The 230,686-nt window shown below is 26.2% G+C and carries 188 protein-coding genes, 9 tRNA genes, 2 other RNA genes and 5 pseudogenes (1 of these 204 cut by a window edge); 83 read left to right on the top strand and 121 right to left on the bottom strand.

What is annotated here, in order from left to right:
* From ftsW to XW81_RS00980, 9 genes and pseudogenes are all read left to right on the top strand, one after another.
* Window positions 1–666 carry the 3' portion of a cell division protein FtsW gene (gene ftsW / locus XW81_RS01020; protein WP_075474071.1) on the top strand. The gene continues 516 nt to the left of window position 1, outside the view, so only the last 666 of its 1,182 coding nucleotides appear in the window; the start codon falls outside the window, past its left edge; its stop codon occupies window positions 664–666.
* 2 nt (window positions 667–668) lie between these two features.
* Window positions 669–1,720, top strand: a pseudogene (gene murG / locus XW81_RS01015) (undecaprenyldiphospho-muramoylpentapeptide beta-N-acetylglucosaminyltransferase).
* A 61-nt stretch (window positions 1,721–1,781) separates the two neighbouring features.
* A complete protein-coding gene (murC, locus tag XW81_RS01010) occupies window positions 1,782–3,239 on the top strand; it encodes a UDP-N-acetylmuramate--L-alanine ligase (RefSeq protein WP_075474069.1) in 1,458 nt (485 codons plus the stop codon).
* A 5-nt stretch (window positions 3,240–3,244) separates the two neighbouring features.
* Window positions 3,245–4,165 (top strand): D-alanine--D-alanine ligase, encoded by a 921-nt coding sequence (locus XW81_RS01005; RefSeq protein ID WP_075474067.1) that lies wholly within the window; start codon window positions 3,245–3,247, stop codon window positions 4,163–4,165.
* A gap of 122 nt (window positions 4,166–4,287) precedes the next feature.
* Window positions 4,288–4,914: a cell division protein FtsQ/DivIB gene (locus XW81_RS01000; RefSeq protein WP_195182286.1), complete on the top strand. Its 627-nt coding sequence runs from the start codon at window positions 4,288–4,290 to the stop codon at window positions 4,912–4,914.
* A 20-nt stretch (window positions 4,915–4,934) separates the two neighbouring features.
* Window positions 4,935–6,194: a cell division protein FtsA gene (ftsA, locus tag XW81_RS00995; RefSeq protein ID WP_075474064.1), complete on the top strand. Its 1,260-nt coding sequence runs from the start codon at window positions 4,935–4,937 to the stop codon at window positions 6,192–6,194.
* Window positions 6,195–6,222: 28 nt separating this feature from the next.
* Entirely contained in the window at window positions 6,223–7,383 is a 1,161-nt protein-coding gene (ftsZ, locus tag XW81_RS00990; RefSeq protein WP_075474063.1) for a cell division protein FtsZ, read from the top strand.
* A gap of 98 nt (window positions 7,384–7,481) precedes the next feature.
* Window positions 7,482–7,814, top strand: coding sequence for an iron-sulfur cluster insertion protein ErpA (gene erpA, locus XW81_RS00985; protein WP_075474062.1), 333 nt, complete (start codon window positions 7,482–7,484; stop codon window positions 7,812–7,814).
* A gap of 39 nt (window positions 7,815–7,853) precedes the next feature.
* Window positions 7,854–8,573 carry a 5'-methylthioadenosine/adenosylhomocysteine nucleosidase gene (locus XW81_RS00980; RefSeq protein WP_075474061.1) on the top strand — a complete coding sequence of 240 codons (720 nt, stop codon included), beginning with the start codon at window positions 7,854–7,856 and terminating at the stop codon, window positions 8,571–8,573.
* Window positions 8,574–8,849: 276 nt separating this feature from the next.
* Here XW81_RS00980 and lpdA read toward each other — a convergent pair whose 3' ends face one another.
* From lpdA to XW81_RS00960, 4 genes are all read right to left on the bottom strand, one after another.
* On the bottom strand, window positions 8,850–10,268 hold the full coding sequence (gene lpdA / locus XW81_RS00975; RefSeq protein ID WP_075474060.1) for a dihydrolipoyl dehydrogenase: 1,419 nt from the start codon (window positions 10,266–10,268) through the stop codon (window positions 8,850–8,852).
* Between the two features lie 137 nt (window positions 10,269–10,405).
* The gene (locus tag XW81_RS00970; protein WP_075474058.1) at window positions 10,406–11,662 is read right to left on the bottom strand and encodes a 2-oxo acid dehydrogenase subunit E2; all 1,257 of its coding nucleotides are present in this window, start codon (window positions 11,660–11,662) and stop codon (window positions 10,406–10,408) included.
* Between the two features lie 8 nt (window positions 11,663–11,670).
* Window positions 11,671–14,337, bottom strand: a complete 2,667-nt coding sequence (aceE, locus tag XW81_RS00965; protein WP_075474056.1) for a pyruvate dehydrogenase (acetyl-transferring), homodimeric type — start codon at window positions 14,335–14,337, stop codon at window positions 11,671–11,673.
* Window positions 14,338–14,718: 381 nt separating this feature from the next.
* Window positions 14,719–15,768, bottom strand: coding sequence for a GMP reductase (locus XW81_RS00960; RefSeq protein ID WP_075474055.1), 1,050 nt, complete (start codon window positions 15,766–15,768; stop codon window positions 14,719–14,721).
* 135 nt (window positions 15,769–15,903) lie between these two features.
* Between XW81_RS00960 and coaE the strand changes: the two genes are divergently transcribed.
* Window positions 15,904–16,509: a dephospho-CoA kinase gene (gene coaE, locus XW81_RS00955; protein WP_075474053.1), complete on the top strand. Its 606-nt coding sequence runs from the start codon at window positions 15,904–15,906 to the stop codon at window positions 16,507–16,509.
* Window positions 16,510–16,822: 313 nt separating this feature from the next.
* On the opposite strand, the gene secA is transcribed toward coaE, so the two are convergent.
* The 3 genes from secA to truA form a co-directional block, all read right to left on the bottom strand.
* Complete coding sequence (gene secA, locus XW81_RS00950; RefSeq protein WP_075474052.1) at window positions 16,823–19,330, bottom strand: preprotein translocase subunit SecA; 2,508 nt, start codon at window positions 19,328–19,330, stop codon at window positions 16,823–16,825.
* Between the two features lie 97 nt (window positions 19,331–19,427).
* Window positions 19,428–21,689, bottom strand: a complete 2,262-nt coding sequence (gene mrcB, locus XW81_RS00945) for a penicillin-binding protein 1B (RefSeq protein WP_075474050.1) — start codon at window positions 21,687–21,689, stop codon at window positions 19,428–19,430.
* A 165-nt stretch (window positions 21,690–21,854) separates the two neighbouring features.
* Entirely contained in the window at window positions 21,855–22,655 is an 801-nt protein-coding gene (gene truA / locus XW81_RS00940; RefSeq protein ID WP_075474425.1) for a tRNA pseudouridine(38-40) synthase TruA, read from the bottom strand.
* A gap of 314 nt (window positions 22,656–22,969) precedes the next feature.
* Between truA and dksA the strand changes: the two genes are divergently transcribed.
* From dksA to thrC, 4 genes are all read left to right on the top strand, one after another.
* The gene (dksA, locus tag XW81_RS00935; RefSeq protein ID WP_075474047.1) at window positions 22,970–23,425 is read left to right on the top strand and encodes an RNA polymerase-binding protein DksA; all 456 of its coding nucleotides are present in this window, start codon (window positions 22,970–22,972) and stop codon (window positions 23,423–23,425) included.
* Between the two features lie 1,013 nt (window positions 23,426–24,438).
* The gene (gene thrA, locus XW81_RS00930; RefSeq protein WP_075474045.1) at window positions 24,439–26,886 is read left to right on the top strand and encodes a bifunctional aspartate kinase/homoserine dehydrogenase I; all 2,448 of its coding nucleotides are present in this window, start codon (window positions 24,439–24,441) and stop codon (window positions 26,884–26,886) included.
* An 18-nt stretch (window positions 26,887–26,904) separates the two neighbouring features.
* Window positions 26,905–27,834, top strand: coding sequence for a homoserine kinase (thrB, locus tag XW81_RS00925; protein WP_075474043.1), 930 nt, complete (start codon window positions 26,905–26,907; stop codon window positions 27,832–27,834).
* A gap of 3 nt (window positions 27,835–27,837) precedes the next feature.
* Window positions 27,838–29,130, top strand: a complete 1,293-nt coding sequence (gene thrC, locus XW81_RS00920) for a threonine synthase (RefSeq protein ID WP_075474040.1) — start codon at window positions 27,838–27,840, stop codon at window positions 29,128–29,130.
* Between the two features lie 117 nt (window positions 29,131–29,247).
* On the opposite strand, the gene ychF is transcribed toward thrC, so the two are convergent.
* The 3 genes from ychF to XW81_RS00905 form a co-directional block, all read right to left on the bottom strand.
* The gene (gene ychF / locus XW81_RS00915; RefSeq protein WP_075474038.1) at window positions 29,248–30,339 is read right to left on the bottom strand and encodes a redox-regulated ATPase YchF; all 1,092 of its coding nucleotides are present in this window, start codon (window positions 30,337–30,339) and stop codon (window positions 29,248–29,250) included.
* A gap of 30 nt (window positions 30,340–30,369) precedes the next feature.
* Window positions 30,370–30,996, bottom strand: a complete 627-nt coding sequence (gene pth, locus XW81_RS00910) for an aminoacyl-tRNA hydrolase (RefSeq protein ID WP_075474036.1) — start codon at window positions 30,994–30,996, stop codon at window positions 30,370–30,372.
* Window positions 30,997–31,134: 138 nt separating this feature from the next.
* Window positions 31,135–31,749, bottom strand: coding sequence for a Fe-Mn family superoxide dismutase (locus XW81_RS00905; protein WP_075474033.1), 615 nt, complete (start codon window positions 31,747–31,749; stop codon window positions 31,135–31,137).
* Between the two features lie 202 nt (window positions 31,750–31,951).
* Between XW81_RS00905 and rnt the strand changes: the two genes are divergently transcribed.
* A complete protein-coding gene (gene rnt, locus XW81_RS00900) occupies window positions 31,952–32,593 on the top strand; it encodes a ribonuclease T (protein ID WP_075474031.1) in 642 nt (213 codons plus the stop codon).
* Between the two features lie 119 nt (window positions 32,594–32,712).
* Here the strand turns inward: rnt and grxD are convergent, their stop codons facing one another.
* Window positions 32,713–33,045: a Grx4 family monothiol glutaredoxin gene (grxD, locus tag XW81_RS00895; RefSeq protein ID WP_075474030.1), complete on the bottom strand. Its 333-nt coding sequence runs from the start codon at window positions 33,043–33,045 to the stop codon at window positions 32,713–32,715.
* Between the two features lie 126 nt (window positions 33,046–33,171).
* Here grxD and ssrA point away from each other — a divergent pair.
* Window positions 33,172–33,529: a transfer-messenger RNA gene (ssrA, locus tag XW81_RS00890) on the top strand.
* Window positions 33,530–33,644: 115 nt separating this feature from the next.
* Here ssrA and nadK read toward each other — a convergent pair.
* On the bottom strand, window positions 33,645–34,514 hold the full coding sequence (gene nadK / locus XW81_RS00885) for an NAD(+) kinase (RefSeq protein WP_075474028.1): 870 nt from the start codon (window positions 34,512–34,514) through the stop codon (window positions 33,645–33,647).
* A gap of 120 nt (window positions 34,515–34,634) precedes the next feature.
* Between nadK and grpE the strand changes: the two genes are divergently transcribed.
* Window positions 34,635–35,210: a nucleotide exchange factor GrpE gene (gene grpE, locus XW81_RS00880; RefSeq protein ID WP_075474026.1), complete on the top strand. Its 576-nt coding sequence runs from the start codon at window positions 34,635–34,637 to the stop codon at window positions 35,208–35,210.
* Window positions 35,211–35,270: 60 nt separating this feature from the next.
* On the opposite strand, the gene ung is transcribed toward grpE, so the two are convergent.
* On the bottom strand, window positions 35,271–35,930 hold the full coding sequence (gene ung, locus XW81_RS00875; protein ID WP_075474024.1) for a uracil-DNA glycosylase: 660 nt from the start codon (window positions 35,928–35,930) through the stop codon (window positions 35,271–35,273).
* A gap of 155 nt (window positions 35,931–36,085) precedes the next feature.
* On the opposite strand from ung, the gene XW81_RS00870 reads away from it, so the two are divergent.
* Entirely contained in the window at window positions 36,086–36,682 is a 597-nt protein-coding gene (locus XW81_RS00870; RefSeq protein WP_075474021.1) for a peroxiredoxin, read from the top strand.
* Here the strand turns inward: XW81_RS00870 and XW81_RS02935 are convergent, their stop codons facing one another.
* Both XW81_RS02935 and XW81_RS00865 read right to left on the bottom strand, forming a co-directional pair.
* Window positions 36,683–36,817, bottom strand: a complete 135-nt coding sequence (locus tag XW81_RS02935; RefSeq protein ID WP_267471147.1) for a hypothetical protein — start codon at window positions 36,815–36,817, stop codon at window positions 36,683–36,685.
* Window positions 36,798–37,517: a DUF2076 domain-containing protein gene (locus tag XW81_RS00865; RefSeq protein WP_075474019.1), complete on the bottom strand. Its 720-nt coding sequence runs from the start codon at window positions 37,515–37,517 to the stop codon at window positions 36,798–36,800. Before XW81_RS00865 ends, XW81_RS02935 begins: the two co-directional genes overlap by 20 nt.
* 505 nt (window positions 37,518–38,022) lie before the next feature.
* On the opposite strand from XW81_RS00865, the gene gyrA reads away from it, so the two are divergent.
* The 4 genes from gyrA to yfaE all read left to right on the top strand — a co-directional run bounded on the left by gyrA (window position 38,023) and on the right by yfaE (window position 44,607).
* Window positions 38,023–40,548, top strand: a complete 2,526-nt coding sequence (gyrA, locus tag XW81_RS00860) for a DNA topoisomerase (ATP-hydrolyzing) subunit A (protein WP_075474017.1) — start codon at window positions 38,023–38,025, stop codon at window positions 40,546–40,548.
* Window positions 40,549–40,860: 312 nt separating this feature from the next.
* On the top strand, window positions 40,861–43,146 hold the full coding sequence (gene nrdA / locus XW81_RS00855; RefSeq protein WP_075474015.1) for a class 1a ribonucleoside-diphosphate reductase subunit alpha: 2,286 nt from the start codon (window positions 40,861–40,863) through the stop codon (window positions 43,144–43,146).
* 63 nt (window positions 43,147–43,209) lie between these two features.
* Window positions 43,210–44,340, top strand: a complete 1,131-nt coding sequence (nrdB, locus tag XW81_RS00850) for a class Ia ribonucleoside-diphosphate reductase subunit beta (protein WP_075474013.1) — start codon at window positions 43,210–43,212, stop codon at window positions 44,338–44,340.
* Window positions 44,341–44,607, top strand: a complete 267-nt coding sequence (yfaE, locus tag XW81_RS00845; RefSeq protein ID WP_075474011.1) for a class I ribonucleotide reductase maintenance protein YfaE — start codon at window positions 44,341–44,343, stop codon at window positions 44,605–44,607. It begins immediately after the preceding gene.
* A gap of 66 nt (window positions 44,608–44,673) precedes the next feature.
* On the opposite strand, the gene pta is transcribed toward yfaE, so the two are convergent.
* From pta to XW81_RS02960, 3 genes are read right to left on the bottom strand one after another with little or no spacing between them, the layout of a single operon-like run.
* Window positions 44,674–46,827: a phosphate acetyltransferase gene (pta, locus tag XW81_RS00840; protein WP_075474009.1), complete on the bottom strand. Its 2,154-nt coding sequence runs from the start codon at window positions 46,825–46,827 to the stop codon at window positions 44,674–44,676.
* Between the two features lie 60 nt (window positions 46,828–46,887).
* Window positions 46,888–47,697, bottom strand: coding sequence for an acetate/propionate family kinase (locus tag XW81_RS00835; protein WP_324248574.1), 810 nt, complete (start codon window positions 47,695–47,697; stop codon window positions 46,888–46,890).
* On the bottom strand, window positions 47,658–48,095 hold the full coding sequence (locus tag XW81_RS02960) for a hypothetical protein (protein WP_324248572.1): 438 nt from the start codon (window positions 48,093–48,095) through the stop codon (window positions 47,658–47,660). Before XW81_RS02960 ends, XW81_RS00835 begins: the two co-directional genes overlap by 40 nt.
* A gap of 154 nt (window positions 48,096–48,249) precedes the next feature.
* Between XW81_RS02960 and nadE the strand changes: the two genes are divergently transcribed.
* On the top strand, window positions 48,250–49,089 hold the full coding sequence (gene nadE, locus XW81_RS00830; RefSeq protein WP_075474424.1) for an ammonia-dependent NAD(+) synthetase: 840 nt from the start codon (window positions 48,250–48,252) through the stop codon (window positions 49,087–49,089).
* Between the two features lie 177 nt (window positions 49,090–49,266).
* On the opposite strand, the gene sirB1 is transcribed toward nadE, so the two are convergent.
* From sirB1 to prfA, 3 genes are all read right to left on the bottom strand, one after another.
* Window positions 49,267–50,076, bottom strand: a complete 810-nt coding sequence (gene sirB1, locus XW81_RS00825; RefSeq protein ID WP_075474007.1) for an invasion regulator SirB1 — start codon at window positions 50,074–50,076, stop codon at window positions 49,267–49,269.
* Window positions 50,077–50,232: 156 nt separating this feature from the next.
* Entirely contained in the window at window positions 50,233–51,069 is an 837-nt protein-coding gene (gene prmC, locus XW81_RS00820) for a peptide chain release factor N(5)-glutamine methyltransferase (RefSeq protein ID WP_075474005.1), read from the bottom strand.
* A 2-nt stretch (window positions 51,070–51,071) separates the two neighbouring features.
* Window positions 51,072–52,154: a peptide chain release factor 1 gene (gene prfA, locus XW81_RS00815; RefSeq protein WP_075474003.1), complete on the bottom strand. Its 1,083-nt coding sequence runs from the start codon at window positions 52,152–52,154 to the stop codon at window positions 51,072–51,074.
* A gap of 595 nt (window positions 52,155–52,749) precedes the next feature.
* Between prfA and ispE the strand changes: the two are divergent.
* A pseudogene (gene ispE / locus XW81_RS00810) lies at window positions 52,750–53,603 on the top strand (4-(cytidine 5'-diphospho)-2-C-methyl-D-erythritol kinase).
* 66 nt (window positions 53,604–53,669) lie between these two features.
* The gene (locus XW81_RS00805) at window positions 53,670–54,617 is read left to right on the top strand and encodes a ribose-phosphate pyrophosphokinase (protein WP_075474000.1); all 948 of its coding nucleotides are present in this window, start codon (window positions 53,670–53,672) and stop codon (window positions 54,615–54,617) included.
* A 152-nt stretch (window positions 54,618–54,769) separates the two neighbouring features.
* Here XW81_RS00805 and XW81_RS02965 read toward each other — a convergent pair whose 3' ends face one another.
* The 15 genes from XW81_RS02965 to ndhC form a co-directional block, all read right to left on the bottom strand.
* On the bottom strand, window positions 54,770–55,246 hold the full coding sequence (locus tag XW81_RS02965; protein ID WP_075473998.1) for a CvpA family protein: 477 nt from the start codon (window positions 55,244–55,246) through the stop codon (window positions 54,770–54,772).
* 52 nt (window positions 55,247–55,298) lie between these two features.
* Window positions 55,299–56,549: a bifunctional tetrahydrofolate synthase/dihydrofolate synthase gene (folC, locus tag XW81_RS00795; RefSeq protein ID WP_075473995.1), complete on the bottom strand. Its 1,251-nt coding sequence runs from the start codon at window positions 56,547–56,549 to the stop codon at window positions 55,299–55,301.
* A 472-nt stretch (window positions 56,550–57,021) separates the two neighbouring features.
* Complete coding sequence (locus XW81_RS00790) at window positions 57,022–58,488, bottom strand: NADH-quinone oxidoreductase subunit N (protein ID WP_075473993.1); 1,467 nt, start codon at window positions 58,486–58,488, stop codon at window positions 57,022–57,024.
* A 6-nt stretch (window positions 58,489–58,494) separates the two neighbouring features.
* Window positions 58,495–60,033 carry a complex I subunit 4 family protein gene (locus tag XW81_RS00785; protein ID WP_075473991.1) on the bottom strand — a complete coding sequence of 513 codons (1,539 nt, stop codon included), beginning with the start codon at window positions 60,031–60,033 and terminating at the stop codon, window positions 58,495–58,497.
* A 113-nt stretch (window positions 60,034–60,146) separates the two neighbouring features.
* Entirely contained in the window at window positions 60,147–61,997 is a 1,851-nt protein-coding gene (gene nuoL, locus XW81_RS00780) for an NADH-quinone oxidoreductase subunit L (RefSeq protein ID WP_075473989.1), read from the bottom strand.
* Window positions 61,994–62,296, bottom strand: a complete 303-nt coding sequence (gene nuoK, locus XW81_RS00775) for an NADH-quinone oxidoreductase subunit NuoK (RefSeq protein ID WP_075473987.1) — start codon at window positions 62,294–62,296, stop codon at window positions 61,994–61,996. Before nuoK ends, nuoL begins: the two co-directional genes overlap by 4 nt.
* 20 nt (window positions 62,297–62,316) lie before the next feature.
* Window positions 62,317–62,817, bottom strand: coding sequence for an NADH-quinone oxidoreductase subunit J (locus XW81_RS00770; RefSeq protein WP_075473984.1), 501 nt, complete (start codon window positions 62,815–62,817; stop codon window positions 62,317–62,319).
* 10 nt (window positions 62,818–62,827) lie between these two features.
* Entirely contained in the window at window positions 62,828–63,370 is a 543-nt protein-coding gene (gene nuoI / locus XW81_RS00765) for an NADH-quinone oxidoreductase subunit NuoI (protein ID WP_075473982.1), read from the bottom strand.
* Window positions 63,371–63,385: 15 nt separating this feature from the next.
* Entirely contained in the window at window positions 63,386–64,324 is a 939-nt protein-coding gene (gene nuoH, locus XW81_RS00760) for an NADH-quinone oxidoreductase subunit NuoH (RefSeq protein WP_075473980.1), read from the bottom strand.
* Between the two features lie 33 nt (window positions 64,325–64,357).
* A complete protein-coding gene (nuoG, locus tag XW81_RS00755; protein ID WP_075473978.1) occupies window positions 64,358–67,087 on the bottom strand; it encodes an NADH-quinone oxidoreductase subunit NuoG in 2,730 nt (909 codons plus the stop codon).
* A gap of 90 nt (window positions 67,088–67,177) precedes the next feature.
* Entirely contained in the window at window positions 67,178–68,521 is a 1,344-nt protein-coding gene (gene nuoF, locus XW81_RS00750) for an NADH-quinone oxidoreductase subunit NuoF (protein ID WP_075473976.1), read from the bottom strand.
* Entirely contained in the window at window positions 68,518–69,012 is a 495-nt protein-coding gene (gene nuoE, locus XW81_RS00745; RefSeq protein WP_075474423.1) for an NADH-quinone oxidoreductase subunit NuoE, read from the bottom strand. Before nuoE ends, nuoF begins: the two co-directional genes overlap by 4 nt.
* 10 nt (window positions 69,013–69,022) lie before the next feature.
* Entirely contained in the window at window positions 69,023–70,825 is a 1,803-nt protein-coding gene (nuoC, locus tag XW81_RS00740) for an NADH-quinone oxidoreductase subunit C/D (protein ID WP_075473974.1), read from the bottom strand.
* An 89-nt stretch (window positions 70,826–70,914) separates the two neighbouring features.
* Complete coding sequence (locus XW81_RS00735) at window positions 70,915–71,589, bottom strand: NuoB/complex I 20 kDa subunit family protein (protein WP_075473972.1); 675 nt, start codon at window positions 71,587–71,589, stop codon at window positions 70,915–70,917.
* Between the two features lie 33 nt (window positions 71,590–71,622).
* Complete coding sequence (gene ndhC, locus XW81_RS00730; protein ID WP_075473970.1) at window positions 71,623–72,015, bottom strand: NADH-quinone oxidoreductase subunit A; 393 nt, start codon at window positions 72,013–72,015, stop codon at window positions 71,623–71,625.
* Between the two features lie 259 nt (window positions 72,016–72,274).
* Between ndhC and dnaK the strand changes: the two genes are divergently transcribed.
* Window positions 72,275–74,188: a molecular chaperone DnaK gene (gene dnaK / locus XW81_RS00725; RefSeq protein ID WP_075473967.1), complete on the top strand. Its 1,914-nt coding sequence runs from the start codon at window positions 72,275–72,277 to the stop codon at window positions 74,186–74,188.
* An 86-nt stretch (window positions 74,189–74,274) separates the two neighbouring features.
* Window positions 74,275–75,414 (top strand): molecular chaperone DnaJ, encoded by a 1,140-nt coding sequence (gene dnaJ, locus XW81_RS00720; protein ID WP_075473965.1) that lies wholly within the window; start codon window positions 74,275–74,277, stop codon window positions 75,412–75,414.
* A 72-nt stretch (window positions 75,415–75,486) separates the two neighbouring features.
* Here the strand turns inward: dnaJ and rpsT are convergent, their stop codons facing one another.
* Window positions 75,487–75,750, bottom strand: a complete 264-nt coding sequence (gene rpsT, locus XW81_RS00715; RefSeq protein WP_075473963.1) for a 30S ribosomal protein S20 — start codon at window positions 75,748–75,750, stop codon at window positions 75,487–75,489.
* 214 nt (window positions 75,751–75,964) lie between these two features.
* Between rpsT and ribF the strand changes: the two are divergent.
* From ribF to folA, 8 genes and pseudogenes are all read left to right on the top strand, one after another.
* A pseudogene (gene ribF, locus XW81_RS00710) lies at window positions 75,965–76,910 on the top strand (bifunctional riboflavin kinase/FAD synthetase).
* 22 nt (window positions 76,911–76,932) lie between these two features.
* Window positions 76,933–79,749: an isoleucine--tRNA ligase gene (ileS, locus tag XW81_RS00705; RefSeq protein WP_075473961.1), complete on the top strand. Its 2,817-nt coding sequence runs from the start codon at window positions 76,933–76,935 to the stop codon at window positions 79,747–79,749.
* The gene (gene lspA, locus XW81_RS00700; protein ID WP_075473959.1) at window positions 79,749–80,240 is read left to right on the top strand and encodes a signal peptidase II; all 492 of its coding nucleotides are present in this window, start codon (window positions 79,749–79,751) and stop codon (window positions 80,238–80,240) included. Before ileS ends, lspA begins: the two co-directional genes overlap by 1 nt.
* 84 nt (window positions 80,241–80,324) lie before the next feature.
* The gene (gene ispH, locus XW81_RS00695) at window positions 80,325–81,269 is read left to right on the top strand and encodes a 4-hydroxy-3-methylbut-2-enyl diphosphate reductase (protein WP_075473957.1); all 945 of its coding nucleotides are present in this window, start codon (window positions 80,325–80,327) and stop codon (window positions 81,267–81,269) included.
* Between the two features lie 25 nt (window positions 81,270–81,294).
* Window positions 81,295–82,116 carry a 4-hydroxy-tetrahydrodipicolinate reductase gene (gene dapB / locus XW81_RS00690; RefSeq protein WP_075473956.1) on the top strand — a complete coding sequence of 274 codons (822 nt, stop codon included), beginning with the start codon at window positions 81,295–81,297 and terminating at the stop codon, window positions 82,114–82,116.
* A 103-nt stretch (window positions 82,117–82,219) separates the two neighbouring features.
* Window positions 82,220–83,413: a glutamine-hydrolyzing carbamoyl-phosphate synthase small subunit gene (carA, locus tag XW81_RS00685; protein ID WP_075474422.1), complete on the top strand. Its 1,194-nt coding sequence runs from the start codon at window positions 82,220–82,222 to the stop codon at window positions 83,411–83,413.
* Window positions 83,392–86,622, top strand: coding sequence for a carbamoyl-phosphate synthase large subunit (gene carB / locus XW81_RS00680; protein WP_075473954.1), 3,231 nt, complete (start codon window positions 83,392–83,394; stop codon window positions 86,620–86,622). The genes carA and carB overlap by 22 nt, the downstream gene beginning before the upstream one ends.
* A 65-nt stretch (window positions 86,623–86,687) precedes the next feature.
* Entirely contained in the window at window positions 86,688–87,176 is a 489-nt protein-coding gene (gene folA / locus XW81_RS00675; RefSeq protein ID WP_075473952.1) for a type 3 dihydrofolate reductase, read from the top strand.
* A gap of 21 nt (window positions 87,177–87,197) precedes the next feature.
* Here the strand turns inward: folA and XW81_RS00670 are convergent, their stop codons facing one another.
* Together XW81_RS00670 and rsmA are read right to left on the bottom strand one after the other, a co-directional pair.
* Entirely contained in the window at window positions 87,198–88,025 is an 828-nt protein-coding gene (locus XW81_RS00670; protein WP_075473951.1) for a symmetrical bis(5'-nucleosyl)-tetraphosphatase, read from the bottom strand.
* Window positions 88,026–88,092: 67 nt separating this feature from the next.
* Complete coding sequence (gene rsmA, locus XW81_RS00665) at window positions 88,093–88,890, bottom strand: 16S rRNA (adenine(1518)-N(6)/adenine(1519)-N(6))-dimethyltransferase RsmA (RefSeq protein WP_075473949.1); 798 nt, start codon at window positions 88,888–88,890, stop codon at window positions 88,093–88,095.
* Window positions 88,891–89,367: 477 nt separating this feature from the next.
* On the opposite strand from rsmA, the gene XW81_RS00660 reads away from it, so the two are divergent.
* Window positions 89,368–89,982 (top strand): DedA family protein, encoded by a 615-nt coding sequence (locus XW81_RS00660; protein WP_075473948.1) that lies wholly within the window; start codon window positions 89,368–89,370, stop codon window positions 89,980–89,982.
* Between the two features lie 227 nt (window positions 89,983–90,209).
* On the opposite strand, the gene rplY is transcribed toward XW81_RS00660, so the two are convergent.
* Entirely contained in the window at window positions 90,210–90,494 is a 285-nt protein-coding gene (rplY, locus tag XW81_RS00655) for a 50S ribosomal protein L25 (RefSeq protein WP_075473945.1), read from the bottom strand.
* Window positions 90,495–90,624: 130 nt separating this feature from the next.
* Window positions 90,625–91,461: a deoxyribonuclease IV gene (gene nfo, locus XW81_RS00650; RefSeq protein WP_075473943.1), complete on the bottom strand. Its 837-nt coding sequence runs from the start codon at window positions 91,459–91,461 to the stop codon at window positions 90,625–90,627.
* Between the two features lie 214 nt (window positions 91,462–91,675).
* Here nfo and glyQ point away from each other — a divergent pair, with 214 nt between their 5' ends.
* Both glyQ and glyS read left to right on the top strand, forming a co-directional pair.
* The gene (gene glyQ, locus XW81_RS00645; RefSeq protein WP_075473941.1) at window positions 91,676–92,566 is read left to right on the top strand and encodes a glycine--tRNA ligase subunit alpha; all 891 of its coding nucleotides are present in this window, start codon (window positions 91,676–91,678) and stop codon (window positions 92,564–92,566) included.
* 27 nt (window positions 92,567–92,593) lie between these two features.
* On the top strand, window positions 92,594–94,672 hold the full coding sequence (gene glyS, locus XW81_RS00640; protein WP_075473939.1) for a glycine--tRNA ligase subunit beta: 2,079 nt from the start codon (window positions 92,594–92,596) through the stop codon (window positions 94,670–94,672).
* 1,451 nt (window positions 94,673–96,123) lie between these two features.
* Here the strand turns inward: glyS and yajC are convergent.
* The 9 genes from yajC to ydiK form a co-directional block, all read right to left on the bottom strand.
* Window positions 96,124–96,456 carry a preprotein translocase subunit YajC gene (yajC, locus tag XW81_RS00635; protein WP_075474421.1) on the bottom strand — a complete coding sequence of 111 codons (333 nt, stop codon included), beginning with the start codon at window positions 96,454–96,456 and terminating at the stop codon, window positions 96,124–96,126.
* A gap of 221 nt (window positions 96,457–96,677) precedes the next feature.
* The gene (pheT, locus tag XW81_RS00630; protein WP_075473936.1) at window positions 96,678–99,083 is read right to left on the bottom strand and encodes a phenylalanine--tRNA ligase subunit beta; all 2,406 of its coding nucleotides are present in this window, start codon (window positions 99,081–99,083) and stop codon (window positions 96,678–96,680) included.
* 16 nt (window positions 99,084–99,099) lie between these two features.
* On the bottom strand, window positions 99,100–100,080 hold the full coding sequence (gene pheS, locus XW81_RS00625) for a phenylalanine--tRNA ligase subunit alpha (RefSeq protein ID WP_075473934.1): 981 nt from the start codon (window positions 100,078–100,080) through the stop codon (window positions 99,100–99,102).
* A gap of 213 nt (window positions 100,081–100,293) precedes the next feature.
* Window positions 100,294–100,647, bottom strand: a complete 354-nt coding sequence (rplT, locus tag XW81_RS00620) for a 50S ribosomal protein L20 (RefSeq protein WP_075473932.1) — start codon at window positions 100,645–100,647, stop codon at window positions 100,294–100,296.
* A 38-nt stretch (window positions 100,648–100,685) separates the two neighbouring features.
* On the bottom strand, window positions 100,686–100,883 hold the full coding sequence (rpmI, locus tag XW81_RS00615; protein ID WP_075473930.1) for a 50S ribosomal protein L35: 198 nt from the start codon (window positions 100,881–100,883) through the stop codon (window positions 100,686–100,688).
* 78 nt (window positions 100,884–100,961) lie between these two features.
* On the bottom strand, window positions 100,962–101,507 hold the full coding sequence (gene infC / locus XW81_RS00610; protein ID WP_075473928.1) for a translation initiation factor IF-3: 546 nt from the start codon (window positions 101,505–101,507) through the stop codon (window positions 100,962–100,964).
* A 3-nt stretch (window positions 101,508–101,510) separates the two neighbouring features.
* Window positions 101,511–103,439 (bottom strand): threonine--tRNA ligase, encoded by a 1,929-nt coding sequence (thrS, locus tag XW81_RS00605; RefSeq protein ID WP_075473926.1) that lies wholly within the window; start codon window positions 103,437–103,439, stop codon window positions 101,511–101,513.
* 183 nt (window positions 103,440–103,622) lie between these two features.
* Complete coding sequence (locus XW81_RS00600) at window positions 103,623–104,669, bottom strand: 3-deoxy-7-phosphoheptulonate synthase (RefSeq protein ID WP_075474420.1); 1,047 nt, start codon at window positions 104,667–104,669, stop codon at window positions 103,623–103,625.
* Window positions 104,670–105,247: 578 nt separating this feature from the next.
* A complete protein-coding gene (gene ydiK, locus XW81_RS00590) occupies window positions 105,248–106,363 on the bottom strand; it encodes an AI-2E family transporter YdiK (protein ID WP_075473922.1) in 1,116 nt (371 codons plus the stop codon).
* Between the two features lie 476 nt (window positions 106,364–106,839).
* On the opposite strand from ydiK, the gene XW81_RS00585 reads away from it, so the two are divergent.
* Window positions 106,840–107,166, top strand: a complete 327-nt coding sequence (locus XW81_RS00585) for a HesB/IscA family protein (RefSeq protein ID WP_075473920.1) — start codon at window positions 106,840–106,842, stop codon at window positions 107,164–107,166.
* 52 nt (window positions 107,167–107,218) lie between these two features.
* Here XW81_RS00585 and tyrS read toward each other — a convergent pair whose 3' ends face one another.
* The 10 genes from tyrS to XW81_RS00540 form a co-directional block, all read right to left on the bottom strand.
* Window positions 107,219–108,493 carry a tyrosine--tRNA ligase gene (gene tyrS / locus XW81_RS00580; protein ID WP_075473918.1) on the bottom strand — a complete coding sequence of 425 codons (1,275 nt, stop codon included), beginning with the start codon at window positions 108,491–108,493 and terminating at the stop codon, window positions 107,219–107,221.
* Window positions 108,494–108,777: 284 nt separating this feature from the next.
* On the bottom strand, window positions 108,778–109,419 hold the full coding sequence (gene nth, locus XW81_RS00575; RefSeq protein WP_075473916.1) for an endonuclease III: 642 nt from the start codon (window positions 109,417–109,419) through the stop codon (window positions 108,778–108,780).
* Window positions 109,400–110,104, bottom strand: a complete 705-nt coding sequence (locus XW81_RS00570) for an electron transport complex subunit E (protein WP_075473915.1) — start codon at window positions 110,102–110,104, stop codon at window positions 109,400–109,402. The genes nth and XW81_RS00570 overlap by 20 nt, the downstream gene beginning before the upstream one ends.
* Window positions 110,097–110,732, bottom strand: coding sequence for an electron transport complex subunit RsxG (gene rsxG / locus XW81_RS00565; protein WP_075473913.1), 636 nt, complete (start codon window positions 110,730–110,732; stop codon window positions 110,097–110,099). Before rsxG ends, XW81_RS00570 begins: the two co-directional genes overlap by 8 nt.
* Window positions 110,732–111,793 carry an RnfABCDGE type electron transport complex subunit D gene (locus tag XW81_RS00560; protein WP_075473911.1) on the bottom strand — a complete coding sequence of 354 codons (1,062 nt, stop codon included), beginning with the start codon at window positions 111,791–111,793 and terminating at the stop codon, window positions 110,732–110,734. Before XW81_RS00560 ends, rsxG begins: the two co-directional genes overlap by 1 nt.
* Before the next feature lie 58 nt (window positions 111,794–111,851).
* The gene (gene rsxC / locus XW81_RS00555) at window positions 111,852–113,234 is read right to left on the bottom strand and encodes an electron transport complex subunit RsxC (protein WP_228860894.1); all 1,383 of its coding nucleotides are present in this window, start codon (window positions 113,232–113,234) and stop codon (window positions 111,852–111,854) included.
* A gap of 14 nt (window positions 113,235–113,248) precedes the next feature.
* Complete coding sequence (locus XW81_RS02880; RefSeq protein WP_228860885.1) at window positions 113,249–113,386, bottom strand: hypothetical protein; 138 nt, start codon at window positions 113,384–113,386, stop codon at window positions 113,249–113,251.
* A gap of 85 nt (window positions 113,387–113,471) precedes the next feature.
* Entirely contained in the window at window positions 113,472–113,993 is a 522-nt protein-coding gene (locus XW81_RS00550; protein ID WP_075473910.1) for an RnfABCDGE type electron transport complex subunit B, read from the bottom strand.
* Window positions 113,990–114,568 (bottom strand): electron transport complex subunit RsxA, encoded by a 579-nt coding sequence (gene rsxA, locus XW81_RS00545; protein ID WP_075473908.1) that lies wholly within the window; start codon window positions 114,566–114,568, stop codon window positions 113,990–113,992. The genes XW81_RS00550 and rsxA overlap by 4 nt, the downstream gene beginning before the upstream one ends.
* A gap of 133 nt (window positions 114,569–114,701) precedes the next feature.
* The gene (locus tag XW81_RS00540; RefSeq protein WP_075473906.1) at window positions 114,702–115,310 is read right to left on the bottom strand and encodes a riboflavin synthase subunit alpha; all 609 of its coding nucleotides are present in this window, start codon (window positions 115,308–115,310) and stop codon (window positions 114,702–114,704) included.
* Window positions 115,311–115,581: 271 nt separating this feature from the next.
* Here XW81_RS00540 and XW81_RS00535 point away from each other — a divergent pair, with 271 nt between their 5' ends.
* The 3 genes from XW81_RS00535 (at window position 115,582) to tilS (ending at window position 118,437) form a co-directional block, all read left to right on the top strand.
* The gene (locus XW81_RS00535) at window positions 115,582–116,943 is read left to right on the top strand and encodes an MATE family efflux transporter (protein WP_075473904.1); all 1,362 of its coding nucleotides are present in this window, start codon (window positions 115,582–115,584) and stop codon (window positions 116,941–116,943) included.
* Window positions 116,944–117,010: 67 nt separating this feature from the next.
* Window positions 117,011–117,083 (top strand) — tRNA-Val (locus XW81_RS00530).
* 49 nt (window positions 117,084–117,132) lie between these two features.
* Window positions 117,133–118,437, top strand: coding sequence for a tRNA lysidine(34) synthetase TilS (gene tilS, locus XW81_RS00525; RefSeq protein WP_075473902.1), 1,305 nt, complete (start codon window positions 117,133–117,135; stop codon window positions 118,435–118,437).
* Between the two features lie 71 nt (window positions 118,438–118,508).
* Here the strand turns inward: tilS and metG are convergent, their stop codons facing one another.
* From metG to smrB, 12 genes and pseudogenes are all read right to left on the bottom strand, one after another.
* Complete coding sequence (gene metG / locus XW81_RS00520; RefSeq protein WP_075473900.1) at window positions 118,509–120,137, bottom strand: methionine--tRNA ligase; 1,629 nt, start codon at window positions 120,135–120,137, stop codon at window positions 118,509–118,511.
* A gap of 307 nt (window positions 120,138–120,444) precedes the next feature.
* Window positions 120,445–121,024 (bottom strand): annotated as a pseudogene (gene dcd / locus XW81_RS00515) (dCTP deaminase).
* Window positions 121,025–121,298: 274 nt separating this feature from the next.
* Complete coding sequence (gene gndA / locus XW81_RS00510; RefSeq protein WP_075473898.1) at window positions 121,299–122,705, bottom strand: NADP-dependent phosphogluconate dehydrogenase; 1,407 nt, start codon at window positions 122,703–122,705, stop codon at window positions 121,299–121,301.
* Window positions 122,706–122,793: 88 nt separating this feature from the next.
* Window positions 122,794–123,423 carry a bifunctional phosphoribosyl-AMP cyclohydrolase/phosphoribosyl-ATP diphosphatase HisIE gene (hisIE, locus tag XW81_RS00505; RefSeq protein ID WP_075473896.1) on the bottom strand — a complete coding sequence of 210 codons (630 nt, stop codon included), beginning with the start codon at window positions 123,421–123,423 and terminating at the stop codon, window positions 122,794–122,796.
* Complete coding sequence (hisF, locus tag XW81_RS00500) at window positions 123,417–124,193, bottom strand: imidazole glycerol phosphate synthase subunit HisF (protein WP_075473894.1); 777 nt, start codon at window positions 124,191–124,193, stop codon at window positions 123,417–123,419. Before hisF ends, hisIE begins: the two co-directional genes overlap by 7 nt.
* Window positions 124,175–124,912, bottom strand: coding sequence for a 1-(5-phosphoribosyl)-5-[(5-phosphoribosylamino)methylideneamino]imidazole-4-carboxamide isomerase (gene hisA, locus XW81_RS00495; protein ID WP_075473892.1), 738 nt, complete (start codon window positions 124,910–124,912; stop codon window positions 124,175–124,177). The genes hisF and hisA overlap by 19 nt, the downstream gene beginning before the upstream one ends.
* 2 nt (window positions 124,913–124,914) lie before the next feature.
* Complete coding sequence (gene hisH / locus XW81_RS00490; RefSeq protein ID WP_075473890.1) at window positions 124,915–125,505, bottom strand: imidazole glycerol phosphate synthase subunit HisH; 591 nt, start codon at window positions 125,503–125,505, stop codon at window positions 124,915–124,917.
* Window positions 125,505–126,572 (bottom strand): bifunctional histidinol-phosphatase/imidazoleglycerol-phosphate dehydratase HisB, encoded by a 1,068-nt coding sequence (gene hisB / locus XW81_RS00485; protein WP_075473888.1) that lies wholly within the window; start codon window positions 126,570–126,572, stop codon window positions 125,505–125,507. Before hisB ends, hisH begins: the two co-directional genes overlap by 1 nt.
* Window positions 126,573–126,581: 9 nt before the next feature.
* Window positions 126,582–127,661, bottom strand: coding sequence for a histidinol-phosphate transaminase (gene hisC / locus XW81_RS00480; protein WP_075473886.1), 1,080 nt, complete (start codon window positions 127,659–127,661; stop codon window positions 126,582–126,584).
* Window positions 127,658–128,971: a histidinol dehydrogenase gene (hisD, locus tag XW81_RS00475; RefSeq protein ID WP_075473883.1), complete on the bottom strand. Its 1,314-nt coding sequence runs from the start codon at window positions 128,969–128,971 to the stop codon at window positions 127,658–127,660. Before hisD ends, hisC begins: the two co-directional genes overlap by 4 nt.
* Before the next feature lie 4 nt (window positions 128,972–128,975).
* Window positions 128,976–129,875: an ATP phosphoribosyltransferase gene (hisG, locus tag XW81_RS00470; RefSeq protein ID WP_075473881.1), complete on the bottom strand. Its 900-nt coding sequence runs from the start codon at window positions 129,873–129,875 to the stop codon at window positions 128,976–128,978.
* 539 nt (window positions 129,876–130,414) lie between these two features.
* Complete coding sequence (smrB, locus tag XW81_RS00465) at window positions 130,415–130,948, bottom strand: endonuclease SmrB (RefSeq protein ID WP_075473879.1); 534 nt, start codon at window positions 130,946–130,948, stop codon at window positions 130,415–130,417.
* A 326-nt stretch (window positions 130,949–131,274) separates the two neighbouring features.
* Between smrB and aroC the strand changes: the two genes are divergently transcribed.
* On the top strand, window positions 131,275–132,339 hold the full coding sequence (gene aroC / locus XW81_RS00460; RefSeq protein WP_075473877.1) for a chorismate synthase: 1,065 nt from the start codon (window positions 131,275–131,277) through the stop codon (window positions 132,337–132,339).
* 200 nt (window positions 132,340–132,539) lie between these two features.
* Window positions 132,540–133,418 carry a 4-hydroxy-tetrahydrodipicolinate synthase gene (dapA, locus tag XW81_RS00455; RefSeq protein WP_075473875.1) on the top strand — a complete coding sequence of 293 codons (879 nt, stop codon included), beginning with the start codon at window positions 132,540–132,542 and terminating at the stop codon, window positions 133,416–133,418.
* Between the two features lie 279 nt (window positions 133,419–133,697).
* On the opposite strand, the gene dapE is transcribed toward dapA, so the two are convergent.
* From dapE to XW81_RS00435, 4 genes and pseudogenes are all read right to left on the bottom strand, one after another.
* Complete coding sequence (dapE, locus tag XW81_RS00450; RefSeq protein ID WP_416377903.1) at window positions 133,698–134,822, bottom strand: succinyl-diaminopimelate desuccinylase; 1,125 nt, start codon at window positions 134,820–134,822, stop codon at window positions 133,698–133,700.
* Between the two features lie 180 nt (window positions 134,823–135,002).
* Complete coding sequence (gene tkt, locus XW81_RS00445; RefSeq protein ID WP_075473870.1) at window positions 135,003–137,006, bottom strand: transketolase; 2,004 nt, start codon at window positions 137,004–137,006, stop codon at window positions 135,003–135,005.
* A 97-nt stretch (window positions 137,007–137,103) separates the two neighbouring features.
* Window positions 137,104–138,057 (bottom strand): transaldolase, encoded by a 954-nt coding sequence (tal, locus tag XW81_RS00440; protein ID WP_075473867.1) that lies wholly within the window; start codon window positions 138,055–138,057, stop codon window positions 137,104–137,106.
* Between the two features lie 356 nt (window positions 138,058–138,413).
* A pseudogene (locus XW81_RS00435) lies at window positions 138,414–139,633 on the bottom strand (beta-ketoacyl synthase N-terminal-like domain-containing protein).
* A 341-nt stretch (window positions 139,634–139,974) separates the two neighbouring features.
* On the opposite strand from XW81_RS00435, the gene rsmI reads away from it, so the two are divergent.
* Together rsmI and rnpB are read left to right on the top strand one after the other, a co-directional pair.
* Window positions 139,975–140,793, top strand: a complete 819-nt coding sequence (gene rsmI / locus XW81_RS00430; RefSeq protein WP_075473866.1) for a 16S rRNA (cytidine(1402)-2'-O)-methyltransferase — start codon at window positions 139,975–139,977, stop codon at window positions 140,791–140,793.
* A 22-nt stretch (window positions 140,794–140,815) separates the two neighbouring features.
* Window positions 140,816–141,179, top strand: an RNA gene (gene rnpB, locus XW81_RS00425) — RNase P RNA component class A.
* Between the two features lie 142 nt (window positions 141,180–141,321).
* Here the strand turns inward: rnpB and pmbA are convergent.
* Complete coding sequence (pmbA, locus tag XW81_RS00420; protein ID WP_075473864.1) at window positions 141,322–142,662, bottom strand: metalloprotease PmbA; 1,341 nt, start codon at window positions 142,660–142,662, stop codon at window positions 141,322–141,324.
* Between the two features lie 126 nt (window positions 142,663–142,788).
* Here pmbA and ppa point away from each other — a divergent pair, with 126 nt between their 5' ends.
* Window positions 142,789–143,310, top strand: coding sequence for an inorganic diphosphatase (gene ppa / locus XW81_RS00415; RefSeq protein ID WP_075473862.1), 522 nt, complete (start codon window positions 142,789–142,791; stop codon window positions 143,308–143,310).
* Window positions 143,311–143,509: 199 nt separating this feature from the next.
* On the opposite strand, the gene XW81_RS00410 is transcribed toward ppa, so the two are convergent.
* Complete coding sequence (locus XW81_RS00410; protein WP_075473860.1) at window positions 143,510–146,245, bottom strand: hypothetical protein; 2,736 nt, start codon at window positions 146,243–146,245, stop codon at window positions 143,510–143,512.
* Between the two features lie 188 nt (window positions 146,246–146,433).
* On the opposite strand from XW81_RS00410, the gene rpmB reads away from it, so the two are divergent.
* Entirely contained in the window at window positions 146,434–146,667 is a 234-nt protein-coding gene (gene rpmB, locus XW81_RS00405; RefSeq protein WP_075473858.1) for a 50S ribosomal protein L28, read from the top strand.
* Window positions 146,668–146,677: 10 nt separating this feature from the next.
* Window positions 146,678–146,845 carry a 50S ribosomal protein L33 gene (rpmG, locus tag XW81_RS00400; protein ID WP_075473856.1) on the top strand — a complete coding sequence of 56 codons (168 nt, stop codon included), beginning with the start codon at window positions 146,678–146,680 and terminating at the stop codon, window positions 146,843–146,845.
* A 308-nt stretch (window positions 146,846–147,153) separates the two neighbouring features.
* On the opposite strand, the gene fliR is transcribed toward rpmG, so the two are convergent.
* The 12 genes from fliR to fliF all read right to left on the bottom strand — a co-directional run bounded on the left by fliR (window position 147,154) and on the right by fliF (window position 157,291).
* Complete coding sequence (gene fliR, locus XW81_RS00395; protein ID WP_075473854.1) at window positions 147,154–147,927, bottom strand: flagellar biosynthetic protein FliR; 774 nt, start codon at window positions 147,925–147,927, stop codon at window positions 147,154–147,156.
* Entirely contained in the window at window positions 147,927–148,196 is a 270-nt protein-coding gene (gene fliQ, locus XW81_RS00390; RefSeq protein WP_075473852.1) for a flagellar biosynthesis protein FliQ, read from the bottom strand. The genes fliR and fliQ overlap by 1 nt, the downstream gene beginning before the upstream one ends.
* Window positions 148,197–148,264: 68 nt before the next feature.
* A complete protein-coding gene (gene fliP / locus XW81_RS00385; protein WP_075473850.1) occupies window positions 148,265–148,999 on the bottom strand; it encodes a flagellar type III secretion system pore protein FliP in 735 nt (244 codons plus the stop codon).
* Window positions 148,996–149,364, bottom strand: a complete 369-nt coding sequence (locus XW81_RS00380; RefSeq protein WP_075473848.1) for a flagellar biosynthetic protein FliO — start codon at window positions 149,362–149,364, stop codon at window positions 148,996–148,998. The genes fliP and XW81_RS00380 overlap by 4 nt, the downstream gene beginning before the upstream one ends.
* A gap of 27 nt (window positions 149,365–149,391) precedes the next feature.
* Window positions 149,392–149,781, bottom strand: coding sequence for a flagellar motor switch protein FliN (gene fliN / locus XW81_RS00375; protein WP_075473846.1), 390 nt, complete (start codon window positions 149,779–149,781; stop codon window positions 149,392–149,394).
* A 27-nt stretch (window positions 149,782–149,808) separates the two neighbouring features.
* Window positions 149,809–150,750, bottom strand: coding sequence for a FliM/FliN family flagellar motor switch protein (locus XW81_RS00370; protein ID WP_075473844.1), 942 nt, complete (start codon window positions 150,748–150,750; stop codon window positions 149,809–149,811).
* A gap of 142 nt (window positions 150,751–150,892) precedes the next feature.
* Window positions 150,893–151,867: a flagellar hook-length control protein FliK gene (locus tag XW81_RS00365; protein ID WP_075473842.1), complete on the bottom strand. Its 975-nt coding sequence runs from the start codon at window positions 151,865–151,867 to the stop codon at window positions 150,893–150,895.
* Window positions 151,868–152,111: 244 nt separating this feature from the next.
* Window positions 152,112–152,480, bottom strand: a complete 369-nt coding sequence (locus XW81_RS00355; protein ID WP_075473837.1) for a flagellar FliJ family protein — start codon at window positions 152,478–152,480, stop codon at window positions 152,112–152,114.
* A 90-nt stretch (window positions 152,481–152,570) separates the two neighbouring features.
* Window positions 152,571–153,932, bottom strand: coding sequence for a FliI/YscN family ATPase (locus XW81_RS00350; protein ID WP_075473835.1), 1,362 nt, complete (start codon window positions 153,930–153,932; stop codon window positions 152,571–152,573).
* Window positions 153,932–154,630 carry a flagellar assembly protein FliH gene (locus tag XW81_RS00345; RefSeq protein WP_075473833.1) on the bottom strand — a complete coding sequence of 233 codons (699 nt, stop codon included), beginning with the start codon at window positions 154,628–154,630 and terminating at the stop codon, window positions 153,932–153,934. The genes XW81_RS00350 and XW81_RS00345 overlap by 1 nt, the downstream gene beginning before the upstream one ends.
* A gap of 37 nt (window positions 154,631–154,667) precedes the next feature.
* Entirely contained in the window at window positions 154,668–155,621 is a 954-nt protein-coding gene (locus tag XW81_RS00340; protein WP_075473831.1) for a FliG C-terminal domain-containing protein, read from the bottom strand.
* Window positions 155,618–157,291, bottom strand: a complete 1,674-nt coding sequence (gene fliF / locus XW81_RS00335; RefSeq protein WP_075473829.1) for a flagellar basal-body MS-ring/collar protein FliF — start codon at window positions 157,289–157,291, stop codon at window positions 155,618–155,620. The genes XW81_RS00340 and fliF overlap by 4 nt, the downstream gene beginning before the upstream one ends.
* 197 nt (window positions 157,292–157,488) lie before the next feature.
* On the opposite strand from fliF, the gene XW81_RS00330 reads away from it, so the two are divergent.
* Window positions 157,489–157,803, top strand: coding sequence for a flagellar hook-basal body complex protein FliE (locus XW81_RS00330; protein ID WP_075473827.1), 315 nt, complete (start codon window positions 157,489–157,491; stop codon window positions 157,801–157,803).
* Between the two features lie 305 nt (window positions 157,804–158,108).
* Here XW81_RS00330 and XW81_RS00325 read toward each other — a convergent pair.
* Window positions 158,109–158,181, bottom strand: a tRNA-Ala gene (locus XW81_RS00325).
* A gap of 163 nt (window positions 158,182–158,344) precedes the next feature.
* Window positions 158,345–159,748 (bottom strand): glutamate--tRNA ligase, encoded by a 1,404-nt coding sequence (gene gltX, locus XW81_RS00320; protein ID WP_075473825.1) that lies wholly within the window; start codon window positions 159,746–159,748, stop codon window positions 158,345–158,347.
* A 119-nt stretch (window positions 159,749–159,867) separates the two neighbouring features.
* Between gltX and XW81_RS00315 the strand changes: the two genes are divergently transcribed.
* Both XW81_RS00315 and XW81_RS00310 read left to right on the top strand, forming a co-directional pair.
* Window positions 159,868–159,940, top strand: a tRNA-Val gene (locus tag XW81_RS00315).
* A gap of 16 nt (window positions 159,941–159,956) precedes the next feature.
* Window positions 159,957–160,029 (top strand) — tRNA-Lys (locus tag XW81_RS00310).
* Window positions 160,030–160,046: 17 nt separating this feature from the next.
* On the opposite strand, the gene ligA is transcribed toward XW81_RS00310, so the two are convergent.
* Window positions 160,047–162,074 carry an NAD-dependent DNA ligase LigA gene (ligA, locus tag XW81_RS00305; RefSeq protein WP_075473823.1) on the bottom strand — a complete coding sequence of 676 codons (2,028 nt, stop codon included), beginning with the start codon at window positions 162,072–162,074 and terminating at the stop codon, window positions 160,047–160,049.
* A 1,366-nt stretch (window positions 162,075–163,440) separates the two neighbouring features.
* On the opposite strand from ligA, the gene XW81_RS00300 reads away from it, so the two are divergent.
* From XW81_RS00300 to XW81_RS00285, 4 genes are all read left to right on the top strand, one after another.
* The gene (locus XW81_RS00300; RefSeq protein WP_075473821.1) at window positions 163,441–163,698 is read left to right on the top strand and encodes an HPr family phosphocarrier protein; all 258 of its coding nucleotides are present in this window, start codon (window positions 163,441–163,443) and stop codon (window positions 163,696–163,698) included.
* A 159-nt stretch (window positions 163,699–163,857) separates the two neighbouring features.
* Window positions 163,858–165,576, top strand: coding sequence for a phosphoenolpyruvate-protein phosphotransferase PtsI (gene ptsI, locus XW81_RS00295; RefSeq protein ID WP_075473818.1), 1,719 nt, complete (start codon window positions 163,858–163,860; stop codon window positions 165,574–165,576).
* 27 nt (window positions 165,577–165,603) lie between these two features.
* Window positions 165,604–166,110, top strand: a complete 507-nt coding sequence (crr, locus tag XW81_RS00290; RefSeq protein WP_075473815.1) for a PTS glucose transporter subunit IIA — start codon at window positions 165,604–165,606, stop codon at window positions 166,108–166,110.
* Window positions 166,111–166,198: 88 nt separating this feature from the next.
* Entirely contained in the window at window positions 166,199–167,026 is an 828-nt protein-coding gene (locus XW81_RS00285; RefSeq protein WP_075473813.1) for an undecaprenyl-diphosphate phosphatase, read from the top strand.
* Here XW81_RS00285 and XW81_RS00280 read toward each other — a convergent pair.
* Window positions 167,006–168,259 (bottom strand): tRNA CCA-pyrophosphorylase, encoded by a 1,254-nt coding sequence (locus tag XW81_RS00280; RefSeq protein ID WP_075473811.1) that lies wholly within the window; start codon window positions 168,257–168,259, stop codon window positions 167,006–167,008. The genes XW81_RS00285 and XW81_RS00280 overlap by 21 nt on opposite strands.
* A 212-nt stretch (window positions 168,260–168,471) precedes the next feature.
* Between XW81_RS00280 and ribB the strand changes: the two genes are divergently transcribed.
* Window positions 168,472–169,125: a 3,4-dihydroxy-2-butanone-4-phosphate synthase gene (ribB, locus tag XW81_RS00275; RefSeq protein ID WP_075473809.1), complete on the top strand. Its 654-nt coding sequence runs from the start codon at window positions 168,472–168,474 to the stop codon at window positions 169,123–169,125.
* Between the two features lie 66 nt (window positions 169,126–169,191).
* On the opposite strand, the gene tsaD is transcribed toward ribB, so the two are convergent.
* Window positions 169,192–170,205 carry a tRNA (adenosine(37)-N6)-threonylcarbamoyltransferase complex transferase subunit TsaD gene (gene tsaD, locus XW81_RS00270; RefSeq protein WP_075473807.1) on the bottom strand — a complete coding sequence of 338 codons (1,014 nt, stop codon included), beginning with the start codon at window positions 170,203–170,205 and terminating at the stop codon, window positions 169,192–169,194.
* 253 nt (window positions 170,206–170,458) lie between these two features.
* Here tsaD and rpsU point away from each other — a divergent pair, with 253 nt between their 5' ends.
* The 3 genes from rpsU (at window position 170,459) to rpoD (ending at window position 174,544) form a co-directional block, all read left to right on the top strand.
* Window positions 170,459–170,674, top strand: a complete 216-nt coding sequence (gene rpsU, locus XW81_RS00265; protein ID WP_075473805.1) for a 30S ribosomal protein S21 — start codon at window positions 170,459–170,461, stop codon at window positions 170,672–170,674.
* A gap of 81 nt (window positions 170,675–170,755) precedes the next feature.
* Complete coding sequence (gene dnaG / locus XW81_RS00260) at window positions 170,756–172,498, top strand: DNA primase (protein ID WP_075473803.1); 1,743 nt, start codon at window positions 170,756–170,758, stop codon at window positions 172,496–172,498.
* Window positions 172,499–172,705: 207 nt separating this feature from the next.
* Window positions 172,706–174,544: an RNA polymerase sigma factor RpoD gene (gene rpoD / locus XW81_RS00255; protein ID WP_075473801.1), complete on the top strand. Its 1,839-nt coding sequence runs from the start codon at window positions 172,706–172,708 to the stop codon at window positions 174,542–174,544.
* 326 nt (window positions 174,545–174,870) lie between these two features.
* Here rpoD and XW81_RS00250 read toward each other — a convergent pair whose 3' ends face one another.
* From XW81_RS00250 to metF, 4 genes are all read right to left on the bottom strand, one after another.
* Window positions 174,871–175,623, bottom strand: coding sequence for a serine O-acetyltransferase (locus XW81_RS00250; protein ID WP_075473799.1), 753 nt, complete (start codon window positions 175,621–175,623; stop codon window positions 174,871–174,873).
* A 284-nt stretch (window positions 175,624–175,907) separates the two neighbouring features.
* Window positions 175,908–177,287, bottom strand: coding sequence for an argininosuccinate lyase (argH, locus tag XW81_RS00245; RefSeq protein ID WP_075473798.1), 1,380 nt, complete (start codon window positions 177,285–177,287; stop codon window positions 175,908–175,910).
* 53 nt (window positions 177,288–177,340) lie between these two features.
* On the bottom strand, window positions 177,341–178,576 hold the full coding sequence (locus XW81_RS00240; RefSeq protein ID WP_075473797.1) for an argininosuccinate synthase: 1,236 nt from the start codon (window positions 178,574–178,576) through the stop codon (window positions 177,341–177,343).
* Window positions 178,577–178,992: 416 nt separating this feature from the next.
* Window positions 178,993–179,886, bottom strand: a complete 894-nt coding sequence (gene metF, locus XW81_RS00235) for a methylenetetrahydrofolate reductase (protein WP_075473794.1) — start codon at window positions 179,884–179,886, stop codon at window positions 178,993–178,995.
* Window positions 179,887–180,155: 269 nt separating this feature from the next.
* Between metF and murB the strand changes: the two genes are divergently transcribed.
* A complete protein-coding gene (gene murB, locus XW81_RS00230) occupies window positions 180,156–181,148 on the top strand; it encodes a UDP-N-acetylmuramate dehydrogenase (protein ID WP_075473792.1) in 993 nt (330 codons plus the stop codon).
* Window positions 181,149–181,199: 51 nt separating this feature from the next.
* Here the strand turns inward: murB and coaA are convergent, their stop codons facing one another.
* Window positions 181,200–182,024 (bottom strand): type I pantothenate kinase, encoded by an 825-nt coding sequence (coaA, locus tag XW81_RS00225; RefSeq protein ID WP_154017305.1) that lies wholly within the window; start codon window positions 182,022–182,024, stop codon window positions 181,200–181,202.
* A gap of 234 nt (window positions 182,025–182,258) precedes the next feature.
* On the opposite strand from coaA, the gene XW81_RS00220 reads away from it, so the two are divergent.
* The 15 genes from XW81_RS00220 to XW81_RS00150 all read left to right on the top strand — a co-directional run bounded on the left by XW81_RS00220 (window position 182,259) and on the right by XW81_RS00150 (window position 198,356).
* Window positions 182,259–182,331, top strand: a tRNA-Thr gene (locus tag XW81_RS00220).
* Window positions 182,332–182,349: 18 nt separating this feature from the next.
* Window positions 182,350–182,431, top strand: a tRNA-Tyr gene (locus XW81_RS00215).
* 34 nt (window positions 182,432–182,465) lie between these two features.
* Window positions 182,466–182,537 (top strand) — tRNA-Gly (locus tag XW81_RS00210).
* 12 nt (window positions 182,538–182,549) lie between these two features.
* Window positions 182,550–182,623: transfer RNA gene (locus XW81_RS00205), tRNA-Thr, on the top strand.
* Window positions 182,624–183,029: 406 nt separating this feature from the next.
* The gene (secE, locus tag XW81_RS00200) at window positions 183,030–183,404 is read left to right on the top strand and encodes a preprotein translocase subunit SecE (RefSeq protein ID WP_075473788.1); all 375 of its coding nucleotides are present in this window, start codon (window positions 183,030–183,032) and stop codon (window positions 183,402–183,404) included.
* 1 nt (window position 183,405) lies between these two features.
* Window positions 183,406–183,951 carry a transcription termination/antitermination protein NusG gene (gene nusG, locus XW81_RS00195; RefSeq protein WP_075473786.1) on the top strand — a complete coding sequence of 182 codons (546 nt, stop codon included), beginning with the start codon at window positions 183,406–183,408 and terminating at the stop codon, window positions 183,949–183,951.
* Window positions 183,952–184,147: 196 nt separating this feature from the next.
* A complete protein-coding gene (gene rplK, locus XW81_RS00190; RefSeq protein WP_075473783.1) occupies window positions 184,148–184,579 on the top strand; it encodes a 50S ribosomal protein L11 in 432 nt (143 codons plus the stop codon).
* Window positions 184,580–185,272, top strand: a complete 693-nt coding sequence (gene rplA, locus XW81_RS00185; RefSeq protein ID WP_075473781.1) for a 50S ribosomal protein L1 — start codon at window positions 184,580–184,582, stop codon at window positions 185,270–185,272.
* A 280-nt stretch (window positions 185,273–185,552) separates the two neighbouring features.
* Entirely contained in the window at window positions 185,553–186,041 is a 489-nt protein-coding gene (gene rplJ / locus XW81_RS00180; RefSeq protein WP_228860884.1) for a 50S ribosomal protein L10, read from the top strand.
* A 73-nt stretch (window positions 186,042–186,114) separates the two neighbouring features.
* Window positions 186,115–186,483, top strand: a complete 369-nt coding sequence (gene rplL, locus XW81_RS00175) for a 50S ribosomal protein L7/L12 (RefSeq protein ID WP_075473776.1) — start codon at window positions 186,115–186,117, stop codon at window positions 186,481–186,483.
* A gap of 250 nt (window positions 186,484–186,733) precedes the next feature.
* Window positions 186,734–190,762: a DNA-directed RNA polymerase subunit beta gene (gene rpoB, locus XW81_RS00170; protein ID WP_075473774.1), complete on the top strand. Its 4,029-nt coding sequence runs from the start codon at window positions 186,734–186,736 to the stop codon at window positions 190,760–190,762.
* Window positions 190,763–190,848: 86 nt separating this feature from the next.
* Complete coding sequence (rpoC, locus tag XW81_RS00165; protein WP_075473772.1) at window positions 190,849–195,060, top strand: DNA-directed RNA polymerase subunit beta'; 4,212 nt, start codon at window positions 190,849–190,851, stop codon at window positions 195,058–195,060.
* A gap of 336 nt (window positions 195,061–195,396) precedes the next feature.
* Window positions 195,397–195,696, top strand: a complete 300-nt coding sequence (locus XW81_RS00160) for an HU family DNA-binding protein (protein ID WP_267471152.1) — start codon at window positions 195,397–195,399, stop codon at window positions 195,694–195,696.
* A gap of 155 nt (window positions 195,697–195,851) precedes the next feature.
* Window positions 195,852–197,423 (top strand): bifunctional phosphoribosylaminoimidazolecarboxamide formyltransferase/IMP cyclohydrolase, encoded by a 1,572-nt coding sequence (gene purH / locus XW81_RS00155; RefSeq protein WP_075473768.1) that lies wholly within the window; start codon window positions 195,852–195,854, stop codon window positions 197,421–197,423.
* A gap of 69 nt (window positions 197,424–197,492) precedes the next feature.
* Window positions 197,493–198,356, top strand: a complete 864-nt coding sequence (locus XW81_RS00150; protein ID WP_075473766.1) for a YicC/YloC family endoribonuclease — start codon at window positions 197,493–197,495, stop codon at window positions 198,354–198,356.
* A 427-nt stretch (window positions 198,357–198,783) separates the two neighbouring features.
* Here the strand turns inward: XW81_RS00150 and metE are convergent, their stop codons facing one another.
* Window positions 198,784–201,054 (bottom strand): 5-methyltetrahydropteroyltriglutamate--homocysteine S-methyltransferase, encoded by a 2,271-nt coding sequence (gene metE / locus XW81_RS00145; protein WP_075473763.1) that lies wholly within the window; start codon window positions 201,052–201,054, stop codon window positions 198,784–198,786.
* A gap of 279 nt (window positions 201,055–201,333) precedes the next feature.
* The gene (locus XW81_RS00140) at window positions 201,334–202,146 is read right to left on the bottom strand and encodes a Cof-type HAD-IIB family hydrolase (RefSeq protein WP_075473761.1); all 813 of its coding nucleotides are present in this window, start codon (window positions 202,144–202,146) and stop codon (window positions 201,334–201,336) included.
* Between the two features lie 167 nt (window positions 202,147–202,313).
* Between XW81_RS00140 and glmU the strand changes: the two genes are divergently transcribed.
* Together glmU and glmS are read left to right on the top strand one after the other, a co-directional pair.
* Entirely contained in the window at window positions 202,314–203,660 is a 1,347-nt protein-coding gene (glmU, locus tag XW81_RS00135) for a bifunctional UDP-N-acetylglucosamine diphosphorylase/glucosamine-1-phosphate N-acetyltransferase GlmU (RefSeq protein WP_075473759.1), read from the top strand.
* A gap of 67 nt (window positions 203,661–203,727) precedes the next feature.
* Window positions 203,728–205,560, top strand: coding sequence for a glutamine--fructose-6-phosphate transaminase (isomerizing) (glmS, locus tag XW81_RS00130; RefSeq protein ID WP_075473757.1), 1,833 nt, complete (start codon window positions 203,728–203,730; stop codon window positions 205,558–205,560).
* A 45-nt stretch (window positions 205,561–205,605) separates the two neighbouring features.
* Here glmS and rpoH read toward each other — a convergent pair whose 3' ends face one another.
* Together rpoH and ftsY are read right to left on the bottom strand one after the other, a co-directional pair.
* Window positions 205,606–206,463: an RNA polymerase sigma factor RpoH gene (gene rpoH / locus XW81_RS00125; protein WP_075473756.1), complete on the bottom strand. Its 858-nt coding sequence runs from the start codon at window positions 206,461–206,463 to the stop codon at window positions 205,606–205,608.
* A 146-nt stretch (window positions 206,464–206,609) separates the two neighbouring features.
* The gene (gene ftsY / locus XW81_RS00120) at window positions 206,610–207,776 is read right to left on the bottom strand and encodes a signal recognition particle-docking protein FtsY (RefSeq protein WP_075473753.1); all 1,167 of its coding nucleotides are present in this window, start codon (window positions 207,774–207,776) and stop codon (window positions 206,610–206,612) included.
* A 168-nt stretch (window positions 207,777–207,944) separates the two neighbouring features.
* Here ftsY and rsmD point away from each other — a divergent pair, with 168 nt between their 5' ends.
* Both rsmD and dnaC read left to right on the top strand, forming a co-directional pair.
* Window positions 207,945–208,517, top strand: a complete 573-nt coding sequence (gene rsmD / locus XW81_RS00115) for a 16S rRNA (guanine(966)-N(2))-methyltransferase RsmD (RefSeq protein ID WP_075473751.1) — start codon at window positions 207,945–207,947, stop codon at window positions 208,515–208,517.
* 130 nt (window positions 208,518–208,647) lie between these two features.
* The gene (gene dnaC / locus XW81_RS00110) at window positions 208,648–209,388 is read left to right on the top strand and encodes a DNA replication protein DnaC (RefSeq protein WP_075473748.1); all 741 of its coding nucleotides are present in this window, start codon (window positions 208,648–208,650) and stop codon (window positions 209,386–209,388) included.
* A gap of 473 nt (window positions 209,389–209,861) precedes the next feature.
* On the opposite strand, the gene groL is transcribed toward dnaC, so the two are convergent.
* Window positions 209,862–211,508: a chaperonin GroEL gene (gene groL / locus XW81_RS00105; protein WP_075473746.1), complete on the bottom strand. Its 1,647-nt coding sequence runs from the start codon at window positions 211,506–211,508 to the stop codon at window positions 209,862–209,864.
* A gap of 50 nt (window positions 211,509–211,558) precedes the next feature.
* Window positions 211,559–211,852 (bottom strand): co-chaperone GroES, encoded by a 294-nt coding sequence (locus XW81_RS00100; RefSeq protein WP_075473744.1) that lies wholly within the window; start codon window positions 211,850–211,852, stop codon window positions 211,559–211,561.
* Between the two features lie 270 nt (window positions 211,853–212,122).
* Here XW81_RS00100 and XW81_RS00095 point away from each other — a divergent pair.
* A tRNA-Phe gene (locus tag XW81_RS00095) sits at window positions 212,123–212,195 on the top strand.
* Between the two features lie 20 nt (window positions 212,196–212,215).
* Here XW81_RS00095 and mutH read toward each other — a convergent pair.
* The 6 genes from mutH to rpmH form a co-directional block, all read right to left on the bottom strand.
* Window positions 212,216–212,884, bottom strand: a complete 669-nt coding sequence (mutH, locus tag XW81_RS00090) for a DNA mismatch repair endonuclease MutH (protein WP_075473741.1) — start codon at window positions 212,882–212,884, stop codon at window positions 212,216–212,218.
* A gap of 27 nt (window positions 212,885–212,911) precedes the next feature.
* Window positions 212,912–214,285, bottom strand: coding sequence for a tRNA uridine-5-carboxymethylaminomethyl(34) synthesis GTPase MnmE (gene mnmE, locus XW81_RS00085; RefSeq protein WP_075473739.1), 1,374 nt, complete (start codon window positions 214,283–214,285; stop codon window positions 212,912–212,914).
* A 108-nt stretch (window positions 214,286–214,393) separates the two neighbouring features.
* Window positions 214,394–215,968: a membrane protein insertase YidC gene (gene yidC / locus XW81_RS00080; protein WP_075473737.1), complete on the bottom strand. Its 1,575-nt coding sequence runs from the start codon at window positions 215,966–215,968 to the stop codon at window positions 214,394–214,396.
* Between the two features lie 21 nt (window positions 215,969–215,989).
* On the bottom strand, window positions 215,990–216,232 hold the full coding sequence (yidD, locus tag XW81_RS00075) for a membrane protein insertion efficiency factor YidD (RefSeq protein WP_075473735.1): 243 nt from the start codon (window positions 216,230–216,232) through the stop codon (window positions 215,990–215,992).
* Window positions 216,211–216,528, bottom strand: coding sequence for a ribonuclease P protein component (rnpA, locus tag XW81_RS00070; RefSeq protein ID WP_228860883.1), 318 nt, complete (start codon window positions 216,526–216,528; stop codon window positions 216,211–216,213). Before rnpA ends, yidD begins: the two co-directional genes overlap by 22 nt.
* 28 nt (window positions 216,529–216,556) lie before the next feature.
* A complete protein-coding gene (gene rpmH / locus XW81_RS00065) occupies window positions 216,557–216,703 on the bottom strand; it encodes a 50S ribosomal protein L34 (protein ID WP_075473731.1) in 147 nt (48 codons plus the stop codon).
* An 887-nt stretch (window positions 216,704–217,590) separates the two neighbouring features.
* Between rpmH and dnaN the strand changes: the two genes are divergently transcribed.
* Complete coding sequence (gene dnaN / locus XW81_RS00060; RefSeq protein ID WP_075473729.1) at window positions 217,591–218,706, top strand: DNA polymerase III subunit beta; 1,116 nt, start codon at window positions 217,591–217,593, stop codon at window positions 218,704–218,706.
* A 204-nt stretch (window positions 218,707–218,910) separates the two neighbouring features.
* Window positions 218,911–221,325 carry a DNA topoisomerase (ATP-hydrolyzing) subunit B gene (gene gyrB, locus XW81_RS00055; RefSeq protein WP_075473727.1) on the top strand — a complete coding sequence of 805 codons (2,415 nt, stop codon included), beginning with the start codon at window positions 218,911–218,913 and terminating at the stop codon, window positions 221,323–221,325.
* 146 nt (window positions 221,326–221,471) lie between these two features.
* Here the strand turns inward: gyrB and atpC are convergent, their stop codons facing one another.
* The 9 genes from atpC to mnmG form a co-directional block, all read right to left on the bottom strand.
* Window positions 221,472–221,879 carry an ATP synthase F1 subunit epsilon gene (gene atpC, locus XW81_RS00050; protein WP_075473724.1) on the bottom strand — a complete coding sequence of 136 codons (408 nt, stop codon included), beginning with the start codon at window positions 221,877–221,879 and terminating at the stop codon, window positions 221,472–221,474.
* Between the two features lie 14 nt (window positions 221,880–221,893).
* A complete protein-coding gene (gene atpD / locus XW81_RS00045; protein WP_075473722.1) occupies window positions 221,894–223,291 on the bottom strand; it encodes a F0F1 ATP synthase subunit beta in 1,398 nt (465 codons plus the stop codon).
* Between the two features lie 25 nt (window positions 223,292–223,316).
* Window positions 223,317–224,189, bottom strand: coding sequence for an ATP synthase F1 subunit gamma (gene atpG / locus XW81_RS00040; protein WP_075473720.1), 873 nt, complete (start codon window positions 224,187–224,189; stop codon window positions 223,317–223,319).
* Between the two features lie 37 nt (window positions 224,190–224,226).
* Entirely contained in the window at window positions 224,227–225,768 is a 1,542-nt protein-coding gene (atpA, locus tag XW81_RS00035; protein WP_075473718.1) for a F0F1 ATP synthase subunit alpha, read from the bottom strand.
* Between the two features lie 11 nt (window positions 225,769–225,779).
* Window positions 225,780–226,313 (bottom strand): F0F1 ATP synthase subunit delta, encoded by a 534-nt coding sequence (locus tag XW81_RS00030; RefSeq protein WP_075473717.1) that lies wholly within the window; start codon window positions 226,311–226,313, stop codon window positions 225,780–225,782.
* Window positions 226,314–226,329: 16 nt separating this feature from the next.
* Entirely contained in the window at window positions 226,330–226,800 is a 471-nt protein-coding gene (gene atpF, locus XW81_RS00025; RefSeq protein WP_075473716.1) for a F0F1 ATP synthase subunit B, read from the bottom strand.
* 107 nt (window positions 226,801–226,907) lie between these two features.
* Window positions 226,908–227,147 carry a F0F1 ATP synthase subunit C gene (gene atpE / locus XW81_RS00020; protein WP_075473715.1) on the bottom strand — a complete coding sequence of 80 codons (240 nt, stop codon included), beginning with the start codon at window positions 227,145–227,147 and terminating at the stop codon, window positions 226,908–226,910.
* Between the two features lie 37 nt (window positions 227,148–227,184).
* Window positions 227,185–228,003: a F0F1 ATP synthase subunit A gene (atpB, locus tag XW81_RS00015; protein WP_075473714.1), complete on the bottom strand. Its 819-nt coding sequence runs from the start codon at window positions 228,001–228,003 to the stop codon at window positions 227,185–227,187.
* Between the two features lie 328 nt (window positions 228,004–228,331).
* Window positions 228,332–230,218 carry a tRNA uridine-5-carboxymethylaminomethyl(34) synthesis enzyme MnmG gene (gene mnmG / locus XW81_RS00010; protein ID WP_075473713.1) on the bottom strand — a complete coding sequence of 629 codons (1,887 nt, stop codon included), beginning with the start codon at window positions 230,216–230,218 and terminating at the stop codon, window positions 228,332–228,334.
* Between the last annotated feature and the right edge of the window lie 468 nt (window positions 230,219–230,686).

Here is a 230,686-nt window from a genome sequence, read left to right as displayed (position 1 = left end):
ATATTATTATTATTAGAACCAGATTTAGGAACAGTTGCAATATATTACATAACTATATTATCTTTATTATTTATCACCGGAGTAAAAATTTGGAAATTTATACCTGTCATACTAATCAGTATTATTATTACTTTTGTATTAATAATAATGACTCCTTATCGAATTGAAAGAATTTTTTCTTTCTGGAACCCTTGGAATGATCCATTTGGAACAGGTTATCAATTAACACAATCACTTATGGCGTTGGGAAGAGGAAAAATTTTTGGAGTAGGTTTAGGGCATTCTATTCAAAAATTAGAATACTTACCTGAAGCACATACCGATTTTATTTTCTCTATAATTGGGGAAGAATTAGGATGTTTTGGAGTTTGTATTATACTATTTATAATATTCTTCATTTCCTTTAGAGCTCTAAAAATTGGAAAAAATGCATTTAAAAATAATGAAATTTTTTCTGGATATTTCGCGACTTCAATTGGAATTTGGTTCATTTCACAAACTCTAATCAATATAGGAACTACTATTGGTCTAGTGCCAGCTAAAGGACTAACTTTGCCATTAATTAGTTATGGTGGATCTAGTTCAATCATTATGTGTATTGCTATTTCTATATTGATTCGAATAGATTTTGAAACGAAAATGAAAAATAAATTTTACTTAAACTAAATATGAAAAAAAAAACAATAATTATCATGGCCGGCGGTACTTGTGGACACATATTTCCTGGACTAACCATAGCTAATGAATTAATAAAAAAAGGGTGGCATGTAGTTTGGGTAGGAGTTCGTAATCGTATGGAATCTGAAATAATTCCTAAAACTAGAATTCCTATTGAATACATTAATATAGATGTAATAAAAAAAACTTTTTTGGTTTAATAAAATTATCTTTTCAAATTTTACGTTCGTGTTATCAATTTAGATTAATTATAAAAAAAATAAATCCAGATGTAATATTAGGAATGGGAGGATATGTTTCTCTTCCAGGAGGATTGATGTCTATTTTTTATAACATTCCACTACTGATTCACGAACAAAACAGAATTTTAGGGTTATCTAATAGAATACTTTCTAAATTATCAACTAAAGTTATGCAAGCATTCCCCGAAACGATGCTAAATGCAAAAACAGTAGGAAATCCATTAAGAAAAGAAATAACTGATCTAAAAAATCCTATATCACGATTAAAAAATAGAACAGGACCAATAAGAACGTTAGTTTTAGGCGGAAGTCAGGGATCTAAAATGTTAAATTCTATATTTCCAGAAGTATCATACATCCTAAAAGAAAAAATCATAACTTGGCATCAATCAGGAAAAAACAATAAATCCGAAACTTTAAACAACTATAAAAAATTTAAAATTTATCCATACAAAATTACAAGTTTTGTTAAAAACATAGAAAAAGCATATACCTGGGCTGACATAATCATATGTCGTTCCGGTGCTATTACAGTTAGTGAAATCGAACATATTAAAATACCTGCTATATTTATTCCATTTCCTCACAAAGACAAGCACCAATATTGGAATGCATATCCACTAAAATTAAAAGGAGGAGCAATAATAATAGAACAAAAATTTCTCAGTACGCATATAATAGTTAAAATTTTAAAAAAGATAAATCGAAAAAGAATTATATCTATGTCTAAAAGATTACATTCAAAAATTCATACTAATTCTATAAACAATATTATCGACATAATCGAAAAAACAGTCTGAAGATGATACAAATAAACTCTTTTACTCAAGAAATTTAAAAAATAATCCGTACGACATTATTATGAATATAAGTAAAAAAAAAAGTCATCAACTTGTTCTCAGCATGAACTGCATAAATCATATCCACCTTATAGGAATTGGAGGTATAAGTATGAGCGGCATAGCTGAAATTTTGTTACTTTATGGTTATAAAATAAGTGGTTCTGACTTAAAATCTACTCGTATTACGAGAAGATTATCTACTTTGGGAGCAAAAGTATTTTTAAATCATTCAAAAGAACATATTAAAAATGTAGATGTTTCAATTATATCCAGCGCAATTTTAAAAACAAATCCCGAAGTAATACAATCAAAAATTTTAAATATTCCTATAATATCTAGAGGTGAAATGCTTTCAGAAATAACAAGATACAAATATACAATAGCAATATCTGGAACACACGGGAAAACTACTGTAACTGCAATGACTTTTAGTATGTTTTTGAAAGGCAATTTAGATCCTACAATAATCAATGGAGGATATACAAAAGAAATACAAAACACTATCAAGCTAGGAAACAGTCCTTATCACATAATAGAAGCGGACGAAAGCGACGCTTCCTTTTTGTATTTAAGACCTATCATTGCCGTGATAACAAATATTGACGACGACCATTTAGAAAATTATCATGGAAAATTTGAGAATCTTAAACTAGCTTTCATAAAATTTATTCAAAACCTTCCGTTTTATGGAATTGCTATTGTATGTATCGATAACAAAAACACAAGAAATATAATTCCACTTATACGTTGCAATGTTATTACTTATGGATTTAATTTACAATCAGACGTGCGCATAAATAAATATAAGCAAAAAAAATTTTTAAGTTACTTTACTATAATTAGAAAAAATAGGCCAAAATTAAATGTAATTTTAAATGTTCCAGGAAAACACAATGCTCTTAACGCAACAGCAGCAGTAGCTATTGCTACTAAAGAAAATATCAGCGACATCGATATTCTAAAATCGTTAAAAAATTTTCAAGGTGTCGAAAGAAGATTTGAATCATGTGGAAAATTTTTAATTAAAAATCCGTTGTTTAAAAATAACATACTTACTATTATAAAAGATTATGGACACCATCCTAATGAAATTTGTTTTAGCATTAAAACCGCTAAATCTGGATGGCCAAGAAAAAAATTAATAATGATTTTCCAACCTCACAGATATACAAGAACGCATTACTTATTTAAAAAATTTATAAAAGTGTTACTCAAAGTGGATGAATTGATTATTTTAAAAGAATATCCTGCTAATGAAATTAAAATTCCAGGATCAGATAGTATATCTCTATATACAAAAATTTCTCAATATAAAGGAAAATCAATAACATTGATATCTCATTATCAAAACGTATTTTTTGCACTACTCAAGAAAATTTCAGGAAATGATTTAATTTTAATACAAGGAGCAGGAAACATAAACACTATAATAGAAAACTATATTATTAAAAATCTAAAAAAAATAAATAAGAAATAATTATCATGAATAAAAAAATAGCAGTATTGTTTGGTGGGAATTCTAACGAAAGAAATATATCTTTATTGTCCGGAAATGAAATATTACGTTGCTTGTTAGAATCTAACATGAACGCATACCCTATAGATACAAAATATTTTCCTATTTCTCAATTACCAAAACAAGGATTTAAAAAAGCATTTATTGCTCTTCATGGAAAGGATGGCGAGAACGGAGTTATTCAAGGAATATTAACACACCTTAGTATTGCTTATACAGGAAGCAAAATATTAACGTCAGCAATTTCTATTGATAAAATGAAAACAAAATTGTTGTGGAAAAGTGTTAACTTACCAATTATTCCTTATTATTTTATAAACATAAAGAACTTTATAAAAAAAACAAAAAAAAATCTTAAAAATAAAGTTTTGTTTCTAGGATTACCATTAATTATAAAACCCAATACTGAAGGATCTAGTATTGGTATAAATGTGGTTCACTCATATGAAAACCTACATAATGCCTGCAAAATAGCGTTTCAATATGGAGATGATATACTTATTGAGAAATTTATACATGGATCAGAGTATTCTATTGGAATGTTGGAAAACAAAATATTTCCATCTATTCGTATATGTCCAAATAATATATTTTATAATTATGAATCAAAATATTTTTCTAAAAATACAAAGTATTTTTGTCCAAGCGGACTAACCGCTAAAAAAGAAAAAGAACTTCAAAACATAGTAAAAAAAGCCTGGAACGTTCTCGGGTGTGTAGGATGGGGAAGAATCGATTTAATAATGGATAACTTTCAAAAGTTTTGGCTACTAGAAATGAATACATGTCCAGGAATGACTAAAAATAGTTTAATGCCAATGGCAGCTAAACAGGTTGGTATGTCTATGCCATCATTAGTGTTAAAAATACTACAACTAGCTAATTAAAATAATAAAAAATAAAAATGAAATGTCCAATCAATAAAAAATACATATTAATATTATTAAAACATATAACGTTAATGTTTATATTATTATTTATAACAATTAATAGTATTGCACTCCTGAAAATGTCAAAACAACTTTCAAAAAAAAATTTTTCTAATCTAATAATTTCAGGACAATTTGGTTATCTAAACAAAAAAGAAATTATAAAATTCATTTTATCTCTTCAAAAACCAAACGATTTTTTGTCTAAATATGATACTTTTATACAAAATAAATTGAAAAATTTACCGTTTGTAAAAAAAGTTATAGTAAGAAGGAAATGGCCTAACACATTAATAATATATATTATAAACATCATTCCAATAGCATATTGGAATGATAAATATGTATTAGATAAATTAGGAACGATGTATGATATTCCTAAAAAAATAGACATTAAAAATATTCCACATTTTTATGGACCGAAAGATAGTCAAACGAAAATATTAAATAACTATATCATAATCAGAAATATATTAACAGAAAATAATATTTCTTTGAAATCAATTATAGTAACATTACATAACTCATGGGAACTCATCATTAATGAAAATCTTAAAATAGCTCTAGGTTCAATAAATAACATATCACGTTTAAAAAAATTAATGCACATCTGGAAAATTTTAAAATGTGAAGAAAACGTTAAAAAGAAAAAAATAAAATATATTGATCTCAGATACAAATTAGGAATAGCAATAGGATGGAAATAACAGCTATAGGCTAAAAAGCTATGATTAAAGAAAAAGAAAGAAGTTTAATAGTTGGATTAGAAATTGGAACAACTAAAGTAGTGACGTTGATAGGAGAAATATCAGTAGATGACACAATTAATATTATTGGAGTAGGAATTTGTCCTTCTATTGGGATCAATAAAGGTGTAATAAACGATTTAAAATCAATTATAAAATGTATTAAAAAATCAATAAATCAAGCTGAAAATATGGCAGACTGTAAAATATATTCTGTATATCTGTCAACGTCTAACCAAAATATAAATTGCCAAAATGAAGTAGGAATGGTACCTATATTAGAAAATGAAGTAACAAAAGAAGATATAAATAATGTTATACACACTGCAAAATGTGTAAAAATTAAAAATGAACATCACATTATTCATATTATTCCACAAGAATACTCCATCGATAAATGGATAGGTATAAAAAACCCAATTGGATTATCTGGGAAAAGAATAAAAGCAAAAGTTCATCTAATAACATGTTTTTCAGAAATAGAAAAGAATATAATTAAAGCAATAGAAACATGCAATTTAAAAATAAATCGTGTTATTTTCTCAGGACTAGCTTCTAGTAAAGCAATACTAACAAAAGACGAATGTCAAATGGGAGTGTGTATGGCAGACATCGGTAGTGGAACAATAGACATTACTATACATACAAATGGTATAATCCAACATAGCTGTGTTATTCCATACGCTGGAAATTCTGTAACTAATGATATATCCTACATATTCAACATCCCATTTTTACAAGCTGAAATGATAAAAATTCAATACGGATCTGCAACAACGTATATAAATAAAAAAGAATATAAAAATATCGAAATATCTAATATCAATAACGAACCAATTCGAACCATTCGACAAAACGAACTAATAGAAGTAATTGAATCGAGATATACTGAATTACTAAATTTAATAAATGAAAAAATATTAAATGTTCAAAAAAATCTTAAAAAATCTAATAATTATTATAAACTTGGAGCAGGAATAGTATTCACAGGAGGAGCATCAAAAATAAAACTATTTGAAAAAAGTGCAAAAAAAATTTTTAATATGCCTATAAGAATAGGAAAACCAAAAAAAATTGGTAACTTATCAAATAACATTGAAGAACCTAACTATTCTACAGTAGTAGGACTATTAATTTATGGAAAAGAATATTATGAAAATTACCAAAAAAATAATCGATCTAAAAATATATTTACAAAATGGTTACAATATATTCATAGTTGGATAAAAAATGAACTATAATTTCTAATAAAATAATGGATATCAATTTATGTTCGAACCTGCAATAAAAAATAATGATGCAATAATTAAAGTAATCGGCGTAGGAGGAGGTGGAGGAAATGCAGTTGAACATATGGTGAAAGAACACATTGAAGGTGTAGAATTTTTAGCCGTCAATACAGATGTACAAGCTTTGAGAAAAATAGAAGTTGGAAAAACTATACAAATTGGGAATAACATAACAAAAGGATTAGGAGCTGGAGCTAATCCTAAAATTGGAAAAAACGCTGCTGAAGAAGACAAAGAAAATTTAAAACTAGTATTAGATGGTGCAGACATGGTTTTTATAGCATCTGGAATGGGGGGTGGAACTGGAACAGGCGCAGCACCAGTTATTGCAGAAATAACAAAAGATTTAGGAATCTTAACAGTAGCTGTAGTAACAAAACCGTTTAATTTCGAAGGAAAAAAAAGAATGGTTTATGCTAATCAGGGAATTACAGAATTGTCAAAGCATGTTGATTCTTTAATCATAATTCCTAATGATAAATTATTACAAGTATTGAGTAAAGGTATTTCACTGTTAGATGCTTTTAGTTCAGCCAATAATATATTAAAAGGAGCTGTCCAGGGAATAGCCGATCTTATCACTAAACCTGGGTTAATAAACGTAGACTTTGCTGATATACGCACTGTAATGTCTGAAATGGGATATGCTATGATGGGAACTGGAATTTCTTCTGGAGAAAATAGAGCTAAAGAAGCAACAGAAATTTCTATTTCTAGTCCCTTGCTAGAAGACGTCAACTTATCTGGAGCACAAGGAATTTTAGTAAACATTACATCTGGATTTAACATGAAACTTGACGAATTCGAAACTGTAGGAAACATCATTCGATCTTTTTCTTCAGATAATGCTACCGTAGTAATCGGAACTTCATTAGACATCGAAATGAATGATACTCTTCGCGTAACAGTAGTAGCGACAGGAATTGAAATAAATAAAAAATCAGAAAAATTACAACATTGGGAAAATACGAAATTTAACAAAATCCCATTTAACTTTACAAAAAACAATAACGTTATTTTACATAAATCAGAAAGTATGACACACAATGAAAATGAAAAAATCAAAAAAAAACTATTGTTAAAAGAAAATAGCACTAATTATTTAGATATTCCAGCATTTTTAAGAAAAAAATCAAAATAAAATTTGCACATTATTAAATTTTAGAATTTTATCTATTTATTCTCATAAAATTAAGCTTTTAACATAGATGTATTAATATTAAACAGGAAATATTCAAAATGAAACAATTTGAACTATCTCTTTCTAATGCAGCCATTGAAAAAATTAATTCTATTACTAAGAACACAATGTGCAATTTTAAATTAAGAATTTATATTACAGGAGGTGGATGCAGTGGATTTCAATATAATTTTATATTTGATAAAAAAGAGAATATTGACGATATAATTATAACTAAATTAGGGGTCTCTATTATTGTTGACCCTATTAGTTTTCAATATTTAACAGGAGGTAAAATAGATTACCAAGAAAATTTAAAGGGTTCAAAATTTGTTATATTTAATCCAAAAGCAAAAACTACTTGTAGTTGTGGAGCTTCATTTAGTGTTTAAAAATTAAAACTGTATAAAAAATCTTTTTATAAATAAAATATGAAAAAAAATATTACATTTGGAATTATTGGTGCACTAAATCAAGAAATCGCTATTCTTCATAAAAAAATTCAATTTCATAAAAAAGAAATAATTTTTGGAAAAAAATTCTATATAGGAAAATTAAATAACATAAACATCATATTAGTAAAATCAAATGTTGGAAAAGTTGCATCTAGTATGTCTTGCACTATTCTATTAAGTGTCTATAAAATAGATTTAATAATTAATGTTGGAACAGCAGGAAGTTTACAAGAAGATCTCAAACCTGGACATATAATACTTCCTAATAGCACATGTTATTACGACGTTGATTTAACTGCTTTTGGATACAATCTAGGGAAAATGCAAAATTTACCTCAATCATTTTTAACAGATAAAAAAATGTTAAAATTAGCTGAAACATGTATTTTAAAGTTTTCGCTGAGTTACAAAAAAAATCTTATAATAAGTGGAGATACATTTATTAATAAAAAAACATTTCATCAAAACCTAAAAAAATATTTTCCAAAAGCAATTGCTGTAGATATGGAATCAACAGCAATTGCTCAAGTATGCTACCAATTCAAAAAACCTTTTTTAATTATCAAAGTTATATCTGACAATTCAGACAGACATGCTTCAAAAAATTTTAAAGAAAACATACATTCAGCTTCAAAAAAATATTCTAAAGTTCTCAAAAATCTTTTAAAAATCTATGAAAATAAATTCAAAATTTGAAATATGTAATTATTTTAAGAAGTTTATCATAGTATCATTAAAACAAATTTACGTTCCATACACTGAAAAACTCAACATAATATGTTATAACATTTTTTTTTAAAACTTCAATCATACATAGAAACGACTAAAAAAAAAGTACTCAAATAATATTTAAAGTAATCTACTTTAAAATTGCTAATGAAATATCAAATATTTACATATTAGTTAATTTAAAAATTAAAAAACATCATTTATATAATTTTTAAAAAATGTTATCACTATTTAAAATAAATACTACTTTTTTGAATTTATTAAATCAGTAACAGTACCCTGGAAAATTTGCGCTGATAAACCTATAGATTCATATAAAGTGGGGTGTGCATGTATAGTTAATTCAATGTCTTCTGCATCACATCCCATTTCAATTGCTAATCCAATTTCTCCTAATAATTCACCGGCATTACTTCCTATTACAGAACCACCTATAATTTTTTTTGTATTTGAATCAAAAATTAATTTAGTCATTCCATTAGAACAGTTAGAAGAAATTGCTTTTCCCAAAGCATTCCAAGGAAAAACTGCACTTTCATATTTAATATCTTTCTTAATAGCTTCTTGCTCTGTAATTCCTATCCAAGCAACTTCCGGATCAGTGTATAATATACACGGAATCGCATAAGGATTAAAATAATGATTTTTTCCAGAAATTATTTCAGCAGCTATACGACCTTGATGAATTCCTTTATGTGCCAACATAGGTTGACCTGTTATATCACCAATTGCATATATATTTGGTATTCCCGTACGCAATTGATCATCTACTTCAAGAAATCCGTGACTATTAACGTTTAATCCTACTTTTTCTATTTCTAAAGAATCTAAATTAGGAACTCTTCCTACTGATACTAAAATAGCATTGTATAACTTAACTTCTTTGATATTTTGATTAACAATTTTTGATACTAAAAAACCTACTTTATTTGATTCAATTTTACTTATTTCAGAATTTAAAAAAATATTAAAACTTTTACTTGCGATCTTATAAAAAGAATCAACAATATCTCTATCTAAATGAGGTAGCAAATACATAGAATTATCTAAAACGTCTACTTTTGCTCCAAAGGAACTATAAAAAGTAGCCATTTCTAAACCAATTATTCCAGAACCAATAACTAATAATTTCTCTGGTATATTTGAAATAGATAATGCAGAAGTAGAATCCCAAACTCTAGGATCATTAGATGGAACATATGATAAACGTTTAGGAGAAGAACCCACAGCTAAAACTATATTTTCAAAATCCAAAATAACACTTTCCTTATTCCCTTCTACAAAAATACTGTTAACACTTAAAAATTTAGCAGTTCCAACGATAATTTTTATATTACGTTTTTCTGCCATACTTTTTATACCAATATTCAAATTATTAATAATCTTATTCTTCCACTCACGAACCTTTTCCAAATTAACTATAGGCTCTAAAAATTGAACGCCTGTATCAGATAAACTTTTAGCATCTTTCACAACTTTAGAAATATGTAACAAAGATTTAGAAGGAATACAACCAACGTTGAGACAAACTCCACCTAAATTTTCATATCTCTCTACTAAAACAGTACTTAAACCTAAATCTGCACATCGAAATGCAGAAGAGTACCCTGCAGGACCAGATCCAATTACTACCACTTGAGTTTGCATTTTTTTATATGTCATATTTTTATCCATTTTGAAAAACTTATAAACATTAAAAACAATTTGAAACATTTAAAAATTACTCAATTACCTATTAGAATAAGACGATCACTTAAACTAACAAACAAATTTATATTTCTAAAAAGTGCACAAAATGGTTAAATTATCAACAACCTAATATCTGACAAAACTGTACTAATAAAATTAATAAATCGCACAGCTTCTACTCCATCTACAACACGATGGTCATATGATAAAGATAATGGTAATATCAAACGTGGTTTAAATTCTTTACCATCCCAAAACGGTTGTATTAAAGCCTTAGACATTCCAAGAATTGCTACTTCTGGACAATTTATAATAGGCGTAAACTGTGCTCCACCAATTCCACCTAAATTTGAAATTGTAAAACCCCCACCAACTGTATTAGCTAAAGTTAATTTTCCTAATTTTGCTTTTTTCGATAATAAACTTAATTCAGTAGACAACGTGGATAAATTTTTTTTATCAACATCATTAATAACAGGTACTAATAGCCCGTTTTCAGTATCTATTGCAATACCTATATTAATACTTTGATTTAATATTAATCTACTATTAGTATCAGGACACAAAATACTATTAAATTTAGGAAAAATTTTTAATGATTGTGCTACTACTTTCATTGCAAAAATTAAAATAGTTAACTTGGAATTCAAGTTTTCACTATGTAGTTTAGAATTGTATTTTTGACGAAACTTTTCTAACTCCGTAATATCCGAGCTTCCAAATTGTGTTACATGAGGAATTATAGACCAACTTTTAGACAAATGTTTTCCGGAAGTCTGTTGAACTTTTGTTAAATACAACTCAGACAATTTTCCAAATTTGTTAGAAAAATTAACACAATCTTTAGTTTTATTTTCTGAAATGACATTGTCTGACTCTCTTTTTAATATTTTATTTGCATATGATATAATATCTTCCTGAACAATTCGACCTTTTCTACCACTGCCTTTAACTTTTCCTAAATTAATGTTCAATTGTCTAGCTAATCTGCGAATAGTAGGAGTTGCATGAACTAAACTTGTCAAATTATTACTATTTTTGTTCAAAAACATCTCATTACAGTTACTAACTTTCAATCCAGAATCTAAAGATTTTAAATGAAAAGAATTATCTATTTTTAATTCATTGTCTCTTTCATATTTTTCAAGTATAACAATAGAAGAACCAGTTTTTACTTGTTGTCCTATTGTAACCAAAATAGATTTTATCATTCCAGAATGTGTTGAAGGAACTTCTAACGACGTCTTCTGTCCTTCAACAGTAATTAAAGAGTCATCTTTCTTTACGAAATCCCCTATTTTTACTAATATTTCTACTACTTCTAAGACATCTGTTCCAAGATCGGGAATTCGAATCTCAATATCCATTGTACCTCCTATTCTAGTCTTGGATTTACTTTAGTTTTATCAATGTTAAACCGATTAATAGCATCATTGACAATATTTTTGTCAAAATAATTAGATTTAGATAACTCAACTAAAGCAGCAACAACTATATAAAATTCGTCAATTTCAAAATATCTACGCAAATTTTTTCTACTATCAGAACGTCCAAAACCATCTGTTCCTAACACATGATAACTAACTCCAGGTATATAAGCTCGCACTTGTTCCGCAAAAAGTTTCATATAATCAGTAACGGCAATAGCAGGAAAACTGTTCATTACCTTAGTAATATAAGGAATCTTTTTGTTCTTATTTGTTGGATTTAATAAGTTCCAGCGTTCGCAATCTTGTCCATTTCTAGCTAATTCAGTAAAAGATGTTACGCTATAAATATCCGAACTGACATTATATTGCTTAAACAATATTGAAGCAGCTTTGAAAACACATTTTAAAATAGAACCCGATCCTAATAATTGAATTTTAATTTTAGTTTTTCCTAAACTTTTTAATTTATAAATTCCCTTTCGAATTCCTTCTTCGGACCCTACAGGCATAGCAGGCATTTTGTAATTTTCATTAAGTGTAGTAATATAATAATAAATATTCTCTTGCAAATTACCATACATTCTATGTAAACCATCATGAATAATTACTGCAAGTTCATATGAATATGCAGGATTATATGATATACAATTAGGTATAGTTAATGCTTGAATATGACTATGACCGTCTCCATGTTGTAATCCTTCTCCATTTAAAGTAGTTCTTCCTGAAGTGCCTCCTATTAGAAATCCCCGAGCTTGTTGATCACCTGCTGCCCAACACATATCCCCTATTCTCTGAAATCCAAATATAGAATAATAAATATAGAATGGAATCATAGGAAAATTATTAGTACTATAAGATGTTGCTGCTGCTAACCAAGAAGAGAATGCACCTAATTCGCTTATTCCTTCCTGCAAAATTTGACCTTGTTTATCTTCTTTATAATAAGCTAATTGTTCTTGATCTTGAGGAGTATACTTTTGACCATTTGCATTGTAAATTCCTATTTGACGAAATAATCCTTCCATTCCAAACGTCCTTGCTTCATCTGCAATGATAGGAACTATTTTTTTTTTGATGAAAGGGTTTCTCAAAATAATATTTAAAATACGTACAAATGCTATAGTAGTAGAAATTTTTTTGTTCTGTTCAATTAAAAGAGTCTGAAAATCGCTTAACTGTGGTAATTTTAAATTTTCGGTAAATCGAGAAGAACGATACGGAATGTATCCTCCTAACTCTCTTCTCCTATTGTGAAGATATTTATATTCTTCACTATCAATTTTAAAACTAACATAAGGCAAAGAACTGAGATCTTTATCTTCTACTGAAATGCAAAATTTATCACGAATATAACGAATATCTCTTTCATCTATTTTTTTAAGTTGATGTGCAATATTTTTGCCTTCTGCAATATTTCCCAGTCCATAACCTTTTACAGTATGCATTAATATTATCACTGGTTTTCCTGAAATAGCATTTGCTTTTCTGAAAGCTGCATAAATTTTTTTAAAATCATGACCTCCTCTATTTAAACTCCAAATTTGTTCATCTGTCATGTCTTCTACTAAACTCACAGTTTCTTTGTATTTTCCAAAAAAATGTTTTCTTACATAAGCACCATTTTTAGATTTAAAAGTTTGATAATCTCCGTCTAAAGTTTCATTCATTAATTGTATTAATTTCCCAGAAGAGTCTTTTTTTAGTAACTCGTCCCATTCACTTCCCCAAATAACTTTAATAACCTCCCATCCAGAACCTTTGAAAATACTTTCTAATTCATTAATAACCTTTCCATTTCCTATAACTGGACCATCTAATCGTTGCAAATTACAATTTACAACAAAAATTAAATTATCTAACTGTTCTCGAACAGCTATAGAAATTGCTCCTTTAGATTCTGGCTCATCCATTTCTCCATCTCCTAAAAAAGCATAAACTTTTCGATTAAATGTATTTTTTAAATTTCTATTGTGTAAATACTTTAAAAACTTTGCTTGATAAATAGCACACAACGGGCCAAGCCCCATAGAAACCGTAGGAAATTGCCAAAAGTTAGGCATACATTTTGGATGTGGATAAGACGGAAGGCCATTTCCATTAACTTCCTGTCTAAAATTGTCTAATTGCTCTTCGTCAATTCGACCTTCGACAAATGCACGAGAATAAATTCCTGGAGAAACATGACCTTGAAAATATACTAAATCTCCGCCATATTTTTCATTTCGAGCACGGAAAAAATGATTAAAGCACACTTCATAAATTGCAGCTGCTGATTGAAAAGAAGACAAGTGACCACCCAAATCTAATTCTTTTCTAGAAGCTCGAAGAACAATCATTATTGCATTCCATCTTATTACAGAATATATTTTATATTCTAAAAATAAATTTCCTGGATATGTTGGTTCTTCTAAATCAGATATAGTATTGATATAATCACTAATTATCTCATTTTTTAAAATTTTTACATTTTCTTTTCCTAATCTCTCAACAATAGCATTAACAATAAAACTTGCTCGCTCAACACCTTCTTCTCGAATAACTGATTCAATTCCTTTTATCCAATCATCTGTTTCAATAGGATCTACGTCATTAAACAATAATGTTTTCATACATGTTCCTCGTAAATTATAAAAATAATCTACTTTTTAATTCTTTATATCATCAAAAAAAAATTTTCAAAAATTTATTATCAAAAATAAATATAACAATGTAAAAATACCAATCTTAAAAAATAAAATTCATAATTAACAAAAATGCCAACTCAAAACAGTTTAAAAAATTTTTATACGTTAAAGATTAAAAAAGTTTCTAACATTTAATATATTTGTAAAATTTAAAGTTATAAAAACATAATTTCTATGCAAAAATATTGTAAATGTGAAAGCTAAATTAATCCTGAAAAGTCATTTATCAATAAAAAAGTTTAAAACTCTTAATAAAAAATAAAATCAACTCAATTCATACACTCAGACGTACTTGAAAATATATTTTTATATCTCTTCATCATTAAATACTTGGTTTTCTTGTTCAGTTACTTTAATAAATGTTGTTCTTTTTGTTAACTCTTTTAAACTTGAAGCGCCTACGTAAGTACATGTAGAACGAAGTCCTCCTAAAATATCACGTATAGTTTTATCAACCGTACCACGAAACAATAATTTTACTGATTTCCCCTCTGCAGCTTTATATCTAGCTACGCCACCAATATAACGATCCATAGCAGATTTAGAACTCATACCATAAAAAATCATATATTGTTTATGGTTTTCTTCGATGATTTGTCCTTCACATTCATCATGTCCCGCCAACATTCCTCCTAACATTACAAAATCTGATCCTCCTCCAAATGCTTTCGCTATATCTCCTGATACAATACAACCTCCATCACTTATAATTTGTCCACCTAATCCATGAGCAGCGTCCGAACATTCAATAATAGCGGACAATTGTGGATATCCTATTGCAGTTTTTACGCGAGTAGTACAAACAGATCCAGAACCAATACCTACTTTAACTATATCAGCACCAGATAAAATTAGTTCTTCTACCATTTCTCCAGTAACTACATTTCCTGCACAAATAATTTTATCTGAAAAATATTCTCTAACTCTCTTTAAAAAAGCAACAAACTGCTCAGTATATCCATTAGCAACATCTATACAAATATATTGCAATTTAGATGATAAAGAAAAAATTTTTTTTAACTTTATAAAATCATTTTCTGACATTCCGGTAGAAACAACGACATATTTTAATAAAGTTTCAGAAATGCTACAAACAAAGTTTTTCCAATGTGTATACGAATAATATTTATGCACTGCAGTCAAAACATGAAAAGATGATAATACTCGAACCATACGAAAAGTTCCTACAGTATCCATATTAGAAGCTATTAAAGGAATCCCTGTCCAAACTTTTCCGGAATTTTTAAATGTAAAATTGCGAGTTAAATCAACTTGAGATCTACTTTTTAATGTCGAACGTTTTGGACGTATAAGAACATCTTTAAATCCTAATTTAACATCTTCTTCAATACGCATAAATTAATTATCTCTAATGTTAAATAAAAAAATGTGTTCTATTTCAAGAAATAGTTTACAATTAATTCTATTGCTACATAATAAAATATACTTATAAATTTCAATTAGATAAATATAATTTTACATTTAAATTTTATGACTTACATTGTAGCGCTTATTGGAGGGATTGGTAGTGGAAAAACTACCATATCTAACTTGTTCGAAAAGATTGGCATAAAAATAATAGATGCTGACATAATTACAAGAAACGTTTTAAAAAATGACAAAAACGTAATTAATGAAATTTTAAATAAATTTGGACCAAAATGTTTAAACATAGATAAGACGATAAATAGGAAATATTTAAAAAATTACATATTTTCTCATAACTTAGAAAAATCATGGTTAGAAAAAATATTGCACCCAATCATAATTAAAAGAATGAAAGAAGATTTAAACATTGTAAAAACTCCATGGTGCTTATGGGTAGTTCCTTTATTAATAGAAATGAAACTTTATAAATACGCAAATAGAATATTATTAATAGACACACCTGTAAGTGAACAAATAAAAAGAATCACAAAAAGAGACAAAATTGACAAAATACAAGCTAAATTAATTATATCTTCTCAAGTAACTCGAGAAGAACGTTTCCTATTTGCTAACGATATTATAAATAATACTAAAACAATAAAAATTTTAAAAATGCATGCAAAAAATTTAAATGAGCATTATTTAAAATTATCAAAAAGTATAATTTAAGAAATAAATAGACTTTTATAAAAACAATTTTCATAAATAAAAAAAATACTACATATTTTAAAAAATCTAATAGTCCAAAATTATTCTAAAATAAAAATTTTTGCGATTTCTTAGTACACTATATGTGATTCCTTAACAATAATTGAGACTATCATAATATACATTGTTAAAAAATTTAATCAAACATTATTTAATATCAAACTTATTTCATAAATCAATAATTTTAATATCTTTAAAAATATTACATATTAAATAATAATAAATCATATCATTTTAAATAAAAAACGCTTTATCAAAAATGACTCTCAAAATTTCAATCTTTTGAATAAAAATTCAGTTTAAATAAAATAGAAACAACTTCATATTTCAAACATTCGATCATAGATTTAAACATAACAAAAGATTCTCTTTTATATTCTTGTTTTGGATTTTTTTGTGCATATCCTCTTAAATGAATACCTTGACGCAAATATTCCATAGAAAACAAATGCTCTTTCCAAAACATATCAAATGTTTCAATCATAATTGACTTTTCTAATTTCCTCATGTTTTCTAATCCAATAGTTTTACTCTTATTTTGATAATACGTATTAAAATATTTTAAAATTTTTGCAGTTAATTCTTGTGCACAAATTGTATTATTACAATTTAACCATTGAGAAATTGGACACAATAAATTGAAATCTTTATATAAACAAGATTCTAATTCAAGCACTTTCCAAGTTTCTTTTAACGAATTCTTTTTTATATACTTGTTAATAAGATTAGTAAAAATGTCATTAAAAATTTTTTTAATAATACTACTAATATCGTTTGCGTCAATAATACAATTTCTCTGACAATAAATAACACGTCTCTGTTCATTCGCAACATCATCATATTCTAATAATTGTTTACGAATTTCAAAATTTCGATTTTCTACTTTCTTTTGAGCATTAGAAATAGCTTTGTTAACAAAAGAATGAGTAATAGCCTCACCATGTTTCATTCCTAGAGTTTTCATGATTCTTATAATACGATCGGAAGAAAAGACTCTAATTAAAGGATCTTCCATCGATAAATAAAATCGAGATGAACCAATGTCACCTTGACGACCGGATCGACCTCTTAATTGATTATCGATGCGTCTAGATTCATGCCTTTCTGTTCCTATTATATGTAATCCACCAGATTTCAAAACAAGATCATGCTCTATTTGCCATTTTTTTTTAAAATTTTCTATTTTACTTTTAGTAAATTTCTTTTTATTAGATAGATTTAATAATAATTTTCCACCTAATACTATGTCAGTACCTCGTCCAGCCATGTTTGTAGCAATAGTAACTGCACCTAATTTCCCAGCTTGAGCAATAATATCAGCTTCTTGAGAATGAAATTTTGCATTTAAAACATTATGTTTAATACCCATTTTATTCAGACGATCAGAAATTAACTCAGATTTTTCGATAGAAACTGTACCTACCAATACTGGTTGACGACGCTTAATACATTTTTGAATATCTTTAATAATCGCATCGAATTTTTCTAACTCCGTCATATACACTAAATCAGGCATATCATTTCGTATCATAGGACAATTGGTTGGTATAACAATTGTGTTTAAATTATAAATAGATTTTAATTCTGAAGCCTCTGTTATCGCAGTACCAGTCATTCCAGATAATTTGTTATATAATCGAAAATAGTTTTGAAAAGTTATTGACGCTAACGTTTGACTTTCACTTCTAATTTTAACATTCTCCTTAGCTTCTATTGCTTGATGTAAACCATCTGACCACCTCTTTCCTTCCATAGTCCGACCAGTGTGTTCATCAACAATAACTATAGTTTTATTTTTAATAATATAGTCTACATTTTTAAAAAATAAGTTGTGAGCACGTAAAGCTGCTATAATATAATGCATGAACATAATATTATCTGATAAATATAACGATTGTTTCATTTTTATGAAATTTTCTTTAATTAACCATTTTTCAATTTCTATTAAACCTCTTTCTGTCAAATGTACTTGACGTTGCTTCTCATCAATATAAAAATGCCCTGTTCCAACAAAATCATCCGAATCTTCCTTTTCTTGTACTTTTAACATAGATACAATTTTATTAACTTTAAAATGTAATTCTGAGTTTTCCTCTAAAGATCCAGAAATTACTAATGGTGTTCTCGCTTCATCTATTAAAATTGAATCTACTTCGTCAATTAATGCGAAATTTAAACCTCTTTGAACTCGATCTTTTGAATCAAAAATCATATTATCTTTCAGATAATCAAATCCATATTCATTATTAGTACCATATGTTATATCAGAATGATATGCTCTCCGTTTATCTTCAGAAGACATTCCCGAAATATTTACACCAACAGTCAATCCAAGAAAATTAAATAATTCTGAATTATTTTCTGCATCACGTTTAGCAAGATAATCATTCATAGTAACAATATGGACACCTTTTCCTTCTATAGCATTTAAATAAGCAGGAAGCGTTGCCATTAAAGTTTTACCTTCACCAGTTCTCATTTCTGCAATACATCGATAATGTAAAACTATTCCTCCCAACAGTTGAACATCAAAATGTCTCATCCCACAAATACGCTTACTTGCTTCTCTTACTATCGCGAATGATTCAGGCAACAAACTATCTAAAGAATACCCATTCTTTAGACAAACTTTGAAAAATTTAGTTTTATTTCGCAGTTCTCGCTCTGACAATTTTTCAAATCTACTTTCTAAACTATTAATTTTTTCTATTATTTTTTGAATTTTTTTCAACATTCGATTATTATGATTACCAAATAATTTACTAAAAAATTTAATTATCATATCTATTTATACTCATATTAAAGTACACCATTGAAGATATTATTTTTTATATAAACAAAGCTAAAAACTATTTTTAAAATACAAAATTTTTTTAAAATTATTGAAATAGTTCAAACGCTTTAAAACGCTTATTAATACATAAAGCTTTTTGGAATTTATTCCATATTGGTAAATAACGATAACGTCCCACACTATTTTTAGAACTGCATGAAATGTTACCTTTAGAATTAACATTTAAAATACTTACATCCAAAGGAGGTACTAAAACTAACGGTTTCGGATTGTTAAATTTTAAATAATTTCGATAAACTCGCATTGCTCCCGAAGATCCATAAAGTTGTGTAGACTCATTATTGTCTCTTCCAACCCAAACAATAACTACTTGTTTTCCATCAATTCCAACAAACCAACTATCAATTAAATTATTCGTCGTTCCTGTTTTACCGGCTATAGAATAACTTTTAAACAATGATCCTAATTGTTTAGCTGTACCATTTCTAACTACAGATTGCATGCCATATAATGTTAAATAAACTACTTGTTCCGGAACCATTTTTGTAAATTTCTGAAAATTATTATATAAAATGTATCCTTCCTTTGTCATTATCGTTTGAATAGAAGACAAATTAGATCGATTTCCCCCACTAGCTATAATTTGAAAAACTTTAGCTACTTCTATTGGAGTTAAATTGATTGATCCTAAAGCAATGGAAGGAATCACAAATACCTGATTGTAACTTAAACCAAACCTTATCCAAGTTTTCACTATTTGTTCTAATCCTACCTGTAAACTTAAATTAACTGTAGGAACATTAATAGAATGAGTTAACGCATCAATTAACATCACTTTTTTAGAAAACTTAAAATTACTATTTCTAGGTTTCCATATAGTTCCATTTTTTAATTGTATTGAGATAGGATTGTCCGCAATCCAAGTATTTAAACCAAACTTTTCTGGATGAGATAACGCAGTTAAGTACGTTATAGGTTTAGATAACGAACCAATCGAACGACGTGCTTGAATAGCACGATTATATCCTAAAACTTTTGGGTTAGAACTACCTAATAAACTTTGAATTTCTCCATTAAACCTATCTATTATAACTACTGCTGTTTCTAAATCTTTAAGTTTTTTTTCTTTCTTCAACAAAGGTATAACGTTTTTTACCGCTTTTTCTGCAGAACTTTGAGAAATTAAATCTAACGTAGTGAAAATTTTTATGCCTGAAAAACGTTTCACCTGATTTCCTAATTTTCTTTTTAACTCACTTTCTACAATTTGAATAAATGCATTTTTTGATAAAAAAACATCACTTCGAGATTGCACTTTTAAAGGTTTTTTAACAAGAAATTGATAAGAATTTTCATTAATAATTCTGCGTTTTAGTAACGCGTAAATAACTATATTACGTCGATTTAGTGCTATTTTAGGATGATTCCAAGGATTGTATAAAGAAGCTCCTTTTACCATACCGACGAGTAAAGCGTATTGATCGAAACTAAGTTCATTTATAGGACGACCAAAATAGTATAAACTAGCTAAAGGAAAACCTCGAATTTGCTTATTTCCATCTTGTCCAAAATATACTTCGTTCAGGTATAATTCTAAAATTCGATCTTTACTATATTTCCAATCCATGATCAATGCCATATATATTTCATTAATTTTTCTCCAAAATGATCGAGCATTGGTCAAAAATAAATTTTTTACTAATTGTTGAGTTAAAGTACTTCCACCTTGAATAGTATAACCAGCACTAATGTTAGCTAACAAAGCACGTACGATAGAATAAATATTTATACCATCATGGTCGTAAAAATATCTATCTTCTATAGTTAATAACATATCAATTAAAATTTTAGGGTAACATTTTCTAGATAAAAAAATACGTTGCTCTCCATTAGAAAATGGCAAAATAGTAATTAATTGAGGATCTAATCGTAATAAACTAAAATTACTATTGTTATTTAAGTTTTTTATTCTTGTTAATGCATTATTATCAAAATATAACTTAACAAAAACTTTATCTTCGTTTCCGTCAGGAAAGTTAAAAGATCGTCTTATTAAAGTTATATTTTTCTTTTCTACAAAAAATTCTCCAGAATTTTTTAGCACAGATACATATCGATATCGCATGCCCTTTAATATAGAAATAATTTCTTTTTTAGTATAATTACATCCAGGTTTTAAAGTTATAATTCGACTGTATATTGATATAGGAAACTTCCACATTCTTTCATTTATAAATAAACTAATTTTGACATACAAAAAAAAACCATACATTAACATAAAAAAAAGAAAAACAGAAAATAACTTAGTTAAAACTACAAAATTAAATTTGAAATTTACTTTCAACATAAACTACAGCCTTTAAACTATACGAAACTTTGCAATTATGAATATTCATGAATATTGATTTAAAGTCATGAAAGAATATTTGAAATTTTTAAAATAACAAAATATATATCTTATAAATAAAAATACGTTTTGAATTAAAAAATGATATATAAACTAATTTTAACATCATTTTTTATATAAAAAAAAAGGACCTACCGCGTAATTTGGTAAATTAAAAAAATTTGGATATTCTACTTTTACTAAGTACAAACCTTCAGGTCTTGCTGTCGGAGATGCTAATTTTCTATTTTTCAATAATAGTAGCTTTTTTATCCAATATTCATTGTATTTAGATACACCTACATCAATTAAACAACTTGCAATATTTCGAACCATATGATGCAAAAAAGAACTAGCTTTAATATCTATAACAACTAATTGACGTACACTAAAAACATTTATAAAAATAATTTTTCGAACAGGAGTGACTGATTGACAATTAACAGAGCGAAAAGAAGTAAAATCATGTTCTCCAATTAAATACTGAGCAGATCGATGCATTTTAAAAATATCTAATTCTTTATAAAAATTACATAATCCTTTGAAAAAAATAGAAGATCGATACTTACAATTATAGATAATATAACGATATCTTCGTGAAAGAGCACTATAGCGTGCATGAAAAACATTTGGAACTTCTTTAATCCATAATATTGAAATGTCTCGAGGCAAATAACGATTAGTTCCAAAAATCCAAGATTTATAACTTCTAATTGAAGAAGTACAAAAATGAATTACCTGTTCAGTACTATGAACACCAGCATCAGTTCGTCCTGCACAATGAACTGTTATTGAATGATTAGCTATTATTGACAAAGCTGTTTCTACTTTTTCTTGAACGTTTGATACAGATTTTTGACGTTGCCAACCGTGATAGTCACTACCTTGATATTCAATTCCTGCAGCAAATTTTGTAAAGTGCATCATAGTACTCATAAAAAACTCTAAATTAAAATTTTCTATACAAAATTATTACTCTCAAATCCACTTTTATTTGGCTAAAATTTAATAAAACGCAATAATATTATTAAAAAGTATGAAATTTACAATAATTTTATATTTTGATATTATCAATGAAAGAAATAATAAAAATTTTAAAAAAATTTTATAATGCAAAATGTTAACATTATTATGAAAACAAAAATTAAACATTCAAAACATATATTCAAATCGAAATACTTGTCATGATTCGTAAAGCTAACATTCTATTTCAGATAAAATGTATTTATAGGAAATATATCATGCAAAAAGAGAAAAATAAAAAAAGATCGTCTTTAAGTATATTATATATAGCAGGAGTACAACCTTACGAAAATAAAAAAAATGAGAAATATATGAATACAAAGCAAATAAATCATTTTAAAAAAATTCTCATTGCTTGGGCAAAACAATTAAAAAATGGAACTTCTAAAAAAGAATTATATATACAAGAAAAAACTACAAACTTTCCAGATCCCATTGATCGCGCAGTACAAGAAGAAGAATTTAGTTTTGCATTACGTCACAGAGATAGAGAAAGAAAATTAATATGTAAAATAGAAGAAACTCTAAAAAAAGTTGAAAAAAATGATTTTGGATATTGCGAATCATGTGGTGTAGAAATTGGAATACGAAGATTAGAAGCCAGACCTACCGCAAATTTATGTATAGATTGCAAAACATTGTCAGAAATCCGAGAAAAGCAAATGCTAGGATAAAAAAATTTATAAAATATCATAGTGAACGGGAGTTTCACCCGTTTCACTTTAGTTATCACGTTAAATATATACTATAATGTTCCAAATTTAATACGAAAACATTCAAAATTATTTTTATTAACTCATTTTTTAAATATAAAACACAAAAATTTTTACATGACTTAGTTTTTAACTATCTAAATTATTTTATTTATAAAAGTTCAAAATAATTTGTACTTGTTTTTAATTTGCATGGTTTATAACCTATCCGAAAACATGCAAATTTCTACAAATTTAAAACGTTCTATGCTATAACAGGATATCTAAAATGTACGTCATTATCTAAATCTTTAAAAATTTTAATTGTTTCAAACAATATCACTTTAAAATTTAAAAAATATAAAATTAGTTCTATAAAAATTATATAAATAATTATTTTAAAAAGTTGTCAAATCAAAAAAATAATTATATAGAAATGGTTTTAATGTAACTAAACTAATATTATTATTTATATAATTTTCTCAATTTCTTTTTCTAATTTATAAATTTAAAAGTGTTGTTGAAATTACAAAATAATGTGATTTATATACTACTTCTAAAAGTACTACTTTTAAATCTTAATAAATAAAAAATAATAAAATACAAACACATTGTTAATTAAAAAAATATTTATTCAAATTTTTACGATATAAAAACGTTTCAAAAATAAGTTTTAATTATTGTATAATATGATATTGTATCCAGCATATTATATATTTAATTAAATAAAAATATTTTTGTTCTACATATGATAATATATTAAATAATAAATCTATCATTAATGAACATTTCGATTCAACATATTTTATATTAGAATTAATGTTAAGCTCAGTTTGTGTATTTAAAAAATTAAGAATGCGTAAAATATATTTAAAATATAAAATTTTTTTAACAATACACTAAAATTAATGCAAACTGAACTATACGTTCTTAAAAAGCTTACCTTTTTTTAAGTGTGGGCTTTTCTTATATATTGCTTCAGGAACATTTAAAATATGAAAATACTTAAATTTGGCGGGACTTCACTTGCAAATGCAACAAAATTTTTAACTGTAGCTAATATTATTGAAAAAAATTTTAAAAAAGAACAAGTAGCTGTTGTACTATCTGCACCAGAAAATGTCACTAATTCTATGATAAAAATAATTGAAAAAATAATTGAAGAACGTGACGTATCGCAAAATATACATTCAGTAAAAAGTATTTTTTTAGATTTAATCTTCGATATATATAAAGCAACTAAAAACTTTTCTTACAAAACAATTAAAAAAATTATTGATGAAAAATTTGAAAATTTAACATCTATTTTTAACGGAATACGTTTTCTAAACCAATGTCCTGATAACGTTCGTGCTAAAATAGTATGTTGTGGAGAGTTATTATCTATAACTATCATGGACGGAATATTAAAATCTATGTCGTACAATGTTACCATTATTGATCCAATAGAAAATCTTGTAGCACAAGGAGACTATTTAGATTCTACTATCGACATTCAAACTTCTAAAAAAAAAATTAGATCAATAAATATACCCAAAAATCATATTATATTAATGGCAGGTTTCATCGCTGGAAATAAGAAAAAAAAATTAGTAGTATTAGGACGCAACGGATCTGATTACTCTGCAGCCATTTTATCTGTATGCCTAAAAGGAAACGTTTGCGAAATCTGGACAGATGTAGATGGAATATATACGTGCGATCCTAAAAAAGTAAAAAACGCTAAACTATTAAAATCTCTTTCATATAAAGAAGCTATGGAATTTTCTTATTTTGGTGCACAAGTATTACATCCTAAAACTATTTTCCCAATTAAAAAATTTAAAATTCCATGCTTAATCAAAAATACCAAAAATCCAAATGCCGTTGGAACTATGATATGTGAGAATTCCCAAAACGTTGAAATACTAGCCAAAGGAATCGCATATTTAAACAATATAACTATGTTTCATGTTTCAGGACCAGGTATGAATAGCATGGTTGCGGTAGCATCTCGAGTGTTATCTTCTATGTCTCTCAAAAAAATAAGAATAACATTAATTACACAATCTTCTTCGGAATTTAACATTAGCTTTTGCACATCTCAAGAGTATGTAAAAAAAATCAAAAATACGTTAGAAAATGAATTTCAACTAGAAATAAAAAATAAGTTATTAATGCCTATAAAAATTATAGAAAATTTATCCATTCTATCTGTAATAGGAACAAGAATTGGTTTTCAAAAAAACGTTTTCTATAAAATATTCTTAGCTCTTAATAATGCCAACATAGATATATTTTCTATTTCTCAAGGATCATCAAAACATTCTATTTCAATAGTTATAAAAGAAAATCTTATAATACCTGCAATTAATGTTGTACATAACTTTTTATTCAATAAAAACCAAATTGTTGAAATTTTTTTAATAGGAGTGGGAGGGGTAGGAAAAACTTTACTAAAACAGTTAAATTCACAACAATATTGGTTAAAAACAAAAAATATAGACTTAAAAGTGTGTGGAATTGCAAATTCAAAAAAAATTTTTCAAGATATGAACGGAATTGATTTGAAAAACTGGAAATATAACGTTTTAAAATCAAATGAACTTTTTAACATAAAAAATTTAACGTGCTTACCTAAAAAAAATGCATTAATAAATCCAATTATAGTCGATTGCACTTCTGACCAAGAAATAGCTAATCAATATCCTAAGCTACTCGATCACGGATATAATATAGTAACATCTAATAAAAAAGCAAATACGTCCAGTTTAAAATATTACCAAGAAATTCGACATTCTGCTTCACGTGCAAACAAAAAATTTTTATACGAAACTAATGTTGGAGCAGGATTACCTGTAATAGAAAATTTAAAAAATTTACTTTATTCTGGAGATAAAATTATACATTTTAGAGGAATTTTATCAGGTTCACTATCCTTTATTTTTGGAAAACTAGAAGAAAACGTATTATTATCTGAAGCAACAAAACAAGCACAAAAACTAGGATTGACTGAACCAAATCCAAAAGATGATCTATCTGGAGTTGATGTAGCGAGAAAACTATTAATATTAGCACGGGAAATTGGATTAAAATTAGAATTAAAAGATATTGAAATTAAACCTATACTACCTGAAAATTTTAATCACATTACACATGCTGAAGATTTTATGATAAAACTTAGGGAACTAGACGAAATATTCGACGATAAAATAAAAAAAGCAAAAAAAATAGGAAAAACTTTGAGATTAGTAGGAATAATAAAAAAAGAAGGACAATGCCAAGTAAAAATTGATGAAATTGATGAACAAGACCCATTATATGCAATAAAAAATGGAGAAAATGCATTAGCTTTTTATAGCAAATATTATCAACCCATTCCGCTAGTATTAAGAGGATACGGGGCGGGAAATGATGTAACTGCTTCCGGAGTATTTTCAGACATATTACGTATATTGTCATAAATACAAGGAGCTTAAATAGTGATAAAATTTTATTCTCCTGCGTCAATTGGAAATGTAGGAGTAGGATTTGATGTGTTGGGTGCTGCAATTGCGCCAATAGATGGATCTTTTTTAGGAGATATTGTTACAATTTCTCCTTCAAAAACCTTTCAATTGATTAATAAAGGTATGTTTTCGAATCAACTACCCATAAAAACTAATAACAATATAGTTTGGAAATGCTGGAAATATTTTTGTTCTCTTCTTAAAAAGAACTTGCCAATTACTATTATTTTAGAAAAAAATCTTCCAATCGGATCAGGACTAGGATCTAGCGCTTGTTCTGTGGTCGCCTCTATTACAGCTATGAATGCACATTTTGAAAATCCCATCAAAAAAACTGAACTATTATTACTTATGGGAAAATTAGAAGGTAAAATATCTGGAAGTATACACTACGACAATGTAGCACCATGCTTCCTAGGTGGATTACAATTAATAATCAATAAAAATAACATAATATGCCAGAAATTACCAATCTTTAAAAACTGGCTATGGATTATAGCTTGGCCTGGAATTAAAATTGCAACATCAGAAGCAAGAACAATGCTACCTATGCAATATAGCAAAGAAATTTGTATTGAACACAGTCGATATTTAGCAGGATTTGTTCACGCTCTATATACAAAACAGCCTAGCTTAGCTTCACAACTTATGAATGATGTCATTGCTGAACCATATCGTATCAAATTGTTACCTAATTTCTTAAAAATAAGAGAAGAAACAAAAAAAATAGGAGCTATAGGATGCGGAATATCAGGATCAGGACCAACTATTTTTGTTATTTCTGATAATTTGAATACTGCAAAAAAAATAAAAACATGGCTTAATAAGAACTATTTACAAACTAAAAAAGGATTTATTCATATTTGCAAAATAGATACTTTAGGAACTCGTCAAATAGGATAGTGAATGAAACTCTATAATTTAAAAAATAAAAACGAAGAAACTAGCTTTTCAGAAGCTGTAAAGCTTGGATTAGGACAACAACAAGGGTTATTTTTTCCAAAAGAACTACCAGAAATTTCAAAAAACACACTTTCTGAACTATTAGAAATGGACTTTATAAAAAGAAGTAGTAAACTACTTTCTATGATCATAGGAGATGAAATTGAAGATTTTGAATTACATTCACAAGTTAATAAAGCATTTTCTTGTACTACTCCGGTTCTTGTCCCAATTCAAGAAAATATAGCATGTCTTGAACTTTTTCATGGTCCTACACTCGCTTTTAAAGATTTCGGAGCGAGGTTTATGGCACAAGTTATTGATTTTTTAAATCGTGATAAAAACGAAATTATAACAATTTTAACAGCAACTTCTGGAGATACAGGCGCTGCAGTTGCTCATGCATTTTACAAAATGAAAAACGTCCGAGTTATCATTCTTTATCCTAAAGGGAAAATTAGCGAATTACAAGAAAAATTATTCTGTACATTGGGCGAAAATATAACAACAATTTCAATAAACGGTAGCTTTGATGAATGTCAAAACTTAGTTAAACAAGCTTTCCAAGATAACGATCTCAAAAAAACAATAGGATTAAACTCTGCTAACTCTATAAATATTAGTAGATTATTAGCACAAATTTGTTACTATTTTGAAGCTTACTCTCTACTTACTGAAAAACAAAAGAAAAATCTAGTCATTTCTATTCCTTGCGGAAATTTTGGAAACATTACTGCAGGGCTATTAGCGCAATCTTTAGGACTTCCTATAAAAACATTTATAGCTTCTACTAATTCTAATGACACAATCCCAAGGTTTCTAAAAACAGGAAAATGGTCACCACATGATACAATATCAACATTGTCTAATGCCATGGACATTAGTCAACCAAATAATTGGCCAAGAGTGAAAGAATTATTTAAACGAAAATTTTGGTCTTTAAAGAAACTAAAAAGTGGTAGCGTTTCTGACCTGTTAACGAAAGAGAGTCTAAAAGATCTACAGCAACAAGGTTACATTTCAGAACCTCACGCAGCAGTAGCTTACCATTTACTAAGAAAAAAATTAAAGAATGATGAATTTGGATTGTTTCTAGGAACTGCACATCCTTCTAAATTTAAAAACACTGTAGAAGAAATTTTAAATATAAATTTATCCTTACCCTTAGAATTATCTAAAAGAACAAAACTTCCAATATTATCGTACAATATTTATCCGATCTTTTCTAAATTAAGAAAATTTCTTTTAAAAAAATAAAATTCTATTTGTATATAGAGAAAAATATCTCTATATACAGACGCATTATTTATAAGTTCTATTAAATTTTTTAAAAAATAATATTAAAAATTACATTTTAAAAGTAAAATGAAATTTTTATATTTTATATAAAACATTAATAATGTCTCCATCATTAATGTAATAATTCTTACCTTCCATACGAACTTTTCCAAACTTTTTAGTATTTTTTTCTCCACCAAACTTTACAAAATCAACATATGAAATAACTTGAGCACGAATGAAACCTACACTTAAGTCTGTATGAATACATTTTACTGACTCTTTAATAGTAACATCGCTTTTTGTTGTCCACGCATGTACTTCTTTTTCTCCAACAGTGAAAAAAGATTTTAATCTTAATAATTTATATCCAAAAATAGCAATAGAATTCAATCCAAACGCAACAAAATTTAATTCTTTATAATTTAAATTTTCTTTTTCTTGTTCATAAGTATCATTACCAAATTCAGAATCCACGCAAACTAATGAAACAAACGATTTTTCTTTTTTCGATAAATCTAAAACTTTTTTAATACAAACATTATTTTTAACATTAATACTTGTATTAACAACATACATAATTGGTTTTAATGTGATAAACTTTAAATGCTCAATAACTTTTATTTCTTCTAAAGTTAAATTAGAAAATTTCAAAAACTTATTCGATTTTAAACAAGTTAAACAATAATTTAATATTTTAATTTCTCTATCTATATTTTTTTTAAACAATACATAATTTTTCTGCTTCAACTTTTGTATTCTATTTTTACAAACATCAAAATCTGATAATATTAGTTCTAAATTTATTATTTCAATATCTTCAACAGGATTTACTCGACCGTAAACATGAGAAATCTTGTCATCTTTAAAACCGCGAACAACATGAATGATTAAATCTGTTTCCTTGATATGATTTAAAAATTTATTACCTAACCCTTCCCCTTGACATGCTCCCTTTACTAAACCAGCAATATCTACTAATTCAATATATGTTGGAATAATGCAATCAGAATTAACTATATTTGAAAGCGTTTTCAGACGATCATCAGAAACTAAAGTAATTCCAAAATTAGGTTTAATAGTACAAAACGGAAAATTTTCTGCAGATATGTTTAAATTTGTTAATTTATTAAAGATAGTTGATTTTCCAACATTAGGTAATCCTACCAAACCACACTTAAAGCCCATAACAGTACTCACCTTAAAGTAACAAAAATTTCAGAATTTCAATTCCTTACTCGATAATACGTCAATTACATTAAAATTTTTCAAAAAATCTTGTGCTGTTAAAGTATGTTTTTCTTGTATTAAAATATTGGTAGCATGTACTGCACGATGGATAGACTTTTCAATTAAATTTTTTTCGTTTAATGTTGGTGGGGACAAAACAAAATTTGATATTTCAAAAATTTCCTTAGGACGACCAATTCCAATTTGAATTCTCAAAAAATTATTTTTTTTTGTTAAAACATCAATAATATTTCTAACTCCATTATGACCGTTATGTCCATGGCCAAATTTAAATCGTACTAATCCAGGTTCTAAATCCAATTCATCATGAGCAACTAAAAGTTCATCTGATCTAATATGATAAAAATTAGAAATAATCATAATTGATCTACTACAAACGTTCATAAAAACGTTAGGTATAAATAAAAGTACTTTAGAATTAGATTGAAACAGCGATCCTGTATATCCTAAGAATCTCTTGTCTTCTTTTAAAACTTTTTTGTAAAAACTAGCTAAACGTTGAACAAACCAAGATCCTACGTTATGTCTAGTATGATGATATTTTATAAATGGATTAGCTAGACCAACAATTAACTTAATATTTCTAAAACACATTTTGTGTTATACCATAAAATTATTAGTATATAAAAGTACGCGCAAAACGTGCTTTTATATATCTGATTAATACAGCTCAAAAAATTTATATAAAAACCTATCTTAATGCAGAATAAAATATTTCTAAAAAAAATTAAACTAATTACAATTAAACCTTTTACTAACTGCATCCCAGTTGACTACATTCCAGAACGAACGCACATAATCTATACGTCTATTTTGATATTTTAAATAATAAGCATGTTCCCAAACATCCAAGCAAAGAAGAGGAATTCCTGACATTCCAGATATTTCTTTTCCCATTAGCGGACTATTTTGATTAATGGTAGAAGCTACAAATAGTTTTGAGTGATCTTGAATCAACCATATCCAACCAGAACCAAAATGTTTTATAGCTACTGCTTCAAACTCTTTTTTAAATTTTTCAAAAGACCCAAAATTATGTTCGATCGAAGTTTTAAGTGCTCCCTTTAAAACAGTATTAAGTTTCAAGATAGACCAAAAAAAACTATGATTCGCATGCCCACCTGCATTATTTTGTAATTCTATTTTCTTTTCAATATTTACATCTGATAAATTAGAAATTAGATCCTCAATAGAAATATTTTTTAAATCGCTGTGCAGTAACAAAGCATTCGTGTTATCTATATATGCTTGATGATGTTTGGTATGATGAATTTTCATAGTCATTGCATCAAAGTACGGTTCTAAACTGTCATATGAATAATTAAGTGATGGCAAAGTATAATTCATTTATATGTATCCTAATGTTTTATTAATATAAAAATATATACTAAAAATTTATAAAATTGTTCTAAAAATAAATTACAATTTTATATCAAAACTATTTTCTAAAAAACGTAACAAATTTTTAAGAATTTTTTATAAAAATTTTTAAAAATATTATACAATAAATAAAAAAATTAAACATACTTAAATAACAAACGAGAATCTAATGTGTAAAATTGAAAAACATTATTTCTTAAGAAAACGTTTTCGAACGTTTTACCCTGTAGTTATAGACATTGAAACTTCTGGAATTGATTCAAATACCAATGCACTTTTAGAAATCGCTGTTATTACGTTAAAGATGAACTCATTAGGTTTACTAGAGCAAGAAAATCTTTTACATTGTCATATAAAACCATTTTTAGGATCAATAATTGATCCTAATGCTATTGCATTTAATAAAATTGATCCATTTAATCCATTACGCGGTGCTATTAGTGAATATGAAGCATTGAACTCCATCTTACGTCTAATTAACACAGGAATTCAAAAACAAAAATGCAGTAAGAGTATTATTGTAGCTCATAATGCAATATTTGATTACAACTTTCTAATGGCTGCTATTAAACGCAACAAAATTAAAAATAATCCATTTCATCCATTTGTAATTTTTGATACAGCTACATTAAGCGGACTAGCTGTAGGACAAACCGTATTAGCACGAGCATGCAAAGAAATTGGACTGAAATTTGATAATAATCAAGCGCATTCAGCTTTATATGATACACGAAAAACAGCTAATCTTTTTTGCAAAATAGTAAACTATTGGAAAAAATTGGGTGGATGGCCACCCAATAATAAAAAATAAATGATAAACATTTTAAAAGAGTGAAATACATATCAATTATTATGAGTATACTTTTTTATTAAAAAAATTGCACAATATATACCTAATAAAATATAATAAACGTAAAACACATAAATATTTTAAACAACATTTGTATTATTTTTTGAAGCTTTTGAAACTATTTTTTTTAACTCTCCATTTTCAAATAATTCTAAAATAATGTTACAACCTCCTATAAGATTTCCATTTATCCATAATTGCGGAAATGTAGGCCAATCAGCGTATTTTGGTAATTCTGAACGAATGTCAGGATACTGAAGAATGTCTACATAAGCAAATTTTTGACCACATGAAGATAAAGCTTGAACAGCTTGAGCAGAAAAACCACAACTTGGAGATTCAGGAGATCCTTTCATATAAATTATAATTGGATTTTTTTTAATTTGATCTTTAATTTTTTTTATAGTATTCATTGTTAATTTTCCATTAATTTTGAAGAAATTAAAATTTTAAACGTATTCATTTAATTTTTACAATATTAGAATTATTTATTAGACTTATTTCTAGATTAAATTTTTATTTTATTATACAATAAAAGTGGGGCTGTTTTTGGACTTGACAAAATTATTGAAAACTAAAGTGCATGCCGAGGTACGGTTTGCCTCGTTAAAAACCGTAAAATATAGTAGCAAAACAACACAACTATGCTTTAGCAGCTTAATAACCTGTATTAAAGCCCTCTTTTTATTTTTCTCTTGAAATAAAATATATAGAGGTCATAAAAGAGATCGCAAATTTTATTTTTGCTTATAAATTAAGTTTGTTAAAATATAATAAGCATACATCTATTACGAGTCTATACGTTTATAGAAATTTAAATTCCCAAAATAGACTAAGCATGTAGCGCTAAAGTGGTAAAAATTTTGGACGCGGGTTCGAATCCCGCCAGCTCCATAAAAATATATAGATATTTAAATTTAATGTAAAAAATATTAATGTTAATCAGAAAAAATTGATTAAATTATGCATAAAAATAAAAAATATAATATTTAAATAAATAAATTTTTAGGCATTACTTCTTCAACCAATTTAATTTAGAACTTAGGATTTTAAAATAATTATAATCTTTCGGATGTATTAAACGTAAAAGATCATTACTCTTTTTAATAAAAATTAAATCATGTTTATCAACTGATAAAATTATCTGGCTATCACAACTAACTTTTAATTCTGATATAGTCTCCATACATCTCAAACAAATTGTACTAGTACTATCAATAACTAAAGGACGTGATGACAAAGTATGAGGAAACATAGGAACTAGTACAATTGCTTCTAAAGAAGTTGCTAAAATTGGCCCTCCAGCTGAAAGTGAATACCCAGTAGATCCCGTAGGAGTAGAAATAATTAAACCATCTGAACGCTGAGAAAAAGAAAAATTATTATTAATATATACTTCAAAATTAATCATGTGTGCTACATGAGCAGAATGTAGTACAACTTCGTTAATAGCTTTACTTATTTTATACGATTGATTGCTTTTAACTATTTTTACTTCTAATAAAAATCGATTTTCTTGAACATATTCCCCAGATAAAACACGTGATAATTGTTCTAACGCAGTATCAGGATTCAAGTCAGTTAAGAAACCTAAATTTCCTCTATTAATTCCAATAATTTTAATCTTGTAAGAAGATAAAACACGAGCTGCATACAACATATTTCCATCTCCTCCAACTACTATTACCAAATCACATCTTTTCCCAATATTAGACAACGAATCCGTATTCATATATTTCAAATTTAACTTGTTAGATATTTTATCTTCAATAATAACTTGATACTTTTTTTCCAACCAACTATAAAGAATTCTATGTGTAGATAACGCACTAGAATGACGAGGATAGCCAACTATTCCAATACAATGAAAATGTTGTTTCACAAAATTAGTTCCTTTATAATACATAATAAAATTGTTTTAAAATTATACTATTAAAAAGTAATATTGTTGGTCTTCAAATTAAATAAACACAAAATTTCAAAAATGAAAAGAGAAAGTCTTATGAATAATAAAATAAAAAAATCAGATATTTTAAAAAATAATCCCAAAGATATTACAAAAAGTAATGAAAAAATAGATATAAATGAAAAAACCGAAGATTACATCAGTAAAATTAATAAATTGAATCAAATCAAATCTGATATAAAAAAAAATATTCTTGAAATCAAACTGAGAGAACAAGCCGAAATCGAAAATATTAAAAAAAGCGCTATAAAAGAAATACAAAATATAAAAGATAAAAAGTTAGAAAGCTTTTTAAAGAATTTAATACCAATATTAGATAATTTAATTAGTATAAATAATACTACATCACATTTAAAAAAAGAAAATAACAAAATCACTGAAGGAATTTCGCTAACATTGAAATTATTGTTAAATACAATTAAAAAATTTGGATTAATCTTAGAAAATAAAACAAAAATAAAATTTGATCCATTATTACATCAAATTGAACATGATAAAAAATTAAATAGTTCTAATACCTATTATGTTTCTTCAATAATCAAGAATGGGTATATCTATAAAGAGAAAGTTTTACAAAAAGCCATAGTTAAAATTACAAACGAATTATTATAAATAAAACTTTGTATTAAAAAATAACAAAAAATATGAAAATATTATATTAAGAAGAAAAAATTACAAAAACCAATTAATTTCGGATTTATTCTCTTTTTTTAATAAATTGTTTGCTTTTGAAAAATGCCGGCATCCAAAAAATCCTTTATAAGATGATAATGGTGATGGATGCGACGCTAATAAAACATGATTCCAAAAAATATTTCGAGCCTTTTTTTTTGCATGTGAACCCCACAACAAAAACACAATCCCCCTATGATATTCATCAATAATTCTTATTACTGCATCAGTAAAATTTTCCCACCCTAATTTTTTATGAGATCCTGGTTTACCTGACTCCACTGTTAAAATAGAGTTTAACAAAAAAACTCCCTGACGCGACCAACTTTCTAGACAACCATGTTTAAACGAAAAATTAATACCTATATCATTAATTAATTCTTTCTGTATATTAACTAAAGAAGGTGGAATTTTTACATGATTTCGAACTGAAAACGCTAATCCATGAGCTTGGCCTTCCTTAAAATATGGATCTTGACCGATAATAACTACTTTGATATCTAAAAACTTTGTCAACGAAAAAGCTTTAAACACTTCACCTTTTGGTGGATAAATTATTTTGTTTTTTCTCATTTCGGATATCGTTTTAACAATATTAACAAAATATTTTTTTTTTTCTTGTTTTAATACATGTTTCCAATCTATAATATAGTTACTCATTTTGCATCTACTTTATTTCAATAAAATTTTACATGATAATATCATGCTTATATTTGAAAATACATATTGTATAAAATAAATAAAAAAATAATTTTAAAAATAAATAAAAAATTAAATTTAAATATATTAAATTCATGAAGAAAAGGACAAATGCAATGTTAGTAACTTGTAAAGCTCCTGATTTTACTGCACCAGCTATATTCCACGACAACAAAATTATTAATGATTTTAACTTAAAAAATTACATCAAAAATAAAACTGCTGTATTGTTTTTTTGGCCTATGGATTTTACATTTGTTTGTCCATCAGAAGTTATAGCATTTGACAAATTTTTACCAGAATTTTCAAAAAGAAAAACAGAAATAATAGGAGTATCTATTGATTCAATATATGTTCATCATGCATGGCGTCAAACCAGTCCTAAAGAAGGAGGTATAGGATTAATAAAATATACAATTGTTTCTGATATAAAAAGAGAAATACAAAAATTGTATAACGTTGAGCATCCAAAGCTAGGGGTTGCTCTAAGAGCGTCGTTCTTAATTGACAAAAAAGGAATAGTTCGCCACCAAATAATTAATGATCTACCATTTGGAAGAAACATTTCCGATATCATAAGAATGATAGATGCACTAAATTTTTACGAAACACATGGAGACGTATGTCCAGCTAATTGGAACATAGGTAAAGATGGGATGAAAGCAACCACAAACGGAGTTAAAGAATACTTAAAAAAAACATATACTTCATAGTTAAGCACTAAATTTCCAATATTTAATACTTCTAACATTTAAACCAGCAGAAAATAAATTTATTGCTGGTTTTCGTTTTCCTAAAATTAATTTAATACAATTAAATATTAAAATTTTAAATAAAATTATCGTCATCAAAATCATCATAATCATTACTATCACTAATATCATCCAGTCGATTATAATTTTCAGTATCGTTGTTGTTTAAATTTACGTCTTCATTATTTATATATTGATTATGTATATGGTCACTATCTAAAGTATGAGATCCTATGTTTGAAGAATCAACATTATGTACTGCATCCATAACTTCTTCTTCAGGTTTTTTATTTTGAAAAAGATTCATCAATGCGTTTGCCATAACAACACCACCAGCTACTCCTGCGGCAGTTTGCAACGCTCCACCAAGAAAACTACTTGAATTATTATTCATAACTCCTGTCGGAGACATAGTATTAGAACGTGTATATAAAGAAGGCGAGCCAACATTAGAATCTTTAGGAAAATTACAAGACGTTCCTAAAGCAGGTTCCGAAGAATTTTTAGGTTTTTTACTTCCAAACAAATTAGACAAAAAGCTACCAGATGTACCTTTTGAATTGTTATCATTTTTTAATTTGTCATTTTCCAATGAAGATAATTTTTCATTTAATTTCTTTATTGCTGTCTCTTGAATTAAAAGTGTTTGTGCCATATAGTAAGGAGTGTTAGGATATTTTTCTAATAACTCTTTTATTAGATTTTCAGCTATGTTATCTCGATCACCTGATTTAATTTCAGTTTTATGCAACCTAGAAAACAAATCTTCTATTAATTTTTTTTCGTCATTATTCATAATTAACCTCGTGTACTAACACAATAAAAAATAGCATTTAAATCAAATTTAAAAAGCATAAAATTTTTTTAGTAAATGAAATCAGTTTAATAAAATTAATTATAGACTTAATAATAAAGTTAAATTGTTAATGTTAACTTCGCTAACGAATAAAAGAATACATCATACAATTTTTGAAAACAATAGTTTTATCAGTTAAATTTCAAATTTAGACAAGATGTAAATAAAATTTTAAAAATAATAAATTTTTTTTACTAACTTAAAAATAATGTTAATTAAAATATCTTATCGTTAATATTAAAAATATAACTATTTTTTTAAAATTTATAAAACATTACTTATGATTTTTTCATCATTGTCACATTTTTATCTCTAAAAACGCTTAAATAAAACTAGTACAGTATACCACACTCTCAAAACATATTGTTACTCGTAGAATAACATTTTAAGTTCTAGAATTTTTATTATAATATTGTTTTTATAAAATTAATTAAATAAGCTAATTATGAAAAAAATTGCAAAAGAAATTATAGAAATTAGTATTGAAGACGAATTGAAAAATTCTTATCTAGACTATGCTATGTCAGTAATCATTGGGCGGGCCTTACCAGACGTTAGAGATGGACTAAAACCAGTTCATAGAAGAATATTATTCGCTATGCGTACACTGAACAACGATTGGAATAAAATGTATAAAAAATCAGCTAGAATAGTAGGTGATGTTATTGGAAAATATCATCCACATGGTGACACTGCTGTCTACGATACCATAGTAAGAATGGCTCAATCGTTTTCGTTAAGATATACACTTATAGATGGACAAGGTAACTTCGGGTCAATAGATGGAGATTCTGCAGCAGCAATGAGATATACTGAAATCAGAATGTCTAAAATTGCATATGAAATATTAAGCGATTTAGACAAAGAAACAGTAAATTTTTGTCTTAACTATGATGGTACAGAAAAAATTCCTGAAATACTACCGACTAAAATACCTAATTTGTTAATAAACGGATCATCCGGAATTGCAGTAGGTATGGCTACTAACATTCCTCCTCACAATATTAATGAAATAATAAACGGTTGCATTGCGCTCATTAATAACAGTAATATTACACTAAAAAACCTTATGGAATACATTCCTGGACCTGACTTCCCTACTTTTGGTATAATAAACGGATGTAATGGAATTACAGATGCATACCGAACTGGAAGAGGGAAAATTTATGTTCGAGCTAATAGCAGAATAGAAATCCAAGAAAGAACAAAAAAAGAATCTATCATTATTTTTGAACTACCTTACCAAGTTAACAAATCGCGAGTAATTGAAAAAATAGCAGAATTAGTTAAAGAAAAAAAAATTGAAGGCATAAGTGGTTTACGTGATGAATCAGATAAAGAAGGAATGAGAATAGTCATTGAAATAAAGAGAGAAGCAAAATCAGAAATCATACTTAATAAATTGTATACTTTAACTCAACTACAAATTTCTTTTGGAATTAATATGGTTGCATTAAGTAACGGCCAACCAAAAACACTTTCATTAAAAGAAATTTTACAAGAATTTATCTCACATCGAAAAGAAATAATAACTAAACGTAGTCAATTTGAATTTAAAAAAGTTCAAAAAAAAATTCATATTATTGAAGGATTAATAATATCTTTAGATAATATTAATACTATTATCGAATTAATTAAAAGCTCAAAATCACTATCAAACGCAAAAGAACTATTACTATCTAAAAACTGGTATTCAAATAATTCCAAATATACGAGCACTTTTGAAAATAATACTATCAAATTTCATATGCCGAAAACTCAACCAAATAAGAACGTATTATTTTTCACTAAAGAACAAGTAAATGCAATATTAGACCTGCGTCTTCAAAGACTTACACATCTAGAATCTTCAAGACTTATGAAAGAACATACAAAATTAATACAATCTTCTAAAAAATTAGAAAGCATATTAAAAGATAAAAATCAATTAATTAATGTTATACAATCAGAACTAATTGATATAAAAAACCGTTTTGGAGACAAAAGACGAACACAAATTATTAAAACTTACGAAGATATCAATGTTTCTGACATGATAAATCAAGAAGACGTTGTAGTAACTCTATCACATTCAGGATACGTAAAATATCAACCATTGTCCACATATGAAGCACAAAAAAGAGGAGGAAAGGGAAAATCAGCAGCAAAAACTAAAGAAGAAGACTTTATAGAAAATTTACTAGTAGCTAACACTCACGATACAATTCTTTGTTTCTCTAGTCGAGGAATAATATATTGGATGAAAGTCTATCAATTACCAGAAGCTAGTAGAAATGCTCGTGGACGTCCAATTGTTAATTTGTTACCTCTAGATGTCAAAGAAAGAATAACAGCTATATTGCCTATTTCAAAATATAAAGATAGCATAAACATTTTTATGGCTACTGCTAAAGGAATGGTTAAAAAAACTAATATTTGCGAATTCAAAAAACCAAGAACGTCAGGAATAATTGCTATTAAATTAAAAAATGACGACGAACTAATTGGAGTATCTTTAACTAACGGTAAAGATAAAATAATGTTATTTACTGCAATAGGAAAAGCAGTTCATTTCTCTGAAAAATTAGTAAGAACAATGGGTAGAAATGCTTCTGGAGTAAAAGGAATTTCGATAAAAAGCCAAGATAAAGTAGTTTCTTTAGTAGTTCCTAGGGGTACCGGAAATATATTAATTGTTACTGAACATGGATATGGCAAACGAACAGAAATACGCGAGTTTCCAACAAAATCAAGAGCTACTAGAGGTACAATTGCAATTAAGATAACTAAAAAAAACGGAATTATGATTGGTGCTATGCAAGTAATGGAGGAAGATCAAATTATGATTATAACTAATGCAGGAACGTTAGTTAGAACGAGAATATCAGAAATTGGAATACTGAAAAGAAATACACAAGGTGTAATTTTAATCAGAACTGCAGAAAAAGAAAAAGTAGTAGCTGTCCAAAAAGCTAACAAATCATTTTTATAATTCATTCTTTAAATAAAATTTTAAAAAAATCTTTTTTATATGTATCTAATACACAACAACTACACATAATTTTTTTTGCAGAAGTTACAATGAAAAATGTAAACCATAAATTTTAACTTTATAAAAAATATAATTCTAAAGAATAAAAGTAAACTATCAAAAAAAAATAAAAAAATATTTTCTATTAATATAGAAATACATTATTTTGCTTAACACATGTAAACATAAAATTGCTGTAAAATAACACCATAAAATAGTTAATTATCTTAGCATAGTTAAAATATACACATTTCAAAACTAGGAAAAGACAGAATGAATTCCATGTTACTAGTTACAAAACGGAATGGGAAAAAAGAATTAATCAATTTGGATAAAATTCATAGAGTATTAAATTGGGCAGCAAAAGATCTAGATGATATTTCTGTATCTCAGGTAGCACTAAAGTCTAGAATACAATTCTACAATAATATAAAAACTACTACCATACATGAAACTATTATAAAATCTGCAGCAGACTTAATTTCCGAAAATTCACCTGACTATCAATACATGGCAGCTAGACTAGCAATATTTCACCTTAGAAAGAAAGCCTTTGGTCAATTTAATCCTCCAATTTTGTATACATACGTAAAAAAAATGGTGAAACTAGGCAAATACGACAAACATTTACTAGAAGACTATTCTAAAATTGAATACAAAAAAATGAATTCTTTTATACAACATTATCGTGATATGAACTTTTCTTATGCAGCAGTCAAACAATTAGAAGGAAAATACTTAATACAAAACAGAGTGACTAGAAAAATTTACGAAAGCGCACAATTTCTATATATTATGATATCAGCGTGTCTATTCCACAAATATCCAGAAAAAACGAGAATGAAATATATTGAAAAATTTTATAATGCAATCTCAACTTTTAAAATTTCCCTACCTACTCCTATTATGGCTGGTTTGAGAACACCAAAACGACAATTTAGTTCTTGTATTTTAATAGAATGTGGTGATAATTTAAATTCGATTAACGCTACCACTAGTGCTATTGTAAAATATGTTTCGCAACGTGCTGGAATTGGAATTAATGCAGGACGCATTAGAGCTTTAGGAAGTCCTATTCGAGGTGGAGATACATTTCATACCGGATGCATTCCATTTTATAAACACTTTCAAAGTGCCGTAAAATCATGTTCTCAGGGTGGAATTAGAGGTGGAGCAGCTACAATATTTTATCCTATTTGGCATCTTGAAGTAGAGAGTTTACTCGTTCTAAAAAATAATAGAGGAATAGATGAAAACCGTGTTCGACATATGGATTATGGAGTACAAATTAATAAATTAATGTATCAACGTTTGATATTAGGAGAACATATAACTTTATTTAGTCCATCCGATGTACCGAATTTATACGATACATTTTTTTCTAATCAAAAAAAGTTTGAAATTCTATATAAAAAATATGAAAATGATGCAAAAATAAGAAAGAAAAGAATAAAAGCAATAAGTTTATTTTCTCTAATAATGCAAGAAAGAACTTCTACTGGAAGAATATATATACAAAATGTTGATCATTGCAACACACATAGTGCTTTTAATCCAAAACTTGCACCAATAAGACAATCTAATTTATGCCTAGAGATTACGTTACCTACTAATCCATTAAACGATATTAACGACGTCGACGGAGAAATTGCACTATGCACTTTGTCTGCAATTAATTTAGGTTCTTTAAAAAAACTTGAAGATTTGTCAGAACTATCAAACCTAATTGTTAGAGCATTAGATTCAATTTTAGATTATCAAAACTATCCAATCGAAAAAGCCAAAATATCAGCTTTGTCTAGACGATCACTAGGAATAGGAGTTATAAATTTTGCTTATTACTTAGCTAAAAATGGAGTACGATATTCAGATGGCAGTGCCAATTCACTTACTCATAAGACATTTGAAGCACTACAATACTATTTATTAAATGCCTCATGCACATTAGCAAAAGAAAAAGGAGCATGTGCTTGGTTCAATCAAACAACATACTATCAAGGCTTATTACCTATAGATACCTATAAAAAAGATATAGATGATATTTGCAATGAACCATTATATTTAAACTGGGAATCTCTCAGAAAAAGAATTAAAAAATATGGACTAAGAAATTCTACATTATCAGCATTAATGCCATCAGAAACTTCTTCTCAAATTTCTAACGCTACAAATGGTATAGAACCACCCAGAGGATTCGTTAGCATAAAAGCTTCAAAAGATGGCATGTTACGACAAGTTGTTCCTGAATACAAAAAATTAAAAAAGAACTATGAATTATTGTGGAATATTCCAAATAACATCGGATATTTGCAACTTGCCAGCATTATGCAAAAATTTATAGATCAATCTATTTCTGCTAATACTAATTACGATCCTAAAACTTTCTCAGATAATAAGATACCTATGAAACAACTAATTATAGATTTGTTAACTGCTTATAGACTAGGAATAAAAACGCTATATTATCAAAATACTAGAGACGACGCTAAAGACTGTCAAACAGAACTCTTAAATCTTACAAATAATAACAGTTGTAATAACGGTGCTTGTGAAATATAAATTTCCACATTATATTCAAGCTAATAATGTATAATGATTGTTATTTTACAGGAAGCTATCTATATGGCATACACAACATTTTCTAGAAAAAAAAATAATCAGTTATTTGAACCTATGTTCTTTGGACAATCCGTCAATATTTCGAGATACGATCAACAGAAATATGAAATTTTTGAAAAACTCATAGAAAAACAACTATCTTTCTTTTGGAGACCAGAAGAAGTAGATTTATCGCAAGATTCAATTGACTTTCAAAATCTTCCAGAACACGAAAAACACATTTTTATTAGTAATCTTAAATATCAAACATTACTAGATTCTATTCAAGGAAGGAGTCCAAATGTTGCATTTCTACCAATTGTTTCATTACCTGAACTAGAAACATGGATAGAAACATGGTCTTTTTCAGAAACTATTCATTCGCGATCGTATACTCATATAATTAGAAACATAATAAATACTCCATCATTAATATTTGATGACATAGTAAACAATAAAAATATAGCGAGTAGAGCACAAGATATTTCTAAATATTACGATAATCTTATTCAAATGACTAGCTATTGGCATTTATTAGGAGAAGGAATACATGTCATTAATGGAAAAAAAATTGTAGTAAACTTACACGAACTCAAAAAGTTATTATATCTCTGTGTAATTAGTGTAAATGCATTAGAAGCTATTCGATTTTATGTAAGTTTTGCATGTTCGTTCGCATTTGCAGAAAGGGAAATTATGGAAGGAAATGCAAAAATTATAAGATTAATTGCTAGAGATGAAGCATTACATCTTACTGGGACTCAACATATTCTAAACATACTAAAGAATAAAAAAAATAGCGAGGAAATGTCTGAAATTTTTGATGAATGCCATTCAGAATGTTTTAAACTATTTGTTTCAGTTTCTAAGCAAGAAAAATTGTGGGCAGAATATTTATTTCAAAACGGATCTATGTTAGGATTAAATAAAGAAATTTTATCGCAATATATTGAATACATTACTAATATTCGTATGAATGCTATTGGATTACCCACACCTTTTCCAATTACCTCTAATCCTATTCCATGGATAAATTCTTGGCTAATTTCGGATAATATTCAAGTAGCACCACAAGAAATTTCTGTTAGTTCTTATCTAATAGGACAAATTAACTCTGATATTAGCGATTCTGAATTTAATAAATTTAAATTATAAATGTTATATTCAACTATTAAAATTAATAATAAAAATTATACCATCTACTATGAAGAAAATGAAATTTCATTACTTTCAGTATTACAATTAAACTATATAGACGTAAAATATCAATGTAAACAAGGATATTGCGGAATGTGTAAAATTATATTAATAAAAGGAAAAATATATTACAACAATAAAAAACTTCCTTTAGCATTTTATAATCCAGGAGAAATTTTCCCGTGTTGCTGTATAGCTAAAGGTAATATTGAAATAGAAATTTAAAACGTTATAAAAGTTCAATAATGCATTTGTTAGAAAAATAATTCAATTAATATTTACTTTTATTCGTCATTTTTGCGAGCATTGTATTGCTGTAATAGCAATTGTATATACAATATCTTGAACTGATGCTCCTCGAGATAAATCGTTAACTGGTTTATTAATTCCTTGCAATATTGGTCCAATAGCAATAGTATTCGTCGATCTCTGAACTGCTTTATATGTAATGTTCCCTGAATTAAGATCAGGAAATATGAAAACTGTTGCATCTCCACCAACAACAGAACTAGGACATTTTAATCTTGAAACTATATTATCTATTGCTGCGTCATATTGAATAGGACCTTCTACAATGAGATTAGGAAATTTTTTTTTCACAATGTTTGTAGCTTCTCTAACTTTATCTATTTTTATACCATTACTAGACGTCCCAGTTGCATAAGATAACATTGCTATTTTAGGAAGTATTCCAAATGACATAGCAGTGTTAGCAGACTGAATTGCTATCTCAGCTAATTGATTAGCATTTGGATCAGGATTAATAGCACAATCTGCATACAACAATACATGATCAGACAACAACATAAAAAAAACAGAGGATATTAAAGAATTATTTTTCGACACTTTAATAAGCTGCAAAGCAGGAAGAATTGTACTAGATGTAGTATTAGCTGATCCAGACACTAAACCGTCAACTATACCGGATTCTAATATTAAAGTAGACAATACAGTATCATCTTTAAGAATTTTTTTTGCATTTTCAATAGTTATTTTGTATTTCTTTCGTAAATATATTAAACGTTCAATATAATTATCCCGCACTAATTCTGGATCTAAAATTTTTATATTAGATTTAAATTTTATGTTATTAAATTTAAAAATTTCAATAATCTCTCTTGGATTTCCTAGTAATACACAAGTTGCTATATTTTGATCAGCGCAAATAGAAGCTGCTTTGATAATTCGTAATTCTTTTCCTTCAGGAAGAATAATTGTCTTTTTCTTAACTTTAGATAAACTCATTATATTGTGAATAAAAACAGATGGACACATTTGATATTTATATGTGTTTAAATTTTTAAATAAACTTATAATATTATCATTAACATAATTTGAAACGTACTCTTGAACTACTTTAAACTTTTTAAAATTTTTAGTAGAAATTTTAAAATCAAATCTTCTCAATAACAAAATTGTTTGTATAATATCTTGTTCTACTAACAAAACAGAAAAATTTATTTTTTTAAAAAGGTTACTAGCTTTTACAAAATTTTTAAAACACAAAGTAACATTTGTTAATAATATTACATTAGAAAAACCACTATAATTTATGTCTTTAAAAGTATTCTCTAAATCATCAAAATTATAAAAATCATTTAAAGATGATATTAAGACGGAATTAGAAAAATAATTATTACAATACTGTAGTAATTTTTTTTTTTTATACATTAAAACAAATTTAATAAAAAAAGAACCCAAATCACATTGACTAATGACATCTGCACGAAGATAATTTGCTATCTCATCTATAGTCGGTTCAATTAGTTTCGAATTCCATGGAATATATCCTAACATTGGAATGTTAAAATATTTATATGATAATTTTTTCCAAAGAGAATAAGTATCATTGACTTCTTTACTAATTTCAATACTACTACTATATCTAGAAATATCATTAAATAAATTTAATTCTAGAGTTTTAACGTTGTTTAAAATAATACCTCGAATATTAATATTTTTCTTTGATAAAAAATATTGATTAATAATGTTAATTACATTCTCAATATCAGATACATTATGTCTTTCTAAAGTACTAAAGAAAATAATTTCCGCATTTATTGCTTGCGCGATTTCATAATTTATCAAATTAGATAAGAAAAAAGAATGCTTATAGTGTATACCTTCTATAAGCATAATATCACTAAAATTTTTTTCAGAATTTATTTTTAATAAAATACTTTCTATAATATTTGTTTTATTACCTTCCATAAAAAAATTATCTATGCAAGTAATATTAATTGGAGTAAGACATTCTATAGAACACATTTTCGTTAAAATTTCTGTAGTATGATCCATACCACTACTATCATTATACAAATTTTTTAAAATTGGTTTAAAAAATTTGACTTTACGACCATTTTTTTGAAATTTTTTAATTAATCCTAAAATTAAAGTCGTTAATCCAAAATTTTTACATATAGGAACTAACATTAAAGTACGCATAAAATCAACTCCATGAACACTAGAATTTTTATATAGTTTTTAAATTTTAAAAATTTCACATTAAATATTTTGTACTAATAATGCTGTTTCTTTTGCTATCATTAATTCTTCATTAGTTGGGATTACTAATATAGATTTACTATTTTTTACATTAATGAAACCTTTTTTTAAAAATTTTATCGACAAATTTAAACGTTCACTAATTTCAAAGTTTAAAAAAGACAGTCTAGAAACAGTGATAGTTCTTACCAAACACGAATTTTCTCCTATTCCTCCAGTAAATACAATTCCATTTAATTTGTTTCCCATTATTGGCATATAAGAACTAATATATTTAGACAAGCGATAACAAAAAATATCAATAGATAATTTTATCTTTGCATTAGAGTGGTAATTCTTTTCTAAATTTCGAAAATTACTACTAATTTCATTTATTCCTATTAATCCCGATTTTTTCATTAAAACATTTTCAATATCTTTCATACTCATCTTTAATTTATTATACATAAAAAAAACAATCGCAGGATCTAAGTCACCACATCTAGTTCCCATTACTAAACCTTCTAATGGGGTCAAACCCATTGAAGTATCTACACAAACGCCATTTCGAACCGCTGCTACCGACGAACCATTACCTAAATGGCAAACAATAATGTTTAATTTTTTTACTGCGATATTTAACATTTTAGATGCTTTATTTGTTACGTATGAATAACTAATACCATGTGCACCATATTTTCTAATACCATAATTATTGTAAAAGGTATAAGGAATAGCGTATATAAAAGAAGTTTTTGGTATCGTACTATGAAAAGCTGTGTCAAATACAGCTACATTTTTTTTTTTAAATGAGGAAAAACGTCGAACGATGTTTGGATTCCTAATATACTTAAAGGATTATGTAACGGAGCAAAACACGAAACTTTTTTAATATATTTTAATACTTCTTCATCTAAAACAACTGACTTATTCATTTTCGATCCACCATGAACTACACGATGTCCTACACACGAAATTCTGTTAAAAATTTCTAAATCTCTTTTCAATATATGATCAGAAATTAAACCAACAATTTCCTTATAATCTTTATTTTTGTTCAAAAAAATACTATATTCTTTAAAATTTATTTTCCACGATACCTTTATTTTAGAAGACTGCAAAAAATCAACCAAACCTAACAACACTATACTATTTCTTTTTGGATCTATGACAGAAAATTTTAAAGAGGAACTACCACAATTTAACGTTAACACTAGAAGATTAGACATAAAAATTACCCAATTCTGTAAAATATTTTTGTAAAAAACATATTTTACAGAATTTTTAACAAATATAAAACAATATAATTATACTTTAATATATTTTTAGAAAATTAATTTCATGATATATTTTAAAAAACGTTTTGTAACACTAAAAATCGCTATGAACTTACAAGAAAAAATTATAAAAAAATTAGGTGTAAAACCCGTAATTAATCCAAAATTTGAAATTCATAGAATAATAAATTTTATTAAAATGTATATTTTAAGTAATAAAAACATAAAATCACTAATTCTAGGCATTAGTGGTGGACAAGATTCTACTTTAACTGGAAAATTATGTCAATTAGCAATTAAAGAACTCAATGATTACTATAATCACGAAACTTACAAACTCATTGCACTATGTTTACCATATGGAAAACCAATAGATCTTAAAGACTGCAAAGATGCAATAAAATTTATTAATCCTACGAAAATATATAACATTAACATAAAGCCCGCAGTACTAAGTACTAAAAAATCTCTTCAAAAAGAAGGTATACAAACATCTAATCATATAAAAGCAAATGACAAAGCACGAGAAAGAATGAAATTACAATACAATATTGCTAGCATGAATCATGGAATAGTTGTTGGAACTGATCATGCTGCTGAAGCAATTACGGGATTTTTTACAAAATATGGAGACGGAGGATCAGACATTAACCCAATTTCAGAACTAAATAAAAAACAAGGAACATTATTATTAAAAACATTAAACTGTCCATCTCATTTATATCTTAAAAAACCTAGAGCAAATCTAGAAGATAACTTCCCATATAAAACTGATGAAGAAGTTTTAGGTATTACCTATTTTGAAATTGACGCATACTTAGAAGGAAAAAAAATTGATAAAAAAAGTCAATCAATAATTGAAAAATATTATATTAACACAAAACACAAACGTAATATTCCTATCACTCCAAACATGTTTGCAATAAATATATCAAAACAAATTTAAAATTACACTAAAATTTAAAAAAAAATTATATAAAGTTAATATACATATTAAAAATATTATATAAAACTAAATTAATGTAAAACATTATTTTAATATTTTAAAAAATGATACACTAACAAAAATTTTTTACAAATATAAAAAATGTATTTTGATACTAAAAAAATAAACAAAAAATGCTCAATGTAATGTCATTTTTTTATTTTCTATCGCATGAATTTGGATTTTTATAAGTTCGCTTATAGGATCTTCTGGACAATGTTCGATAAAATAAATTAGATCAGTCAACGCAACATGATTGCATTCTAATTGAGCATATATTAATCCACGATCACGTATCTCGTAAGGATCGTTGGGATTAATTTTCAGCAATACATTACTAACATTTAATGCTAATTCCATTTTTTTTTCATCTATTAACGCATTTTTTAACATATTAAGCATTTTCCGAATAACCGTTAAATACTGAGCTTTTTCTAAATCATTTTTATATAATTCTGCTGTAGGACTTATATTCCCTTTTAACCAAACTTCTAAAATATGTTTACTTAACGTTTCACCATTAAACGGATTTATTAACCATGCTTCTTTACCAAACTCATCGAATCGTAAAATTAATTGAGTAGGAAAAATCACAGGCATAAGAGGAAGATATAATTGTTGAGCAATATGCAAAAATATTGCACCTAAAGAAACCGCTGTTCCTTTTCGGGTTTTTAGAACATTATCTAACCATATAACGTCCGACAATTTATAAATTCCTGTAGCACCTCCAAATTTCCAATAACCATAAAACAGCTCTATTAACTTCTTTAATTTAAAATGTATTTTTGTTTCAGAAGATATATATAATCGAGCTTCTTCTACTCTCTCTTCTAATTCTTTAATAACAAAATCAGAAGGAAAGTCCGGTCTAATAAGACACAATACAGCAATAATTGATTTACATAATGGTGATTTAGAAACGTCGAAATCAAAAAAAGATGTCATATTTTTTCCATACAACCGCATTGTACATAAATATAACTGAATTAATGTTATAAATACAATTATTTATTAATATACCCATATAATATTATTGTAACATGAAATAATTAAAATATATTTAAGAAATCTACTCAATTCGTATTAAAATATAGCAATAATTTATCTTTTTTGGCCTACTGTTACTCTATCATTTCCAGAATAATCTTGATAAGTTATTATATTAAAATAATTATTTTCTTTAAACAACCGTTGTACTCGTGCTCTTTGCATCCATCCATGTTCAATTAGTAACCAACCCATACGTTTTAGATATCTTTTAGAATTTTTAATAATATATCGAATAGAACTCAATCCATTTTCCGAAGAGATTAATGCTAAAAATGGTTCAAAAAACAATTCATTATCTAAATCTTTAATTTCGTTTAGACCAATATACGGAGGATTGCTAACAATAATATCGTATTTTTCGTTAATTTTAGAAAACCAAAAACTATGTAAAAATACAACATTTTTACATCGTAATATTTTTGCATTTCTTTTAGCAATATTAATAGACTCATGTACACGATCTACACCTACGACATCACAATTCAGACGCATACTAGCTAATGCTAACGCTATACAACCGCAACCTGTGCCTAAATCTAAAATTTTTTTATGACTATTGTTATCTATCCTCATCAAAGCATTTTCTACTAAAGTTTCAGTTTCTGGACGTGGTATTAACGTATTTTTTGATACAATGAAAGATAAAGACCAAAATTCTTTTTTACCAACCAAATATGAAATAGGTTCTCCACAAATTCTACGCATAAGTAAACTATGCAATCTTTTTAAAATATTATTATTTAATTCAAAAGTATCATGACTAATTGACCAACTAATTTTTTTTTTTAAAACAAAACTTAATAAAATATTTAAATCTAATTTGAAACTGCTATTTCTAACACTTTTAAATTTTAAATATGATTCATGTAACCAAGTTCGAATATTCATTTTTAAATTTTTCTAAAAAAATCTGATAAATAATTAGCATGATACTCTTGAGTAATGGGTTCTATTAATAAATCTAATTTTCCATTTAATATCTCATCTAAATAGTATAAAACTAAATTAATTCTATGATCAGTAACCCTATTTTTTGAAAAATTGTATGTTCTGTTCCTATCTGATCGCATTCCACTTCCTAAGAGATTACGACGAATAATAGCATTTTTTTCTCGTTTTTTAGAAAACTGCTCCGATTTGATTCTTGAAATTAAAACAGATAATGCTTTTGCTTTATTTTTATGTTGAGAACGTTCATCTTGACATTCTACTACATGTCCAGTAGGAATGTGAGTAATTCTAATTGCAGAATCTGTTGTATTTACATGCTGTCCACCTGCTCCTGAAGATCTAAAAGTATCAATTTTCAAATCATTTGGATTAATTTTTTTTATCTCTTCTTCAGGAACTACTGGAATTACAGCTACTGTACAAGTTGAAGTGTGAATTCTTCCTTGAGATTCCGTTTTAGGTACTCTCTGAACTCTATGTCCTCCAGATTCAAATTTTAATTTTCCGCATACCCCTTTACCAGAAATTTTAATAATTATATCTTTAAAACCACCTTTATCACTATAGGTAGAATTAATTACTTCTGTCTTCCATCGACGTATTTCCGAGTATTTAAGATACATCTTAAATAAATCGCCTGCAAAAATAGCTGCTTCATCTCCTCCTGTTGCTGATCTTATCTCTACAAAACAACTTCTATTGTCGTACGGATCATTAGGTAGTAGCAGAGATTTTAGTTGTTGTTCTAATTCAACTTTATTAGACAAGATAATTTTTAGTTCTTCTAAAGCAACGTCACGTAGTTCAACATCATTTAATAAGACAGTAGTTGATTCTTTATTGTTTTCATTTTTTTTCCACTTTATGAAGCAAGTATTAATATCAGACAATTGTAAATATTCTCTCGATAACCTTTTAAACTCACTTTTATCAGATACTATTTTAATATCAGATAACATACATTTTACTTCTTCATACCTTCTGTGTAAGACTTCTAATTTTTTTATAATAGAATTTTTCACTTTAAAAATGTCTTATAACTCATGCATGTGACTTATAAGTATACACGCACTTTATTTCAATTTATAGATTAACATTTAAAAATAAATTAATAGTTTTGCAAAATTTTTAAATATTTAAAATTTTTGAACTTAAACTATATCAATATTTTTATAACTCCTTTTAATACTTTAAACTTTTAAAAACTATTTCTAAAATTGTTTCAATTAATTTTAAAAAAGTTGACTTTAATTAATATAATTAAATGCATTCGCAAATAATACAACATATCATGTTAGCAAAATAAGAATATTAAAAAATTTTCAAAAGTTAAAAATAATCAAAATTATTAATCGTCAAAAATTGCACACTTTTAAAAAATTCAAAATGAAATAACACGAATTATAATTATAATAATGTTATTAAACTGTTTTTAATAAATTGTTCAAACGTTTTAAAATTTTGGAAAAAATATAGTTTAAGCAATGTATATACAACATTTTTAAAAGAATAGCAAAAATATTATATTTTATTATAAAATAGAACTTTTCCATCTTTTAAAAATTGATTAGAATAAAAAGATGTCATTTCATACATGAACAAAAAAATTTTAAAATTATGAAAACTGCTTGGTTTTCTCCTGCAAAAATTAATCTTTTTTTATATATTGTAAACATGAGAGCTGATGGTTACCACAATATACAAACACTGTTTCAATTATTAAAATATAAAGATATAATATATATCTTTCCTAACAACAGTGGAAATATAAAAATAATAACACGTATTCCACAAATACCTAATTCTCATAACATAATTATACGCGCCGCAAAATTGCTAAAAAAAAAGCAAAAATTTTAAATTCTTGCTCTCTAAAATTAGGAGCTAACATTTTCATAAAAAAAAATATACCAATAGGAGGAGGAATGGGTGGCGGATCTTCTAATGCTGCAACAGTTCTAATTGCATTAAATACATTGTGGAATATAAACTTTACATTACTGCAATTAGCACATTTTGGAAAAAAACTAGGAGCCGACGTTCCACTTTTCATAATGGGAAAAACATCAATAGCAGAGGGTATAGGAAATATTTTATATCCAATTAAAACCAAAAAAAAATGGTATTTAATTACTTTTCCAAATATAAAAATTTCTACCAAAGAAATCTTCACTCATCCAGAACTTCAAAGAAATTCAAAAAGGAAATGTATTGATTTACTTCTAAAAACTCCTTTTACAAATGATTTTGAAAAACTTTTAAAACAAAAATTTTATAAAATAAAATACTTACTTAAACAATTAACCCAATATGCACCTTCTAGAATCACAGGAACAGGATCTTGTATCTTTTCTGAATTTACTTCAAAAAACGATGCACAAAAAATACTTACTATACTTCCCCGTAATGTCTTCGGGTTTGTAACACGTAGCTCTAATACTTCGATATTACATAAACAATTACAACTATAATATTGTAAACATTTTTTAACACCATAACTTAAAAGTCTATATATGTTAAATACTGAGGTATTTCTTGTGCCTGACATGAAATTATTTTCTGGAAATTCTGTTCCAAATTTAGCGAAATCTATTGCTAACCGTCTATATATGAACTTAGGAAATGCATCAGTAGGACAATTTAGTGATGGAGAAATTAGCGTTCAAATAAACGAAAATGTTCGCGGAAATGATGTATTTATTATTCAATCAACATGTTATCCTACCAATGACAATCTTATGGAACTAATAGTAATGGTAGATGCTTTGAGACGAGCCTCTGCTGGACGTATTACAGCTGTAATTCCTTACTTCGGATATGCTAGACAAGATCGTCGAGTCCGTTCATCTAGAGTACCAATCACTGCAAAAGTTATAGCTGATTTCTTCTCTAGTATTGGAATAGATCGAGTGTTAACAGTAGATCTTCATGCTGAACAAATTCAAGGATTTTTTGATGTTCCTGTAGATAACGTATTTGGAAGCTTAATTCTTCTGGAAGATATGCTCAAAATAGATCTTAAAAATCCTATAGTAGTTTCTCCAGATATAGGAGGAGTCGTACGGGCAAGAGCTATTGCAAAGTTGCTGCACGATACAGATATGGCTATTATCGACAAAAGACGACCAAATTCTAACGTGTCTCAAGTTATGAATATAATAGGTGATGTAATTAATCGAGATTGTATTTTAGTAGATGATATGATTGATACAGGAGGAACGTTATGTAAAGCAGCTGAAGCTCTTAAAGATCGCGGTGCAAAACGAGTTTTTGCATATGCAACTCATCCTATTTTTTCAGGAAATGCAGCTGAAAATTTACAAAACTCAGCCATTGATGAAGTAGTAGTATGTGACACTATTCCATTGCCAATAAATATTAAAACACTCTCTAATGTACGCACATTAACACTATCTGGAATGTTAGCAGAAGCTATTCGAAGAATTAGTAATGAAGAATCTATATCTGCTATGTTTGAACATTAATACACGTATATAGCGTTTTGAGTACAATAAAATATTATATTTATTTACTGTACTCAAAAATAATCCTAAAATACAATATATATGACTTTTACTAAATTCTAGAAATTAGAATCATCTCATGAAACGTCATTCGAAAAAAATATTTTGTTTTTTTATAAAAAAATATTTTTTATAAATAATTTTAAAAATGATTTTATAAAATAATTGTAATAAGGTACTAATAAAGAAGTTTTAAAAATATTACTATTCACAAAACTAGTCGAAAATTCTAAAAAAAATAATATTGTACAAATTATCGCTATTCCTCGTACAATTCCAAAAAATATTCCTAAAATTTGATTTAAAAAAAACAAATGAAATTTATTTATAAATATTGTTATCAAATAGTCTAGTGAAAATTTAATAATTAAAAAAGAGATAAAAAATATCACAAAATTTACTATATACCTAGTAATTTTATGATTAATATTCCAAGAAAAAAAACATAATATGGAATAGTACTTAAATAACATATATATTCCAACACACCAAATTAGAATAGAAACTATTTCTTGAAAAAATCCACGAAAAAAACTTATTAAAGTAGAGATGGCAATTATTATTATTGAAACGCAATCTATTGTATTCATGTAGAATTAAAATATTTATTAAAATGAAGTATATTAGTTTTACTACATCTATTTACATTGTTAATATTGTACATATTTCAGAAACCGTTATAAAAGATCCAAAAACTAAAATAGTATCTACAACTTTTGCTATTCTTTGTACCTCTTGCCAAGCATATTTCATTCTCGTATACGTTGCAAAAGAACCAACAGGTAAAAATTGTGCTATATTCTCTGGAAGAACACTCTGTTCGGTTTCTAACTTAACACAATGCCAATAATCAACTATTGAAAATAACGGAGAAACAATATTAAAAACGTCTTTACTTTTTAATATTCCTACTATAGCATGAATCTTACCAATGCTTCTAACTAGTAAAAGTTTTTTTTGTAAACGTTTTACAGAATGTAAATTATGCGCTACATCCAGAATAATCATAGGCTTGCAAGATAAAATTTGAAATCGTCCAAATATATAAATTTTATCAATACAATTTCTAATTGTACTCTCTTTAATATGAAATTTTGATTCGACAACAGCTGACAATGCCGTTGCAGTGTTTACCAAAGATACTTTAGGAAGAGGAAGAGACAAAAAATAAAAATTTTGACTAAAAAAAGACCAACTATTATGATATCTTTTATAATACCAATCGCGTAATATTAATTTTCCATCAACTTGACCATGTTTAAGAATTCTTATAACACTATTCGGGATAGTTTTTTCAGCAATAATCGCAACCTTATTTTTACGAAAAATTCCTGATTTTTCAATTCCAATTAAGTCACGACTATTTCCTAGCATATTAATATGGTCTATTTCTATATTTGTAATAATAGAAATATCTGAATCTATAACATTTGTAGCATCTAATTTTCCACCTACTCCAACTTCTAAAATAACCACATCTAACTTTACACTCTTAAAAAGATACAAAGCAGAAAGAGTTATAAAATCATAATAAGTTAAAGATAAAGTTCCACGCGCAATTTCAACATTAAAAAAAGAAGTAACATGTACACTCTCATCTAACTCGCGTCCATTAATTCGAACACGTTCAGTATATCTTAATAAATGTGGAGAAGTATACAATCCTACTCGATATCCAGACTCTAAAAATATCCTTTCTAATACGAAAGAAGTTGTGCCCTTTCCATTTGTACCTCCTACTATATAAACAAATGAATTTAATTTTAACATTCCTAACTTCTTTGCAATAAATTTAACATTATTGAAATAGTTACATTTAAAATCTACACGAAATTTTTCAATATAATTTAACCAATCAAAGAAAGAAAACAATTCAATATTTCTGTTTTTCATATATGAAACCGAAAATGAGATCTATACACTAATCTGTAAACATATACATATTTTATATTTTAAAATTTCCTACATTTTAAAAAAAATTATAAAATTATTTAAAAACAATAAAAAACATTTTATAAAAAAGTAAAAATATTTATTAATATAAAAATAATTTGAAATCGAAAAGAGGATACTTTTAAATATTTAAATATATAACAAACAAAAAATATATATACTAAATTTATTAAAAAAATCTAATTTTAAAAAATAAAAATGTAAAAATAGTTTCTATAAAATAGAAAACTTTTATAGTCATTTTACTCATTCGATCTACATAAACTACATATTTTAAAAAATGCATTCAAAAAATAAAGTTAATTTAAAACAATTCGTTTAAATAAAATATAATAAATACAAAATAGACTAGAATCATTAAAAAATAATGTTTTTTATATAAATATATAAGAAATAAATTAAAATCAATAATTTAAAATAAAAGAGGTTCAGAGTTTGAAATAATTCCAATAATTAAATTTGGAAAAATTCCTAACAATAATAGCAATATTGCTATTAAAAACAAAATGAACATACATAATTTCCCAAAAAAATCTAAAACAACGTTTTTTGAATTATTACTATCTAAAGGTTCTAAATATAAATATACAACAATTTTTAAATATGCATATATTCCAATTATAGAACCTATCAAAAGAATTATTCCTAACATCCACAAATTTTCTTTAACAATAAGCGATAATAAATAAAATTTTCCAACAAAACCAAGAGTTGAAGGAATTCCTGACAAAGAAAATAATATTATTGTAATAATACTCGCTAAAAGTGGATTATTCCAAAACAATCCACGATAAAACGTAATAGTATCGAATTTTAAATCTTTTTTTAAAATAGACATAATACTCATTAAACCAAACATTCCTATATTAGACAACAAATAACCAACCAAATATATACCTACTACTTCTAAAGAAAAATTAAAATCATTAGAAATTAATAAAGATGTCAATAGATACCCAAATTGAGAAATAGATGAATATCCTAAAAACCTTTTAATATCAGTTTGGAATACAGCCATAAAATTTCCAAAAATAACAGAGGCACATATCATAATTTCTAACATAATTCTAAAAAATTCTACATGAAACGATATTAAAAAGATAAAAATCTTAAAAAACAAACTAAAAACTGCAATCTTTGTCGCAGTAGAAACATACATTAAAACTGTCGAAGAAGTTCCCTTATAAACATCAGGAGTCCATATATGAAATGGGAATATGGATAGCTTGAAAGAAAAAGCAAAAATGATTAATCCTAATCCACACAGCAAAATACTATCTGGATGTGAAATAGAAGTTACTAATTCGTATATTAAACTAGAAAATGTTAAACTACCTGTAATAGAATATATTAATGCAATACCAAACAATGCTAATACTGATATTGAGCAAGACAAAATCATATATTTTATAGCTGCTTCTAAAGCATTTCTTTCAAAATGCGCATAAGAAATCAATCCTAAAACAGGCAAAGACATTAATTCCATTCCGATGAAAAAAACCGACATATGATTAGAAATAATTAAAGAAATACAACCAATAGTAGATAACAACAACAATAAATAAAATTCATTACGATTGTAAAAAGAATTTTCTAGCCATGAATATGCAAATATACATGTAATAATGCTCGATAGCAGAACCATTGAAATATATAATAACGAATATTTATCTATATGAAATAACATAGTAACATTTATTGGAACAATCGTTTTAACTATACAAATAGAAAAAAAAGATAAAAGTAATCCTATTACAGAACACAAAAAAGTACAAAAATGATTACGGTTATACGAAATAAATAAAATTATAATTATTACAGTTAATGATAAAATTAATAATGGAGAGCATGCTATTAACTGTTTTGCAGATACTATCATTAAAAATTACAACCTTGTAGTTAAAATAAAATTAGAAAAAGTGGCTCGAATATCATTAAGCGGCAATTCAGATATATTCAAAATAATATTTGGATATAATCCTATAAATATTAACGTCACTAATAATGAAAATGAAATTAAAATTTCGCGAAGAGAAAGATTTTGAATGCTATTGAAATTTTTATTTTGAGAACATGAACCAAAATATATTTTTTGAACCATAATTAAAGAACATAACGCCGAAATAATTAAAGAAAATGAAGAAATGCCAACTAAGAAAGAATTATTGTTAAAAGTTCCTAATAATATCATAAATTCTCCTACAAAATTACCAGTTCCTGGGATACCTAAATTGGCAAACGAAAAAAATAAAAAAAATCCGGGTATCCAATTAATTTTCGACCATAAACCACCCATATTTCGAATATCACAAGTATTAGTATATTTAAATAATTGACCTACAAGACAATACAAAGCAGCAGTAGAAAGCGCACAAGAAACAATTTGTAAAACTATTCCTTGATAAGCAATTTTATCTGCGCTATAAATAGCAATTAAAATAAAACCTGCGTGAGATATAGAGATATAAGAAATTAATCGTTTTATATCTGTCTGAGAAAAGGCAACAAATAAAGAATAAAAAACAGTTATAACACCTAACCACATAAAAATACTTGAAAAACTAGATGAAGAATGTGGAAAAAAAACAACGTTAAATCTTAATAAAGCATAAACTGCTGTCTTTATTAAAATTCCTAAAATGTCTAATGAACCTACAATAGGTGAAAAAGTGTGAAAATCTGGAAGCCAACCATGAAATGGAACGATAGGGATTTTTATACAAAAAGACAAGAAAAACCCAATCATAATAAATATTTCTAAAAAAAAATTTAAAGTAGTATATCTCAATACGTTATAATCAAAACTTAAAATATGAGTAGATGCATAATTAGCATGTACTAAAAACAATATAGAAAAAAGTAATATTAAACCAGAACACTGAGAATACATAAAAAATTTATTAGCAGCAGAAAATCTCTTAGAAAACACATTTTTCCCATTTTCTTCGCGTCCCCAAAATATCATCATGAAATAAGTTGGAAAAATTACGATTTCCCAAAAAAAGAAAAATAGAAATAAATCTATAGAAAGAAAAATGCCCATCGAAAAACTTAAAATCCATAATAAATTTAAATAAAAAAAACCAATGTTTTTTTTTATTTTATCCCAAGAACAAAGCGTAGATATTACTCCTAAAAAACTGGTCAGAATTAACATTATAATAGAAAGCTTATCAGCGGCCAGATGAAACGCAATTCCAAACCTCGGAATCCAATCAGACTTATATTCAAAATCCCAATTAGGTTCATAAAAACTACGAAGAGAAACTACTGAATTTTGAAATAACAATGAAACAGACAATATTAACATTGATACCATTAATATTAATGAAATATAATGAGAAATTTTTACATAATATTTCTCAAAAATCCAACAAAATATTCCACCTAAAAAAGGAACTATAATAAAAATAGGAAGTAGCATATCATTGTATTCCTGCTTTTGATTTATTCGCTTAGTAACTATAATAATGTTTATAATAATCACTATACTATTTTTATTGATTAAAATAACGAAAATTTAAATAATTTAAAATTTTAACTGTTTATATTTAGTATTACAGTTGTTAATAACATCACACACCCAGAAATAATTAAAAAAAGATACATATACAAATATCCATTATAAATAAATTCTAATCTACGATAAAAGAAACAAAATAAACCTCTAAAAAAACTAATAGAAATATTTATAGGATCTGAAACTAAAGCTTTAGAAACATAAAGATAAGGTTTTACAAAAATAATATTATATATATAATCGAATTCCCACGCATGTAACCAAAAAGTATGTATCTTATTTCCAATTCTAGTATATAATATTTTATCAACTATTTTTCTATCAACTACCCACAAATAATAAGATATAACTATACCGAATAAAGATATAAAACTACATATTATTTCTAGAAATATACTAGAATGAACAGATCCTATCGTTCTAGGAAAAACGCAAGATAACGGGAAGATAACGTAAGATTCAATAAAAGTAGAAAATATCATTAATATAATTAATGGAAAACTGTGACTAAGATCTATTGGAGTTATTAATCTTTTATTTTTTTTAGTTCCATGAAAAACCACAAAAATCATTCTAAATGTATATATTGTGGTTAATATAAATCCTAGTAAGCCAGATATGAAAAAAAAATTATAACTATTTTCAAAAGAGTAAAATAAAATTTCTCCCTTACTATAAAAACCAGAAGTAAAAATTGGAAAAGACGATAAAGAAGCTCCACCGATTAAAAAAGCATAGTACAATAAAGGAAATTGATTCTTTAAACCTCTCATTTTGAAAATATTTTTTTCATTATTTAATAAGATGATCATTGATCCTGAGGTGAGAAAAAGTAACGCTTTTACAATAGCATGAACAACTAAATGTTTAATAGCTGCAATCCAATTTTGCATACTCAATGCAATAAACATATAACCTATTTGACTCATAGTTGAGTATGCTAATATTTTTTTTATATCAGTTTGAACTAAAGCAGAACAACTAGAAAGAATTAACGTTAAACTACCAATAATTCCTACAATATACAAAATTTCTGGACTTAAAATAAACAAAAAATGAGTTCTAGCTATTAAATAAATTCCAGCTGTTACCATTGTAGCCGCATGTATTAAGGCAGAAACTGGAGTAGGACCTACCATAGCATCTGCTAACCAAGTTTGCAATGGAATTTGAGCAGATTTCCCGACAGCTCCAACTAAGAGAAAAAAGGTAATCCATTTCAGAGACTCTAAATGTTCGTTTGTTGCAAACGTTCTTAAAATAAATTCTAACTCTTTGAAATTTGTAGTTCCAAACTCTCTATAAATAAAAAAAATTGACAATAATAAAAAAATGTCCCCAATTCTAGTAATAATAAATCCTTTTAAAGCAGCATAATTAGAATTACTATTTTTATAGTAAAACCCTACTAATAAATAAGAACACAATCCTACTGCTTCCCATCCTAAAAACATAAATACTAGATTATCAGACACTACTAGTACAACCATACTAGCGATAAAAAAATTCATATATGCAAAAAAATTTGACAAATCATTTTTTAAACGCATATACCACATAGAAAATACATGAACCAGAAAGCCTATACAAGTTACCATTACTAACATAGTAAGTGATAAACCATCCATTAATATTCCAAAATTAATTCTAAAATCGTTTACAACAATAAAAGTCCATAAATTTTCAATTAATATATTATTATTCGAATAGAAAAAAATTACCATTAAATATATTGAAAATAACATCGATAGAAAAACAGAACTAATAGAAACTGCCATCACTTGATTATTAGAATATTTCGTTTTTAAAAACATCAATAAAATACAACTTATTAATGGAAATAAAATTATCATATAAACGATATTCATCCATGCATCTCACTTAATTTATTAATATTTAAAGTTTTAAATCGCTTATAACATTTAACTAATAGCGCTAATCCTATTCCTGATTCCGAGGCTCCCAAAGTTATGATTAAAATATACATAATCTGTCCATCGACTTGATTCCAATAACTACCCACTACTACTAATGCTAATGCCACAGCATTAATCATAATTTCTAAACTAATTAACATAAGCAATATATTTTTTTGTATTAATAAAGAGGTTAAACCCAATATTAACAAAATTGAAGATAAAATGAGAGCATGAGATAAAGGAATCATAAATAAATTATCCTAATTAATTAATGAAATTTATGGCATTTTCCCCCAATGTGAAAAACCACTACTAAAGCACTTAATAACAGCATCGATGCCAATTCAACAATTAAAATATAATCACTAAATAATTTAATACCTAATAGTTTCGTACTAATAACTACATTAAATATATATTTTTCATTTGCATTAAATAATATAAAAATTGACGAAAAAACTAACATCAAATCTAAAAAAAATAACACAAAAAAATTCGGTCTAGTTTGATTAGAAATAGCAGAATAATAAACAAAATTTTTAAAGTTACACATCATAATAATGAACACAAATAATACCATAATAGCGCCAGAATAAATTATGACTTCTAAAGACGCTGCAAAAAAAGCTCCCAATGAAAATAGTACACCAGATGTAGATAAAAATGACATAATTAAACATATTAATGAGTACATTGGATTTCTATTAAAAATTGTTAATATGGTAAAAATAATTGATAAGCATCCACAACTATAAAAAGTAAGTTCCATATTATTATCCTTAAGGTAACAATGTTTTTACATCAATTGGACGAGATTCATTACTTAAATCTCCTTTCTTTTTACCTTCTATTTCTACACCAGAAAACTTATAAAAATCATAATCAGGGTATTTTCCGGGACCTGAAATTAACAAATCTTCTTTTTCATATACCAAATCTTGCCTTTTATATTCTGACAGTTCAAAATCAGGAATTAGTTGAATAGCAGCTGTTGGACAAGCTTCCTCGCATAACCCACAAAATATACACCGAGAAAAATTAATTCGAAAAAATTCAGGATACCATTTCTTAGTCTTTGAAACAGATTTTTTTAAAGAAATGCAACCTACAGGACAAGCTACCGCACATAAATTACATGCAACACATCGTTCATCACCATTTAAATTACGAGACAATATAATACGTCCTCTATATCTTGGAGGAAGATATACAGACTTCTCTGGATACATTATAGTTTCACGTTTTGAAAAAATATTAATAAAAGTTAGCCAAATACTACGTATTTGGCTAACTAAAGAACACATTATGTTTAAAATACTCATAAAATCAATCTCTTATTAAGCTTTATATAACATAAAAATAGCAGTACCTATTAAATTTATTAAAGTTAATGGAAAACAAACTTGCCATCCAAACAATATCATCTTATCATAACGAGGACGAGGTAGAGAAGCTCGAATTAAAACAAACAAAAATATAAAAAACATTGTTTTTAAAATAAAAGAAAGAACTTCAAAAGATGTAAACCCTAACCAACCTCCAAAAAACATAGTAGTAATTAAACTAGAAATTACTATAATAGAAATATATTCTCCAATGAAAAATAATCCAAACTTCATGCCAGAATATTCAATATGATAACCATCTGCTAATTCTTGCTCAGACTCAGGCTGATCAAAAGGATGCCTATGACATAAAGCTAAACCTGCTATTAAAAAAGTAATAAATCCAAAAAATTGAGGAAAACAATTCCAAATAAAAGTTTGACTATTGACAATATCAATCATATTAAACGATCGTGCCCGCATTACTACACCCATTAAAGACAGTCCCAAAAAAACTTCATATGATAATGTTTGTGCTGTAGCTCTAATAGCTCCTAATAACGCATATTTATTATTGCTAGACCAACCTGCAAATAGTACAGAATATACAGATAAAGACGCAATCATTAAAAAAAATAAAATACCTATATTAAGATTAATGATAACAAAACAAGAACTAAACGGTATAATAACTATTACTAATAGCAATAATGTAAAACTTAATATTGGAGCACAAAAAAATATTGCTCTTTTGCTAAACGACGGAATCCAATCTTCTTTAAAAAATATTTTAATCATATCTGCTGCTATCTGTAACGTGCCTTTCCAACCAACTCTATTAGGACCACAGCGATTTTGCAACAAACCTAATATTTTGCGTTCTACAACACTCATAACTGCTGCACATATCAAAACTAATAACAAAACAAAAACCGATTGCAATACTAACACTGTTCATTCTCATTAATATTATTAAAAACATAATCATACAGTTATTTTTCTCAAATCCACAATTTTTTTTCCAGATAGAGAAATAGGTAAGTCGTAATGCCCTAAAAGCAAACCCAAATGTTTAGATTTAATTTTAGAAGACACAAAAATAGTTACTGTGAACAACGTATTAAAACATTCAAATTCTATTTTAGATCCAGAACGAATGGACAATATTTTTGCATCATTTTTATTCATGATTCCTGAAAAAATTGATATGTTTTCGGAAATCTTAGGAGATAATTTTGATAATGGTTCACTACCGAACAAAGCATAATATGGGAAAATACAATAACTATCGTTACTCTCATTTTTAACAGAACAATAATTAAACCAAGGTATTAATTTTCCAGTACCATGTTCAAATAAATGTTTTCCAGAATTCCAAAAAGGTAACTTTCCATCAATATTTCTAGAAAACTTATTCAAAGATTGTATAGAATTCCAACCTGGGGTCCAAGAAAAAGGTATATACGAAGAATATTTATAAAATTGTTGACAACCTTCCATAGAAAAAGAAAACATAGAATTTTGATCTTTAGGTTGAGACCTTTCATGAACGTTAATATTAGCTCGAACTGAAGTTCTTCCACTAGAACGATGTGGAGACCTAGCTAATTTTTGACCAAAAACTCTAAAAGATGCATCAGGCGCTACAAACTTTAAATTTCTAAAATCAAATTTTTCAGAAGACAAACTATGAATAACATCATCTAACTTATACCAAGTTTGACTTTTTTTATACAATTTGCATCTTATAAGATGTAACCACATCCAACTATCTAAAGTATGAATATCATTACAATAAAACTTTGGATCATATACTTGAAAAAAACGCTGTGCTCGACCTTCATAATTTACAACAGTTCCCGAGCTTTCAAAACAATTAGTCGACGGAAGAGATATTTTTCCTATTTTCATAGTATCAGTATTAAGATGGTCTATAACCAAAACATTTTTTACAATTTTCAATAATTTTGACATGTAAAATTTTGAAAAATAACGATATATATCATTTTCTAAAATAATTAAAAAATCACACTTATTCTTTAATATTTTTTCTGACACCTTTTCCAATGACATCCCATCTAGTAGACCTATTCCCAGACTGTTAGAATTAGAAGTTAAAAATATTAACCCCACATTTTTTTTTCTATTTTTTAATGATTTTGCTATATTATATGTAGATTGAATTAATTCAACACTATTAGAATGAGTCCCAGAAATAATAAGAGGATTTTTAGACGATAACAACGCACAACTAATCAATTCTACAATTTTAGTATTACTATCGCTTGAATTATCAATACCAGGAGAATCTTTATCAATATGGTGAGAAATTTTAAAACCTAATTGAACTTGACTATTTATTGAAAAAATACAACTTTTTTCAGAAATATCATCTAGCTTTGTTGCGTAAGTATTTATAATAAATAACCTATTTTTTACACCTTGTGAAGCATTTTTAACAGCTAAAGAATTCCAAACCGGAATATTCTTAGAAAATGAAATTGATTTAGATTTCTCTTTTATAGCTTGTCTAATAGACAATGCTATCATAGGAGAAGTTTGTGTAACATCTTCACCTAATATAAAAATTACATCATAATTTTCTATTTCTTTTAATGTCGGAACGTAAATACCACCACTCTTTAAAATACTTATAATAAGTGATGTACAGTCTAATTCTTTTTGAAGCATTCCTGTTGAAAAATTTTTTTTTCCAACTAATTTTTGTAATGCATAATTGCTCTCTAAGCTAGCACGGTTAGATCCAATTCCTATTACTTGAGACGAATCTAACAATAATTTTTCTATTAACGTAAAAGAATTTTGCAAGTTTTTAAGTATTTTCGTTTTATTTTCATTTCGAAAAACAGAATATTTAGGTCTGTCTTCTAAATTAGAATAACTATACCCAAACCGACCTAAATCGCATAAAAAATAACGATTAATATTTTCGTGATATCTGTTTTCTACTTTACATATTTCTCCATATTTTTCTCCAGCACTAATATTGCATCCAACACAACAATGTTGACAAATACTCGGTGCATATTGCAAATCCCATTTTCGCGAATATTTCTCTGATTGAATTTTATCAGTAAAAACTCCAGTAGGACAAACTTCAACTAAATTTCCAGAAAACTCACTTTCTAAAGCTCCTTCTTCTAATCTTCCAAAATAAATATTATTACTAGTACCATACACTCCAAAATCTGTACCATCAGCGTAATCTTTATAATAGCGAACACATCTATAACATGAAATACATCTATTCATTTCATGTCCAACAAAAGGTCCTAAATACTGATTTTTATGAGTTCTCTTTAAAAACCGATAACGACGTTTATTATGCCCAGTAATTACAGTCATATCTTGAAGATGGCAACTCCCACCTTCTTCGCATATAGGACAATCATGAGGATGGTTAGTCATTAACAACTCAATAATACCTTTTCTAAATTCTACTGATTCAGAATCATGTATAGAGATTACTGATCCATTTAAAACAGGAGTCATACAAGATATTACTAATCGACCTACCTTATCTTCGCAATTGTCATATTGCTTGACCATACATTGACGACATGAACCAATACTTCCTAATATCGGATGCCAGCAAAAATATGGTATGTCAAAACCAAGCGATAAACATGCATGCAATAAATTATCTGAAGCATTAACATGATATTTTTTATCATTTATAAAAATTATAGCCATAAATAATCTTTATTTCCAATCAATAAAGTTCATGAACTTATATATTATTCCATGTAAAAAAATTGATAAAACATTCTTAAAATAATAAAATTAACTGTCATTGTTTACGATGTAATTAGGTTGAACACCATCAACAACTTTTATATCAATAGTTGAAGACAACTTAATACCATCTTCAAATTCTTTTCGAAAATATTTAATTGCACTTTTTAACGGAGAAACAGCTCCTGGGGCATGAGCACAAAATGTTTTCCCTGGGCCTAATTGATAACATAGTGTTTCTAATAATTCAATATCATTTTTATGTCCTTTAAATTTTTCCAAATCCTTCAAAATAAAAACAATCCATGGCAATCCATCACGACATGGAGTGCACCACCCACACGATTCCCTGGAAAAAAATTCTTCAATGTTTCTAACTAAAGAAACCATGTTTACAGCATTATCTACTGCCATAGCAATAGCAGTGCCTAATCTGCTACCTGCATGACTAACACTAGAAAAATCCATGGGAACATCAATATGTTCATATGTTAGAAATTCTGTACTCGCTCCTCCTGGTTGCCAAGCTTTTAATTGTAATCCATTTTTCATTCCACCAGCATAATCTTCTAAAACTTCTCGTGCAGTAATTCCAAATGGTAACTCCCATAAACCAGGATTTTTAACTTTTCCTGAAAATCCCATAATTTTAGTACCAGAATCTGAACTGTTTGATAAATTCTTATACCATGAAACACCATGCAAAATAATAGATGGCACATTAGACAACGTTTCAACATTATTTACACAAGTAGGTTTTCCCCAAGCTCCGCACACTGCAGGAAAAGGAGGTTTAGATCTCGGATTAGGACGCCTTCCTTCTAAAGAATTAATTAATGCCGTTTCTTCTCCGCAAATATAACGACCAGCACCACTATGTAAAAAAATTTCAAAACTTAAACTAGAACTAAGTACATTAGATCCCACATATCCAAATTTCTTTGCTTCATCAATAGCTTTTTTTAAAATACGTTCAGCTTTAACATATTCTCCTCTTAAAAAAATGTAACTTCTATTAACTCGCAATGCCAAAGCACTAATTAATATACCTTCTATCAACTGATGAGGAATTTTTTCCATTAAAAATCTATCTTTGTAAGTTCCTGGTTCCATCTCATCAGCATTGCATAATAAATAACGAGTTTTAACATCAACATTTTTAGACATCAAACTCCATTTGACACCTGTGTAAAAACCTGCCCCTCCTCGTCCTTTTAATCCAGAATCTTTTATTATGTTAATAACACCATCAGGATCGATATTATGCAGTGCTTTTTCAAAAGCAAGATAACCACCTTTTTTTTTATATTCGTTAATCCATACTGTATCTTCATCTTTATTTAACCACCACGTTAATGGGTGTGTTTCCGAAGTTCTTAATATTTTCTTCACTTATATGATTCCAATAATTCTACTATAAGTTTTAATGTCAAACAAAAATAAGTATGATCGTTAATCATTATAACAGGAGCTTTATCGCAAGCTCCTAAACAACATGTAGGTAATAAAGTAAATCGAAAATCTTTTGTTGTCTCTCCAATAAAAATATTTAATCTTTTTTCTAAAAAAAATTTAATATCTTCACATCCATGCATATAACATACTACACTATCACAATAACGTATTATATTTCTGCCTACCGGTTTTCTAAAAATCTGACTGTAAAAAGTAGCAATTTCTTCCAAATCACTCTCAGAAATTCTAAGTATCTTTGAAATGGCATTAATAGAACTTCTAGAAATCCATCCTCTTTTCTTCTGAACAATTTTTAATGCTTCTATAGAACTAGCACGAGAATTCTCATAGCTACGTTTGACTTCCAATATTTCTTTAATCTCTTCGTAACTAAGTTCAAAAGTGTCATTTACAATTTTATTTAGCATTAAATTTACTCTAACGATCAACATCAGACATAACAAAATCAATACTACCTAAATAAACTATTAAATCTGATATTATACTTCCACAAATAACTGATGGTATTTGCTGTAAATGAGGAAAACTAGGAGTTCGTATTCTAGTTCTATAACTCATAGCATTCCCATCACTAATTAAGTAATAACTATTAATTCCTTTTGTTGCTTCAATCATTTGAAAACTCTCATTAGGAGAAAGTATCGGTCCCCAAGAAACTTGTAAAAAATGAGTAATCATAGTTTCAATATGTTGAAACGTACGTTCTTTAGGAGGAGGAGTAGTTAATGGATGATCTGCTTTAAATGGGCCTTCCGGCATATTATGTAAACATTGTTTTAGAATAGAGAGACTTTGCCAAATTTCTTCTACCTTCAACATTACTCTAGAATAACAATCACTAATTCCAGCACCTATTGGAATTTCAAATTCAAAATTTTGATATCCTGAATATGGTCGCTTCTTTCGAACATCAAAGTCTAAACCAGTAGCACGTAATCCAGATCCTGTCACACCCCATCGCAATGCTTCATTTTGATTATATTCAGCTATTCCTTTTGACCTACTTATTAAAATACTATTCTTTAAAAGAGAATTAATATATTTAATTAATCTTTTGGGCATCCAAACAAGAAAATCTTTTAGCAGTTTGTCCCATCCACTAGGTAAATCATGAGCTACTCCTCCAATTCTAAACCATGCCGGATGCATTCGAAATCCAGTAATTGCTTCAATAATATCATAAATTTTTTGACGATCAGTAAAAGCCAGAAACACAGGCGTCATCGCTCCAACATCTTGTATAAATGTAGAAATGTATAATAAATGACTATTTATTCTAAACAATTCTGATAACATAATACGAATAACTTCTACCTTTTCTGGTACTTTAATATTTGCTAATTTTTCTATTGCTAGTATATAAGGCATTTCATTGACACATCCACCTAAATATTCGATACGATCAGTATATGGAATGTAACTATGCCATGTTTGACGTTCTCCTATCTTTTCAGCACCACGATGGTGATATCCAATATCTGGAATACAATCAACTATCTCTTCCCCATCTAATTGTAAAACAATACGAAAAACTCCGTGAACAGAAGGATGATTAGGTCCTAAATTTAAGAACATATAACGATTACTATCATTCTGCTTTTTTAGTCCCCACTCGTCCGGTCGAAACTTTAATGCATCCATATACAAATCTTCTTTAACTTGATTTAAAGAAAAAAAATCAAATTCAGTTGCTCTAGAAGAATAGTCTTTTCGTAAAGGATGACCTTCCCAATTTCTTGGCATAATAATTCGAACTAAATGTGGATGATTATCAAAAATAATTCCAAACATTTCCCAAGTTTCACGCTCATACCAATTAGCGTTTGGATACAATTTAGTTAAAGTAGGAACTTTTAAGCTATCGTTAAATAACGCAATTTTCAACATAATATCACTATTGTGATCGAAAACGATAAAATGATAAAACACCGAAAAATCAGATTGTGGTGATCCACAACGATAAGAACGAAATCTTTCATCTATGCCATGAAGATCAAACAACATTATATATGGATAATACGAATCCAACAAAAATTTACCAACTTTCAGTAAAATGTTACAATCTATCCACAATACAGGAATTCCCATCAAAGTAGATTGAATTATAAATTTATCTTGTCCAAAATGTTCAAATAGCTTTTTCACAATATTACTGTCAATATGAACTTCAGAAGCATTTTTTTTTTTGTAACTATCTCTTATTTCAATATTTTTTTTCATAAATTAAATAATAATCTTATATTGTTAAATCAAACAAAAATACAATTAAAATTGTCAATATTATTATTCTTAAAAAAATAAATGCTTATTTAAACTTTGTCTGGAGCACGAAGATTTTTAATAGAAATATATTTTTCTCGCCTTTGTTGTTTTTTTGAAGGCATATTAGCACGATAAACTCCTTGTTTTCCTATTACCCAAGATAATGGACGACGCTCTTCCGAAATTGACTGCTGCAACAACATTAAACCCTCAATATATGCCTCCGGCCTAGGAGGACAACCAGGAATATAAACGTCTACAGGTAGAAACTTATCTACTCCTTGAACAACAGAATACACATCATACATTCCTCCTGAATTAGCACAAGCACCCATAGAAATAACCCACTTGGGTTCTAACATCTGATCATACAAACGTTGAATAACAGGAACCATTTTAATAAATGGTGTTCCAGCTATTACCATAAAATCAGCTTGTCTAGGTGATGCACGTAATACTTCTGAACCAAACCTTGAAACATCATGAACAGAAGTAAATGAACTTACCATTTCTACATAACAACAAGATAATCCAAAATTATATGGCCACAAAGAATTTTTTCTTCCCCAATTTACTAAATTATTTATATATTTTTTAATCGTTCCAAAATAAACATTTTTTCGAAGATAACTTTCAATGGGATCAGATACAATCTTCTCTTTATGGGCAGGATAACTTTTAGTTGCATCATAGGTGTCTATTTCAGTTAATGTATATTTCATAAAATGGCTCAATTTTTAAATAACAAAAAAAAATCACAGTTTCTTAAATAATGGTTTAGATTTATATCCTATGTTTAACCCATTTGAACGAATTAAATAAATTAATCCAGATAACAAAAATAACACGAACACTATCACTTCTACGAACCCTATCCAACCTACTTCAATAGCACTTATTGACCATAAATATAAATATAATGCTTCTACATCAAATAAAACAAAATATATTGCTACTAAATAAAATTTAATGGACAAATTCAAATCAGAATGATCAACAGAATCTATACCTGATTCAAAAGGAGTGTGTTTATATCTTGCTTGAGATTTTCCACCTAATATTGCACTCAAAGATAACATTAAAATACAAATTCCTAACGCCGTCAGAAAAAAAGTACATAATGCTAAATATTGGATATCATTTGACATATTTATAGAACACATAATTTTATTGTTATATTACATAATTAAAGTAGTAACATACTAAACTAAAATTTAAAAATTTTCCATTCAAAAACATAATATCAACATTTTAAACTAATTTTTTTTTTAAACCTTGATGATTTTAAAATCGACCCCATCTAATTATTATCAAACTATACAATTTTAAAAATACCTAAAAATATTCATACAATTTCTAAAAATTTTCCAATTTAATCGCATAAAATTATTAAAATAAGGAAAAAAAATGAGTAAAATTATTGGAATTGACTTAGGAACTACTAACTCTTGTGTTGCTATCATGGATGGTAATAAAGCACGTGTTCTAGAAAATTCTGAAGGTGATCGTACAACTCCTTCAATAATTGCATATTCTAAAAATGGTGAAATACTAATAGGAAAGCCTGCTAAACGACAAGCTATAACAAATCCTAACAATACTTTGTTTGCAATTAAACGTTTAATTGGAAGAAAATTTACTGATGAAGAAGTACAACGTGATATCAAAATCATGCCTTATAAAATAATTAAGTCCGATAATGGAGATGCATGGATAAACGTCGATAGAAAAAAATTAGCTCCTCCACAAATTTCTGCAGAAATATTGAAAAAAATGAAAAAAACCGCAGAAGATTACTTAGGAGAACCAGTAAAAGAAGCAGTTATCACTGTCCCAGCTTATTTTAATGATGCTCAAAGACAAGCTACAAAAGATGCCGGAAAAATTGCAGGATTAGACGTAAAAAGAATTATTAATGAACCAACAGCAGCAGCACTAGCTTATGGTTTGGACAAAGATAAAGGAAACAAAATAATAGCTGTTTACGATTTAGGAGGAGGAACATTTGATATTTCGATAATAGAAATAGATAATGTCGATAAAGAAAAAACTTTTGAAGTACTGGCAACGAATGGAGACACGCATCTAGGAGGAGAAGATTTTGATAGTAGATTAATAAACTATCTTTCCGAAGAGTTTAAAAAAGATCAAGGAACTGATCTAAGAAACGATCCATTAGCTATGCAACGTTTAAAAGAAGCAGCAGAAAAAGCAAAAATTGAATTATCTTCAACTCAACAAACAGATGTCAATCTTCCTTATATAACAGCAGATTCAAATGGTCCAAAGCATTTAAATATTAAAATAACTAGGTCTAAATTAGAATCTTTAGTAGAAGATTTAATAACTCAATCTATTAAACCATTAAAAACTGCATTAAAAGATGCAAAATTGTCTATTTCTGATATTAATGATGTTATTTTAGTAGGCGGTCAAACAAGAATGCCTATGGTTCAAAAAAAGGTAGCTGATTTTTTTAATAAAGAACCAAGAAAAGATGTTAATCCAGACGAAGCTGTAGCTGTAGGAGCAGCAGTACAAGGAGGAGTATTATCTGGAGAAGTAAAAGACGTATTATTATTAGACGTGACGCCATTGTCTCTAGGAATTGAAACTATGGGTGGAGTAATGACTTCATTAATTAATAAAAATACAACAATTCCAACAAAACATAGTCAAATATTTTCTACTGCAGAAGATAATCAATCAGCTGTAACTATACATGTTCTTCAAGGAGAACGAAAAAAATCAATAGATAACAAATCATTAGGTCAATTTAATTTAGATGGAATTCAACCAGCTCCAAGAGGAATGGCTCAAATTGAAGTAACTTTTGACATTGATGCTGACGGAATCTTACACGTATCAGCAAAAGACAAAAACACAGGAAAAGAGCAAAAAATTACAATAAAATCATCTTCTGGACTAGATGAAAGCGAAATAAAAAAAATGATTTCTGATGCAGAAGAAAATGCTGAGTCTGACAAAAAATTTGAAGAATTAGTAAAAACAAGAAATCAAGGTGATCAAATTTCTCATAGCACTAAAAAACAACTACACGACTTAAAAAATGTTATAGATCAGAAAGACAAAAATGATATTGAAAAATCTTTAAATGAGTTAGAAAACGCTATGAAAGGAGAGAATAAATCTGACATAGAAGAAAAAATACAAAAATTACTACAATTTTCTGAAAAACTAATGGAATATAATAGAAAAAATTCACAATCTAATCCTTCTAAAGAAAATGTGTCCTCTTCAAAATCTGAAGATAATGTTGTAGACGCAGAATTTGAAGAAATTAAAGACCAAAAAAAATAATTTTTTCTCTTATTAAAAAAAAATTAAAATACGAGCATAAAATATCTACTATGCTCGTAAGACCTTTTTAAGCTAGGAAATTACGAATGCCAAAAAAAGATTATTACCAAATTTTAGGAGTTAGTCAGTCGTCTGATGAAAGAGACATCAAAAAAGCGTATAAAAAACTAGCTATGAAATATCACCCAGATAGAAATCAAGGCAATAAGAATGCCGAAAATCAATTTAAAGAAGTCAAAGAAGCGTATGAAATATTAAGCGACCCAAAAAAAAGATCAACATATGATCAATACGGACATGCTGCATTTGAACAAGGACAACCAAATAACAACACTTTTACTCATAGTTTTAGTACTAGTTCAGATTTTAGTGACATATTCGGTGACGTATTTGGAGACATATTTAATAATCGAGGAACAACAAATCCTTCTAAAGGATCTGATTTACGCTATAACATGAATTTAAGTTTAGAAGAAGCTGTTAAAGGTACAATAAAAGAAATTCGAATCCCCACTTTACAACAGTGCTCTTCATGTAACGGATACGGTACTAGGTCTGGATCTCAACCACAAAATTGCTTAAGATGTCGCGGAAAAGGACAAATACAAACGAGAAAAGGATTTTTTACCGTTCAACAAACATGCCCACAATGCCAAGGAAAAGGAAATATCATACAGTTTCCTTGTTATACGTGTCATGGCAATGGAAGGCTAGAAAAATTTAAGATTTTATCGGTAAAAATTCCTCCTGGAGTAAATACAGATGATCAAATCCGTTTAAACAATGAAGGAGAAGCAGGAGAAAATAGAGCCGCTTCCGGAGATCTATATGTACAAATTTCTGTTAAGAAACACCCAATTTTTGAACGTGAAGAAAACAATCTACATTGCGAAGTTCCGATAAATTTTTCTGTAGCTGCTTTGGGAGGTGAAATTGAAGTTCCAACATTAGATAATAAAGTAATACTTAAAATTCCACCAGAAACACAATCAGGTATTCTATTTAGAATAAAGGAAAAAGGAGTAAAATCTATTAGAAACAAAAAACAAGGAGATTTAATATGTCGAATAGTTGTAGAAACACCAGTTAATCTAAATGAAAAACAAAAACATCTCTTATATCAATTAGGACAAAGCTTTGGAGGATTCAAAGGAGAAAAAAACAGTCCTAAATCAAAGCGATTTTTTGAAGGGGTAAAAAGATTTTTTGATGATCTTACTAAATAAACTCTAAAAAATTTGCTTCTATAGATAGTATGGAAGCAAATTTTAATTAGACATTATCTAATTTGTAAAATATTAATTTAATTTTTTTATTTTATTTTCCAATCTCGATTTATGCCTCGCTGCCTTATTTTTGTGGATCAAACCTTTAGTAGCATATCTATCTAAAATAGATTGAACTGTGCAAAAAGCTAATCGAGCGCTATCTTTACTCCCTGATGATATTTCAACATGAACTTTTTTTATGAACGTTTTAATTTTTGATCTCCTACTAGAATTGAAACGCCTTTTAATTTCAGATTTCCTTGAACTTATCTTAGATGATTTTATATTTGCCATAACTCACGCCTCTTCACAAAATGTTATATAAATAATTTAAAATTATACATAAAAACTCTATAATATAGTAAAATAAAGAAAAATATACATTGCGTAATATATTGTTTAAGAATAAAAAACCTATTTTAAAAAAATTATAAATGAATTAATAATTGGTATATATACTATTTTATCTAACAAAACATATAACGTTTATTTCAAAAATACTAATACTATGAAAATAATACGAAATATACATAATTTAAAGTTTCAAAAAAGTTCTTGTATCTTAACAATAGGTAATTTTGATGGTATACACTTAGGACACCAAAAATTATTAAACTTACTTTGCAAAAAAAAAAGAATATAACAAACCAATAACTGTCATAATTTTTGAACCACAACCTCAAGAATATTTTAATCCTGACAATCCTCCCTCTCGGATTATGAGATTTCGAGAAAAAGTAAAATATTTATCTAAATGGAATATTGACACAATATTATGTATTTACTTTAATCATAACTTTTCATTAGTAAATCCAGAAGATTTTGTAATTAACATCTTAATTAAAAAGTTAAACGCATGTTTTATAGCTATTGGGAAAAATTTTTGTTTTGGATCTCATCGAAAGGGTAATATCATTTTTTTAAAAGAGATGGGTAAAAAATACAATTTTGAAGTGCATGTAACTGAACTTCTAAAAGTGCAACATAGAAAAGTTAGTAGTACAAAAATTAGAAAATTGCTACAAAATAGTAATTTTAAATTAGCTAAACAACTGTTAGGAAGACATTTTAGCATTTCCGGGAAAGTAATACATGGACATAAATATGGAACTCAACTAGGATTTCCAACAGCTAACATTGCACTCTTGAAAGGAATAGTTCCTATTAAAGGAACTTTTATAGTCAAAGTGTTTATATGTAAACTAAAAAAAACATTTTTTGGAGTAGCTAACATTGGAACTCGACCAACAATGAATGGAAAGCAACAAAATCTTGAAGTACATTTAATAAATATTTCAATAAATTTATATCAAAAATATATACAAGTTATTTTTTTAAAAAAAATTCGAGATGAAATTCATTTTTCTTCAATCAAAAGTTTAAAAATACAAATTCAAAACGATATTGAAAAAACTCACTCATACTTTCACAATCATTTAAATAAAACGCAATAAATATTATAAAAAAGAGAAATAAATGGCTGATTATAAGAATATTTTAAACTTACCTCGCACTAACTTTTCTATGAAAGGTAACTTGTCTCAAAAAGAACCAGAAATTGTTAAAAAATGGAACACTAATAATGTTTATAAAATAATTAGATCCTCAAAAAAAAACAAAAAAAAATTCTTTTTACATGACGGACCACCATATGCTAATGGTAATATTCACATTGGACATGCAGTCAATAAAATTTTAAAAGACATTATAATTAAATCAAAAAATATGTCAGGATTTGATGCTCCTTATACTCCTTCTTGGGACTGTCATGGACTGCCTATAGAACATAAAATTGAAATAATAAATAAGAAACAAAAACAAAAAATTGTTTTAAACAATTTCCAAGATCAATGTAGAAAATATGCAAAAGACCAAGTTCATAATCAAAAAAAAGAATTTATGAGATTAGGTATTTTAGGAAATTGGAAGAATTCATATTTAACGATGGATTTTGAAAACGAAGCCAATATTATAAAAACTTTGTATAAAATGATTAGACTAGGATACATTTATAGAGATTTTAAACCAGTTAACTGGTGTATTAGCTGTCGTTCGGCATTAGCAGAAGCAGAAGTCGAATATCATTATAAAACATCTGAATCTGTTTTTGTAAAGTTTAAAACTACTGATAACAATACCATAAAAAAAATATTTAATATATCTAATAATTTAAACAATTCAATATATATAGTAATTTGGACTACTACACCTTGGAGTTTACCTGCAAATAGAGCTATTGCAATCAATCCCGAATTTTATTATCAACTAGTTCAAACAAAAAATCAAATTTTGATTATAGCTCAAAAACTCGTCCACACAACTATGGAAAGATGCAAAATAACAACTTGGGAAATCCTTGGAACGATATCCGGAAAACTCTTTAAAAATATAAAATTTATACATCCATTTTTAAATTTTTGTGTTCCTATTATTTTCTCAAAGCACGTTACTTTAGAATTAGGAACAGGAGCGATACACACAGCACCAGAGTTTGGAAGTGATGATTATAATATTAGCAAGAAACATAATATTGATATGACACAAACCATTAACAAATGTGGAAATTTTATATCTGATATACACCCTGATTTGAATGAAATAAATATTTTTAAATCTATAGAAATCATCATAAAACTGCTAAAAAAAAATGATTCTCTTTTAAAATTTGAATTCTTTAAACATAGTTACCCACATTGTTGGAGACATAAAACACCAATAATTTCTAGAGCTACTCCGCAATGGTTCATTAAAATGGACCATAAAAATTTGAGAAAAAACTGTATACAACAAATACTCAAAGTAAACTGGATTCCAAGTTGGGGAAAAGAAAAAATGGTTAAAATGATGTCTACTCGCCCAGATTGGTGTATATCTAGACAAAGAATGTGGGGAGTACCTATCCCTATATTTTTTCACAAAAAAACAGGAAAACTTCATCCAAAGTTATCATTAATCGTAAAAAATGTTATAAAAGATGTAAAAAAGCAAGGTATTAGCGCATGGTTTAATTTAAACAAAGACTTATTATTAGAAAAAGATTCAAAAGATTATATCCAAGTAACAGATATTGTAGACGTCTGGTTCGAATCCGGATCTATCATGCTTTCAGACATATATAAAAAATTTAATCATAAAAATGTTTCAGACATATATATAGAAGGATCAGATCAACATCGAGGCTGGTTTATGTCTTCTCTTATAATATCTACAGCTATCAATTCTATAGCACCATATCGTACAGTTATTACACATGGATTTACTGTAGACGAAACAGGAAAAAAAATGTCCAAATCTATTGGAAATACTATTTGTCCTAACGAAATAATAAAAATTTTCGGAGCAGATATATTAAGATTATGGGTAGCATCTACAAATTATTCTAAAGAAGTATCTATTTCCGAAAAAATACTTAAGCAAACATCAGATATTTATAGAAAAGTCAGAAATACAGCTCGATTTCTTCTTGCAAATCTATATGATTTTAATCCGAATGAAGAAATGGTATCTTCCGAAAATATGATAATATTAGATAGATGGGCAATTGGAAAAACACTTGACACTCAGCATAAAATAATTGATAGTTACGATAAATACAACTTCCATGATGTAATAAAACATTTAATACATTTTTGTTCTATCGATATGAGTTCTTTCTATTTAGATATAATAAAAGACAGACAATATTTAACACCATCTAAAAATGTTTCAAGAAAAAGTTGTCAAAGTGCTATGTACTTAATTTTGAATTCCCTTATAAGATGGATAGCACCTATTTTATCTTTTACTTCAGAAGAATTATGGAATCACCTACCAGGAAAAAAAAGTGAATTTGTTTTTACTGAAGAATGGTTTGACAAATTATTTAATCTAAACGATCACGATTTAATGAATAACCAATATTGGAATGAACTATTAACCATTAAAAACGAAGTAAACAGAATATTAGATGACACCAGAAAAAATAAAAAAGTAGGAAATTCTCTAGAATCATCAATTACCTTATATGTTGACGATAATGTTGAAAAAAAATTAAATTTACTAGAAGATGAACTAAAATTTTTATTTTTAACATCAGAAATAAAAATAAAAAATTATATTTCTGCTCCAAGTTATGCTGTAAAAAGCACATTAATTCCAAATTTTAAAACGAGTATTGCAAAAATAGAAGGAATAAAATGTATTCGATGTTGGCATATTATTCCTAATCTCATAAATATAGACATAAACCTTAAAATATGTACACGATGTCTAGCGAATACCATTGGATCTGGGGAAATACGTAAATTTTTATAATGAAGAAACCATTAAATTTAAGTAACGCATTAATATTATTAACGATTACTAGTCTAGTAATACTACTAGACTTTTTAAGCAAACAATGGATAATTAAAAATTTTTCATTGTACGAGACGAAACAATTTACTTCAGTAATAAATTTTTTTTACACACGAAATTATGGAATAGCATTTAGTCTTTTGTCAGACATTAACAAATATAGCAAGTATGTATTATATTTTATAAATATTATTACTATTTTCATAATTTCAAAAATTCTATTGTTTATTCCTCAAAACAAAATATATTACAACTTTCCTTATGCACTAATTATAGGTGGAGCAATTGGAAATATAATAGATAGATTACGTTTCGGATTTGTAATAGATTTTATCGACATTCATATTAAAAATTGGTACTTCGGTACTTTCAATATAGCAGATATTAGCATTTTTTTAGGAAGTATTATAATATTACATATTTTATTTTTCATAAAAGAAAAAATATAATTCCTTTATCTTACTGTACTATATATTTTTTAAAACTTATAATAAATAATATACAACAGTCACACTACTATTTTAAAAATTAAAATGAACATTTTTTTGGCAAATCCAAGAGGATTCTGTGCAGGAGTAAAAAGAGCAATTAGTATCGTTAATACAGCACTAAAAATTTGGGGGAAACCTATTTACGTAAATCATGAAATAGTACACAATACTCACGTAATAAACTATTTAACATCGAAAGGTGTAATTTTTAATAAAGATATTAACTCTATTCCATGTGGTTCTATTCTAATTCTTTCGGCACATGGAGTTTCAAAAAGTTTTAAAAATCAAGCTATAGAAAGAAAACTTAAAATTATTGATGCTACTTGTCCATTAGTTAAAAAAGTTCATAAAGAAGTAAAAAATGCTAGCAAAAAAGGTTACGAAGCTATACTTATAGGAACTTCAAAACATCCAGAAATAGAAGGGACTTTAGGTCAATATACAAATGTGAATGGTCACATTCATTTAGTAGAATCTATTTCCGATATCTACAAAATCGAAATAAAAAATTCAAAACAATTAATGTACATGACTCAAACTACATTGTCCTTAGAAAAAATAAATCCTATTATTAAAGAACTCAAAAAAAAATATCCTTTCATAAAAAATTCAAAAACTTCAGATGTTTGCTACGCAACTATAAATCGACAAAATGCCGTAAAAAAATTATCAAAAATATCAGACATGATCATTATAATAGGTTCCAAAAATTCTTCTAATTCGAATCAACTTTTTGAATTAGCAAAAAAGTCAGGAAAATATTCAATCATGATAGATTCTAAAAAAGAAATAAACTTAAAACAATGGCATGAAAATACCAAAAGCATTGGAATAGCTTCAGGTGCATCTACTCCCAATATTGCTATTAAACAAGTAATCAAAGCTCTTAATAAAATAAAAAAAACAAAAGTTCAAAATATGCCTGGATTAAAAGAAAAAATCCTTTTTGACCTTCCAAAAGAATTACAAAATATACAAGTGTAAAAATATTTTTTTAAAAGGATAACAAATGCAAATTCAACCGTTTAAAATTGCAATTTCAGGTGCTCTAGGAAAAATGGGAAAAAATTTGATTAAAGAATTATATACAAATCATTACAAAGATATCTCTTTAAGTGCTGCCATAGTAAAAAAAGGAAATAACTTAGTTAAGAAAGATATAGGAAAAGCGATAGGAATAGGAAAAATCGGAATTTCGATTACCGATTCTATAAAATCGAAAGAAAATAATTTTGACTTACTCATAGATTTCACTAATCCTAATAACACAATAAAAAATTTAAATTTCTGTGCTCTAAACAACAAAAAAATCGTTATTGGAACTACAGGATTTTCCGAAGCACACATAAAAATAATTAAAACATTTTCAAAAAGCATTGGGATTGTAATTTCACCAAATTATAGTATAGGAATAAACATAATATTAAATCTATTAAAGAAAACTACTCCTATTATAGGAGAAAAATTTGACATAGAAATTGTTGATATACACCATCGAGAAAAAAAAGATGCTCCTTCTGGAACATCAATAGAAATAGGAAAAGTCATTTCAAAATCCATGAATTGGAACTTTCACGAAAAGGCAATATATTCAAGAAACAACAGAACAGAAAAAAGAAAAAATAATGAAATTGGATTTTCTAGTATACGTGCTGGAGATATAGTAGGAGAACATAAAGTTATTTTTGCAAATTCTGGAGAACAAATTGAAATTACACATAAAGCAACGAATAGGTTACCTTTTTCAAAAGGAGCTATACAAGCTGCACAATGGTTAATGCTGCAAAAAAAAACAGGATTATTTAATATGTCTAATGTACTTAATATATAAATGTATTTGATATGAAATAATGTATTGTATTATACACAAACATAAGAAGACTGACTAAAAAGAAATTTACATCCATCAACTTTTGTTGGAGAATATCTTGAATATAAATACATCGTCGCTATCAAATGCAGCTTTAATTTTAGAAGATGGAAATATATTTTTTGGAAAACAAATAGGAATATCAGGAGAAACATTTGGAGAAATAGTATTTAACACGTCTATGACTGGATACCAAGAAATTATAACAGATCCTTCTTATTCAAATCAAATAATTACATTTACTTATCCACATATAGGAAACGTTGGTGTTAATAAAAATGACTGTGAATCTAATATCGTCTATGCAAATGGAATAATTATCCGAGACCTCTCAATAGTTTCGAGTAACTATAGAAGCGAAGGAAGTTTACTAACATACTTGAAAAAGAAAAAAATTATTGGAATTTCTGATATTGACACTCGAAAATTAACAAAAATAATTAGAATTTCAGGATCGCAACTCGGTTGTATTATTGCGCACAAAAAAATTAAGATTTCTAAAACATTACAAAAACTTAAACAACTAAGTCATTCTAAAAAAATAGATCTAGTACAAATAGTAAGTACAAAAACCCAATACACATTAAATAATAAAAATTTCAAAATTAACAACATTCCAACAATTAAAAATATCAAAAAAAAATCTAAAACTCGAATTGTAGTATACGATTTTGGAGTTAAACAAAATATATTAAAAATATTGATTAATCAAAAATGCCATATAACAGTAGTACCAGCACAAACTTCTGCTAAAGAAGCTATGAAACTATTACCAAATGGTATTTTCTTATCAAATGGTCCAGGTGATCCAAGACCATGTTATTATGCTATAAATGCAATTAAATCGTTTTTAAAAATAAACATTCCAATTTTTGGAATTTGTTTAGGACATCAACTTTTAGCTCTAGCTAATGGAGCACAAATAACAAAAATGAGATTCGGGCACCATGGAGGAAATCATCCCGTAAAAGAACTTTGTTCTAATAAAGTTATGATCACTTCTCAAAATCATAATTTTACAGTAAATCCTATAGATCTTCCTAAAAGTATTGAAATAACACATATTTCTCTTTTTGATAAAAGCATACAAGGATTACGTATAAAAGACAAAAACGCGTTCAGTTTCCAAGGTCATCCTGAATCTAGTCCTGGACCACATGATGCATTATCACTATTTGAAAATTTTATAACTCTTGTAAAATCTTGCAATTATAATATTGCAAATAAAGGGGAAAAATGCCAAAACGTACCGATATAAAAACTATTTTAATACTTGGATCTGGACCAATCGTTATTGGACAAGCATGCGAATTTGATTATTCTGGAGCGCAAGCATGTAAATCTCTTAAAGAAGTAGGATACAAAATTATTTTAATTAATTCTAATCCAGCCACCATTATGACTGATCCCGATATAGCGCATGTTACATACATCGAACCTATCCATTGGACAACAATTTTAAAAATTATTCAAAAAGAACAACCAAACGCTATTCTACCCACTATGGGAGGACAAACTGCTCTAAATTGCGTTATAGATCTTAATAATCATGGAATATTAAAAAAATATAGAGTAGAAATTATAGGAGCTACTATTAAATCTATAAAAAAAGCAGAAAATAGAAAATTGTTTGAAAAATCTATGAAAAAGATAGGGCTAAAAACCGCAAAATCGGAAATTGTTCACAATATATCTGAAGCATTAAAATCAATTAAAAAAATAGGTTTTCCAGCTATAATCCGACCTTCTTTTACAATGGGAGGAAGTGGCGGTGGAATAGCATACAACTATGAAGAATTTAAAAATATTTGTGAAATAGGATTCGAAACATCTCCATCTAAACAATTACTAATTGACGAATCTCTAATCGGATGGAAAGAATACGAGATGGAAGTAATGAGAGACAAAAAGGACAATTGCATTGTTGTTTGTTCAATAGAAAACTTTGATCCTATGGGAATACATACTGGAGATTCTATTACAGTTTCTCCTGTTCAAACACTAACAGACAAAGAATATCAAGCAATGAGAAATGCATCAATATTGATATTAAAAGAAATAGGAGTAGAAACTGGAGGAGCCAATGTTCAATTTGCAATAAATCCTAATAATGGAAAAATGATAGTGATTGAAATGAATCCTCGTGTATCTAGATCATCTGCATTAGCCTCTAAAGCTACAGGTTTTCCTATTGCAAAAATTGCTGCTAAATTATCAGTAGGATATACCTTAGATGAATTAAAAAATGACTTAATAGGATCTACAATAACTGCTTCTTTTGAACCTACTATGGACTATGTAGTTACTAAAATACCAAGATTTAATTTTGAAAAATTCTCGGGATGTAATGACCGATTAACAACACAAATGAAATCTGTTGGAGAAGTTATGGCAATTGGCAGAACTTTTCAAGAATCTATACAAAAAGCTATAATGGGATTAGAAATTAACGCAAGCGGATTTGACCAAAAAATAAAAAATACTAATAATACATCAGATAATATTAAAAAAATCCATCGTGAATTGAGAGAAGCTGGATCAGATAGATTATGGTATATCGGAGATGCTATTCGTATAGGAATGTCTATAAATGAAATATTTGACTTAACACTAATTGACAAATGGTTTTTAGCTCAAATCAAGGAACTAATAGATATAGAAACTCATATTACGAACATAGACATAAAAAATATTAATTACTCGTACTTAAGATTACTAAAAAGGAAAGGATTTTCTGACTTAAGAATTTCTATTTTGACCAATAAATCTGAAAAAGAAATTAGAAATATTAGACATAATTTACATTTACATCCAGTATATAAAAGAATTGATACCTGTGCGGCAGAATTTAAAAGTGAAACAGCCTACATGTACTCTACATGGGAGGATGAATGCGAATCTAAACCAATTCATCATAATAAAAAAATTATCATTTTAGGAGGGGGTCCTAATAGAATAGGACAAGGAATCGAATTTGATTATTGTTGTGTACATGCTTCGTTAGCTTTAAGAGAAGATGGATTTGAAACTATTATAATAAATTGTAATCCAGAAACTGTATCTACTGATTACGATACTTCTGATAGATTATACTTTGAACCAATAACTTTAGAATCTATATTAGAGATTGTTAGAATAGAAAAACCTCATGGAGTTATTATACAATATGGAGGTCAAACACCTCTAAAACTAGCAAAACAACTAGATAAAGAAGGAGTCCCCATAATAGGAACAAATCCAAATTCTATTGATAAATCAGAAAATCGAAAAAGATTTCAAAAAATTGTGTCCGCTTTAGGACTTATACAACCTGCTAATGCTACCGTAATAAATATACAAGATGCTATCCTAAAATCGAAATCTGTTGAATATCCAATTATGATTAGACCATCATACGTTTTAGGTGGAAGATCCATGGAAGTACTATATAATGAAAACGATTTAAGAAAATATTTTAAAAACACTGTAACACCGAAAAACAAAAGTCCCATTCTATTAGATCATTACTTAGAAAATGCAATCGAGGTAGATGTAGATGCTATTTGTGACGGAGTTCATACTTTAATTGGAGGTGTTATGGAACACATTGAACAGGCTGGAATACATTCTGGAGATTCCGCATGTTCTCTTCCTGCACATACTTTAAGTAAAAATATACAAAACATAATTAGAGATCAAGTAAAAAAACTTGCTTTTAAACTATCTGTACGAGGATTAATGAACGTACAATTCGCAATTAAAAAAAATATAGTGTACATATTAGAAGTGAATCCTCGAGCATCACGAACTATTCCTTTTGTTTCAAAATCTATAGGAATCGCACTAGCAAAAATAGCTGCACGAGTAATGACTGGTACTACTTTATTAAAGCAAGGTTATACAAAAGAAATTGTTCCATCTTACTACTCAGTGAAAGAAGTTGTACTCCCATTCAATAAATTTCCTGGATCTGCTCCCATACTAGGACCAGAAATGAAATCTACCGGTGAAGTAATGGGAATAGGAAAAAATTTTCCAGAAGCCTTTGCTAAAGCAATGTTGGGTGCACAAACAAGCATAAAAAAATCAGGAAGAGCTTTACTTTCTGTCAAAAACAGCGATAAAGCAAAAATTTCAAAACTCGCTAAAAAACTCATAGAAATTGGATTTAAATTAGATGCTACTACAGGAACTGCGAAAATATTACAAGACAATGGGATACAAGTCAGAATAGTCAATAAAGTAAATGAAAGGAGACCGCATATACAAGATCGACTCAAAAACGGTGAATATACTTATATTATTAATACAAGCGATTGCAACCAAGCAATAATAGATTCAAAAACAATTTGCCAAATTGCATTACAATATCAAGTGCATTACAATACTACTTTAAACGGAGCTTATGCAACTATCATGGCTATTAATGAGAATCCCTCAAAAAACGTAATGTCTATACAAGATAGGCATAAAAAAAATTTTAAATAATAATTTAAATATAAAATGTACTTAAATCCTATCCAATAAATTCAAATTTTTAAAAAGATACATTTATGAACATTAGTATTATTGCAGCAATATCAGAAAACTTAGTAATTGGAAATAATAATTCAATACCTTGGAACTTACCGAAAGATTTAAAATGGTTTAAAGAAAAAACAATAAATAAAAGTATAATTATGGGTAGATTAACTTGGGATACTATCAAACATGAGTTACCAATGAGGCAAAACATAATTTTAACTCGTAAATTTATAAAAAATTATAATAACGTTTACTTCGCTAACTCTATACAAAATGCTATCAAATTAGCAAAAAACAAAAAAGAAATAATGATTATTGGAGGAGGACAATTATATTCTCAAATGTTGTCGTATGCTAACAAATTATATTTGACAAAAATTAAAATTAACATTAAAGGAGATACTTACTTTCCAAAATACCAACATATAAAATGGAATAAAATATTCTTAGAAAATCACGAAATTAATGAAAAAAACAAATATAACTTCCAGTTTCAAATATTAGAACGATCAGAATAAAAAATGATATTGATCTTAAATTTAATTAACACTCATTTCAGAATTTTGTCGAAACCATCTTTGATCTTCAAAGCGAAACATACTTAACGTTCCTCCCCAACAACAACCAGTATCCAAAGAAATAACATTTTTTGGAGTAATATTATGTTTTAACGAAGCCCAATGACCAAAAAACAAAAAGTAATCTTTTAAACTTTCATTATTTATTGAGAACCAAGGTAACATAGGAAATGTATCTTTAGAAGGCGATTGTTTATGTTTCATGTCTAATGTTCCGTCGCAATAACAGTATCGCATTTTTGTAAAAACATTTAAATTAAATTTTAAAAGTTCTAATTCATCAGAAAAATCATCAGAATATCTAACTACAGAACTATTGAGTATACTTTTTAAAAATTTTGTATAATTATGACCACACAAAACGTATTGCAATTTTTGAGAGTAATTAATAGATAATTTAACATTCCAAAAAGGATGAATACCAGCATGAACCATAATAATTTTTCTAATTTTATCAATTTGTAAAAAAGGTTGCTTCCGCAACCAATAAATTAAAAAGTCTATATCTTTAGATTCTAAAATCTTTAAAATAATGTCATTCTTAAAATTTTTGCATTTAATATTTGCATAAGTAGCGATCAAATTTAAATCATGATTACCTAAAACTACACGTGCACTAGAACCTAATGAAGAAATAAAACGCATAACTTCAAGAGATTTAGAACCTCTATTCACTAAATCTCCAGTAACCCATAAAGAATCTAACTTTTTGTTAAAAGAAACCTTTTCCAATAATTTCATTAACTCATTGTAACATCCATGGATGTCACCTACAAAATACGTACTCATATTTTTACCTAAAATACTTTTTTTTTGAAAAACATTGTTAATTACTATAAAATATAAATTTTAATTTTTATTCACTTATACAATTTGACAATCTGCAATATTGCTCTATCGATATATTCTCAGCACGCAATGTAGGATCAATTTGTAAATTTATTAACTCATTTTCACTAAAAAGCTCAAATAAACTATTTTTTATTATTTTTCTTCTATTTCCAAATGCTAAAGAAGTAACTTTAATTAAAGATTTCAAATTTTTAAGATAATATTTTTTTTTTTGGTAAGGAGATAGTCTTAAGAAAGTAGAACTAACTTTTGGAATCGGTCTAAAAGATTCTGGAAAAACATCAAATAAATGTGTTATATTACAAAAATATTGAGAAATTATACTTAATCTACCATAATGTTTCGTATTCGGAAAAGCTAATAATCTATTTGCTACTTCTTTTTGAAACATAAAATGCATATCATAAATATTTTTGTATTTAAAAAGATGAAGTAACAACAAAACTGAAATATTATACGGTAAATTTCCAAAAACTCGTACAGAATTATAATATTTATTATCTATATGCGAAAAATCAAATTTTAAAGCATTTTTAAAAAAAATTTTTAAATTTTTTACATCACTAAAATAATTTAATAATCTATTAACTAAATCTATGTCATACTCTACTAAAAACAGTTTGTTTAAATATTTGTACATGTGCTTTGTTAATGCACCTAATCCTGGACCAATTTCTATCATAGTTTCTGTATTTTTTGGATTAATACTATAAACAATACTATTTATAATATCATTATCTATTAAAAAATTTTGACCAAACTTTTTTTTTACAATATGATGATTATATTTCAATTTAGCCATATTAGTTGATTAAAAGTTAAAAATTAAATTACTATAATCAATGTATCTTTAAAATATATTTAACAAAATTACTAACGATGTAATTATATCATAAAAATATACATTTCTCGATTAAGTAAAAAAATTATATATTAAAACTGTTTAAATAATTAAAAAATCTGAAATTTTCAAAATAAATATTAGCAATATTAATAAATAACACTTTCTTGAGGTTAAAAATAATTATTTATACTATACCATATAGAAAATAAAAATAAAAACTTAAATAAAATTTTAAAATTTAAAGTATTATTAAAAAATAAAAATTCTACTTAAAAATAAAAAAAATTAAAATATATAAAATATCAATTTAAAAAATCAATATTATTATTTGACATAAAAAATTTATAAAAGTTTATTTTAAATTTTATAAATATTGTTAAAACCACAATATACTCTGTCGCTATTAAACATTTTATAAATAAAAAACGAGAAAATATGGAAGACTGGTTTTTATATTTAATAAAAAAATCTATTTTTTATTCGTTTCCTATTGTAATGACTGTAGCATTTTTAGAATCTTTAGCTTTAGTAGGTTTATTCCTTCCTGGAATTTTATTTATGGCAGCTTTAGGAACGCTGATTGGAAACGGAACATTAAATTTTTATCCAGCTTGGATAGCAGGATTTATCGGTTGTATATGTGGAGATTCGATATCATATTATCTCGGTTGGAAATTTAAAAAATATTTAAATAATTTTAATTTATTAAAGAGAAACAAAAAGACACTGTGCAAAATACAAAGTACTCTAAATAAATATACTGTATTTACAATTCTCATAGGAAAATTTGTTGGACCTACCAGACCTTTAGTACCTATGGTTTGTGGAATGCTTAACATTTCTTTAAAAAAATTTTTTTCATCTAGTATATTTGGATGTATATTATGGCCTCCAGTGTATTTTTTCCCAGGAATTATAGCTGGAATAGCAATCAACACTATAAAAATTAAAAATAACCCATACTTCAAAATTTTTTTAATTATATCTGCTATATTAATTTGGTTAATTTTATGGAAAATTTGGAAAATATTAAAAAAAAATAAATATTAATAATAATTTAACATTACATATTTGCATATTCTAAAGTACGAATGAATGATACTCTCAAAAAATATAAAATTTAAAGTTCATAATAAGAGAAAATAAATCATTCTATTAAGCTTAAATTCAACTAATTCTTGAAAACCAAAATTTATCGGCACGAAATATATTGAATTCTTAATAACTAAACATTAGTACATATAAGAATATTCAACGTGCCGATTTTTAAATAATTGCTATATTTTAAAAAAATCCATGTGCAAAATTTTAGACTTAAACACGTGCCGTTGTATAGATTTTATTTTAACTTTATGTTCTATTTTATCTATTATAAAAATTAATTCTTTTTCATAAAAATTAGAATTAGATATAATTTTAAAAATTTCGTTATGATCTAATTCTATACAGATGTTAGGTTCTAAATGTCTATATATCACAGCCGGGAATTTATTTTTCAAGCGTAAACGACGACTAGAACTTGTACCTTCTTTTTTTCGTCTAACAACATTAATAATTATCATTTCTCTCAACTTATTAAAATTAACACACTATTATTTATTTTTTAAGATGTTAAAATACTTTCATAAATTTCAAAATTTATTTTTACAAAAATATATTTAACATATTAAATTTCTAAAGCATATATTACATTTATAATGAGTTTAACCAAGCGATTTCTTCTTTCCATAATTTTTTGTCTGTAGTTTCTAATATAATTGGAATTCCTTCACAATTAACATTTTTAATAATCCATTTAAAAGCTAATCTCCTAATGTTGCCTTTTCCTAAGTTATGATGTCTATCGATACGACTTTTAAATTTTGATTTAGAATCATTAAAATGCATACCACATAAATAGTTAAGTCCTATAACATTATCAAAGCTTTTAAAAGTTTTTTCACATAACGTTTTTGTACGCAAATCATATCCAGAAGAAAATAAATGACATGTATCCAAGCAAACGCCAATGCGATTCTTATCCTGTATTTTGTTAATAACAAAAATTAGTTGTTCAAAAGAATAACCAACGTTTGTACCTTGACCTGCTGTATTTTCAATAATTAATTTTACTTGATTAGTTTGTTCTAATGCTAAATTAATAGAGTCAGAAATTTTTTCCAAACAATCCTTTTCACTAATTTTATTTAAATGACTTCCAGGATGAAAGTTTAACAATTTTAGTCCTAAACTTTGACATCTATTTATTTCATCAATAAAAGCTAATCGAGATTTTTTTAAATTATCATTATAGGGATTTCCTAAGTTAATTAAATATCCACTATGAGGCAAAATTTGAGATGATGAATAATTAAACTTTTTACATGCATCCTTAAAATTATGAATACTTTCGTATTTTAACGTAGATGTAGTCCATCTTAAAGGATTATTAGTAAAGATAGCAAAAGCTCTTGCATTTAAATCTTTTGCTCTAATAACTGCCTTATCCAAACCACCTGATGTACTAACATGTGCACCTATATATTTCATCATAATTCCTTTAAAATATTATTTCAGTTTTTCTAAACTAAAAATATTTTTAATATTATTTTCAATAAGTTGATTGTAAAATGTTATCAATAAAAAGAATCAATTTTAGAATAATATGAAATGTACAAAACTTATTATTTTTAATTGAACTCTTTTAATCTAAAGAATGTTAAAAAAACATAAAATAAAAATACTATAATTAAACCGGAAAAAAATGCAAAATCCTAAAACACTTTATCAAATCATTCTGACATTAAAAAAATATTGGCACAATCAAAATTGCGTAATCATTCAGCCACTAGACATACCTATAGGAGCTGGAACCTTTCATCACAAAACGTTTTTTGGAACAATTGGACCAGAACCTATTTCTATTGCATATACACAAGCATCAAGAAGACCATCAGACGGACGATATGGGGAAAATCCTAATCGATTACAACACTATTATCAGTTTCAGGTAATTATAAAACCTTCGCCAAATAACATTCAAGATATATATATAAAATCACTAAAAGCTTTAAATATAAATTTAAAAACTAACGACATACGGTTCATAGAAGACAACTGGGAAAATCCAACTTTAGGAGCATGTGGACAGGGATGGGAAATATGGATAAATGGAATGGAAATTACACAATTTACTTATTTTCAACAAATGGGTGGGCACAGTTGTAATCCTATTACTACAGAAATAACTTATGGTTTAGAACGAATTGCATTACATATTCAAAATAAAAAAAATGTATACGATATTTCTTGGAGCAACAATCAAAAAAACACTACTTATAAAGATCTATTTTTTCAAAATGAATTAGAACATTCTATATACAATTTTGAATATCCTAATTCTGATATTTGCTGTAAATTATACACAATACATATAAAAGAAGCAGAGAAACTATTAAATTTGTCTAAACCTCTAATACTTCCAGCCTACGAACACGCATTGTACGGAATACATTACTTCAACTTATTAGATGCTAAAAAAACTTTCTCTACTACAGAACGCCAAAAATATATCTTACACATTCGAAATGTTACAAAAGATATTGCTTCAAAATATTATCATTTTCGAAAAAATTTAGGGTTTCCACTTATATAAAAAACAAAACAAGAGATAAAACAAGATATGAAAAAAACATTTTTGATAGAAATTGGAACAGAAGAACTACCCCCAAAATCCCTAAAAAACATAGCTAAATCTTTTTTTGAAAACATGAAACTATCATTAAAAAAAAATAACATAAAATATGAAGAAATATTATGGTTTGCTACGCCAAGAAGAATAGCTGTAAAAGTAGAAAAAATGAGCATAAATATACCAAAAATTACAAAAAAATATAGAGGACCTTCTATTACAAGTGCTTTCGATAATTCAGGCAACCCCACTCAAATAACTAAACATTGGATGAAAAAACTAGACATTACAATAAATCAAACAATTCGAATACGAGATAAAGAAAAAGAATGGTTATTTTATGAAAAAATAATAGATAATCAAGACATTAAAAAAAAACTTCTGAATATATCTGATTTTTCAATAAAAAATATTTCTCACATACCTACTTTTATGAAATGGGACAAATCTAATGTACAATTTTCTCGACCTATTCGAAATATAGTAATGTTATTAGATAACGAAGTAATAAAAGGAGAAATGTTAGGATTGCATATTAATAGATCAATTTTTGGACATCTTTTTATAAAATCTAATATAAAAATAGATATTTTAAATGCAAATGAATATCCCGAAACATTATTAAAATCTGGAAAAGTTATTGCTGATTATTCTTTGCGGAAAAACAATATTAAGAAAAAATCTGAAGAAATTGCTAATTCTATTAAAGGCTATATCAAGATAAAAGATATTTTCTTAGAAGAAATAACATCATTAACAGAATGGCCAACTATAATTTTAGCTAATTTCAAAAAAAAATTTTTAAAACTTCCAAATGAAGTACTAATTTATATTATAGAACATCAACAAAAATGTTTTTCTATATATGATAAAAACAATAATAAACTTACTAATAATTTTATTATTATTTCTAATACTGCATCAAAAAATCCCAAAAATATTATTTTTAGAAATATTAAAATATTACATTCTCGATTTTCTGATGCAGAATTTTTTTTAAAAAAAGATAAAAAAATACCATTAATTGCATATCAACCATTTCTAAAAAATATTATCTTTCAAAATTCTTTAGGATCTTTATTTGAAAAAATAAATAGAACAAAAAAATTAATATCTTGGATAATACAATTTACTCATGCTGATTTAAAAAGTTGTATACAAGCAACAAATTTATGTAAATGCGATTTAGCAACCAACATGGTATTCGAATTTCCTGACATGCAAGGAATAATTGGAATGTGTTATGCACTATACAATGGAGAATCACAAAACGTTGCAATAGCTATTAAAGAACACTATTATCCTAGGTTCTCAAAAGACACTGTTCCAAAAGATCCAACTTCTTATTCTTTAGCACTAGCAGATAAAACAGATACATTAATAGGCTTATTTGCTATTGGAAAAAATTCTATTTCTGGAAATAGCGATCCATTCGCTTTACGTCGATTAACTATTGGAATTATTCGGATCATTCTTGAAAATAATGTACTCATAAATCTATTAGAACTTTTAAAAAAATCGTTAGATATATATGTAAATATAGAAAATAAACCTAGAGTATTAGAAAAATTAAAAATATTTGTTTTAGAAAGAGTATATTTTATATATATAAAAAAAAATTATACCTCATCTATAATTAAATCAATATTGTCATGCAATAACATGCAATTAATAGATATAGATCTTCGAATAAAAAACATTGCTAATAAAACAAACTCAAACATATTAAAATCATTAATCAAAACACATAAAAGAATTTCTAAAATGTTAATATCGTCTAAAGAAACATTATATGAAAAAATAGATTATAAACTTGTTAAAGAAAAAGAAGAAATAAAAATAATAGAATTACTCATACAAATAGAAAAAGAAATTGAGGTTTATCTTGAAAAAAAGGACTACAACTCCATACTTCTAGAACTCCACAAGTTATGTGATCCTTTTTGTAACTTTTTTAAAAATATCCAGATAAAAAGTGATATTTATTCTATTAAAATAAATCGATTAACTATATTAAAAAAAGCAAAAAACCTTTTTTTTAAAATAGCTGACTTTTCATTTTTATATTAAAACTGAATTATATACTAATTAATGACTAACAATATTGTTTGTTTAATAAAAAAATGTGAATTAAAAATATAATATGATTTTTATAAAGTGCTAATTTATTATATTTAAAAAATTCATATCTTCATTTAAAAAAAACATAATATCGCTGCTACTGAAAAAGTAGTAGCTAAAAAATCAAAAAATTCTTATTACACTTTAAAAAAATAAAATTGTAAGCAATAAATTATATAAAGAATATTTTTGTAATAACATTATCCAAAAATAAGAGTAATACATTTAGTACACGTAATTCTAAACTTAAATTTCTTGAAAATTTTAGAAATATAAAATTTTTTAATAAGTAAATATTATAACAATAATATGTAAAAAAACTTTTTTAAAAAATATATTAATTTTACTGCTATAGCAAAAAAATAATCAAAAATAAAGAATAACTAACAAAATCAAAAAAACTAATTATTTTAAAGCATAAGAAATTTTATATATTTTTTATATATATAATATATAAATCTATAAATTTTAATTAACGTATAAATTGAACTTAAATGTTCAATATGATTTATGATAATAACTAGCTTTTTCAAGTTTTATAAGAAACACACATATATAACCTATAATTTTTTACTCTTCCTATACCTTTTTAAGAAAAAATGTTAAAATTAATGAAAAAAATAATATAATAGACTTTACATCTATAAAATAATTAAAATTACATTAATAACGTTTAAGCACACTTAAAAATGTTAAAAAATAATACTAATGTATAATTTAAATTTATATTAACTAAAAAATATACCTAAATCATCCATTACAAAAGTAAAATCTATAACATGTATATCTACATTTATTGCTATAAAGTCATATTGTCTCAATATTTTTAATGATATAAAAAATTCTAAAACATTTACACTATTTTAAAATTTCTTAAAATAAGAATTAATAACAACTTAATGAAATCCTATTATTGTACTAATAATGAGAGTTATTCTATCTCAAAATCATTTTAAAATCCAAAAAATTTTACAATAATATAATTAAAAATTTACTAAAAAATCGTAAAATTTAGAATTAATAATCATAACACATCACAATTTTCATCTTTTTATCATCATATTTGAATAATGTTTTCTAAAACACAACCGAAAAAATTTTATTATGTTTAATAAACTAATATAAAAAATATTTTTAATATCAATTTTAAATTAAAAACAAACTTAATATTTCAAATTTAAATTCAATTTTATTAATCACCAAAAATTTCAGAACCAAATAACACTCTATATTACAAAATACAAGAACTATCTTGTCCTTAAAAAATTTATTAAAGTTAAAAAAGTTAAATACAAATCAAAATTAAAAAAATTATTCTCAATAAACGATAGTTTGTATTAATAATTTAAACACAAAAATAACTATCTATCAAAAAGAAATTCTTTTAAAGAGTTAACATTTTAAATAATTTTCAAAGTACCTTTAGGTAATATTGACAAAACATAATCACTTTTTATTAAAACTTCAACGTTCTTGTTCAATTCCAATATAATATATCCAACTGTAGTGATTTTTTTAATCTTTCCCAAAAACCCGCTAGAAGTTAATATTTCATCACCTACAACAAGAGACTCAAGAAGCTTTTTATGTTCTTTAATTTTATTATTCTGTGGTCTATAAATTATAAAATAAAAAATTAATGCGAAAAATAATAACATTGCTAATAAAGAATACAGGCTATTATTATGAATATTATTGTCAAAAGCAAAAGCATCAGAAATTAAAAGGTTCATAACGTTTTCCTCATATTGAATATATATTAAAAATTTTTTAAAATTATTAAACCTATAATATATACAAAATTCATTTAAAAACAAATATAAAAATACACTAATATCGAATACTTTCTTTAAAAATTTAAATTTCAAAAAAATATTAACTTCCTAATATTAAAGAACTATTTTATTGATATATACATGCGATAAACATGTTCAAAATTATATTTTTGTAGAAATCACTGTGCGACACTTTTTCTTAAAACTGCATTAAATTTTGATTCCAATGTTGCAATACATCGTTTTAAAATTTTTGAAATTTCTTCTTCTGTGAACGTTTTTTCTTTATTCTCTAATACTAATTGAAAAGCTAAACTTTTTTTACCTATTCCTATATTACTTCCTCGAAAAACATCAAACAGAATTATATCAACAATATTCTTAAAAAAAGAATTTTGAAGTTCTAAAATAATATCTCCTACAGCAATAGTTTCATCTACAATAATAGAAATATCTCTAATACTTCTTGGATACTCAGAAATTTTTTTGAAACACGTACTATTTAAAGAAGCAATATCATCCCATATTAACTCAAAAACGATAGTTCTGTCTTTTAAAGATAACCTTTTTTCTAAATGTGGGTTAATAGTTCCTATCATTCCCACCATTTTTTCTTTAAAATAAATAGCAATACTTTGGTTAGGATGTAATCCTGGAACTTTAAAACTTTTAAATTTTACTAAATTCAATTTACCAAGTAAATCTAAAATAGATTCTACATCACCTTTAGCATCATAAAAATCCGCTTTTCTATCTATAACATCCCAATGAAGATCATTTATACGTCCACTTAATATCCCAGACAAATACATACTCTGTTTAATACCTAAACGTTCTTTTGGATCTTTCATAAAGCATAAACCACTTTCAAAAAAGCGCAGTTTTTTCTCTTGTCTATTCTGATTATAAGACACAATTGACAATAAACCAATCCACAAAGAAACTCTCATAGATGACATTTCTCGAGAAATAGGATTAGACAAACACAATAAAGGTATGTCAGGAAATAATAATTTTTGAAGATCAGGATTAACAAAACCATATGTAATAATTTCATTATATCCTCTATCAACTAAAAACAATTTTATTCTATTTAGTAAAGTATCTGACTCATCGTTACATGGAACATTGTAACATGTAGACATAGGAAAAATAGGGACTTTATCATATCCATACATTCGAAATAATTCGCTAATAACGTCTTCTTCTATATTAATGTCAAATCTCCAACTAGGAGGCTGTACTAACCAATATTCACAACCTTTATTTAAAATTATCTTAAAACCTAATTTTATTAAATAACAACTCACTGACTCATCACTAATGACACATCCAGTAATTTCATACAACTTTTTTCGGAATAGTTTAATGAATTTTTGACTAAACTTTTTTTTAAAGTCAACTTTCCCTATAACATTACTAACTCTACCACCACAAAATTTTGTAATTAAATAAGTAGCATATTCTAGAGCTTCCGGCTGTATACTAAAATCTATACCTCTATCATAACGTTCTGTAAAAAAATTTTTACATCCATAATGATGATACTTTTTAAAAATATCTAAATTATTGTAAGATGCACAACCCATAAATAAATTATTTGATTTTAAATTTACTTCAGAAACACAAGAATAAATATGCCCACCTAAAGCTAGTACTTTCTCTTCATCCGTAATTACTATTGAATTATTTTCGATAACAAGATTTTTATTTTTATTAACTAAAATAGTTTCACCTTTATAAGATCGACGTATAACAATTTTTTTTAAAATACTATCAAAATTTATAATATATAAAGGTTGACCTACTTCTATTAGTACATAATTAATAATGTTAGCAATTATATTAGAAGGTTCTATAGAAGAACGTTTTAATTTTTCTAATATCCAAAAGGGAGTATTCTTATTGACATTCACATTACTTATAATACGTCCAAAAAATCGTAAACATACGTCTGAAGCATCAATTAGTATTTCTGTTTTTTGAAAATTGTCCACAGAATTTAAATATTTTTTTAAACGAGGACTAGATAAATTGTTCAATACTGCAATATCTCTTGCTATCCCTAGTATACTTAATGCATCTGAACGATTAGGAGTACTACTGATTTTAATAATATTATCATCTAAAGATAAACATTTGTTAACATCTACACCAACCTCGCAACTAAGTGGCAAAATTATAGTATTTTTTTTAAAATTTATAATACCAATATCTTCACAAAAACAAATAATTCCTTCACATTCCAAACTTCTCGAACGTATTAAATTTAGAAATTTATCATTAAACAATTTAGAATTCTCAGTAGCTATAATTACTTTCATCCCTTTTACAACATCAAAATATCTTGATGCAACTGTAATAAACTTATTATTACCAATATTCACTTTTATCAATAAAAATTCAATAGAAAAGAAATTTTTTGAACGTTTAACTACTTCACCGACAATTAAATTGGTACATACATTTGAAATTTTAACAACTTTTTCCACTTCCAATCCTAATTTTGTCATTTGATCACATAATGAATCAGTATCGACAGTAGGATTTATCCATTCTCGAAACCACTGTTCACTAAATTCCATTATAAAACACTCACTTTTATTTAAATTGTTTAAGAAATTTTAAATCATTTTCAAAAAAAATGCGGATATCTGAAATACCATGATGAAGCATAGAAATTCTTTCTACTCCTAACCCAAAAGCATAACCAGAATATATTTTTGAATCAATACCAACATTTTTTAACACGTTCGGATGTACCATACCACAACCTAATATTTCTAACCATCTATTATTTTTCTCTAAAATGTCCACTTCAGAGGATAAAAAAGTAAAAGGAAAATAAGAAGGTCGAAATCGAATCTTCAAACTATTATTAAAAAAACAACCTAAAAATGATTCAATAATCCATTTCAAATTAGAAAAATTTACATTTCGATCAATTAATAATCCTTCTACTTGATGAAACATAGGAGTATGAGTAGTATCATGATCATTTCTATAAACTTTTCCTGGAACAATAATTTTAATTGGTAAACTCATTTCTTTCATTGATCTGATTTGCATATTAGAAGTTTGAGTACGAAGTAATCTATTTGAATCAAACCAAAAAGTATCATGATCAGTTCTAGATGGATGATTTTTTGAAATATTTAACGCATCGAAATTATGATATTCATCATCAATTTCGTGACCCTGAACAATTTTAAAACCTAATTTTAAAAAAAAATTCTCTATTTTGTTAATCATTGTAGTTATTGGATGTAACGTTCCAATATTACTTCTACGTCCATGCATAGACGTATCAATAAATTCTTTTTTTTCAAATATATTAATGTTACACAATTCTAATTTTTTTTTATGACTATCAATTTCAGTTAATAAATCAGTTTTTAATTTATTTAATATAACTCCAAATTTTTTTTTTTTTAAAAACGTACTTTTCAATACAAGCATTTGTTGAGGAATATATCCATTTTTTCCTAAATATTTAACTCTTAACAATTCCAATTCGTCTAAAGTTCTAGTTTTCTGAATTTCTAACGTTATCGATTTGATGCACTTTAAAGAATTAAACATAATGTTACTCTTTATTATATAGAATATTAAATTTATACAACTTTTAAAAACATAAAAAATTTTTTGTTAAAAAAGCCTCCAAGTTGGAAGCTTTTTAAAATTGTTTTAAAATTTAAAACAGCATAAGTCATAAATTATGCAAAAACCTAATAATTTTTTAAAATTTTTAAAATTTAAGAAAAATAATTACTATTTTTTATAAATTAATAATTTTTACAACGCATTTTTTGAACTCCTTACTAATAAATCGAAAGAAGTTTTATCAAAAATAGCAATATCAGACAACATTTTTCGATCAATGTCAATCGATGCTTTCTTTAATCCATACATAAATCGGCTATAAGAAATTTGATTCTCACGTACCGCAGCATTAATACGAGAAATCCATAATTTTCTGAATTGACGTTTTTTTTGACGACGATCACGATAAGAATATTGCCCTGATTTAATAACAGCTTGACACGCTGATCTATACGTTCTCGAACGTGCACCGTAATAACCTTTAGTTTTCTTTAATATCTTCTTATGACGATAACGAGCATTTACTCCACGTTTTACACGAGCCATATTATGTTATACTCTTTTAACATGAATTTAAATTTACTTTATAAATAAGGTAGAAATAGACGTATCTTTTTTTGATCGCATTTAGAAACCATTGCCTTCGAACGCAAATGCCTTTTGCGATCAGAAGATTTTTTTGTTAAAATGTGTCGCAAATTGGCTTGTTTACGTTTAAACATACCAGATGCAGTTTTCGTAAAACGTTTAGCTGCACTACGCAAAGTTTTTATCTTAGGCATTTCAATATTCCGTTAACAATACATATAACAAATATAATTAACCATAATTAAATAAAGTTTAGTAAAATAATACTATTTTCATTGCTGCTTTTTTTTAGGTGCTAAAACCATAATCATTTGACGACCTTCTATTTTAGAGGGAAACACTTCTACTAAAGATAATTCTAATAAATCATTTTTAATACGATTCAATACCTTTACACCAATCTGTTGATGTACCATTTCACGTCCTCGGAAACGCAAAGTTATTTTAACTTTATTTCCATTTTCTAAAAAACGTATAGAATTACGAAGCTTAACTTGATAATCACTTTCATCAGTACCAGGACGGAATTTTATTTCTTTCACGTTCACTACTTTCTGTTTTTTTTTCTGTTTTTTAATAGATTTACTTTTTTGATATAAAAACTTTCCATAGTTCATAATACGACATACCGGAGGTTCAGCATTCGGACTAATTTCAACTAAATCTACTCCTAATTCTTTTGCTCTCTTTAAAGCTTCGTGAAAAGCAACAATACCAATCTGTTCTCCATGAATATCAGTTAAACGTACCTTAGAAGAACGAATTTCATTATTTATACGGTTTGGTTTTAATATTTGAATTTTCTTTACGACTTTAATACTTTATTCCTCCAAAAGATGTAAACTTCGGTTAACAATTTCTTTTTGCAATTTTGAAACGAAATATTGTATGTCTACTAATTCAACGTTCTTTCCTGATCGAGTTCTAAAAGTAACTTTATTTTTAGCTACTTCCTTATCTCCACAAATAACAATATATGGAATTTTTTTTACAATGCATTCTCTGATCTTAAAACTAACTTTTTCACTTCTTACATCTAATTTTACTCGTATACCTAAATAAAACCAACTATTAAATAATTTCTCAGCATATTTAATATGACTTCTATTTACACTTATAATTACTACTTGAACAGGAGATATCCATGTTGGAAAATTTCCAGAATATTCTTCTATTAAAATCCCAATAAATCGTTCGATAGAACCCAAAACTGCTCTATGAATTATTATTGGAACTACTTTCGCATTATTTTCATCAATATAAAAAGCCCCTAAATTCATAGGTAAATAAAAATCTAATTGTATAGTTGCACACTGCCAAACTCTTCCTAAACAATCCAGTAATGATAATTCAATTTTCGGGCCATAAAATGCACCTTCTCCTTTTTGATATTCAAATAATATATTATTTTCTTTTAACGAAAACTTCAAATTATCTTCAGCTCTATCCCAAATTGCATCGCTTCCAATTCTATTTTCAGGACGAGTTGATAATTTCACTAAAATTTTTTTAAAACCAAATACTTCATATACATCATAAATCATTTTTATGCAATTACTAATTTCATCACAAACTTGATCTTCTCTACAAAAAATGTGAGCGTCATCTTGTGTAAAATGCCTAATTCTCATTAATCCATGTAAAGAACCTGATGGTTCATTTCTATGACAACTTCCAAACTCCGAAATACGAACAGGAAGATCTCGATAAGAATGCAGAACATTATTAAAAATTTGCACGTGACCAGGGCAGTTCATAGGTTTAATTCCATATACATTTTTTTCGGAACTTGTCATAAACATAAGGTCTTGATAATTGTCTAAATGCCCACTCTTTTCCCAAATCTTTATATCCATAATTGATGGTGTTTTGACTTCTTGATAACAATATCTTTGCAACTTTTCTCGTATAAGTGTTTTCAATTCTCGAAAAATGATCATTCCGTTATGATGCCAAAAAATCATACCCGGGGATTCTTCCTGAAGATGATACAAATCTAACCTTTTGGATAATTTCCTATGATCACGTTTTTCAGACTGTGCTATATACTCTAAATATTTTTTCAAATCGCATGATGAAGCCCAAGCAGTTCCATAAATTCTTTGTAAAATTTTATTTTCTTTATTCCTATCCCAATACACACCAGAAAATTTTAGTAATTTAAAATATTTACAAAAAGATACATCCGGAACGGCAATGTCAAATTGAAAATCAACATAATTTTGATGAAAGCACAAAGAAACGGATTTATTACCATCAAAATCATTTTTTAAAACTAATAACTTATATTTTTCAGAACGCTCTTGAAAAATCTTGTGTGCCTTTTCCCACGTAACTTTATGGGTACAAACTTTGTATTTTCTTTTACAAACATTTAACATTTGAGATTCTAATAAACTCATATGTGAACTCGTAAACACAAAGTCACATTCTATGTCACAATAGAATCCATTTTCTATGACAGAACCTGTCCCAATTTTTACGTTCGGCCAAAGTTCTTTTGCAGCGTGTCCTAAAATGCAAATAAAAGTATTTCGTATAATGTTTAAAAAAGTTAAATTATTATTATAAATAATTTCGACATAAGCATCATAACTTATGATAGTATCTCTACTTAGACTAATATCATTAACATTTCCAAAACAAAAATTTTTTACTAAATTTGGTGAAATATCATTTGCAATTTCAAAAAGTGAAACAGAACTGTTATATATTAATTTACGTCCATCAGATAACGTAATAACCGGCATTTCAAACCCTTAGAAACATTTTATTGACTGTATTCTATCGAAGAGTAAAATATAAACTATTATGTTTAAATTTAAAAATATAAAAAATTAAATAAAAATATTAAATCTTAAAAATTGAATTTATATATTCACTAATTACATAACTAAAAAATATTAATTAAAATCGCCATATAACAATTAAAATTAAAATCGACTATTCACAGCATTTGCTAACTGCTTAAGAATATATATACTATCATTCCATCCTAAACAAGGATCTGTTATTGATTTTCCATAAATTAATTTTTTTTCATCAACTACTTTTTGAGAACCTTCTTCTATAAAGCTCTCAATCATAACACCAAATATAGCAGTAGAACCATCTCTTATTTGCTTAGCTATCGATTCCCCTACATCACATTGGCGTCTATGTTGTTTTAAACAATTTCCATGACTAAAATCAATCATTAAATATTCTGGAAGATTAAATTCTTGTAAATACCTTACAGTTAAATCTATATCTTTAGCATGATAATTTGGAGATTTTCCTCCACGCATAATAACATGACCGAATGGATTTCCACTAGTATGATTTATAGTCATCTTTCCATGCTTGTTAGGTGCTAAAAACAAATGTTTAACACTAGCAGCACGAATAGCATCTATTGCAATGCGTATATTTCCATCAGTTCCATTCTTAAATCCTACCGGGCAAGATAACGCAGATGCCATTTCACGATGAATTTGACTTTCAGTAGTTCTCGCACCTATTGCACCCCAACTTATTAAATCTGCTATAAATTGTCCAATAACTATGTCTAAAAATTCAGTAGCAGCCGGGAGACCTAATGAATTAATATCTAAAAGTAACTTTCTAGCTATTGATAAACCATGATTAACACGAAAACTACCATCTAAATCAGGGTCTGAAATGAGTCCCTTCCATCCTACTACAGTACGCGGCTTTTCAAAATAAGTACGCATTACAATTTCAAGACGAGAAAAATATTTTTTTCGCAATTCATTTAATCTTTGTGCATATTCTACGGCAGCTAAAGGATCATGTACTGAACATGGGCCTATTACAACTAACAAACGCGAATCAGTTCCTGTCATAATATTAGCTATATTCTTTCTAGCTTTAATAACAGTATCCATAATAGAAGAAGTAATCGGATAATGGTGTGCTAACTCAACTGGAGTAATTAATGGATCAATTCGTATTGTTCTCAATTCATCTGTTTTCTTCATATTTTTCTCTAAATTTCCTTTACATACAATATAAACAATAATTTTATTAAAAAAAATATTGGTTATAAATTTTGTAACAGTACATGTTAAAGATAAAAACAATAATTAAAAAATATTCTGTATAAAACATTTCTATAAATTTGTTTCTAAAAACATTTTTATTGAAAATAATTGTAAAATTGTTATGTATATATAATAAAAAATTTTTGAATCCATTAAATTTTACTATTATAACTACCATATTTTCTAAAACTCATATATTTTTAAAAAATTAAAAATATTTTAAATATACATATGTAATATTTAAATATATTTTCAAAAAAACGTACAAAAATTGTAACTCTAAAATGGTTATAAACTCTAAATTTAATATTAATTCGCATGAATATTACAAGTACTTCGCTATTTCATTATAATTATTATTAAATTTACATTATGTAAAATTTTCTTATTATGAATAATAATCATTAATAAATTATAAAAACACTTCAAGAACCAATAGAAATAGTTTCATATTTCTAATATGAGTTAATCTTTAAAAAAGACATACTCAAAATAGTCCTAAATAATACAGATTATTACTTATTTTTAATTTTGTTCTTTAATAAAAAATGTTTTTTCGATTCTTTCGATAAAGAACTCGGAGCTGGAATTTCATCCATCCAAGAAGAAATAAGACGATATGATATAACTAATACTACCGGTCCAACAAATAGACCAATCATACCAAATGCAATTAATCCACCTATAACTCCTGATAAAATTAATACAGTTGGTAAATCAGCACCCATACGTATAAGAATAGGACGTAATATATGATCTAAAACACATACTATACAACTCCATACTAGCAAGACTGTTCCCCAAGTAGTGTTACCGTTCCAATATAACCATACAATTGCTGGAATTAGTACAGGTAATGGACCTAATTGAACTAAACAAAAAATAATTATCAATATCATTAGTAAAGAAGAATAAGGAATACCAGAAACAGCTAATCCTATACCTCCTAAAATACCTTGAACTAATGCTGTAACAACGACACCTAAAGCTACTGCCCTAACAGCCTGACCAGCTAATAAAACAACTGAATCTCCAGAATTAGAACCTAAACGAATAGCAAAATGTCTAATTATATTTTTTGTTCTTTCACCATTCCAATATAATAAAGAACTAAAAACTAACATTAAAATTAAATGAATAACAAATCTACCAAAATGACCTACTTGAAGAATAAAAAATTCAGTAGTTTTACCCATATAAGGTTGTATTTTAGTAATTAATTCAGCACCACCTTCGTCTAACAATTTCTGATAACTTAAAAATAATTTTTCTCCGATAATAGGAATATCTTGTAACCAATAAAAATCTGGAAATCTTAAATTTTCTGAACTTAACCAACTGATTACTGATGTACTATTATCAATTAAACTGTTAACTAAACAAAAAATTGGAATAATAAAAATTAATAACAAGATAGAAATCATTGTTATAACAGCACACACTCTACTATTCCACAGTAAAAATCTAAGTTTTAAAAATATAGGCCACGTTGCTATTACTACCATACTAGCCCATGCAAACCCCAAAAAAAATGGTCGCATAATCCACAAACTAGAAAATATCATAATTATAATAAATATTAGAGAAAAAATAGCTTGAGGAAAATCTATACCTTCTCGTTTATTTCGCATATAAATACTACACCTTTATATTTTCTTAACTGCAGTTTATGCATATAATAGTCCAAAAAATTTGTTAAAAAATGTACTATATAGAATATAGTTAAATATGTTTCTTAAAAAAAAATTGTCATAAATAATAAACTTAAAAACGCTTTAAAAGTATATGTATACTATAACAGTATAATTATAGTACATATAATTCTTATATTACATTAATACGAATGTTTCGTCGATTAAAATATATTGAATATAATCAAAAAATTTAATATAATCGTTAACAATAAAAAACATCATAATATTTAATTTTTCATGTTTCATTAATTAATAAAATATATTAACATTTAAAAAATTTAAAATTTTAAAAAAATTTAATAACATTAATAACTATATTATGATTTTTCAACTTGTTTTATTAAAATGTATTAAATATACTTTTTTAAAGAAAACATAAAAAAAATAACCATTTTAAACTATCTCAAAAAAATATGACAAATATAACTATAAGTTGTAAGGCAATACAACAAATCCAAAAATTAATGAAAAAAGAAAATAAAATTGGAATTAAATTAGGCATAAAGAAATCAGGATGTGCTGGAATGAAATACTATATGAAATTCATAAAAGCAATCGATAAAAATGATGTTTGTCTAATTTCAAACAGTAACATAATAATCTCGGCGTATTCAAAACATGTTTTAATGTTAAACGGAACAAAAATAGATTTTGAAAAAGAAGGATTAAATTATAATTTTAAATTTAAAAACAAAAAAATTAAAGATTTCTGTGGATGTGGAGAAAGTTTTAACATTTAAACATTACAAATTCTAAAAAAATTTTCAAGATCACTTCAAACTCGAAAAAAATTTAATTCTCCCAACATATCAAACAAAATTTCTTCTTCCCTCTAGATAACAACGTATATCTTCCATAAAGGATATCATTTTTTGAAATAACATACATATCATCAGTTTTTTTTATATTATTAATAGCAATTGAATTAGCCAAAATCATATTTTTCGCCTGAGTTCGAGATACGGACAAAGAAGAATCAACTAACACTTGTTTCAAATCACGTATTCCTGAAATTTTCACCGAAGGGATACCATCCTGTTCTAATTGAAAAAAATCCGTTTTTTTTATATCTACAAAGTTACTATGAAATAAATATGAAGAAATTCGTTTAGCAGATTTAGCACCATTCTCACCATGAACTAATTTAGTTAAATACTCTGCAAGAAACAACTTATATTTATTAAGTTCTATATATGAGTTACACGATTCTATATCATCTATTTTCAAAATATCTAAATTTGTAAAAAACCTTAAAAACTTACATATGTCATAATCAGAAATATTAATCCAATATTGGTAAAACTTGTAAGGACTAGTTTTATTTTTATCTAACCAAATTGTGTTATTCTCTGTTTTTCCAAATTTAATTCCGTTTTTTTTAACTAAAAGAGGAAGTGTTAACCCAAAAACTTCATTACCATATAATCTTCGAACCAAATCAATTCCAGATATAATATTCCCCCACTGATCCGATCCTCCAACCTGTAAAATAACGTTATGTTTACGGTATAAAATAGAAAAATCATAGGCTTGTAACAAATTATATGAAAATTCTGTAAATGAAATCCCTGAATCTAAACGATTAATTCTTCTTTTAACCGCATCTTTAGAAATCATTTTATTAACAGAAAAATTTTTTCCAACAATGCGTAAAAACTTTAACAAAGAAAAATTTTTAAACCACTCATAATTATCTATAATTGTTTTACCACTGTTATGAATATTAAAATCTAGAAATAAAGATATTTGTTCGATAATAGCATTTTTCCAAATACTAACTAATTCTAATGAATTTAATTTCCTTTCAGATGTTTTAAAACTAGGATCACCAATTAAGCTAGTCGCACCACCAATCAAAGCAATAGGTTTATGACCAAATTCTTGAAACCTTTTTAAACATAATAATGGCAAAATGTGCCCTATATGCAAACTTTCTGCAGTTACGTCAAAACCACAATACAAAGAAATGCTTTTGTTATTAATTTCATGAATTATTTTTTTTTCATTTGTAATTTGTGCTATTAAATTTCTTACTTTAAACTCATTAATTAAGTTAATTTTGTGCATTCAATATCCTTTTATTACATCAAAATACAATAATTGTTGTTAATATAATATTATTATGTCAATATTAAACCAACAAAAATTTTTAATATATTGTGCCAAAGTTCGTAAAAACTTGTTCGAAATAATTTTTATTATAATCTTAATTTTATAATACGAACTATACATTGTTATTAACACAAATTTTAAATTAAATTATCTAAAAATATTTTTGATTTTTTTACTTTTTTATAAAATCACAACGTTCAAAAATAATACGAAATATAAATTTCAAACAATATTTCATTTTAAAAGTTTTTATATTTAAATTCACAGTAATTTTTAATTATGCATAAAGAACATTTCGGATGTTTAGATTTACACACATAGCGACCATGCAAAACAAACCAATTATGAAAATGAAACTTAAATTTTTCAGGAACAATGTCAAATAATTTCTTTTCCATATTTAAAATTCTTTTCTCTTTCACAAATCCTATTCTATTACATACTCTAAAAACATGAGTGTCTACTGCAATTGTATTTTTTTTAAAAATGCTATTTAAAATTATATTTGCAGTTTTTCTTCCAACTCCAGGCAAAGAAAGTAAATCAAACATATTGTTCGGTATTTTACCATGAAACTTATTTATTAAAATACTACAAGTTTGAATGATATTACGCGATTTTTTATTAAATAAACCTAGTGACTTTATTAGATCCTTTAGATTATCTACCCCAAGAAGCAAAAAAGACTTTGGAGTGTTTGTATGTTTGTATAAATTTTTAGTAACTATGTTTACCATACGATCAGTCGACTGTGCTGACAATATTACCGAAATTAACAACTCAAAATCTGAAGAAAATGTTAGCTCTATTTTTGGTTTAGGATTAATCTTAGAAAAAATAATTAAAATTCTATTTAATCTATTAAGATTTAAATTTCTCATTTTTTTCAAATTGTAATTTAGATTTTTTAGAACAATGATTATAATTATTAAAATTTATTTTTTTATCTATAAAATTTTTTCCAGCTAAAATAAATCCTAAAACCATAAAAGCACCAGCTGGATACAAAAAAAACAACATAACATAATCAACTTTAATTATTTTTACATAAAGAATTTTAGACCAAGATCCAAATAAATTTTCAATACCAAAAAATAATGTCCCACTACCAAATAATTCTCTAACTAACCCGATAAAAAATATTGCTAACGTTGATCCTAATCCTACAAATAATCCATCTAAAAAAGATACTAACACAGAACTATTTATAGCAACAAAATCAGCTCTTCCACATATAACACAATTAGTAATAATCAAAGGAATAAAAATTCCTAAAGATTGATATAAACTTAATGAATATGCATGTATTAACATATCAAAACAACTAACCACAGAACTAATAACCATTATATAAATAGGAATACGAATATTTTTTGGTATCCAAAATTTAAATATTGATATAATAACATTTGTAATAACTAAAACACATGTTGTAATTATACCTAAACCCAATGCGCTAGTAATATTTGTAGTAATCGCAAGAATAGGACACAATCCTAATAATTGTACTAACGAAGAATTTTGTGTCCATACTCCACAACAAAAAGTTTTAATAACATTATTCATGATTAAAATCACAACGTTTAAAGTTTGAGCTGTTAAATATTAACTTTTGTGTTAAATTTACAGTACGTTTAATTGCATTAATTACCGCTAATGGAGTAATAGTAGCTCCTGCAAACTGATCAATACTACCACCATATTTCTTTAAAGAGAATTTAGGATCATTTAATCCCAAAACAGTGATACCTGAAAATTTAGTAATCCAATTTGAAATTCTAACATCAATCTTATCTCCTAATCCCGGAGTTTCATGATGATCTAATATACGAACGCCTAATATCTTTTTATTCGGATTCAAAGATATGATTATTTTTATATCACCTGAATATCCATCCGGAGCTACTACTTTAAAAATTAAAGCTTTCAAAACGTTGTTCTTTTTAATCATCCAAAACTGATGATTTTCGTTATCTCCCAACAAAATGTTATTTATTGTATAACATGAAGTTTGAGTTCCTAGAAGAAGTTTTTGAGGAATAACAAAATTTAAAACCATTTTTTGATAATTTTCTTGTTGAGAAATTATTTTAGGTTTAGTAAATGCATACACTAAAATTACACTACCTGATGTAATAATAGAAGCAACAAATAATATTAATATAGAAAAATTATTTCTATTTAAAAAAGTCATTATTTCACTTTGCCATAAATCCGAGGTGGAGTATAATAATCTATTAACGGGACAATAGAATTAGATAACAATATCGAAAATGATATCGCATCAGGATATCCACCAAAACTCCTAATAACCCAAATTAAAATTCCGATAAAAAATCCTAATATTATGCGTCCTAATTTAGTAACTGAAGTAGTTACAGGGTCTGTTGCAATATAAAAAGCTCCAATCATAGTACTACCTAAAAATAACTGTACTAATGGAAAAATTTTCGTAGATCCAAAATAAAAAAAATCGATCGAATAAAAAACAAATAAAACTGATAGAATACCAAATGGTATTCTCCAACAAATAATCCTCTTTATCAACAAAAATAGTCCACCTATCAAAAAACTAAAATTAATAATTATCCAATGACGATAAAAACAAATACTATCTAAGAAAGAAGTAAACGAATCTACGTTAAATACAACACTCTTATTACGTATTCTTATCTGTTCTAAAGGAGTAACTTGAGTCATAAAATTAGACATCTCAAAAAATTTTAAAAACGTTCCGTAATAGTCTTCCAAATTAGTAAAAAAAATAATTGATATAACGTCTTTAAAATTTAGAACACTCGCAAATCCCAAATTATTTTGAAAAGTCCAATTAGTCATTACCACAGGGAAAGAAACTAATAATATTGCATATCCTGACATTGCAGGATTAAATACATTGTTACCTAACCCTCCATATAATTGCTTAGCTACAACAATTGCAAAAAAAGAACCTATAATAGATATCCACCATGGCGAAAAAATAGGTAAACTAAGTCCTAATAAAATTCCAGTTAACATTGCTGAAGATATATCACAAGAATTAAATTTTAATATTTTCTTTCGCAACTTTAAAAAAATTATTTCAAAGATTATTGACGAAAAAACAGATAAAAAAATCTGTATTAAAATTGCTACTCGAAAATAATAAAATTCTACTATTATTCCAGGAAGAATAGACAATATCACTAACAACATAATATTATTAGTACTTCTACAAAAATATATATCACTAATTTTAGTATACCTATAATTCATAACTTTTCTTAATATTGTAATTTCATTAAGTTACAACATTACCATTAGTAAATAATAATTACTTAATATTTCTTTTTAATTTAGCTCTATTTATTGCAGACTCAAGTTTTATTTTCATTATATGTTGGGAATTTAAAAAAGAATTAGATTCACAAACTTTATGTCTAATACTATCGTTTCTTTTTTCTTTTATAACATTGTTAGAATATATAATATTTTCATTAATCAATCCTGAAGCATGCACTCTACGTTGACGTAGCATAAACAATTTCTTAAATTTCTTAGACATATCATTCTGAAACTCTAATTTCTTTAATTCTAATTTCTCTTTTTTAAAATACGTTAAGAGAGGAATGTTACTCGGACATACTTGTTCGCATACTCCACATTCAATGCATTCATTAATATGATATCTTTTTGATTTTTCATGATCAAAAGACTTACTATAAAAATATAACTGTTCCGGTAATAATCGCATTGGACACGCTTTAGAACAAGCTGTACAACGAATACATGGAAGTTCTAATAAATTTTCCACAAAATCCGATTTGAATTTCAAAATGCTACTAGTAGTTTTTAAAATTGGAAAATTCAAATCATCAATAATGAATCCAGTTATCGGTCCACCTAAAATGATAGAAGAATTTTTAATATTAAACTTTGATAATATGTAGCTAATTGGAGTACCTATTCTAACTAAAACATTTTTTTGATACAACAGCTGCGCATCTGAAAGAGTTATAATCCTTTCTATTAATGGTTCGCTATTTAAAATTGCTCTTTTAATATAAAAAATAGTAGAAACATTAAATATAAGTATCCCTAAACTTATTGAACGTTTTCCTAACGGGACTTCTTTGTTAAATAAAGTTTTGATTAATTGTTTACTACTCCCTGAAGGGTATTTATTTTTTATTTTTCGTATTTTGAAATTAGGAAACGATTTAATTGCATTTTTAATCTTGATAAATGCTAATTTCTTATCATCTTCTATAGCGATTACAACGCTTTCAATTTTTAAAATACATGCAATAATTTGACATCCCTCAGCTATTTCTTTATAAAAATTTTGCATTAAACAATCATCTGATTGAACATAAGGTTCACTTTCAGCAGCATTTATTAGCAAAGTATGTACTTTTCCAATAGAAAATTCTATCTTTTTAGAAGATAAAAATCCAGAACCTCCTAATCCAATAATTCCATGATCATAAATTAATTTAATAAATGTATTAATACTAATATCTTTATAATTTTTTCTAAAAACTCGATGACCCCACGCATCTCTTCCGTCAGATTTAATAACAATAACACCAAAATATTTCCCTGAATAAAAATTAAACTTATTTTTAGAAATACTAGAAATTGTACCAGACGTAGGAGAATGAATTGGAGCAATATCGTCGTTACCTAAGGCTAAAACTTGACCACGAAAGACTATTTGTCCTATATATACTACAATTTTTTTTTTGAAACTAATTCTTGATCTATTAAAACAGTGAACGTTTCTGGAAGAGGAATATAACTTAATTTAGAAAAACATGAGCTATTTTTCATAGAATTACAATGTATTCCTCCATAAAAATCATTCATTTTTTTGGGGGAAAATATTGTTTTAATACAATTAAAATATAGTTTTATAACTTTATTAGCTAAATTACCACACTTATTAAAAAAGTTAGTGAAAATTTTCATTGTATGTTATTTTTTCTCTAATACAATTAGTAGGACATAAAGAAATGCATAAATTGCAACCAGTACACATATTTTTAACAACTGTATGCGTAAAGTTATAAGTTCCTATTATAGCGTCTACAGGGCAAATTAGTCTACATTTAGAACAACCAACACAATTTTCTTCATCAATTACAGCTGTTTTAAAAAAAGTATCTCCAGAAGAATTTAAATTATCATACTGCAACGTATCATCATTTAACAAATTTGCAATTTTTAAAACTGTTTCATTTCCACCAGGAATACATTTATCTATTTTTTCATTTTTTTCCACAATTGCAACAGCATAAGAGTAACACCCAGGATAATCACATTGTGCACATTGTGTTTGAGGAAGAAGTTCATCAATTTTTTCTATTATAGGATCAGCATCTATATGAAATCTATATGTTACAAAATTTACTATAAATCCTAAACAAACGCTCAAAGCGCTAAAAAAAAGTATAGAATATAAAAAAAAAATCATGTTTTTACTAAGCCACTAAATCCCATAAACGCAACAGACATCAAACTAGCCGTAATTAAAGCAATCGGGTTTCCTCTAAATAGAATAGGAACGTCAGACAAAGATAAACGTTCTCTTATACTAGAAAAAATAACTAAAATCAAAAGAAATCCAATAGAAGAACTTAACCCGTATAAAAATGATTCAAAAAAACTAAAATTTAAATGCAAACTTAATAAAGGTATAGCTAATACTGAACAATTACTAGTTATTAAGGATAAATATATACCTAATAACCTATACAAAACAGGACTAACTTTTCTCATTATTATTTCAACAATTTGCACACTAACTGAAATTATCAACATATAAGTCATAATTCTTAAACATTCTAAATTTAACAGTACTAAGACATGAGAATTAATTAAATAAATAATAATTGATGTACACGTTATTACAAAAACAGTAGCACATCCTAACCCCATTGCAGAAACAAACTTTTTGGACGTCCCCATAAACGGACATAATCCTAAAAATTGTGTCAAAACTAAATTGTTTACTAAAATATTACTTAAAAAAAATGAAAAATAATTCACAGTTTAATATACACCTAAATTTTAAATTTTAAATTCCAAAAAAATAAACATCTAAAAACTTCTCGCGAATCCAGGAAAATACTAAAAACTTTTATATTACTCTTTTATAATACATATATCTAAAATATTTTCATTAAATATTTGAAATTAATCGATTTGTACTATCTACTATCACTTTAGTAAGATAATCAATTTCTATGTTGACAAAATCTCCAAGTCTTTTTTTTCCAATAGTAGTATGAGACAATGTTTCTGGAATTAAAGATACACAAAATACGTTTTTATTAATATTTCCAACTGTTAAACTTATTCCATCAATGCATATAAAACCTTTGTAAAAAATATATTTCATAAAAAAAAAGTTATCTAATTTTACCCATATTTCCTTATTATAATTAGAAACAACAATTTTTGAAATCTTTGCAGTCGTCATGACATGTCCAGATACTAAATGACCTCCAATTTCTCCTCCAAATTTTACAGATCTTTCAATATTAATTTCTTGATTCTCGACAAAGTTTATAAAATTTGTTAATTTTAGAGTTTCTTGAACAAGATCAACACTTACTGTATTATTTTCAATTTCATTAATAGTCAAACAGCATCCATTACATGATATAGAGGATCCTAATAATAACGTTTTAGTACTAATTTTATCAAATTGTAAGACCCATTTAATAAAATTATCAAATTTTCTTATCCGTATTATCTTTGCAATATCTTGAATAATTCCAGTAAACATATAATTCCTAATGTCATATAATACAAAAACATTTTTTTAAGCCTAAAACTTTACTAAAAAATACTTTAAATTACATTTAATTAATATTAACTACTTCCATATAAAAAAAACGTATACTTACTTTAACTCAAAAAAAATTGAAAATAAACACAATTATAATAGAAAGCATGAAATACAGCTTTAAAAAATCGAAAACTTTTAAATAACATGTCTTATTATTAAATCTTTAACTTTTTATCGCGAAAAGCTTTCATAATATAAAAGGTTAGAAATGAAAAAATATTTAATAGAAATGAAAAACTTGTTTAAAATAATTGCCCCTATTATGTTAGCACAAATATCACAAATTAGTATCGGATTAGTGAACAATACTGTAGTACAATCTCTAAGTGACACTGACATCGCTGCTATTTCAATCGGAATATCAATTTGGTATCCAATCATTTTGTTTGGGCATGGATTACTATCATCTTTAGTACCTGCAATATCATATATGAATGGTTCAGGTAAAAAACATGAAATTCACAATCAAGTTATAAATGCATACTGGATAGCAACGATAATTGCAATAATAATTATGATAATTCTTTGGAATTCTCACTATATTATCAATATAACAAACAACGTTAATCCGGTAATAGAACAGAAAAGTATTAGTTATATCAGAACGTTGCTATGGAGTACTCCAGGCTATCTCTACTTCCAAGTAATACAAAATCAATGTGAAGGATTGTCCAAACCTAAACCAGCTATGATAGTAGGAATAATAGGACTTATTTCAAACATAACAATAAACTATTTATTAGTACAAAAACAAATACTACTACCTCATTTTAAACATCTAGGATGTGCTCTCTCTACAATAATAATATATTGGTTCATGTTTTTATTAATGAAAAAAATAACTAAAAACAGTTTTTCAACTTTAAAAAAAAATTGCATAAAAAACTATACATATTTACCCAACTTGAAAATTATTAAAAATTTATCAAAAATAGGACTGCCAATTGCCTTATCATTATTTTTCGAAGTTTCATTATTTACTCTAATAACATTATTAATAGCATCTTTAAATATTAATCAAATCATAGCACATCAAATTGTTTTGAATGTTAGTTCATTTATCTTTGTTCTTCCACTCTCAATAGGAACAGCAGCCAGTATTCGAATTGGGTTCTACTTAGGTAAAAATAACTCAAAAAAAATCTCTACTATTGTTATATCATCACAAACTATAGGACTAATTTTATCTACTATAATATCAATAATTATTTTTATATTTTGTAACGATATAATTTCTTTATATTCCAAAAACACAAATATTATAAAAAAAACAAAAGAAATAATGCTAATCGCAGCAGCATATCAAACTTTTGATTTTTTTCAAATTATAGGAAACGGAATTTTAAGAAGTTATCAAGATACTCGTATGATCTTTATAATTACATGTATATCTTACTGGATTCTAGGTTTTCCTATCGGATACTTGTTAGCATTAACCGACACTATCATACCAAGAATAGGAGCAACAGGCTTTTGGATTGGAATCTTTATTTCACTAGTTGCATCATCAATGATGACTTTTTATAGAATATTATCTCTTTGTACTATATCGAAAATATGTAAAAATTAGTGTTTTAATAAAAATTTATATTGCAAATAAAAAAAACTAAATATAATATTAGTTTATATATTTTTTTGTGTCTGTAACTCAGTTGGTAGAGTGCCACCACGACAAGGTGGAAGTCAGTGGTTCAAATCCACTCAGACACATAAATTTTTAAAATAGTTAATTTTAAAATTTTGAAAAAATTAAATCCTAATGATCGAAACATATATAAAAAAAACAAAAAATCTTTCGTTTTTACTGTCATATAGCGGAGGTTTAGATTCAACTTTTTTATTTTTTAAACTATTAAGAATAAAAGACAATAATCCAAAATTAAAGTTCCGAGCAATCCACATCAACCATCAATTAAACAAAAATTCGGGAAAATGGAGTAAACATTGTTATGACGTGTGTAAAAAGCACAACATTCCATTAATAATTAAAAAAATAAAAGTAAAAGAAAATAAAATAGGAATAGAAGCGTCTGCTCGATTAGAACGTTATAAAAAAATATATGAACAAGTATTCCAAAAAGAGATAATTTTAACAGCACATAACTTGAACGATCAGTGTGAAACTTTCTTATTAGCTTTAAAAAGAGGAAGTGGAATAACAGGATTAAGCGGAATACCATATGAAAGCAAATTATTCGGAAAACAACTTATTGTAAGACCACTATTAAAAACACCACGATCAAAAATCGAGAATTGGATAAAAAAAAATAATGTGAACTGGATAGAAGATGAAAGTAATTACGATGTTAAACATGATAGAAATTTCATAAGACATAAAATTTTACCACTTCTTACAAAAAGATGGCCAAGTTTTATAAAAAATTGTGCAAAAAGTTCTTTTATTTTAAAAAAAGAAAAAAAAATTCTAGATCCTATTTTAAAAAATAATCTTGATAAATATCTTATATTAAGCTCAATCTTAGATATTGAAAACTTTGAAAAATTACTTCCGGACACCATATACTCTTTGTTAAGAACGTGGATAAAATCAAACAGTTATATAATTCCCTCACATAAAGTTGTAAAAAAAATATACTATGAAATAATCTTATCCAAAAAAGATTCTAAAGCAAAGATTAAAATCGGAGATTACGAAGTAAAACGATATAAAAGTAATTTGCATTTAATAAAAATTATTCCTTGCATAAAAAATTTGATTATCATGTGGTACAAACCCATGATTAGTTTAAAACTACCTCATAATTTAGGATGTATTACACAAAATAAATTTGGAACTATACTCCCTTTGCCAAAACCAAATGAACTAATCAACATCCGTTTTCAAACATCTGGGAAAATTTTAATTCAAGGAAACTCGATGCGAAAACCTATTAAGAAAATATGGCAAGATCACGGAATTGCTCCATGGAACCGAAATAAAATTCCTTTACTATTTTATAACAATGAATTAATAAGCGCGTTAGGAGTTTTTGTCGTGTCTAAAAAAAAATGTCATACAAATATAAAAGAATGGAAACTGTCTTGGATACAAAACAAATACTAAAAAATTCGAAAACAAAAATATAAATTTTCTTATAAAATTAAGCAAAATATTTTAAAAAATTACAATACTCTTTATCTAATATTTAAAAAGTCTAATTGAGATCTTTTAATTTTTTTATACAATGGTTTAAAAATAGAAATTTTATGATCTAAAAGTGGAATATAAATACTATTCCAAGTTAACTTTGAATTTAAAAAAAATTCAACTTTTTTAGCTAAATCAGGCATAACAGATTTTAACCATATGATTAATATCCTAAAAAAATTTATACCTGTCGTACACACGTTATGAAGATTATCGCGATCATTAATGTTCTTTGCCATAACCCAAGGCTTCTTTTCATCAATATAACTATTAGCAATATTTGCAAATTTCATAATAAGAAGATTTGCTGAACTAAATTCGCATTTTTCTAAAAAGAATTCTATTTTTTTAGTACTATTTACAAAAGAATCATATAAAATTTGATTATCAAGATTTTTAGACAAATAACAATTAAAATAAAAAGATATAAAACGTGAAATTCTAGATGCTAAATTAACTATTTTATTAACAACGTTGGTATTAAATTGTTGTATAAAAATGTCACTGTTGACTTCAATATCTTGTACTTTTGACGAAATTTTAGTAAAATAATAATATCTTAAACTATCCGAATCTAAGTTTTTAAACCAATTATCTGCTGATATCATTAATCCTTTAGATTTAGAAATTTTAGAACCATTAATAGTAACATGTCCATGGACAAAAATCTTCGTAGGCTTTCGAAAACCACTACCTTCTAATATAGCTGGCCAAAATAAACTATGAAAATACACTATATCTTTTCCAATAAAATGATATAGTTCATGTTTCGAATCTGCATTCCAAAATTCATCAAACACTAAACTATCTTTTTTATCGCACAAATTTTTAAATGTACTTATATATCCAACAGGAGCATCTAACCAAACATAAAAATATTTGTCTGAAAAACCAGGAATGTTAAAACCAAAATACGGACCATCTCTAGAAATATCCCATTCTTTTAATCCATGTATAAACCACTCCATAACTTTGTTAACAATAGAATTTTCTAATACTCCAGAAGAAATCCAAGATTTTAACATGGGGCTAAAATGAGGAAGATCAAAGAAAAAATGTAATGAATCTCTTAAAACTGGTTGTATTCCCGATAAAACAGATTTTGGACTAACTAATTCGGTAGAAGAATATGTTCTCCCACATTTTTCACAATGATCACCATATTGCTCTTCAGAAAAACAAACGGGACATAAACCCCTTACAAAACGATCTGGCAAGAACATATTTTCTTTACGATCAAAAAATTGAGATATTACTTTTGTTTTAATTAATCCTTTATCTTTCAAACAATTATATATCTTTTTTAAAAAAAAATTATTTTCTGGACTATGTGTAGAATAATAATTGTCATAACTTATATTAAAGTTTAAAAAATCTTTAACATGTTCTTTATAAATAGAAATTATAAACTTTTCAGGATCTTTTTTAAGTTTCTTTGACTGTAACATAATGGGAGTACCATGTGCATCATCCGCACAAATAAACCATACTTCATAGCCTCGCATTTTTTTGTAACGAACCCAAATATCGGCTTGGATGTGCTCTAAAATATGTCCAATATGAATTGGTCCATTAGCATACGGAAAAGCACAAGTGACTAAGATCTTTTTTTTCATAAAATAAAATTATATATTATTTTTTAAGATTTAATATTTAATATTTAATAACATAGAAACATTATATTAGCTACGTTTTATTGAAAATAAATGTTTTAAAAAAATAAAAAATTATGTATCTAAATTATATTAAAAAATGATTTTCCGTTAATATTTAATCTTTTAAATAGAACAATTTCATAGTTTTTAAAAAAATTATAAAAGTGAATAAATAACGTTTCCATGTAATATATTTATATTTATATAAAAAATTCATAATAATACAAAAAGATTTAAATACAAACAAGTTATACAATATAATTATTTTTTAATCCTCGTATATCTTACTTAATATTACTTCGTTTTGGCCTAAATACTTAGAATTTCTTCTAGTATTATATGGTCTTAACGATGGACTAGATAATGTTTCAAAACTGAGAGCCCCTATCAACATCCCTGGGCATAATGACAATGTAACGTTACTAGAATTAAAAAACTCCAATACAATGTTACCATTCCAACCTGGATCTATACGCTGTGAAGTAGCATGAATCATCAATCCTAATCGTGCTAAAGAAGAACGTCCATCTATCCATCCTACTAAATTATTCGGCATAATAATTTTTTCAAAAGTCATTGCTAATACTAAAGACTGAGGTCTCAAAAAAAACTTATCACTATCTGATAAAACTTTTTTTTTATTCATTATTTTTTTTAACATCATAGATGTATAATGTTTAGATTTACTTAAATCAATGTATCTGTTCCTATTTGTTCGAAAAGTATAAAATTGATTACCTAAACGCACGTCAACAGTCACTCCATGAATTAACTCAGTACTCGGAGAAGGAATAATAAACAATTTTTTTTTTTAACCATAATTCAATGTCTTTATCACTTAATATCATTTTAAATAATCCTATAATATATTTTGAAAACATAAAAAAATAAAAAATATTTAAATAAAATATTTCACTTTATATAGCGATTCAATTTTTATTTCTTATTTAAAGTGCTAAAAAAATAAAAATCTCAAAACATATAATTTTTTAAAAAAGATATATAATCTTTCGAAATATTACGCTAAAATTATAATAAATTTTAGAATCGTCTTAATTAAAATTAATGTACAAACATAAATTATTACAAATCATAATATGAAACATTATAATTTTAAAAATATTATTCATTCCAAGAAGTGTGAAAGTACTTAGAATTATCAATACGCTTGTACGTATGCGCTCCAAAATAATCTCTTTGAGCCTGAATTAGATTCGCAGGTAAAAAAGAAGTTCTATAACAATCAAAATACGAAATTGCAGAAGACAATGCAGGTACTGGAATTCCAAGCTTTACAGCAATAGAAACTACACGTCGCAACGAATTTTGATAGTTATTTGCAATGTCTGAAAAATAAGATGTCAATAATAAATTAACAATATTTTTATTTCTCAAATATTCTTGACTTATATTTTTTAAAAGCTTTGCTCTAATAATACATCCAGATTGAAATATTCTAGCTATCTCTGAATATTGAAACTTCCAATTATACTTTTTAGAAGCACTATTTAATTGAGAAAATCCCTGAGAATAGGAAATTACCTTGCCCAAATATAAAGCTTGTCTAATTTGTTCAACTAAATCTAATTTATCATTTGATATACTATGATACTTAGGTCCAAACAATAACTTTGATGCTAACAAGCGTTGTGATTTTAAAGACGATAAATATCGGAAAAAAACTGATGCAGTAATCAAAGTTAGAGGTTCATTAAGGTCTAACGCACTTTTTGTAGCCCACTTTCCTGTACCTTTATTGCTAGCTTCATCTAAAATATAATCTAATATGCAATTTCCAATATTGTCTTTTTTAACTAAAATGTCTACAGTAATTGAAAGTAAATAACTATTTAATTCTCCTTGATTCCATTTCGAAAATATATCAGACAATTCTTTATTACTCATATTGAATAAATGTTTCATCAAAAAGTAAGATTCTGCTATTAATTGCATGTCGCCATATTCGATACCATTATGAACCATTTTAACATAATGTCCTGATCCATCTGTTCCAATATAACTTACACACGGTTGTCCTTCAAATTTTGCAGAGATTTTTTCAAATAAAGGGGCAATAAAATCATAAACTTCTTTTTGACCTCCAGGCATAATAGAAGGACCATATAACGCACCTTTTTCACCTCCTGAAATTCCTGCACCTATCAAATTCAATCCATCTTTGAACAATTCATTATTTCGACGAATAGTGTCTTTATAAAAAGTATTCCCACCATCAATAATAATGTCTCCTTTTTTCAAAAATTTTTTCATAGACAAAATTACTTTATCAATAGCTAATCCTGATTTTATCATTAAAAAAATACATCTAGGTGTTTTTAAAGATCTAACAAAATCTTCAATAGAAAAAAACGGAAATATGTTTTTATAAGTATTATTTGTAATAAATCTTTTAGTAATTTCAGGTGAACGATTAAACACTGAAACAGTGTACTTGTTACGTGCTATATTTAAAGCTAAATTACGACCCATAACTGCCATTCCTAAAACACCAACCTGATTTTTTGTCATTTTTCTATTCCTAACTTTAAAAACATTAAGTTAAATACAAAAAATAATATATTTGATAGTTAAAAAAACTATATATTAAAAAACTTATCTAATCTAAACAATCGTTATAATTTTTTCTCTCTTTTAAATTAGTAATAATCGATGAAAAATCTAGATCACAGTGATGTAGCAACACTAAAAAGTGATACATTAAATCGGAAGCTTCTTCGATCAATTCTTTTCTATCTTTTTTTATAGCAGCAATTACTGTTTCTATTGCTTCTTCACCAACTTTTTGAGATATTCTATTTATTCCCATACTATGTAAACGAGAAGTATAAGAAGCATTAGAAAAGTTTACTTTTTTAGATTCTAACAATTTTTCGAAATGATAAAAAAAAGTTAAATTTGACTGAACTGATTTAAAACAATTAGAATAATTTAAATGACATGTATTACCTTCTGAAATTACTAAAATTAATAATACATCTTTGTCACAATCAAGAAACATGTTTACAACTTTTAGATAGTTTCCAGATGTTTCTCCTTTTGTCCATAGTCTCTTTTTTGTACGTGAATAAAAAGTAACATAATTTTTCTTTTGTGTTTCTTTAAAAGCACTTTTATCCATAAATCCATGCATTAGAACTTCATTTGAAATACTGTGCTGTATTATAACAGGAAGCATATTATTAACTTTTTTCCAATCTATGTTATCAACATCTATTATTTTCAGCATTTTCTAATATTTATACCTTTCATAATTAAAAAATTTTTAAGTTCTTTTATATTTATTTCACGTTTATGAAATACAGAAGCAGCTAACGCACCGTCTACTTCAGACTCATAAAAAACATCATAAAAATGATTCAGTGTTCCCGCACCTCCAGAAGCAATTAATGGAACGTAACATTCTTTTCTAATCATTTTTAATTGTTTTATATCATATCCGTTTCGCATACCATCTTGATTCATAACATTTAATACAATTTCTCCTGCACCTAATTTTTGTACTTCTTTTACCCAATCCAAAGTACACCATTTCGTTTTGATCATTTTTTTTTCATTTCCAGTATATTGACATACTTGGTAACTATTACTCGCCGCATCAAACCATGAATCTATTCCTACTACTACACACTGTGTACCAAAATTCTCAGAAATTCGGCTAATTAAATATGGATCTGACAATGCTGGAGAATTAATAGAAATCTTATCTGCGCCAAAAGATAAAATACTTTTGACATCATTGAGAGTTTTAATTCCTCCTGCAACACAAAACGGAATATTGATTACTTCTGCTATTTTTGTAATCCACTTTTTGTCTAATAACACATTATTAGAAGATGCTTCTATATCATAGAATACTAATTCATCAGCTCCCTGACTAGTATAATATTGTGCTAATGGAACTATATCTCCTACAATCGCATGATCTTTAAACTGTTGTCCCTTAACTACTAATCCTAATCGTACATCTAGACATGGAATTATACGCTTTGCCAACATTTGATAGCCTCTGTTAAACTAAACTTCTTTTCCAGTAAAGCTCTGCCAATAATTACACTATGCACTCCAGACTTTTTAATAGATATTATATTTTTTAAAGATCCTATTCCACCAGAAGACTGAAAATTAATATGACTAAATGAACTAGAAAGATACTTATACAAATCAATGTTAGGACCTAATAAAGTTCCATCTTTAGATGTATCAGTACATAAAACATGTTTTAATCCTGATAAAGAAAATTTATCAATTAATTGTTCTATACTAATTCCAGAAGATTTTTTCCATGCATCAATTACCACTTCATTGTATGAATTGTTTGAAATTTTTAAGTCTAGCGCCAATACAATACGTTCGCCTCCATATTTTTCTAACCAACTTTTAACTCTTTCTGGAGTATGTATAGCTGAAGATCCAATTACTACTCTCTTTGCACCTAACGACATTAACAATTCTATATCTTTATTGTCTCTTATTCCACCGCCTATCTGAAATTCAAAATTAGAATCAGAAATTAGGGACTTAATAATATCAATTTGTTTATTATAAGGATTTAAAGCTCCATCAAGGTCAACCAAATGCATAATAGAAGCACCTTGTGAATAATAACTTAATAAAATATCTTGTATGCAATATTTATAAAAGGTTTTAAAATTATATTTTCCCTTATACAATCTTACAATCTTTCCACCAATCAAATCTATAGATGGTATAATCAATATTATATCTCCAAAAAATTTTTTAAAAGTATTAAACCTAATTCTCCGGATTTCTCTGGATGAAATTGCACTCCAAAAAAATTATCTTTATTTACAGCGGCGCTAAAACAAATATTGTACGCTGTTTTTGCTATAGTATATTCATTAACATGCACAACATAACTGTGCAAAAAGTAAAACTTGCTATTGTTCTTAATGCCATTAAATAATATATTGTTTTTACATACTTCTACGTTATTCCATCCGTTATGAGGAACTGGGAATTTTTCAGACTTTAAAGCACAAACAGGAAAATTAATAATATCTAGCGTATGCATTCCTTGAGATTCTTCACTATACGAACCTAAAAGTTGCATTCCCAGACAAATTCCTAAAAACGGCTGTTGAACATCTTTAATAATATTTAACAAGTTTAGTTTCTTTAACGCATGCATAGCTGAATGTGCCGTTCCTACACCTGGAAAAAATATTTTTTTAGATCTTAATATTTCTCTTCTAGAAGTACTAATTACCGGATTGTACCCTAATCTATGAATAGCATATTTTACAGAAGATAAATTAGCACAACCAGTATTTATAATAACAACACTCATTATAATGTTCCTTTAGAACTAGGTAAAATTGATCCACTAACATGAATAGCCTGTCTGAGAGATCGCCCAAAAGCTTTGAATAAACTTTCAGCACGATGATGATCATTCTCACCTGTGCTTTTTAAATGCAAAGTGGCTTTCATAGAAAAAGCAAGAGATCTAAAAAAATGTTCTATCATTTCTGTACTCATATCTCCTAAATATTGAAATTTAAAACGAGATTCAAATTTTAGAAAAGGACGACCAGAAATATCTAACAAGCAATATCCAACACTTTCATCCATTGGTAACATAAAACCAAATCTATTTAATCCTATTTTTCTACCTAATGCTTTATTTAACGCTTTCCCTAAAACTATTCCGACATCTTCTACTGTATGATGATCATCTACACCAATATCTCCGTCAGAAACTATTTTAACTTTTATATTGCTATGAAAAGCTATTTGATCCAGCATATGATTAAAGAAACATAATTTAGTGTCAATAAAATTATTTCCTGTTTGATCTAACCATGTTTCTATCTTAATGCGAGTTTCTCTCGTGTTTCTTACAATACAAGAATATCTTTCATCTTTTGTTAATTTAACTTTAATAGCATCCCATGTATACCCATGTTTCCCATACTTTAAACCGGATAATCCCATATTTTTTGCTAATTCCATATCCGAGTTACGATCTCCAATAACATAACTACTTCTTTTATTTAATTTATTATCACATAACCAGCGTTTTACCATTCCAGTTTTCGGCTTACGACAATTACAATTGTCTGTTTCTATATGTGGACAGATTAAAATGTCTTCGAATGTTATACCTTGAGATAAAAATACACTTATCATAAACTGATGCGGAATAGAAAAGTTAGACAATGGAAAATTCTTTGAACCTAATCCATCTTGATTTGTGACCATAACAAAGGTATAACCAAAATTTTTAAGCTCAACTAGAGTAGAAATTACATTTTTTTCAAAAACCAATTTGTTTATATTATCAATTTGAAAATTATTAGAAGGTTCTGAAATTAACGTTCCATCACGATCAATAAATAAAATATTATTATTCATATAACTTCCTTAATTAACATATAAACAATCAATTTTTCGAATAGCATGAATAACTTTTAAACATTCTTGACTAGTTCCTATAGATATTCTTATGCAATTTTTTAAGTTTATTTTTTTGCTTTGATCTCTAACAATGATTCCTTGATTTGATAACTCATGAAATACTTTGTTAGAATTACGAAAACGAACTAAAACATAATTTGATGCGCTGTAAAATATATGATCTATACAGTTTGATATTAATTTTAATTCATTTATAAGCCAACAACGATTTAAAATCAAACTAAAAACTCTATCTTGCATTTTACTTATATTTATATTACTTAAAAATTGAATAGCTATACTAGAAGTAGGAGTAGAAATAGGATAAGGATTTATAACCTTTAATAAAAATTTTATCACGCTGAAATTTGCTAAAACAAATCCGCAACGCAACCCTGCGAGAGAAAATGCTTTAGATAACGTACGTAATACTACTAAATTAGAATATTGACTTATCAAATTTACTAAGCTATTCATTGGAGAAAATTCAATATATGCTTCATCAATTATAACCAATGATTTTCCATAAGTCATTTTTAATAAAGCTAATACATCTCTAAAATTTATTAAACTTCCTGTAGGATTATTAGGATTACATAAATAAATCAATTTAAAATTATTAATACACTTTTTGATTACTTTAAGATCTAACTGCCAAGAATGATTTAATAATGGAATTTGGAGACATTCAACACCCATAATATTTGCGCTAACATTGTACATATCGTAAGTAGGAGGACAAAAAACAATTCTATCACATTGAGGTTCACAGAAAGTTTTTATTAATAATTCAATAGCTTCATCAGAACCACGTGTTATTAATATATTTTTTTTATCAAGTCCTATGTAAGAAGAATAACGTAACAATAATTCTCTAGGTTGACATTCTGGATAACGATTTAAAAATATGTTTTCTAATTTTAATCGATTAAAAGTAGGACATTCGTTCGCATTTAACCATATATCTCCTTTTCCCCCTATTGTTCTCGCCGATTGATATGGCTGCAATTCCTGTATATTTTTCCGAACTAATTGTTTGATATTCATTTTTTAATCTCATTTAAACATGAAGATAATCTAATCGTAATTGAGTTTCTATGAGCGTCTAACTGTTCTATTTTTGACAAAGATATAATAGTAGAAGAAATGTCTTGAAGTCCCTTTTTATTCAATTTTTGAACCGTAATTCTTTTTTGAAAATCAATAAGACTTAACCCAGAATATACATTAGAACTACCATAAGTTGGCAAAACATGATTAGTCCCAGTAGCATAATCACCTCCAGCTACAGGAGACCAACGACCTAAAAAGATAGATCCAGCATTCAAAACATATTTCAAAAAATGCTGCGAATTTTCACATTGAATCATTAAATGTTCAGGAGCATAACGATTAGATATATCAAAACATTCTAGTAAATCTTTTGAAATTATTATCTTGCTATTTTTAAGAGATTGCATGATAATTTCATATCTTGATAAATTTTTTATTTGTTCACGAATTTTTTTTAAAACAGATTTTCCTAAGTTAATATCATATGTTACTAACATTACCTGAGAATTTATATCATGTTCTGATTGAGATAGTAAATCAGATGCAATAAATTCAGGATTAGCTTTAGAATCTGCAATGATCAAAACTTCAGACGGTCCAGCAAGAATGTCAATTCCAATATCATATGAAGATTGGTTTATTTGCAATTTTGCTTCTGTTACATATGCATTTCCTGGACCAAAAATTTTATTAACTTTTGGAATTGTTTCAGTACCACAACCTAAAGCTGCTATCGCTTGAGCACCGCCAATTTGGAAAACATCTTTAATTTCACATATTTTACAAGCGTATAAGATCTCATTCATAATAGGAGGCGGGGAACACAGCATAATTCTTTTACATCCTGCGATATTAGCTGGAATGGCTAACATTAATACAGTAGATAACAGAGGAGCTGAACCATTTGGAATATACAATCCAATAGATTCAATAGGGCGTATTATTTGTTGACAATAAATATTGTCTTGAACTTTTAAATTAAACGATCCCACATTCTGTTTAGAATGAAATTTTTTAATATTTTTAAAAGCTACTTCAACAGCAAGTTTTAATTCTTTGCTAACATGTAGATGCGAACTAACAATATCTTCTTCACTCACTCGAATATTTTTCAAATTAATATTATCAAAAACATTTGTATAATTATATAATGCTCGATCACCGAAAGATTTAACGTTGGAAATGATTTCTTTTACTTTATTTCGAATAAGAAAGCGATTGCTTATAATAGGTCGGGACAATATTTTTTCTTTCTTTTCATAACTACACTTATTCCAATAAATTACTTCTAAAATATTATGCATACAATTACTCCATCATTTTTTCAATCGGTAATACTAAAATAGAACTAGCTCCTAGCAATTTTAGTTTCTCCATAGTCTCCCAAAACAACGTTTCGCTGCTAACCATATGCATAGCTACTCGAGTATTATCTCCAGCTAACTTTAAAATAGTAGGACGTTCGGCACCATGTAATAACTGCACTACTTCTTCTAATCTTTTAATAGGCGCATGCAGCATAATATATTTCGACTCTCTAGCTTTAATAACTCCTTGAATACGTGTTAATAATGTATTAAGAACGTTTCTTTTTTCAGAAGAAATATCACCAACTTTGCAAATTAAACAAGCTTTAGATCGAAATATTACTTGAACTTCTCGTAACCCATTAGCTTCTAAAGTTGCTCCAGTGGAAACTAAATCACATATAGCATCAGACAATCCTGCGCGAGGAGCAACTTCTACTGATCCATTTAACATACAAGATTTAAATGTAATATTATTTTTATCAAAATATTTTTTTAGTAAATGCGGATAAGACGTAGCTATTCTAGAATTATTTAAACAAGAAATATCTTTGTACGTTTTATCTAAAGGTATTGCTAAAGACAAACGACAGGTTCCAAAATCTAAACGTTTCAATTTTATGTAGTCTATGTTATCAGATCGCAATTGTCGGCTGAGAACTTCTTCTTCTAAAACATTTTCTCCAATGATTCCTACATCTACAATACCGTCCATAATTAATCCAGGTATATCATCGTCACGAACACATATGATATCTATTGGCATATTTTCAGAAAAAGCAATTAATTTCTTTTTATATAAATTAATTTTAATACCACAACGAGCAAGCAAATCTTTCGAATCATTACTTAATCTTCCAGTTTTTTGCATGACTATCCGCAATCGATTATTATGAATCATGTTTAGTCCTTTCACAAATTTATAATATACTTATATGCTTGAAATACATAAATTTATTCTCACAATTTATTATAAACGTTTATAAAAACTGTTTTAAATGTAACTTATTTATATTATAGCAAAATAAAATAAATAATTTTAAAAACTTTTCTTCTAAAATTTGTTTATTGAACATTTAAAATTATAAAAATATATATTCTTATTAACATAGTAACGTTTAAGAAACATCCTCAAAAGAAATTATAAGAATGTTAAATTTATATATATATTAAAGTACAATTTTATGAATATTTATACATAATTCTAAAACAGTTTCAAAAAAAATTAAAAATTTAGTAACTTCGCATAAATTTTATTAAAAATACTTTTATAAACATGCAAAATATTTTAGAAAAATTTTGTTTAACATAAAATATTCAAAAATATTTTTTAAAAATTAACAGTTTTAAAATACATAAATGTTACATTTCTTATATTTTTAATAAATGTAAAATTTCTATAAAGTTAAATTTAAGTCTTTCAAGAACATCTCATGAAAATTAATCAATTTTGATATCAATTAAAATAAGAATTGCAGCATCGCTTCCAAACATTTTAGGTGCTTGGTGGAAAGCTATGATATCAGGATGTTTTGACAACCATAAAGGTATTTGCTGTTTTAGAATATTTTTACCATGTCCACAAATAACGTTAGCGCAAAAAAATTTTTCTTTGTAACAAATATAAATCAATTCACCTAACTTTCTTTTCGCTTGATACTGAGTTAAACCATGTAAATCTAAAATAATATCTGGATTATATACACCTATTTTAAGTTTTTTTAACTCATGAGAATAACTACTGTTCCGAATATAGCAAATTGGATTAGTATTTACTAAAGTTCTAGATTTATTACAAGAAAAATAATGACAATGAGCGTCTTTTTCAAAAGCATTTTTTTTAAACTTTATATTTTTTTTATGCTTATAATACCTAGAATGAAAAATAGTATCTTGTTCTATTTTCCGAACGTTACTAAATTTCTTATAAAACAAACCTATTTCCTCAGAAAATAACAATTTTTTCTTATTCATTTTTATAAATTACCGTTTTAATAAGTTTCTATAATTTCAACTAAGCATTTAACTTGAAGTAAAAATTTTAGAAAACTTTTGTACTATTATTAACTTTTAAAAATTTAAAAATTATGAAAATACACAATTTTACAATGTTACAATAAAATTAGAAAAATTATTTATAATATTTTCAATGATTATTTTACAAATAAAAAACATATTTTTTGTAAAATTGATATACTTTAAAATATATTTAAACTAATATTTTCAAGAAAAAATTTTCTATTATATCTCAATTTTAATGTCTCTATTATAAACTATCATCAAAGTACTAAGGAAATACAATGTCTGGAAATACTATCGGAAAACTTTTTCAAGTGACAACATTTGGTGAATCCCATGGATTATCATTAGGATGTATTATTGATGGAACGCCACCAGGAATGAAAATTACAGAACTTGATTTACAAAAAGAACTAGACAGACGACGTCCTGGAAAATCTAAATATACTACTCCACGCTCTGAACTAGATCGCGTAATTATATTATCTGGAACTTTTCAAGGTATCACAACAGGAACTAGTATTGGACTAATTACACATAATACTGATCAAAGACCAAATGACTATACAAACATACAAACTTTGTTTAGACCAGGACATGCAGATTATACTTATCAAAAAAAATATGGAATTCGAGATCCAAGAGGTGGTGGAAGATCGTCTGCACGCGAAACAGTCATGCGAGTTGCTGCTGGAGCTATAGCAAAAAAGTATCTCTATTTGAATTATGGAATTCTCATTCGTGGATATTTAGAACAAATTGGAAATATTTTTTGTAAACTAGAAACTTGGGACGAAGTTGAAAAAAATCCATTTTTCTGTCCAGACGTTACCAAACTGTCTAAGATAGAAAAACTCATAAGAACTTTAAAAAAAGAAGGAGATTCTATCGGAGCTAAAATTGTAATAATAGCTGAAAAAGTTCCTATAGGATTAGGAGAACCTGTATTTGATAGATTGGATGCTGATTTAGCACATGGATTAATGAGTATAAACGCTGTTAAAGGTGTAGAAATTGGAGATGGATTTTCAGTTATTAATCAAAAAGGAAGTCAAAACCGCGACGAAATGACAAAAAATGGTTTTTCTAGTAATCACTCAGGAGGAATACTAGGTGGAATAAGCAACGGAGAAAAAATTGTTGCAAAAATAGCATTAAAACCAACGTCTAGTATTAAAAAAGTTGGAAAAACTATTGACCACGATGGAAAAGAAAATGACATTATTACTTTGGGAAGACATGACCCTTGCGTAGGATTGAGAGCTGTTCCAATAGCAGAATCTATGATGGCTATAACAATCATGGATCACTTATTAAGATACAGAGCACAATGTGGAAAGTTATAATTAAAATATCAAAAAATAAAAAATAACTTTTAAATCTGAGAAATACTTTTAAAAAACTAAATAATATCATAAAATTCTTTAAAAAACTTTAAAAAGATGAAACTATACTCAATAAAAAGTTAATCACTTTGTTTGAAATATATGTAGTAAAATATCTATCAAACATACTACAAATAATTTATTTATAAGAGAAACAAACAATGTTTAAAGGAAGCATAGTTGCACTCATAACACCAATGGACAAAAGAGGCAACATTTGCCAAAATAGTTTAAAAAAACTAATACAATATCATATTACAAGCGGAACAAAAGCAATTGTGTCTGTTGGAACAACTGGAGAATCAGCAACTTTAAGCCAAGAAGAACACATCGAAGTAGTCATGCTTTCAGTGAAAATGTCTAAGAAAAGAATTCCAATTATAGCCGGAACAGGATCAAATGCAACATCAGAAGCTATCCTTCTAACTAAAAAATTTAAATCATCAGGAGTATCCGCATGCTTAACGGTAACTCCTTACTATAATAGACCTACGCAAAAAGGATTATACGAACATTTCAAAGCCATTGCAAAGAACACAGATTTACCCCAAATTCTGTATAATGTGCCTATAAGAACTGGATGTGATTTAATGCCTAAAACAATCGTTAAACTCTCTAAATTTCATAACATTATAGGCGTAAAAGAAGCAACAGGAGATTTATCTAGAGTCCAAAAGATCAAAAGACTAGTACACGAAAATTTTTTATTAATTAGTGGAGATGATGCTACAGCATTAGACTTCATGCAATTAGGCGGTCAAGGAGTAATATCAGTTACTGCTAATATAGCGGCACAAGAAATGACTAAAATATGCAATTTTGCTTTAAGTAACGATTTTGAATCTGCCAGAATATTAAATGATAATTTAATGTCATTACATCATAACCTATTTAAAGAACCAAATCCTATTCCTGTAAAATGGATAGCAAAAAAGATGGGTTTAATTAAAACAGATACTCTACGTCTACCATTAACTCCTATTTCACGAAAAGTGCGTTTAATTTTAGAAAAGTCTTTAAAAGTTTTTAATATTCCTTAAACATAAAATATTTTATTTAAAATATTACTAAAGAATACAATATATAGTTAAAAGACAAAAATTTAAAAAAATACCTAAATATATTTACTTCGTATCAATAATACATTTAACATTAATATAATATAAAATAATTCAAACATATGAGTCATAAAAATAGCAGAAAGATAACAAAACTGATAGAAAATCTAAAAACAGGGTATTAAAGAATCGATGCTCTGTTATTTCAAACATTGCGAACTTAACATACATTTTCAAAATGCATGTTTCTTATATATCAATTTATAGTAATAACTTTTCAATAATGCATTCATATATTTCGCTTAATAATTTTAAATCTGAAACTTTTGTACATTCATTTAATTGATGTATAGTTTTATTAACAAGTCCCAGCTCTAGTATTTGAGAACCCATTCTATAAACGAAACGTCCATCAGACGTACCTCCGGTAGTTAATAACTTAGGAGAAATTCCACACTTTTTAATAATAATGTCTTTAACTACATCTATTAATAATCCAGATTTAGTAATAAATGGAGTGCCAGATAACTCCCAATCTATTTTATATTTTAAACCAAAATCTATCAGCAATTTTTCAATTCTTTTTTTAATGCTACATGAAGTAATAACGTTACTAAATCGCAAATTAAACTTAACCAATAGTCTGTCTGGTGTCATATTATTACATCCAATTCCAGATTGAATTTCATATATTTGCAAGCTAGTAGGGGGGAAAAATTTATTACCATTGTCCCAATTAATAGATACTAAATTTGAAAGAAAAGGTAATACTTCGTGAATAGGATTATCAGATAAACGTGCATATGCAATGTGACCTTGTACCCCATAAATATACAAACATGCGGTTAAAGAACCACGTCTACCATTTTTTATAACATCTCCTAACAACGCAACACTAGATGGTTCTCCTACTACACAATATTCAATGTTTTCTTTCCTCAACATTAAATTTTTAACTATTCTCTTTGTACCATTTATTGCTTTTGATTCTTCATCAGAAGTAATTAAAAAAGCAATTCTTCCAGAATGATTAGGATATTTCATAACAAAATTTTCAACAGCAATAATCATAGCTGAAAGCGCACCTTTCATATCAGCCGAACCACGACCGAATAAATATCCATCATGTACAACAGGAAAAAACGGAGGAAACTTCCAGCCATTTTCATCCCCCGGATGAACAACATCAGTATGTCCTGCAAAAGCTAACGTAGTTCCACTTCCTTTATAAGCCCAAATATTATTTATATCACGATAATTCATTTGTTCTATAGAAAATCCTATTTTAATCAATCGATCTAGTATTATCTTTTGACATCCTAAGTCTAATGGACTAATTGAAGGAATCGAAATAAGTTGTTTAGCTAATCGTATTACTGGACACATTACTAACATTCCTTAAAAATAATGTTAGAATCAATGATTCTAAAACGCACGAGATATGTCTATAATTTTTAAAATTAATTAAAAACTCTATAATGCTATAAAAAAAAATACAATGGAAATTACTCAAGCCAATCAAAAAAAAATCATTTTAAAATATTATAATTCATAAAAAAATTAAACTTAAGAATTTATCAAATTAACTATACGATTTACGATACTATCAACACTAAATCCAAATTTTTTAAACAATTCTTCAGAAGAAGCCGAATCCCCAAAAGAATCTACTCCAACAACTATACCATTTAATCCTACATATTTATACCAATAATCAGATACTCCTGCTTCGATAGAAATACGATTAGTTACTAACTTAGGTAAAATAGACTGTTTGTAACAATCTTCTTGTTTATCAAAAATACTAGTAGATGGCATAGAAACTAATCTGATATGATAACCCATTTTTATTAAATTTTCATAAACATTAAGAGAAAGGCTAATTTCTGAACCCGTTGAAATGATAATAGCATTAAGATCTCGATTACTATCGTTTTCTCTCAAAATATACCCACCTCGGAAAATTTCATCTAATTTTACTTTATTTCTAAAAATTTGAAATAAATTTTGACGAGATAAAACAAGTGCCGTAGGTCCATATTTATTATCAAGTGCTGACTTCCATGCAACTGCCGTTTCTATCTGATCACAAGGTCTCCATACATTTACATTAGGAATCAAACGAAGTGTAGATAATTGTTCTATAGGTTGATGTGTAGGACCATCTTCTCCAACTCCTATAGAATCATGAGTATAAATAAAAATATGTTGTGTTTTCATCAAAGCAGCCATTCGGATAGCATTTTTAGCATAATCAGTAAACACTAAAAAAGTAGAAGTATAAGGAATAAATCCGCCATGGTGAAATAATCCATTTGCAATAGCAGTCATTCCAAACTCACGAACTCCGTAATGAATATAATTTCCAAATAAACAACTACTGATTGGTTTAGAACCAGACCACATACTAAGATTACTCGGAGCTAAATCAGCAGATCCCCCAATCATTTCCGGCAATATAGAACCAAAGAATTCTAAAACATTTTGAGAAGCAACTCTAGTAGCTATATTTTTACTATTTTTGCACAAATTATGAACAAATTTATTAAAATCTATTTCCCATATATCTGGTTTAATACGATTTATACGCCTTTGATATTCTTTAGCTAAATCTGGATACTCTTGTTCATATTTAAAAAATATACTTTTCCACTTATTTTCTAATAATTGTCCTTGTACTAAAAAATTCCAACTCTCGTAAATATCTTGAGGTACAAAGAAAGGAGGAAAATCCCACTTTAATTGTTTTCTAGTTAAACTAATTTCTAATTCGCCTAACGGTGACCCGTGTATATCTTTTGTACCTGATTTATTAGGCGATCCAAAGCCAATTACAGTTTTACAAATTATTAAAGAAGGTTTGTCTGTCACAAGCATAGATTCTTTTATTGCACAAGAAATAGCATTAGAATCATGCCCATCTATATTTGATACTACGTGCCAATTATAAGACTTAAACCTTTTTCTAGTATCATCTGTAAACCAACTATCTATATTGCCATCAATTGATATTCCATTGCTGTCATAAAATACAATCAGCTTTCCTAATTTTAAAGTGCCAGCTAACGAACAAACCTCATGAGAAATTCCTTCCATTAAGCAACCATCTCCAACAAAAACCCAAGTATAATGATCTACTATATGATAATCAGGTTTATTAAAAGTTTCTCCTAAAGTTCGTTCAGCAATTGCCATTCCTACTGCAGAAGCTAATCCTTGTCCCAACGGACCAGTAGTAATTTCAACTCCTGGTGTATATCCTACTTCAGGATGACCTGGAGTTTTCGAATGTAATTTTCTAAAATTTTTTAACTCTTTAATTGATATATCATATCCTGTTAAATGTAATAAACTATATAATAAAATAGATCCATGACCATTAGAAAGAACAAAACGGTCTCTATTTTCCCATGACGGATTGCTCGGATTATGTTTTAAAAAATCTCTCCATAAAACTTCAGAAATATCAGCCATTCCCATTGGCATTCCTGGGTGTCCAGATTTTGCTTTCTGAACCGAATCAATACTTAACACTCTCAAAGCATTAGCCAAGCGTTTTCTTGAAAACATAATTATCTCCAAAAAAGAAATATAATTAATAAAAAACAAAATTATTTAAATGTTTAAATAAATACATCTAATAAATAAAAAACTGTAAAAATACTAGTTACATTTTATTTCTAATAATCGCTTCTAATTCCTTTTGATCGTGACTAAATTGACGTATTCCTTCAGATAACTTTTCTACAGCCATAGGTTCTGTATTATGTAACCAAGAAAAATCACTTTGAGACAAAATACTTATAGGTTTTTTTGCAACATTGCAAGAACTATATAACTTTTGTACAACAACACTTTCATTACATTGCAATTTCTCCAACAAATTAGGAGAAATAGTTAAACAATCACAACCAGACAATTCTAAAACTTGTTCAATATTTCTAAAACTAGCCCCCATAATGATAGTTTTATATCCATGTTTTTTATAATAATTATATATATTTCGCACAGATTGCACTCCAGGGTCCTCTTGAGCTAAATATTCTTTTATTAATAATTTAGATTTATACCAATCGTAAATTCTGCCTACAAATGGAGAAATTAAAAATACCCCTGCTTCAGCACATGCCCTTGCTTGCGCAAAAGAAAACAACAATGTTAGGTTACAATCAATATCAAAATTTTTTAACTCTTCTGAAGCTTTAATGCACTCCCAAGTAGCAGCTAATTTAATTAATATTTTAGATCTATGTATTCCTTCCTCTTCATACATAGAAATAATTTTTTTTGATCTTTCAATACACAAATCAGTATTAAACGATAAATGTGCATCAATCTCGGTAGAAACTCTTCCAGAAATAACTTCTAAAATTTTCTTTCCTAATATTACAGAAATTTTATCTACAGCATTTAATAATTGAAAGTCATATGTACCTCCTTTTTTCTTTGCATAAGTTATTGATTCTCTAACAATAATTTCATTCTCAGGCGAAACGATCGCTTTTAAAACAAGAGATGGATTAGTAGTAGCATCCTCAGGAAGATACTTTCGAATTAAATTAATATCTCCACTATCTACTACGACTTTGCTATACTTTTTTAACGATTCTAATTGATTCAACGTTTATATTCCTTTTAAAATATAAAATTTTATAATCTACTTCTAGTTATTAGAAAATAGCATACTATCTAAAAAAACAAAAACTTTATGTCTACAAAAAATTTAATACACCACAACAAATATTAATAAAAAATAAACTTCTAGAAATTTTATTAATGAGCTATATAAAAATATCTTTTTTAAGATTATAACTTTTAAAATACTAAATTAATGTAAAAAACTTGATGCTTATGTTAAATAAAAGGTCTCTAAAGATTTGAAACTAATATGCATCATTTTGATTTTTTACTTTTTAAATATACGTATTATTGAATGCATCAAAGATTGCATCTAAAGAGTTTAATATTTATTACGTATTAACAATATTTTCTTAAAATTAAAGAAACATTCGTACCTCCGAAGCCAAAACTATTCGACATAATTACAGAATTTTTTTTTTTACAGAATTGATCAAAATATTACAATCTTCTGCTGCAGAATCTAGTTTAGTAATATTAATACTAGGAACTAAGAAATCGTTTTCAAGCATTAACAAACTATATATTATTTCTTGAACACCTGATGCACCTAACGCATGTCCAGTAATAGATTTAGTTGACGAAACTACAGGCATACAAACATCATAAAAAACTTTTTTAATAGCATTTAATTCTACTAAATCACCTATTTTAGTAGATGTTCCATGTGCATTTAAATAATCAATAGATTTTTTGCTAATTTTATTGATAGCTAAATTCATACATCTAATCGCACCATCTTCAGAAGGAACGACCATATTGTACCCATCAGAAGATGTACCATATCCAACAATTTCCGCGTATATATGAGAAGATCTAGATAATGCAGAATTCAACTCTTCCATAATTACTATTCCAGAACCTCCTGAAATAACAAATCCATCCCTATAATAGTCAAATGCTCTAGACGATGATAAAGGACTTAAATTAAAATTAGTTGACAACGCTCCTAGTGCATCAAATGCACATGCCAATTCTTTACTAATTTCTTCTCCTCCTCCAGCAAATATAATATCTTGCTGTCCTAATTGTATCAATAGCATTGCATTACCTATACAATGAGCTGAGCTAGAACACGCCGAACTGATAGAATAATTAATTCCATGTATTTTAAAAGAAGTTGCTAAACATGCTGATATATTAGAAGTCATAGATTGAATCACTGTATATGGACTAACTGAACGCAATCCCCGACGCTCCATAAATTTAATACCATTAAATTGATATTTCGGTGATCCAGAGCTAGAACCGACAATTATACCTACTCTAGGATTATTTTGATACATTTTAGGTGTTAAATTAGCATCTTTAATAGCTTCTTCCATGGATAAATGAGAATATATTGATGCATCATTCATAAATCTCATCATTTTACGATTTATACATTGAGATATTTCTAGTTTTATATTTCCATGTACATGACTACGTAATCCAAAATTTTTCATTTCTTCTGAAAACGAAATCCCTGATTTAGTATCCAATAAAGAAGAAAGTACTTCCATTTTATTGTTACCAATGCTAGAAATTATTCCTAATCCAGTAATTACTACTCTCTTCACTTCAGTACCTCTGCTATTTAACTTTGAAATTACAATACTTATCAAAAAGTTGTATAAAACAATTTTATTAAATAGTATTATTAAAATTAAAATAATATTTTATGTATGATGACGAAAAATTTATCACTAAATATTAAAAAACTCAAAAAGTTTAGAAAAAAAATATCAAATCATTTTAAAAATAGTACAAACTCTAAATTCACATTTATAATTTTAAAAATTTAAATTTCTAAATTATTTTTAAAAAACTACAAACTAATTTTAAAATAGTAAAATTGTTCTCATTTACCTTATAAGTTTAATATCAAGAAAATTATGAAAAATTCGATAAAAAAAAAGGAATATTATATATTGTTCCTACTCCTATTGGAAATTTAACTGACATTACTATTCGTGCACTTTCAATTCTGAAAAAAGTAAACGTAATTGCAGGAGAAAATATAAATCGAACTAAGATATTGACAAAAAATTATGAAATTTCTACAAAAATTATATCTCTAAATAAATATAACGAAAAAAATAAAAGTAAAAAATTACTCATAAAATTGAAAAATGGAGAAAACGTTGCATTAGTTTCTGATGCTGGAACTCCAGTAATTAACGATCCGGGGAAAATTTTAATTAATTATTGCCATCAATTTGAAATACACATTGTTCCTTTACCAGGACCATGTGCAGCTATTACAGCTTTGAGCGCTTCAGGATTATCCACAAGTAAATTTTGCTATGAAGGTTTTCTACCATCCAAAAGCAATTCTCGACGCAAATTATTAAGTAGTTTAAAACAAGAAAATCGAACTATTATAATTTATGAAACCCCCCACAGAATAATTTCTAGTATTAAAGATATAGTTAAAGAACTAGGATGCGATAGAAAGATTTTTTTAGCAAAAGAATTAACTAAAAAATGGGAACTCATCCGAAGAGACACATCAAAAAATATATTATTATGGCTTAACAATAATACAATAAAAATGAAAGGAGAAATAACTATAATTATTTCAGGATATCAAATAAAAACAAAATCATATTTATCTAAAAAAGTTTTAAAAACTTTACAAATACTACAATCTCATTTACCATTAAAAACAGCTATAAAAGTCACAGCTCAATTGCACAAAGCATCTAAAAATATGTTATACAAACACACTACACATTAAAAAATAGCTATAAATTTTAATAAAAGTTAACCAGACAGTCGCTGCTATTTCAAAAATAGGAGAGGAAAGTCCGGACTCCGCAGGGCAAATACAAGGTGCCAGATAACATCTGGGGAGCATAAGCTTACGACCAGTGCAACAGAAAATAACCGCTTCTTCACGAATAAGTTCAGAAGCAAGGATGAAAAGGCGAGGTAAGAGCTCACCGCATACTGGGTAACTAGTATGGCTAAGTAAACTCCACCTGGAGCAAGGCCAAATAGAGAATTAATATATTTTTGCCCTTATACATAATACTCGGGTAGGCTGCTTGAAATAATAAGTAATTATTATTCTAGATAAATGACTGTCTAATACAGAATCCGGCTTATAGGTTAACTTTTATTAAATAATTCAAATTTAACTTTTTAAAAAAAAAGTTTTATAATAAAAAACTTTATACACTCGAAAATTATCGAAATCAAAATATAAAATTCGTAAAAATTACTTTTACAAAATTCTTTTAATCATGATACAAAATTTTCATTTTTATAAACCTGATATTTGTATAGAAGATAATAAAATTGATCCCGATAATATTTTATGTCGTGTATCGATATCATTTCCTATAGATACAATATTTTGAAACATGTCTTTTAAATTTCCAGAAATTGTAATTTCGCTTACAGGATATTTGACAATACCATGTTCTATCCAAAATCCTACTGCTCCACACGAATAATCTCCAGTGCTTACATTTAAACCATTTCCTAATAATTCTGTTATTAGAATTCCTGTATTCATAAGTTCCAACAACATTTTCAAATTCATTTCTGAAAAACCTAGTATTAACCAATTATGAATTCCCCCGGAATTAGCAGTATTAACTAATCCTATCCTTTTAGAAGAATAATTATCTAACAGCCATGTTTTTAATATTCCATTTTCTACTATCATTCTTGATGACGTCCGTACACCTTCTAAATCAAAACATTTAGATCCCAATCCTTTTACAATATGAGGATCTTCTTGAATATTTAACCAATTAGGAAAAATTCGTTTTTCTAAACTATTTAATAAAAATGTTGATTTCTTGTAAACGTTGTGACCATCAATAGCTTGTATTAGATATGAAAAAAACTCAGAAGATAATTCTGAAGAAAAAATAATCGGACTTTTCACAGATGATAACTTTTTAGAATTCAACCTAGATATAGCCCGATTAGAACTTGTTATACCCAAAAGTTTTGGTGATGTTAAATCATTAATATTTCTAGCAATTGTATAAGACATATCTCTTTGCATATCATGTTTATCTTTAGCAATCATACAACTAGACATAAAATATGAAGTAGTATTATAACTTTCTAACATTCCATGACTGTTTCCAAAAACATTTATACTTATACAACTATTAAACGTAGATCCTTCTGTATTTACAATTCTCTTATCTACCTTAAAAGCCTCTGATTCTGATAATAATGTCAAATCATAAGCATAATTTAAATCCCATTTCCAATAATGATATAAATTAAGATTTTTTAAATTTCCAATAGCTAATAATGCAACGTCAGGTAAACCAGAAAGTAAATCACAAGATACATAATTAATAATATCCATTGCGCGATCAATAGATTTCTTTAATGAAGAAATAGAAAAATCAGACGAAGAAACTGTACTCTTTCTTCGACTTTTGTATACTGTAATAGTTATAAAATTGTCATCGCTAAACTTAACATAATCAATTTTTTTATTTCTCATGTTAAGATCAACACTTGATTTATAAGAAATTAATACTTCAGCAGTTGCCGAATACGTAGAAACTAAATTTAGTATATATATAATAACATTTTTAAATTGTTTTTCTTTAAATTCATAGTCAAATTTCATATTTATTGCTTTTCATATTATTATCTTAAATTATTTGTTATAGTACACTAAAAGAAAAAAAAATAAAATTTTCATAAAAATATAAAAATTAAAATAATCTAAATTTAATGCATAAAAGGAAATAAAATGAATACAAAAAAAATTTCTCCAGGAAACAACATTCCATATGATATAAATGTAATAATTGAAATTTCATCGAATTCTAATCCAGTAAAATATGAAATGAACAAAAGTTTAGGAGTTTTGTTTGTCGATAGGTTTATTATGACTTCTATGTTTTATCCTTGTAATTATGGATTTATTAACCAAACTTTATCTAAAGATAAAGATCCTACAGATGTTCTAGTACACACCCCATATCCCTTAATACCAAATTCAGTAATACAGTGCAGGCCAATAGGAATTTTAAACATGATAGATGAGTCAGGAGAAGACAATAAAATTATAGCTGTTCCTAACGCAAATATTTGCCAAGAGTATTCATATATAAAAGATATAAATGACGTTTCAAATTTTTTAAAAACACAGATTGTGCATTTTTTTAAACATTACAAAGATTTAGAAAAAAACAAATGGACTAAAATTATTGGATGGGAAAATAAAGAAAAAGCTTACCAAGAAATTATGTCATCGTTAAAAAGTAAATAATAAAAATAAATTTTAAAAAATGTTATAAACTATATTTAATAAAAAATAAATATATAAAATATATCGACAAATAAGTTTCAAAAATAAAAAAATTAAAATTAATAAAAAAAAATATATTAAGTTTAAAAAAGAAATTATACTATTTTGTTTAAATTCTACTATCATGAAATAAAAATAAAGATTTATTTTATTTTAAATATTAAAAATTGATCCTATAAAACGGCATTCGAAAAACTTTAATAATAAAAAATTGTCCTAATTTATTTTTTAAAGAACAAAATTGTAAAAATTTAAAATTAAATATAAAGTTATACCAATTTTGAGTAATAGTAAAACTCTTAAAAAAAGTATCGTCGAAATTAGTTAAAAATACTATATTACTAATATGTAAATTGTTTATATTAAAAAAACCATTAATTAAAAGATTTTTAATTAATAAATCACAAAAAAACTTAAAACTACATATATCATTCATTTCTAATGTTCCATAAAATTTTCCTGACAAAATTCTGAAATTTTCTGATAAAAATTTTAAAAGAGATATTGTAACATTTTCAAATTCAAAGCTACCTAAAAAAAATATTGTTTCGTCAACTCTATAAAATTTCAATAATCCAAAAAAAAATTCACTTTTTTCATTTTCATTTTTAATTTCAAAATTCCATTTTAATGTCCATTTTTTAAAATCACCAAAATTATATAGAATACATTTAACTTCGCATGTAAAAGGTTTTTTAAATCTGTAAAAAGATTGCAAATTATTTAGAAAAAAAATTGCTTTTTCTACTACATTAGTATTGATAATATTAATGGTGTTTTTAGTCAAATATGTCAACGTTTTTGTAAATAAAAAATCATTTAAAAACGAAAATATATAAAAATTACTAGTAATATCGTTTTTATAAAATATTAAAAATATTTTTTTTAAACTTATATTAAATAATGGCACAGAAAAATATACGCTATTTATTTCTTCAATCCACAATTTTGATAATGTGTTATATTTCCCGTTTAAACATAATGTAAAAATATGACTATTTCTTAAAACATTTAAATAAAAATTATGTCTAATTTTATAATTATTAAATTTAAGACAAAAAGAAGAAATATAGAAATTTAAAATAGTAAAATCTTTGACTGATAAATTCACTGTAACCATGTGAGAATTATTTTTTTTAAACATTATTGAAAAATTAGAAATGTTAAAGAATTTTGAAATCAAGTGATTTCCCAAAATTTTTATTGTAATCTTATAATCATCATTTTTATTTTCAATAGAAACATTCCCATTAATGTTTACTAAAAAATTAGAGTAAACATTATTCACACTTTTTAATTTAAAAAAAACGTCTATATTACTTTCTCGCTGAAATCTATTAATCGAAGAAAAGTTCTTTTTCTTTAAAACTTTATTAATTGTAGAAATTATCCATCGATTACAAATTTCAAAGAAATGAGATTTTGATCTAATGTTTAAATTTTTAAAAACACCATACTTATACAAAAATTTTATATCAAAAAATACATCATACCTTTCTTTAAAATTAGAAAAAACATGTATGACATTTTCTAACAAAAATTTTATGTCAAAATCATTATTTCTTCCATCTACCAATGTCGAATAATTTAATCGTTTTTTGTTAAAAAAATTTAATAAATTTTTGGAAGTTATTGCATTTTTCATAAAAACATATTTTATTTTTTCAAAAAATATACAAGAATGATTACCTCTTCCTAAAATATATAGATGTACTGGAATTAATGATTTTATATCTATAATAGTATTTAAAGAATAATGATAATTTTCTAAATTTCCTAACACTTGAATTATAGTACTTTTTAAAGAAAAAATAATTTTATGATCATTTTTTATGATAAAAAATGGAATCAATAATTTTGAACATAAATTAGAACTTTTATTTTTAAAGAAAAATTTTATATATATTCTAGACTTTATAAAACCATGAAAATTTAAATCTATACTCAAATTTTTTAATAAAAACCCATGAATATTAGCATGAATATGTTCTTTACTTCGATCATGTTTAAAATAAACACAATTTAAAAAAAAATTAAAATAAAAATCTTTGCAAAAATTGTAAACCCCAAAAATGTCAATTTTAAAATAACGACTTAAAATATGAAGTTTTTTTATATCTATTTTATCATTATCGAGTGTAAAATTTAAAAAACATTGTGAAAATCTAGTTTTGCATTTATTAAAAAAATAAATGTTATCACTGTAAAAATTTTTTATATCAAAAAAAATAGGAATTCTAAAATTACTTTTTCTTAAATAATTTAAATAATAATTAATTTCTTTCTTAAAATTAAAATTTTTGTTCACTATAATTTTATTATGTAATTTTTCTTTTACATTTTTTATTGTACATTCTTTAACATAAATATTATCAACTTTGCTATGTAAACATTCTAACTTTTTCCCGTTCCAGTAATATTCCCCAATACCATAATCTAGTGTTAATAAAAGACTATTAATAGAAAAAGATATATCACTAAATTTTGTATTTTTAAATTTAATAGGAAAGTTTAAAAAAGAAAAAATTTTTAAATTAAAAAGCGACTCTTTTTTACTAATTTTTTTAAAAGAATTACAAAAAATTTTTATACTACACTTTTTAAGTAACAAATTATTCACATTAACATAAAAATTTTTTAAAAAATTAAAACTCATTTCTATATACAGTTCTTTAATAAGAATGCATTTATCGTTAGAATAATAGCTTACATCTTTTAAAACAAAATTATTTAATCTACCTATAGACTTCTTTATTTTCAATTCTGGTATATAATGATTTACTAAATAGCACGCAATATTTAATCCAACATGGCTATAAATTAAGAATATTAAACTAAATAAGAAAAATAAACATAACAAAATTATAGATATCAAAAACTTTTTTAAAAAAACCATTGAAGTAAGTCCTATCAACAAAATTTAATCTATAATTTTTAAATATTAAATTAAAGTACAAAACATAATCAAATGTTATACATCAAATAAAAATTTAAAACAATTTTATGATAATGCCTTAAGCACATTTTTAAGAAAATATTTTCGAAAATAAATTTTATTAATAACATATAGGATAATTTCAAACTATGTCAAAAATATGTCAAATTACTGGAAAAAAACCGATGACTGGAAATTATCGATCCCATGCTATGAATGCTAATAAAAGAAAATTTCTTCCAAATTTACATTTTCATAAATTTTGGAATGTAAAAACAAAAAAATTTATACTTTTAAGAGTATCCGCAAAAGGAATGCGATGCATAGATAAAATAGGATTAGATACTATTTTAGACCAAAAACTGATAAATAAAAAGAAATAGAGAATAAAAAATGGCAAAAAATTCCAGAAACAAAATAAAATTAGTATCTTCATCAGGTAGTAAACATTATTATACTACAACTAAAAACAAAAAATCTCAAACCCAAAAACTAAAACTAAAAAAATACGATCCAATTGTCAAAAAACACGTATTATACCTAGAGCACAAAATAAAATAACTTATTTTTTAAAAAATGTTTTCAAGAATTTTAAAACTATAAAATGCTAACTATACCATTTCAAAAATTTAGATTAGCATTTTATAGAATTAAATTTTTATTTAAAAAATTTGTATATATGTTACCAAGAAAATTAAAATCTCCATTCAGAAAAAAGATCAATTAAATAAAAAGAACGAAATTCCTCTTATAAAATTTTAAAATTATAAATCAAATAGAAATTTTTTAGTACTTCTTATAGCTAAAATTAATCATTTTTATTAAAATAGGACTATACCTTCACATCTATAATAATATTGGCTAGAATTTCATGATATTAGTAAAAAAGACAATAAAAATGTCAAACGATCAAATATGTTATTATAAATTTTTGGAACTATTGGAACAAATAAAAATAAAGTATACATTCCTACTATCAATGTAACAGTAAATCCAACAGAGAAAATAGAAATTTGAGAAGAAATTCTATTTAAAATTCCCATTGAAATATTCAAAATCAACTGCACTATCATAATTGGAAGCATAATTATAAAACTATCTATGAAAATAAATTTCGAATATATAACAATTTTAAGAAACATATTCAAATTTAGTTCAAATTTTCGTATTGGAATTTTATGAAAAGTATCAATCAATGCTGAAATCATCCAAATATGACCATTAGATTCTAAAAAAAGTAATATCAAAAACGTATAAAAAAAGCGAGATAATATAGGTGTATTAGAACGAGTATTCCAATCCAAAAAAGATGAAAATGATAAACCCATTTGAAAACTAATAACTTCACTCGCTATTTTTATAGCAGAAAATACTAACTGCATAGAAAACCCTAAGAGTGTACCAATTAAAACTTGTTCAACCAATATTAAAAATCCATCAGTAGAAAACAAATCAATGTTTACTACAGGAAGAATAAGCATAAAAAACCAACTCATAATGAATGAAACAAAAACTTTCATTTTCTTTGGAATTGACTTATCTCCTAACAATGGAGCAGATAAAGAAAAAGATAAAATTCGAATTGAAATATAGAAAAAATTATAAAAAAAAGAAATTAAATCATTTATATTAAAAGTTATCATTAATTAGTTATTAAAGACAAATTGTTAAATAAAGACCGAGTGTAATCTACAATTAAAGTTAACATCCATGGCCCAAAAACAACAATAGATAATAAGACTGTAATAATTTTTGGAATAAATGATAATGTTTGTTCATTAATTTGAGTAGAAGCTTGTAAAATGCTAATAATTAATCCACTACATAATGCGGATATCAATAAAGGTGAAGCAAGCATTAAAGAAATTTTTATAGCCTCATGAAAAATAGTCATTACAGATTCCACTGTCATACATTTCCTTAATATTTTAAATACTTTAAAAGTACTTACTATTAAATGCAATATCTAAACTTTAAAACTTAATTAAAAAAACTTTGAGTTAAAGAGGTAATAAGTAATTGCCAACCATCTACTAAAACAAATAACATTAATTTAAATGGTAACGAAATAGTTGAAGGAGGAACCATCATCATACCCAATGCCATTAAAACACTAGCAACTACTAAGTCAATTATTAAAAAAGGTATAAAAATAGTAAATCCAATTTGAAAAGCTGTTTTCAACTCACTAGTAACAAAAGATGGCAATAATACTCGCATCGGCACATCTTCTTTTTTAGAATAATTAGAAATTTTTGCTAACTTTGAAAAAAAAACTAAATCATTTTCACGAGTTTGCTTAATCATAAAATTATGCAAAGGCTTAATTCCCCTTTTAATAGCTACATCCATTTTAATCTTATCTTCGCTAAATGGCAAATATGCATCTTTATAAATTTTATCAAACACTGGAGACATAATAAAAAAAGTCAAAAAAAGAGACAAACCTAATAAAATTTGATTGGGAGGAGAATAAGGAGTCCCCAAGGCATTACGCAACAAACCAAATACAATAATAATTCTAGAAAAACTTGTCATCATTAAAATAACTGGAACAATAAAAGTTAATGATGCAATAAATATTAACATCTGTAATGGAAGAGACCAATTTTGACCCCCATCTAGTAATGTGCTACTAAATAAATTAGATACTTCAGCATGTACTTCAGGACAAAATAATAATAGCAAAAATAGTGATATTGTTTGATAAATCATTTTTTTATTCCAATGCGTTTAGCAAACTGTTTTATTGCATCATCGATTTTAACAGCTTTAACTAACAATGTTTTTTTACTTTGTTCTTTTTTAGGCGATAATGTATATAAAAGAGAAATATTTTTTGAAGTAACACCTAAAACCAATCTTACTTCTTTTAAATTTATAATAATAATATTTTCACTAGATCCTATCGGAATTTTTTCTACAATACTAATCGATGAACTATTAATTATTTTCTTTTCAAGAATAATTTTTCTAATTACCCAAAAAAATATTAAAATAACTGTTACTATTTTAAAAAACAACATTCCATATTGCGAAAATAATGTTCTTAAAAAGTTAGATGAAAATGTAGTATACACAAATAATTTCTCATGATTTTTAAATAATTAGTTCAAACAGTTCGAACTATTTGAATTATCTATAATATCAGTAATCCTAATACCATACCTTTCTTCTACAATAACTAATTCTCCCTTTGCAATTATACTCTCATTTACTAATATATTTAAAGGTTCTCCTGAATATTTGTCTAAAGTTAACACCGAATCCGTACTTAAATTAAGTAAATCCTTTATTTTCAATTTTAAAGTTCCTAATTCAATTTTAATGTTAATAGGAACATTAACAAGAAAATTTATATTTTTATATTTTTTTTTAACTTTTTCTAAAGCTACTTCACTAATACCTTTCTTATCTATTTTTTTATTTAGATCTACATTTACTGTATTAATAATTTCATTATTTTTATTGTCATCTGCATTATTTTTGTTAGTCATTTATGTTCCTTAGCAATAGATACCTAATTATTTATTAAAAAAATTTTTCATGAGAAAAGCATGTTTCTTTTTATAAATTTTATATTTTCCTATTAATAAAGGTATATCGTTGGAATAAGCAATAATATCATCTTCTGGAGTACTTATAGGAATAATATCTCCTGTCTTTAATGCTAATATTTCAGGTAACGATAATGAAAAATTTACTAAATGAACATCTAAATCAATTTTTATATCATAAATAACTTTGGATGATATTTTTTTTAATTTTTTTTCACTATTATTATTAAAATTTTTATTTAATAATCGATTTTTAATATTTTTTAGAAAATTCCAAGGAAAATATATATTTAAAAAACCACATGTATTATGAAATTGTATTTTAAAAATAGTACATAAAAAAACATTTTTTTTAGAAAAAACGTTTGAAAAATTATTTTTTGATATTAATGTAAAATTAAAAATTTCAAAATCTGTATTCAACGTTTGTTTCCACGCCAAACTACACGACTTTTGAACAGATTTTAATATCTTTTTCATAATGTTAAGTTCAGACATGTTTAATTCATATACATAATTCTCAGAAACACGACAAGTGTTAGAACCTCCAAATAAAATGTCTATAATAGTAAATATTATATTATCTGAAAAACTTACTATTCCCTTTTCTAAGTTAGAAGAAATATTAAAATAATTAGAAAACTTTGAATTTAAAAGACATTCTCTATAACTATCATATTTGACTAATTTAATGTCTTGTAATCTGACCTTAAATTTATAATTTATAATATTAAACAAATCTAAAGAAATTTGTTTCGAAAAAAAATTACAAATTTCCATTAAAGATCTATTTATTCCACGAACTGTAAAATAATCAAAATCTGAATTATAAATACAAATTTTTGACTTTCTTTCAATATTATTTATTGAATTGTTCTTTTTAACTTTAAAAATAACATTATTTGTCATTAAAATACCTTAAAACTAATATTAATCTAAAAAAGAGTTAAAAACATAAAATATCAATTTTATTTTAAACTAACAAGAACATTATTAGACATAACAATTAATTTAACTTCTTTAAAAATTTTAAAAGTACTATCATTTTAAATCAAATGTAAAAATTAATAACACTTTTATGCTCAGGAAAAAAATGCAATTCTGAAAAACAGGATCCATAAAAATTTTTACACACGTTTTTATTTATAATATGAAAAACATTATCTATTACATTATTTCGAAAATTTTGACTATTTTCAAGTACACTTGCTTCTCTAACATTTTTATTATTTGTAATAGTAATGTTTTCCAACTTAATTCCAACTTTGAAGATAGTATTTCGAAAATTATTAACGTTAGATCTTAAAGCTTTTCTGACAATTTTATTATCAGACATTACATTTAATTGAATTGATTTCTTTCTTTTTAATTTTAAACGTATAAATAAACGCCCTAAATATTGTGGACTTAAAAAAAATTCTACATTTTTTTTACTATTTAAAAAGAACGTCAATAGCTGGTTTTGAACAGCTTTCATCCAATTTCCATGAATCAAATTGGAACTATTATTATGAAATAAAAAACTACTTAACTTTTTAAAAAAAATTTTATTATTAATTCCAAAAATATCTATAAACGCATATGTTGGATGTAAAAAATTTATTATTGAATTAATACATTCTTTATAATGTATTTTATTTTTTAAAGAATTATTTAAAACTATTCCAGATTTAATATTCAAAAATAATTGAAGAATTTTATCTTTTAATTTAAAAAAATTACTATTAAAATTTATAAGATTAAAAAATTTTGGAGATACATTTTTTATATTATGTTTTAAAAAAGGATTTAAAGAACGAAAAAATTTAAAATTCCTACGGAACATATCTAAAATTATACAATTATTCTTAATTTTACTGTCATTTAAAAACGCCAAGCAATATTTTTTTATATAATTATCAATTATAAGAATTTTAGACAATTTTTCTGATTTTAAAAATTTTTCTACATGTTTTATATAGAATATATTATTTTTAATAAAATCATAAGAACGTGGCAAGATCAAAGGTTTTTTTTTTATTTTCAAAAAAAATATTTTTCCTGCGAATTTTATCAACTAATGAAAAAGTATCAGAAAAAATCTTTATTATATTGTCCTTATTTGTACTATACATTTCAATATTATTTTTTTTTACAATTAAACTTTTATTTAAAATTTTTAAAAAAAGTTCGCTATCTTTTTTAGAAAACCATTTATTAAAATTGCGCTCGTTTATAGTATACGAAATATTCGAATCTATATTTATAGTATTTGACATAACAATAAAAATTTATCTCCTTTTAAAACAAGATTTTTGAACATATTCATCAATTTGATTTTGTTCTTCTAATTGCAACATCATAAAATCATAATTTAATAACTTTTTAGACATTATTTCCCAAATTTTTAATCTATATTGATTATCTCTCCACAATAAAAAATACGTTTTATACTGTTTCTCAAATTTTTTTATTGCTTCTATTTGATTACTTATATCATGGATTAATGATGTAATAAAATAATCATAATTTTTTAATTCAAAACCAAAAATTCCATCAGATACTTTAACATTCAACTTAGACAAATATTCTTCTTTATATTTTGACAATATATCAACTCGATCTTGAATTTTGTCCTTATTCAAAATTATAGTTTTCAATATAAGAGATAACTTTTGATTTTTTTTTTATCTATATTTTTCAGCAAATTAATTATTGTCTTATTCTTAAACATATATTTTTATTTCCTATCATTTTAATAAATCATATAAAGCTTTTTTAGATTCACGAAATGTACTTTTTTCATGCATACCTTGTTGTAAGAATTTTTCCAATTTTGGAAATAAAGAAATTGCTATATCTAATTCTTTATTCGTACCCGAAACATATGCTCCTACATTAATTAAATCACGATTACGTTGATAACACGATAATAATTTTTTTAAATCACGAGCTTTGGCAGCATGATCGGAATCAATTATTTTCGACATTACTCTACTAATAGATGCCTCAATATTAATAGCAGGATAATGACCAGATTCAGCATATTTCCTAGATAACACAATATGACCATCTAAAATAGATCGTGCAGAATCTGCAACAGGATCATACTTTTCTTCTTCTGTTAAAATTGTATAGAAAGCAGTGATAGAACCACAATTTTCCCTTCCGTTCCCCGAACGTTCTATTAAAGAAAACATTTTAGAAAAAACAGAAGGAGGATAACCTTTAGTAGCAGGCAATTCCCCTATAGATAGAGCTATCTCACGATAAGCCATAGCATAACGAGTTAAAGAATCCATTATCAACAATACATGAAAATTTTTGTCACGAAAATGTTCAGCAATTCGAACAGCATAATGAGCTCCTTGAACTTTCAATAATGGTGAAAATTCAGCAGGAGATGCCACTACTACTGACTTTTTTCGAGCTTCTTCAGTAAGAATAGTTTCAATAAATTCTTTAACTTCTCGTCCACGTTCTCCTACCAATCCTAATACGACTACATCAGCTTCAGTATATTTAGTCATCATGCCAAGCAATACACTTTTCCCTAAACCAGATTGAGAAAATAGACCAATTCTTTGACCCCTTCCAATAGTTAAAAGTGCATTTATAGTGCGAATTCCAGTATCTAAAACGTCCGTAATGGGACTACGATGCAATGGGTTAATAATTGAATAAGATAACTCTTTTCTATGTTTTTTATCAATTGCTTTTAAATTATCTAAAGGTTTTCCAGTACTATCCAACACTCTTCCCAACATTCCCGTATATACCGGAAATGTATTGAAAAAAAAATGATTACCATCTAACATTTTAGGCCGTACTAAAGCGCCAGAAACAATGTTATCTATATTTTTTAAAGGCATTAAAAATAATATATCATTCTTAAAACCTATAACTTCAGCTTCGATATCATCTTCATAACTAACATTTGTTGCCCTTTCTATAAAACATATAGATCCAACAGACAATTTTAACCCACTCACCTCTAAAATAGATCCATTAAATCCTACTAGTCGGCCATAACGTATTATATTTGGAAAATTTTTCACTTTCTTTTCAAAAATCGACAATTGTTCAGTCCACTTTTTTATTCGTAAATTCATTATTCTCCCTTTTTTAATACTAATCTGCACAATTCAGTCCAACGGCCAGAAACAGTTGAATCTAATATAGAATTTCCTGAATAAATTATACATCCTCCTCTAGAAACTTTTGAATCACTAAATATTTTCCATCCATATTTTATAAACATCTTTTCGAAATAGTCTTCAACTATTTTTTTGTCATCAGGATGCACCAACAACTGAAGATTATCAAAAGTTACTACTTCATCTTTGAACATTTTTTTAATTTTATTTAATAATTTTTCGTCATTTTTCAATGATGAGTTTTCTACAACTTTTTTCGAAATATTTAGAACTAAATGCATTAATCGAGATGCAATAACATCATCTAAAATTGCTAATGATTTTTGAAAACCTAATAAAAACTGATTCGTTTGAGCTAATATAAAGTTATTTTTTTGATTAAAATCCAACAATGCTTTTTTAAATCCTGAAACAAATCCTTCTTTTTCCCCCTTACAGAATCCTTCTTTATAACCATTTTGGTTTTTCAAATGCATTCTCGAACTTTCTTCAAATTTGTTTTTTTCAGCTTGCATATCTATTTTTAAATTTTTTTTACTACTCTTAACATCCTCCATACTTTCGGAACTATTGTTAAAAACACTATAATTACTTATTTCTAAATCTTCAGGATACCATTTTTCCCATATTGTTTCAGATGCAAATTGAAACATGAATACTCCCATATTCTAAATTTTAATAAAGTTCTAATTACAAAAAACTTTTAACAATAATTAACAAATTATTTCGTTTCTCTCTAACAATATCTTCTGATATAGAAGAATTTTTAGGAAACAAACCACGAACATAATCAGAATCTTTTTTCGATAAGTTTTTAAAAATTTTTTCTTTTAACAACGCACTAGATGAAGTTATGGCTATTGACAATTCATCTAATGTTGTTTCTTTAATTAAACGTTTAATATAAGAATCATCTAAATTTACTATATTCTCAAAAATAAATGACTCAGATTTAATAATATTTGCTAATTTCTGATTAAATTTCTCAATCCGACCTATAATATGTTTTTCTCGGTCATATGTCATTAACTTTAGTAATTCTATAACAGTTTTAATCCCATTTTTTTTAAACGATACTTCTTTATTTTTCTTTAATAAATCATTAATTATTTTAATAAATTCTTTTTTTCCAGATTTTTGCAAACTAGTAAAATTAGCTATTCTCGAAATTATTTCTAGCTCTAGCCTATCTTCGAAAAAAGACAAAATTTCTACTACTTTACTACGATCTAAATAAATTAATATTGTTGCAATAACTTGAGGATGCTCATTTTTTATTAAATAAAAAATGTTTTTAGGACTAATCTTATTTAATTGTTCAATTCCATAAAAAATGTCTTTATTGTCCTTAACTTCATTTAAAAAATTATTTGCTATTTCATCTCCTAAAACTTTTTTAGAAAGAGAAACGACATAATTTTTATTGACCATAGCAATAGAACTATTATCTAAAGAAACATAATTATCATATTCCGATATAACCTGATCTACATAAGAACTAGGAATTTTACTTAAATTCAACATACATGCAATTAAATCTTGAATTTCTAAAAAAGATAACTCTTTTAAAACTTCAGTTGCTCGATCTATCCCAATAGTAATTAATAAAATTGCACTCTTTTTAATACCATCTAAATGCATCATTTTTTATCACCACCCATCCATTTTCTAATAATCGCAGCTATAATGTGTGGATCATTTTTGAACAAATTACTGAATCCCTTTTTTTTAAAAAGATCTTCTGAATTTTTAAATTCTGCGTTAAAAGTTTTTTGTTTATCTTCTAATGTATCATTGCGAACTAAATCATCTATTTTAGATTGCATTATTATTTTTTTTAAAAATAATGTTCTATATAATAAATACAGTATTATTGTTACACACACACACATCAATCCATATTTTAAAAAATCACTTAAAAATACCGGTTTATTCCAAAAAGAAACATATCTATCCATTTGAATTGAGGGCTTTACAAACAATGCATTCACTATAGAAATAGTGTCCCCTCTTTTTGAAGAAAATCCAATCGATTCTCGAATTAAATTTTCAATTTTTTTAATTTGATGCGAATTTAAAGATACAAATTTTCCATCGTTATTACGAACGTAATTTATTACTACTGCAGCTGACAAACGTTTAACATCACCTATTTGTAATTTACTATGAGAAACCATATGGTCAAGCTCATAGTTCACTATATAATCTTGATTAACACTAGATTTCGGTAATGTTAATGCATTGTTAAAATTTTTTTTAGAAAAATTATCTAATTGTAACTTTTTAGAAGAATTTTCGTTTAAATTATTTGAGCTAGAAGATAACTTATGAGAAAAATTTTGCAATTTTTCAGAAAAAGATTCAGGAGAAACAGAATTGTCTACATATTTCTCATTAAGTTCAGTAGTGCTACTATTGTGATGAGATCTAATTGATTTTTCACTATTATTATAATTTGGTTTATACGTTTCTTCTGTTTTATCTTTTATATCAAAATTAATTTGAGCAGTAACTTGCGCATGCACATTATTTAATCCAACTAATGGAACTAATATATTCTCAATTCTTTGTTTATAATGATCTTCAATTAAGTTGTAATATTTAAGTTTTACACTATTAATATTACTATCAAAAGAATCATTACTATTTAATAACCTTCCTTCTTGATCAATAATAGTAATATTATCAACAGACAATCCAGATATACTTCCAGACACCATATGTAAAATTGCATTAATTTGACCTGAATCAATATTTAAACCATCTTTTATTCCTAAAATTACAGAAACTGATGGCAGTTTATTCTCCTGAATAAATAAAGAAGGCTTTGGCAACGATATATGTACTCTAGCTGTTTTAATATTATTTAATTTCTGAATACTTCTCGATAATTCTCCTTCTAATGCTCTTTGATAATTTATTTGTTCATTAAATTGACTAATTCCGAACTTTTCCTGATCTAATAATTCGAATCCAATACTATTACCTTTAGGCAATCCTTGGTTAGACAAATTAATTTGCGCCTTTTGAAATTGACTTTCTGGAACTAATAAATTTGCATGATTGTCACTAAACTTAAAAGGAATATTCATACGAGTTAATTGAGAAACAACTAACTTTTCGTCCTCATTAGATAAATTTTTGTAAAGAATCTGATAATTAGATGATTTAAACAAAAAAGTGAAAAATGTAATAATTAATAATACTAGTACTATTATAAAAATAGTACGGAAATCAAATGAAAAATAAGAAAAAAAACGATTCTTTTTATTTTGTTCTTTCAAGCTCGAATTATCTTTAAAACCAACATTCATAAATTATTACCTTATAAAAGCTACATATAATTTATTATTATGTATTGACTAAATACACTTACTATACGACAATAATCATTAATACCACTTTTTACAATAGAATAAATAAAAAATGTTTTTAAATATTATATATTTTACTCTATTGAAACTTATTTTAAAATTTGTATAGTAGCGTTATTTTTTTTTTGGAGGAAAACATGTTTATTGACACTATGAAAGATAGTATTAACATACTAACTGCACTTGGTGCTTTAATGGATATAAGCAAACATCCAGAAGATATACCAAAAAAATTTGTAAATTATGTAAAAGATAAATTTAATATACTTAACTTCAATCAAAAAGAAACAGAAGAAAAACCTAAAAAAGTTGAATTAGAAGAAACAAAACCTATAACTTTAAGTGAACTGTTAATAAATCTACAAAAATCTTTACTAGAAACAGAAACTATGACTCAAATTAAAGACAAAGTTTTAGAAGGATATCACGAAATATCTAATGTCCAAGTTTAATTCTTTGATCTTTTAGCATTACTAATATATTAAATGTCTAGCAATTTAACATTTAATATATTAGAACTTCAATTTCTTTAAACATGTACATTAAAAAAAAGATAATTTCAATTATAAAAATACAACATATTTCTATAAAAATTTCTAAAAGTATTATCAATATGCTATTTTAACTGAAAAATAAACTATTTTTTAAAAAAATGTAAAACTATTAAATTATCTAAAATAAAATTTTCAAAATTTTATTATGCATATAAAATAACTAAAATTAGAAAAATAAATTTTAAAAATTTTAAAACTATATTTGGAGTTAAGCGGAATCGAACCGCTAACCTTTTGCATGCCATGCAAACGCTCTACCAATTGAGCTATAACCCCTTATTTTTTCAAAAAATTTTTTTAATATACAAAGAAAATTATATTACATATAATTTATATCTTTATATAAATTTAGATATTTAATATAAAAAACCTCATTCAAAAAAAAATCATAAATAAATTTGAAATAATAATGTTTCACTAACAATTAAAAAACTTAAAATTAGCTACTACTAATATACGACAATGCAGATTCAATTCTTAACAAAAATCGCGATTTCCCAATTCCATAAATAACAATATGAATGCTGGGAGATATAATATCACCAGTAATAGCTACACGAATTGGCATAAAAACCTCATTAGAATCCACGTTTGATTCACTAACTAATGAACGTATTGCTATTAATATTTCTTCTACAGTCCACGTTTCTAAACTTAAAATTCTACTATAGATACTTTTTAAAAAAACAACAGAAGATTTTACCAAATACTTTTTAGCAGAATCTATATTATATATAATATGATCTTTATAAAAATAATGAGAAAAATTAACCATGTCTTGCAAAGTGCTATAACGAGTACCAACTAATTGTATAAGTTCAGATAAATTTAAACCATTTAAATAATTAACGCTCTTTTTTTTGAATTGATATTTCAGATGTTCAATGATACGATTGTGAGGTAAACTTTTTATATAAAATCGATTTAACCATAATAATTTATTTATATCAAAACGACTAGGAGATTTGTTAATTCCTTTTAACGTAAATAATTTTATCATGTCGTCAATACTGAAAATTTCTTGATTCCCATTTGACCACCCTAATCGAACAATATAATTTAATAAAGATTCTGGTAAATAGCCTTGTAATCTATAATCTGATATTCCAATTACTTTCTTTCTTTTTGACAATTTTTCTCCATTTTTTTTTAAAATCATAGATACGTGTGCATAAATAGGAATCTTTGAACCCAATGCTTCTAACAAATTGATTTGTCTCGGTGTATTATTAATATGATCTTCACCTCTAATTACATGTGTAATTTTCATATCACGATCATCTACTGCTGCACAGAAATTATACGTAGGAAGTCCATTAGTTCTTTGAATAATAACATCATCCAATTCTTCATTTTTAAATGATATTTTTCCTCTTATTTCATCAAAAAAAGACACAGTTCCATTAATAGGATTACAAAACCGTACTACATATCGAGAATCACTTTTATAATCTTTTAAAAAAATTCTACATTTTCGATCATATTTAGGTTTTTCTCCTGAAGACAATTGTTTCTTCCTTAATAAATCCAATCTAACTTCAGTACAATAACATTTATATGCTAATCCTGATTTAAGCATTGATTGAATAATATCTTTATAATATTCAAATTTAGCACTTTGAAAATACGGACCTTCATCCCAATTTAAACCCAACCATTTCAAATCTCGTAATATTCCTAACGTTGAACCTTCTTTATAACGTTTGGAATCTGTATCTTCAATCCGTAAAATAAATTTTCCATTATTACTTCTAGCAAATAACCATGCATATAAAGCAGTACGTGCACTTCCAATATGAAAACAACCTGTAGGACTCGGAGCAAATCTTGTTACAATATTCATATTATTCTCAATTTTTTTAAACGATTTTATAAAAAATATAATCTTTAAAAATAAAAAAATAAATTTTATAAAAAAAAAGATTGACTCTATATTTCTATTCTTTACAATAGTGTTTATAAGGGTGATTAGCTCAGTTGGTAGAGCTTCTCCTTTACACGGAGAAGGTCGGCGGTTCAATTCCGTCATCACCCAAATTTTTTGTTTTTAAGGGTCGTTAGCTCAGTTGGTAGAGCAGTTGACTTTTAATCAATTGGTCGCAGGTTCAAATCCTGCACGACCCAAATAAAACAAAAACAATTTATAAATTTAAATATTCTCTAACAATTTTTAAGAAGCTATTCTCTAACAAAATCCTAACATTCATTTCTTTAGATTTAAGTAACTTACTTCCCGGATTTTTCCCAATTACAATATAATCAGTATTTTTAGAAACATTCGAAGTTACGTGCCCCCCCATTTTTTTTATTAAATTAATAGTTTTAATTCGAGAATATGCGTTTAACGTGCCACTAACAGCAACTCTTTTTTGAAAAAACGGAGTATGATTTACATTTTTACAATGAGAAAATTCGTTATATAAAGATATGTTTAAATTTTTTGACAAAGAAAAAATAACTTCTTTATTAGACTGATGATTCAAAAATTGAAACAAATTGTTTGCTGTTTTAAATCCAATTCCTTTTAAAGAACAAATATCCTCTAACTTCACATTCATTAAATTTTCCAAAGATAAAAAATTTTTAGAAATAATATCTGACTTTGTAAAACCCAATTCCTGTATTCCTAAAGCACACAAAAATTTGGAGAAAGAAATTTTCCGAGATTGATTAATAGAACAAATAATTTTATCTACAATTCTTTTTCCAAAAATTTTAGAAATAGAAAGTGAATTGATACTAAGATTAAAAATATCTGAAAAATTTTTAACATAATTATTATCTACTAATTTGCTAATAGTTTTATAACCCAAACCATAAATATTTAATCCTTTATTAGAACAAAAGTAACTCAACAACTTTTTAAGTTGTTCTATACATTTTAAACCATTCATACAACGAACTTTAATAAATTTAGAATCTGAATTAAGATTAGACTTACAAATCGGACATAAAATAGGAATTTTTATTTCCTTAACATCATTAGAACGACAATGCTTAATTACATTTGTTATTTTTGGAATTACATCTCCAGAACGTTTAATTGTTACAATGTCCCCTATACACAAATCTAACTTTTTAATTGTTCTAAAATTATGTAAAGACACATTTTTTATAATTACACCAGATATAAAAACAGGAGAAACTTTAGCAATAGGAGTGATTACTCCAGTTCTACCAACTTGAAACATTACTTTTAAAACTTTAGTACTTTTTTCCTGGTCAAAAAATTTAAACGCAACAGCCCACCTTGGTGCTCTACTCATACAGCCTAACTCGTTTTGTAAAATGATAGAATTAACCTTTATAACAATTCCGTCAATATCAAAATCTAAAAAATTTCGTATACTTTGAATTCTGTTAAAAAAATCTACAACATCATTGCAAGATTTTAATATAGAAGTATATCCACTAATAGGTAACCCCCAATAATGTAATTGTTTTAATCTATCATAATGGTTGATAAATTTTGTGTACCTAGGATAATATCCATATCCATAGCAACAAAACATTAAATTTTTAACAGAATTTTTTTGTATTTTTTTCTGACGAAGTAATCCTGAAGCAGCATTTCGAGTATTAGAAAACGTTTTTTTGTGATTTCTAATAGATTCATAATTCAATTTAGCAAAATCACTTTTTAAAATGAAAATTTCTCCACGAGCTTCCAACTTACTAGGTATATTAGTACCATTTAACTTTAAAGGAATCGAAGAAATCATTCTTACAGTGTTTGTTACATCTTCTCCTATAGTTCCATCACCTCTAGTAACTGCGTTGATTAATATCCCTTTCTTATATATTAAGTTAACAGCTAAACCATCAATTTTAAGTTCGCAACAAAAAGACAAATCTTTATTTTTAAAATAATTCCTAATTTTTTTATCAAACTTTAGATAATCATTAACATTAAAAACATGTTCTAAAGATAACATAGACGTAATATGTTTGCATTTTTTCAATCCAATAATTCCAGGAGCTCCTATTGTAAGCGTTGGAGAATTTTTGTTTATAAAAAAACTTTTATATTTTTTTTCTAAATACCTCAACCTTTCCATTAAAAAATCATATTGGTGATCAGAAATCTTCGAAATACCAAGAGAATAATATAAATATCCGTAATAACGAATTTTTTCTTGTAATTTCAATATACAATCTTTAATAAACATTTTTGAATACCAATTTATTGAACAAAAGAGAAAAAATTTCTCAATAAAATAAATAAACTTCTATATAAAAGATAGAAACTCTTGAATTAGAATGTGTACATTTCAAAATTCCAAAATTTTAGATTATTTTAAAAGAATCATTAAAGCCTCTGTTATAAATTCTAAATTTATAATTAACTAATCAATAAGATACTAACAATATTATTGTTATTTCTATTAATAACGTTCATGCATAAAATAATTTTTACTCGAGCAATAACACATTTAGAATAAACTAATATTAGTATTAGATTCTGAAACTACAATTGTTCTAAACATAATATTCTTGTTATATAAAAAACAATTTAATTCTTTCAAGAGAGTATACAGTGTATTGTTAAACAACACGTGTATAATTATTGTAGTAAGATATAAAAACTATTATAAAAATCCTTTAATTTCGACAAAAAATTTAATCATTAAATTAAATACATTAAAAACTAACATATTTAAGATGAAATAAAATCTTACATCATATCAAAAGTTAAAAAAACAATAAACTATTATGTTCGATGTTTAAAAATGAGATTAAAAATTATATAAACTGTTTTCATACTAATTGTATAATACATTCTAAAAATCATTAAAAATGATTTTGCTATCATAAAATTAAAAAATATAAAGAAAACAAACTATGGAAATGTTTTTATTAAAGTATTTTAAGATACATGTAGCTAAAAAAATTTTAAAAATTATAATAATCTAAGAAAATGTAAAAATGTCCATAAATAAAAAATTGCAAATCACGCAATAAAAAATAAGAATATTTATTTTAAATACAAAATGAACTCTTTGTAATAATGTTTAAATTCATAAATGATAATAATTATTAAAATTAATATACGTCTTAAAAATTTTAAGTAAATTTAAAATATCTGAATAATACAACATAAAATTCTTCTTTTTTAAAATACAAAGAACAATTAACTCTAAATCTCAAAATTCATTTTTAAGTTCAGATAACAAATTAATTAAAGTACCTAATAAGAAATCTATATAAAATTTATTAAAATTAATAAAATAGGAGTTTTAGATAATATAAATTATAAAAATTATTATAATTTACGTTAAAATTTGGAAAATTTTTAAAAGTATATCTATTATTTTATATTAAAAAGCATAATTTAAAGTTATAAATATTTTTAAACTTTTTTAAGAATACAAAAGAAACTGAAAAATAAATTTAATCATAAAAATAAAAAATAAAAATGTTATAAAAAAAACATCTTTATGACGTATTCAACAATAAAAATATAAGAACGTAAAAAACATTTTAACGTATTATATATTAATTTCGTTTAAGTATTTTAAAAAAATAGGAAAGAAAATGTTTCAAAAAGAAATTACAATTACTAATCCCCATGGATTACACACTCGACCAGCTGCACTTTTTGTAAAAGAAGCTAAAAAGTTTGTGTCAGAGATACACATTATTTCTAATGGAAAATCCGTAAATGCAAAAAGTTTGTTTAAACTACAAACGTTAGGTTTAGTAAAAAATAGTTTAATTACTATCTCAGCTAGTGGTGAAGATGAAAAAATAGCAGTAGAAAACTTAGAAAAATTTATCAAAAAACTCAAATAAAAAATTTGTGTCTTAAAATATTAAATATTATTTACAGTATAATTGTACCGGAAGTACAACATTACTTCCGGATAACATACGTTAACTAATATAATATTACCTGAGACCAACAAATTACTATCATAAAATATAACATATTGTTATGTTAAGGGTAATATTATGATTTCAGGAATTTTAGCATCTCCAGGAATTGCTTTTGGAAATGCATTACTATTAGTAGAAGAAAAAATTTTTATTAACAAAAATAAAATTAAAGATGAAAACATTAAAAAAGAAATTAAAAAGTTTATACAAGGAAAACAAAAAACTATAACTCAACTTAAAAACATTAAATCACAAATAGAAAAAACGTTAAACAACAATAAAAAAGACATTTTCGAAAGTCACATCATGCTAATAGAAGATGAAGAATTAGGAAAAGAAATATTTTTTTTAATTCAAGAAAAAAAAATATCAGCAGAATATGCAACTCAAATAGTAGTAGAAACACAATATAAAGTTTTAGAAAAATTAAATGACGAATATTTACGTAATAGAGCAATTGACATAAAAGATATCGGTAATAGACTAATTAGAAACATATTAAATTTAAATATTATTGACCTCAATCATATTCAATATCCTGTAATTTTAATAGCTAAAGACTTGACTCCTTCGGAAACAGCCCAAATAAAAATAAACAAAGTTTTGGGATTTGTTACAGATCTAGGTGGTCAAACATCTCATACTTCTATAATCGCTCGTTCTCTAGAAATACCTGCGATTGTTGGTACTGGAAATATTACACAAAAAGTAAATAATAACGATTATATAATATTAGACGGCATCAATAATGCTATATTCATAAATCCAAAATTAGAAAAAATACATGAAATTAAAACGTTAAAAAAAAAATATGAACTAGAAAAAAACGATTTAACACAACTAAAAAATTTATATGCAATTACAATTGACGGTCATCAAGTAAAACTTGGAGCAAATGTAGGAACAATTCAAGACGTTATGAATGCAAAGAAAAATGGAGCTGAATGCATAGGACTTTATCGAACAGAATTTTTATTTATGAACCGAAACTCTTTTCCTACAGAAGATGAACAATTTAACGTGTACAAAACAGTTGCAGAAAAAATGCAAGAAAAATCTGTAATTATAAGAACTATGGACATAGGTGGTGATAAAAATCTATCGTATATGAATGTCCCTAAGGAAGACAATCCATTTTTAGGTTGGCGAGCAATTCGTATATGCATGGACAAAAAGGAAATTTTACATACACAATTAACTGCAATATTACGAGCATCAGCTTTTGGAAAACTAAAAATAATGTTTCCAATGATTATTTCTGTAGAAGAAATCCAATACTTAAAAGAAGAAATAGAAAAATTAAAAATTATACTTGAAAACAAAAATATACCGTTCAATTCAGAAATAGAAATAGGTATTATGATAGAAACTCCAGCATCTGCTATAATAGCCAACCATTTAGCAAAAGAAGTGAACTTTTTTAGCATTGGTAGTAACGATCTAACACAATACACCTTAGCTGTTGATCGAGGAAATGACTTAATTTCAAAATTATACGATCCAATGTGCCCTTCTGTATTACGTCTGATTCAACAAGTTATAAACACTTCTCACCAAGCTGGAAAATGGATTGGAATGTGCGGAGAATTAGCTGGAAATGAAAAAGCAACAGCGTTATTACTCGGAATGGGCTTAGATGAATTTAGTATGAGTGCACCAAATATCCCAAAAGTAAAAAGAATAATTCGAAAAACAAACTTTTTAGATGCAAAAAAATTAGCAAAAGATGTTTTATCACAATCAACATCAAAAAAAATAATAAATGTTATTAACGATTTTTCAAAAAATAGTTAATAGAAAGAATCGTAAATAGGAAAAAGTATGAATTTATTTTCCAATTTTTTTAAAAATAAAAAATCTGCATCTAAAAAAATGATAAACATTTTTGCCCCATTATCTGGAGTAATAGTCAGTTTAGAACAAGTTCCAGACATTGTATTTTCGGAAAAAATAGTAGGAGATGGAGTAGCTATTTTACCAAATAGTAATATTATATTATCTCCAATTGATGGCGTTATTGGAAAGATATTTAAAACATTACATGCATTTTCAATCAAATCAAATAAAAACAATATTGAATTATTCGTTCATTTTGGTATAGATACAGTCAAACTAAAAGGTGTTGGATTTAAAAAAATTGCTAAAGAAAATCAAATCGTAAAAATTGGAGACCCAATCATTAGTCTTGATTTAACTCTACTTAAAAAAACATCAAAATCTATATTAACACCCATAGTAATATCTAATATAGAAACGTTCAAAAAAATATATAAAAAATCAGGTACAGTAATTGCAGGAAAAAATATAATATTTTCCGTAAATAGATAAAATTTTTAGGTAAAACGGTACATCACCATCCGTTTTACCTTTACAAACAATTTTAAAAAATACTCCCTACATGTATTATAGAAACAGTATGAATTTATTCACTTTAAATATTCAAAAAATTTTAATCACTATTGTACTTGGTATTATCGAAGGTATTACTGAATTTTTTCCTATATCATCGACTAGCCATATAATTTTATGTTCTAAAATCTTTAAAATAGCACAAAATGAATCAAATATTCTGAATACGTTTATGCAATTTGGAACATCATTATCTATATTTTTGTATTTTAAAAGTACATTTGTTAAAATGCTTTTCTCTATAATAAATATTAAACAAAAAAATATAATCAATGATAAATTTTCACAGTATCATGTATTTTTTGGAATTCTTCCAGCGTCGATAATAGGACTATGCTTTCATAAATACATAAAAATTTTATTCAGTTATAAGAATATATGTCTATCATTAATATTTGGTTCTGCCTTACTAACAGCATCTGAAATATTTAAAAGAACAACAAAATATAAAAATAAGAACATAAATATCTTTAAATCATTTATTATAGGATTATTTCAATGTTTAGCTGTATTACCAGGTTTCTCAAGATCATGTTCTACTATTTCTATAGGAATTTTAATAGGTCTTAATCAACGTATAGCATCACAATTTTCATTTATTATATCTATTCCAATTTTCTTTGGAGAAACAATTTTCGACGTAATTAATAGTTATCAAACTATAACATTACATAATACACCCATTTTTTTAATAGGATTTTCTTCTGCTTTTCTTACATCTAAAATATGTGTAAAAAAATTTTTTAAAATTATTGAAACTTGTTCTTTTATACCATTTATAATATATAGATTGGCATTATCTCTGATGATCTACCTATTTTTGTGTTACTTTTAAATTATGATATAAATTTCTCCACCTATCAATTTTAATTATTCTCAAACGAGTTAATTCAAAACGCACTTCAATTCCTGAAAATCCCGAATTTATAATACATTTAGTAGAAATATTTTGAGAAACTTCAAACACATTTTTTAAGAAAGTTCCTTGAAACACATTGGAAATATTCACATTCATAAAACATAACATATATAAATCAATTAACGTAGATAATTTGTATATCCTATCAGGTTTTCTCCACGCATCCACATTGTTTAAAAAAACAACAATATTTTTCGAAGATTGTAAATGAATTACACTCAAAAATTTAAAATATTTAGAAAAAATAACAGACAAATTTTTAATCTTCGACGGAACGCATAAACGATTACAAAATTTCTCGACTAACTCTTTTGAATAATTAATTTGAACTTCTAAAGAAAAAAAATCAATATTAAATATTTTAAAATAACAAATAATTCCGCATATATAAGCAAATTTAATATCTAATTCATTACTTAATTTCGAAACCTTGGCGACTTCCATAGAAAAATTAAATTTAAAATATACTGCTTGAAAAGTTTTATTAATATTAAAAAACTGATTCTGATATACTAAATTAATTTCAGGAAATATAATATACAAAACATTACAATTATATAAAATTTGAAAATATACATGAGGGTTAGAAGTATTAAATGCTTTCTCCGTTTCTTTCCAAATCCTATCTTTAGTTAAATATAACAACTCTTTACTATTCGCCATATTAATCATTAATTTCATGGTTTCTGATGCAATCCTGAAACCAAAATGATTAAAAGCTGCAGAAAATCTCGCCACTCTAAAAATTCTTAAAGGATCTTCGCAAAAAGCCAAAGAAACATGTCGAAAAGTTCTATTTCTAAGATCTTCTAAACCGTTGAAGAAATCAATATAATTTCCATTTTTATCTTTTGCTATAGCATTAATTGTCAAGTCTCTACGTTTTAAATCTTCTTTCAAGGTCACTGTTTTGCAATAATTGGTTTTAAAACCTGTATATCCAAAACCACATTTCCTCTCAATCCTCGCTAAAGAATATTCTTCTTTACTAATAGGATGCAAGAAAACAGGAAAATCTTTACCTACCTTTCTAAAATTTAAGTTTAACAGCATTTTTGGAGTAGCTCCAATAACTACCCAATCTCTATCTTTAATTGGAACATTCAGTAATTCGTCTCGTACAGCACCTCCTACTAAATATATTTTCATAATAATTGTCCTTTGTATATTACTTCGTAGAATTAAAAGAACTGTTAAACATTAACCTTAAAAACTATAAATAATGACTTACTGATAAAAATATCAGAAACATTTGTTTTAAACTAATATCATAGTATATTAAAATATATCCAAGTAGCCGTTAAACTATACTTATTAATTTCTCTGTTAAATATTAATTCTATTCTATAAAAGGATATAAAATGAAAATATACGAGTCTTTTTTTTCTATAACTTCAAAAAAAAGAATTGAAAATGCTATTAAATCCCTTAAACTAGGAAATGGAGTAATTGTTTTAGATGATGCTAATAGAGAAAACGAAGGAGACCTCGTTTTTCCTGCAGAAACTATGACTATTAAACAAATGGCGTTAACTATTCGATACGGGAGTGGAATTGTTTGTTTATGTATTACAGAATCTAAAAGAAAACAATTAAAGTTACCTTTTATGGTCAAAAACAATACCAGCAAATTTAGAACTAACTTTACCGTAACTATTGAAGCTGCTAAAGGAATATCGACTGGAGTATCTGCTAAAGATAGAATTACTACTATTCGAACAGCAATAAGAGAAAACGCAAAACCACAAGATCTACATAGACCTGGACATATATTTCCATTACAAGCACATAAACACGGAATATTTGGACGACCTGGACATACAGAAGCATCTATAGAACTAGTCACTTTAGCAGGATTTAAACCTGCTGGAATATTATGTGAACTAACTAATAAAGATGGATCTATGTCAAAATTGTCTGAAATTATTCGATTTTCAAAATTTCATAATATTCCTATGTTAACTATTAAAGATTTAAAAGAATATATTACGATTAAAAAAGCACACGCTAAATAAATAAAAATTTAAAATATTATATAAATTTTAGTGTAAAGATTGAACCTATACTATTTATTTTTAAAATTATATAGATTTCAATTCAGTTATAGACCATCTAGGATGTACTAAAATTCTTAAATCAAAACTCTTAAATTTTCTAAATCGCAACATTCCGACATATGCTATCATCACTCCATTATCAGAACACAATTCAGGTCTTGAATAAAAAACTTTACCTTTTCGAATATTCATCATATTATTTAATTTTTTTCTAAGAACTTTATTAATACTAACTCCTCCAGAAACTACTAAAGTAGTATAATTCAACTTTTCTAAAGCTCTTTTACTCTTTTCAACCAAAATTTCGACAATTACATGTTCAAATTCTTTAGCAATATTTGCTCGAGTTTGAAAATCAAATTTTTCTTTTTTTATAACATTAGACACAAATGTCTTTAACCCAGAAAAACTAAAGTTTAAATTTTTTTGATTAATCATTGGTTTTGGAAAACAAAAATTTTTTCTTACTCCTGATTCTGCTAATTTTGATAAATTAGATCCACCGGGATATTTTAATCCTAATAATTTTGCTACCTTGTCAAATACTTCACCAGCAGCATCATCTAATGATTCACCCAATAACTCATATTCTCCTATCCCACGTGCATTAATTAACTGAGTGTGTCCACCAGATACTAACAATCCTATAAAAGGAAATTTTGGCTTTTTATCTTCCAACATAGGAGTTAATAGATGGCCTTCCATATGATTTACTGAAATCGTAGGAATATTTAAAGAAAAAGCTAATGCGACAGCTAGGGATGCACCTATTAATAACGATCCTGTTAATCCAGGACCAGCAGTATACGCAATAGCGTTTATAGAGTTTTTATCAAGATTAAATTCTTCAAATGAATTTTGAATTAATTTCGATAAAACTTCAAGATGCTTTCGAGAAGCTAACTCAGGAACAATACCACCATAACTGTTATAAGAATTGAATTGGCTAAATACCTTATTAAACAAAATCCCTTCAATGCTGTCGTATACTGAAATTCCAGTATCATCGCAAGAAGTTTCAATACCTAATATTCTCATATTAATTTATAATTAAAACAACTAATTGTAATAGTATAAACATTTCTACAACGTATATATGTTATATATTGAAACCATTATGCTAAAATATAAACTAACTAAATATTAACTTTATTTTATTATAAAAAAAACTATTTTCAATCTTTTTTAAAACAACTTTATAGTTCGAAATTAAATATTACACATAATTGTTAGCGATACAGAACATAAAAATATAAACATTAAATATGTTAATTTCATTAAGGATATAATTATGCCAATAGTAAAAGTGCGCGAAAACGAACCTTTTGACGTAGCATTACGGAGATTTAAAAGATCTTGCGAAAAAGCTGGAATTTTAGCAGAAATTCGAAGACGAGAATTTTATGAAAAACCTACAACTGAACGGAAACGATCAAAAGCGTCTGCAGTAAAAAGGTTAACTAAAAAACTGTCTAGAGAGAATTCAAAACGAGTCCGTATGTACTAAATTTAACTATCACATAAAAATTACCGACCGTTCTTTTAGTTTGGAAGTTCGGTCTAAATGCATGTCACATAACTAAATAATATGAAAGGAATAATTCCAAAATATTTTATCAACGAATTATTACATCAAACCGATATTGTTAATATTATTCACAACAGAATACCACTAAAAAAAATTGGAAAAAACTACAATGCTCATTGTCCTTTTCATCAAGAAAATACACCATCTTTTACCGTGAGCTATGAAAAACAATTTTACTATTGCTTTGGATGTAATTCACATGGAAATGTAATTGATTTCTTAATAAATTATGACAAGTTAACATTTATAGAAAGCATTGAAGAATTAGCATATATTAATGGATTTAAAATACCATATGACAAAAAGCACTTTTATCAAAAATTCAATTATGAAAAACGAAATAATTTATACATTTTAACAAGAAAACTATCTCATTATTATCACAAAAACTTATTTCATATAAAATATGCATATAAATATTTAATTAATCGAGGTATAAATAAGAATACAATAAAACATTTTAATATTGGTTTTTCTAATATTAATTGGAACAATATAGAAAATAAAATTGAAACTAATAAACTTAACTTTCAAGAATTTATTGATATTGGTGTATTGATTGTTAATGAAAAAGGGAAAAAATATGATCGTTTGAAAGGAAGAATCATATTTCCTATTTATAATAAAAACGGGGAAGTTGTTGGATTTGGAGGAAGATCGATTAATAACACTATTCCTAAATATATTAACTCTCCAGATACAGAAATATTTAAGAAAGGAAGAACTATATATGGTCTATTTGAGATTCTAAAAAATAATCCAAAACCTAAAAAACTATTAATAGTTGAAGGATATTTCGATGTAATCACACTATTTCAATTCAGTATTAATTATTCTATTGCTTTATTAGGAACATCTATAACAAATTACCAAATACAATTATTATTTCGAATTACTAACAATATTATATTCTGTTACGATGGTGATTTTGCAGGAAAAGAAGCTGCTTGGCGAACTCTAAAAATTTCTCTACCATATATTCATGATGGAAAATATATTAAATTTGTATTTTTACCTGGTGGTGAAGATCCTGATACAATTGTTAGAAAGGAAGGATGTAAAAATTTTGAAAAACGTATCAAAAATGCAACTCATCTATCAAAATTTCTATTTGACAAATTACTAAAAAATATAAATTTGGAATCAATAAGAGAACGATCTTATTTAAGTTCTATTGTCATGCCACTAATTAATAAAATTCCAGGAAAAATAATGCGAATTTACTTATTACAAGAACTTGGAAATAAAATAGGAATTCCAGATCATAATGTTTTAATGAAATTCAATGTTATAGAAACTCAAAAAATTTTAAAAAAACACGACAAATTTAAATCGTTAACACAAATGACTATGCGTACTTTAATAAGTCTTTTAATACAAAAGCCAAAATTAGCTTTATGCGTTCCACCTATAAAAAATTCAAATAATTTTCAATTGAAAGGATTATCTATTTTTTTAGATTTGGTAAAAAAATGTATCGAATTCCCTAATTGTAACACCGGACAAATTTTAGAAATGTATAGAAATACAAAAATTTTTGACAAATTAAATCAATTTGCTAAATGGAACCACATGATTATTGAAAATCAAGTAACAAAAGTTTTCTTAGATTCATTAATAAATCTCAAAAATAAAATATTAGAATATGAATATAATATGCTAATTTCAAAAGATAGAAATATAGGATTACAAAAAAATGAAAAAAATAAATTATGGATAATTAGTAAACAACTAAAACAATAAAACCATATTAACGTTCAAACTATTAGTAAAATTATAATCATTTAATAAAAAATTGTAAATTAAAATTTTACTTATTAGAAATGATAATTTTTTATTAAGAATTTTAAATATAATACTAAAAAATAAATTCAATATATTTGTATCATAAATTATCTTAATTATAGTTTGTATATATTAATTGTACAAATAAAACATGGATACAGTCTTATGGAGCATAATCCTCAATTACAACTTAAACTATTAGTTACCCACGGAAAAGAACAAGGATACTTAACTTATGCTGAAGTCCATGATCACTTACCAAATGACATCATTAACTCAGACCAAATAGAAGACATTATTCAAATGATTAATGACATGGGTATTCAAGTAGTAGAAGAAGCACCAGACTCTGATGATCTCATACTACAAGAAATAAGAAATACAGATGCAGATGAAGATGCAGTAGAAGCAGCAGCACAAGTATTATCTAACGTAGAATCCGATTTAGGCCGTACTACTGATCCAGTTCGAATGTACATGCGTGAAATGGGAACAGTTGAACTATTAACTAGAGAAGGCGAAATTGATATAGCAAAACGAATAGAAGATGGCATCAATCAAGTTCAATGTTCTGTATCAGAATATCCTGAAACTATTACTTATTTACTGAAACAATATAATCGAATCGAACTAGGAGAACTAAAACTAACTGATTTAATTAATGGATTTATCGATCCAAATTCAGAAGAATTCTTTTCATCTATTTCACATAATATTGGATCTGAATTAATAGAAGAGGAAAATCATCATGATAATGATGATACATTAAATGAACATAACGAAAACGATCATCAAGTTGATCCAGAAATAGCTAGAGAAAAATTTGCTAAATTAAAAGATCAATATACTATAACAAACAATATAATAAAATATAAAAGTAGAGATCATAAAGATTCCATAATTGCAATTCATAAATTATCAGAAATATTTAAACAATTCAGATTAGTACCAAAACAATTTGATTATCTTGTTACAAGCATGAGACATATGATGGAGAAAGTTCGAAAACAAGAAAAAATAATGATGAAATTATGCATAGAACGTTGCAAAATTCCAAGATATCTCTTTTTTAAACTCTTTCTAGAACAAAATTTAAGAAAAATATGGACGAAATTATCAAAATACAAAAAACAACCATGGTTTGAAAAATTTAAAGAGACAAAGAAAGAATTCGATATTATTATAAAAAAATTAACGAATATTGAAAGAAGAACAGGATTAACTATAAAACAAGTTAAAGACATTAATAAAAAAATATCTATTGGAGAAGCAAAAGCAAAAAGAGCGAAAAAAGAAATGGTAGAAGCTAACTTAAGATTAGTTATTTCAATTGCAAAAAAATATACTAATAGAGGATTACAATTTTTGGATTTAATTCAAGAAGGCAATATAGGACTAATGAAAGCCGTAGATAAATTCGAATATCGAAGAGGATACAAATTCTCGACATATGCTACTTGGTGGATTAGACAAGCAATTACACGATCTATTGCAGACCAAGCAAGAACTATTAGAATACCAGTACATATGATTGAAACTATTAATAAGCTAAATCGAATTTCTAGACAAATATTACAAGAAATAGGTCGAGAACCAACGCCTGAAGAATTATCAGAACGTATGTTAATACCTGAAGAAAAAATACGAAAGGTTTTAAAAATAGCAAAAGAACCAATATCAATGGAAACTCCGGTTGGAGAAGATGATGACTCTCATTTAGGAGATTTTATAGAAGACACTACGTTAGAATTACCTCTTGATTCAGCCACCTCAAAAAGTTTAAGATCTGCAACCCACAACGTTTTATCAGGACTAACAGCACGAGAAGCTAAAGTATTAAGAATGAGATTTGGAATTGATATGAACACAGACCACACTTTAGAAGAAGTAGGTAAACAATTTGACGTTACTCGCGAAAGAATACGACAAATAGAAGCTAAAGCACTACGAAAATTACGACACCCTAGCCGATCAGAAATATTGCGTAGTTTTTTAGACGACTGAACATAAAACTTTTCAAATTTCTAATAAAGCTTCCTATAAAAACAGGAAGCTTTAAGTAATTTTAGCATACATACCACATATAATTATACATTTATAAAAAAGCAAAAGACTCAAAGTGCTTCATAATATTTATAAAAAGTTTATAAACTAAAAAAATAATAATGATTTTTCTAATTAAACATTTTCAATAAAATCAATTTTATATTAGTAATATCTAAAACTTTAAACATATAAATTAATTTAACACTTTCTAATAAATAAGAAAAATAAAACTTTAAAAATAAAAAATGTTTGTTTTAATAAGTAAATACTTGTTCCATTACTAATTACTTATTATTAAAAGCATCAATTACTCGTGCAGGATTACCAGAGACGACACATCTAGGAGGGATAGAAGTTAATACAACAGAACCAGCACAAATCTTTGATTCAGATCCTATTTCAACTTTTCCTAGTATTATTACTCCTGCTCCTATTAATACTCCTTTATGTATTGTTGGAAAATACATTTCACACTGTTCACTTGAATTGTTTAACATAACTGAATATAAAGTCTTAGAGCTATTTTGAAAAACAATAGTTTTTCCAATAATAACCCCAAAAACATGTTCAAACACAATTCCATCGCTTATTTTAGAAAAAGGATGAATGTCCACAGAAAATACAGAAGAGATACAATTCTTAAAATATATAGATAATTCTCTTCGTTTTATATTCCATAAATAATGACTAATTCGATATAATTGTAATACATGAAATCCATCTAAGTACAAGAATAGAGTAGAATAGTATTCTGTTTCAAAATTTTTATCATATGCTGCTTCTATATCTCTGACCGCTGATAAAACAATAACGGGATTATCATTATATATCTCATATATAATATCTCTCGCAGAAATAGAAGAAATAATACTGTTTCCTATCTTTTTTGATAAAAGGTGACTTAATGCCAAACTAAAATTTTTATGGTTTAATACATAAGATTGATAAAACCCTATTAATCTCGATTCTTTAGTAACTAAAGTTTGTACTTCAGACAAAATTTGATTCCAGATTAACTCTACTTCTTGAAATAACATTTTTTTTTAAACATAACTTATAAGAGTTCGTAACAATGAGACGATTTATAACTGAATTAATTTAATCTTATTACATTATATAAAGTTTTAAATAATATGATTATCATAACATTAATTATGTTAATTCGTTCTATAATTTATTCTAATTTTTTTGAAATATATGAATAACTATACTGTTAATTATTCTATTTAACTATCAATATAAAATGTCAATGTCTACATAAACCTAAATGAAATATATTATGAAACTATGTATACGCAAACTTTGTAAAAATAGTTAATTTCTAATATTTATCAAAATCCTTTGTTACATTTTCAATAGCATATTTTACTTGCTGAAATGAAACACCTCCTTTTGAATTTCTCTTTTTTAAAATAGATTCCAATGTTAAATAACCATATACGTCATTGTCTATATTATTACAATACGTTTTTAATATATTCAAATTTAAATTTTCTAAAGGAACATTTTCTTTTATAGCTCTTAGTACTATTCTTCCAGTAATATGATGTGCATCACGAAATGCTAGTCCTTTTTGTACTAAATAATCAGCTAGTTCAGTAGCATTAGCATAACTTTTCTGAGCTGCTTCTAAACATCTTGAACAATTAATATCTATATTTTCTAAAATTAAAGTAGACATTAATAAGCAATTGTTCCAAGTATCTAAAGAGTCAAATAAACCTCTCTTATCTTCTTGCATATCTTTATTATACGATAATGGAAGTCCTTTTAAGACTACTAAAATGTTCATTAAAAATCCAATAACTCTCCCAGATTTAGATCTAATCAATTCTAAAGCGTCCGGATTCTTTTTTTGTGGCATAATAGAAGAACCCGAAGTTACTTCATCTGATAAAGTTATAAAATTAGATTCCAAAGAATTGAAAAAAATTAAATCTTCAGAAAATCTAGACAAATGAATCATTCCAATAGATGCAATAGATGCTAACTCTATAACGTAGTCGCGATCTGAAACACTATCTAAACTATTTTTTGTTTCTGACGCAAATCCTAAATCTTTTGCCAAAACTTTTCGATTAATGTTCCAAGAAGTACCAGAAAGCGCCCCACATCCCAATGGACTAATATCTAGTCTTCTATACGCGTCTTTCAAACGATCTATGTCTCGATTTAACATTTCTATATATGCTAAACACCAAAAAGCAAAAGTAATAGGCTGAGCTCTTTGCAAATGAGTATATCCTGGCATAATAGTGTTTACATTTTTTTTAGAAATGTTCAGAAAAGCTCCCTTAAGATTCTTTATACTTTTAAATAAACATATAACTTTATGTTTACACCATAATTTTAAATCAGTAGTAACTTGATCATTTCTACTACGTCCAGTATGTAGCTTTTTACCAATTACTCCAACAATGTTGACTAGTTCTCGTTCTACCCAACTATGAACATCTTCCAAATCACTTTTTAAAATTAAATCAGGATCGTGTTCTACAGATTGCAATAAAAAATTCAAAGCAGTCTCAATTTTTTTTTGCTCTTCTTCAGTTAAAATGTTAGACCTTAATAAGGCTTTTGACCAAGCTATAGAAGCAAAAATGTCTTGTTTCACTAATCTGAAATCAATATCTAAAGAAGAATTAAATTTTTTGAACAACGGATTATTTTTTTGTAAAAATCTTCCTCCCCACAACATTATATATCTACTCCATTTGTTTTAATGTGGCACGTAAAATTGAAAAATAAAAGATTTTATGTCTTAATATCTGTATTTTTTGAATTATAACAATTATTTATTGCTCGTATTCTAGAAGATAAAGAGAATAATTTTGTAAAACCACAAGCATCGGATTGATTAAAAACGTTATCTGAACTAAATGTAACAAATTCTTTAGAATACAAAGAATTCTGTGAAGATTTTTTAACAGGAATAACCATCCCTTTATACAGCTCTAACACAACTTCTCCATTTAATTCCGAAGACAACTCATCAGATGCCGCTTGAATTGACCGTCGAATTGGACTAAACCAATTTCCACTATAAATAACATACGACATTTCTAATCCAAGTATTTGCCTCCATTTAAAACTGTCTCTATCTAGCACTAGCTGTTCTAAAGCACGTAATGCAGCAAACATTATAGTTCCACCCGGTGTTTCGTAACAACCTCTAGATTTCATTCCTGTTAAACGATTTTCAACAATGTCAATACGACCAATTCCATGTTTTGATCCTAAAAAATTTAATCTTTTTAGACATTCTAATGGAGTTAAAAAAATATTATCTAATGCTACAATATTTCCATTCTCTACCTTAACTGAGACGCATTCAGAAATGTTAGGTGCATTTTTTGGATCTACAGTCCATACCCAACAATCATTTTTGCTGCAATTCCAAGGATCCTCAAGAATTCCACCTTCTGTAGAAAGATGCCAGGAATTTTCATCTCTACTATAAATTTTTTCAATAGTAGAAGTTGTATGTATATTTCGACTTTCTAAATAAAATAATAATTCTTCTCTTGAACGAAATTTCCATTCTCTCCAAGGAGTAATAACTTTTAGTTGTGGTGCTAATGCGGAATAAACCATTTCGAATCGAACTTGATCATTGCCTTTACCAGTAGCTCCATGACACAAACCATCAGCTTCTAATTTTAATGCAATTTCAACTTGAGCTTTTGCTATAATTGGTCTAGCAATTGCCGTACCTAACAAATAATTTCCCTCATACAATGCTCCAGTTTTTAACATAGGATAAACATAATTTGTGACAAATTCCTCTTTTAAATCAACGATAATACACTGAGATGCACCAGATTCTAGTGCTTTTTGTCTAATATTTATTAAATCATTTTTAGACTGTCCTACATCAGCTACAAAAGCAATTACATCTGAATTATAATTTTCTTTTATCCAAGGAATAATTGCTGACGTATCTAGTCCTCCCGAATAAGCCAATACTACTTTCTTAACAACTGTTTTCATTATTACTATAATCCTTAAAAATTAGAAAATTTCTAATAAAAATTAAAATCTTAAAACTATATTTCATAAATTCGTAACTCACTTAAACTAATAAAAACTATAATAAAAAATAATTAATTATTATTTCATTCAATAAAATTACTAATATTAATAACACAAAAATTAAAATATACTATTTAATTTAAAATAAACAAGATCTCAAAATACCAAATAAAAAGAAATGGTTTAACATGCTTAAATGTTTATATTTTAAACAAAAAAAATTAAAGTTCACAATCAAATTATTTTTAAAATTTGCACATATTATTTGATATACAATTTTATCACAAACGTACTATTTAAAAATATATGAAAAAGCTAATATCTTTATAAAGAATTAAATTGAAAAAAATTTCAACGAAATTTTTTAAAAAATTTTACAAAACGTTAGATGCCATTCCTAAAATATGACAAGCAGAAGCTACAATTTTAAATTTATTCATAGTGTAAAAATGAAAATTTCTTATTCCCTCTTTATAAAGGACTTTGACAATATCCATAGTTATACTAGCTCCTAAAATTTCTCTCATTTCAATATTATCGTCTAACCCATCAAACATGTTAAAAATCCAACGAGGAATCGTTACATTACTCGTTTTGACAAAATTACATAACTGTCTAAAATTCACGATAGGGAAAATTCCTGGAATAATATCTATAGTAATGCCATTATGCACACACAAGTCTCTAAATCGTAAAAAACAATCAATATTGAAAAAGAATTGAGTAATAGCACGATTAGCACCAACATCAATTTTTTTTTTTAAATTAATTAAATCAGAATGCGCATCAAAAGATTCTGGATGTATTTCCGGATAAGCAGCAACAGAAATATTAAAATTAGCAACACTTTTTAATAATTTTACTAAATCAACAGCGTACATATTAGGTTTACTATTAAAATCCTCAACGTCTCCTCTTAATGCCAAAATATGGCGAAACCCGTTTTCCCAATATTTGTGAGCAACATTTATTAATTCTTCTCTTTTTAAATTAATACAAGTAAGATGAGGAACAGTTTCAATTCCAGTACGTTGATACACTTTTTTTGAAATGTTATACGTGTTATCTTTTTTTCCTAAAAAAGCACCACATGTTACTGAAAAAAAAATGGGATTAAACAATTTTAATTTATCAACTAATTGCAATAAATTTTCACAAGATATTTCATTTTTAGGAGGAAATAGTTCAAATGAAATTTGAACTTTATCACGTACATTTAATAAATATTCATTTAATACTTCATGATAACGCATATTAAAAGAGTTCACACTATAATTCCTCTTAAAACAAAAAAAAATTGAAAGTAGCTATATTATTAAAACTATTGAAATATTAAACTTTAAAACGTCAATTTTTAAAAAAATAAATAATAAAATATTTCATATCTCAAAATACGCAAATATATTTTTATATATATTTATATAATATGATTAATTATGTTAAAACTAAAAAATAATATTTAAAATTGCAATATTTTCTAAAAGTTTAAAAAAATATTTAAACAAACAAAATTCTCTAAAAACTTTTTTAAAAAAACATGAAATATCAAAATAATTCACTAAAAAGATTTCACACATTTAAAATTAATGCATATGCAAAAAAAATTATCATTATAAAAAGCATAAATGATCTTATTAAAGCGCGAAAAAAATATAAAAAAATACCAATTTTATTCCTAGGAGAGGGTAGTAATACGTTATTCTCTAAATATTATAATGGTATTGTTGCTATTAACAAAATCAAAAGTATTACAATCACAGAAACTGAAAGCAACTGGTTAATATATGTTAAAGGAGGAGTAAAATGGCACGATTTAGTAATATATACAATAAAAATGGGAATATACGGTCTAGAAAATTTAGCGTTTATCCCTGGAACAGTTGGTGCAGCCCCAATTCAAAATATAGGAGCGTACGGAATAGAATTTAAAAATGTGTGTAATTATGTCGAAATTTTTTCTTTAATTCATAATAACATTATTAAAATAAAAAATAAAAATTGTATGTTCAAATATCGAAGTAGTATTTTTAAAAATGCAAACTATTACAATTATATTGTTCTAGGAGTAGAAATTAAACTTTCTAAAAAATGGATTCCAAACATATCTCATCCACAACTAAAAAATCTAGAACTTAAAAATTTAACAGCTCACAAAATTTTAAATCACATTCAAATTATTAGAAAGAATAAAATCCCCAATCTGAAATCAGTCGGTCATTCTGGAAGTTTTTTTAAAAACCCAATTGTAAATACAAAAACAGCTATGAAGTTACTATCAAAGTATAAAAACTTACCTTGCTATCCTGAAGATAATGAACACGTAAAAATTTCAGCTGGATGGTTAATCGAAGAATGTCAACTAAAGGGATATAAAATTGGAGGTGCACAAATATACAAAAAACAAGCATTGATATTAATTAACAAAAACAACGCTACAATAAAAGACGTATTAAAATTAACACAAATAGTACAAGATAGGGTTAAAAAAAAATTTAACATTTTCCTCGAATTAGAAGTCACAATAATTTAAAATTAAAACAAAAAAGTAATTCTCTATAAAATAATAAAATTACGTTATATTTTAATAACGCTTTATATTATCTTGTCTCCTCAAACTCACGGAACTTATACTATGATCAAAATTCTTTTTTATAACAAAGTTAGTATATTTTTTAGAAAGTATAATATTTTTTTCTAAATTTTTAAAATTAACATCATACCATATTTTAATAGCAATATTTTTTACAGTTTTATCAGAAATTTTGGAATAAATATTAAAAAAAGAATTAGTAAAAAATTTTGAAATATATTTAAGTTTTAAAAATCGATTAAGATACCAATCTTCTAATAATAAGTTATCAACATCAATATACATTGAAAAATTAAAAAAATTTGATACAAAAAAATTAACATTTTTTTGTTTATAAAAATCAGGATTAAAAATGTGTAAACCTTCTATAATGAAAATGTCTGAATTTTTTACAATAGCACTACGATTGAATACTATATCATTTTGTAAATGAGAATATACAGGAATAACTATTTTATTTGAAATCCCAAATTTAATATCTAAAAAAAAATTTACCAAACTTTTAACATCATACGTCTTAGGAAACCCTTTATTTTGCATTAATCCTAAAAAATGCAATATTTTATTTGGATACAAAAAATTATCTGTAGTAACTACAGAAACTCTTTTTTTAACAAAATAATTTTTTAAAACTATCTGAAGCCAATGAGACATTGTACTTTTCCCAGAAGCCACACTTCCCGAAATTCCTATAATATAAGGTTTTCTATTATTATAACTAAAAAAATTAACACATTGTGAATCATAATGCGTAATATTCCGAATTAAACATTTTAAAATGTATTCAGTATGTTTGTTTAAATTAAAAATTCTCATTAAAAATTCAACACTTTTAATAATATCTGTAATAAAGTTTAAAAGACAATTATTCAATATAAATAAAATAACTAAAAAAAACACTAAAATTTATATAATTTCCATATACATAATATTTTATTGATTACTATTTATCAATTACAAATTTGTAAAAATATTAAAATAATATCAAATTATTCTTAAATTTTTATTGCATAAAATTAAATCTATACGTAATATATATTAGTTATACAAGCCGGCTTAGCTCAACAGGCAGAGCAACTGACTTGTAATCAGTAGGTCACCAGTTCGATTCCGGTAGCCGGCAATGATAAAAATTATGTAAGGTGGGATTCCCGAGCGGTTAAAGGGGGCAGACTGTAAATCTGACGTCATAGACTTCGAAGGTTCGAATCCTTCTCCCACCATAAGTTGATTTACATTTCGTATTATTTATAACTTGCGAACATCGTATAATGGACATTACCTCAGCCTTCCAAGCTGATGATGCGGGTTCGATTCCCGCTGCTCGCTTTCAAAAATATTGCTGGTATAGCTCAGTTGATAAGAGCACACCCTTGGTAAGGGTGAGGTCCCCAGTTTAAATCTGGGTATCAGCACAAACGTATTTTAGGATGTACTTTTGAATATAAAAAATCATATTAAGTTTATAAATTTTAAACAATATTATATAATAAATCAATTATAGTTACATTAATTATCATATAAAATATTATTTTCAAGATGTTTTAAATACAAATACATAATAATATTATTTAAATATATTAATACTATGTAAAAATTGAAATTTTACTAACATAAAAATTCTGTAATATTAATTATTATTTAACGTATGTAGGTTAACAATAAAAAACATGAAACAAGTTAGTATAACAAACATATATAAAAATAATTTCAAAAACTCACAACCTTTTCACTATTTCTTTATATCATAACAAACATTATTATATTAAAATATAATTCAATTGACGTATAATTAGCATTTTAGGATAACAAATAGCTAAGATGATAAATTTTCAAAAAAAATGTAAACATCTAAATATAATTAAATGGTTTGTTGTAGGAATACTAACAATACTAACATTATCTAATCACTATTATTACATAAATTTATCTTTTCCATGGCATATAATTACTACAATATTTCTTTTTATTTCAACTATAAGCATTGCATTTTTGACCAAACAAGGAAAAAAAATACTTTTGTTAATATATGAAGCCAAAAAAGAAACAAAAAAAATTATTTTTCCCAAATTAAAAGAAACATTTTATACTACTATTATCGTAATAATTGCAACTTTTATCATTTCTTTAATTTTATGGGGATTAGACAACATTTTGATTCGATTTATATCATTCATAACTACTTTAAGGATATAATATGCATAAGAATCAAAAAAAACGTTGGTATGTGTTACAAGCATTTTCTGGTTTTGAAGGACGCGTAGCACAATCAATACGTGAACATATTAAATTAAAAAAAATGGAAAATCTATTTGGAACTGTTATGGTACCTACAGAAGAAGTAGTAGAAATTAAAGCAGGGCAACAAAAAAAAAGTGAATACAAATTTTTTCCAGGATATGTACTAATTCAAATGACTATGAATGATTCAAGTTGGCATCTAATTCGAAGTATACCTCGTGTTCTAGGATTTATAGGAGGCACTTCAGACAAACCATCTCCAATTAGTGATCAAGAAGTCAATACTATTTTAAACCGACTAAAACAAATCGGAGATAAACCAAGACCCAAAACATTATTTGAACCTGGTGAAATGGTTAGAGTTAACGACGGTCCATTTTCAGATTTTAACGGAATAGTAGAACAAGTCGATTATGAAAAAAACAGATTGACCGTTTCAGTTTCAATATTTGGAAGATCTACTCCGGTAGAACTCGATTTCGAACAAGTAAAGAAAAATTAAATATTCTTAATAAAAATCTCTAATTAAAGATAACTAGAAATTTTATGAATTTCAAAAACATATTTGTATTTTATTCCATACAAAATTATTTTATTATTTTATAATATATTCTTAATTAAGATTGAAATCTTAAACTATTTTTAATAAAAGAATACAAAACTTTAAAATTTCATTTAAACAAAAGGAGAAAATAACTATGGCAAAAAAAATACAATGTTATATTAAACTACAAGTCTCAGCAGGAATGGCTAACCCAAGTCCTCCAGTAGGACCTGCATTAGGACAAAAAGGTTTAAATATTATGGAGTTTTGTAAATCATTCAATGCAAGAACGAATCATTTAGAAAAAGGACTACCAATTCCAACTATAATAACAGTATATTCAGATAAATCATTCTCTTTCATTACAAAAACACCTCCTGCTTCTGTTCTACTAAAAAAAGCTATGGGACTTAAATCAGGATCCTCAAAACCAAAAATAGATAAAATAGGTGAAATCAGTTATCAAAAAATAGTAGAAATCGCTCAAATAAAAAAAGTAGATATGACAGGTTCTAGTATTCAAAATATAACTAAATCCATTTTAGGAACCGCTTATTCTATAGGTTTAACTATAAAAGATAAATAAATGAAAAAAAATACTAAAAAAGCAAAATTTCTAAATAATTTGATGCCTAACAAAAAAATATTTGAAATTGAAGAAGGAATAGAATTACTTAAAAAAATGGCTATTTCTAAATTTAATGAAAGTATAGATGCATCTATTAACCTAGGTATTAATCCTAAAAAACCCGATCAAAACATTAAAAATAGTATTGTATTACCATTTGGTACTGGAAAAACTATAAAATTAGCAGTTTTTACAACAGGAGAAAACATTAATATTGCTAAAAAATTAGGAGCGGAATACGTAGGCTTGCACGATTTAGTAGAACAAATTAAAGAAAAAAAAATAAAATTTGACATCGCAATTGCATCTACTGATACGATGAAAATCGTCAACGAATTAGGACCAATATTAGGACCTCGAGGACTCATGCCTAATCCAAAATTAGGAACTGTTACTGACAACATTGAAAATGCTATTAAAAATGCAAAATACGGACAAATAAATTATAAAAACGATAAAAACGGAATAGTACACACCACAATAGGAAAAATAAACTTTCCAAATAAAGATATACAAGAAAACCTAAATGCCTTATTAACATCTTTAAAAAAATTAAGGCCTTTAAACTTAAAAGGAGAATACATAAAAAAAGTAACTATTTCTACTACAATGAGCTTAGGTATAAACATTGATTTTAATAATATAACCTAAAATAATTAATTGTTTTTTTCTTTACGCTGAAGAGAAGAATCTTTATAATAATTCTTCATGCCTAAATTGACATCTAAAATTAGCACTTTCAGTCTAAAAAAATTCAATAATTCTTATGAGTTATACAAATCTTAGGATGTATAATTTTTGTTTTCTTATCACTATTTCAAATAGTGCAAATGCTGATAAATTACATCAACAAAATTATTAATTTTAAACTTATTATTCGAAAACATAACTTTCGAAAATTTTAACTAAATTAGGAGCACATAAATTAATAATGTTAAATTTTCAGAAAAAAAAAGAAATTGTTGCTGAGATTCACAATACAACTAAAAAAGCATTATCAATAGTTCTCGCTGATTTAAGAGACATAAAAGTTAATGAAATTACTAAACTACGTGCTTTATCACGAACAATAGGTGTAAAAATACACGTTTTTAAAAACACTTTAACAAAATTAGGTATTAAAAATACTCAATTTGAATGTTTAAAAAAAATACTAATTGGCCCAATGTTAATCGGATATTCTATAGATCATCCGAGAAATGCTGCAAGATTATTTAGAGAATTTTCTGAAAACAATGTTAATTTTAAAATTGTTGGAGCAGTATTTGAAAAAAAAATACTAGCTGCATATGATATTAATACACTAGCAGATATACCTACATATAATGAAGTACTACAACGTCTAATAATAACTATAAAAGAAGCAACTTTAGGACCACTTATGCGTATACTTATGTCCATAGCACAAAATAAAAAGTAGTAAAAAAAACGATTTTACATTCTTAAAAATAATATTTGAAATATTATCTAAATATTATTAGGAACAAAACATTATGTCTATAACTAAAGAACAAATTTTAGAAGCCATATCAGAAATGTCAGTTATGAATGTTGTTGAACTAATTTCTGATATGGAAAAAAAATTTGGCATATCATCGAAAATATCTACAAACAATGAACCTATTTTAAAAACAGAACAAATTGAAGAAAAAACAGAATTTGACGTTATATTAAAGTCTATTGGTGGAAATAAGGTATCAGTAATAAAAGCTGTAAGAAGTGCTACTAATTTAGGATTAAAAGAAGCAAAAGATCTAGTGGAATCAGCTCCTACTGTAATAAAAGAACATGTTACTAAAACAGAAGCAGAATCTCTAAAAAAAATATTAGACGAAACTGGTGCTACAGTAGAAATTCAATAAATTTTTTTTTAAAATTACTGATTCATGTTATTTATTAGTCGCTGGTGATCCTAAGTCACCAGCCCTTTCCGTTCGATTATTTTAAATTTTAAATTACCTTTACGTTTACAAAATTCTTTAATCATACAATTACTTTATCAGTATTTGTTTTATAAAAAATATGTAGACAACAATTATTTTTAAAAAATTAAAATTACTAAAAATATTTAAAATAATAATAATTCAATTGACTGGCTAATTGAGGAACCCTATGGTTTACTCTTATACTGAGAAAAAACGTATTCGCAAAAATTTTGGAAAACGCCCACAAGTACTCGAAATACCATATCTTCTTTCTATTCAGATTGATTCGTTTCAAAAATTTATAATGCGAGATTCTAATGGTTTATGTGGTCTAGAATCAGCATTTCGTTCAATATTTCCAATTTCTAGCTATAACGGAAATGCTGAATTGCAATATATAGAATATCGTTTAGGAAGCGTTACTTTTAATGTCAAAGAATGCCATACACGAGGCACAACGTATTCGGCACCGTTACGAGTTAAATTACGTCTTATTGTTTACGAACGTGAAGTGTCAGAAAAAATAATTAAAGATATAAAAGAACAAGAAGTATATATGGGAGAAATCCCATTAATGACTAAAAATGGAACATTTATAATAAATGGTACCGAAAGAGTAGTAGTATCCCAATTACATCGGAGTCCAGGGGTATTTTTTGATAGTGATAAGGGGAAAACTCACTCATCAGGAAAAGTATTATATAATGCTAGAATTATTCCATATCGAGGATCATGGTTAGATTTTGAATTTGATCCAAAAGATAATCTATTTATTCGTATTGATAGAAGACGAAAACTACCTGTCAGTATTATTTTGAGAGCGTTAAATTTTACTACAGAAGAAATTCTTAACATATTTTTTCAAACAAATACATTTAAGATATCTGAAAAAAAAATCGTAATGGAATTAATTCCTGAAAGATTGCGTGGAGAAACTGCAACTTTTAATATTAATTATAATAACGTAACTTATATAAAAAAAGGACAACGCATCACCGCACGTCATATTAATCTATTAAAAGATAATAATGTAAAATCTATAGAAGTACCAATGGAATATTTAGTAGGAAAAGTGTTATCCAAAAATTATTGTAATAATAAAACAAAAGAAATAATCGTACCAGCTAATACCGAACTAAACATTGATTTGATAAAGAAATTAAAATTGAATAATTTCTTAGAAATTGAAACAATATTCACAAATGATTTAGATCACGGACCATACATTTCTGAAACATTAAAAGTAGATCCAACCCACGATAAATTCAGCGCATTAATTGAAATTTATCGAATGATGCGTCCTGGAGAACCTCCAACACGAGATGCGACAGAAACATTATTTGAAAATTTATTTTTTTCTGAAGAAAGATATGATCTTTCTCCAGTCGGAAGAATGAAATTTAATCGTTCATTATCAAGAACCAATGTAAAAGGAACGGGAACTTTAAACAAACTAGATATAATCGACGTAATAAAAAAGTTAATTGACATTAGAAATGGAAAAGGAGACATTGATGACATTGATCATCTAGGGAATAGAAGAATAAGATCAGTAGGTGAAATGGCAGAAAATCAATTTAGAATAGGACTAATAAGAGTTGAAAGAGCTGTAAAAGAAAGACTTTCTTTAGGCGATTTAGATACATTAATGCCTCAAGACATGATCAATGCTAAACCAATTTCTGCAGCTATAAAAGAGTTTTTTGGATCAAGTCAACTATCACAATTTATGGATCAAAATAATCCATTATCAGAAATAACACATAAACGTCGTATTTCTGCATTAGGTGTAGGTGGATTAACTAGAGAGCGAGCAGGTTTTGAAGTAAGAGATGTACACCCTACACATTATGGAAGAGTATGTCCTATTGAAACTCCAGAAGGACCTAACATTGGTTTAATAAATTCTCTTTCTGTATATGCAAGAACGAACCTGTACGGATTTTTAGAAACACCTTATCAAAAAGTAAAAAATAGTGCTATTACCAACGAAATAGAATATCTTTCTGCTATTGAAGAAGGAAATTTTATTATTGCACAAGCTAATACTAACTTAGATAAAAATGGACGTTTTACTGAAGACTTAATAACATGTAGAAACAAGGGTGAATCCAGTCTATTTAACCCATCTCAAATAAATTACATGGACGTTTCTACTCAACAAATAGTTTCAGTAGGAGCATCTTTAATTCCGTTTTTAGAACATGATGATGCTAATAGAGCTTTGATGGGTGCCAACATGCAAAGACAAGCTGTTCCTACATTAATTTCGGAAAAACCATTAGTTGGAACTGGAATGGAACGAACAGTCGCTGTAGATTCAGGTGTAACAGAAATAGCTAAACGAGGAGGAAAAATTCAATATATAGATGCATCAAGAATTATTATAAAAGTTAATGAAGAAGAAATGCATCCTGGAGAAGCTGGAATCGATATCTACAATCTTACAAAATATACTAGGTCTAATCAAAATACATGCATCAATCAAATACCATGTATATATTTAGGAGAAACGGTAAAAAAAGGTGATGTACTAGCTGATGGACCATCTACTGATTTAGGTGAATTAGCATTAGGTCAAAATATGCGTGTAGCATTTATGCCATGGAATGGATACAACTTCGAAGATTCTATTTTAGTTTCAGAAAAAGTAGTACAAAAAGATAGATTTACTACAATTCACATACAAGAATTAGCATGCATTTCTCGAGATACTAAATTAGGATCTGAAGAAATTACATCAGATATACCTAACGTAGGGGAATCTGCATTATCAAAATTAGATGAATCAGGAATTGTATATATCGGAGCTGAAGTAAAAGGAGGAGATATTCTAGTTGGAAAAGTAACTCCAAAAGGAGAAACGCAATTAACACCAGAAGAAAAATTACTAAGAGCTATTTTTGGAGAAAAAGCTTCAGACGTTAAAGATTCATCTTTAAGAGTACCCAACGGAGTATCCGGAACAGTCATTGATGTACAAATATTTACTAGAGATGGAGTAAAAAAAGATAGTAGAGCCCTAGAAATAGAAAAAATGCAACTTGAACAAGTTAAAAAAGATTTAAAAGAAGAATTTAAAATATTTGAATTAAGCTTGTTTAATCAAATTCAATCAATTTTGTTATTATCAGGAATAAATGAACAAAAATTGAACGAATTATCTAAAAAAGAATGGTTAAAAATTTCAATAAACAACAAAAAATATAGCAAACAACTAACACAATTAACTTCTCAATATAGTGTTCTTCAAAAAAAATTCGACAAAAAACTAGAAATCAAACGTAAAAAAATCACTCAAGGAGATGATTTAACTCCAGGAGTATTAAAAATAGTTAAAGTATATTTAGCAGTAAAAAGACAGATTCAACCTGGAGATAAAATGGCTGGGCGTCATGGAAATAAAGGAGTAATTTCAAAAATTAATCCTGTAGAAGATATGCCATACGATGAAAATGGAATTCCTGTAGACATTGTTTTAAACCCTTTAGGAGTTCCATCTAGAATGAATATCGGACAAATTCTAGAAACTCATTTAGGATTAGCATCTAAAGGAATAGGAAATAAAATTAATAAAATGTTAAAAACTCAAAAATCCATTGAAAATATTAGAAACTTTATTCAGAAAACTTTTAATCTAGGTGAACATACTAAGCAAAAAATCAATTTTGATGAATTTTCCGATAGCGAAATATTGTGTTTAGCAAAAAACTTTCGTGAAGGGTTACCTATTGCAACACCTGTTTTCGACGGAGCAAGAGAAAATGAAATAAAAGATCTACTAAAGTTAGCAGGATTTCCATCTTCAGGACAAATAACTCTTTACGATGGACGTACTGGAGAAAAATTTGAAAGACCGGTTACTGTAGGATATATGTACATGTTAAAACTGAATCATCTTGTTGATGACAAAATGCATGCAAGATCTACAGGATCATATAGTTTAGTCACTCAACAACCATTAGGTGGAAAAGCTCAATTTGGAGGACAAAGATTTGGTGAGATGGAAGTTTGGGCATTAGAAGCTTACGGAGCTGCTTATACTTTGCAAGAAATGTTAACAGTAAAATCTGATGATGTTACTGGAAGGACGAAAATGTATAAAAATATAGTAGATGGAAATTATAAAATGGAACCAGGAATGCCTGAGTCCTTCAACGTTTTATTAAAAGAAATTAGATCTTTAGGTATTAATATTGAATTAGAAAACGATTAAAAAACAATATTAATGTTCATTTTTTTAAATCTATTGTTAAAAAATTAAACTATCTTTAAATATTTCACTTCGACGGGAACTAATTCGTGAAAGATTTATTAAAATTTTTGAAATCACAAATTAAAACTGATGAATTTGATGCAATAAAAATTTCTCTTGCTTCTCCTGACATGATTCGATCTTGGTCATTTGGAGAAGTTAAAAAACCAGAAACAATTAATTATAGAACGTTTAAACCAGAAAGAAACGGACTATTTTGTGCACGTATATTCGGTCCAGTAAAAGATTACGAATGTTTATGCGGAAAATACAAGAGATTAAAACATCGTGGAGTTATCTGTGAAAAATGCGGAGTAGAAGTTACTCAAAGTAAAGTTAGAAGAGAACGAATGGGACACATCGAACTAGCTTCGCCTATTGCACATATTTGGTTTTTAAAATCATTACCGTCAAGAATCGGATTATTATTAGATATGCCATTACGAGATATTGAAAGAGTACTCTACTTTGAATCTTATGTAGTCATCGAAGAAGGAATTACTAACCTCGAAAAACATCAAATTTTAACTGAAGAGCAATATTTAAACGCATTAGAAGAATTTGGCGATGAATTTGTAGTAAAAATGGGTGCAGAAGCTATACAGTTGTTGTTGTCCAACATAAATTTAACAAAAGAATGTGAAATCTTAAGAAAAGAATTGTTTAATAGTAATTCTGAAACTAAACGAAAAAAATTAACAAAACGTATTAAATTATTAGAATCCTTTATACAATCTCAAAATAAACCTGAATGGATGATTCTAACTGTACTACCAATTTTACCTCCTGATCTTAGACCATTAGTACCATTGGATGGCGGACGATTTGCTACTTCAGATTTGAACGATTTGTACCGTAGAGTAATAAACAGAAATAATCGATTAAAACGTTTACTAGAATTGTCAGCTCCTGACATCATTGTAAGAAATGAAAAAAGAATGTTGCAAGAAGCAGTAGATGCTTTACTAGACAACGGAAGAAGAGGTAGAGCTATAACTGGATCAAACAAACGCCCATTAAAATCACTTTCTGACATGATAAAAGGAAAACAAGGAAGATTTAGACAAAATTTATTAGGGAAAAGAGTAGACTATTCTGGAAGATCAGTTATTACTGTTGGACCTTATTTACGATTACATCAATGTGGTCTACCTAAAAAAATGGCTCTAGAATTGTTCAAACCATTTATTTATGGAAAATTAGAAATAAAAGGATTAGCTACTACAATCAAAGCTGCAAAAAGAATGGTAGAACGCGAAGAATCAATTGTGTGGGATATTTTAGAGGAAGTAATTCGCGAACATCCAGTACTATTAAATCGAGCACCTACGTTACATAGATTAGGAATTCAAGCTTTTGAACCAATATTAATTGAAGGAAAAGCAATACAGTTACATCCATTAGTATGTGCAGCATACAATGCAGACTTTGACGGAGATCAAATGGCAGTACATGTTCCGTTAACATTGGAAGCACAATTGGAAGCACGTTCATTAATGATGTCTACTAATAATATCCTTTCACCTGCTAATGGAGAACCGATTATCGTACCTTCTCAAGACGTTGTATTAGGACTTTATTATATGACTAGAGATAAGATAAATGTCAAAGGAGAAGGAATGATACTTAATAATCCGAAAGAAGCAGAAAGAGTATATCGTATGGGAATAGCTAATCTTCATGCTAAAGTAAAGGTGAGAATTTCAGAATATTCTCTTGCAGAAAATGAAAACTTTTTGAGAACAAAAAAAATTACGAATACTACTATAGGAAGAGCAATTTTATGGATGATTGTTCCAAAAGGTTTACCTTACTCTATTGTAAATCAAATATTAGGGAAAAAATCTATTTCTACAATGTTAAATGTTTGCTATAGAATACTTGGATTAAAACAAACTGTAAAATTCGCTGACCAAATTATGTATACAGGATTTGCTTACGCTGCACGCTCCGGAGCGTCAGTGGGAATTGATGATATGGTCATTCCTGAAAAAAAAGCTAATATTATTACGGAAGCAGAAATTGAAGTAGCAGAGATACAAGATCAATTTCAATCAGGACTCGTTACATCTGGAGAAAGGTACAATAAAGTCATTGATATTTGGGCAGCAGCTAACGAACGCGTTTCAAAAGCTATGATGAAAAATTTATCTACAGAATTCATAATTGACAAAAATGGTAAAAAAATTCAACAAACTTCATTTAATAGCATCTTCATGATGGCAGATTCAGGTGCAAGAGGATCAGCTGCCCAAATCCGACAATTAGCTGGAATGAGGGGATTAATGGCTAAACCAGACGGTTCGATTATAGAAACACCTATTACAGCAAATTTCAGAGAAGGACTAAACGTATTACAATATTTCATTTCAACTCATGGTGCTCGAAAAGGATTAGCTGATACTGCACTAAAAACTGCGAACTCAGGCTACTTAACTCGTCGTTTAGTTGACGTTGCTCAAGACTTAGTAATCACTGAAAACGACTGTAAAACAAATGAAGGAATTATAATGACTGCAGTTATAGAAGGAGGAGATATAAAAGAACCATTAAGAGAAAAAGTTTTGGGACGTGTTACAGTAGAAAACATTTTAGACACTTATTCTGCAGAAATATTAATACCTAAAAACACATTTTTAAATGAAAAATGGTGCAATATTTTAGAAAAAAACTCTATCGATAGTGTAAAAGTAAGATCAGTAGTAAACTGTGAAACTAATTTTGGCGTATGTGCTCATTGTTATGGAAGAGATCTTGCTAGAGGAAAAATAGTCGAAAAAGGAGAAGCAATTGGAGTTATCGCCGCACAGTCCATTGGAGAACCAGGAACACAACTTACAATGAGAACATTCCATATCGGTGGAGCAGCTTCAAGAGCAGCACTAGAATCTAATGTACAAGTTAAAAATTTTGGAACTATAAAATTAAAAAATTCTAAATCTGTAATAAACTCTGAAGGGAAAATAATAATTACCGGTCGTAATGTAGAATTAAAAATTATTGACAAATTTAAAAGAACAAAAGAAAGTTATAAAGTTCCATATGGAGCTATAATGGCTAAGAAAAATAAAGAAACAGTAAAACCAGGAGAAATAGTAGCCAAGTGGGATCCTCACACTATTCCAGTTATTTCCGAAGTTAATGGATATATTAAATTTATAGACATGATTGATGGGCAAAGTATTACTAGACAAACAGATGAACTTACAGGTTTAACATCTATAGTTATATTAGATACATCAGAACGTACTATCATTGGAAAAGATCTAAGGCCATCATTAAAAATAGTAGATTCTAACGATAATGATGTACTAATTATTGGTTCCGACATGCCAGCACAATACTTTTTACCAGGAAAATCAATAGTACAAGTTGATAATAACGTTGAAATTAGATCAGGAGATACTCTAGCTAGAATTCCTCAAGAATCCGGTGGTACCAAAGACATTACCGGAGGTTTACCAAGAGTTGCAGACCTTTTTGAAGCACGTCGGCCAAAAGAATTAGCAATTTTAGCTGAAATTAGTGGTTTTATTTCTTTTGGTAAAGACACTAAAGGAAAACGGAGATTAATTATAACTCCATATGATGGAAATAATCCTTATGAAGAAATGATTCCAAAATGGAGACAATTAAACGTTTTTGAAGGAGAAAGAGTTGAAAAAGGTGATATTATATCAGATGGACCAGAATCTCCTCATGACATTTTAAGATTGAGAGGTATTCAAGCTGTAACTAAATATATCGTTAATGAAGTACAAGAAGTCTATCGACTTCAAGGAGTAAAAATTAATGATAAACATATTGAAGTGATAGTACGACAAATGCTTAGAAAAGCAACAATTATTCAATCTGGAAATTCAGAATTTTTAAATGGAGAACAAGTAGAATATTCTCGTGTTAAAATGTCTAATGAAATATTAAATAATAAAAGAAAAATATTAGCAACTTTTTCTAGAGATTTATTAGGAATTACTAAAGCTTCTCTTGCAACAGAATCGTTTATATCCGCAGCTTCTTTTCAAGAAACCACTCGAGTACTTACTGAATCAGCAGTAGCAGGAAAGAAAGATGAACTACGTGGACTAAAAGAAAATGTTATTGTAGGACGATTAATTCCAGCAGGAACAGGATATTCATATCATAAAAAAAGATTAAATCACCGTAAGAAAGAAAATGTAAAATCTGATTTGCCTCCTTCTGTTAGTGTAGAAGAAGCATCTGCAAATTTATCAGAACTATTAAATTCTACAGTTTAAGTTAGAATACAAAAATGAACATTTACTATTTCTGTGAATGTTTGTTTTTTATATTTATTTATACTTTATGTAAAAACATTATTTTAAATAATGTAGAAAAATATAATTTTAAAATTACTTTGCATCAAATCTAATTGTTTAATTTAAATAAACTTGTTTTTTTAAAATGCAAAAATTTAAAATAAATATTAAAATTTTTCATAAACATTATTTCATATCAACGTTTTACATTACTTTTAAAATTATTTTTACAAAAATATTCAAAATTTTCAAATATATTTAATTAAAAATATTAATTATTAAAAAAAATGTTTCAGAAATTCTTATAAATTTACAATTGTTAAAGAGACTAAAATGAATAAATCGCAATTAATTGACGCAGTTTCTAAAAAAACTAATTTGTCAAGAACACACATTAAATGCATTGTAAAAACAATATTAACAATTATTGTTGATACACTAAAAGATGGAAAATCTGTTCAATTAGCAGGATTTGGAACATTTAAAGTTAATAGTAGAGCAGCAAGAATTGGAAGAAATCCACAAACTGGGGAAACAATACAAATTTCAGAAAAAAAAATCCCAACATTTACATCTGGAAAAAGTTTTAAAACAGAAATAGAAAAAACACTTTAAAATTGTTAAAAACAGAAATCAATTTTTTTAAAATATACATACAAAATAACATTTTGTTTTTATATTTAAAATTGTTACATTAATATTTAACTAAAATTTATTTTGATATATTTTATAAAAACTAATTGTACAAATATATATTTGAAATTAAAACTATGAAAAAAGAAAAAACAATAAAAAATGCACTAATTAGTGTTTTTGACAAAACTGGAATTGTAAATTTTGCTAAAACACTAACAGAAAAAAAAATCAATTTATTTTCTACTTCTGGAACAGAAAAAGTATTAAAAAATGCAGGTATTTCATCTACAAATATTTCAAAATATACTAATTTCCCTGAAATAATGTCAGGAAGAATTAAAACTTTGCATCATAAAATATATTCTAGTATATTAGCACGTCCAGATAAAGATCTAAACATTATGAATCGTTTTGGTATTATTAAAATGGACTTAATTGTAATAAATTTTTATCCATTTTTTAAAATAGCAAATATAGAAAACAATGATCATCAGTATATAATTGAATCTATTGATATTGGAGGTCCAACTATAGTTCGAGCTGCTGCAAAAAATTACAAAAATGTTACTATTATAACTAAATTAGAAGATTATAATCATATAATAGAAGAAATGAATATTAATGATAATACTGTTACTGAAAAAACTCGTTTAAAATTAGCTTGTTCCGCATTTCAATACGTTTTAAACTATGACTATGATATTATGAAATATTTTTCAAAATTAAACAATAATACTCAACATTATAATGTCGAAAGATCTCTGCCAAAATACTTAAATTTTATATTTAAAAAAAAACAAAATTTAGCATATGGAGAAAATCAATATCAAAAAGCAGGATTATATGTCAATTCGTGCCAAAATTATAATATAACTCATATTCAAGGAAAAACTTTATCTTATAACAATGTATCAGATGCTGACGCAGCTATATCATGTATTCAAGAATTTAACGAACCAGCATGTGTCATAGTAAAACATGGTAATCCTTGTGGTGTAGCAATTTCAAAAAATCATTTTTCTGCTTATATTTCTGCTTATAATTCAGATCCTGTTTCAGCATTTGGTGGAACAATTGCATTTAATAATACATTAAATGAAAAAACAGTACAAACCATAATAAACACACAATTTATAGAATTAATCGTAGCTCCAAATATTACTAATGAAGCATTAATCATTCTCTCTAAGAAGCCAAATATAAGAATACTTAAATATTGTAATATTCATAATAATAAAAACAAATTAAATATAAAATCAATTTGTGGAGCTTTTTTAATTCAAACAGATTACCATGATTGTATTAATAAAAATACATGGAAAACGGTTAGTGAAAGGTTACCTACTTTTAAAGAAACAAATGATGCCCTATTCGCTTTAAAAGTTGTTAAGCACCTTAAATCAAATGCTATCGTTTATGTTAAAAATTTAAAAACAATTAGTATTGGTGCAGGACAAACCAGTCGAATCGATGCTATTAAAATAGCAACAATGAAAGCTAAAGAAAACAAGAAAGAACTAGAACAATCTATAATAGCATCCGACGCATTTTTTCCATTTGTAGATAGCATAGATATTGTTGCAAAACAAGGAGTTTCATGCATTATTCAGCCAGGAGGATCCATTAAAGATAAAGATATCATTTCTGCTGTCAATAAATACAAAATCTCTATGATTTTTACAAAATTAAGATATTTTAAACATTAAAATCCTCATTTAAATTTTTTTGGATCATATTAATATATTAATACTAATTCAAATAAAGGAGGTAATACGATGATATATAGTATGACTGGATATGCGAAAGAAAAAATAAATAAAAAATGGGGAAGTGCTATATTTGAAATTCGTTCATTCAATCATCGTTATTTAGAAATTAATCTGAGATCATCAGAAGAATTAAGAGAGTTAGAACCTATAATTCGTCAATACATCAAATTAAACATGAGTAGAGGAAAAATAGAATGTAATTTACAATTTGAATCTAATAAATATGAAATGTTAACTAAATCAATTAACACTCCTCTCATTAAACAGTTAATTAAACATATAAAATATATAAAATTAAACGTTCCAGATGGAATTATTAATATAATCGATTTATTAAATTGGCCTGGAGTAATAAACTTAAAAAATAATAACAAAGAAAAAATTTCTTCTGAAATATCAGAATTATTTAAAAGAACTATAAAAAAGTTGTTGAAATTTAGAGAAAGTGAAGGTATACATCTTAAAAAACTAATAGAAACAAAATTGTTTTTTATACAACATAATATAAAAATTATAAGAGATAACATAAAACAAATTACAAAATGGCAAAAAAAAAGAATTTTGGAAAAAATAGAAGAATTTAAAATAGAAATCGATCAGAATAGATTAAATCAAGAATTATTTTTTATAATACAGAAAACCGATATTGCAGAAGAATTAGACAGAATTGAAATACATATTTTAAAAACTTTTTCAATATTAGAAAATAAAGAACCAATTGGAAGAAAATTAGACTTTATCATGCAAGAACTAAATAGAGAAATTAATACATTATCCTCAAAATCCTCAAATTTTGAAATTCATTCATCTGTCATAGAGATAAAAGTGTTAATTGAACAAATTAGAGAACAAAGCCAAAATATAGAATGATAATTAACATTTATTACTATAAACAATTAAACCGTATTTCTAATCAATAATTTTAAGATTCGATACTATAACTTATTAAATTAATATTTTTACATAATAATTATTTAATTTTTTAAAATTATCTGTGTTTAAAAGTAACTATGATATAGGTTAAATTGTAAATTTGTAATAAAAAGAATAAAAAATATATAATTATTCATACTAATAGTTAATATAATTATAAATGCAATGTTAAAAAATTATTATCAATAATATAAGATACACTTTCTATAATTAAATATATAGAAATTGGGATGATACAAAATGTTCATTAGAAAATATGGTCCAAGCAGCGAAAATTATTAGGGAAAATTATAATTAATGACGAGATGTAAAAAAACGATGTTGTTATTAGTTAATAACAACATCGTTTTTTTACATCTCGTCATTAATTATAATTTTCCCTAATAATTTTCGCTGCTTGGACCATATTTTCTAATGAACATTTTGTATCATCCCAATTTCTTGTCTTCAAACCACAATCTGGATTTACCCACAATCTATCTATCGGAATATAATTGATAGCTTTTTCAAGTAAAGAAGTTATCCATTTTACACTAGGAACACTTGGAGAATGAACATCATATACACCTGGACCAATACCATTTGGATATTCAAAATTTTTAAAAAATTCTAATAATTCCATATCAGATCTTGAAGTTTCAATAGTAATTACATCTACATCTAATAAAACAATGGCATCCATAATTTCATTAAATTCACAATAACACATATGCGTATGAATTTGAGTATCATCCCGAACACCAAAACAAGATAACTGAAAAGTTTTGATAGCCCAAGAAAAATATGAATTCCAAAGACTACAACGTAATGGTAAACCTTCTCTCAATGCTGGTTCATCAATTTGAATAATAGAAATTCCTTCCTTTTCTAATTCTAACACTTCATCACGAAGAGATAATGCTATTTGATTAGCTATATCTTTTTCAGACAAATCTTCACGTAAAAAAGACCAACATAAAATTGTCATAGGACCAGTTAACATACCTTTAACTGGTTTATTGGTTAGAGATTGCGCATATGTAATCCAATCAATAGTAATTGATTTAGAACGACTAACATCACCTACAATAATAGGAGGTTTTACACATCGTGAACCATAACTTTGCACCCATCCATTATCAGTAAATACGAAACCATTCAAATTTTCTCCAAAATATTCTACCATATCATTTCGTTCAAACTCTCCATGAACTAAAACATCAATGTCTAAATTTTCTTGAAAAGAAATAGCAGATTTAATGTGCTTATACAACTCAATTTGATAATTTTTAAAACTTATATTGCCCAATTTATAATCTAAACGTAAATTTCGTATTATTTGTGTTTGTGGAAAAGAACCTATTGTAGTAGTTGGAAACAAAGGTAAATTCAATCTTTTCTTTTGTTTTTTTGACCTAACAGAATATACGTTATCTCTTTTGACATCACTTAATAAAATTTTTTTTACTTTATTTTGAACTAAGATATCATTTACTAAATTTGAATTAGAACGATCATAAATTGGTTGACTCCACAATTCTATTTCATTTTTAACATTATTATTTAATGCATTTTTTAATAATGACAATTCTTCACATTTTTGTAACGAAAATGATAACCAACTTTTTACTTCTTTACTCATTCGCGCTTCAAAATTTAAATCTATAGGAGAATGTAACAAAGAACAAGAAGGAGCTATCCATATCTGATCTCTAAATTCTATAAAAGGTTTTAACTTCACAAACCATTTTTTTAAATTCGAACGCCAAACATTTCTTCCATTTATTATACCCAATGATACTAACCATTTTTTAGGAATAAAACTATTCAACAAAGATAAATCACACTTTTCAGAAACTAAATCTAAATGTAAACCTTGAACAGGCAATTTGGTAATTAAATCAAGATTATGACTAATACCTCCAAAATAAGTAGTTAATAACAATTTAGTATAACCAAACAACTTATAGTAAGTTGAATAAAAAAATTTCTTCCAATTTTCAGGCAACTCTAGCACTAAAATAGGTTCATCAATTTGAACCCATGTTACACCTCTTTCCTTCAATTTCAACAAAATCTTAACATAAATAGGAATAATCTTGTTCAGCAAAGTTAACTTATCAAAATTAGAACCCTTAACTTTCCCTAACCATAAATAAGTTAACGGACCTAAAATTATAGGTTTAACATTATCATATAATAATAATGCTTCATCTATTTCTTCAAATAACTGTAACCAAGACAACTTGAAACTTGAAGAATTTGTAAATTCAGGAACAATATAATGATAATTAGTATTAAACCATTTCGTCATATCTGATGCCAAACCTGACTTTTCATCAGAGCAATCACCACGAGAAATTCGAAACATAGTATCTAAAGTAATAGTCTCATCTTTGTTTTTATGTCTCTCAGGTATATTTCCTAATAGCATAGACATTCCTAAAACATGATCGTACCAAGAAAAATCACCAACAGGAATAAAATCAATACCTCTATCTTTTTGTTGTTTCCAATGACGATGTCTTAACATTTTTCCAACAGATAGCAATTCATTTTTAGAAATTTTACCAGACCAATAATTTTCCAAAGCTACCTTTAATTCTCTTTTTACACCAATTCTAGGAAATCCTAACGTATGACTCATTACTTTCATATAACAGTTCCCGTATGTATGTAAATGCTAAAAACACCAAATAATTATTTAAATAATTATTTACTAAAATTGAAAAATTCTGAAAAATAACTTATTTTATATATAAAAATCTATTAAATTAATTTAAATATTTCAAAATCATATAAATCTAAAAATGTTATTTTAGAATTCATATGATTCTTAATATACAACACAAAAATAAAAAACATACTTAAAACATATAATATTTTTTATTAACATATAATATTCTAAAAAACATACAATTAAATATTTTCATTATTATTCAAGTAAATTAAAAATTTTAATTAAATAATTTGCTACTCCATCTTCAAAGTTACTTCCAATCACTTCAAAATCAGAAAGACTCTCCTTAAGAAAATGTTGTCCATTTTTCATAATGCATCCTTTTCCAGAAATTTCTAACATATCCTTATCATTCATTCCATCTCCAAAAGATAAACACTTTTTTAAAGAAATTCCTAGTAAATTAGAAACTAATTGCAATGCATTTCCCTTAGAAACTTCATTAGAAACTACTTCTAAACAATTAGAACATGAAAAATTAACATTTACTTTCGATTTAAAATTATCTAAAATATATTTTTGTAAAAAATGTAATTTATTTAAATTACTACTAGTAAAAAATACTTTATTAAAATCCAAAAAAATTAAATTTTTCAAATCTAATAACGTATATTTAAATCCAAATGAATTATATAAATTCACACCATTATTACTATAATTGTTACTAATATACCAACTATCATGAGAATATAATTGAATTAATATATCTTTATCTAATGAACATAATTTTATCAAATCTAGTATGACGTATTTATTAACATTGGAACTATATACTAACTGATCATAAGGATCATAGATTCTCGCTCCATTCGAAGTAATCAAAAAAGTTAAAATTCCTAAATTATTTCTAACTTTAATCGCTTCAAAATAATGTCTTCCTGTTGCTATAATGAAATAAACTCCTTTTTTAACTAATGACTGAACAACATTAATCGTAAGATCAGTTAAGGAACTATTTGGCGCTAATAGTGTTCCATCTAAATCAGAAGAAATAATATGATAATACATAGTATCCTTAATGTATACTAATTAATAATATAATAATTTTACAGCTTAAATAAAAAAGATTATATTCAATTTTTTAAATTTAGCATAATCTGAAAACTTTTATATTACTTAATAAATGTTTTAAAAGATACAACCACACATAACGACGAAAATATAAATGGGAAAATATGACTGAAAAAAAAATAAATGTGATCATTCTTGCTGCTGGAAAGGGACTAAGAATGTGTTCTAAATATCCAAAAGTACTACATTTGTTAGGAAACAAACCTATACTACAACATGTTGTCGACTTAACAGATTCTATTTGTACAAAAAAAATTTATTTAATATATAGTTCAAAATACAGACTATTCAAATCTATTGTTACTAATCCTAACTTAATTTGGATAAAACAAAAGAAAATATTAGGTACTGGAAATGCAATATACCAAATAAAAAAAATTTTAAAGAAAAATGAAAATTATTTAATATTATATGGCGATATGCCTTTAATATCTAAAGAATCTATAAAAAAGTTAATTTCATCTAAAGAAAAGTCATCTATTAGTTTATTAACAGAAACAATAACAGACCCAAAAAATTATGGAAGAATTATTCGAAAAAAAGGAAAAATAAAAAAAATAGTAGAACATTCTGAAACTTCTAAAAAACAATTAAAAATAAACGAAGTTAATTCTGGTATTTTCATAACTAGTGGAAAATGTCTCGAAAGATGGATAAAAAAAACAAATAACAATAACAAAAAGAAAGAATATTATATCACTGACATTATCAATTTTGCTTATCAAGAAAAATGCACAATAAGTTCTATAAATCCTACAAAAAAAAATGAAATAATAGGAATAAACGACAGATTTCAACTATCAGTAGCAGAAAAGTTATATCAAGAAAAAAGAATAAAAAACCTAATACTATCAGGAGTAAAAATTCATAACCCATCAAATTTTAATTTTAAAGGTACATTAAAACATGGGGAAAATGTAGAAATTGATTATGGTGTTACTTTAGAAGGTTTAGTTATATTAGGAAATTTTGTAAAAATCGAACCAGGATGTGTTATAAAAAATAGTATCATTGGTAATAAGTGTCACATAAAGGCATATACCATTATTGAATCAGCAACCATATCTGAAAATTGTATTATTGGACCTTTCTCTCACTTAAGAGATAACACAAAATTAGAAAAAAAAGTTCAAATAGGAAATTTTGTTGAAATTAAAAAAACTACTGTAAAAAACGAGTCCAAAATAAAACATCTAAGTTATTTAGGAAATGCTCAAATTGGAAAAAAAGTTAACGTTGGTGCAGGAACTATTTTTTGTAATTATGACGGAAAAATAAAATCAAATACTATTATAGAAAATAACGTTTTCATAGGATCAAATTGTCAAATAATCGCTCCTATAAAAATTGCGAATAACACAATTATCGCAGCAGGAACTACAGTTACAAAAAATGTTAATCAACCTAGTATGGTTTATAATAAAAAAGTAGAAATACAAAAAAAAATATAAAACTTTAAATCATACATAAAAATATTAAAACACCAAAATAATATATAATTTTATTATAGGAAATATAATGTGTGGAATCATCGCTGCAATTGCACGAAAGAACGTAGTGAACGTATTAAAAGAAGGAATAATACGATTAGAATATAGAGGATACGATTCTTCGGGATTAGCAATTATAAACAAAAAAAACAAAATACTGCGTTTCCGAGCAAAAGGAAAAGTTAAAAATTTAATAAAAATTATTAAAAACAAATCTTTATCCGGACATATTGGTATGGCACATACTAGATGGGCAACACATGGAAAAGCATTAGTAAAAAATGCTCATCCTCATATATCTAGCAACGTTGCTATCGTACACAACGGAATTATTGAAAATTATAAAAAAATTAAAACGTACCTCCAAGAGCAAGGATACATTTTCCTTTCTAACACTGATACAGAAGTTATCGCTCATTTAATTCACTTTACTCAAAAAATTTATAATAAAAAAAGTTTGTTTAATATTATACAAATAATTACCAAAAAATTAGAAGGAAATTATAGCATGGTAATTATGGATTCTAATGACTCAAAAGTACTATTAGCAGTAAGATCAGGTAGTCCACTGCTCGTTGGAAAAGGAGAGATGGGAAACTATATATCTTCTGATCAACTAGCATTTTCAAACATTGCTAGAAATTTAATATATTTAAAAGAAAATGACATTGCACTATTAACACATAATAATGTCACTATTTTTGATAAAAATGGTATTTTACAAAATAGAAAAGAAATTGAATCTGAAATTAAAAATAAAAGTGTACACAAAGGAAAATTTAAACACTATACAGCAAAAGAAATATATGAACAACCTGTTTCAATAAAAAACACTATTCTAAATAGATTTATAAAAAATGAAACAGTTTATTTTTCTGAATTAGACGTTAAAGCTGAAAAAATATTTTCTCAAACAGAGCATATCCAGATTATAGCATGCGGAACATCATATCATGCAGGATTAGTATCAAAATATTGGTTCGAATCATTAGCTATGATAGCGTGTGACGTTGAAGTAGCTTCAGAATTCTGTTATAAAAAAATTTTAGTTAGAAAAAATAGTTTATTGTTAATAATATCACAATCTGGAGAAACAGCTGACAACTTGAACGCCTTAAAAATTTCTAAAAACTTAGGATACTTAGGGTCGCTAACAATATGTAATTCCAAAAGTTCTTCTCTAGTATATGAATCTGACTTTTCATTATTTACTTGTGCAGGAATAGAGATAGGTGTTGCATCTACAAAAGCATTTACTACTCAACTAACTGTACTACTTATGCTAGTAGCTAAATTCATTCATCTAAAAAGCAAAAATTTTAAATTAGAAAAAAAAATAATAAACTTACTAAACATACTACCTAATAGAATAGAAGAAATATTAAAACATAAAAAAAGTGTTTATTCCTTAGCCAAAAAAATATTCGATAAAAAAAATATTATTTTTTTAGGAAAAGGAGAACAATATCCAATTGCAATGGAAGGAGCATTAAAAATAAAAGAAATTTCATACATCCACGCAGAAGGATATCCAATAGGAGAACTTAAACATGGACCATTAGCACTAATTGACTCCAATGTTCCAATAATTATAATTGCTCCAAATAATAATCTTTTAGAAAAAATAAAATTAAATATAGAAGAAATTCATTCCAGAGGTGGATTAATTTATATTCTTTCAGATCCATTTGCTAAATTTAATAAAAACAGAAACATTATACGATTACCTTATATAGAACATTTAATTTCACCAATTTTTTATGCAATTCCATTGCAACTTTTGGCATATTATACAGCTTTAATTAAAGGTGAAAATATAGATCAACCTAGAAATTTAGCAAAGTCAGTAACAGTAGAATAAAAAATGCATAAAGCACAGCTGAAATATAAAATTTAAAAAAGCTAATTATTTTTCTATATCAATTTTTAATTTTTTCATTGCGTTTTTTTCTAATTGACGCACTCTTTCTGCAGAAATTCCATAATCATTAGCAATTTCTTGCAAAGTAACTTTATTGCCTTCATCTAACCATCTTGCTTTAATAATATGACGACTTCTTTCGTCTAATCTTAAAAGAGCATTGTTCAATTTATTAGAAGTGTGCGATTTCCAATTATTCTTTTCAACATTATTAGCAAAATCAGAAAAATTATCTTTTAAATACGGAACTATATTTTTTTCTGACCCTCTCTTTGTATCCTCACTTAAAAAAGAATGTAAAGCTACGTCTTGAGCTGACATTCGAGACTCCATTTCCCTCACATCCTCACTTTTTACGCCCAATTCACGTGCAACAAGTTCCAATTCATCTTTATTAAACCATCCTGATTTTCGCTTAGCTTTACGCAAATTAAAAAACAATTTTCTTTGCGATTTAGTTGTAGCAACTTTAACAATTCTCCAATTTTTTAATACATACTCATGAATTTCAGATTTTATCCAATGTACAGCAAATGAAACTAAACGAACTCCAATTTCAGGATTAAAACGACGAACAGCTTTCATTAATCCAATATTTCCTTCTTGTATTAAATCAGATTGCAACAATCCATATCCTGAATAACTTCTAGAAATATGGATCACAAATCTTAAGTGAGATAAAATTAAAGTCTTTGCAGCTTCTAAATCACTATTATAATATAACCGTTTAGACAGTGATTTTTCTTCTTCTAAAGATAGCATTGGCCACGAATTAGCAACTCTAATATAAGATTCTAAATTTCCTAAAGAAACTATTGCTAATGTTTCCATATTTTTATTCATTCACAATCCATAAAAAACACAAACACAATAAAAAAATACAACATATAAACTATAAAATGTTATTGATATAATACGTTAAAAAATTATAAAATCAAATTTATATTTAAAAACTTTTAATGTATTAAGTAAAAAACCAATATCATTTTTTATATATCTTTCAAAAAAATAGCATCCACAAAATTCTCACTATTAAAGTCCTGAAGATCCGAAAGTTTTTCTCCGAAACTAATATATCTAATTGGAATAGACAACTGATTAGCTATAGAAAAAATTATTCCACCTTTTGCTGTACCATCTAATTTTGTAATTGCTAACCCAGTAATACCCAAAGCTTCATTAAAAATTTTAGCTTGCTTAATAGAATTCTGACCTATGCATGCATCTAACACTAAAATAATTTCATCAGGTGCAGAAGAATCTATTTTTTTCATAACTCTTTTTATTTTTTTTAATTCTTCTATCAAATCAATATTATTATGTAATCTACCTGCAGTATCAGCTATTAAAATATCAATTTTTTTTGATTTTGCTGCTTCACATGCATCAAATATTACCGAAGCAGGATCAGATTTGCACTGGCGTGCTATTACTGAAACTAAATTTTTTTCTCCTAAAATTTTTAATTGATCAATAGCAGCAGCTCGAAATGTATCTCCAGCAGCTAGCATTACTGATTTTCCTTGATTTTTAAAATATCTAGTCAATTTTCCAATCATAGAAGTTTTTCCTACTCCATTAATACCCACTACCAATATTGAAAAAGGTTTTTTAGGTATTATGTTCAATGGTATTTCTACTTTTTTTAAAATATTAATCATGTTTTTTTTTAATAGTTCAAAAACGTCTTTGCTATCACTTATTTTTTTTAAGCGTGATTCTCTAATTAAACTATTAACTAATTCGCGAGAAGTCTCTACACCAACATCAGACATTAAAAGTTGATTAGAAATATCTTCATAACATGATTGTTCTATTTTGTTTTTCGAAAATAGTAATTGAATTTTAGATCCTAAACTATTTTTAGTTTTTAATAACTTTTCTGCCAATATTGATAATATTTTGTTTTTTTTTAAATGTTGTGTACCTAACGAACGATTTTTAATATTTTCTTCATTACCTAAAGAATTTTTAAGATTGTTTAAATTTTTATTGGTTTTAACATTTTGAAAAACATTATTTAGTTCATTATCTTTAAAAATTTTACGTTCATGGCAAATTTTTGCGTCAGCATTTTTACTTTTTATACTAAATACTTTCTTTAAATTTGACCAAGAAAAAAATTTTCGAATTCTGTTTTTATCATCTTTTGACATAATAATACACTCCGTTTATTATAAAAAAGATAAATCATTATATTTAAAATAATATTACTTATGTAAAGTTGTATTTTATTCCAAAATACATTAAAAAATTAAATTAGAACTCTATTTTTTTTATATATAGTTATATAATTATACATCTATTGAATATAAAATACTCAAATGAAAAATAATAAAAAAAATACTATTCGAATTATTAGTGGAAAATTTAAAGGGCATATAATTTTAATAAAAAAAAATCTTAAAATACGTCCAACTACTAATCGAATGCGTGAAACATTATTTAGTTGGATACACAATAAAATTGTTAATGCTAAATGCTTAGATTGTTTTTCTGGAAGTGGGGCTCTTGGAATAGAAGCAACTTCTCGATATGCTCATTCTGTCACTTGTATAGAGCAAGATACAAAAACAGTACACGCTTTAAAAAAAATGTCTGTTAAATTTAAAAAAAGTAATATAAGAGTTATACACGCTAATGCGCTTAAATGGTTAAAAAGAATACGTGAACCTTACGATATCATATTTTTAGATCCTCCATTTAAAACTCAATTATTACAAACAGCAATCTTCCAATTAGAAAAATATAAATATGTTCAAAATAATTCATTAATATATATAGAACGAGAAAAAACATCTGACAAATTACTTATACCCAATTACTGGAAATTGTGCAAAGAAAAAAAGACTACATATACTAACTGTCAACTCTATGTTAAAGAAAAAAATATTTGAATGTATACTTTTTACTCTAAGTTATAAAAAATATTTAAAATTATTTATATATATCGAAATATTAAAAAATCCAATATTTTCATTAAAATACTTATAAAATACAACAAAATTTAAACACTTTTAAAAAAAAATGAATAATAATTTAAAATTCTTAAAACGTCTGAAATATTTAATACCTAAACATGTAAAACCTAAATTTGAACACGACGAAGATCTATTAGCTTGGAATCAAGAACAAGGAAGACTATCTTCAGAAAGAATTTTAAAAAAAAATAAAGAGACAAAAATCCAACGCATTTTAGGACGATCTGGAATTAGAGAATTATATATGAACTGTTCTTTCGAAAATTATCGAATAGAACATGCAGGTCATAAAAAAGTTGCAAAAGCCGCTAAAAAATATGCTGAAGAATTCAACAAAAGTATTGCAAGTTTTATATTTTCTGGAAAACCTGGAACAGGGAAGAATCACCTTGCTTCTGCTATAGGAAATTACTTAATTCTAAATGGAAATAGTGTATTAATAGTAACCGTAGCAGATCTAATGTCAAACATGAAAGGTACTTTTAAAGGAAATAGCGATATTACTGAAGAAACTTTATTAAACAATTTAAGTAATGTAGATTTGTTAATGATAGATGAGATAGGCATGCAAATAGAATCAAGATATGAGAAAGTAATTATTAATCAAATTGTAGATAGAAGATCATCATCAAAACGTTCAACAGGAATGTTGTCAAATTTAGATTATAAAGGATTAAAAATATTGCTCGGTGAACGAGTTATTGATAGAATGAGATTAGGAAATAGCTTATGGTTAACTTTTGAATGGGAAAGCTACAGAAGACACATACGAGGAAATGAATATTAATGTTAAAAAACCAAATACTAACTTGACTTATTTTCATTAACTTGTTTAACAAAGTTATAAAATCCAATATTTAACTTTTTCAATTTTAATATTCTTATCATTATTTCAATTGCTCAAACTAATTTAAAATTTATATATTTAAAATTAAAACGAAATTTTTAATAAATTAATGCAAATGCATAAAAATCTTAAAAATGTATTCTAAAAAAAAACAAAATAAATTCTTAAATAAAAGTTAAATAAAAATTTTTTGTTATAAAAAAACTTAAACATAATTGAATTTATAAAATTTTATATTGAAAAATTTAAAAAAGTAAAAATTTTTATTTAACTTTTATTTAAGAATTTATTTTGTTTAAAATCAATTAACTAAATACACATGAAACACAAATAATAATCCAAAAAAAAGTAATATTTCTCTCCAAAAGTTAAAAATTCCAAGGAGAGAAATATTAAAATAATATATTTAAAAACTACATCATTCCACCCATTCCACCCATTCCAGGAGAAGAAGGAGAATTGCTTAAATCAGATTTTTCTTCTTTTGGTAAATCTGTTACCATACATTCTGTTGTAATCATTAATCCAGCAACAGATGAAGCGTATTGCAACGCTGAACGAGTGACTTTGGTAGGATCTAATATACCAAATCGAATCATATCTCCATATTCATCTGTAGCAGCATTATATCCATAATTTCCTTTTCCATCTTTTACATTATTAGTTACAACAGAAGGCTCTTCTCCAGAATTAGAGACAATTTGACGTAAAGGCGCTTCCATAGCTCTTAACGCTACTCGTATCCCTACATTTTGATCTTCATTTTGACCTAATAAGTTAGAAATCTTAGCTGCTACCCTTACTAAAGCTACACCACCACCTGGAACTACACCTTCTTCTACAGCAGCACGAGTTGCATGTAACGCATCTTCAACGCGCGCTTTTTTCTCTTTCATTTCTACTTCTGTAGCAGCACCTACTTTCAATACAGCTACTCCACCTGATAATTTAGCTAAACGTTCATTTAATTTTTCTTTATCATAATCAGAAGTAGCTTCATTAATCTGTTGTCGAATTTGACTAATTCTATTTTGAATGTCAAATTTTTGACCAATTCCACCTATTATCGTAGTAGTATCTTTACTTATCACTACACGTTTTGCTTGACCTAAATCTTCTAAAGTTGATTTTTCTAACTCCATAGCCAATTCTTCAGATATTACAGATCCAGCAGTTAATATAGAAATATCCTGCAACATTGCTTTTCTACGATCACCAAATCCTGGTGCTTTTACCGCAGCTACTTTTACAATTCCTCGTATAGAATTTACCACTAAAGTAGCTAACGCTTCACCTTCTAAATCTTCTGAGATTATTAATAAAGGTTTTCCTGATTTTGCAACTGATTCTAATATTGGCAATAATTCTCGAACATTAGAAATTTTTTTATCTGCCATTAAGATATAGGGATTATCTAATTCAACAATACCTGTTTCTGTCTTATTTATGAAATACGGAGATAAATACCCTCGATCAAATTGCATTCCTTTCACAACTTCTAACTCATCTTGCAATCCTGTACCCTCTTCAACAGTAATAACTCCATCTTTTCCTACTTTTTCCATTGCATCAGCAATTAACATTCCAACTTTTTCATCAGCATTTGCGGAAATCGTACCCACTTGAGTTATTGCTCTAGAATCTGAACATGGTACAGACAAGCATTTAAGTTCTTCTACTGCTGCAATCACTGCTTTATCAATCCCTCTTTTTAAATCCATTGGATTCATACCAGCAGCTACAGCTTTTAAACCTTCATTCACGATTGCTTGTGCTAACAAAGTTGCTGTAGTAGTACCATCTCCTGCTGCATCATTTGCCTTAGAAGCTACTTCTTTAACCATTTGAGCTCCCATATTCTCAAACTTGTCTTCTAATTCTATTTCTCTTGCAACAGAAACACCATCTTTCGTAATACTAGGAGCTCCAAAGGATTTATCTAAAACTACATTTCTACCTTTTGGTCCTAAAGTTACTTTTACTGCATCAGCTAATACATTAACACCTCGAAGCATTTTAACACGAGCTTCATTTCCAAATTTTACGTCTTTAGCGGCCATTGAATTTTTTCCTTAAACTTAAAATATGGTATTTTAGAAAATGCTAAAAATTAGTCTTCAACAATTGCTAATATGTCACTTTCAGTTAGAATTAATAATTCTTCGTTGTCAATTTTTTCTACCTTTGCACCGTAACCTTCATTAAAAATTACTAAATCTCCTACTTTAACATCTAACGGCTTTATATTACCATTATCTAAAACACGACCCTTACCAACAGACATTACTGTACCACGAGTAGACTTTGCTGCAGCTGACCCCGTCAATACAATACCACCTGCTGATTTAGATTCTGTTTCTTGACGTTTTACAATAACGCGATCATGTAATGGACGAATATTCATATAATAATTCTCTCCTTCCTATAACTAAAATCCATAACATTTCTTAATTTCCAGTATTTTATGATATAAGATATATGGATTCTAATTCAAACTTTCAAGTATTAAAAAAAATTTTAATTTAAAAAAGTAAAAATATTTAAATTTTAAATAAGCAAATATTTTTATTACAAACATAATATCATATATTTATACACATTTCATAGAAGTATTAATTTTATCTAAAAAAAGTATTGACATTATTAAATTATTGATGTTTAAATGGGATATTATGCCTGGATAGCTCAGTTGGTAGAGCAGAGGACTGAAAATCCTCGTGTCGGCGGTTCAATTCCGTCTCCAGGCATAAAAGTATTAAAATACTTCTTAAAAAGCATTTTTTTTTAGCAATTGTAAAGTAAAATTCTTCTTGAAATAAAACGCTCTTGGAGAAGTTAATGATATTCTCCCTATTTGATCAACACATTTAGTTAAAATATTTTTTTTGCATTTCTTTTTAATTTGAAGTATAAATCCATGCTGAGACCTAATATTCTCTATTTTTCCTGAAATTATTAAATCCATAAAATCTTCCCAATCTTGTTTCAAAAGATAACTTTCACTTTTATTTGGAGTCCAAATAAAAGCATTTCCGATTGTTTTTTTGAAAAATGAATTACTTCGATTACCTTTAATAGGAATCCACAAAATTTTTTTTATTTTTCGAAAAAAGTACGATTCTTTCCATGTAAGACCAACATTTTTCAACAAGGGTACATAACAAATAAAAGTATTTTCTAATGGATAACCTTTACAACATATAGGAATCGTTTTTAATTCTATATTTAATTTAGGAAAATCTGGTCCAATTTTGTTATTAATATCTGAACCTAAAATAAATTCTATTAGTGTTCCTATAAATCCCTTATTATAATTCAAATTTTGAGGTAATGGCCAAGATACAGAATTTGCTAATTCTTCAATGCTATATCCGTTTAATCCTAAAGCGTTTATTAACAATGTTTCTTCTTGAGAAAAAATATTTAAACTTTTCATAAATAAAATTTACTAATAATAAAAAAACTACTTTCCAATACAAAAATTAGAAAAAATATTAGACAATAATTCATCCGAAGTAAAAGAACCTACAATACTATTCAATTCATTTTGACAAATGCGCATATCTTCTGCTAACAATTCAATATTAACACTTTTTTTCCACTCTTTTTTACTGAACTCCATACAATATAAAACTTTCTCTAAAATATTTATATGACGTTGTCTAGCTAAAAATATACCTTCGTTACTATTAATTGAATTTTTTAACATGAAATTTTTATGTAAATGCTCTCGCAAAGTTTTAATACCTTCACCAGTTTGAGCTGAAACACAAAAATAATTGTTTTCTTTAAAATGATCTACATTAACTTTAAATTTTTTGAGATCTAATTTATTAAATACAATAGTAATATTAGCATTTTTTGAACATGATTTAACAAAATTGTTGTAACTCTCAATTTGGTTATAAAAACCATGAGAACCATCAATAACAAACAATATGTGATCAGCTAAATTAATTTCCTTCCAAGCAAATTTTATTCCAATACGTTCAATTACATCATTAGTAGATCGCAAACCAGCTGTGTCCACAAGGTTAAAAAGAATTCCTTTTATACTTATACATTCATAAATAACATCACGAGTAGTACCAGAGATATTAGTTACTATAGAACGGTTAGTATGCGATAAAGCGTTTAACAAACTTGATTTTCCAGAATTAGGAATACCACATATGACAACTTTTACCCCATCACGTAAAATGTTCCCTTGAATAGATATACGAAAGACATTTTTTAAAAGAATAATAATCTCATCAATTTTCCCTAAAATATCATCTTCACAGTTTAAATTTGTTTCATCTTCAGAGAAATTGATTAGTGTTTCTAAAATTGTTCTAAATTGAATAACTTTTTTAACTATTTTTTTTATATATGAAGAAAATAATCCTTGTAATGATTGCAATGCAGCTCGAACTGCTTTTTCAGAAGTTGAGTTTATTAAATCAACAATAGATTCAGCCTGTACCAAATCTATTTTTCCATTTAAAAAAGCTCGTTCAGAAAATTCTCCCGGATTAGCTAAACGAATATTAGGAATTGAAAGTATATTAGAAATTAAAAAGTTTATTATAACGGGATTTCCATGTCCTTGTAATTCTAGTACGTCTTCTCCAGTAAAAGAAAAAGGGCTAGGAAACCATAGTGCAATTCCATGATCTATAATTGTACCTCGATTATCAAGAAATGGTAAATAATCAGCATATCTAGGCTGAGGAATTTTGTTTAAAATTTTTATAGAAGCAATAGATGCCAATGATCCAGAAACTCTAATTATTCCAATATTACATCGCATTTCTGGTGTTACTCTTGACACGATTGTATCGTTTTTACAATTCATATTTAAAAAAACGTTCCTTTAAAAACTGAAAAATTATTTAAAATTTCTTATAGCACTAAACTTTTTAAATTAAATATATTTAAAAATTTATTTCTAAAACCTAAAACGTCAATTAGAAATAAATTTTTGTTGGATAATTGTTACTAAATTACTAATAGTGTAATACAATACTAATCCAGATGGAAACCACAAAAAAAACATCGTAAATATTATTGGAATAATATACATAATTCTCTTTTGAATAGGATCTGATACATTGTTAGAAGTCATATTTTGAACAAAAAACATCGTAAATCCCATTAAAATTGGTAGTACATAGTATGGATCTGAATCCGATAGATCTTTAATCCAAAAAATGAACGGTGCATGACGTAACTCTACTGAACTAATTAACATGTAATATAATGCTAAAAAAATAGGCATTTGTATTAACAGCGGAAAACAACCACCTAAAGGATTTATCTTTTCATTTTTGTACAAAATTAACATCTCTTCATTTATTTTTTGTTTATTCTCTTTATGAATCCGTTTTATTGTTTCTATTTTTGGTTGTAACATTTTCATCTTAGACATCATTTTATATTGAGATTTAGTCAATGGATACATTGCTACTCTCATAATAAAAGTGATCAAAATAATTGATAAACCCCAGTTACCAACAATGTTATATAAAAATTTTAATAACTTGAAAAAAGGCTGAGAAAGAAACCATAACCACCCATAATCAACAGTTAGATCTAAATTAGGAGCTAATAAAGCCATTTTATCTTGTATTTCAGGACCTATCCATAATTTTGAACCAAATGTTACTTTACTATTTGGATCTATATTTATTTTATCAGAATAAAATCCAATTTCAGCTGTGTTGTTATCAATCTTGTTAGTATAAAAAGTATTTATTTGAGTACCATCAGGAATCCATGCTGCCACAAAATATTTCTGTAACATGGCTATCCAACCTTGGTGAGTAACAATGTTTAATTTTTTTTTATTTAAAATAGAATCAAAGTGATATTTTTCATATTTATTACTATCTGTAGAATAAGCTGCACCTCGAAAAGTTTGCAAAGAAAAACTTTCAATCTTGCTATTTTTGTCAATAGGCGCAACAACAGTTTGTCTTAGTCCACCATACATAGACATTTCTAAATTTTTATTGGTTTTATTGTATATTGTATATTTAACTTGTAAATCATATGATCCAGATTTAACTATAAATGTCTTAACATAAGTAATTCCACTTCTAGATGTCCAAATTAATGGTATTTTAAGTTCTTTTTCATTTTCTTTTAATATAAAATTTTGATGTTGAGTTTTGTAAATAGGTCTTTTGTCAATGGTCCAATTTTCTAAACCATCTTTACCTATTAACCCACTCCTTGTTTGATACAAAAAGTCTTTTTTGGTATCCAAAAATATTAATGGTTTTGAAGAATTCAATTTGTTGCGAAATTTTAACAGTTTAACTTGTTCTATATCTCCACCTTTCAAATTAACTTTAATCAAAAAAACGTCAGTTTTAATTGAAATAATATTTGGATTATGACTTTTTTCTAAATCAACATTATAATTCTGATATAATACTTGATTTGTACGAACGTCAGTAATAAGTTCCCAAGTTTTCCAAACTAAAAATGAAATAAAAAAAAGCCCAAAAACTAAAAAGCTGCGTTTTAAATCCATATTTAATATTCTCTTATACCTCTAACTTTTTTTTTTAAAACTATCATCATATCCACCAGGATGAAAAGGATGACATTTTAATATTCTTTTAATTATCAAAAAAAAACCATATATCAACCCAAAATTTTTTAATGCAGATAAAGCATAATATGAACAAGTAGGATAAAAACGACAACGAGGAAGAAACAAAATACTAATAAATCGTCGATAAAATACGATAATTAAAATAACACATCGTGTAGCTATTGATAATAATAAACCCATAATTCTCCTAATTTCTTTGCTAATAATTTACTATCTATGCTCAAAGAACATGTATTTACAACTACTACAAAATCTGAATTAATCAACTTTTTATGAACTAATCTAAAGCTTTCTCTAATTACTCGTTTTATTTTATTCCTTTTACATGAATTTTTAATTTTTTTTTTCGATATGCTTATTCCTAAGCGTGAAAACATCAAAAAGTTCTTTCGTTCTAAAATAATTAATTCTTTACACTGAACTTTATTTGCTTGATTAAAAACATATTTAAAATGTAAAGAAGTTAATAACTTCATTTTTTTTAAAAAAACATAGTACATGTATTTATTTAAAAGAAGATACTGTTAAGTGCATTCTAAATTTAGATCGTCTACGAGACAATATATGACGACCATTCTTTGTACTCATGCGAGCTCTAAAACCATGAGACCTATTTCTTTTTAATACAGAAGGTTGAAAAGTACGTTTCATCTTAATAATATCCTATAACTTTATAAATATTTGACATCTTATTTCTGAAAATTTATAATTTAAAATATTAGGTTTTTGAAATAATTTAAAAATTATGTATTGCATTTTAAAAAATGTAGGAAAAAATATACTATCCCTCACTATTTATAATATATAAAAACTTTTAAAAAGGTTAAAATTTTTCATATATTACTCTACATATATTTAAAAAAACAATGCAAAATTACTACAAATTAACGTATCTTTTAAATTCACTATTTATAAAAAAATTCATTTTTTTAAAAACACCTTTTAAGTTTAAACACTTATAAAAATTTTTAAAAATAATAAACATTTTGTTATTTTAAACTATTTTTAAGAATATTTTTAGTAATAAATACTACATCAAATAATAAAGTATTTTCTAAAAAAAATAAAACCTTTAATATTCAAATATAGTTTTTAAATTTTGAAAAATTTAAAAACTATTATTGATAGTATATATAAAAAAAACTAGTTATTAACACAAATTTACATCAATTCATGAAAAACTTTACATGAAAATGAAATTTCATGTTTTCATTAAATAAATATTATATTACATAACCTAAACATTTTATAAAAATTAACAATTACTAAAAAAATAAAATAATATTAAAATTTAAAAATTAAATACAAAAACTAATTTTTAGAAAATCATTCAAATAAAAATTATTATTTAGAATGCTTCAAAACAATCTTTGTCGTACAAAATTCATCATTTATATTTTATTTAACGTTAAGCATATATCAAAAAAATAAAATCATACTACATATTAAATATTTTCAAAAAATAATACAATTTTTAAAAAATTATATTTTAAGAATGAATTAATTAAACTCACTTTAAACATTATCTCAAGACATCAATGAAATTCGAAATAACTAAAAAAAATCTTTTATACTCTTTACAAAAAATACATGGTTTAGTAATAAAAAACATTTCATACCCTATACTCGAAAATATTTTAATAGAAATAAATAATGGCCTATTGTATCTAACTGCTACTAATTTAGAATTGGAAATTCAAGTAAAAACGTCTAAAATTTCTTTATACGAATCAGGAACCACAACAGTATCTGGAAAAAAAATATTATCTATATGTCGCAAACTACCCGATGATACTAATATCACTATAATATTGAAAAAAAGTAAATTAAAAATTTTTTCAAAAAATAGTCATTACTCATTACAAACATTACCTTCCATTAATTTTCCTAACTTTAAAAAAACTAAACACCAAATTAAATTTTCTATCACACAAACAGCGCTTAAAAACATAATCTTTTTTACCCAATTTTCTATGGCTATTCAAGATTTGCGATATTTTCTCAATGGTTTACATCTCGAAATAAAAAATAGACATTTGTATGCAATCGCTACCGATGGTTATCGTATGGCTATATCTAAAACACCATTAGAACATCCTTACCAATACCATTCTGTAATATTACCGAGAAAAGGAATAATTGAATTACTAAAATTATTAGACAATTCATCAACACTTGCTTCTATAGAAATAAATAGTAACTATTTCCAAATTTGTATAGATAATGTTACTTTTACTAGTAAAATTATTGATGCAAAGTTTCCAAAATATGCATCTATTATAACTAAACGTTTTAAAAAAAAAGTTATTATAAATGTACTTTTATTTAAGCAAGCATTATCAAGAATCATAATTCTATCAAATGAATTATTTCAAGGTATTCTAATAAAAAATGACAAAAAAAAATTAAGAATAACAACTAGTAATCAATACGATGAAAAAGCATGTGAAATTTTAGAAATAATTTACATCAACTCTGATATTGAAATATCCATTAATGCAAATTACATGCTAGACATCTTAAATGTAATCAAACAAAATGAAATTTGCTTATGGATTGATAACTTTAATGCTAGCATACAAATTCGATACAACTATTGTGAAAACAAGTGTGACTACAAATCTATATATGTTTTAATGCCATTACAAACATAAAAAATAGAATACTTAACACGTTTAAAATTTTTGTATAATGTATACATTTTAACTTCATAGTATGTATATTACATATTAAATCAAATTTTTTTTTAAATAAAAATTTACAAAAACCATCTTAAAAAATATAAAATGAAAAGTTTTAATATAACTAATAAAATTTTGAACATTAACATCTATTCATAAGGTTACTAAAAAATAACTATGTCAAGTTCTTACAACTCATTAAACATAAAAATCTTAAAAGGTTTAGATGCAGTTCGAAAACGTCCAGGAATGTATATAGGAAATACAGACGATGGAACTGGTTTACATCATATGGTCTTTGAAATAGTTGATAATTCGATTGATGAAGCACTAGCAGGTTTTTGTAAAAACATTACTGTTACTATGCACAATGACAATTCTATATCTGTACAAGATAACGGAAGAGGCATTCCTACTGATATTCATAATGAAGAAGGAATATCTGCAGCAGAAGTAATCATGACTGTTCTTCATGCTGGAGGGAAATTCGATAATAATTCTTATAAAATTTCTGGAGGACTACATGGTGTAGGAATTTCAGTAGTTAATGCTCTTTCTGAAAAACTAAAATTAAACATTTATCGAGATAAAAAGATATATCAACAAATTTATCATAATGGAAATCCCCAAAATCCATTAACTATTATAGGGAAAACTAAATTAAATGGAACAAAAATACAATTTTGGCCAAATTTAACTACTTTTACAAACATTACTAAATTTAGTTTTGATATTTTATCTAAAAGATTACGAGAATTATCATTTTTAAATTCTCAAGTTTCAATAAATTTATGTGATTTAATTAACAATGTTAATGAAAGTTATCATCATCAAGGAGGACTAAAAGAGTTTATTAAATTTTTAAATAAACAAAGAAAACCAATTCACTCTAAAATATTCTACTTTTCATCTGAAAAAGATAATATTGGAGTAGAAATCGCTATGCAATGGAACAATAAATTTAAAGAAAATATACATTGTTTTACTAACAACATCCCACAACAAGATGGCGGTACACATCTATCTGGTTTCCGATCAGCATTAACAAGAACAATACACAATTACATAGACAAAGAAGGATACACAAAAAAAAACAAAATAAACATTATAGGAGAAGATTCAAGAGAGGGATTGGTAGCAATCATATCAATTAAAATTAGTGATCCAAAATTTTCTTCTCAGACTAAAAATAAGTTAGTTTCATCAGAAGTAAAATCAGTAATAGAATCTCTAGTAATAGAAAATTTTTCAGGATTTCTTTTAGAAAATCCACACGATGCTAAAAACATCATTACAAAAATTTTAGAATCGGCTCGAGCAAGAAATGCAGCACGCCGTGCTAGAGAAATAACTAGAAAAAAAGTTTTTTCAGATTTAACAACTTTACCAGGAAAATTAGCTGATTGCCAAGAAAAAGATCCAACTTTATCAGAAATTTATTTAGTAGAAGGAGATTCTGCAGGAGGATCTGCAAAACAAGCTAGAAATAGAAAAAATCAAGCAATTTTACCTCTTAAAGGTAAAATTTTAAATGTAGAAAAAGCAAAATTTGAAAAGATGTTATCTTCTCAAGAAGTGACTGCACTAATAACAGCTTTAGGATGTGGAATAGGTAATACTGAATACAACCCAGAAAAATTAAGATATCACCGCATTATTATCATGACCGACGCCGATGTAGATGGATCTCATATTAGAACTCTATTATTAACATTCTTTTATCGTTATATGCCTGAAATTATTAAAAAAGGATATTTATATATTGCTCAACCTCCATTGTACAAAATACAAAAAGAAAAAAAAGATAAATATATTAAAGATGACACCGAAATGGAAAAATACAAAATAAAATTAATTTTAGAGGGAGCATCATTAGAGTCTATTAATAGCAAAGATATAATCTTAAATTCTACTAAAGAGCTAAAAAAACTCTTATCTCGATACTATTTTGTTCAATTAATAATTAATAAAATGATTCACAATTTTCCAGTTTTTATATTAAATGAATTACTTTATCATCCTAAATTAAATCAACTGAATGAAAAAGATTACTTAAAAAATTGGACAAAAAACTTTATAATAAGTTTAAATTTAAAAAAAAATGATAGTTCTCATTATTCTTTTGAAATTAAAAATGATACCAAAGAAAAAACTTACAAATTGGTTATCATAGAAATTAAAAATGGAGAAAAAAAAGAATATGTTTTTGAAAATACATTTGTAAATAGTTATGAATATCAAAAAATTTGTTTATTAGGAGAAAAAATACAAGAATTAATAAAAAATAAAATATGTATAAAACGCGATAAAAAGTATTACTCAATTAAAAACCTTAAAAAAACTTTAAAAAAGTTAACTAACGATTCTTTAAAAAATGTACTTATTCAAAGATATAAAGGATTAGGAGAAATGAATCCAAATCAATTATGGAAAACTACAATGAATCCTGATACAAGACGCATGTTGAACGTTACTATCAATAATTTCGAACATACTAATAAGTTATTTAGTACTTTGATGGGTGATTCTGTAGAACCTAGAAAACTGTTTATAGAGTTACACGCATTGAAAGCAAAAAATATTGATACATAAAAAACAAAATCATAATTTGAAATTTATACAATATTTTAAAAAATTATTTAAAATTTAGCTATTAAACATGCGACAGGAATAATCACATATTATATTCTCTGCCGCTAAGTTATATATAATTATTTTTAATAAAAATTATTTTAAACCTAAGCAGATATTCTTATCAATTTTTCACGTATATTTCGAAATTCATTACAAAGTTCTGTTAATAATTGCGATTTATTAATTATAAAACTATTCTTTATCGCATTCTTTATATTATGTTCTTCTTGAACAATGGATGATTCATCTAATTTTTTAATACGAATAGCAATTTTAGTTATAATATTTACGACATCAGGTTGTATTTCTATTATTCCACCTGATAAGTAAATATATTTCTTTCTATTATCATTATTTATATAACAAATAATTCCTGGTTTAAGAAACGACAACAATTGCAAATGTCCTGGGTAAATACCTAGCTGTCCTTTATCTCCTGAAACTTGAATTTTATTTATTAATTCCGAACATACAAAATTTTCAGAACTCACTATATTTAAATGAAAATTCATAATTTATATCCAATTTACAGTTTTTTTGATTTTTCTATAACTTCATCAATAGAACCCACCATATAGAATGCTTGTTCTGGATAATCATCTAACTTACCAGATAAAATGTCTTTAAAACCACTAATTGTATCTTCTAAAGATACATATTTTCCTGAAATACCAGTAAAAATTTCTGCTACAAAAAATGGTTGTGATAAAAATTTTTGAATTTTTCGAGCTCGCGAAACTAATAATTTATCGCTTTCAGACAATTCGTCCATACCTAATATAGTTATTATGTCTTTTAATTCCTGATATCTTTGTAAAATAAATTGAACATTTGAAGCAACATCATAATGATCTTGTCCCACAATTTGTGGATTTAATTGTCTACTTGTAGAATTTAAAGGATCAATAGAAGGATATATTCCTAATGATGCAATTTGACGACTAAGTGTTATAGTTGAATCCAAGTGTACAAATGTAGTAGCCGGAGAAGGATCTGTTAAATCATCTGCAGGAACATATATAGCTTGTACCGAAGTAATAGATCCTAATTTTGTTGAAGTGATTCGTTCTTGTAATAAACCCATTTCCTCTGATAACGTAGGTTGATACCCAACAGCAGAAGGAATACGTCCTAACAATGCTGATACTTCTGTTCCAGCTAAAGTATAACGATAAATATTGTCAATAAATAACAAAACATCTTTTCCTTCATCTCTAAATTTTTCTGCTATAGTCAAACCAGTAAAAGCTACTCGAAACCTATTTCCAGGAGGTTCATTCATTTGACCATACACTAAAGCAACTTTTTCTAATACATTAGAATCTTTCATTTCGTGATAAAAATCACTGCCTTCTCTTATTCTTTCCCCTACACCGGTAAAAACTGAATACCCTTGATGTTTCAAAGCAATATTTCTAATCAATTCCATCATATTTACTGTTTTTCCTACTCCAGCACCTCCAAATAAACCAATTTTCCCTCCTTTTGAAAAAGGACAAATTAAATCAATTACTTTAATCCCTGTTTCTAAAATAGTACAAGAATTTAACTGTTCTTCATATCCTGGTGCTGATCGATGAATTTCCCGGTGTTCTATCTTACTTCCATCTTTATTATTTAAAGGACCTTTCATGTCTATAGGACAACCTAATACATTTACAATGCGACCTAACGTCGATATTCCTACAGGAACTTTTATACCATGTCCTAAATCTAAAACTGATAAACCTCTTGACAATCCATCAGATGCTCCCATAGCAATGGTTCTGACAACACCTGATCCCAGCTGCTGCTGTACTTCTAAAATTATCTTTTGGTTTCGATTTTGAACAGATAATGCATTATATATTTTTGGAACCGAATTATAAGGAAATTCAACATCAATAACAGCTCCAATAATTTGAACTATCTTTCCAAGAGCCATTCTAAAATATACTCCTTATTATGTATTAATATAATGAAACCGCATTAGCACCTGAAATAATTTCAGTTAATTCTTGAGTAATATTATCTTGACGTGCTTTGTTATAAAGAATACGTAATTTTTTGATTAGATCTTCACTATTATCTGTTGCTTGTTTCATTGATATCATACGAGAAGCTTGTTCACATGTACAATTTTCTAAAATACTTTGATATATTTGGGATTCTATATAGTCATTTAATAATGTGTCAAGTAAGATTCCTGAATTAGATTCATATATATAATCCCAATGTGAATTTTTATTTCCTTTAAAAATTTTCTTTGACAAAGGCAACAATTGCATAATTACAGGGATATAAACTAAAGTATTTTTAAATTGATTATATGATAAAAACAATTTATCAATTTTTTGAGTATTGTAATATTCTAAAGAAGAATGTATAAAATTTAAACAATCGAAAAAAGTATAATTTTTTGTTATTATTTTTTCATAATACGTAATGTCATATATAGATGATTTAAAATAAGACACTCCTTTAGATCCAAGAATAAATAAACTGCTCATAACATTTTTGTTTTTGTAGATACTAATTAATTGTATAATTTTTTTAAATAATGAAATATTTAAACTGCCACATAAACCACGATCCGTTGAAATAACAATAATTCCAATTTTTTTTGTTTTTCTATTGTTTAAGTATAAATGTCTATATTTAATATGATTATATAAAATATGACTTATTATTGTTTTAATAATATCTAAATATGGTTTCCTGGATTTCATCTTAATTTCTGATTTTTTCATTTTAGCAATAGAAACCATCTCCATTGCTTTTGTAATTTTTTTTGTATTACTTATACAATTAATTTTATTTTTGATTTCTTTTTTTTCAGACATGCTTGACCTTAATAACTATTAAAAATTCACTATAAAACTACCAATATTGAGACGATTTAAAAGATTTAATTATAGTGATAATCTTTTGATTAATGATTTCATTAAAATCACCATTAACATTTACATCCTTCATGAAATCAGAAAACTTTTCGTTGGCAAAAGAAATCAATGATTGTTCAAAACTTTTTATTTTTTCTATTTTAACATCATTTATAAAACCTTGATCAGCAGAATAAAGAATTAATGCTTGTTCTGCAACTGACATAGATTGATATTGCTGTTGTTTCAAGATTTCAATCAATTTCTTACCATAAATTAGTTGATTTCGAGTTAATTCGTCTAAATCAGATGAAAATTGTGAAAAAGCCGAAAGTTCTTGATATTGAGCTAACGCTGTACGAATTCCAGAAGATACTTTTTTAATAATTTCACATTGTGCAGCGCTACCGACACGAGATACTGAAATTCCGGGATTAATAGCTGGTCGAATTCCAGAATTAAATAAATTCGATTCTAAAAATAATTGCCCATCAGTAATAGAAATGACATTAGTAGGTATAAACGAAGAAACATCTCCATCTTGAGTTTCAATAATCGGTAATGCTGTTAATGAGCCTGTTTTATTTTTTTCTTTTACTTTCATAATTGTATTCAAATACGTATTATTTACCCTACATGCTCGTTCTAATAGTCGAGAATGAAGATAAAAAATATCACCAGGAAACGCTTCCCGACCCGGAGGTCTTCTCAATAATAATGAAATTTGTCTATATGCAATTGCGTGTTTTGACAAATCGTCATAGACAATTAAAGCATCTTCTCCACGGTCTCTAAAATATTCTCCCATAGTACATCCAGAATATGGAACAAGATATTGCAAAGAAGCTGCTTCGGAAGCAGATGCTACAACTATAATTGTATGATTTAATGCATCATAATCTTCTAACTTTTTAACTATATGAGATATAGTAGAAAATTTTTGTCCTATAGCAACATAAATGCATTTTATGTTAAAAAATTTTTGATTAATAATTGTATCAATAGCTAATGTAGTTTTTCCAGTTTGACGATCTCCTATAATTAACTCACGTTGACCTCTTCCTATAGGAATCATTGCGTCAATTGATTTATAACCTGTTTGTAACGGTTGATTTATTTTTTCTCTATCAATAACACTAGGAGATAAAGATTCCACAGGCAAAAATTTTTCTTCTTGAATGGGTCCTTTCCCATCAATAGGAAACCCTAATGCGTTAATTACACGCCCTAAAAAACAAGATCCTACTGGTACTTCAAAAACACGACCAGTACATCGAACTATAGATCCTTCAGAAATATATCTATACTCACCCATTACTATTGCACTTACAGAATTTCTTTCTAAATTTAATGCAATAGCATATTTATTATCAGATAATAAAAGCATTTCTCCTTGCATAACATTAGACAAACCATAAATTCTTATAATTCCATCACTAATTGAAGTAATTATGCCTTCATTATAAGTATCACTAGAAATATTAAATTCAGCTATTCTTTTTTTTATTAGCTCACTAATTTCATTAGCATTTAATTGCATACTGTATTCTCTTAATGTTGTAAAAAACGTAATAAATTTTGTAATTGAGATTGAATAGATAAATCAATAACTATATTATTAAACTTGATTATTAAACCATCTATTAAATTCTCATTAACTTCAGATTCTACTTTAACATTTTTTAATAAACATTTTTTTAATATTTTATTAATACAATTTAAATGTTTTTTTTGCAAAGGATAAGCAGAAATAATTGTTACGCACACAATATTTTTATAATTATTTCTTAACTTAATAAATTCTAAATATATTTTTTCTAATAATATTAGACGTCTATTTTGTACTAAAATTTTAATCAAATTTTTCCCATATTTATTTATTTTATTACCACAAACAGAAATAAAAAAATCAGATAATTGTTGAAAAAATGACATTCCTAAAATTATTTTTTTTACTTCCTGATTTTTAGATACATTTACCATATGTGCTAACATATTTTTCCAAATATCTAAAGATCGATGATAAATAGCAAATTCATAAATTGCTTTAGCATATGGAATAGCAATTTCTTCAAATTTTGTCATGAATTATTTTATCCTTTTATAATTTACAAGATAAACTATTAATAATATTTTCCATAATTTCACCATTATTTTTATTTCTTATTATTTTTTCAGCAACACTAAGAGAAATTTGACTAATTTCTTTAACTAATTGACATTTTAATTTTTGGTATTCTAATTCAATTTCTAATTTCGTTTGATTCAATATTTTTTCTTTCTCTTGCTGTGCTTCAAAATAGGCTTTTTGAAGAATCAAAATTTTTTTTTGCATTGCTTGATTCATCATTTCATTAATATCTTTTTTCATATTCTTTGTTTCATTCAGTATTTTTTCTCGGTAAGAATCTAAATCTTTCTTGCCATTTTCAATGTTTAATAAAGAACTAGATATTTCATTTTGTCTAGTATTTATTGCCAACATAATAGAAGGCCATATATACTTCATACAAAAAAAAGTAAATAACAAAAATGAAACAGCTTGACCTAAAATAGTAGCATTAAGACTCATAATTTTCCTATTTATAAAAAGTATACATCTTTACGTTATTCACATAGATAACGTAAAGAATGATATATAAAAAATGAGAAATAAATTAGTTTTAAATATGTAAAATTTTATATTGCTGTAAATAATATATATAAACTTAATCCTACGGCAATCATAGGAATCGCATCTACTAACCCCATAATTACAAAAAATTGTGTACGTAATAATGGTACTAAATCTGGTTGTCGAGCTGCTCCTTCTAAAAATTTGCTACCGAGTATTCCAATCCCAATAGCTGCACCTATTGCAGCTAAACCTATCATTATAGCAACTGACATATAAAGCATATCTGAATTTATACTTTGCATATTAGCTTCCTTTTTTGAACTCAGTTAAAATGTTGTATTAATGTTTTTCAGTAATTAAAGACAAATATACTATTGTTAACGTCATAAATATAAAAGATTGTAATAAAATGATTAAAATATGAAATATAGCCCAAGGAACGCTTAAAAACCATTGTAACCACCATGGTAATAATCCTGAAATTAAAATAAAAATCATTTCTCCAGAAAACATATTTCCAAATAATCTTAAACCTAAAGAAATAGGTTTAGATAGTAAACTTATGCTTTCTAATAAAAAATTAAAAATGAAAAAAAATGGATGTTGAAAAGGTTGTACTACAAAATCTTTTAAAAATTGTCTTATTCCTTTTACTTTAATACTATAATAAATAATTAAAATAAAAATTACTAAAGCCATCGAAATAGTAATATTAATATCAGTTGTTGGAACTATTCTAATTGTTGAAGTTCCAAAAAAATAATTGCATATTAAAGGAATACAATCAATTGGTAAAAGATCCATTAGATTCATTAAAAAAATCCAAGAAAAAATAGTTAACGATAAAGGTGCAATTAATTTGTTAGAATTTGAGCAAGTATCATTTACACTTTTATTTACAAAGTTAACAATTATTTCAATAGCTATTTGTAATTTATTAGGTATATGAATAGAACAATTTCGTGAAACTTTTAAAAAAAAACTTAAAAATATTAATCCTAAAATAGTAGAAAAAAACATAGAATCAATATTTATCGTCCAAAAATTATTAAAATGTTCATTTAAATTTGATATCTTAAAATTATGTAAATTTAATTGTAAATGATATAAATGATGGTGAATGTATTGTGATAAATCGAAGTTTTTTTCTGAAATCATTTCAGGTATTACCTTTTCAAATAAATTAAATATTAAAAAATTTATTTTGCAAAAACAATTAATATTTAAAATTTTATAAAATAAATAATATAACTTAATAAAGTATTCTTAAAAATATCAATTATATAATTTAATACAATAGAATTTACTAACGATAAAAAATATATAAAAACGTTTAAAAATTATACATATGAAGGTAGTATTGTGAATTTTATTGCAATGAAAATATTTCAAAACTGAACCTAATATATTTTAGAATTTATTAAATTTTTTATATTTTTCATAATAGTTTTAATACAAAAATACTAATTAAAAAAAATAAGAAGTTTTAAAATGTTTTTTGATTATAATTTTTTTTTAAATAAATTAATAAAATTGAAATGGCAGCCGGTGTAATTCCAGAAATTCTAGAAGCTTGTCCAATGGAATACGGTTTATAATAATTTAATTTCATAATTACTTCATTAGATAAACCTTTTACTTCTTGATAATTATTTATTACAGAAAGTAAAATATTTTCTTTTTTTAAATTTTGAGTAATCTCGTGTTGCTGTCGAAGTATATAACCTTTATATTTTTCTTGAATTTCTATTTGTTGAGTTGCTTCCACATCTTGTATTCCTGGTCCAAACTGTTTTAAAGACATTAAATAATTATATGTAATTTCTGGACGTTTTAACAAATCTTTTGCATTGGATTTTATATTTAAATTTATGTTTAAAAAAGTACTTAATGTATTGGCATCTTTAGAATTAGGATTTATTGTTAAACTTTTTAAACGAGTTAATTCACTTTCAATATTTTCTAACTTTTGATTAAATCGTTTCCATCTTCCTTCATCTATTAAGCCTAATTTCCGTCCTTGTTCTGTTAGACGTAAATCAGCATTATCTTCTCTTAATATTAAGCGATGTTCTGCTCTAGCAGTAAACATACGATATGGTTCTTTTGTACCTTTGGTACATAAGTCATCTATTAATACACCTATATAAGCTTCATTGCGTTTAGGAAACCATTCATTTTTATTTAAAGTACATAACGATGCATTTATTCCAGCCAGTAGCCCTTGAGAAGCAGCTTCTTCATAGCCTGTGGTACCATTAATTTGACCAGCTAAAAATAAACCCGATATAAATTTACTTTCCAAAGTTAATTTTAAATGTCGTGGATCAAAATAATCATATTCAACAGCATATCCAGGACGAATAATTTTAGCTTTTTCTAAACCTTGAATCGATCTGATCATTTTCTTTTGAATTTTTTCAGGTAAACTAGTAGAAACTCCATTAGGATATATTTCAATTCCAGATAAACCACCTGGTTCTAAAAATATCTGATGAGAAAGTTTGTCAGAAAAACGTATGATTTTGTCTTCAATAGAAGGACAATAACGAGGGCCTATTCCTTTTAATATGCCTGAATATATCGCACTAAATTTAAGATTATCTTTTATAATAGAATGAGTTTTACTATTAGTATGCGTAATATAACAAGGAATTTGTTTTGGATGATCTAAAATATTTCCTGTAAAAGAAAATACTGGTAAAGGACTATCGCTATGTTGGGATTGTAACAACTCAAAGTTAATGGTCCTTTTATCTAATCGTGGAGGTGTTCCTGTTTTCAGTCGTGACACATTTATAGGCAATTCGCGTAATCGATTTGCTAAATGGATTGAAGCATTATCATCTATTCTGCCACCCTCGAAACTTTCTAAACCAATATAAATTTTTCCACCTAAAAATGTTCCAGTAGTTAATACTACTGTTTGAGATAAAAATTGTGTTCCATCACACATAATAATTCCTTTTGAACAATAATTTTTAATAATAAGATCTTTTACTTCTCCTTCTAATAAAAATATTTTTTTTTGAGATTTAATAATATCTTTTATATTTTGACTATAAATTTTTCTATCTACTTGTGCTCTAGTAGAACGAACGGCTGGACCTTTTCTAGAGTTTAATATTCTAAATTGAATACCTGATTTGTCGGAAGCTTTTGCCATAACGCCACCGAGAGCATCAATTTCTTTTACCAATTGGCTTTTTCCAATTCCTCCAATAGCTGGATTGCAAGATAAAGCGCCAATAGTATCTAATTTTTGTGTTATTAATAATGTTGAAATTCCCATTCTAGAAGACGCTAATGCTGCTTCAGTTCCTGCATGACCTCCACCTATTATTATAACTTCAAATTTTTTTTTAAATAACATTGATTATACTTAATTAAAATATTTTAATGCAATATTACATTAATAAATATATATATACAAATATATATATATATATATATACAAATATATATATATATACAAATATATATATATACAAATATATATATATATATAAATATATAATATAATATATATATATATATATATATATATAAATATATATATATATATATAAATATATATATATATATAATATATATATATATAATATATATATATATATAATATATATATAATATATATATATATATATATATATATATATATATTATATAATATATATATTATATATATATAAATATATATATATATATATATAATATATATATATATATATAATATATATATATATTTTATGCATCTAAAAAACATTTTTAAATTTCTTGCAATTTCTAAAATGTATTAATAATATATAGTCTTACTAAAATTTTATAAGATTGCTTTTGA

Origin of the sequence: Buchnera aphidicola (Schlechtendalia chinensis) (assembly GCF_001648115.1) — a bacterium.
In the GTDB taxonomy this organism is placed as follows: Bacteria; Pseudomonadota; Gammaproteobacteria; order Enterobacterales; family Enterobacteriaceae; genus Buchnera_B; species Buchnera_B aphidicola_N.
The sequence above is the reverse complement of the archived record's forward strand: the minus strand, read 5'-3'. Positions and strand labels throughout refer to the sequence as shown.

Coding starts and splice junctions, on each gene's coding strand:
- murC (WP_075474069.1), top strand. CDS start 1,782: ATGAATATAAGTAAAAAAAAAAGTCATCAACTTGTTCTCAGCATGAAC.
- XW81_RS01005 (WP_075474067.1), top strand. CDS start 3,245: ATGAATAAAAAAATAGCAGTATTGTTTGGTGGGAATTCTAACGAAAGA.
- XW81_RS01000 (WP_195182286.1), top strand. CDS start 4,288: ATGTCAAAACAACTTTCAAAAAAAAATTTTTCTAATCTAATAATTTCA.
- ftsA (WP_075474064.1), top strand. CDS start 4,935: ATGATTAAAGAAAAAGAAAGAAGTTTAATAGTTGGATTAGAAATTGGA.
- ftsZ (WP_075474063.1), top strand. CDS start 6,223: ATGTTCGAACCTGCAATAAAAAATAATGATGCAATAATTAAAGTAATC.
- erpA (WP_075474062.1), top strand. CDS start 7,482: ATGAAACAATTTGAACTATCTCTTTCTAATGCAGCCATTGAAAAAATT.
- XW81_RS00980 (WP_075474061.1), top strand. CDS start 7,854: ATGAAAAAAAATATTACATTTGGAATTATTGGTGCACTAAATCAAGAA.
- lpdA (WP_075474060.1), bottom strand. CDS start 10,268: ATGACATATAAAAAAATGCAAACTCAAGTGGTAGTAATTGGATCTGGT.
- XW81_RS00970 (WP_075474058.1), bottom strand. CDS start 11,662: ATGGATATTGAGATTCGAATTCCCGATCTTGGAACAGATGTCTTAGAA.
- aceE (WP_075474056.1), bottom strand. CDS start 14,337: ATGAAAACATTATTGTTTAATGACGTAGATCCTATTGAAACAGATGAT.
- XW81_RS00960 (WP_075474055.1), bottom strand. CDS start 15,768: ATGCGTATTGAAGAAGATGTTAAATTAGGATTTAAAGATGTTCTTATA.
- coaE (WP_075474053.1), top strand. CDS start 15,904: ATGACTTACATTGTAGCGCTTATTGGAGGGATTGGTAGTGGAAAAACT.
- secA (WP_075474052.1), bottom strand. CDS start 19,330: ATGATAATTAAATTTTTTAGTAAATTATTTGGTAATCATAATAATCGA.
- mrcB (WP_075474050.1), bottom strand. CDS start 21,689: ATGTTGAAAGTAAATTTCAAATTTAATTTTGTAGTTTTAACTAAGTTA.
- truA (WP_075474425.1), bottom strand. CDS start 22,655: ATGATGCACTTTACAAAATTTGCTGCAGGAATTGAATATCAAGGTAGT.
- dksA (WP_075474047.1), top strand. CDS start 22,970: ATGCAAAAAGAGAAAAATAAAAAAAGATCGTCTTTAAGTATATTATAT.
- thrA (WP_075474045.1), top strand. CDS start 24,439: ATGAAAATACTTAAATTTGGCGGGACTTCACTTGCAAATGCAACAAAA.
- thrC (WP_075474040.1), top strand. CDS start 27,838: ATGAAACTCTATAATTTAAAAAATAAAAACGAAGAAACTAGCTTTTCA.
- ychF (WP_075474038.1), bottom strand. CDS start 30,339: ATGGGCTTTAAGTGTGGTTTGGTAGGATTACCTAATGTTGGAAAATCA.
- pth (WP_075474036.1), bottom strand. CDS start 30,996: ATGTGTTTTAGAAATATTAAGTTAATTGTTGGTCTAGCTAATCCATTT.
- XW81_RS00905 (WP_075474033.1), bottom strand. CDS start 31,749: ATGAATTATACTTTGCCATCACTTAATTATTCATATGACAGTTTAGAA.
- rnt (WP_075474031.1), top strand. CDS start 31,952: ATGTGTAAAATTGAAAAACATTATTTCTTAAGAAAACGTTTTCGAACG.
- grxD (WP_075474030.1), bottom strand. CDS start 33,045: ATGAATACTATAAAAAAAATTAAAGATCAAATTAAAAAAAATCCAATT.
- grpE (WP_075474026.1), top strand. CDS start 34,635: ATGAATAATAAAATAAAAAAATCAGATATTTTAAAAAATAATCCCAAA.
- ung (WP_075474024.1), bottom strand. CDS start 35,930: ATGAGTAACTATATTATAGATTGGAAACATGTATTAAAACAAGAAAAA.
- XW81_RS00870 (WP_075474021.1), top strand. CDS start 36,086: ATGTTAGTAACTTGTAAAGCTCCTGATTTTACTGCACCAGCTATATTC.
- XW81_RS02935 (WP_267471147.1), bottom strand. CDS start 36,817: ATGACGATAATTTTATTTAAAATTTTAATATTTAATTGTATTAAATTA.
- XW81_RS00865 (WP_075474019.1), bottom strand. CDS start 37,517: ATGAATAATGACGAAAAAAAATTAATAGAAGATTTGTTTTCTAGGTTG.
- gyrA (WP_075474017.1), top strand. CDS start 38,023: ATGAAAAAAATTGCAAAAGAAATTATAGAAATTAGTATTGAAGACGAA.
- nrdA (WP_075474015.1), top strand. CDS start 40,861: ATGAATTCCATGTTACTAGTTACAAAACGGAATGGGAAAAAAGAATTA.
- nrdB (WP_075474013.1), top strand. CDS start 43,210: ATGGCATACACAACATTTTCTAGAAAAAAAAATAATCAGTTATTTGAA.
- yfaE (WP_075474011.1), top strand. CDS start 44,341: ATGTTATATTCAACTATTAAAATTAATAATAAAAATTATACCATCTAC.
- pta (WP_075474009.1), bottom strand. CDS start 46,827: ATGCGTACTTTAATGTTAGTTCCTATATGTAAAAATTTTGGATTAACG.
- XW81_RS02960 (WP_324248572.1), bottom strand. CDS start 48,095: ATGTCTAATCTTCTAGTGTTAACGTTAAATTGTGGTAGTTCCTCTTTA.
- nadE (WP_075474424.1), top strand. CDS start 48,250: ATGAACTTACAAGAAAAAATTATAAAAAAATTAGGTGTAAAACCCGTA.
- sirB1 (WP_075474007.1), bottom strand. CDS start 50,076: ATGACATCTTTTTTTGATTTCGACGTTTCTAAATCACCATTATGTAAA.
- prmC (WP_075474005.1), bottom strand. CDS start 51,069: ATGAATATTCGAACTTGGTTACATGAATCATATTTAAAATTTAAAAGT.
- XW81_RS02965 (WP_075473998.1), bottom strand. CDS start 55,246: ATGAATACAATAGATTGCGTTTCAATAATAATAATTGCCATCTCTACT.
- folC (WP_075473995.1), bottom strand. CDS start 56,549: ATGAAAAACAGAAATATTGAATTGTTTTCTTTCTTTGATTGGTTAAAT.
- XW81_RS00790 (WP_075473993.1), bottom strand. CDS start 58,488: ATGATAGTATCTGCAAAACAGTTAATAGCATGCTCTCCATTATTAATT.
- XW81_RS00785 (WP_075473991.1), bottom strand. CDS start 60,033: ATGCTACTTCCTATTTTTATTATAGTTCCTTTTTTAGGTGGAATATTT.
- nuoL (WP_075473989.1), bottom strand. CDS start 61,997: ATGAATATCGTTTATATGATAATTTTATTTCCATTAATAAGTTGTATT.
- nuoK (WP_075473987.1), bottom strand. CDS start 62,296: ATGATTCCTTTATCTCATGCTCTCATTTTATCTTCAATTTTGTTAATA.
- XW81_RS00770 (WP_075473984.1), bottom strand. CDS start 62,817: ATGGAACTTACTTTTTATAGTTGTGGATGCTTATCAATTATTTTTACC.
- nuoI (WP_075473982.1), bottom strand. CDS start 63,370: ATGAGTATTTTAAACATAATGTGTTCTTTAGTTAGCCAAATACGTAGT.
- nuoG (WP_075473978.1), bottom strand. CDS start 67,087: ATGGCTATAATTTTTATAAATGATAAAAAATATCATGTTAATGCTTCA.
- nuoE (WP_075474423.1), bottom strand. CDS start 69,012: ATGCTAAATAAAATTGTAAATGACACTTTTGAACTTAGTTACGAAGAG.
- nuoC (WP_075473974.1), bottom strand. CDS start 70,825: ATGAAAAAAAATATTGAAATAAGAGATAGTTACAAAAAAAAAAATGCT.
- XW81_RS00735 (WP_075473972.1), bottom strand. CDS start 71,589: ATGAAATATACATTAACTGAAATAGACACCTATGATGCAACTAAAAGT.
- ndhC (WP_075473970.1), bottom strand. CDS start 72,015: ATGTCAAATGATATCCAATATTTAGCATTATGTACTTTTTTTCTGACG.
- dnaK (WP_075473967.1), top strand. CDS start 72,275: ATGAGTAAAATTATTGGAATTGACTTAGGAACTACTAACTCTTGTGTT.
- dnaJ (WP_075473965.1), top strand. CDS start 74,275: ATGCCAAAAAAAGATTATTACCAAATTTTAGGAGTTAGTCAGTCGTCT.
- rpsT (WP_075473963.1), bottom strand. CDS start 75,750: ATGGCAAATATAAAATCATCTAAGATAAGTTCAAGGAAATCTGAAATT.
- ileS (WP_075473961.1), top strand. CDS start 76,933: ATGGCTGATTATAAGAATATTTTAAACTTACCTCGCACTAACTTTTCT.
- lspA (WP_075473959.1), top strand. CDS start 79,749: ATGAAGAAACCATTAAATTTAAGTAACGCATTAATATTATTAACGATT.
- ispH (WP_075473957.1), top strand. CDS start 80,325: ATGAACATTTTTTTGGCAAATCCAAGAGGATTCTGTGCAGGAGTAAAA.
- dapB (WP_075473956.1), top strand. CDS start 81,295: ATGCAAATTCAACCGTTTAAAATTGCAATTTCAGGTGCTCTAGGAAAA.
- carB (WP_075473954.1), top strand. CDS start 83,392: ATGCCAAAACGTACCGATATAAAAACTATTTTAATACTTGGATCTGGA.
- folA (WP_075473952.1), top strand. CDS start 86,688: ATGAACATTAGTATTATTGCAGCAATATCAGAAAACTTAGTAATTGGA.
- XW81_RS00670 (WP_075473951.1), bottom strand. CDS start 88,025: ATGAGTACGTATTTTGTAGGTGACATCCATGGATGTTACAATGAGTTA.
- rsmA (WP_075473949.1), bottom strand. CDS start 88,890: ATGGCTAAATTGAAATATAATCATCATATTGTAAAAAAAAAGTTTGGT.
- XW81_RS00660 (WP_075473948.1), top strand. CDS start 89,368: ATGGAAGACTGGTTTTTATATTTAATAAAAAAATCTATTTTTTATTCG.
- rplY (WP_075473945.1), bottom strand. CDS start 90,494: ATGATAATTATTAATGTTGTTAGACGAAAAAAAGAAGGTACAAGTTCT.
- nfo (WP_075473943.1), bottom strand. CDS start 91,461: ATGAAATATATAGGTGCACATGTTAGTACATCAGGTGGTTTGGATAAG.
- glyQ (WP_075473941.1), top strand. CDS start 91,676: ATGCAAAATCCTAAAACACTTTATCAAATCATTCTGACATTAAAAAAA.
- glyS (WP_075473939.1), top strand. CDS start 92,594: ATGAAAAAAACATTTTTGATAGAAATTGGAACAGAAGAACTACCCCCA.
- yajC (WP_075474421.1), bottom strand. CDS start 96,456: ATGAACCTTTTAATTTCTGATGCTTTTGCTTTTGACAATAATATTCAT.
- pheT (WP_075473936.1), bottom strand. CDS start 99,083: ATGGAATTTAGTGAACAGTGGTTTCGAGAATGGATAAATCCTACTGTC.
- pheS (WP_075473934.1), bottom strand. CDS start 100,080: ATGTTTAATTCTTTAAAGTGCATCAAATCGATAACGTTAGAAATTCAG.
- rplT (WP_075473932.1), bottom strand. CDS start 100,647: ATGGCTCGTGTAAAACGTGGAGTAAATGCTCGTTATCGTCATAAGAAG.
- rpmI (WP_075473930.1), bottom strand. CDS start 100,883: ATGCCTAAGATAAAAACTTTGCGTAGTGCAGCTAAACGTTTTACGAAA.
- thrS (WP_075473926.1), bottom strand. CDS start 103,439: ATGCCGGTTATTACGTTATCTGATGGACGTAAATTAATATATAACAGT.
- XW81_RS00600 (WP_075474420.1), bottom strand. CDS start 104,669: ATGAAGAAAACAGATGAATTGAGAACAATACGAATTGATCCATTAATT.
- ydiK (WP_075473922.1), bottom strand. CDS start 106,363: ATGCGAAATAAACGAGAAGGTATAGATTTTCCTCAAGCTATTTTTTCT.
- XW81_RS00585 (WP_075473920.1), top strand. CDS start 106,840: ATGACAAATATAACTATAAGTTGTAAGGCAATACAACAAATCCAAAAA.
- tyrS (WP_075473918.1), bottom strand. CDS start 108,493: ATGCACAAAATTAACTTAATTAATGAGTTTAAAGTAAGAAATTTAATA.
- nth (WP_075473916.1), bottom strand. CDS start 109,419: ATGAGAAATTTAAATCTTAATAGATTAAATAGAATTTTAATTATTTTT.
- XW81_RS00570 (WP_075473915.1), bottom strand. CDS start 110,104: ATGAATAATGTTATTAAAACTTTTTGTTGTGGAGTATGGACACAAAAT.
- rsxG (WP_075473913.1), bottom strand. CDS start 110,732: ATGACTTTTTTAAATAGAAATAATTTTTCTATATTAATATTATTTGTT.
- XW81_RS00560 (WP_075473911.1), bottom strand. CDS start 111,793: ATGAATTATAGGTATACTAAAATTAGTGATATATATTTTTGTAGAAGT.
- XW81_RS02880 (WP_228860885.1), bottom strand. CDS start 113,386: ATGAATGATTTTTATGGAGGAATACATTGTAATTCTATGAAAAATAGC.
- XW81_RS00550 (WP_075473910.1), bottom strand. CDS start 113,993: ATGATTTTTTTTTTATATTCTATACTTTTTTTTAGCGCTTTGAGCGTT.
- XW81_RS00540 (WP_075473906.1), bottom strand. CDS start 115,310: ATGTTTACTGGAATTATTCAAGATATTGCAAAGATAATACGGATAAGA.
- XW81_RS00535 (WP_075473904.1), top strand. CDS start 115,582: ATGAAAAAATATTTAATAGAAATGAAAAACTTGTTTAAAATAATTGCC.
- tilS (WP_075473902.1), top strand. CDS start 117,133: ATGATCGAAACATATATAAAAAAAACAAAAAATCTTTCGTTTTTACTG.
- metG (WP_075473900.1), bottom strand. CDS start 120,137: ATGAAAAAAAAGATCTTAGTCACTTGTGCTTTTCCGTATGCTAATGGA.
- gndA (WP_075473898.1), bottom strand. CDS start 122,705: ATGACAAAAAATCAGGTTGGTGTTTTAGGAATGGCAGTTATGGGTCGT.
- hisIE (WP_075473896.1), bottom strand. CDS start 123,423: ATGCTGAAAATAATAGATGTTGATAACATAGATTGGAAAAAAGTTAAT.
- hisF (WP_075473894.1), bottom strand. CDS start 124,193: ATGTTGGCAAAGCGTATAATTCCATGTCTAGATGTACGATTAGGATTA.
- hisH (WP_075473890.1), bottom strand. CDS start 125,505: ATGAGTGTTGTTATTATAAATACTGGTTGTGCTAATTTATCTTCTGTA.
- hisB (WP_075473888.1), bottom strand. CDS start 126,572: ATGAATAATAATATTTTATTTATTGATCGTGATGGAACGTTAATTTCA.
- hisC (WP_075473886.1), bottom strand. CDS start 127,661: ATGAATATCAAACAATTAGTTCGGAAAAATATACAGGAATTGCAGCCA.
- hisD (WP_075473883.1), bottom strand. CDS start 128,971: ATGCATAATATTTTAGAAGTAATTTATTGGAATAAGTGTAGTTATGAA.
- hisG (WP_075473881.1), bottom strand. CDS start 129,875: ATGATTCATAATAATCGATTGCGGATAGTCATGCAAAAAACTGGAAGA.
- smrB (WP_075473879.1), bottom strand. CDS start 130,948: ATGAATAAGAAAAAATTGTTATTTTCTGAGGAAATAGGTTTGTTTTAT.
- aroC (WP_075473877.1), top strand. CDS start 131,275: ATGTCTGGAAATACTATCGGAAAACTTTTTCAAGTGACAACATTTGGT.
- dapA (WP_075473875.1), top strand. CDS start 132,540: ATGTTTAAAGGAAGCATAGTTGCACTCATAACACCAATGGACAAAAGA.
- dapE (WP_416377903.1), bottom strand. CDS start 134,822: ATGTGTCCAGTAATACGATTAGCTAAACAACTTATTTCGATTCCTTCA.
- tkt (WP_075473870.1), bottom strand. CDS start 137,006: ATGTTTTCAAGAAAACGCTTGGCTAATGCTTTGAGAGTGTTAAGTATT.
- pmbA (WP_075473864.1), bottom strand. CDS start 142,662: ATGAAATTTGACTATGAATTTAAAGAAAAACAATTTAAAAATGTTATT.
- ppa (WP_075473862.1), top strand. CDS start 142,789: ATGAATACAAAAAAAATTTCTCCAGGAAACAACATTCCATATGATATA.
- XW81_RS00410 (WP_075473860.1), bottom strand. CDS start 146,245: ATGGTTTTTTTAAAAAAGTTTTTGATATCTATAATTTTGTTATGTTTA.
- rpmB (WP_075473858.1), top strand. CDS start 146,434: ATGTCAAAAATATGTCAAATTACTGGAAAAAAACCGATGACTGGAAAT.
- rpmG (WP_075473856.1), top strand. CDS start 146,678: ATGGCAAAAAATTCCAGAAACAAAATAAAATTAGTATCTTCATCAGGT.
- fliR (WP_075473854.1), bottom strand. CDS start 147,927: ATGATAACTTTTAATATAAATGATTTAATTTCTTTTTTTTATAATTTT.
- fliQ (WP_075473852.1), bottom strand. CDS start 148,196: ATGACAGTGGAATCTGTAATGACTATTTTTCATGAGGCTATAAAAATT.
- fliP (WP_075473850.1), bottom strand. CDS start 148,999: ATGATTTATCAAACAATATCACTATTTTTGCTATTATTATTTTGTCCT.
- fliN (WP_075473846.1), bottom strand. CDS start 149,781: ATGACTAACAAAAATAATGCAGATGACAATAAAAATAATGAAATTATT.
- XW81_RS00370 (WP_075473844.1), bottom strand. CDS start 150,750: ATGACAAATAATGTTATTTTTAAAGTTAAAAAGAACAATTCAATAAAT.
- XW81_RS00350 (WP_075473835.1), bottom strand. CDS start 153,932: ATGAATTTACGAATAAAAAAGTGGACTGAACAATTGTCGATTTTTGAA.
- XW81_RS00345 (WP_075473833.1), bottom strand. CDS start 154,630: ATGTTTCAATTTGCATCTGAAACAATATGGGAAAAATGGTATCCTGAA.
- XW81_RS00340 (WP_075473831.1), bottom strand. CDS start 155,621: ATGATGCATTTAGATGGTATTAAAAAGAGTGCAATTTTATTAATTACT.
- fliF (WP_075473829.1), bottom strand. CDS start 157,291: ATGAATGTTGGTTTTAAAGATAATTCGAGCTTGAAAGAACAAAATAAA.
- XW81_RS00330 (WP_075473827.1), top strand. CDS start 157,489: ATGTTTATTGACACTATGAAAGATAGTATTAACATACTAACTGCACTT.
- gltX (WP_075473825.1), bottom strand. CDS start 159,748: ATGAATATTGTAACAAGATTTGCTCCGAGTCCTACAGGTTGTTTTCAT.
- ligA (WP_075473823.1), bottom strand. CDS start 162,074: ATGTTTATTAAAGATTGTATATTGAAATTACAAGAAAAAATTCGTTAT.
- XW81_RS00300 (WP_075473821.1), top strand. CDS start 163,441: ATGTTTCAAAAAGAAATTACAATTACTAATCCCCATGGATTACACACT.
- ptsI (WP_075473818.1), top strand. CDS start 163,858: ATGATTTCAGGAATTTTAGCATCTCCAGGAATTGCTTTTGGAAATGCA.
- crr (WP_075473815.1), top strand. CDS start 165,604: ATGAATTTATTTTCCAATTTTTTTAAAAATAAAAAATCTGCATCTAAA.
- XW81_RS00285 (WP_075473813.1), top strand. CDS start 166,199: ATGAATTTATTCACTTTAAATATTCAAAAAATTTTAATCACTATTGTA.
- XW81_RS00280 (WP_075473811.1), bottom strand. CDS start 168,259: ATGAAAATATATTTAGTAGGAGGTGCTGTACGAGACGAATTACTGAAT.
- ribB (WP_075473809.1), top strand. CDS start 168,472: ATGAAAATATACGAGTCTTTTTTTTCTATAACTTCAAAAAAAAGAATT.
- tsaD (WP_075473807.1), bottom strand. CDS start 170,205: ATGAGAATATTAGGTATTGAAACTTCTTGCGATGATACTGGAATTTCA.
- rpsU (WP_075473805.1), top strand. CDS start 170,459: ATGCCAATAGTAAAAGTGCGCGAAAACGAACCTTTTGACGTAGCATTA.
- dnaG (WP_075473803.1), top strand. CDS start 170,756: ATGAAAGGAATAATTCCAAAATATTTTATCAACGAATTATTACATCAA.
- rpoD (WP_075473801.1), top strand. CDS start 172,706: ATGGAGCATAATCCTCAATTACAACTTAAACTATTAGTTACCCACGGA.
- XW81_RS00250 (WP_075473799.1), bottom strand. CDS start 175,623: ATGTTATTTCAAGAAGTAGAGTTAATCTGGAATCAAATTTTGTCTGAA.
- XW81_RS00240 (WP_075473797.1), bottom strand. CDS start 178,576: ATGAAAACAGTTGTTAAGAAAGTAGTATTGGCTTATTCGGGAGGACTA.
- murB (WP_075473792.1), top strand. CDS start 180,156: ATGAAATATCAAAATAATTCACTAAAAAGATTTCACACATTTAAAATT.
- coaA (WP_154017305.1), bottom strand. CDS start 182,024: ATGAGAATTTTTAATTTAAACAAACATACTGAATACATTTTAAAATGT.
- secE (WP_075473788.1), top strand. CDS start 183,030: ATGATAAATTTTCAAAAAAAATGTAAACATCTAAATATAATTAAATGG.
- nusG (WP_075473786.1), top strand. CDS start 183,406: ATGCATAAGAATCAAAAAAAACGTTGGTATGTGTTACAAGCATTTTCT.
- rplK (WP_075473783.1), top strand. CDS start 184,148: ATGGCAAAAAAAATACAATGTTATATTAAACTACAAGTCTCAGCAGGA.
- rplA (WP_075473781.1), top strand. CDS start 184,580: ATGAAAAAAAATACTAAAAAAGCAAAATTTCTAAATAATTTGATGCCT.
- rplJ (WP_228860884.1), top strand. CDS start 185,553: ATGTTAAATTTTCAGAAAAAAAAAGAAATTGTTGCTGAGATTCACAAT.
- rplL (WP_075473776.1), top strand. CDS start 186,115: ATGTCTATAACTAAAGAACAAATTTTAGAAGCCATATCAGAAATGTCA.
- rpoB (WP_075473774.1), top strand. CDS start 186,734: ATGGTTTACTCTTATACTGAGAAAAAACGTATTCGCAAAAATTTTGGA.
- purH (WP_075473768.1), top strand. CDS start 195,852: ATGAAAAAAGAAAAAACAATAAAAAATGCACTAATTAGTGTTTTTGAC.
- XW81_RS00150 (WP_075473766.1), top strand. CDS start 197,493: ATGATATATAGTATGACTGGATATGCGAAAGAAAAAATAAATAAAAAA.
- metE (WP_075473763.1), bottom strand. CDS start 201,054: ATGAAAGTAATGAGTCATACGTTAGGATTTCCTAGAATTGGTGTAAAA.
- XW81_RS00140 (WP_075473761.1), bottom strand. CDS start 202,146: ATGTATTATCATATTATTTCTTCTGATTTAGATGGAACACTATTAGCG.
- glmU (WP_075473759.1), top strand. CDS start 202,314: ATGACTGAAAAAAAAATAAATGTGATCATTCTTGCTGCTGGAAAGGGA.
- glmS (WP_075473757.1), top strand. CDS start 203,728: ATGTGTGGAATCATCGCTGCAATTGCACGAAAGAACGTAGTGAACGTA.
- rpoH (WP_075473756.1), bottom strand. CDS start 206,463: ATGAATAAAAATATGGAAACATTAGCAATAGTTTCTTTAGGAAATTTA.
- ftsY (WP_075473753.1), bottom strand. CDS start 207,776: ATGTCAAAAGATGATAAAAACAGAATTCGAAAATTTTTTTCTTGGTCA.
- rsmD (WP_075473751.1), top strand. CDS start 207,945: ATGAAAAATAATAAAAAAAATACTATTCGAATTATTAGTGGAAAATTT.
- dnaC (WP_075473748.1), top strand. CDS start 208,648: ATGAATAATAATTTAAAATTCTTAAAACGTCTGAAATATTTAATACCT.
- groL (WP_075473746.1), bottom strand. CDS start 211,508: ATGGCCGCTAAAGACGTAAAATTTGGAAATGAAGCTCGTGTTAAAATG.
- XW81_RS00100 (WP_075473744.1), bottom strand. CDS start 211,852: ATGAATATTCGTCCATTACATGATCGCGTTATTGTAAAACGTCAAGAA.
- mutH (WP_075473741.1), bottom strand. CDS start 212,884: ATGAAAAGTTTAAATATTTTTTCTCAAGAAGAAACATTGTTAATAAAC.
- mnmE (WP_075473739.1), bottom strand. CDS start 214,285: ATGAATTGTAAAAACGATACAATCGTGTCAAGAGTAACACCAGAAATG.
- yidC (WP_075473737.1), bottom strand. CDS start 215,968: ATGGATTTAAAACGCAGCTTTTTAGTTTTTGGGCTTTTTTTTATTTCA.
- yidD (WP_075473735.1), bottom strand. CDS start 216,232: ATGGGTTTATTATTATCAATAGCTACACGATGTGTTATTTTAATTATC.
- rnpA (WP_228860883.1), bottom strand. CDS start 216,528: ATGAAGTTATTAACTTCTTTACATTTTAAATATGTTTTTAATCAAGCA.
- rpmH (WP_075473731.1), bottom strand. CDS start 216,703: ATGAAACGTACTTTTCAACCTTCTGTATTAAAAAGAAATAGGTCTCAT.
- dnaN (WP_075473729.1), top strand. CDS start 217,591: ATGAAATTCGAAATAACTAAAAAAAATCTTTTATACTCTTTACAAAAA.
- gyrB (WP_075473727.1), top strand. CDS start 218,911: ATGTCAAGTTCTTACAACTCATTAAACATAAAAATCTTAAAAGGTTTA.
- atpC (WP_075473724.1), bottom strand. CDS start 221,879: ATGAATTTTCATTTAAATATAGTGAGTTCTGAAAATTTTGTATGTTCG.
- atpD (WP_075473722.1), bottom strand. CDS start 223,291: ATGGCTCTTGGAAAGATAGTTCAAATTATTGGAGCTGTTATTGATGTT.
- atpG (WP_075473720.1), bottom strand. CDS start 224,189: ATGTCTGAAAAAAAAGAAATCAAAAATAAAATTAATTGTATAAGTAAT.
- atpA (WP_075473718.1), bottom strand. CDS start 225,768: ATGCAATTAAATGCTAATGAAATTAGTGAGCTAATAAAAAAAAGAATA.
- XW81_RS00030 (WP_075473717.1), bottom strand. CDS start 226,313: ATGACAAAATTTGAAGAAATTGCTATTCCATATGCTAAAGCAATTTAT.
- atpF (WP_075473716.1), bottom strand. CDS start 226,800: ATGAGTCTTAATGCTACTATTTTAGGTCAAGCTGTTTCATTTTTGTTA.
- atpE (WP_075473715.1), bottom strand. CDS start 227,147: ATGCAAAGTATAAATTCAGATATGCTTTATATGTCAGTTGCTATAATG.
- atpB (WP_075473714.1), bottom strand. CDS start 228,003: ATGATTTCAGAAAAAAACTTCGATTTATCACAATACATTCACCATCAT.
- mnmG (WP_075473713.1), bottom strand. CDS start 230,218: ATGTTATTTAAAAAAAAATTTGAAGTTATAATAATAGGTGGAGGTCAT.